Source organism: Streptomyces sp. NPDC002851 (genome assembly GCF_053591935.1).
This window is the reverse complement of the sequence record NZ_JBSFUT010000009.1, coordinates 57,063-236,525: the sequence shown is the minus strand read 5'-3', so window position 1 is coordinate 236,525 and position 179,463 is coordinate 57,063. Positions and strand designations below refer to the sequence as shown.

General features: G+C 71.4%; 146 protein-coding genes, 3 pseudogenes and 2 riboswitches. Of the genes and pseudogenes, 65 read left to right on the top strand and 84 right to left on the bottom strand.

Translation table 11 applies throughout. The features are described 5' to 3' along the window. Positions 1–234 precede the first annotated feature (234 nt). Complete coding sequence (locus ACWD10_RS13000) at positions 235–936, bottom strand: hypothetical protein (RefSeq protein ID WP_451090038.1); 702 nt, start codon at positions 934–936, stop codon at positions 235–237. Positions 937–1,419: 483 nt separating this feature from the next. Here ACWD10_RS13000 and ACWD10_RS12995 point away from each other — a divergent pair, with 483 nt between their 5' ends. From ACWD10_RS12995 to ACWD10_RS12985, 3 genes are read left to right on the top strand one after another with little or no spacing between them, the layout of a single operon-like run. After that, positions 1,420–2,754, top strand: a complete 1,335-nt coding sequence (locus ACWD10_RS12995) for a uracil-xanthine permease family protein (protein ID WP_451090036.1) — start codon at positions 1,420–1,422, stop codon at positions 2,752–2,754. After that, positions 2,751–4,247 (top strand): amidohydrolase family protein, encoded by a 1,497-nt coding sequence (locus ACWD10_RS12990; RefSeq protein WP_451090034.1) that lies wholly within the window; start codon positions 2,751–2,753, stop codon positions 4,245–4,247. Before ACWD10_RS12995 ends, ACWD10_RS12990 begins: the two co-directional genes overlap by 4 nt. After that, positions 4,244–4,954 carry a TSUP family transporter gene (locus ACWD10_RS12985; RefSeq protein ID WP_451090032.1) on the top strand — a complete coding sequence of 237 codons (711 nt, stop codon included), beginning with the start codon at positions 4,244–4,246 and terminating at the stop codon, positions 4,952–4,954. Before ACWD10_RS12990 ends, ACWD10_RS12985 begins: the two co-directional genes overlap by 4 nt. 48 nt (positions 4,955–5,002) lie before the next feature. Here ACWD10_RS12985 and ACWD10_RS12980 read toward each other — a convergent pair whose 3' ends face one another. The 4 genes from ACWD10_RS12980 to ACWD10_RS12965 all read right to left on the bottom strand — a co-directional run bounded on the left by ACWD10_RS12980 (position 5,003) and on the right by ACWD10_RS12965 (position 9,449). After that, a complete protein-coding gene (locus tag ACWD10_RS12980) occupies positions 5,003–6,034 on the bottom strand; it encodes a LacI family DNA-binding transcriptional regulator (protein ID WP_451090030.1) in 1,032 nt (343 codons plus the stop codon). Between the two features lie 84 nt (positions 6,035–6,118). Further along, entirely contained in the window at positions 6,119–6,844 is a 726-nt protein-coding gene (locus ACWD10_RS12975) for an ABC transporter permease (RefSeq protein ID WP_451090074.1), read from the bottom strand. Between the two features lie 158 nt (positions 6,845–7,002). Beyond that, positions 7,003–7,974 (bottom strand): ABC transporter ATP-binding protein, encoded by a 972-nt coding sequence (locus tag ACWD10_RS12970; RefSeq protein ID WP_451090072.1) that lies wholly within the window; start codon positions 7,972–7,974, stop codon positions 7,003–7,005. 170 nt (positions 7,975–8,144) lie between these two features. Continuing rightward, complete coding sequence (locus ACWD10_RS12965) at positions 8,145–9,449, bottom strand: NYN domain-containing protein (RefSeq protein WP_451090028.1); 1,305 nt, start codon at positions 9,447–9,449, stop codon at positions 8,145–8,147. A gap of 247 nt (positions 9,450–9,696) precedes the next feature. On the opposite strand from ACWD10_RS12965, the gene ACWD10_RS12960 reads away from it, so the two are divergent. Then, positions 9,697–9,867, top strand: a complete 171-nt coding sequence (locus ACWD10_RS12960; protein ID WP_451090026.1) for a hypothetical protein — start codon at positions 9,697–9,699, stop codon at positions 9,865–9,867. Positions 9,868–10,013: 146 nt separating this feature from the next. On the opposite strand, the gene dnaE is transcribed toward ACWD10_RS12960, so the two are convergent. Further along, complete coding sequence (dnaE, locus tag ACWD10_RS12955; protein ID WP_451090024.1) at positions 10,014–13,568, bottom strand: DNA polymerase III subunit alpha; 3,555 nt, start codon at positions 13,566–13,568, stop codon at positions 10,014–10,016. A gap of 173 nt (positions 13,569–13,741) precedes the next feature. Here dnaE and ACWD10_RS12950 point away from each other — a divergent pair, with 173 nt between their 5' ends. The 4 genes from ACWD10_RS12950 (at position 13,742) to ACWD10_RS12935 (ending at position 18,595) form a co-directional block, all read left to right on the top strand. Continuing rightward, positions 13,742–15,085: a DUF2252 domain-containing protein gene (locus tag ACWD10_RS12950; protein WP_451090022.1), complete on the top strand. Its 1,344-nt coding sequence runs from the start codon at positions 13,742–13,744 to the stop codon at positions 15,083–15,085. Positions 15,086–15,190: 105 nt separating this feature from the next. Continuing rightward, positions 15,191–15,880 carry a hypothetical protein gene (locus tag ACWD10_RS12945; RefSeq protein ID WP_451090020.1) on the top strand — a complete coding sequence of 230 codons (690 nt, stop codon included), beginning with the start codon at positions 15,191–15,193 and terminating at the stop codon, positions 15,878–15,880. A 54-nt stretch (positions 15,881–15,934) separates the two neighbouring features. After that, positions 15,935–16,786, top strand: coding sequence for a thioredoxin domain-containing protein (locus ACWD10_RS12940; protein WP_451090018.1), 852 nt, complete (start codon positions 15,935–15,937; stop codon positions 16,784–16,786). 150 nt (positions 16,787–16,936) lie between these two features. Beyond that, positions 16,937–18,595: an alkaline phosphatase D family protein gene (locus ACWD10_RS12935; RefSeq protein WP_451090016.1), complete on the top strand. Its 1,659-nt coding sequence runs from the start codon at positions 16,937–16,939 to the stop codon at positions 18,593–18,595. 19 nt (positions 18,596–18,614) lie between these two features. Here the strand turns inward: ACWD10_RS12935 and ACWD10_RS12930 are convergent, their stop codons facing one another. Then, positions 18,615–19,184, bottom strand: coding sequence for a dienelactone hydrolase family protein (locus ACWD10_RS12930; RefSeq protein WP_451090014.1), 570 nt, complete (start codon positions 19,182–19,184; stop codon positions 18,615–18,617). A 67-nt stretch (positions 19,185–19,251) separates the two neighbouring features. Between ACWD10_RS12930 and ACWD10_RS12925 the strand changes: the two genes are divergently transcribed. Then, positions 19,252–20,364 carry a mechanosensitive ion channel family protein gene (locus ACWD10_RS12925; RefSeq protein WP_451090012.1) on the top strand — a complete coding sequence of 371 codons (1,113 nt, stop codon included), beginning with the start codon at positions 19,252–19,254 and terminating at the stop codon, positions 20,362–20,364. A gap of 39 nt (positions 20,365–20,403) precedes the next feature. Here the strand turns inward: ACWD10_RS12925 and ACWD10_RS12920 are convergent, their stop codons facing one another. From ACWD10_RS12920 to ACWD10_RS12900, 5 genes are all read right to left on the bottom strand, one after another. Further along, positions 20,404–21,993, bottom strand: coding sequence for a Na+/H+ antiporter (locus ACWD10_RS12920; RefSeq protein WP_451090010.1), 1,590 nt, complete (start codon positions 21,991–21,993; stop codon positions 20,404–20,406). Between the two features lie 179 nt (positions 21,994–22,172). Continuing rightward, on the bottom strand, positions 22,173–22,319 hold the full coding sequence (locus tag ACWD10_RS12915) for a hypothetical protein (protein ID WP_451090008.1): 147 nt from the start codon (positions 22,317–22,319) through the stop codon (positions 22,173–22,175). A gap of 185 nt (positions 22,320–22,504) precedes the next feature. Further along, positions 22,505–23,446 (bottom strand): RluA family pseudouridine synthase, encoded by a 942-nt coding sequence (locus ACWD10_RS12910; protein ID WP_451090006.1) that lies wholly within the window; start codon positions 23,444–23,446, stop codon positions 22,505–22,507. Between the two features lie 97 nt (positions 23,447–23,543). Beyond that, positions 23,544–24,278: a signal peptidase II gene (lspA, locus tag ACWD10_RS12905; protein ID WP_451090004.1), complete on the bottom strand. Its 735-nt coding sequence runs from the start codon at positions 24,276–24,278 to the stop codon at positions 23,544–23,546. Positions 24,279–24,447: 169 nt separating this feature from the next. Beyond that, a complete protein-coding gene (locus tag ACWD10_RS12900) occupies positions 24,448–25,725 on the bottom strand; it encodes a TraR/DksA family transcriptional regulator (protein WP_451090002.1) in 1,278 nt (425 codons plus the stop codon). A gap of 651 nt (positions 25,726–26,376) precedes the next feature. Here ACWD10_RS12900 and ileS point away from each other — a divergent pair. Beyond that, the gene (ileS, locus tag ACWD10_RS12895) at positions 26,377–29,538 is read left to right on the top strand and encodes an isoleucine--tRNA ligase (RefSeq protein ID WP_451090000.1); all 3,162 of its coding nucleotides are present in this window, start codon (positions 26,377–26,379) and stop codon (positions 29,536–29,538) included. Positions 29,539–29,750: 212 nt separating this feature from the next. Here the strand turns inward: ileS and ACWD10_RS12890 are convergent, their stop codons facing one another. The 16 genes from ACWD10_RS12890 to rsmH all read right to left on the bottom strand — a co-directional run bounded on the left by ACWD10_RS12890 (position 29,751) and on the right by rsmH (position 47,589). After that, positions 29,751–30,833, bottom strand: coding sequence for a DivIVA domain-containing protein (locus tag ACWD10_RS12890; protein ID WP_451089998.1), 1,083 nt, complete (start codon positions 30,831–30,833; stop codon positions 29,751–29,753). A 52-nt stretch (positions 30,834–30,885) separates the two neighbouring features. Beyond that, positions 30,886–31,176, bottom strand: a complete 291-nt coding sequence (locus ACWD10_RS12885; protein WP_451089996.1) for a YggT family protein — start codon at positions 31,174–31,176, stop codon at positions 30,886–30,888. Between the two features lie 49 nt (positions 31,177–31,225). Beyond that, entirely contained in the window at positions 31,226–31,855 is a 630-nt protein-coding gene (gene sepF / locus ACWD10_RS12880) for a cell division protein SepF (protein ID WP_451089994.1), read from the bottom strand. A 124-nt stretch (positions 31,856–31,979) separates the two neighbouring features. After that, positions 31,980–32,699, bottom strand: a complete 720-nt coding sequence (locus tag ACWD10_RS12875) for a YggS family pyridoxal phosphate-dependent enzyme (protein ID WP_451089992.1) — start codon at positions 32,697–32,699, stop codon at positions 31,980–31,982. 6 nt (positions 32,700–32,705) lie between these two features. Continuing rightward, the gene (gene pgeF, locus ACWD10_RS12870) at positions 32,706–33,437 is read right to left on the bottom strand and encodes a peptidoglycan editing factor PgeF (protein ID WP_451089990.1); all 732 of its coding nucleotides are present in this window, start codon (positions 33,435–33,437) and stop codon (positions 32,706–32,708) included. Positions 33,438–33,447: 10 nt separating this feature from the next. After that, positions 33,448–34,689, bottom strand: coding sequence for a cell division protein FtsZ (ftsZ, locus tag ACWD10_RS12865; protein WP_451089988.1), 1,242 nt, complete (start codon positions 34,687–34,689; stop codon positions 33,448–33,450). A 285-nt stretch (positions 34,690–34,974) separates the two neighbouring features. Continuing rightward, the gene (locus tag ACWD10_RS12860) at positions 34,975–35,775 is read right to left on the bottom strand and encodes a cell division protein FtsQ/DivIB (protein WP_451089986.1); all 801 of its coding nucleotides are present in this window, start codon (positions 35,773–35,775) and stop codon (positions 34,975–34,977) included. Between the two features lie 14 nt (positions 35,776–35,789). Beyond that, positions 35,790–36,884 carry an undecaprenyldiphospho-muramoylpentapeptide beta-N-acetylglucosaminyltransferase gene (gene murG, locus ACWD10_RS12855; protein WP_451089984.1) on the bottom strand — a complete coding sequence of 365 codons (1,095 nt, stop codon included), beginning with the start codon at positions 36,882–36,884 and terminating at the stop codon, positions 35,790–35,792. Positions 36,885–36,890: 6 nt separating this feature from the next. Beyond that, positions 36,891–38,240 (bottom strand): putative lipid II flippase FtsW, encoded by a 1,350-nt coding sequence (ftsW, locus tag ACWD10_RS12850; protein WP_451089982.1) that lies wholly within the window; start codon positions 38,238–38,240, stop codon positions 36,891–36,893. A 62-nt stretch (positions 38,241–38,302) separates the two neighbouring features. Then, the gene (murD, locus tag ACWD10_RS12845; RefSeq protein ID WP_451089980.1) at positions 38,303–39,736 is read right to left on the bottom strand and encodes a UDP-N-acetylmuramoyl-L-alanine--D-glutamate ligase; all 1,434 of its coding nucleotides are present in this window, start codon (positions 39,734–39,736) and stop codon (positions 38,303–38,305) included. Next, positions 39,733–40,803 (bottom strand): phospho-N-acetylmuramoyl-pentapeptide-transferase, encoded by a 1,071-nt coding sequence (gene mraY / locus ACWD10_RS12840; RefSeq protein ID WP_451089978.1) that lies wholly within the window; start codon positions 40,801–40,803, stop codon positions 39,733–39,735. The genes murD and mraY overlap by 4 nt, the downstream gene beginning before the upstream one ends. Beyond that, the gene (locus ACWD10_RS12835) at positions 40,800–42,230 is read right to left on the bottom strand and encodes a UDP-N-acetylmuramoyl-tripeptide--D-alanyl-D-alanine ligase (RefSeq protein WP_451089976.1); all 1,431 of its coding nucleotides are present in this window, start codon (positions 42,228–42,230) and stop codon (positions 40,800–40,802) included. Before ACWD10_RS12835 ends, mraY begins: the two co-directional genes overlap by 4 nt. Before the next feature lie 4 nt (positions 42,231–42,234). Further along, positions 42,235–43,935 (bottom strand): UDP-N-acetylmuramoyl-L-alanyl-D-glutamate--2,6-diaminopimelate ligase, encoded by a 1,701-nt coding sequence (locus ACWD10_RS12830; RefSeq protein ID WP_451089974.1) that lies wholly within the window; start codon positions 43,933–43,935, stop codon positions 42,235–42,237. Positions 43,936–43,984: 49 nt separating this feature from the next. Next, positions 43,985–45,952: a peptidoglycan D,D-transpeptidase FtsI family protein gene (locus tag ACWD10_RS12825; protein WP_451089972.1), complete on the bottom strand. Its 1,968-nt coding sequence runs from the start codon at positions 45,950–45,952 to the stop codon at positions 43,985–43,987. A 4-nt stretch (positions 45,953–45,956) separates the two neighbouring features. Further along, positions 45,957–46,535 (bottom strand): septum formation initiator, encoded by a 579-nt coding sequence (locus ACWD10_RS12820; RefSeq protein WP_451089970.1) that lies wholly within the window; start codon positions 46,533–46,535, stop codon positions 45,957–45,959. 97 nt (positions 46,536–46,632) lie between these two features. Further along, complete coding sequence (rsmH, locus tag ACWD10_RS12815) at positions 46,633–47,589, bottom strand: 16S rRNA (cytosine(1402)-N(4))-methyltransferase RsmH (protein WP_451089968.1); 957 nt, start codon at positions 47,587–47,589, stop codon at positions 46,633–46,635. Positions 47,590–47,970: 381 nt separating this feature from the next. On the opposite strand from rsmH, the gene ACWD10_RS12810 reads away from it, so the two are divergent. The 4 genes from ACWD10_RS12810 (at position 47,971) to ACWD10_RS12795 (ending at position 53,825) form a co-directional block, all read left to right on the top strand. After that, the gene (locus ACWD10_RS12810) at positions 47,971–48,576 is read left to right on the top strand and encodes a beta-class carbonic anhydrase (protein WP_451089966.1); all 606 of its coding nucleotides are present in this window, start codon (positions 47,971–47,973) and stop codon (positions 48,574–48,576) included. Positions 48,577–48,790: 214 nt separating this feature from the next. After that, on the top strand, positions 48,791–49,843 hold the full coding sequence (locus ACWD10_RS12805; protein WP_451089964.1) for an AAA family ATPase: 1,053 nt from the start codon (positions 48,791–48,793) through the stop codon (positions 49,841–49,843). Continuing rightward, positions 49,843–51,396: a DUF58 domain-containing protein gene (locus tag ACWD10_RS12800; protein WP_451089962.1), complete on the top strand. Its 1,554-nt coding sequence runs from the start codon at positions 49,843–49,845 to the stop codon at positions 51,394–51,396. Before ACWD10_RS12805 ends, ACWD10_RS12800 begins: the two co-directional genes overlap by 1 nt. Then, complete coding sequence (locus tag ACWD10_RS12795; RefSeq protein WP_451089960.1) at positions 51,393–53,825, top strand: transglutaminase TgpA family protein; 2,433 nt, start codon at positions 51,393–51,395, stop codon at positions 53,823–53,825. Before ACWD10_RS12800 ends, ACWD10_RS12795 begins: the two co-directional genes overlap by 4 nt. A gap of 171 nt (positions 53,826–53,996) precedes the next feature. On the opposite strand, the gene ACWD10_RS12790 is transcribed toward ACWD10_RS12795, so the two are convergent. The 3 genes from ACWD10_RS12790 to ACWD10_RS12780 all read right to left on the bottom strand — a co-directional run bounded on the left by ACWD10_RS12790 (position 53,997) and on the right by ACWD10_RS12780 (position 56,213). After that, complete coding sequence (locus tag ACWD10_RS12790; RefSeq protein ID WP_451089958.1) at positions 53,997–54,398, bottom strand: DUF3040 domain-containing protein; 402 nt, start codon at positions 54,396–54,398, stop codon at positions 53,997–53,999. Between the two features lie 321 nt (positions 54,399–54,719). Continuing rightward, the gene (locus ACWD10_RS12785) at positions 54,720–55,481 is read right to left on the bottom strand and encodes a methyltransferase (protein WP_451089956.1); all 762 of its coding nucleotides are present in this window, start codon (positions 55,479–55,481) and stop codon (positions 54,720–54,722) included. Between the two features lie 180 nt (positions 55,482–55,661). Next, positions 55,662–56,213 carry an SAV_6107 family HEPN domain-containing protein gene (locus ACWD10_RS12780; RefSeq protein WP_451089954.1) on the bottom strand — a complete coding sequence of 184 codons (552 nt, stop codon included), beginning with the start codon at positions 56,211–56,213 and terminating at the stop codon, positions 55,662–55,664. A gap of 234 nt (positions 56,214–56,447) precedes the next feature. On the opposite strand from ACWD10_RS12780, the gene ACWD10_RS12775 reads away from it, so the two are divergent. The 5 genes from ACWD10_RS12775 (at position 56,448) to ACWD10_RS12755 (ending at position 62,819) form a co-directional block, all read left to right on the top strand. Then, positions 56,448–57,290 (top strand): ATP-binding cassette domain-containing protein, encoded by an 843-nt coding sequence (locus ACWD10_RS12775; RefSeq protein ID WP_451089952.1) that lies wholly within the window; start codon positions 56,448–56,450, stop codon positions 57,288–57,290. Further along, complete coding sequence (locus ACWD10_RS12770; protein ID WP_451089950.1) at positions 57,262–59,346, top strand: YhgE/Pip family protein; 2,085 nt, start codon at positions 57,262–57,264, stop codon at positions 59,344–59,346. The genes ACWD10_RS12775 and ACWD10_RS12770 overlap by 29 nt, the downstream gene beginning before the upstream one ends. A 65-nt stretch (positions 59,347–59,411) precedes the next feature. Next, positions 59,412–60,026, top strand: coding sequence for a TetR/AcrR family transcriptional regulator (locus ACWD10_RS12765; protein ID WP_451089948.1), 615 nt, complete (start codon positions 59,412–59,414; stop codon positions 60,024–60,026). Between the two features lie 391 nt (positions 60,027–60,417). Then, positions 60,418–61,035, top strand: coding sequence for a DUF4126 domain-containing protein (locus ACWD10_RS12760; protein ID WP_451089946.1), 618 nt, complete (start codon positions 60,418–60,420; stop codon positions 61,033–61,035). Between the two features lie 206 nt (positions 61,036–61,241). Next, positions 61,242–62,819 (top strand): phytoene desaturase family protein, encoded by a 1,578-nt coding sequence (locus ACWD10_RS12755; protein WP_451089944.1) that lies wholly within the window; start codon positions 61,242–61,244, stop codon positions 62,817–62,819. A 152-nt stretch (positions 62,820–62,971) separates the two neighbouring features. Here ACWD10_RS12755 and ACWD10_RS12750 read toward each other — a convergent pair whose 3' ends face one another. The 5 genes from ACWD10_RS12750 to ACWD10_RS12730 form a co-directional block, all read right to left on the bottom strand. After that, entirely contained in the window at positions 62,972–63,907 is a 936-nt protein-coding gene (locus ACWD10_RS12750; protein WP_451089942.1) for an SCO2102 family sporulation regulator, read from the bottom strand. A 57-nt stretch (positions 63,908–63,964) separates the two neighbouring features. Then, a complete protein-coding gene (metF, locus tag ACWD10_RS12745; protein WP_451089940.1) occupies positions 63,965–64,891 on the bottom strand; it encodes a methylenetetrahydrofolate reductase [NAD(P)H] in 927 nt (308 codons plus the stop codon). Positions 64,892–65,091: 200 nt separating this feature from the next. Further along, positions 65,092–65,748, bottom strand: a complete 657-nt coding sequence (gene thiE / locus ACWD10_RS12740; protein ID WP_451089938.1) for a thiamine phosphate synthase — start codon at positions 65,746–65,748, stop codon at positions 65,092–65,094. 72 nt (positions 65,749–65,820) lie between these two features. Further along, positions 65,821–66,192: an Rv2175c family DNA-binding protein gene (locus tag ACWD10_RS12735; protein WP_451089936.1), complete on the bottom strand. Its 372-nt coding sequence runs from the start codon at positions 66,190–66,192 to the stop codon at positions 65,821–65,823. 97 nt (positions 66,193–66,289) lie between these two features. Continuing rightward, positions 66,290–67,453, bottom strand: coding sequence for an NAD(P)/FAD-dependent oxidoreductase (locus ACWD10_RS12730; RefSeq protein ID WP_451090070.1), 1,164 nt, complete (start codon positions 67,451–67,453; stop codon positions 66,290–66,292). A gap of 178 nt (positions 67,454–67,631) precedes the next feature. After that, positions 67,632–67,744: riboswitch (TPP riboswitch) on the top strand. A 162-nt stretch (positions 67,745–67,906) separates the two neighbouring features. On the opposite strand from ACWD10_RS12730, the gene thiO reads away from it, so the two are divergent. The 6 genes from thiO (at position 67,907) to ACWD10_RS12700 (ending at position 73,985) form a co-directional block, all read left to right on the top strand. Further along, entirely contained in the window at positions 67,907–69,205 is a 1,299-nt protein-coding gene (gene thiO / locus ACWD10_RS12725; RefSeq protein ID WP_451090069.1) for a glycine oxidase ThiO, read from the top strand. Continuing rightward, on the top strand, positions 69,202–69,447 hold the full coding sequence (gene thiS / locus ACWD10_RS12720; protein WP_451089934.1) for a sulfur carrier protein ThiS: 246 nt from the start codon (positions 69,202–69,204) through the stop codon (positions 69,445–69,447). Before thiO ends, thiS begins: the two co-directional genes overlap by 4 nt. Positions 69,448–69,450: 3 nt before the next feature. Beyond that, positions 69,451–70,245, top strand: coding sequence for a thiazole synthase (locus ACWD10_RS12715; protein WP_451089932.1), 795 nt, complete (start codon positions 69,451–69,453; stop codon positions 70,243–70,245). Positions 70,246–70,364: 119 nt separating this feature from the next. After that, positions 70,365–72,350 carry a Stk1 family PASTA domain-containing Ser/Thr kinase gene (pknB, locus tag ACWD10_RS12710; RefSeq protein WP_451089930.1) on the top strand — a complete coding sequence of 662 codons (1,986 nt, stop codon included), beginning with the start codon at positions 70,365–70,367 and terminating at the stop codon, positions 72,348–72,350. A gap of 97 nt (positions 72,351–72,447) precedes the next feature. After that, positions 72,448–73,383, top strand: a complete 936-nt coding sequence (locus ACWD10_RS12705; RefSeq protein ID WP_451089928.1) for a deoxyribonuclease IV — start codon at positions 72,448–72,450, stop codon at positions 73,381–73,383. A 68-nt stretch (positions 73,384–73,451) separates the two neighbouring features. Continuing rightward, positions 73,452–73,985 carry a DUF4396 domain-containing protein gene (locus ACWD10_RS12700; RefSeq protein ID WP_451089926.1) on the top strand — a complete coding sequence of 178 codons (534 nt, stop codon included), beginning with the start codon at positions 73,452–73,454 and terminating at the stop codon, positions 73,983–73,985. A 33-nt stretch (positions 73,986–74,018) separates the two neighbouring features. Here ACWD10_RS12700 and ACWD10_RS12695 read toward each other — a convergent pair whose 3' ends face one another. Next, a complete protein-coding gene (locus tag ACWD10_RS12695; protein WP_451089924.1) occupies positions 74,019–74,642 on the bottom strand; it encodes a sulfite oxidase-like oxidoreductase in 624 nt (207 codons plus the stop codon). Positions 74,643–74,798: 156 nt separating this feature from the next. Here ACWD10_RS12695 and bfr point away from each other — a divergent pair, with 156 nt between their 5' ends. Beyond that, positions 74,799–75,272 (top strand): bacterioferritin, encoded by a 474-nt coding sequence (gene bfr / locus ACWD10_RS12690; protein WP_451089922.1) that lies wholly within the window; start codon positions 74,799–74,801, stop codon positions 75,270–75,272. A gap of 65 nt (positions 75,273–75,337) precedes the next feature. Here the strand turns inward: bfr and ACWD10_RS12685 are convergent, their stop codons facing one another. Further along, positions 75,338–75,589, bottom strand: a complete 252-nt coding sequence (locus tag ACWD10_RS12685; protein ID WP_451089920.1) for a (2Fe-2S)-binding protein — start codon at positions 75,587–75,589, stop codon at positions 75,338–75,340. 173 nt (positions 75,590–75,762) lie between these two features. Beyond that, on the bottom strand, positions 75,763–77,115 hold the full coding sequence (locus ACWD10_RS12680) for a class II 3-deoxy-7-phosphoheptulonate synthase (protein ID WP_451089918.1): 1,353 nt from the start codon (positions 77,113–77,115) through the stop codon (positions 75,763–75,765). A 118-nt stretch (positions 77,116–77,233) separates the two neighbouring features. On the opposite strand from ACWD10_RS12680, the gene ACWD10_RS12675 reads away from it, so the two are divergent. Beyond that, positions 77,234–77,290 (top strand): trp operon leader peptide, encoded by a 57-nt coding sequence (locus tag ACWD10_RS12675; RefSeq protein ID WP_350749699.1) that lies wholly within the window; start codon positions 77,234–77,236, stop codon positions 77,288–77,290. Positions 77,291–77,409: 119 nt separating this feature from the next. Next, positions 77,410–79,323, top strand: coding sequence for an anthranilate synthase family protein (locus tag ACWD10_RS12670; RefSeq protein ID WP_451089916.1), 1,914 nt, complete (start codon positions 77,410–77,412; stop codon positions 79,321–79,323). Here ACWD10_RS12670 and ACWD10_RS12665 read toward each other — a convergent pair. The 5 genes from ACWD10_RS12665 to ACWD10_RS12645 form a co-directional block, all read right to left on the bottom strand. Beyond that, positions 79,266–80,270, bottom strand: a complete 1,005-nt coding sequence (locus ACWD10_RS12665) for a 2-hydroxyacid dehydrogenase (RefSeq protein WP_451089914.1) — start codon at positions 80,268–80,270, stop codon at positions 79,266–79,268. The two genes, ACWD10_RS12670 and ACWD10_RS12665, sit on opposite strands and share 58 nt — an antisense overlap. Before the next feature lie 153 nt (positions 80,271–80,423). Beyond that, positions 80,424–81,452 carry a 6-phosphofructokinase gene (locus tag ACWD10_RS12660; protein WP_451089912.1) on the bottom strand — a complete coding sequence of 343 codons (1,029 nt, stop codon included), beginning with the start codon at positions 81,450–81,452 and terminating at the stop codon, positions 80,424–80,426. Positions 81,453–81,620: 168 nt separating this feature from the next. Next, positions 81,621–82,262 (bottom strand): response regulator, encoded by a 642-nt coding sequence (locus ACWD10_RS12655; RefSeq protein WP_451090067.1) that lies wholly within the window; start codon positions 82,260–82,262, stop codon positions 81,621–81,623. 77 nt (positions 82,263–82,339) lie between these two features. Next, positions 82,340–83,725, bottom strand: a complete 1,386-nt coding sequence (macS, locus tag ACWD10_RS12650; RefSeq protein WP_451089910.1) for a MacS family sensor histidine kinase — start codon at positions 83,723–83,725, stop codon at positions 82,340–82,342. Positions 83,726–83,822: 97 nt separating this feature from the next. Beyond that, positions 83,823–84,608: a lysophospholipid acyltransferase family protein gene (locus ACWD10_RS12645; protein ID WP_451090065.1), complete on the bottom strand. Its 786-nt coding sequence runs from the start codon at positions 84,606–84,608 to the stop codon at positions 83,823–83,825. A 171-nt stretch (positions 84,609–84,779) separates the two neighbouring features. Here ACWD10_RS12645 and ACWD10_RS12640 point away from each other — a divergent pair, with 171 nt between their 5' ends. Both ACWD10_RS12640 and ACWD10_RS12635 read left to right on the top strand, forming a co-directional pair. Further along, on the top strand, positions 84,780–85,598 hold the full coding sequence (locus ACWD10_RS12640) for an alpha/beta hydrolase (protein ID WP_451089908.1): 819 nt from the start codon (positions 84,780–84,782) through the stop codon (positions 85,596–85,598). A gap of 169 nt (positions 85,599–85,767) precedes the next feature. After that, complete coding sequence (locus ACWD10_RS12635) at positions 85,768–86,523, top strand: hypothetical protein (protein WP_451090063.1); 756 nt, start codon at positions 85,768–85,770, stop codon at positions 86,521–86,523. A 53-nt stretch (positions 86,524–86,576) separates the two neighbouring features. Here ACWD10_RS12635 and ACWD10_RS12630 read toward each other — a convergent pair. Then, positions 86,577–87,518, bottom strand: a pseudogene (locus tag ACWD10_RS12630) (RNA-guided endonuclease InsQ/TnpB family protein); the annotation flags it as partial. Positions 87,519–88,033: 515 nt separating this feature from the next. Here ACWD10_RS12630 and ACWD10_RS12625 point away from each other — a divergent pair. Together ACWD10_RS12625 and ACWD10_RS12620 are read left to right on the top strand one after the other, a co-directional pair. Continuing rightward, positions 88,034–88,234 (top strand): hypothetical protein, encoded by a 201-nt coding sequence (locus ACWD10_RS12625; protein ID WP_451089906.1) that lies wholly within the window; start codon positions 88,034–88,036, stop codon positions 88,232–88,234. Positions 88,235–88,357: 123 nt separating this feature from the next. Beyond that, positions 88,358–90,574: a terpene synthase family protein gene (locus ACWD10_RS12620; RefSeq protein ID WP_451089904.1), complete on the top strand. Its 2,217-nt coding sequence runs from the start codon at positions 88,358–88,360 to the stop codon at positions 90,572–90,574. On the opposite strand, the gene ACWD10_RS12615 is transcribed toward ACWD10_RS12620, so the two are convergent. From ACWD10_RS12615 to ACWD10_RS12590, 6 genes are all read right to left on the bottom strand, one after another. Then, positions 90,549–91,343, bottom strand: a complete 795-nt coding sequence (locus tag ACWD10_RS12615; RefSeq protein WP_451089902.1) for an endonuclease/exonuclease/phosphatase family protein — start codon at positions 91,341–91,343, stop codon at positions 90,549–90,551. The two genes, ACWD10_RS12620 and ACWD10_RS12615, sit on opposite strands and share 26 nt — an antisense overlap. A 190-nt stretch (positions 91,344–91,533) precedes the next feature. Next, a complete protein-coding gene (locus ACWD10_RS12610) occupies positions 91,534–92,487 on the bottom strand; it encodes an ROK family glucokinase (protein ID WP_451089900.1) in 954 nt (317 codons plus the stop codon). A 68-nt stretch (positions 92,488–92,555) separates the two neighbouring features. Further along, entirely contained in the window at positions 92,556–93,104 is a 549-nt protein-coding gene (locus ACWD10_RS12605; protein WP_451089898.1) for a DUF5304 domain-containing protein, read from the bottom strand. 195 nt (positions 93,105–93,299) lie between these two features. After that, complete coding sequence (locus ACWD10_RS12600) at positions 93,300–94,463, bottom strand: ArsA family ATPase (RefSeq protein ID WP_451089896.1); 1,164 nt, start codon at positions 94,461–94,463, stop codon at positions 93,300–93,302. A 54-nt stretch (positions 94,464–94,517) separates the two neighbouring features. After that, positions 94,518–94,958 carry an SRPBCC family protein gene (locus ACWD10_RS12595; protein WP_451089894.1) on the bottom strand — a complete coding sequence of 147 codons (441 nt, stop codon included), beginning with the start codon at positions 94,956–94,958 and terminating at the stop codon, positions 94,518–94,520. 84 nt (positions 94,959–95,042) lie between these two features. Continuing rightward, a complete protein-coding gene (locus tag ACWD10_RS12590; protein WP_451090061.1) occupies positions 95,043–95,798 on the bottom strand; it encodes a metallophosphoesterase family protein in 756 nt (251 codons plus the stop codon). 381 nt (positions 95,799–96,179) lie between these two features. On the opposite strand from ACWD10_RS12590, the gene ACWD10_RS12585 reads away from it, so the two are divergent. Continuing rightward, positions 96,180–97,973, top strand: a complete 1,794-nt coding sequence (locus ACWD10_RS12585) for an AMP-dependent synthetase/ligase (RefSeq protein ID WP_451089892.1) — start codon at positions 96,180–96,182, stop codon at positions 97,971–97,973. A 35-nt stretch (positions 97,974–98,008) separates the two neighbouring features. Here ACWD10_RS12585 and ACWD10_RS12580 read toward each other — a convergent pair whose 3' ends face one another. Beyond that, entirely contained in the window at positions 98,009–99,151 is a 1,143-nt protein-coding gene (locus ACWD10_RS12580; protein ID WP_451089890.1) for a glycosyltransferase family 4 protein, read from the bottom strand. A 119-nt stretch (positions 99,152–99,270) separates the two neighbouring features. On the opposite strand from ACWD10_RS12580, the pseudogene ACWD10_RS12575 reads away from it, so the two are divergent. Together ACWD10_RS12575 and ACWD10_RS12570 are read left to right on the top strand one after the other, a co-directional pair. Continuing rightward, a pseudogene (locus tag ACWD10_RS12575) lies at positions 99,271–99,585 on the top strand (hypothetical protein); the annotation flags it as partial. 228 nt (positions 99,586–99,813) lie between these two features. Then, positions 99,814–100,742: pseudogene (locus ACWD10_RS12570) on the top strand (glycosyltransferase 87 family protein); the annotation flags it as partial. Here the strand turns inward: ACWD10_RS12570 and ACWD10_RS12565 are convergent. Then, on the bottom strand, positions 100,706–102,091 hold the full coding sequence (locus ACWD10_RS12565) for an MATE family efflux transporter (RefSeq protein ID WP_451089888.1): 1,386 nt from the start codon (positions 102,089–102,091) through the stop codon (positions 100,706–100,708). The pseudogene ACWD10_RS12570 and the gene ACWD10_RS12565 overlap by 37 nt on opposite strands. Before the next feature lie 126 nt (positions 102,092–102,217). Here ACWD10_RS12565 and ACWD10_RS12560 point away from each other — a divergent pair, with 126 nt between their 5' ends. Beyond that, positions 102,218–102,742 carry a PadR family transcriptional regulator gene (locus tag ACWD10_RS12560; protein WP_451090059.1) on the top strand — a complete coding sequence of 175 codons (525 nt, stop codon included), beginning with the start codon at positions 102,218–102,220 and terminating at the stop codon, positions 102,740–102,742. A gap of 54 nt (positions 102,743–102,796) precedes the next feature. On the opposite strand, the gene ACWD10_RS12555 is transcribed toward ACWD10_RS12560, so the two are convergent. From ACWD10_RS12555 to ACWD10_RS12535, 5 genes are all read right to left on the bottom strand, one after another. Continuing rightward, the gene (locus ACWD10_RS12555) at positions 102,797–103,996 is read right to left on the bottom strand and encodes a hypothetical protein (RefSeq protein WP_451089886.1); all 1,200 of its coding nucleotides are present in this window, start codon (positions 103,994–103,996) and stop codon (positions 102,797–102,799) included. Positions 103,997–104,149: 153 nt separating this feature from the next. Next, entirely contained in the window at positions 104,150–105,193 is a 1,044-nt protein-coding gene (locus tag ACWD10_RS12550) for an NlpC/P60 family protein (RefSeq protein WP_451089884.1), read from the bottom strand. A 252-nt stretch (positions 105,194–105,445) separates the two neighbouring features. Further along, positions 105,446–106,474 (bottom strand): NlpC/P60 family protein, encoded by a 1,029-nt coding sequence (locus ACWD10_RS12545; RefSeq protein WP_451089882.1) that lies wholly within the window; start codon positions 106,472–106,474, stop codon positions 105,446–105,448. 461 nt (positions 106,475–106,935) lie between these two features. Next, positions 106,936–108,540 (bottom strand): NYN domain-containing protein, encoded by a 1,605-nt coding sequence (locus ACWD10_RS12540; RefSeq protein WP_451089880.1) that lies wholly within the window; start codon positions 108,538–108,540, stop codon positions 106,936–106,938. Between the two features lie 39 nt (positions 108,541–108,579). Beyond that, positions 108,580–108,819, bottom strand: coding sequence for a hypothetical protein (locus ACWD10_RS12535; RefSeq protein WP_451089878.1), 240 nt, complete (start codon positions 108,817–108,819; stop codon positions 108,580–108,582). Positions 108,820–109,002: 183 nt separating this feature from the next. On the opposite strand from ACWD10_RS12535, the gene ACWD10_RS12530 reads away from it, so the two are divergent. From ACWD10_RS12530 to ACWD10_RS12500, 7 genes are all read left to right on the top strand, one after another. Next, positions 109,003–109,794 carry a rhomboid family intramembrane serine protease gene (locus ACWD10_RS12530; RefSeq protein WP_451089876.1) on the top strand — a complete coding sequence of 264 codons (792 nt, stop codon included), beginning with the start codon at positions 109,003–109,005 and terminating at the stop codon, positions 109,792–109,794. Next, positions 109,791–110,072, top strand: a complete 282-nt coding sequence (locus tag ACWD10_RS12525) for an Lrp/AsnC family transcriptional regulator (RefSeq protein ID WP_451089874.1) — start codon at positions 109,791–109,793, stop codon at positions 110,070–110,072. The genes ACWD10_RS12530 and ACWD10_RS12525 overlap by 4 nt, the downstream gene beginning before the upstream one ends. Before the next feature lie 183 nt (positions 110,073–110,255). Continuing rightward, a complete protein-coding gene (locus ACWD10_RS12520; RefSeq protein WP_451089872.1) occupies positions 110,256–110,645 on the top strand; it encodes a small secreted hydrophilic protein in 390 nt (129 codons plus the stop codon). Between the two features lie 61 nt (positions 110,646–110,706). Beyond that, positions 110,707–112,077 (top strand): ATP-binding protein, encoded by a 1,371-nt coding sequence (locus ACWD10_RS12515; RefSeq protein ID WP_451090057.1) that lies wholly within the window; start codon positions 110,707–110,709, stop codon positions 112,075–112,077. Continuing rightward, entirely contained in the window at positions 112,074–112,739 is a 666-nt protein-coding gene (locus tag ACWD10_RS12510; protein ID WP_451089870.1) for a response regulator transcription factor, read from the top strand. Before ACWD10_RS12515 ends, ACWD10_RS12510 begins: the two co-directional genes overlap by 4 nt. Positions 112,740–112,888: 149 nt before the next feature. After that, the gene (locus tag ACWD10_RS12505) at positions 112,889–114,307 is read left to right on the top strand and encodes an SLC13 family permease (RefSeq protein ID WP_451089868.1); all 1,419 of its coding nucleotides are present in this window, start codon (positions 112,889–112,891) and stop codon (positions 114,305–114,307) included. 26 nt (positions 114,308–114,333) lie between these two features. After that, positions 114,334–115,494, top strand: a complete 1,161-nt coding sequence (locus tag ACWD10_RS12500) for a glycerate kinase family protein (RefSeq protein WP_451089866.1) — start codon at positions 114,334–114,336, stop codon at positions 115,492–115,494. A gap of 121 nt (positions 115,495–115,615) precedes the next feature. On the opposite strand, the gene ACWD10_RS12495 is transcribed toward ACWD10_RS12500, so the two are convergent. From ACWD10_RS12495 to ctaE, 6 genes are all read right to left on the bottom strand, one after another. After that, positions 115,616–117,070, bottom strand: a complete 1,455-nt coding sequence (locus ACWD10_RS12495; protein WP_451089864.1) for an aminotransferase class V-fold PLP-dependent enzyme — start codon at positions 117,068–117,070, stop codon at positions 115,616–115,618. 255 nt (positions 117,071–117,325) lie between these two features. Next, positions 117,326–117,443: riboswitch (SAM riboswitch) on the bottom strand. 91 nt (positions 117,444–117,534) lie between these two features. Next, entirely contained in the window at positions 117,535–118,599 is a 1,065-nt protein-coding gene (gene trpD / locus ACWD10_RS12490) for an anthranilate phosphoribosyltransferase (RefSeq protein ID WP_451089862.1), read from the bottom strand. A gap of 181 nt (positions 118,600–118,780) precedes the next feature. Beyond that, the gene (qcrB, locus tag ACWD10_RS12485) at positions 118,781–120,403 is read right to left on the bottom strand and encodes a cytochrome bc1 complex cytochrome b subunit (RefSeq protein ID WP_451089860.1); all 1,623 of its coding nucleotides are present in this window, start codon (positions 120,401–120,403) and stop codon (positions 118,781–118,783) included. After that, positions 120,400–121,455, bottom strand: a complete 1,056-nt coding sequence (gene qcrA / locus ACWD10_RS12480) for a cytochrome bc1 complex Rieske iron-sulfur subunit (RefSeq protein ID WP_451089858.1) — start codon at positions 121,453–121,455, stop codon at positions 120,400–120,402. Before qcrA ends, qcrB begins: the two co-directional genes overlap by 4 nt. Continuing rightward, positions 121,452–122,261 (bottom strand): cytochrome bc1 complex diheme cytochrome c subunit, encoded by an 810-nt coding sequence (gene qcrC, locus ACWD10_RS12475; protein ID WP_451089856.1) that lies wholly within the window; start codon positions 122,259–122,261, stop codon positions 121,452–121,454. The genes qcrA and qcrC overlap by 4 nt, the downstream gene beginning before the upstream one ends. 71 nt (positions 122,262–122,332) lie before the next feature. After that, the gene (gene ctaE / locus ACWD10_RS12470; RefSeq protein WP_451089854.1) at positions 122,333–122,953 is read right to left on the bottom strand and encodes an aa3-type cytochrome oxidase subunit III; all 621 of its coding nucleotides are present in this window, start codon (positions 122,951–122,953) and stop codon (positions 122,333–122,335) included. A gap of 180 nt (positions 122,954–123,133) precedes the next feature. Here ctaE and ACWD10_RS12465 point away from each other — a divergent pair, with 180 nt between their 5' ends. Further along, positions 123,134–123,535 carry a hypothetical protein gene (locus ACWD10_RS12465; RefSeq protein WP_451089852.1) on the top strand — a complete coding sequence of 134 codons (402 nt, stop codon included), beginning with the start codon at positions 123,134–123,136 and terminating at the stop codon, positions 123,533–123,535. A 33-nt stretch (positions 123,536–123,568) separates the two neighbouring features. Here the strand turns inward: ACWD10_RS12465 and ACWD10_RS12460 are convergent, their stop codons facing one another. The 4 genes from ACWD10_RS12460 to ctaC form a co-directional block, all read right to left on the bottom strand. Continuing rightward, positions 123,569–124,810, bottom strand: coding sequence for an Ig-like domain-containing protein (locus tag ACWD10_RS12460; protein WP_451090055.1), 1,242 nt, complete (start codon positions 124,808–124,810; stop codon positions 123,569–123,571). Positions 124,811–124,951: 141 nt separating this feature from the next. Continuing rightward, positions 124,952–125,350, bottom strand: a complete 399-nt coding sequence (locus ACWD10_RS12455; protein WP_451089850.1) for a cytochrome c oxidase subunit 4 — start codon at positions 125,348–125,350, stop codon at positions 124,952–124,954. After that, entirely contained in the window at positions 125,347–127,098 is a 1,752-nt protein-coding gene (gene ctaD / locus ACWD10_RS12450; protein WP_451089848.1) for an aa3-type cytochrome oxidase subunit I, read from the bottom strand. Before ctaD ends, ACWD10_RS12455 begins: the two co-directional genes overlap by 4 nt. Next, positions 127,095–128,057 (bottom strand): aa3-type cytochrome oxidase subunit II, encoded by a 963-nt coding sequence (gene ctaC / locus ACWD10_RS12445; protein ID WP_451089846.1) that lies wholly within the window; start codon positions 128,055–128,057, stop codon positions 127,095–127,097. The genes ctaD and ctaC overlap by 4 nt, the downstream gene beginning before the upstream one ends. A 339-nt stretch (positions 128,058–128,396) precedes the next feature. Here ctaC and ACWD10_RS12440 point away from each other — a divergent pair, with 339 nt between their 5' ends. Then, positions 128,397–129,776: an aminotransferase class V-fold PLP-dependent enzyme gene (locus ACWD10_RS12440; RefSeq protein ID WP_451089844.1), complete on the top strand. Its 1,380-nt coding sequence runs from the start codon at positions 128,397–128,399 to the stop codon at positions 129,774–129,776. 36 nt (positions 129,777–129,812) lie between these two features. Here ACWD10_RS12440 and ACWD10_RS12435 read toward each other — a convergent pair whose 3' ends face one another. Further along, positions 129,813–130,787 (bottom strand): carbohydrate kinase family protein, encoded by a 975-nt coding sequence (locus ACWD10_RS12435; RefSeq protein ID WP_451089842.1) that lies wholly within the window; start codon positions 130,785–130,787, stop codon positions 129,813–129,815. 136 nt (positions 130,788–130,923) lie between these two features. Between ACWD10_RS12435 and ACWD10_RS12430 the strand changes: the two genes are divergently transcribed. After that, a complete protein-coding gene (locus ACWD10_RS12430) occupies positions 130,924–131,133 on the top strand; it encodes a hypothetical protein (protein ID WP_451089840.1) in 210 nt (69 codons plus the stop codon). A gap of 134 nt (positions 131,134–131,267) precedes the next feature. Further along, on the top strand, positions 131,268–132,644 hold the full coding sequence (locus ACWD10_RS12425) for a hypothetical protein (RefSeq protein ID WP_451089838.1): 1,377 nt from the start codon (positions 131,268–131,270) through the stop codon (positions 132,642–132,644). A 102-nt stretch (positions 132,645–132,746) separates the two neighbouring features. On the opposite strand, the gene ACWD10_RS12420 is transcribed toward ACWD10_RS12425, so the two are convergent. Then, positions 132,747–133,103, bottom strand: coding sequence for a HesB/IscA family protein (locus ACWD10_RS12420; RefSeq protein ID WP_282538608.1), 357 nt, complete (start codon positions 133,101–133,103; stop codon positions 132,747–132,749). A 305-nt stretch (positions 133,104–133,408) separates the two neighbouring features. Between ACWD10_RS12420 and nadA the strand changes: the two genes are divergently transcribed. Continuing rightward, a complete protein-coding gene (gene nadA / locus ACWD10_RS12415; protein ID WP_451089836.1) occupies positions 133,409–134,587 on the top strand; it encodes a quinolinate synthase NadA in 1,179 nt (392 codons plus the stop codon). Between the two features lie 93 nt (positions 134,588–134,680). Here the strand turns inward: nadA and ACWD10_RS12410 are convergent, their stop codons facing one another. The 5 genes from ACWD10_RS12410 to ACWD10_RS12390 form a co-directional block, all read right to left on the bottom strand. Then, positions 134,681–137,893 carry an efflux RND transporter permease subunit gene (locus ACWD10_RS12410; protein WP_451089834.1) on the bottom strand — a complete coding sequence of 1,071 codons (3,213 nt, stop codon included), beginning with the start codon at positions 137,891–137,893 and terminating at the stop codon, positions 134,681–134,683. A gap of 251 nt (positions 137,894–138,144) precedes the next feature. Next, complete coding sequence (locus ACWD10_RS12405) at positions 138,145–138,849, bottom strand: response regulator (RefSeq protein WP_451089832.1); 705 nt, start codon at positions 138,847–138,849, stop codon at positions 138,145–138,147. Then, positions 138,846–140,207: a sensor histidine kinase gene (locus ACWD10_RS12400; protein WP_451089830.1), complete on the bottom strand. Its 1,362-nt coding sequence runs from the start codon at positions 140,205–140,207 to the stop codon at positions 138,846–138,848. The genes ACWD10_RS12405 and ACWD10_RS12400 overlap by 4 nt, the downstream gene beginning before the upstream one ends. Before the next feature lie 83 nt (positions 140,208–140,290). After that, the gene (pspAA, locus tag ACWD10_RS12395; protein WP_451089828.1) at positions 140,291–140,569 is read right to left on the bottom strand and encodes a PspA-associated protein PspAA; all 279 of its coding nucleotides are present in this window, start codon (positions 140,567–140,569) and stop codon (positions 140,291–140,293) included. An 80-nt stretch (positions 140,570–140,649) separates the two neighbouring features. Continuing rightward, entirely contained in the window at positions 140,650–141,459 is an 810-nt protein-coding gene (locus ACWD10_RS12390; RefSeq protein WP_451089826.1) for a PspA/IM30 family protein, read from the bottom strand. A gap of 283 nt (positions 141,460–141,742) precedes the next feature. Between ACWD10_RS12390 and ACWD10_RS12385 the strand changes: the two genes are divergently transcribed. The 3 genes from ACWD10_RS12385 to ACWD10_RS12375 all read left to right on the top strand — a co-directional run bounded on the left by ACWD10_RS12385 (position 141,743) and on the right by ACWD10_RS12375 (position 144,313). Continuing rightward, the gene (locus ACWD10_RS12385) at positions 141,743–142,348 is read left to right on the top strand and encodes a DUF3043 domain-containing protein (protein ID WP_451089824.1); all 606 of its coding nucleotides are present in this window, start codon (positions 141,743–141,745) and stop codon (positions 142,346–142,348) included. A 116-nt stretch (positions 142,349–142,464) separates the two neighbouring features. Then, on the top strand, positions 142,465–143,172 hold the full coding sequence (locus tag ACWD10_RS12380; protein ID WP_451089822.1) for a class I SAM-dependent methyltransferase: 708 nt from the start codon (positions 142,465–142,467) through the stop codon (positions 143,170–143,172). Positions 143,173–143,245: 73 nt separating this feature from the next. Continuing rightward, positions 143,246–144,313 carry a S1C family serine protease gene (locus ACWD10_RS12375; RefSeq protein WP_451089820.1) on the top strand — a complete coding sequence of 356 codons (1,068 nt, stop codon included), beginning with the start codon at positions 143,246–143,248 and terminating at the stop codon, positions 144,311–144,313. Positions 144,314–144,463: 150 nt separating this feature from the next. On the opposite strand, the gene ACWD10_RS12370 is transcribed toward ACWD10_RS12375, so the two are convergent. Continuing rightward, entirely contained in the window at positions 144,464–144,685 is a 222-nt protein-coding gene (locus ACWD10_RS12370) for a hypothetical protein (RefSeq protein WP_451089818.1), read from the bottom strand. 80 nt (positions 144,686–144,765) lie between these two features. On the opposite strand from ACWD10_RS12370, the gene ACWD10_RS12365 reads away from it, so the two are divergent. Continuing rightward, positions 144,766–145,965 (top strand): bifunctional adenosylcobinamide kinase/adenosylcobinamide-phosphate guanylyltransferase, encoded by a 1,200-nt coding sequence (locus tag ACWD10_RS12365; protein WP_451089816.1) that lies wholly within the window; start codon positions 144,766–144,768, stop codon positions 145,963–145,965. A gap of 139 nt (positions 145,966–146,104) precedes the next feature. Here ACWD10_RS12365 and ACWD10_RS12360 read toward each other — a convergent pair whose 3' ends face one another. Next, positions 146,105–153,388, bottom strand: a complete 7,284-nt coding sequence (locus tag ACWD10_RS12360; RefSeq protein WP_451089814.1) for an SDR family oxidoreductase — start codon at positions 153,386–153,388, stop codon at positions 146,105–146,107. A gap of 365 nt (positions 153,389–153,753) precedes the next feature. Between ACWD10_RS12360 and cobT the strand changes: the two genes are divergently transcribed. The 3 genes from cobT (at position 153,754) to ACWD10_RS12345 (ending at position 156,986) form a co-directional block, all read left to right on the top strand. Further along, positions 153,754–154,800 (top strand): nicotinate-nucleotide--dimethylbenzimidazole phosphoribosyltransferase, encoded by a 1,047-nt coding sequence (gene cobT, locus ACWD10_RS12355; RefSeq protein WP_451089812.1) that lies wholly within the window; start codon positions 153,754–153,756, stop codon positions 154,798–154,800. Positions 154,801–155,011: 211 nt separating this feature from the next. Further along, on the top strand, positions 155,012–156,193 hold the full coding sequence (locus ACWD10_RS12350; RefSeq protein ID WP_451089810.1) for a phosphatidylglycerol lysyltransferase domain-containing protein: 1,182 nt from the start codon (positions 155,012–155,014) through the stop codon (positions 156,191–156,193). 52 nt (positions 156,194–156,245) lie between these two features. After that, positions 156,246–156,986: a hypothetical protein gene (locus tag ACWD10_RS12345; RefSeq protein WP_451089808.1), complete on the top strand. Its 741-nt coding sequence runs from the start codon at positions 156,246–156,248 to the stop codon at positions 156,984–156,986. Here ACWD10_RS12345 and ACWD10_RS12340 read toward each other — a convergent pair. Further along, positions 156,893–157,654: a hypothetical protein gene (locus ACWD10_RS12340; RefSeq protein WP_451089806.1), complete on the bottom strand. Its 762-nt coding sequence runs from the start codon at positions 157,652–157,654 to the stop codon at positions 156,893–156,895. The two genes, ACWD10_RS12345 and ACWD10_RS12340, sit on opposite strands and share 94 nt — an antisense overlap. Positions 157,655–157,730: 76 nt before the next feature. On the opposite strand from ACWD10_RS12340, the gene ACWD10_RS12335 reads away from it, so the two are divergent. The 4 genes from ACWD10_RS12335 (at position 157,731) to sucB (ending at position 163,730) form a co-directional block, all read left to right on the top strand. Continuing rightward, the gene (locus ACWD10_RS12335; RefSeq protein WP_451090053.1) at positions 157,731–158,516 is read left to right on the top strand and encodes an adenosylcobinamide-GDP ribazoletransferase; all 786 of its coding nucleotides are present in this window, start codon (positions 157,731–157,733) and stop codon (positions 158,514–158,516) included. A gap of 76 nt (positions 158,517–158,592) precedes the next feature. Next, positions 158,593–160,155 carry a leucyl aminopeptidase gene (locus ACWD10_RS12330; RefSeq protein WP_451089804.1) on the top strand — a complete coding sequence of 521 codons (1,563 nt, stop codon included), beginning with the start codon at positions 158,593–158,595 and terminating at the stop codon, positions 160,153–160,155. A 288-nt stretch (positions 160,156–160,443) separates the two neighbouring features. Then, a complete protein-coding gene (gene lpdA / locus ACWD10_RS12325) occupies positions 160,444–161,832 on the top strand; it encodes a dihydrolipoyl dehydrogenase (protein ID WP_451089802.1) in 1,389 nt (462 codons plus the stop codon). 62 nt (positions 161,833–161,894) lie between these two features. Beyond that, positions 161,895–163,730, top strand: a complete 1,836-nt coding sequence (sucB, locus tag ACWD10_RS12320) for a 2-oxoglutarate dehydrogenase, E2 component, dihydrolipoamide succinyltransferase (protein ID WP_451089800.1) — start codon at positions 161,895–161,897, stop codon at positions 163,728–163,730. A gap of 67 nt (positions 163,731–163,797) precedes the next feature. On the opposite strand, the gene ACWD10_RS12315 is transcribed toward sucB, so the two are convergent. After that, positions 163,798–165,447 carry a hypothetical protein gene (locus ACWD10_RS12315; protein ID WP_451089798.1) on the bottom strand — a complete coding sequence of 550 codons (1,650 nt, stop codon included), beginning with the start codon at positions 165,445–165,447 and terminating at the stop codon, positions 163,798–163,800. Beyond that, on the bottom strand, positions 165,444–166,514 hold the full coding sequence (locus ACWD10_RS12310; protein ID WP_451089796.1) for a hypothetical protein: 1,071 nt from the start codon (positions 166,512–166,514) through the stop codon (positions 165,444–165,446). Before ACWD10_RS12310 ends, ACWD10_RS12315 begins: the two co-directional genes overlap by 4 nt. A gap of 295 nt (positions 166,515–166,809) precedes the next feature. Between ACWD10_RS12310 and ACWD10_RS12305 the strand changes: the two genes are divergently transcribed. Together ACWD10_RS12305 and aceE are read left to right on the top strand one after the other, a co-directional pair. After that, entirely contained in the window at positions 166,810–167,433 is a 624-nt protein-coding gene (locus ACWD10_RS12305; protein WP_451090051.1) for a GntR family transcriptional regulator, read from the top strand. A gap of 302 nt (positions 167,434–167,735) precedes the next feature. After that, a complete protein-coding gene (gene aceE, locus ACWD10_RS12300) occupies positions 167,736–170,444 on the top strand; it encodes a pyruvate dehydrogenase (acetyl-transferring), homodimeric type (RefSeq protein ID WP_451089794.1) in 2,709 nt (902 codons plus the stop codon). Positions 170,445–170,529: 85 nt separating this feature from the next. On the opposite strand, the gene ACWD10_RS12295 is transcribed toward aceE, so the two are convergent. The 3 genes from ACWD10_RS12295 to ACWD10_RS12285 all read right to left on the bottom strand — a co-directional run bounded on the left by ACWD10_RS12295 (position 170,530) and on the right by ACWD10_RS12285 (position 173,350). Next, positions 170,530–170,652, bottom strand: a complete 123-nt coding sequence (locus tag ACWD10_RS12295) for a methionine/alanine import family NSS transporter small subunit (protein ID WP_451089792.1) — start codon at positions 170,650–170,652, stop codon at positions 170,530–170,532. Next, the gene (locus ACWD10_RS12290; protein WP_451089790.1) at positions 170,652–172,187 is read right to left on the bottom strand and encodes a sodium-dependent transporter; all 1,536 of its coding nucleotides are present in this window, start codon (positions 172,185–172,187) and stop codon (positions 170,652–170,654) included. The genes ACWD10_RS12295 and ACWD10_RS12290 overlap by 1 nt, the downstream gene beginning before the upstream one ends. 146 nt (positions 172,188–172,333) lie before the next feature. Continuing rightward, complete coding sequence (locus tag ACWD10_RS12285; RefSeq protein WP_451089788.1) at positions 172,334–173,350, bottom strand: SDR family oxidoreductase; 1,017 nt, start codon at positions 173,348–173,350, stop codon at positions 172,334–172,336. A gap of 176 nt (positions 173,351–173,526) precedes the next feature. On the opposite strand from ACWD10_RS12285, the gene ACWD10_RS12280 reads away from it, so the two are divergent. From ACWD10_RS12280 to ACWD10_RS12265, 4 genes are all read left to right on the top strand, one after another. Further along, positions 173,527–174,048, top strand: a complete 522-nt coding sequence (locus ACWD10_RS12280) for a DUF4240 domain-containing protein (RefSeq protein ID WP_451090049.1) — start codon at positions 173,527–173,529, stop codon at positions 174,046–174,048. Positions 174,049–174,303: 255 nt separating this feature from the next. Next, positions 174,304–174,804 (top strand): N-acetyltransferase family protein, encoded by a 501-nt coding sequence (locus ACWD10_RS12275; RefSeq protein ID WP_451089786.1) that lies wholly within the window; start codon positions 174,304–174,306, stop codon positions 174,802–174,804. Between the two features lie 80 nt (positions 174,805–174,884). After that, a complete protein-coding gene (locus tag ACWD10_RS12270; protein WP_451089784.1) occupies positions 174,885–175,793 on the top strand; it encodes a TIGR01777 family oxidoreductase in 909 nt (302 codons plus the stop codon). Positions 175,794–176,100: 307 nt separating this feature from the next. Then, positions 176,101–177,756 carry an FAD-dependent oxidoreductase gene (locus tag ACWD10_RS12265; RefSeq protein WP_451089783.1) on the top strand — a complete coding sequence of 552 codons (1,656 nt, stop codon included), beginning with the start codon at positions 176,101–176,103 and terminating at the stop codon, positions 177,754–177,756. Between the two features lie 37 nt (positions 177,757–177,793). Here the strand turns inward: ACWD10_RS12265 and ACWD10_RS12260 are convergent, their stop codons facing one another. Further along, complete coding sequence (locus tag ACWD10_RS12260) at positions 177,794–179,242, bottom strand: regulator (RefSeq protein WP_451089781.1); 1,449 nt, start codon at positions 179,240–179,242, stop codon at positions 177,794–177,796. Positions 179,243–179,463 lie beyond the last annotated feature (221 nt).

Sequence of the window (179,463 nt, the reverse complement as noted above, 5' to 3'; positions counted from 1 at the left end):
GCCTCGCCTCTTTGATTCATCCTTCGGATGGCGAGCAGCAGCTGCAAGGCGGAGGAGGGAGTCGACGCGGCGCGTCGGCGACCGACGACAACGCCGCAGATGTGCGTGCCAGGCGTCGCGACCCAGGCAGGACCCATCGGACACGCCCTAGGCCCTGCCTTACGGACCTTCGTCTGACGGTGCCGGGCGGGCAGGGCATCAACTCAGCCCGTCCGGCGTTCGAGGACGAGGCCCTCAGGGCCGATGGGGGGCGCTGGGGGCGCGGCCCCCGGATCCGGCACCGGGCCGACGGTACGGGTCGTGGTCCGTAAGAGGCTCCGGGTCCCGCGGCGCGAACAGCGCGGTCAGCCCCAGGTGTACGGCGCTCGCCGCGATCGGCCAGGCGAGCAGCGCGCCCTTGACGCGCAGGTCGAGCGGCGCGTCGAACGGCACGCCCTCCCCCGCGGCCTTGGCCCGCGCCACGACGTCGCCGCCCGGCCCGAGGTACAGGCCGAGCCGCCACGCCAGTACGGAGGCGAGCAGTCCGCCGACGGCGAGTCCGACCACGAGCGGCACCCCGCCGCGCCGCCGCCACAGAAAGACCGCGAGCCCGCTGAGCGCGCCGAGGCCGAGCGCGAGCAGGATGAACGTGCCGTCACCGCCGATGGCCTGCTCCCCCTCGGTCTCCTTGAGGAAGACGGCCTCCCCGTCCGAGATCAGCGGCACCCGCGGCGCCAGCCACGCCCAGAGCAGCCCGAGCAGAACGCCGCTGACGGTGACCGCCACCGCGATCACCACCGCCTCGCGCATCTCGGTCTTCATGTCGGGCCCTGCCTCCTCTTGGCCGGATCCATCATGGCCGGATACCCCGTGGCGGGGGACGCCACCGGCGGGCGGGGCCTGCCAGGAGTCGTTGTCCGAGTGCGGCTGGTGGGGCGGTGTCAGCGGTGCGGTCACCCTGCCATCGTGCCAGGCGACCGCCGTACGGCCATGGCCGGGACCGCCGACCGGGGGCCGCCAGGGCCTGGGCGTCGCGGGGAGGGGGCACCTCCCGCTCGAGCGAAGCCGAGAGTGGGGGAGGGACTTCCGCACGGGCCCCAGGGCCTGTCCGGGGCGCCGAGCCACCGTAACCGCTGCACGGCGGGACCGCCCGAGAGCTCACGCCGCGGCCCTTGACGCTCGGGCACCCCCCTCACATACTGGCGGCCAAATCGATTTGGCCACCCCGCTTTGGCTCTCCGTCCCAGGGCCGGACAGCGGCTGAAATCCGAGCGTGCCGAGACGCCCGAATGGAGCCCGAACGTGTCCAGTCCCCGCGAGACCCTGTCCGGTACGGACCAAGAAGCCGGTACCGAACAAGAAGCCGGTACCGAACAGGAATCAGGTCCGAGAACGGAACAAGGACCACCCGCACCCGCCACCCCATCGACACCCCACCCCGTGGACGAGTCCCGCCCCTTCGGCCGGATCCTGCTCTTCGGGATCCAGCACGTCCTCGTCATGGCCGCCACCCCCATCTCGGCCATCTTCCTGATGAGCGCCACCCTGCGGCTCGACCCGAGCCTGACCGTAGGTCTGCTCTCCGCGGCCTTCGTACTGTCCGGCGTCGGATCCCTGATCCAGTCGCTCGGGCCGTGGAAGTTCGGGCCCCGGCTGCCGTTCGTGATGCTGCCGGGCGGGGCGCCGCTGATCCTGTTCCTCGCCATCGCCGAACAGCACGGCCTGCGCACGGCCACCGGCGCGGTGCTGCTCACGGCCGCCTTCTACTTCGTCGTCCTGCCGGTGTTCTCCCGGCTGCTCGCGTACTTCCCGGCCCTGGTCATCGGCACGATGATCGTGATCGTCGGCGTCAATCTGGTGAAGGTCGGCGCGACCCTCGTGACCGGGCGCCCGGGCGAGCCGGGCTTCGCCGACCCCACCAACCTCGCCCTCGGCATGGCGACGATCGGCTGCACCGTCGTCTTCTACCTGCTGTTCAGCGGCACCCTGCGCCAGCTCGCCGTGATGCTCGGGCTCCTCGCCGGTACCGGGCTCGCCGCGCTCCTCGGCGGCCTCGACCTCGGCCGTGCCACCGAGGGCGGACTGGTCAGCGCCCCGCAGCTGCTGCCGTTCGGGTCGCCCGAGTTCAACCTCGTCGCCGCGCTGCCGCTGATGCTCTACAGCCTCGCCTCCATGGCGGAGGCCACCGGCCAGACGGTGATCAACGCCGAGGCCGTCGGCAAGGACATCGACAAGCGCAAAGACGTACCCAAGACCGTCCGCGGCGACGCGCTCACCTCGCTCTTCGGCGGGTTCTTCGGGCTGCCGCTCATGGTGACCAGCGGCGAGAACATCGGCATCGTCCGGGTCACCGGCGTGCGCAGCCGCTTCGTGACCGCCGCGGCCGGTGTGGTGCTCATCGCCATCGGCTTCCTCGCCCCCGTGACGCGCGCGATCAGCGCGATCCCGTCCGCGGTCGTCGGCGGCACCGCCATGGTCGTCTTCGCCGTGATCACCGTGCTCGGCGTGCAGATGCTCGGCCGCTCCGACCTCGACCGGCACACCAGCACGTTCATCTGCGCCGTCGCCCTCGCGCTCGGCCTGCTGCCGATCCTCGTCCCCGGCGTGTACGGGGGCTTCCCACCGAACGTCCGCATCCTGCTCGAAAGCGGTGTCGCGGTCGGCGCGTTCGTCGCCGCCGTCCTCAACATCCTCTTCCACCACGTCAGGCCCGCCATCGCCGCCCGCCTGACCAACTCCCGCCGCACCACGGCCCGCACGGAAAGCGACCGATGAACCAGCTCACCCACGACCGACTGAACGGCTCCGGGCCGCTCCTCCTCGTCCCGGACGCCGTCCTGCTGCCCGAAGGATCCGCCGACGGCCACGGCGTCGTCGTAGCCGAAGGATCCTTCCGCGCCGTGGGCCCCGCCGAGGAACTGGAAGCCACACATCCGCACCTCGACCCGATCCGCCTGCCCGGCCACCTCCTGATGCCCGGCTTCGTCGACGCCCACCACCACCTCACGCAGAGCTTCGGTTCCGCGCTCGCCTTCGGAGAGCCGTCGGAGATCTTCCGCCGGGTGTGGGTGCCTCTGGAGGGCGCGCTCGACGAGGAATCGGCCTATGTGGCGGCCAAGTTGGCGGCCCTCGAAGCCCTGCGCGGCGGCTTCACCACGGTCGCCGACGCGGGCACCCGCGCCGATGTGGACGTGGACGTGGTCGCGACCGCCGCGCGCGACGCCGGGATCCGGTGCGTGCTCGGACTCGTCTGCAACGACGCCGATCAGGTCGCGGAGGCCCCCGCCGCCACGGAAAGCCCCGAGAAGGCAGAGAAGGCCGAGAAGCACCTCGCCCGCTACGACGGCGACCCGCTCGTGCACCCCTCCCTCGCCGTCTCCATCCCCGAGGCGGCCACCGAGGAGACCCTGCGGCACACCGCCCGCCTCGCCGCCGAGGCCGGGGCCGTGGTGCAGATCCATGTCAATGAGCACCTGGCGGGGGTCGAGCGCTCTCTCGTACGCCATGGACTGCGCCCGCTCGAGTACTTGGACCGGATCGGCGCGCTCGGTCCTCAACTCCTCGCCGCGCACGCCACCTTGCTGACGCCCCGCGAGCTGACCCTGCTCGCCGACACCGGGACCGCCGTCAGCTACAACCCCGTCGCCAGCGCCTGGAAGGGCAACGCCGTCGCCCCCGCCACCGCCATGGCCGAGCGCGGCATCCGCTTCGGGCTCGGCACCGACGGCACCCGCGGCGACGGCTTCCGGCTCGCGGACGCGGCCGAGTTCGCGCAGCGGCTCGGGTACGGGCTCGCCACCGGCGACTCGTCGTGCGGCGCGGGCTGGACCTGGCTGGAGCAGGGCACGCGCGGCGGCGCCGACGCCGTCGGCCTCGGCGCCCGCACCGGCACCATCGCCGAGGGCCGGGCCGCCGACTTCCTCCTCGTCGACGTCAACACGCCGGAGCTCGCGCTCTCCTGGGACCTGCCCTGGGAGCTGGTACGCCGCGGCAACCGCGACCAGATCACCGCCGTGTTCGTCGCCGGGCGGCTGCGCCTGTGGTCGGGGCGGCCGGTCGGCTGGGACGGCACCGCGCTCGTGCACCGGGCCACCGAACTGGCCCGCGCCGCCGTGGGAAGCGCGGCCATCACCCGCGTACACCCCACATCCATGACGGCACGAGAACACTCCACGGCGCCCCAGAAAAGGTCCACGGCAGTACCGGAAAGCTCCACAGCAGTACGCGAACAGGGCGCGGCCATACCGGAACGGAGCACCGCACAGTGACCACCGCGACCCTCGCGGTGCTCGCCCTCACGGTGACGGCCGCCGCGTTCGTGCAGGGCAGCAGCGGGCTCGGCTTCGCCCTGATCGTCGCGCCGGTGGCCGGGATCCTCGATCCGGGACTGCTCCCGGTGTTCGTCCTGGCGTCGATGATCCCGCTCAACCTGTATGTCGCCTGGCGCGAGCGGGCCGCGCTCGATCTGCGCGGCGCGGGCTGGATCACCGGGGCGCGGCTCGCCGCCACCCCCGGCGGTCTGGCACTGCTCTGGCTGATCCCGGACCGCAGCCTCGGTCTGTTCGTGGGCCTGGCCACGGTCCTCGCGGCGGTGGTGAGCCTGCTCGCGCCCGCGTTCACGCCCGGCCGGTCCGCGTATGTGGGCGCGGGCGCGGTGACCGGTCTGACGGAGACCGCGACGGGGGTCGGCGGCCCGCCGCTGGCGCTCGTCTACCAGCACCGGCCGCCCGCCGAGCTGCGCTCGACCGTCGCCGCGTGCTTCCTCGTCGGCGAAGTCGCCTCCCTGGTCCTGCTGTTCGCGACGGGCAAGGGGAACCCCGCGGACCTGGGTTGGGCGCTCGCACTGCTGCCCGCGATCGCCGTGGGGGCGTGGCTGAGCCGCCTGGTGCACCACCGGCTCGACGCACGGCGGATGCGCCTGTTCGTGCTGGCCTTCGCGCTGGTGTCGGGGGTTGTCCTGATGCTGGGGTTGTGACAGCGCCTGCGGCGGCCCCCGCCACCGAACGCTAGGGGGTGTCTCCCCCTAGCCCCGCAGGGACGACGTACGAGCGATCACCCGAGGCTCGGGCGCCGTGGCCACCGTCGGTGCGGCCGTGTCGCCGCGCAGCCGGGCGAGCAGCAGCTCCACCGCGTCGGCCGCCGCCCGGTCCAGGTGCAGATCTACGGCGGTCAAAGGCGGCTCGCAGGTGCGGGCGCGCAGCCCGTCGTACCGGGTGACGACCATGACGTCCTCCGGGATGGTGCGCCCGCTGTCCCGGATGGCCCGGACCGCGCCCACCGCGAAGACGTCCACGAGGGCACAGACCGCGTCGATCCCGGGGTGCTCGGCGAGCAGCGCCGCGCACGCCTCGTAACCGGCCTGCTCGCCGCCCGTCTCGGGAGCCGTCCCGACGAGGGGCGGCGAGCCGTGCTCCCGGGCGACCCGTTCGAAGGCGGCGCGCGCGTCGACCGACGAGTGCCGCGCCCCGGAGCCGATGATCAGCGCGGGTTGCCTCGCCCCCTGTTCGTACAGGTGGTCAAGGAGCAGCTCGGCGACGAGCCCGCCGCGCAGATCGACGTACGGCGCGTCCTCGTCCGGCGACACGGGCCGCCCGAGCGCGACGTACGGCAGTCCGCGCTCCTTCAGGCGGGCGGCGGCCGCGTCGTCCACATCGGGCTCGACGACGATGGCCCCGTCGATGTCGACCGAGTACAGCGCGGACCCGGACTGCACGGGCGGCACGAGCACCAGCGCGTAGTCGTGTATGAGGGCGCTCTCGGCGGCAGCGGCCGCGACCTCCATGTAGAACCCGAGCCGGGACGGGCCTCCGGCCACCGCGAACGGCATGGAGGAGGCGAGCGCGATGGCCTTGGCCTGCCCGCGCCGCAGCCGCTGCGCCCGCAGGTTGGGCCGGTAACCGAGCTCGGCGGCGACCTGCTTGATGCGCTCCCGGGTCCGCGGGTCCACCTTGCCGAGCCCGTTGAGGGCGTGCGAGACCGTCGTGCGCGACACCCCGGCGACCCGTGCGACATCGGCGATCGTCGGCGGCCTCGAAGCAGAGGCGGAAGTGGGCATCGGCGCGGACGCTCCTCGCGTGTGGCAGGTAAGGGTGCTGCCTCCATCCTCGCCGACCGGATCAAGGGATGTGCCGGAACCCGGTTACCGGACGGCCGCCCTCCGGTACGCCCAGGTCGCGACGGCGAGCGAGGCGACGCCGACGCCCGCGCACACCCCCAGGTCGAGCAGCACGGCCGCCCAGTCCGGCGCCGCGTCGAAGGTGCGCGCCAGGGCCTCCACGCCGTACGTCGAGGGCAGCAGGTCACGCGCGTACTGGATCAGGGACGGCAGCCGGTCGGCCGGAAGCACCCCGAGCAGCAGCGCCGCCGACATGCCCAGCTGGCCGAGGAGCGTGGCCAGTTCGGGCCGGGGCGCGAGCAGTCCGAGCGCGGCGCCGAGCCCGGAGAGCGCGGCCCCGGCGAGCGGGATGACGGCCGCGAGCACCCACAGATGCGTCAGCGGAAGCCCGAAGAGCACGCTCCCGACGGCGGCCGTGACGACCGTGCCGGGCACGGTGAAGGAGGCATACGCGCCCGCGGCACCGAGCACGACGGCCGCGGGCGGCACCGGCAGCGTCGCGTAGTGGTCGAGCCCGCCCTGCGCCCGCAGCTGCCCGAAGTACTGGGCCAGCAGGTTCAACGCGACGAAGGCGACGACGAGCACGGAGGACCCGGCGACCACGGCCCGCGCCTCGTCCCCGCCGTCCACCACGCCGCGCATCAGAATCATGATCCCGACGGACTGGAAGGTGGCGACGAAGAGCAGCGGAATCCGCGCGACCCGGGCCCGTGAGAGCTGCGCCCGGTACACGGCGGCGAGCGACGGCAGGAAGCGGGCGCGCGGCGCGAGCCAGGCGCCGTCGGCCGCCGTGGGACCGGCCGGCCCGTCGGGGTTCTCGGCATCGGCGAGGACATTCCTACGCGAGGATCGTTCAACAATCCTCACGTAGGGACGTCCTCCCTGCTCCTCGGTCCCCGACGACACCGTCACGCCTTGACCAGTCCCTTCGTACGCCCGCCGAGTGCGAGATACACATCCTCCAGGCTCGGCGTGGAAACACCGAAGTCGTCGAGCGCCGCGAAGGCATCGCCCCCGGTGACCGCGGCCACCGCCGCCCGCGCCTCGGCGGGCGGGAGCCGCAGCACCCAGCGCCGCCCGGACTCCTCCGCGGCGTCCCGCAGCGCCGCGACCTCCGGCAGCTCGACCGGCGCCCGGTCCCGCCACACGAGCTCGACGCGGACGTCCCCGGCCACCTCGGCCTTGAGCCCGGCGGGGCTGTCGCAGGCGATGACCCGGCCCTGGTCGAGCACGGCGACCCGGTCGAGCACGGTCTCGGCCTCGATGACGTTGTGCGTGACGAGCAGCACGGTCGTGCCGCGCTCGGCCCGCCGCCGGTCGACCGCGGCCCACACGGCGCGCCGCGCCACGGGGTCCATCCCGGTCGTCGGCTCGTCGAGCACGAGCAGCGGCCGGTCGCCGACGAGCGCGGCGGCGACACAGGCGAGCCTGCGCTGCCCGCCGGAGAGCTTCTTCAGGGGGCGTCCGGCGAGCGGCCCGAGCCCGAGTTCATCGAGGACGGCGTCCCGCTCGGCGCGGGCGGCCCGCAGGTCGAGCCCGCGCAGGCGTCCGGTGGTCTCGGCGGCAAGTGCGACGGTCAGCTCGTCGAGCGCGGTCGACTCCTGCCCGAGATAGGCGAGCAGGCGCGCGGCCCGCTCCGGGTGGCGCACGATGTCGTGCCCGAGGATCTCGACGCCGCCCGCGTCCGGCCGCATCAGACCGGTCAGCTGGCGTACGAGGGTGGACTTCCCGGCGCCGTTGGGCCCGAGCAGCCCGAAGATCTCGCCCCGGCGCACGGCCACGGTGACCCCGTCGGTGGCCCGCACTTCGGGCGTACCGGGCGCACCACGTCGCCCGCGCACCGCCGGATAGACCTTGACCAGGTCACGAACGGCACACACGACGTCATCGCCGTGTCCGTCCAGTCCCGCGCGCGCACTCACGAGGAGGCAGCCTATCGCTCGCAGGGGCGCGGTCGCGGTTGGGTCCCGTCCCTCCGATCGGTCCCGTCGGCCCGGTTGCCCCATGTCGCGCTGAACGCGCTCGCCCTCGAACGCCGGACGGGCTGATATCACTCCGCCGCGGGCGCAGCCACCTGCCCCGCCGTCCGCACGTCGATCTCCCGCCAGAACCCGGCCCGGATCGCATACCGGTCATGCTCGTCGATCTGGTCGTCCTTGTGGGCGAGGAGCCCGAACCGTGCGGCGTATCGGAGCAGTTCGCCGTCGATCCGGTGCGGGATGCGCGGATACATGGCCGACAGGGCGGACAAGGCGGACAGCGAGGAGACCGCCGAAGGCTTCTGCTGCCCGTCCGGCTCCGGCAGCCGTTCCATCCAGCGACGGGCGAATACCTGACCCACCTCGTAGGGGTCCCCGCCGACCGTGGTGATGTCCTCCTCACGGTCCGCCCAGCGCTGCTCGGCATTGGTGAGCTGGGCGAGCGTGGGCAGCCCGGCGACCTCGGGCGGTTCCCCGGGGGTGCCGGGCCGGTCGACCCAGCCCTTGTCTGAGGACCAGCGCAGGGTCGCGTTCGCCGGGTCCTTGCCGACACCGGAGCCGACCCCGGAACCGACCCCGGCCCGGTCGGCTCCGGGCGCGTGCAGGGCGGCCAGGTCCTTCGGCGTGGGCACCCCGGGCTTCCCGGCGGGGGTGCGCTCGGACCCACCGGGACCGGTCCCGTCGGCGGCGGCACCGTTACGCGCGGCGGCCTCGTCGGCGGGGCGCTCCGCGGTGGCCGCGGCGAGCGCGGACTCGGGCAGCGGCGCGGAGAGGATCGCGGCGATCTCGGGGCGGGGCGCGGGCGGCGGGGCGCAGACGCCGCCGAGCTCCTTGGCGCGTACCGCCTGGGTGATCCAGGCCCGGTCGAGTACCCGCCGCTCGTCGGCCTCGGCGACCAGGTCCTCGGACTGGTTGTAGTCGCCGTCGGCGGCCTGTACCGCCCACAGGTGTACGGCGACACCGTGCTCCTTGGCGGACATCAGGCCCGGAAGGAGATCGCCGTCGCCGGTCACCAGGACCACGTCGGAACATGCCCGGTTCCGGGCCAGTTCGGTGAGTTCGGCGTGCATCGCGGCGTCCACGCCCTTCTGCGCCCACCGCCCGTCGCTGCGGGTCAGAGCGCCGAGCCGGACGGTGACCCGGGACATCACGCGAAGCCGTCGGTGCTCGGGCTGGGGCACCCGGTCGGGGGCGCCGTCGAACCAGTAGATCCGCAGCAAGGGTTGTCCGGTGTCCGACTCGGCGCGCTCCCGCAGCCCCTGAATGAGGGCCGCGTGGTCAATGGTGATCCGCGACCTGGAGGGTTCTCCGGCGAGCAGACTCGCGGCGGCGCCGAGCAGATAACCGGCGTCCACCAGGACGACGCAGCGGTCCACGCGCTCCACCCTCTTTCACGGGAATCGGGGACGAGTTCGCTCGGGGTTACCTTCGAGTCTGCCCGACGGCGCGGAGGTTAACGGCCCGAACTCGATCTTCGGCGTGGCGAATCTGCATATGGCTCTCCAAGGACCCTGATGGCGCACGGCATTACGCACGGTAATTCTCTGGAATGCGCGCTTTGTCGGGGTGTGTGAGAGTGGTCCCGGCCCTGGCCCCGAGATCCCCTTCAGGAGGCAGATCACCATGGCCAAGAACAAGAACCGCAAGCAGACCGGGCAGCAACGCTCCGCGCCGAAGCAGAGCCAGGAGCAGGCCAAGTCGTCCGCGGCACAGATGAAGGCCAAGCCCGCGACCGAGGCCACCCCGGGCGACATGCCCCGTAAGACCCGCGAGAAGCGCTTCGGTCACAACTGATCGGCCCCGTCCAAGGGTTGACCGCACATCGGCCCAGGCTCGTATGACTACTTGCGACCAAGGGCGCGCCCCGGCGGGGGTGCGCCCTTGGTCGTGTGCGGTGTGCGTCGTCTGCCGGTGTGCGTCGTGTGCCGGTGTGCGTCGTCTCAGCCCGCGAGGCAGGCCGGCCCGAGCAGCACCTTCAAGTCACCGAAAAGCGCCGGGTCCGACTGCACCCGGTGCCGGTCGAGCCGGAGCACGGTGGTCTTGTGGGCGCCGAGGAGCTTGATCCGTACCTCGGAGTTGCCCTTGTGCTGGTCGAGGACCTCGCCGAGGCGGCTGACCAGGGGCGGGGTGACCTTGACCGCGGGGATGGTGATCATCACCGGGGCGTTGGCGCCCGCGTTGGAGAGGTCCGGGACCTGGAGTTCCATGGCGACCAGGCGGGGCACGTCCTCGCGCTTGTCGAGGCGTCCCTTGACGAACACCACGGCGTCCTCGATGAGTTGGGTGGACACCAGCTGGTACGTCGCCGGGAAGAACATGCACTCGATGGAGCCGGCCAGGTCCTCGACGGTGGCGATCGCCCAGGCGTTGCCCTGCTTGGTCATCTTGCGCTGGAGGCCGGAGATGATGCCGCCGATGGTGACGACCGAGCCGTCCGCGTAGTCCCCGCCGGTGAGTTGCGAGATGCCCGCGTCGGCCTTGTCGGACAGCACGTGTTCGAGGCCGAAGAGCGGGTGGTCGGAGACGTACAGGCCGAGCATCTCCCGCTCCTGGGCGAGCAGATAGGTCTTCTCCCACTCCTCGTCGGAGAACTCGACGTCGAGCCCGAAGCCGGGTTCGTCGCCGCCACCGGACTCGCCGCCCAGGCCGCCGAAGAGGTCGAACTGGCCCTCGGCCTCCTTGCGCTTGACCGCCACCACGTTGTCGATCATGGGCTCGTACTGGGCGGTGAGGCCCCTACGGGTGTGGCCCATGGAGTCGAACGCGCCCGCCTTGATGAGGGATTCGGTGGTGCGCTTGTTGCAGACGACCGCCTCGACCTTGTCGAGGTAGTCGGGGAACGAGCCGAACTTCCCCTTGGCCTTACGGGCCCGGATGATCGCCTCGACGACGTTCGTACCGACGTTCCGGACCGCCGAGAGGCCGAAGAGGATCACGTCGTCGCCCTGGGCGGCGAAGTTCTGCTCGGACTCGTTGACGTTGGGCGGCAGGACCTTGATGCCCATGCGGCGGCACTCGTTGAGGTAGACCGCCGACTTGTCCTTGTCGTCCTTCACGGAAGTGAGGAGCGCCGCCATGTACTCGGCCGGGTAGTTCGCCTTCAGGTACGCGGTCCAGTAGGTGACCAGGCCGTACGCCGAGGAGTGCGCCTTGTTGAACGCGTACCCGGCGAACGGGACCAGGACGTCCCACAGGGCCTGGATCGCCTCGTCGGAGAAGCCCTTCTTGCGGGCGCCCGCCTGGAAGAGGACGAAGTTCTTCTCCAGTTCCTCGGGCTTCTTCTTGCCCATCACGCGGCGCAGCACGTCGGCCTCGCCGAGCGAGTAACCGGCGATGATCTGAGCGGCCTTCTGCACCTGCTCCTGGTAGACGATCAGGCCGTAGGTGAGGCCGAGGGTCTCCTTCAGGGGCTCTTCGAGCTCCGGGTGGATCGGGGTGATCTCCTGGCGGCCGTTCTTCCGCTCCGCGTAGTTGATGTGCGAGTTCATGCCCATCGGGCCCGGCCGGTACAGGGCCGAAACGGCGGAAATGTCCTCGAAGTTGTCGGGCTGCATCTGGCGGAGCAGCGAACGCATCGGGCCGCCGTCGAACTGGAAGACGCCGAGGGTGTCGCCGCGGCAGAGCAGTTCGTACGTCTTGGGGTCGTCGAGCGGGACTTCGAGGAGCTCCAGCTTGGTGCCCTTGTTGGCCTCCACCATCTTCAGGGCGTCGTCCATGATGGTGAGGTTCCTGAGGCCCAGGAAGTCCATCTTCAACAGGCCGAGGGACTCGCACTGCGGGTAGTCCCACTGCGTGATGGTGACGCCGTCGGTGTGCCGCACCCAGATCGGGGCGTGGTCGATGATCGGCTCGCTGGACATGATCACGCCGGCGGCGTGCACGCCCATCTGCCGGACCAGGCCCTCGACGCCCTTGGCGGTGTCGATGACCTTCTTGACGTCCGGCTCGTTCTCGTACATCCCCCGGATCTCGCCCGCCTCGCTGTAGCGGGGGTGCTCGGGGTTGGTGATGCCGTCGAGGTCGATGCCCTTGCCGAGGACGTCGGCGGGCATGGCCTTGGTGAGGCGGTCGCCCATCGCGTACGGGTAGCCGAGGACGCGCGCGGAGTCCTTGATCGCGTTCTTGGCCTTGATCTTGCCGTACGTGCCGATCATGGCGACCTTGTCGGCGCCGTACTTCTCCGTCACGTACCGGATCACTTCGACGCGCCTACGCTCGTCGAAGTCGATGTCGACATCGGGCATGGAGACGCGCTCGGGGTTGAGGAACCGCTCGAAGATCAGGCCGTGTTCGATGGGGTCGAGGTCGGTGATGCCCATCGCGTACGCCACGATCGAACCGGCCGCGGAGCCTCGGCCCGGGCCGACCGCGATGCCGTTGTTCTTGGCCCACATGATGAAGTCGGCGACCACGAGGAAGTAGCCCGGGAACCCCATCTGGATGATGACGTCCATCTCGTACTCGGCCTGCTTCTGGCGGTCCTCGGGGACGCCGCCGGGGAAGCGGCGGGCCATGCCGCGGCGAACCTCCTCCTGGAACCAGGTGACCTCGGTGAAGCCCTCCGGGATCTCGAACTTCGGCATGAGGTCGCGCTTCTCGAACATGCCGGTGGTGTCGATCTGCTCGGCCACCAGGAGGGTGTTCCGGCAGCCCTCCTGCCAGGCGTCCGAGGAATCGATGGCGTACATCTCGTCCGTGGACTTCAGGTAGTAGCCGGTGCCGTCGAAGCGGAAGCGGTCCGGGTCGGAGAGGTTCTTGCCGGTCTGGATGCACAGCAGGGCGTCGTGCGCCGTCGCCTCGTGCGAGTACGTGTAGTGCGAGTCGTTGGTGACCAGCGGCGGGATGCCGAGCTTCTTGCCGACCTCGAGGAGGCCGTCACGGACCCGGCGCTCGATCTCGATGCCGTGGTCCATCAGCTCCAGGAAGTACCGGTCCTTGCCGAAGATGTCCTGGTACTCGGAGGCGGCCTTGAGGGCCTCGTCGAACTGGCCGAGCCGGAGCCGGGTCTGCAGCTCGCCGGAGGGGCAGCCGGTGGAGGCGATCAGGCCCTCCGACCACTGCGCGATGGTCTCCTTGTCCATACGCGGCCACTTCTGCAGCCAGCCCTCGGCGTACGCGTCGGAGGAGAGCCGGAAGAGGTTGTGCAGCCCCGTCTTGCTCGCCGCCCAGATCGTTTTGTGGGTGTAACCACCCGAACCGGATACGTCGTCGCGCTTCTGGTGCGGCTGGCCCCACTGGATCTTTCTCTTGTTGCGCCGGGACTCCGGGGCGACGTACGCCTCGATGCCGATGATCGGGGTGACGCCCGCGCCCTTGGCGGAGTGGAAGAAGTCGTACGCCCCGTGCAGGTTGCCGTGGTCCGTCATGGCGACATGGGTCATCCCCATCTCGTTGCAGGCTTTGAACATGTCCTTCAGGCGCGCGGCACCGTCAAGCAGCGAGTACTGCGTGTGCACGTGCAGGTGCGTGAAGGGGGGCCTGGACGAGTCGGACACGGTGCGAGACCTCCGGAGAACGATGTGGCTGCGGCGCGAAGCGAGTCTACGTCCGGGCACTGACAGCCGGGGGCGTCCCGGGGCTACCGTCGGCCGGGCACTCACGCATACGTTCGTGCGTTGGAAGGGCGGAACATCTGTCCGCTATGTCATGCACCAGGAGGCACCCAGCGATGTCGGTTTCCCAGCTCGGCGCCGAGCAACGCGGCGAGGAGATCCTCGCCGTCTTCGACACCGCGTTCGGCGAGCTGCTCGCCGCCGACCCGGCGGCGTTCCGGGTGAAGTTCCGGAAGATGGCTGCCTCGGCCTTCGCCTTCTACCGCGGCACGGCGTGCCTCTTCTACCACGACGTGGAGCGCGCGACGGGCGACGCCGCGTTCGAGGACGACCGTACGAGCCGGGTGTGGATCCACGGCGATCTGCACGCCGAGAACTTCGGTACGTACATGGACGCCCAGGGCCGCCTGACGTTCAACGTCAACGACTTCGACGAGGCGTACGTCGGCCCCTTCACCTGGGACCTCAAGCGCTTCGCCGCCTCCATCGCCCTGATCGGGTACGCGAAGGCACTCAGTGACGAGCAGATCACCGATCTCGTACAGACGTACGCGGCGGCCTACCGCGAGCGCATCCACGACCTGGCCACCGGCGCCAAGGGCAGCAACTTGTCTGAACTGCCACCGTTCACCCTGGACACCGCGCAGGGCCCGCTCCTGGGCGCACTCCGCTCGGCCCGCTCCCTGACCCGCTTCTCGCTGCTCGAGACGGTGACCGAGATCCGCGAGCACGAGCGCCGCTTCTCGGCCGGGGACGGCGCCATTGAGCTGGACGCGGCCACCCGGTACAAGGTCCTGGCCGCCTTCGACGGCTATCTGGAGACCCTGCCGGAGTCCTCCCTGAGCCGCCCCGACTCGTACCGCGTGAAGGACGTCGTGGGGCGGCGCGGCATCGGCATCGGCTCCGCGGGCCTGCCGTCGTACAACATCCTGCTCGAGGGCAACTCGGACGCCCTCGAGAACGACGTCGTGATCTATATGAAGCAGGCCCAGACCCCGGCCGTCTCCCGGCACATCACGGACCCCGCGGTCCGCGCGTACTTCCGGCACGAGGGCCACCGCACGGTGATCTCGCAGCGCGCCCTTCAGGCGTACGCCGATCCGTGGCTGGGCTGGACGGAGCTGGACGGCTCGGGTCAGCTGGTCGCCGAGGTCTCGCCGTACGCGGTGGACCTGGACTGGTCCGATATCGACGACCCCGAGCAGATCGCCGCCGTCGTCGCCGACCTGGGCCGCGCCACCGCCACGATGCACTCCGCCGCGGACGACGAGAGCGGCCACTCGGAGCTGGTGCCGTTCTCCACGGAGCGCGCCATCGACGCGGCGCTCGCCACGGACCCGGACGGCACCGGCCTCGCCGAGCTGCTCGTCGACTTCGCGCACGCGTACGGCGCCACGGCCCGCCGGGACCACCAGATCTTCGTGGACCTGTTCCGTAACGGCCGGATACCGGGCCTGTAGCCGGATCCCGGCCTCTACGTAGTCAATCCCGGCCTCTACAGAGAAGGGCGTACACAGGAAACCTTGAAGGCGGACTTACTTACGGGCATGGCACACTCTCGGGCCATGGACATTTCCGGGACGCGGCTCAGGACGCTGCGGGCGGCACTCTTCACGGCCCTGGTCGTGACGCTGTCCGCGGCCTCCCATGTGCTGCTCACCCGGGCACCGCTGCCGCTGGCCACCGTCGCCGCGGTGGCCGCGGGCGTCTTCGGCCTCGCCTGGCTGCTCGCCGGGCGGGAGCGCGGCTTCTGGCGGATCGCGGCCCTGGTCGTTCCGGTCGAGCTGGCCGCGGACACCGTCTTCACCTCGGGCCAGCACGTCTGTTACGGCGCGGCGGGCGGCCCGGTCGCGGGCACACTCCGCGCCTTCGGGTTCGACATCCTCTGCGGCGGCGCGGACGTCGGCGCCTCGCTCGCCCACGCCGTCGCGGGTCGGCAGCGCCCGGCCGCCGAGCTGCTCGCCTCCGCCGACCCGGCGACGGCCTGGCTGCTCCTGGCCGCGCACGTCGGCGTGGGCCTGACCGCCGCGGCCTGGCTCCGGCGCGGCGAGTCCGCGCTCGCCCAGCTGGTGCGCGCGGCCGCCGTCGTGGCCTTCCGGCCGCTGCTCGTCGCGGCAGCCGCGGTGACCACAGCCGCGGCCGCCCCGGTACGGCGCCGGGCGCCGCTGCCCGAGGGCCCGATGTCGACCGCCCGTATCCGGCTCTTCCGTCATTCCGTCCGTCGGCGGGGACCGCCGTGCCCGGCGTACGCCTGAGCACCAGTCCCCCAACCCCCACGCCTTCACACGGATTCGTACGGAGAGACAGACATGAGCAAGCGGAACAGCCAGGCGGCGAAGACGGCGGCGCGCGAGCGGCTGCGGGCCGAGCGCGAGCGGCAGGCCAAGCGGGACAAGATCCGCCGCCAGGTGATCGTCGCGGCGAGCGTCGTCGGCGTCCTGGCCCTCGCGGGCGGCGTCGGCTTCGCGGTGATGCAGGCCAACGCGCCGACGCAGTGGGAGACCGCCAAGGACGCCAAGAAGGTGGTCGCACCGGCCAACACCGAGGGCAAGGACGGCACCACGGTCGTCCTCGGCAAGGACAGCGCGAAGAAGACCCTGGAGATCTACGAGGACGCGCGCTGCCCGATCTGCGCGAGCTTCGAGCAAGGCATCGGCCCCCAGATCGAGAAGGACCTCAAGGCCGGTAAGTACAAGCTCCAGTTCGTCGGCGCCACCTTCCTCGACGGTGACCAGCTGGGCGGGAAGGACCCCAAGGTCGGCGCGGACGAGGGCTCCAAGAACGCGCTGAGCGCGCTCGGCGCCGCCCTGAACGTCAGCGAGGACGCCTTCCTGGACTTCAAGTCCGCGATGTACTCGGCGAAGAACCACCCCGACGAGCGCGAGGACAAGTTCAAGGACGACTCGTACCTGCTCGACATCGCGAAGGAGGTCCCCGCGCTGAAGAACAACGACAAGTTCAAGAAGGACGTCGAGAACGGCACCTTCGACGAGTGGGCGCTCGCGATGTCCAAGAAGTTCCAACAGAGCGGCGTCAAGGGCACCCCCACCCTGAAGATGGACGGCAAGAAGCTCGAAGCCACCTTCAAGGACGGCCAGAAGGGCACGCCGATGACCGCGGCGCAGTTCACCGAGACGATCGACAAGGCCCTCAAGGCATAGGCACAGGCGTAGGCGTACGCCGGTCGTACGCCTGGTCGTACGCCGAGCCGTACAGCTGCCGTACGGCTGCGGGAAGGGTGCGTGAACTCCCGGGGGTTCACGCACCCTTTCGCCTGTACCGGCCTGTACCGGTTAGTAATATCCCCGCTCGTGACTACGAGACATCAGGGAACTCCCAGCCGCCGCACGGTGGTCAAGGCCGCCGCCGTCACCGCCACGGCCACCGCGCCCCTCGCCGCCGCGACCCCGCTCGCGCACGCCGCCGCCACCACCACCGGCACCGAACCGGCCTTCCTGCACGGCGTGGCCTCCGGCGACCCACTGCCCGACGGCGTCCTGCTGTGGACCCGGGTCACGCCCACCCCCGAGGCCACCCCCGGCTCGGGCCAGGGTCCCGACACCCGGGTGGGCTGGGAGATCGCGGAGGACCGCGCGTTCACCCGTACCGTCGCCCGCGGCACCACCACCGCGCGCGCCACCACCGACCACACCGTCAAGGCGGACGTCCGCGGCCTGCGCCCGGCGACCGACTACTGGTTCCGCTTCACCGCCGGAAGCACCACCTCCGCCGTGGGCCGCACCCGCACCACCCCCGCGCACGACGCCACCGCCCCGGGCGTCCGCTTCGGCGTGGTCTCCTGCGCCAACTGGGAGGCGGGCTGGTTCTCCGCGTACCGCCATCTCGCCGACCGGCCCGACCTGGACGCGGTGCTCCACCTCGGCGACTACATATACGAGTACGAGACCGGCGGCTACCCGGCCGAGGGTGACGGGGTACGGCGGCACAAGCCGGAGCACGAGATCGTCACGCTCGCCGACTACCGCCTCCGGCACGCCACATACAAGACGGACCCCGACCTCCAGGCCCTGCACGGCCGCCACCCCGTGATCGCCATCTGGGACGACCACGAGATGGCCAACGACGCCTGGTCAGGCGGTGCCGAGAACCACACGCCCGGAACCGAGGGCGACTGGGCCGACCGCCAGGCCGCCGCCAAGCAGGCGTACTTCGAGTGGATGCCGGTCCGCCCGGCCACCGAGGGCACCGTCTACCGGCGCATCCGCTACGGCAGCCTCGCCGATCTGCACCTGCTCGACCTGCGCTCGTTCCGCTCACAGCAGTCGACCATCGGCAACGGCGACGTGGACGACCCGGACCGCACCATCACCGGCCGCGCCCAGCTCGACTGGCTCAAGCAGGGCCTCGCGGCCTCGCGGGCGCGGTGGAAGCTGGTCGGCACCTCGGTGATGATCTCGCCGGTGGCGTTCGGCTCCGTACCGGCCCATCTGCTTGCGCCCCTGGTCGAGTTGCTCGGTCTGCCGCGGGAGGGCCTGGCGGTCAATGTCGACCAGTGGGACGGCTACACCGACGACCGCAAGGAACTGCTCGCCCATCTGACGGACCACGGCATCACGGACACCGTGTTCCTGACCGGCGACATCCATATGGCCTGGGCGAACGACGTACCGGTGAAGGCGGCGACGTATCCCCGGTCCCCGTCCGCGGCAACGGAGTTCGTGGTCACCTCGGTCACGTCCGACAACATCGACGACCTCCTGCACGTCGAGCCGCACACCGTCTCTCCGGTCGCGGCCGAAGCCATCAAGGCCGCCAACCGCCATGTGCGGTGGATCGACATGGACTCGCACGGGTACGGCGTCCTCGACGTCACCGCGGACCGTACGCAGATGGACTACTACGTCCTGTCCGACCGCAAGGACCCGGCCGCGACCGCGAGTTGGGCCCGCTCGTACCGCACCCTTTCCGGCACGCAGCGGGTCGAGCGGGCGGATCAGCCCGTGCGCTGACCTGCGGGCTGACCTGCGGTCAGAGCGACGCGAGGAACCCGAGCGCCACCCGCCAGGTCTCCTCGGCCGCCTCCGCGTCGTGATCCGGCAGGTCCGGGTCGGTGTAGAGGTGCCCTGCGCCCGCGTACCGGAACACCTCGACGTCGGCGCCGGCCCGCCGCATCCGCAGGTACCAGGCGTTCAGCCAGTCGTGCGGCTCGAACGGGTCGGGGTCGGCGACGTGCAGCTGCACCGGCAGCTCGTCCACGGCGGCGTCGTCCGCGATGTCCGAGGTGCCGTGCAGCAGGAGCAGCCCCTTGGCCTTCTCGTCCGCGAGGGCGAGATTCTGGGCGAGGGAGCCGCCGAGCGAGAACCCCGCGTACACGAGCCCGCGCTCGGAGTGCGGCGCGGCGGCGGCGACGGCCCGGCGGAGCAGCTCGTCCGAGCCGATCTCCTCCTTGATCTTCATGCCCTCCTCGACGGTCTCGGTGGTCCGCCCGTCGTAGAGGTCGGGAACGTGCACCTCGTGCCCGGCGGCCCGGAGCCGGTCCGCGGCGGCGTGCACGGCGGGTCGCAGTCCGTGGGCCGAGTGGAAAAGCATGATGTCCATGGGGCCATCGTGCCAGGTCCGGGGCTCGGGGAGACGGGCGCCAGGAGCACCGGATACGGTCGGGCGCATGGAGAGCGTCCTGCGCCCGCTGATCGTCGCTGGTGGCTCGGTCGTCCTCACGCTGGTCGTCGGCTGGCTGGTGGACCGACTGCTCCGGCGCGCCGACGCGCGGCACCGTGAGACCCCGCTGTGGGGGCTGCTCCGCCGTGCCCTGCTCCCGCTCCAAGTGGCCCTGTTCGCGGCCCTGTTGCTCGCCTCGTACGACCGAGCCGCGACCGACGACGGGGTCCTGGAGGAGCACGCCGACGGGGTCACCCACACGCTGACCCTGATCCTGATCGCCTCGGCCGCCTGGCTGGTGGTACGGATCGCGACGGCCGTCGTCGAGTCGTCGTACGCGCGGTACGCGGCCGCCCACGACCGCGATCCGGCCCGGGTCCGCCGGGTGCGGACGCAGGTGACGCTGATCCAGCGCGTGGTGACCGCGATCGTGGGCGTGGTGGCGGTGGCCGCGATGCTGCTCACGTTCCCGGCGATGCGCACGGCGGGGGCCTCGCTGCTCGCCTCGGCCGGGCTGCTCAGCATCGTGGCCGGGATCGCGGCGCAGTCCACGCTCGGCAACCTCTTCGCCGGGCTCCAGATCGCCTTCGGCGACATGGTGCGGCTCGGGGACACCGTGGTGGTGGACGGCGAGTGGGGCACGATCGACGAGATCACGCTCACGTTCCTGACGGTCCGCACCTGGGACGAGCGCCGGATCACGATGCCGGTCTCGTACTTCACGTCGAAGCCCTTCGAGAACTGGTCCCGCGGCGGCGCCCAGATGACCGGCACGGTCTTCCTGCATCTCGATCACCGGGCGCCGTTGCCCGAGATGCGCGAGAAGCTGCACGAGATCCTCCGGTCCTGCCCGGCCTGGGACGGCCGCGACTGGGGCCTCGCGGTCACGGACTCGACCCCGTCGACGATGCAGGTCCGCGCCATGGCCACGGCCAAGGACGCGGACGACATCTGGACGGTCCGCGTCACGGTCCGCGAACAACTCCTCGGCTGGCTCACGGAACACCACCCGTACGCCCTGCCCCGCATCACCACGGCCCCGGCGGCCGGTACCCCGGAGGACCTGCATACGGACCACTCGTCCGAGGAGCCGACGACGCCACGTACGGGCCGCGGCTGAACATCCCTACACGCCTACACGAGGATTGTTGAACCATCCTCACCGCAGACTGCGCACGTCCAGCTGCCGCAGCACCCGATCCACGATCTCCGGATCCGCCCCCGGCTCACTGCGCGCCGCGAGCACCTCGTGGCGGGCCGCCGACATCATCTCGCCCTGGATCCGCCGGGTCCGCTTCAGCCAGGCCATACGCTTCGCGAGCGCCGCCCGCCCCCGCTCGTCCTCCGCCACATCCGGACTGATCCGTACCGCGATGTCATGCGCCCGGCGGGCCAGCTGCTCCGCGAACTCGTCCGGCAGTTCCTCCACCGTCTGGATCTCCTGCAGACGTGCCTTCGCCGCCTTGGCGGCCCGTACCGCCAACTGCCGTTCGAACGCCCCCTCGGCCTCCGCGTCCGCCTCCACGCCGAGCCGCCGCACCAGCCAGGGCAGCGTCAGGCCCTGCACCACAAGCGTCGCCATGATCACGCCGAAGGCGATGAAGATGATCTCGTCCCGGTCGGGGAAGGCCGACCCGTCGGCCGTACGCAGCGGAATGGCGAGCGCGAGCGCCACCGAGGCCACCCCGCGCATCCCGGACCACCACATGACGACGGTCTCGCGGCGGCTGACCGGAATCTCCTCGTCGTAATCCCGTTTGCTGTGCAGCCGCTGGGCGAGCCAGGCCGCGGGCAGCAGCCACACCAGGCGTACGAGCACCACCACCCCGGCGATCGCCGCCGCCCAGCCGAGCAGCTCGCCCCACCGGCCCGACGCGGTCCTGACCGCGTTGTGCAGTTCGAGCCCGATGAGCCCGAACGCGATACCGGTCACCAGCGTGTCCACGACCTCCCAGAACGTACGCCCGGCGAGCCGCCCCATCACGTCATCGGCGTCGACCGCGTACTCCGCGAGGAAAAGCGCCGTGGTCAGTACGGCGAGTACCCCGGAGCCCAGCAACTCCTCGGCGAGGACATACGACACGAACGGCACCAGGAGCGTGAGGCCGACCTGGAGCGTCGGGTCGCCGAGGAAGCCCATCAGCTTGTTGGCCGCCCAGCCGATGCCGAGCCCGACCGCGACCGCGACCACGGCCGAGAGTACGAGTTCGAGCGCGGCCTGCGGCAGCGAGAAGGTGCCGCTGACGACCGCCCCGATCGCCACGTGGTACAGCACGATCGCGGTCACGTCGTTGAAGAGCCCCTCGCCCTCCAGGATCGACACGAGCCGCCGCGGTAGGCCGAGTTGACCGGCGACGGCGGTCGCGGCCACCGGGTCGGGCGGCGCGATGAGCGCCCCGAGCACCACGGCCGCGGCGAGCGGAAGCCCCGGCACGATCGCGTTGGCCACGGCCGCCACGACCGCGGTCGTCACACAGACCAGGGCCACGGCGAGCAGCAGGATCGGCCGCAGGTTGGCGGTGAACTGCCGCCAGGAGGTGCGCTGCACGGAGGCGTAGAGCAGTGGCGGAAGGACGAGCGGCAGGATGTACTCGGGCGGGATGTCGACATTCGGTACGAACGGCAGCAGCGCGAGCACGATCCCGCCGAGCGTCATGAGCACCGGCGCCGGAAGGCCGAGCCGCTCCCCCACGGGAACGCTGAGCACGGCCCCGAGCAGCAGGGCGAAGAGCAGGGCCAACTGTTCCACGGGCGGCCTCCGGCGACGGGGCGTCAGAGCGGCCGACGCGCGGACGACCGGGCGCCGGTCGCAGCGGTGAGATCGACGCCCCAAGCCTGCCACGCGCCCCGGAAAATCCGCCTAAATCCCCTTACAGGCCACTGATCGGACCGCTCATCGGGCCGCCATCGGGCCGCCCACAGGGCCACTCAGAGCGCGACCTCCTCGTAACTCCGCCCCACCTTGGCCGCGTTGAGATAGGCCGTGGCCTCACCCTTCACACCGTCGGAGCGGTGGACGCCCCACTTGTCGATGACCCGGTCGGCGCGCAGGGTGGCCCCCAGCGGGTCCCACATCGACCGCCAGCCGATGTAGATGGTGTCGCCCTCTGGCAGACCAGGAACCGGCGAGCACGAGCACGCCGACAGCGGAGGCGGAGGCGGCAGCAAATCCAGCCCGTCCGGCGTTTGAGGACGAGCGCGTTCAGCGCGATCTACTGAGCCCCGTACGACGGTACGTATCCTCGCCACCCCGGCAGGGCTTACGCGCTCTCCGCCCGCACCCGGTCGAGCGCCCGCTGCAGGTCCTCCGGGTAGTCGCACGCGAACTCGACCCAGCGCCCGTCGCCCGGGTGCTCGAAGCCGAGCCGGACCGCTTGCAGCCACTGCCGGGTGACCCCGAGCCGCTTCGCGAGCGTCGGGTCGGCGCCGTAGGTGAGGTCGCCCACGCACGGGTGCCGGTGGGCCGCCATGTGCACCCGGATCTGGTGGGTGCGCCCGGTCTCCAGCTTGATGTCGAGCAGGGACGCCGCCCGGAACGCCTCGACCAGGTCGTAGTGCGTGACCGACGGCTTGCCGTCCGCGGTGACCGCCCACTTGTAGTCGTGCTGCGGGTGCCGCCCGATCGGCGCGTCAATGGTGCCGCTCAGCGGGTCCGGGTGGCCCTGCACCAGGGCGTGGTACCGCTTGTCGACCGTACGCTCCTTGAACTGCCGCTTCAGCGACGTGTACGCGTACTCGGACTTGGCCACCACCATCAGGCCGGACGTGCCGACGTCGAGCCGGTGCACGATGCCCTGCCGCTCGGCCGCGCCGGACGTGGAGATGCGGTAGCCGGCCGCCGCGAGCCCACCGATCACGGTCGTCCCGGTCCAGCCGGGGCTCGGGTGGGCGGCCACACCCACGGGCTTGACGATCACGACGATGTCATCGTCGTCGTGCACGATCTCCATGCCCTCGACCGGCTCGGCCACCACCTGCACCGGCGGCGCCGCCTGCGGCATCTCCACTTCCAGCCAGGCACCGCCGCGCACCCGCTCGGACTTGCCGACCGCGGTGCCGTCGACGAGCACCTTCCCGGCCGCGGCCAGCTCGGCGGCCTTCGTGCGGGAAAAGCCGAACATGCGCGAGATGGCGGCGTCGACGCGCTCGCCCTCAAGGCCGTCGGGGACGGGCAGGGTACGGATCTCCGGAATCGTGCTCACTCAACGAGTATGCCGGACCGGCCGACCCGTCTCGTACGCCAGTCCCTTCCGGGAGGCCGTGACGGGCCCTGGCAGGACTGGCAGGAGCGGCATCAGGTCAGTCCTTGTGCACGGTCCCGTCCGGGTCGAGGCCCCGGAAGGACAGGAGCACGATCAGGATGCCGCCGCACACGATCGCCGAGTCCGCGAGGTTGAAGACCGCGAAGCCCTTCGGCGCGATGAAGTCGACCACCGCGCCCTCGAAGACGCCGGGCGCCCGGAAGATCCGGTCGGTCAGATTGCCGAGCGCGCCGCCGAGCAGCAGCCCGAGCGCGATCGCCCACGGCAGGCTGTACAGCTTGCGGGCGAGCCGGACGATCACCACGATCACGGCCGCCGCGATCACAGTGAAGATCACCGTGAACGCCTCGCCGATGCCGAAGGCCGCGCCCGCGTTCCGGATCGCCTCGAACCGGAGCAGGTCCCCGATGACATTGATCGGCTCGTGGTGCTCCAGCTTGGCGACCACGATCATCTTGCTGATCAGGTCAAGGGCGTACGCGAAGGCCGCGACCGCGAAGAGGATCCCAATCTTCCGCCGCCCACGGGGCGGCGCCTCGGCGGCCTGCTCCCCGGCCTGGTCCTGGTCCTGGTCCTGGTCCTGGTCCCCGTCCTGCCCGGGGCCCGGGTCCTGGTCGTCCGGACGCTCCTGCTCGGACCGCTGCTCCTGGGCAGGCTCCCCGGCCTGCTCCCGCGACTCGGCGGCCCGGGCGTCGTCGTCACTCCGCCCCGGCTCCGCGCCCGCCGATTCAGGGGTGTCCGGCGTACCGATGATGCGCTCCGCCTCTGCCACGTAAGTCCCTCAACCTAGATGCCTGACTGGGGACGAGGGTACGGCACACACGTACGGTGGCCGCTCCTCAGTGGCTCCGGTCAGCCCTCGTTCCTGTTCTGACTCAACGCCGTTCCTGCTCCTGCTCAGCGTTGCTCCTGCTGCCGCTCGGCGTCGTTCCCGCTGCCGCTCAGCGTCGTTCCTGCTTCTGCTTGCACTCGACGCAGAGCGTGGCCCGCGGGAAGGCCTGCATACGGGCCTTGCCGATGGGCTTGCCGCAGTTCTCGCAGAGCCCGTACGTCCCGGAGTCGATCCGCTCGATCGCCCGCTCGGTCTGCTCCAGCATCTCGCGGGCGTTGGCCGCCAGGGCCATCTCGTGCTCCCGCGTGATGTTCTTGGTGCCCGTATCGGCCTGGTCGTCGCCCGCGCCGTCCCCGGAGTCCCGCATCAGGAGCTGAAGGGCCTCGGCGGCCGCGTCGATCTCGGCGCGCAGCCGCTCCGCCTCGGCGAGCAGCTCGGCCCGGGCCTCGGCCACCTCCTCCGGGGTCCAGGGCTCCTCACCGGGACGGACCGCGAGCTCACCGGGCTCCGCCGCGGCCGCACGGGCCTTCGGCACCTCGGCGGCTTCCTCCTCCGCTGCCGCTGCCGCTGCCGCCGCAGTCTTCTTCGCAACCACCGACCTGGCTCCCGTCTTCTCCGCGGCCTCGGCCGCCTTCTCCGCCCCGGCCTCGCCGACGGCCTTCTTCTTCGCCTTCGCGCCCTTCTTCGCGGCCGCATGCGGCGCCTCGGGCTCGACGGCTTCGGCCGCCGCCTCGGGCTCCACGGCCTCGCCCTCGGGAGCGGCCGCTTTCTTGGCTGCGGCCTTCTTCGCTGCCTTCTCCTCCGCCGGAGCCTTCTTGGCCGCGGCCTTCTTCGCCGGAGCCTTCTTGGCCGCCGCCTTCTTGGCGGGGGCTTTCTTCGCGGCCGCCTTCTCGGCTGCCGCCTTCTTCGCTTCCTTCTCCTTCGCCGGAGCCTTCTTCGCGGCCTTCTCCTCGGCCGCGCCCTCGGCCTCCGCCTTCTTCTCCGGCGTCGCCTCGGCCTCTGCCGCCTTCGCTGCCGCCGCCTTCTTCGCCGGGCTCTTCGCCGCCGTCTTCTTGGCTGCCGTCTTCTTGGCCGGAGCCGCCTTCTTCTCGGCCGTCTTCTTGGCCGGGGCCTTCTTCGCCGGACCCGTCTCGGCCGTCCCCTCGCCCGGCGCCGATGTCTCCGCGTCCCCCTTCCCGTGGGCCGTCTTCTTGGCCGAGGCCGCCTTCTCGGATGTGTCCTGGGCCTTCTTCGACATGGACTTCTTCGGTGCCGCGTGCTCTCCGGGGTTCCCCGCCGACCGCTTCGCGGAGGCCGCGGTGCTCTTCTTGCCGTGTACGTCCTTGGCCGCCGAACCGGTGGAGCTGACGGATGCCGACTTTGGTACGGCGGTCTTCTTCGCCACCATGGCCGCGGCCCCTTCACATTTTGTGATCTTGCTCGCGAATCGTGCTGGGACGATAAATCGACTCCAGGCCCGCGGCAACGGGGCACGCCGCCCGATTCGCCCGCCCCACGGCTGCCGCGCGGCGGGCATGCATCCGTTGTGCCCAGCTCTCCGCCGGGTAATCCGCAGAGCCCCGCGAGCCCGGGGTCGGACACCGGCCGTATGCCCATTCGGGTCACTCCGCGCGGTCCGCCCGCCACACCCCCGCCGCACCCCCGCCGCACCCCTGCCACACCGTCCGGCACCGTGCGGCCCCCCGAAATCCGGTCGGCCCCGCCCGCCCGGGCCCCGTACACTGGGCGCAGCGAAAAGGCGTGGATGGGGACGAGTAGCGTCCGTAAGCGGCCAGGAGCGACCCGGGGACGGTGTGAGCCCGGGGGCAGGCGCGAGCGTGAAGATCACCCCGGAGCCGCCGGAAGAACGCCACGGCACCCGGCACCGACCGGGCCCCCGGCCAGTAGACCCGGCATCGCGGCCTCAATGAGGGGGCTCACCGGTCCGCACCCCGGCACCGGAGGGCCAAGGAGGGTGGTACCGCGGGACCGCGCCGCACCGGGCGCAACGGCTCTCGTCCCTCCGACGGGAACAGCAGTGTCCGCCGGAGGAAGCTCCTTGAATACGCAGCCGCAGTACCGCCAGGTACCCGCCCAGGTCGACCTACCCGCGCTCGAGCACGCCGTGCTGGACTTCTGGCGCGAGCAGAAGATCTTCGCCAAGACCCTGGAGCAGTCCGAGGGACGCCCGGAGTGGGTGTTCTACGAGGGCCCGCCGACCGCCAACGGCATGCCGGGCGCCCACCACATCGAGGCCCGCGTCTTCAAGGACGTCTTCCCGCGGTTCCGCACCATGCGCGGCTACCACGTGGCCCGCAAGGCCGGCTGGGACTGCCACGGCCTGCCCGTCGAGCTCGCCGTCGAGAAGGAGCTCGGGTTCAACGGCAAGAAGGACATCGAGGCGTACGGCATCGCCGAGTTCAACGCCAAGTGCCGCGAGTCCGTGACCCGGCACACCGACGCCTTCACCGACCTGACGAACCGCATGGGCTACTGGGTCGACCTGGACGACGCGTACCGCACCATGAACCCGGAGTACGTCGACTCGGTCTGGTGGTCCCTGAAGGAGATCTTCAACAAGGGCCTCCTGGTCCAGGACCACCGCGTCGCCCCCTGGTGCCCGCGCTGCGGCACCGGCCTGTCCGACCACGAGCTGGCGCAGGGCTACGAGACGGTCGTCGACCCCTCGGTCTACGTCCGCCTCCCGCTCACCGGCGGCCCCCTCGCGGGCCGTGCCTCGCTGCTCATCTGGACCACCACCCCCTGGACCCTGGTCTCCAACACCGCCGTCGCCGCGCACCCCGAGGTGACGTACGTCGTCGCCACGAACGGCGCCGAGAACCTGGTCGTAGCCGAGCCCCTGCTCGAGAAGGCCCTCGGCGAGGGCTGGGAGGCCACGGGCGAGACCTTCACCGGCGCCGAAATGGAGCGCTGGACCTATGAACGACCCTTCGCCCTCGTGCAGTTCCCCGCTCCGGCCCACTTTGTGGTGAACGCCGACTACGTCACCACGGACGACGGCACCGGCCTCGTCCACCAGGCCCCGGCCTTCGGTGAGGACGACCTCAAGGTCTGCCGCGCGTACGGCATGCCGGTGGTGAACCCGGTCCGTCCGGACGGCACCTTCGAGCAGGAACTCGACCTGATCGGCGGGCAGTTCTTCAAGAAGGCCGACGAGGCCCTCACGAAGGACCTGGACCAGCGCGGCCGCCTGTTCCGGCACGTGGCGTACGAGCACAGCTACCCGCACTGCTGGCGCTGCCACACGGCGCTGCTGTACTACGCGCAGCCGTCCTGGTACATCCGTACGACCGCCATCAAGGACCGGCTCCTCGCCGAGAACGAGAAGACCAACTGGTTCCCGGACTCGGTCAAGCACGGCCGCTTCGGCGACTGGCTGAACAACAACATCGACTGGGCGCTGTCCCGCAACCGCTACTGGGGCACCCCGCTGCCCATCTGGCGCTGCGAGGAGGGCCACCTCAGCTGCGTCGGCTCCCGCGCCGAGCTCACCGAGCTGACCGGCACCGACCAGTCGGGCCTCGACCCGCACCGCCCGTTCATCGACGAGATCACCTTCACCTGCACGCACGCCGACTGCCAGCTGGAGGCGTACCGCGTCCCGGAGGTCATCGACGCCTGGTACGACTCGGGCTCGATGCCGTTCGCGCAGTGGGGCTACCCGTACAAGAACAAGGAACTCTTCGAGTCCCGCTACCCGGCGCAGTTCATCAGCGAGGCCATCGACCAGACCCGCGGCTGGTTCTACACGCTGATGGCGGTCGGCACGCTGGTCTTCGACAAGTCCTCGTACGAGAACGTGGTCTGTCTCGGCCACATCCTCGCCGAGGACGGCCGCAAGATGTCCAAGCACCTGGGGAACACCCTGGAGCCGATCCCGCTCATGGATCAGCACGGCGCCGACGCCGTCCGCTGGTTCATGGCCGCCGGTGGCTCGCCCTGGGCGGCCCGCCGCGTGGGCCACGGCACCATCCAGGAGGTCGTCCGCAAGACCCTCCTCACGTACTGGAACACGGTCGCCTTCCAGGCCCTGTACGCCCGTACGTCCCAGTGGGCCCCCTCGGCCGCGGACCCGGCCCCGGCCGACCGCCCGCTCCTGGACCGTTGGCTCCTTGGCGAGCTGAACGCCCTGGTCGACGGCTGCACCGACGCCCTGGAGTCGTACGACACCCAGCGCGCCGGCAAGCTCCTGTCCGTCTTCGTCGACAACCTCTCCAATTGGTACGTACGTCGCTCGCGCCGCCGCTTCTGGCAGGGCGACAAGGCCGCGCTGCGCACCCTGCACGAGGTGGTCGAGACGGTCACCCGCCTGATGGCCCCGCTGACCCCGTTCATCACCGAGCGGGTCTGGCAGGACCTGGTGGTGCCGGTCACGCCGGGCGCCCCGGAGTCGGTGCACCTGTCGTCCTGGCCGCAGGCCGACAAGTCCCTTGTGGACGAGGAGCTTTCGCGGCAGATGGCACTGGTGCGCCGCCTGGTCGAGCTGGGCCGGGCGAGCCGTGCCGAGTCCGGTGTGAAGACCCGCCAGCCGCTCTCCCGCGCGCTGGTCGCGGCGACGGGCTTCGAGACGCTGGGGGAGGAACTGCGCGCCCAGATCGCCGAGGAGCTCAACGTCACATCCCTCGCCTCGCTTTCGGACGTGGGCGGCTCCCTGGTCGACACCACGGCCAAGGCCAACTTCCGCGCCCTGGGCAAGCGGTTCGGCAAGGGCGTCCAGGCGGTCGCCAAGGCCATCGCGGGCGCCGACGCCGCCGCGCTGTCCCTGGCGCTGCGCGAGGGCACGGCGACGGTGGAGGTCGAGGGCGAGACGGTCACGCTCGCCCCGGACGAGGTGTTCATCACCGAGACCCCGCGCGAGGGCTGGTCGGTGGCCTCGGACGCCGGTGCCACGGTCGCCCTCGACCTGGAGCTCACCGACGAGCTGCGCCGCGCGGGCCTCGCCCGCGACGCCATCCGCCTGATCCAGGAGGCCCGCAAGAACAGCGGCCTGGACGTCGCGGACCGGATCGCGGTGCGCTGGTCGGCCACCGCCCCGGAGACCACGGAGGCGCTGACCGAGCACGCGGCCCTCATCGCCGAGGAGGTCCTCGCGGTGGACTTCGAGCAGGGGGACATCGACGAAGCAGCCGCGTCGTACGGCGAGCCCTTCACCGACGAGGGCCTGTCCCTCACCTTCCGCCTCCGCAAGACCGAGGCGTAACCGCACGACCCCGCCCCGGCGGCAACCCGAAGGCCGGGGGTCACCCGATCCAGCGGATCGCGTGGCCCCCGGCCTTTCGGCGTTGTGTACCGGGGCACACCTGACCGTGACGCTCGCACACATGCACAAAGGGCTGGGCCCCAGGGAACGTTTCCCCTGGGGCCCAGCCCTTGAAAGCCGCCGACGGCTACGCGCTCACGCGCGCTGCGGCGTCAGTTGTCGTCCTCGTCGATGAGGAACCCGCGCATCGGAGACGGCGCCTGCTGCACCGGCTGCTGGCCCTGCGGCCGCACCGGAGCCATCGGCTGCGTCATCGCAGGCGACATCTGCTGCTGGCCGCCGTACGAGCCGCCCCCGTTGCCGTTCCCCGCACCGGCCATGGACTGGTTGCCGCCCATGGTGTGGTTGCCGCCCATCGACGGCGCACCGGCCCCGGCCGGAGCCATCGAAGGCGCCGGAAGGGAGGCGGTCGCCGGGGTGCGCGGCGGCGCGAGCGAGTCGTCGGACTGGGTCTCCAGCTGACGCAGCTGCGACTCCAGGTAGGACTTCAGGCGCGTGCGGTACTCGCGCTCGAAGCCCCGCAGGTCCTCGACCTTGCGCTCGAGCGTGGCGCGGGCGGACTCCAGGGAGCCCATCGCGACGCGGTGCTTCTCCTGCGCGTCCCGCTCCAGGGCGTCGGCCTTGGCGCGGGCGTCCCGCTCCAAGCCCTCGGCACGCGAACGGGCCTCGCCGACGATCTTGTTGGCCTCGGAACGGGCCTCCGCGATCGCCTGGTCAGCGGTCTGCTGCGCCAGCGAGAGCACTCGCGCGGCGCTGTCGCCACCGGGGCCCTGACCGGGCTGCGGCAGCTGAGGGCCGTGACCACCCATGGGGCCGCCCATCGGGCCGCCCTGCATCGGGCCACCCTGCTGCTGCGGACCACCGGGGCCACCACCGGGACCTGCGGGCAGCTGCGGTGCACCGCCGGGCAGCTGGGGCGGACCGCCCATCTGCTGCTGCTGCGGCGGGACCGGCTGCGGACCTGATATTGCGGCGGGCACGGGTGCACCGGGACCGCGCTGCTGCTGGTCCTGCTGCTCGGGGCCCTTGCGCATGCCGCCCTGCTGCTGGTTCTGCGCGGCGGCACGGGTCGCGGCGGCGAGCTTCGCGCGCAGGTCCTCGTTCTCGCGGAGCAGGCGCGTCAGTTCGGCTTCGACCTCGTCGAGGAAGGCATCGACCTCGTCCTCGTCATAGCCTTCTCGGAGGCGGACGGTCGTGAACTGCTTGTTCCGCACGTCCTCGGGGGTCAACGGCATCTCTTCACCTCAACGTAGTCGTCGGCATTCGGCAAGACCGTATCGTCCACGTTCACCTCGCGAGCCTGCCCACGACGGAAATCAGGATGTAGACGATGATCATCAGTACGAAGAAGGACAGATCGAGCGCCACGCCCCCGAGACGCAACGGCGGGATGAACCGCCGCAGAAGCTTCAGCGGTGGATCGGTGACAGTGTAGGTGGCCTCCAGAACGACCACCATCGCCTTGCCGGGTTGCCATGAGCGGGCGAACTGGAAGACGTAGTCCATGACCAACCGGAAGATCAACACGATCAGGAAACACATCAGCGCGATGTAGAGCACCTGCCAGACAACGCTCATGGTCCGCGCTTCCCTCTCCCCTGTTTCGTCTCTCTTACCGGTGTGCGTCTCAGCTCTGGTTGAAGAACCCGCCCTCTGCGATGCGGGCCTTGTCCTCCGCCGTGACATCGACGTTAGCAGGAGACAGAAGGAACACCTTCTGCGTCACCCGCTCAATACTGCCGTGCAGTCCGAAGACGAGGCCGGCCGCGAAGTCGACAAGTCGCTTCGCGTCCGTGTCGTCCATCTCCGTCAGATTCATGATCACCGGAGTGCCTTCACGGAAGTGTTCCCCGATAGTACGGGCCTCGTTGTAGGTCCGGGGGTGCAATGTCGTAATGCGGTAGGGCTCACGCTCGGACACAACTTTGGGCATGATCACCGGTGCGTTCTTCTCTAGGTTCGGGCGTTCAGGTGTGATAGATGCCACGGGGGCGATACGTGCTGGACGTCCGATTTCGGCGGATACGGAGGCGGCAGGGGACAGTGGCTCGCGGGGTGCGGGCGGCTGTACCTTTCGTACCGGTTCCTCCTGTTGCAGCTGGTGTTGATGTGACGGTTCGTGCCGTCGGCGGTCCCGCTCGGGTTCCGGATCCAGCTCGGGCTCGAACTCGTCGTCGGGGTCGAACCCCCGGCCGTCGTAACCGTCGTCCTCCACGAGGCCGAGGTAGACCGCCATCTTGCGCATCGCGCCGGCCATGCTCTGAGTCCTCCGCTCTGTGGTGGATCCGCCGTGCCGCCAAGTGCCCGTGATCCACTCGGCACCCCCGCTGATCTGCGGGAATGACCATATTTTCTGCTGTGGTCCGACTTGCTTCGCGACGTTACCCGAGCCGGGGTCGGACTCCGAGTACCGCACTGCCGACGCGCACATGTGTCGCCCCCGCAGCCACGGCCTGTTCCAGGTCCGCACTCATCCCCGCCGAGACCATGTTCGCAGCCGGATGAGCCGCGCGCATGAGGGTTGAGAATTCCATCAGCCGCTCGAACGCCGCCTGTTGCCGTCCCGCATACGGCCCGGTGAGCGGCGCCACGGTCATCAGACCGTCGAGCCGCAACCCCTGAGCCTCGGCCACGAGACCGGCCAACTCCTCGATTCCGTCGGGCGCCACGCCACCCCGGTCCCCCCGGCCACCCTCCTCGGCATCGAGGGCGACCTGCACGAGACAACCGACCTCGCGCCCCGCACGTACCGCCGCGGCGGAGAGACCGGAGACGAGCTTCGGCCGGTCCACGGACTGCACCACATCGGCATAACCGACCACAGAACGCACCTTGTTGGTCTGCAATTGACCGACAAAGTGCCATACGAGCGGAAGGTCCGAGCACGCCGCGGCCTTGGGCGCCGCGTCCTGGTCCCGGTTCTCGGCGACGTGACGTACACCGAGTTCCGAGAGAATGCGCACATCGCTCGCGGGATAGGTCTTGGTGACCACAATCAGGGTCACTTCCTCCCGCTTACGCCCCGCCGCGGCGCACGCGGCAGCGATGCGCTCTTCCACTTTCGCCAGGTTTGCGGCGATTTCCGCCTTACGGTCCGTCATGTTCTCTCAGTCCAGCCAGACATAGCCCGCGAGCCGGCCGGTGGCCTTGTCGCGGCGGTACGAGAAGTGGTCCCGGGATTCCCGTGTGCAGACCGGCGAGTTGCGCCGGTCCCGCACTCCGAGCCGGTCGAGCTGGGCGTGCACCCCCGCGGTCACATCGACCGCCGGTGTGCCCCAACTCGTCTCGGCGTACGCCGCGGGCTCGATGGCCGCGACCTCGTCCCGCATGGTGTCCGGTACTTCGTAGCAGCGGCCGCAGACCGCGGGGCCGGTGCGGGCGACGATGCGGGCCGGGTCGGCGCCGAGTGCCGTCATCGCCTCGACCGCGGCGGGCACGACACCGGCCACCATGCCGGGGCGGCCCGCGTGCGCGGCGCCGACGACTCCGGCGACCGGGTCGGCGAGCAGCACCGGGGTGCAGTCGGCGGTGAGTACGGCGAGCGGTTGGCCGCGGCGGGCCGTCACCACGGCGTCCATGGGCGGGATTTCGGCGTCCGGGCCCCAGGGGCCGTCGACGACGGCGACGTCCCGACCGTGCACCTGGTTCATCCAGACCACCTGGGCGGGGTCGATGCCCAGGGCCTTGGCGGCGAGTTCACGGTTCGCCCGTACGTTGTCGGGCTCGTCGCCGACCGCGCCGCCGAGGTTGAGCTCCTCGTACGGAACGGCACTCACTCCGCCCCACCGGTCGGTAAAGGCGAAGTGCGCGCCGTTCGCGATGTCGTGCTCGGTTATCACTTGGGGTACGTCACTTCAGAAAATCCGGGACGTCCAGCTCCTCGGCCTGGCTGTCCTGGTACGGACGGGCCGGGGGAACCTGCGGCGGGGCCACGGGCGTTGCGGGGACCTCGCTCACCGGGGCCGGTTCGGGGGCGGGCTCGGCGGCCGGGGTGTCCTCGCGCGGGGTGACGCTGCCGAGGGAGCCGAAGGTGGGCCGGGCCTCGGTGCCCGGGCGGGCCGGAGCGGCCGGTTCCTCACGCTTGGCGGAGCCGGACGAGGAGTTCGAGCCGATCACGTTCTCGCGCTCGCGCTTGTTCGGCGGCTGGCCGCCGTCGAAACCGGCCGCGATCACGGTGACCCGGACCTCGTCGCCGAGGGCGTCGTCGATGACCGCGCCGAAGATGATGTTGGCCTCGGGGTGGGCGGCCTCGCTCACCAGTTGCGCGGCCTCGTTGATCTCGAAGAGACCGAGATCACTGCCGCCGGAGATGGAGAGCAGCACGCCGCGGGCGCCGTCGATGGACGCTTCGAGCAGCGGCGAGGAGATGGCCATCTCGGCCGCGGCCACCGCGCGGTCGTCGCCGCGTGCCGAGCCGATGCCCATGAGCGCCGAACCGGCCTCGGACATAACGGACTTGACGTCGGCGAAGTCGAGGTTGATCAGGCCGGGCGTGGTGATGAGGTCGGTGATGCCCTGGACGCCCGAGAGCAGCACCTGGTCCGCGGACTTGAACGCGTCCAGGACGCTGACCTGACGGTCCGAGATGGACAGCAGGCGGTCGTTGGGGATGACGATGAGGGTGTCGACCTCTTCGCGGAGTTCCGCGATGCCGTCCTCCGCCTGGTTGGCGCGGCGGCGGCCCTCGAAGGTGAACGGGCGCGTGACCACGCCGATGGTGAGGGCGCCGAGGGAGCGTGCGATGTTAGCCACGACGGGCGCGCCGCCGGTGCCGGTGCCGCCACCTTCACCGGCTGTGACGAAGACCATGTCGGCCCCCTTGAGGACCTCCTCGATCTCCTCGCGGTGGTCTTCGGCTGCCTTGCGGCCGACGGCCGGATTGGCTCCGGCGCCGAGTCCGCGGGTGAGTTCACGGCCGACGTCGAGCTTGACGTCGGCGTCGCTCATCAACAGCGCCTGCGCGTCCGTGTTGATGGCGATGAACTCGACGCCCTTCAGACCGACCTCGATCATCCGGTTGATGGCATTGACACCACCGCCGCCGACACCGATGACTTTGATGACTGCGAGGTAGTTCTGCGGTGCTGCCACGTCGAAGGCCTCTCGCCTCGAGTTACGTGTCGCCGCCTCGCCGTGCGTGCGCTGCGACGACTGATGCCGAATGGGACGGTCCGAACGCCGACCCGAACCCTAACGGTCAAGTTTAGGGTTACCAGTGTGTCTGCTGCTGGTCATCGCCTGACCCTTCCGAACAGGACACTAAGTCGACAAGTGGCGCACGTTCAACGAACACGCCGAACCTCCCGTTTTTCTTTTCACCCTATGTGATCAGCCGTTGCGCTGACCAACCAGGGTCCCGGCCAGCGAGTATGTGCGTCAACTCCCGGACGCGGCAGGGGCGGTGGGCGCACTCACGTTGAAGTACCCCGCCTTGGGCGCCGCTTTCATGAGTGCGATGAGCGCGGCGGCCTTCTCGTCACCCTTCCCGGCGCTTCCCCACATGACGGTTCGATTTCCGCTCAACTCCAGGGAGATGGAGTCATATGAACGTACTTCGACCCTGCGGGTGTCACGGGCGATCGCGTCGGGCAGGCCGCCCGCGACCTGTACCGCGGCACGCACCAGGCGGTCGGTGCCGAAGCGGTTCAGGCTCGGCGAGTCGGAAGCGTTCAGTTCGAGAAGCGGAACGCCCTTCGGGGCTCGGTCGACGGTGGCGAACGGTACGCCCTGGGCGTCGACTTCGGTGAATCGGCCGCTCTTCTCGATGAGCAGAACCGGTTTGCGCTCGGTCACCTTGAGACCGATTCCGTCCGGCCAGGATCGAGCCACGTCGACCGTGTCTATACGCCGCAGCTTCTTGCGCAGCCGTGCCTCAATTCCGTCCGTATCCACGGAAATCAGCGGTTCGCCGAGCGGTACGTCGGCCACCTCGCGGACCTCTTCGGGGGTGAGTACGCGCGTGCCGGACGTGGTCACGCGCTCCGCCCGGAGCCACTGCGAGCCGTACAGGACCCAGAGGGTGCCCGCGGCGAGCAGGACCGTGGCGACGATGACCACGACGAGGGTGCGGGGCGGCGGCAAGCGGAGCCGCCGCCCCGGCTCGGGTGGGCGGGGCGAGCGGGCCGGCGCCTGTGACTGCTGACGTTCGCCGCCCTGGACGGCGGTGGGTCCGGCCACGCTCCCCTGCCTTCTCACGCCCTGTGGCGTGCCGCGATCGCCTCGTGGACCATGCCGACGAGAATCTCGTCGGCGTCCCGGCGGCCGAACTCGGCGGCGGCGCGGGACATCTCGAACAGGCGGTGCGGATCGGCGAGCACCGGCAGCACGTTCTGCTGCACCCACTCCGGGGTGAGTTCGGCGTCGTCGACCAGCACACCGCCGCCGGCCTTCACCACCGGCTGGGCGTTCAGCCGCTGTTCGCCGTTGCCGATGGGCAGCGGGACGTACGCGGCCGGGAGTCCGACGGCGGAGAGTTCGGCGACGGTCATCGCGCCCGCGCGGCAGAGCATCATGTCGGCCGCGGCGTACGCGAGGTCCATCCGGTCCACGTACGGTACCGGGATATAGGGCGGCATTCCCGGCATGTTGTCCACATGCGGCAATTCGTTCTTCGGGCCGACCGCGTGCAGCACCTGGATGCCGGAGCGCTGAAGCACCGGAACGACCTGCTGGACGACCTCATTGAGGCGGCGGGCACCCTGCGAGCCGCCGGAGACGAGCAGCGTCGGCAGGTTCGGGTCGAGGCCGAAGGCCGCGCGTGCCTCCGGGCGCATCCGGGCCCGGTCGAGCGTGGCGATGGTGCGGCGCAGCGGGATACCGATGTAGCGGGAGTTACGCAGCTTGCTGTCCGGCGTGGAGACCGCGACCTGGGCGGCGTACCGCGAACCGATCTTGTTGGCGAGACCGGGCCGGGCGTTGGCCTCGTGCACCACGATCGGCACCCCGAGCCGCTTGGCGGCGAGGTAGCCGGGCAGCGCGACATAGCCGCCGAAGCCGACGACCGCGTCCGCCTTGGTGCGCTCGAGGATCTGCTCGGCCGCCTTGATGGTGCCGCGCAGCCGCCCCGGGACCGTGATCAGTTCGGGGGTGGGCTTGCGCGGCAGCGGTACGGCGGGGATCAGCGCGAGTTCGTAGCCACGCTCGGGGACGAGCCGGGTCTCCAGGCCCCGTTCCGTGCCGAGTGCCGTGATCCCCACGGTCGGGTCCTGCCTGCGCAGGGCGTCCGCGAGGGCGAGCGCTGGCTCGATGTGGCCGGCGGTCCCCCCACCGGCGAGTACGACATGCACCGAAATTCACCGCTCTCCGGACGGTCGCGCCTTGACGCGCCGTCTCATCGTGTTCCATCTCACCGCAGCCCGCTTCGTGCCGAAGACGGACGACCGCATGGCAAGCGCCGCTCTCGCCGCGGGCTCGTCTCGCGCGAAGGCGAGCAGAAGACCGATGGCGAACATGGTCGGCAGCAGGGCGGAACCTCCGTAGGAGAACAGCGGGAGCGGGACACCGGCGATCGGCAGCAGGCCGAGCACCGCACCCACATTGATCACGGCCTGGGCCGTGATCCAGGTGGTCACGCCTCCCGCGGCGTACCTCACGAAGGGGTCCTCCGTGCGTCCGGCCACGCGGATACCCGCATAGCCTAGAGCCGCGAACAGACCGAGCACCGACAGCGTCCCCGCCAGACCCAGTTCCTCCCCGGTGATGGCGAAGATGAAGTCGGTGTGCGGTTCAGGGAGTTGGCCCCATTTTTCCACACTTGCGCCCAGACCGGAACCGAAGAGTCCGCCGGAGGCCAGGGCGTAGATGCCGTGCACGGCCTGCCAGCACCGGTCGTCGGGTCCGGGGTCGGTGGCGAAGACACAGCCGAGGCGGGACATACGGTTCGGACTGGTACGAATCAGGATGATGCCGAGCAGACCGGCCACCGAGAGCACCCCGGCGAACAGCCGGGTCGGTGCCCCCGCGAGCCAGAGCAGGCCGAAGAGGATGGCCGCGAGAATGATCGCGGTGCCCATGTCGCCGCCGAGCATGATCAGGCCGAGCAGCATGAACGTCACCGGCACCAGCGGCACCAGCATGTGCTTCCACTGCGTGAGGAGCCGCTTGTCCTGTTTGCGGGCGAGCAGATCGGCACCCCACAGGACCAGGGCGAGCTTGCCGAACTCGCTGGGCTGGAGCTGGAACGGGCCGCCCAGATAGATCCAGTTCTGGTTGCCGTTCACCGCATGCCCTATCCCCGGCACCTGCACGAGCACCATCAGGAACAGCGATCCGGCGAGGATCGGATACGCGAGCGCGCGGTGCAGCTTGACCGGCATCCGCATGGCGACCAGGAGCAGGATCGCGCCGAGCACCGCCGCGACGAACTGCTTGCGGAAGAAGTACGAGGCCACCAGGTCGAGCTGGAGCGCCTGGATCATCGAGGCCGAGTAGACCATCACCAGGCCGAGCACCGTGAGCAGCAGGGAGCTGCCGAAGATCACGTAGTACGCGGTGAGCGGCCGGTCCCAGGCCCGGCGGGCCCGGGTGAGCAGGCGCCGCCACCGCGGTTCGCCAGAGGTGCGGCGTGCTGCGGGCCTGCGGGGTGCCCCGCGCGAGGTGGCCGCGCGGCGTGCGTCGCGCGCGGCCCGTGCTTCGGCCGGCATGGTCGCTGTCCCCTCCAGTGGTGCCCGCGCCGCCGAGGCGCGGCGGGCGGGCCACTCTCCGGCTAGGCGCTCTGCGTATCAGTGGTGCCCTGCTCGGCGGCGAGTTCCCGTACCGCCGCCGCGAACGCATCGCCGCGCTCGTTGTAGTTGACGAACATGTCCATCGAGGCGCAGGCCGGGGCAAGGAGGACGGTGTCCCCCGGGTTGGCAAGGCGGGTTGCTTCCCGGACCGCCGCGGACATCGCCTTAGTGTCGGTCCGGTCGAGGTCGACCACCGGTACCTCGGGGGCGTGTCGTGCCAGGGCTTCGCGGATGAGGTGGCGCTCCTTGCCGATGAGGACGGCACCGCGCAGCCGCTCGGCCGACTTCGTGACCAGCTCGTCGAAGGAGGCGCCCTTGGCGAGCCCGCCCGCGATCCAGACGATCGACTCGTACGCCGCGAGGGAGGCCTCGGTGGCGTGCGGGTTGGTCGCCTTGGAGTCGTCGATGTACGTCACGCCGTCGACGTCGGCCACGCGCTCGATGCGGTGGGCGTCGGGGCGGAAGTTCCTCAGGCCTTCGCGGACGGCGGCCGGTTCGACGCCGTACGCGCGGGCGAGGGCGGCCGCGGCGAGGGCGTTGGCGATGTTGTGCGGGGCGGGCGGGTCGACGTCGGAGATCTCGGCGAGTTCCTGCGCGTTCTTCTGCCGGTTCTCGACGAAGGCCCGGTCGACCAGGATGCCGTCCACGACACCGAGTTCGGAGGGTCCCGGGGTGCCGAGCGTGAAGCCGATGGCGCGGCAGCCCTCCTCGACGTCGGCCTCGCGGACCAGGTCCTCGGTGCGCTTGTCGGCGACGTTGTAGACGCAGGCGACCTTGTTGCCCTCGTAGATACGGCCCTTGTCGGCGGCGTACGCCTCCATCGAGCCGTGCCAGTCGAGGTGGTCCGGGGCCAGGTTGAGGACCGCGGCGGAGTGGGCGCGCAGCGAGGGCGCCCAGTGCAGCTGGTAGCTGGAGAGCTCCACGGCGAGCACGTCGTACGGCTCGTCGGCGAGGACCGCGTCGAGCAGCGAGACCCCGATGTTGCCGACGGCGGCGGTGCGCAGCCCGGCCGCCTCCAGGATCGAGGCGAGCATGCGGACGGTGGTGGTCTTGCCGTTGGTGCCGGTGATCGCGAGCCAGGGCGCCGCGTTCGGGCCGCGCAGGTGCCAGGCCAGTTCGACGTCGCCCCAGATCTCGACGCCCGCTTCGGCGGCGGCCGCGAAGAGCGGCTTGTCGGGCTGCCAGCCGGGGGTCGTGACGATCAGTTCGGTGCCTTCGGGCAGGGTCGCGCCGTCGCCGAGGCGTACCCGGATGCCCAGGGCCTCCAATTCGGCCGCCTGCGCGCGGGCGCGCTCGTCGTCGCCGTCGTTGACGACGGTCACGATCGCGCCGAGGCCGTGCAGGACCTTGGCCGCCGGGATCCCGGAGACGCCGAGCCCGGCGACGGTGACGTGCTTTCCCTGCCAGTCGGTCACTTGTCGGCCGCCCACCCTGCGTAGAAGAGTCCGAGTCCCACGATGACGCACATGCCCTGAATGATCCAGAAACGGACCACGACAAGGACCTCGGACCACCCCTTGAGCTCGAAGTGGTGCTGGAGCGGAGCCATCCGGAAGACCCGCTTCCCGGTGAGCCGGAAAGAGCCGACCTGGATGACCACGGACATGGTGATCAGGACGAAGAGGCCGCCGAGGAGCGCGAGAAGCAGCTCGGTGCGGGAGCAGATCGCCAGGCCCGCGAGAGCGCCGCCGAGGGCGAGCGAGCCGGTGTCACCCATGAAGATCTTGGCGGGCGAGGTGTTCCACCACAGGAAGCCGAAGCAGGCGCCCATCAGGGCCGAGGCCACGATCGCGAGGTCCAGCGGGTCCCGTACCTCGAAACAGGCCGCGGGATTGGTCAGCGTCATCGCGTTGGCGCAGGACTCCTGGAACTGCCAGACGCCGATGAACGTATAGGCGCCGAAGACCATCACCGAGGCACCGGTGGCGAGGCCGTCCAGACCGTCGGTGAGGTTCACGCCGTTCGACATGGCCAGGATCATGAAGAGCGCCCAGACCACGAACAGGACCGGGCCGATCGACCAGCCGAAGTCGGTGACGAACGACAGCCTGGTGGAGGCCGGGGTGTTGCCGCGGGCGTCCGCGAACTGCAGTGCGAGGACCGCGAAGGTGATGCCGACGATCAGCTGACCGGCCATCTTCGCCTTGGCCCGCAGACCGAGCGAGCGCCGCTTGATGATCTTGATGTAGTCGTCGAGGAAGCCGACCAGGCCCATGCCCGCCATCAGGAAGAGCACCAGGAGCCCGGAGAAGGTGAACTCCGCGCCGGTGAGCAGCTTCGTCAGGAAGTACGCGATGATCGTCGCCAGGATGAAGGCGATACCACCCATCGTCGGGGTGCCGCGCTTGCTCGCGTGCTCGCGCGGGCCGTCGTCCCGGATGTACTGGCCGTAGCCCTTCCTGGCCAGGAGCTTGATCAGGAGCGGGGTGCCGATGAGGGTCAGGAAGAGCCCGATCACACCCGAGAAGAGGATCTGCCTCATCGCCCGGCGACCTGCCCCTCGGAAGACCCGGTGGCATCGTCGAGCAGCGCCTGCGCCACCCGCTCCAGGCCGACGGACCTGGATGCCTTCACGAGTACGACGTCTCCCGGGCGCAGCTCGCTGCGCAACAGGTCGACAGCGGCCCCTGCGTCGGACACGTGCACCGACTCCTCACCCCACGAACCCTCGTTGTATGCGCCCAGCTGCAGCCAGGACGCTTCCCTGCCCCCGACCGCGACGAGCTTGCTCACATTGAGCCGGACGGCAAGGCGTCCGACCGCGTCGTGCTCGGCCAGCGCCTCGTCCCCGAGCTCGGCCATCTGACCGAGCACCGCCCACGTGCGACCCCCGCGGGCCTCGGCGGCCCGGCCCATGGCGGCAAGGGCGCGGAGCGCGGCCCGCATGGACTCGGGGTTCGCGTTGTAGGCGTCGTTGACGACCGTCACGCCGTCCGGGCGCTCGGTGACCTCCATCCGCCAGCGGGACAGGTTCCCCGCCTCGGAGAGCGCCACGGCGATCTCGTCCACGGACATCCCGACCTTGTGGGCGACGGCGGCCGCGGCAAGCGCGTTCGACACGTGGTGCTCACCGTACAGGCGCAAGGTCACGTCGCTGCACCCGGAGGGTGTGCGCAGCGTGAAGGCAGGTTGTCCCTGCTCGGTGAGCCGGACATTCTCGGCGCGTACGTCGGCGTCCTCGGCCTCACCGAAGAGCAGCACCTTCGCCTTCGTACGGGAGGACATGGCGCGTACGAGGGGATCGTCGGCGTTGAGAACAGCCGTACCGTCCTCCGGCAGGGCCTCGACCAACTCGCCCTTGGCCTCGGCGATCTGCTCGCGGCCGCCGAACTCGCCGATGTGGGCGGTGCCGACGTTGAGCACCACGCCGATCTTCGGCGGGGTCAGGCCGGTGAGGTACCGGATGTGGCCGATGCCGCGGGCGCCCATCTCGAGGACCAGGTGCTGGGTCTCCTCGGTGGCGGTCAGCGCGGTGAGCGGGAGGCCGATCTCGTTGTTGAGCGAGCCGGGCGTGAAGACCGTGGGCGCCTTGCGCTGCAGGAGCTGGGCGATCAGGTCCTTGGTGGAGGTCTTGCCGGCGGAGCCGGTGAGCGCCACGAGGGTGGTGCCGAGGCGGGCCACGACGGCGCGGGCGAGGGCGCCGAGCGCCTTTTCGACGTCGTCGACGACGATCGCGGGCACCCCGAGGGGCCGGGTGGCGAGGACGGCCACCGCCCCGTCGGCGACCGCGCGCTCGGCGTAGTCGTGGCCGTCCACGCGCTCACCGGCGAAGGCGGCGAAGAGCCCGCCGGGCTCGACCTTCCGGGAGTCGATCACGACGGACCCGGTGACCTGGCGGCCGGGGTCCGGTATGTCGTACGTCTGCCCGCCGACGAGTGAGGCGATCTCGGCGAGGGAGAGGGCGATCACTGCTTTATCCCTGGGTGTTCGAGGTGACGGAGCGGCGGCTGTGCTCAATGGCCGCGCGGAGCACGTCACGGTCGTCGAAGGGGCGTACCACGCCGTTGATGTCCTGGCCCTGTTCGTGGCCCTTGCCCGCGACGAGCACCGTGTCGCCGGGCTGCGCCCGGTAGACCGCGGAGGCGATGGCGGCGGCGCGGTCCTCGAAGACCCGGACGTCGCCGCGCTCGTGCACCGGCACCTCGGCGGCGCCGGCCAGCATCACGGCGAGGATGGCCAGGGGGTCCTCGGAGCGGGGGTTGTCCGAGGTGAGCACGGCGGTGTCGGCGAGCCGGGCGGCCGCGGCGCCCATCGGCATCCGCTTGGTCTGGTCGCGGTCGCCGCCGCAGCCGATCACGATGTGCAGCTTGCCCTCGGTGACCTTGCGCAGGGCGCGCAGGACCGATTCGACGGCGTCCGTCTTGTGCGCGTAGTCGACGACGGCGAGGTACGGCTGTCCGGCGTCGACCCGCTCGAGCCGCCCGGGCACGCCGGGCACGGCCGCGATGCCGTCGGCCGCGGTCTGCGGGTCGAGGCCCGCGGCGGCGAGGGCGACGATCGCGGCGAGCGTGTTGGCGACGTTGAACGGTCCGGCGATCGGCGACTTGGCGGTGATCCGCTCGTCCTTGGGACCGACGGCCGTGAACGTCGAGTCCATCGGGCCGACCTTGACGTCCTCGGCGCGCCAGTCGGCGTCCGGGTGGCCCTCGGCGGAGAAGGTGACGACTGGGACGCTCGCCTCCGTCACCAGGCGGCGGCCGTACTCGTCATCGAGGTTGACGACCCCGAGCCGGGACCGCTTCGGCGTGAAGAGCTGCGACTTCGCCCGGAAGTAGTCCTCCATGTCGGAGTGGAACTCCATGTGTTCCGGGCTGAGGTTGTTGAAGACGGCTACATCAAAGACACAGCCATCAACCCGGCCAAGCACCAGGGCGTGGCTGGACACCTCCATGGCGACCGAGTCGACGCCGCGCTCGCGCATCACCGCGAACAGCGCCTGCAGATCGGTGGCTTCGGGGGTGGTGCGCTCCGACTTGATGCGCTCTTCGCCGATCCGCATCTCGACGGTGCCGATGAGTCCGGTGGCGCGGCCCGCGGCCTTGAGACCGCCCTCGACGAGGTACGCGGTCGTGGTCTTGCCCGACGTGCCGGTGATGCCGATCTGGAGCAGGTCCTGACCGGGGCGGCCGTAGATCGTCGCGGCCAGCTCGCCCATCCGGCCGCGCGGGTCGCCCACGACGAGCACGGGAAGACCGGTGGCCGCCGCCCGCTCCCAGCCGGCCGGGTCGGTGAGGATCGCGGCGCCGCCCAGATCGGCGGCCTGAGCGGCGAAGTCGGCGCCGTGCAGACGGGCGCCGGGCAGCGCGGCGTACAGGTCACCGGGGCGCACCGCACGGGAGTCGTGCGTGATGCCGGTGATGGCGGTGTTCTCCGCGCCCCCGGGGGCGTCGATACCCAGCTGCTCGGCGAGCGACGCGAGGGTGCTCGCGGCGGCCCGCTCCGGGCGGGGCGGTCCCGGGTAGGTCACGGGTGCGCCCTTCTGGGTGGTTTGGGACTGATCAGCGTGTGGCACGGCGGTGAGCGTACCCGGCGCGGCCGCCGAACCGCGAAGTGAGGGGGCTTTGGGCACTGAGGGCTCGGGCGGGTTCCCCGCACCGGAAGTGATCGTTGTCACGACGGTACCTGTGTTTCTTGTCGTACGGCGCGGAGGCGGCCGGTCAGTCCTAGGGCTTGAAGGTCACCGGGAGGCCCGGGGCCTTGCTCCCGGTGGGCGCCACCCGGAGCGTCTTCAGGGCGAACTCCAGCACCTCCTGATAGATGGGCGCGCAGATCTGGCCGCCGAAGTAGTCGCCCCTGGTCGGGTTCTGAATGGAGCAGTACACCGCGATACGCGGCTTGTCCGCGGGCGCGAAGCCCGCGAAGGACGAGGTGTAGCCCTTGTAGCGGCCGCTGGCCGGGTCCACCCGGTTGGCCGTGCCGGTCTTGCCCGCGACCCGATAGCCGTCGATCCGGGCCTTGTTGCCGGTGCCCCCTTCGTCGTCCACGACGGACTGGAGCATCTTCGCGAGCGTCGAGGCGGTCTTCTCGCTGATCACCCGCTTCTTCTTCGGCTTCGGCGCGGGCGTGAACCGTCCGTCGGGCCCCTTGGTGCCGCGTACCAGGCTCGGCTCCACGCGGACGCCGCCGTTGGCGACGGTCTGGTAGATCGAGACGGCCTGCGCGGCATTGACCGCGAAGCCCTGCCCGAACGCGACCGTGAACTGCTGCGAGGTCGACCAGTCCTCGGGCTTGGCCAGGATCCCGGGGGTCTCGCCGGGGAAGCCGAGCCCGGTGGGGCTGCCGAAGCCGAACTTGCGGAAGTACGAGTACAGGACCTTGTTGGCCTCGGACTGGGTGTCACCGAGCTGCTGGGTGGCGAGGATGGTGCCGATGTTGCTGGACTTCGCCAGGACCCCGTTCAGGGTGAGGTACCAGGTGGGGTGGTCGACGTCGTCCTTGAAGGCCCGGTCGCCGCGGTGCAGCCGGTTGGGCACCGTCACATGGGTGTCGGGCGTGGCCGCGTTCTCTTCGAGGACCGCCGCCAGGGAGACCAGCTTGGTGGTGGAGCCGGGCTCGTAGGCGTCCTGGAGCGCCGGGTTGCCGAGGTTGTCCGGGTTCGCCTTGGACAGGTCGTTCGGGTCGAAGCCGGGCGAGTTGGCCAGCGCCAGGATCTCGCCGGTCCTCGTGTCCTGTACGACGACGTACCCGCGGTCGGCCGCGGACTTGCTGACCTGCTCGGAGATCGCCTTCTGGGCGGCCCACTGGATGTCCCGGTCAATGGTCAGCTCGATGTCGGAGCCGGGCGTCGCCGGGGTCTCGCGGCCGCCCGCGGTGGGCACCCGGCGGCCACCGGACTGGGCGTAGGTGATCTTTCCGTCCTCGCCCGCCAGGGCCTTGTCGAGCTGCGCCTCGACGCCGCCACCACCCTTGCCGTTGGCGTTGACCCAGCCCAGTATCCCGGCGGCGAGGTCGCCGTTCGGATAGATCCGCTTGCTGCTCGGCTCCTGGAAGACACCGGCGAGCACATTGCCGCGGCCGGACTCGTCGGCCTTCTCCTGGAGGGCGTTCTTCAGATCCTTGATCTGCTTCCACACCTTCGGCGGCTGCCGCCGGGCGAGGACGGCGTAGCGCCTGTCCTCCTTGTTGAGCGCGCGGGCGACGTCGGCCGCGTCCCGGTTCACGATCGGGGCGAGCAGCGCGGCCGCCTGCTCGGGCGCGTCCTCGACCTTGGTCCGCTCCGGCGTGAACATCGACGGGTCGGCCGTGATGTCGTACGCGTCGACGCTGACGGCCAGCTCGGAACCGTTCCGGTCGGTGATCTCGCCGCGCTCGGCGGCCAGGGTGTGCGTGAAATAGCGGTTCTGCTCCGCCTTCGCGGTGTACGCGCTCGCGTCCACGCCCTGCACCTGAAGCAGCCGTACGACGAAGACCAGCATCACCAGGGCGAGCCCGAGGCTGACCAGGCGGAGCCGGGGCCGCGGGCTGCCGAGCCGGATGGTGCGGGGCGCCGGCCGCGGCGGTCCCGCGGGGCGCGGCCTGCGGGCGGCCGGGCGGGCGCCGGGTCCGGGGCGGCTCCGGGGACGCTCGTTGCCCCGGGGGGCGGGGCGGGACGGGCCGGGGACCCGGCGGCGGGGCGGCTGTCGGTCGGTCACGGCATCACCTGCCGGAGGTCGGGGGCGCGGCCGCGGGGCCGGACGGGGCGGTGCGCCCGTGCGCCGAGGTGGTGGGGCGGGTGAGCGTCACGGAACGGCCGGGGTCGGCGGCGCCGTGGGCGAGGGCGGCGGTCGGCTCGGCGGTCTGCTCGGCCGAGTCCGTGGCGGACGCCGTGGTCATCGACGTGGCAGACCCCGCGGGCGGCGGTGCCCCGAGCAGGGAGGACTCGGCGGGCTTGCCGCGCACCCTGCCGTCGGGGTTCAGAAAGACGGGGTTGCCGCCGGGCACCAGGCCGAGCTCGCGGGCGCGGCGCTCCAGCTCACCCGGGGCCGAGTAGGCGTCCACCTCGCGCCGCAGCTCCTGCTGCCGGTCGGTGAGCTCGGTGGTCTCCTTCTTGAGCTTGCTGAGCCGGAACGACCCTTCATTGAGGGAGGAGTTCAGCATCAGGAGCACGATCAGGCCACCCCCGAGCAGCACCACCACGAGCAGTACGAAGGGGGTACGCGCCGCGCCGGAGGACCCGGTGGGCAGCAGCCGGGCGAGCCGCGCGGCCCTCCCCCGGATCGGTGGTTTGCCGCTCATCCGACCCCCTCCTCCAGAACCTCTCCGGTGATCAGAACCTCTCCGGCGACGCGGCTGCGGGCGGCCCGAGGGCCGCGGCTCACACCGGTCACACCGCTCACTCGATGTTCTCCCGGATGCGCTGCGCCCCGCGCAGCCGCGCCGGGGCGGCCCGCCGGTTCTCGGCGACCTCTTCTTCTGTAGGCAGCTCGGCGCCGCGGGTGAGCAGCTTGAGCCGCGGCTGGTAGCGCTCGGGCACGACCGGCAGACCGGGCGGGGCCGTGCTGGCGGCGCCCGCCGCGAAGACCTGCTTGACCAGGCGGTCCTCGAGCGAGTGGTACGACAGGACGGCGATCCGGCCACCGACCGCGAGCGCCTTCACGGCCGCGGGGATCGCCCGCTCCAGGACGGTCAGTTCGCCGTTGACCTCGATCCGCAGCGCCTGGAAGGTGCGCTTGGCCGGGTTGCCGCCGGTGCGCTTGGCGGCCTGCGGCAGCGCGTCCCGGATCAGCTCGACGAGCCGGGCGCTGTTGGTGAACGGCTCCTTGTCGCGCTCGCGCACGATGGCCGAAACAATGCGCTTGGCCTGCTTCTCTTCGCCGTACGTCCGCAGGATCCGCACGAGTTCGCCGGGCGGGTAGGTGTTGAGGACCTCGGCGGCGCTCGGGCCGGTCGTCTGGTCCATGCGCATGTCGAGCGGCGCGTCCTGCGCGTAGGCGAACCCGCGGTCGGCCTCGTCCAGTTGCATGGAGGAGACGCCGAGGTCGAAGAGGATCCCCTGCACGCTCGGGATGCCCAGGCGGTCCAGTACGTCGGGGAGTTCGTCGTAGACCGCGTGCACCAGGGTGGCCCGGTCGCCGAAGCGGGCGAGCCGCTCGCCGGAGAGGCGCAGCGCCTCCTTGTCCCGGTCGAGGGCGACGAGCCGTGCCTCGGGGAAGGTGGAGAGCAGGGCCTCGCTGTGGCCGCCGAGGCCGAGGGTGCAGTCGACGACGACGGCTCCCGGCTGCTCGAGGGCCGGGGCCAACAGGTCCAGGCACCGCTGGAGCATCACCGGGACGTGTCGGCTGTTGCTCAATGCACCCTCTCAGGTCCGGCGCCGCGGGTACGCACCGCCGGGTCCCCGCCCGCTCGAAGGGGAAGCGGCCGTCTGGCGCCGATCGAGATGGCGTCAGCCGACCGGGAGCGGGAGGAGGCCGAGCCGTACGTACACGCCGCGCGTGCGCGTGGAATGTGGGGATCACGAGACGATGCCGTCGCCGCCATCGTCTGCACGGGATCTCCGGGGAGAACTGTTCCGCAGGGAGCGCTTCCGGCCTCCCGCTTCGCGTCACTTTAGTCCACGCTGTCCCCCGGTCAATCTCCGGCCGCACCACCGTCGTGCGCGTCGCGTGCGACCGGGGTTCACCCGTACGGGGCCCGCCCGCGCCACCTGTGCACTGGCTCACAACAAGATCCGTTGACGTTCTTTGTCCCCTCTCGCACCAGGCTCGCTTCAGGTGTGCGCATTACTGTCATAGCTATGTCGACTTCTTTCCCTCTGCCCACCGACCCCACAGGCTCGATGTCCGGCACCGTCACCGACCGCCTGGTAGAGGCGAACCAGCGGTACGCCGCGGGCTTCGTGGACCCCGGCATGGACGCCCGCCCCGTCCTCAAGGTCGCCGTCGTCGCCTGCATGGACGCCCGCCTCGACCTGCACGACGCGCTCGGCCTGTCCCTCGGCGACTGCCACACCATCCGGAACGCGGGTGGCGTGGTCACGGACGACGTGATCCGCTCCCTCACCATCAGCCAGCGTGCGCTCGGCACCCGCAGCGTCGTCCTGATCCACCACACCGGCTGCGGCCTGCTCACCCTCACCGAGGACTTCCGGCACGAGCTGGAGGACGAGGTCGGCCAGCGGCCCGCCTGGGCGGTGGAGGCGTTCCGCGATGTCGACCAGGACGTACGGCAGTCGATGCAGCGGGTGCGGACCTCCCCGTTCCTGCCGCACCGCGACGACGTACGAGGTTTCGTGTTCGACGTGAAGACGGGTCTGCTGCGCGAGATCGACCCGGCCTGACGGTCCGCCGACCGCCCGGTCCGGCTCCGAAAAGCCGTGAAGGACCCACATATCGCCGTGAGTTATCCACAGGCGAGTGACACGGCACGGTAACGGCAACAAGAATGCGGGGAAGACATCGCGTCGGAACGAATCCCGCGTGGCGTCCGTATTTCGGGGAGGGCCGGGTCGCACGGATGGCATCGGCCCGCAGGAAGAGGGCCGAGGAGGGCCGGTGACGACCTATGAAGATCGAGCGAGCCTCACAGATCTGACCACCACCGCTGAGCAGGTACGCCGGTCGGTGGAGGGTGTGATCGAGGGCAAGCCCGAGGTCGTACGGGTCGCGCTGACCGTGCTCCTGGCCGAGGGTCATCTGCTGATCGAGGACGTCCCGGGCGTCGGCAAAACCATGCTCGCCAAGGCCCTGGCCCGGTCCATCGACTGCTCGGTGCGGCGCATCCAATTCACGCCGGACCTGCTGCCCTCGGACATCACCGGGGTGTCCATCTACGACCAGCAGCAGCACGACTTCGAGTTCAAGCCGGGCGCCATCTTCGCCCAGATCGTGATCGGCGACGAGATCAACCGCGCCTCGCCCAAGACCCAGTCGGCACTCCTGGAGTCGATGGAGGAGCGCCAGGTCACCATCGACGGCCAGTCGTACGAACTGCCCGACCCGTTCATGGTGGTGGCCACCCAGAACCCGGTCGAGATGGAGGGCACCTACCCGCTGCCCGAGGCGCAGCGGGACCGCTTCATGGCCCGGGTGTCCATCGGCTATCCGAGCCCGGAGGCCGAGCTGCAGATGCTCGATGTGCACGGCGGCGTCTCGCCGCTGGACGACCTGCAGCCGGTGGCCCACGCGCACGACATCGTCAAGCTCGTCGAAGCGGTGCGCACGGTGCACGTCGCCGAGCCGGTGCGCCGGTACGCCGTGGACCTGGTCGCCGCCACCCGCACCCACCCGGACCTGCGGCTCGGCGCCTCGCCGCGGGCGACCCTGCACCTGCTGCGCGCCGCCAAGGCGGCGGCCGCCCTGAACGGCCGGGAGTTCGCCCTGCCGGACGATGTGCAGTCGCTCGCCGTCCCGGTCCTGGCGCACCGTCTGCTGCCCACGGCACAGGCGCAGTTGAACCGGCGCACCGCGGAGCAGATGGTCCTGGAGATCCTCCAGCGCACCCCGGTTCCGGCGGCCCACGCGCCCGGCGGCCTCGACCGGGGCCGTCCGGATGTGCCGGGTGCCGCGGCGTACGGCCATCGGCCGCCCGGCGCGCGGAGGCTCTGATGACGGCCGGGGGGACGTCGCCGCGGGCCGGTTCCGGTGCCGGGGACGAGGGCACGGGCGGCCTGCGCACCGCGTTCTCGGGGCTGACCACCCGGGGCCGCTCCTTCCTGGCCGCCGGGGTCGCGGCCGCCGTGTGCGCGTACGTCCTGGGGCAGAGCGATCTGCTGCGGGTCGGACTCCTGCTCGCCGTACTGCCGTTGGTGTGCACGGTCGTCCTGTACCGCACCCGGTACCGGGTGGCGGGGTCGCGGCGGCTCGCGCCCGCGCGGGTGCCCACGGGCTCCGAGTCCCGGGTGCAGCTGCGCATCGACAACGTCTCGCGGCTGCCCACCGGGCTGCTGATGCTTCAGGACCGGGTGCCCTATGTGCTCGGCCCGCGGCCACGGTTCGTGCTCGACCGGGTGGAGGCCGGCGGGCGACGCGAGGTGTCCTACCGGGTCCGCTCCGACCTGCGCGGCCGCTATCCCCTGGGCCCGCTCCAGCTGCGCCTCACCGACCCCTTCGGGATGTGCGAACTGACCCGCTCCTTCAGCGCGTACGACACCCTGACGGTGATCCCGCGCGTGACGGCGCTGCCTCCGGTGCGGCTCTCCGGGGAGGCTCAGGGGTACGGCGACGGGCGGCAGCGGTCGCTCGCCCTGGCGGGTGAGGACGACGTGATCCCGCGCGGGTACCGGCACGGCGACGACCTGCGCCGGGTGCACTGGCGCTCCACCGCGCGGTACGGCGAGCTGATGGTGCGCCGCGAGGAGCAGCCGCAGCGCGCCCGCTGCACGGTCCTGCTCGACACCCGCCGCTGCGCGCACCGGGGCGCGGGGCCCGACTCGGCCTTCGAGTGGGCGGTCTCGGGCGCCGCCTCCACGCTGGTGCACATGCTCGAACGCGGCTTCTCCGTCCGCCTGTTGACGGACAGCGGCACGGCGGTGCCGGGCGAGGGCTCGGACGGGTTCGCGGGCCCGGGCCAGGAGTCGGCGGACGCCGCCGGGCTCCTCATGGACACCCTGGCGGTGGTGGACCAGTCGGACGACACGGGCCTGTCGCGCGCGTACGACGTGCTGCGCGGCGGTAACGAGGGCCTGCTCGTCGCCTTCTTCGGCGACCTGGACGAGGAGCAGGCCGCGGTGGCCGCCCGGATGCGGCAGCGCAGCGGCGCGGCCGTGGCGTTCGTCCTGGACAGCGACGCCTGGGCGCAGGGCCTCGAGACGACACCCGAACTCGACGAGCGGCTGCGGCAGTTGCGCGAGGCGGGCTGGACGGCCCTCGGCGTACCGCCGGGCGCGGGCCTCACGGAACTGTGGCGCCTGGCCGACCGGGAGCGCACGGGAGCGGGCGGTGCGGCTGATCCGGGTGCGCGTCCGGGAGGCGCTGCGGCGGCGGGCATGGGTTCGGGTTTGGGCTCGGGTGTGGGCTCGGGTCCGGGGTTGGGTGCGGGCTCGGGTACGGGTGCGGGTGGCTCGGTCGCGGGCGCAGGTTCGGGTACGGGGCCGGGGCCGGACGCAGGCGCGGGGATGGGTCCGGGCACGGGGATGGGTTCGACGGGGGGACGGTCATGAGTGGGAGCGCACGCCTTGCCCTGTGCGCCATGGCGGCCACGCTGCTCGCCTCGTGCGCTTTGCTGCCGCTGGTCGATCCGGCCACGTGGATCGTGCAGGCGGCGATCCTCCTGGGGTTGCAGACCGGGGCGGGGGCCCTGGCGCGGCGGGTGCCGCTCCCCCGGCCGCTGACGGTGATCGTGCAGGCCGTGGTGACGCTGCTGCTGCTCACGCTGGTGTTCGTGAGCGACCACGCGGTCGGCGGGGTACTGCCGGGCCCCGAGGCCTTCGAGAGCTTCGGCGTGCTCTTCGAGTCCGGCGCGATGGACGTCGGCAAGTACGCCATTCCGGCCCCGCTCAGCCAGGGCATCCGGCTGATGCTGGTCGGCGGGGTCCTGGTGATCGGCCTCGCCGTGGACGCGCTCGCCGTGACGTTCCGCAGCGCCGCCCCGGCGGGTCTTCCGCTGCTCGCGCTGTACTCGGTGGCCGCCGGGCTCTCGCAGGGCGGGGCGGGCTGGGTGTGGTTCCTGGCCGCGGCGGGCGGCTATCTGCTGCTGCTCCTGGCGGAGGGGCGGGACCGGCTCTCGCAGTGGGGACGGATCTTCGGCGGCGGTTCCGGCAGGACGGCCGGGCCGGGCGGGCTCTCCGCGGTACCGGCCGGGAGCGCGGGCGCCATCGCCCCGGTCCGCACCGGCCGTCGTATCGGCGTACTCGCCCTGGGCATCGCCCTGGTGGTGCCCGCCGCGCTGCCGTCGCTCGACGGCGGTCTGCTCGACAACGCGGCACGGCGCGGCGGCACGGACCCCGGCGGCACCATCTCCGCCGTGAACCCCCTGGTCTCACTGCAGAACAGCCTGAACCAGCCCGAGGACCGCGAGGTGCTCTCGTACCGCACCAGCGCCGAGCAGACCGAGGACCTGTATCTGCGGATCGTGTCCCTGGACCAGTTCGACGGGACGGCGTGGAAACCGGCCGAGCGGCGCATCTTCGACGTACCGAGCCGTCTGCCCTCTCCTCCGGGGCTCACCCCGGACGTACGCACCACTGAAGTACAGACGAACATCTCGGCGGCGGGCTGGTACGCGCAGGACTGGCTGCCCATGCCCTATCCGGCGACCGAGGTGGAGATCGACGGCCGCTGGCGGTACGAGCCGGAGGGCCGAACCCTCGTCGGGGACGGCGGTCAGACGACGCGCGGCAAGCAGTACCAGGTCAAGAGCCTGATCGTGCAGCCGACCCGGGAGCAGCTCGCCTCGGCACCGGCGCCGCGCCGCTCGATGCTCCGGGATTACGGCGGGGTCCCCGACTCGCTGCCACAGGACGTGTCCGCCACGGCCCGGAGGGTCACCAAGGGCGCGGCGAACGACTACGAGCGCGCGGTGAAGCTCCAGGACTGGTTCTCCTCGGAGGGCGGCTTCACTTATGACACCGAGGTGCGGGCGGGCAGCGGCGCGGCGGCCATCAGCCGGTTCCTGAAGGAAAAGCAGGGCTTCTGCGTGCACTTCGCCTTCTCCATGGCGGCGATGGCCCGGACCCTGGACATACCGTCGCGGGTCGCGGTCGGCTTCACGCCGGGCGCCCCGGGGTCCGGCGGCACGATGTCGGTGGGCCTGCGGGACGCCCACGCCTGGCCCGAGCTGTACTTCGAGGGGGTCGGCTGGACCCGCTTCGAGCCCACGCCGAGCCGCGGCACGACACCCGAGTACACCCGCCCGGAGATCCCGACGGACAGCTCGGGCGAGAGCGTCGCCCCGGTGCCGTCCGCCTCGGCGGAGCCGTCCACGGCCCCGTCGGCCTCGCCGTCGGAGAGCTGCCCGGACCAGATGCGCAGGTCCGGCGAGTGCGGCGGGACCAGCCCTCAGGGAGGCACGGGAGGCGGTGACGACGGTCCGCCCATCGGCACGATCGTGAGCGTGGGTCTGGCTGCCCTGGGGGTGCTGCTTGTGCCGCTGCTGCCCCTGTTGTGGCGGACCCGGACGCGCAGCGTGCGGCTCGGCGCCGCCGGGCGTACCGCCGGGGATGTCACGGCGCGCACGCTTGCGGCCTGGCGGGAGCTGACCGATACGGCGTGGGACCTCGGCATACGGCCGGACGACTCCCGGACGCCACGCAGGACGGCCGAGCGCATCGTCAGGCTCGGTCGGCTCGACCCGGCGGCCGCGGATTCCGTGCACCGGGTGGCGACGGCGGTGGAGCAGGTGCTCTACGCGCCGAGCCCGCGGCCCACGCCGGGCCTGGCCGAGGACGTACGCCGGGTGCGTGCCGGGCTACGGGCCCAGGCGGGACGGAGTACGCGGCTGCGCGCACTCCTCGCCCCCCGCTCGGCTGTCAGGGTGGCCTGGGCCTGCGAGGCCCGCTGGACGGCCTTCAAGGGGCGCTGGAGCGCCCGCTTCCGCGGCCTGGAGCGCCGGACTTCGCTACTGCGTCGCCCGGGGAAGCAGCAGGGCTGAGCAGTACGTCGGCACGACGGCATCGGTGAGCGGAACGCGCTCAGGTGTCAGGGCACAGACATGGGTGGCACACACATGGATGGCACAGACATGGGTGAGGGGCACACGCGCGATGCGTGTGCCCCTCACCCAGGACGAGAAATCTCGTGAACAGGTGTCTCGTGGAGCCCCTCAGTGCCCCTCTTCGTCCCGCCGCCTCTGCCAGCGCTGCTCGATCCGGTTCATCATGGATCGTCGCTGCCGACCTTGGCGACGGCCGGACCCTGGCGGCGCCGCTCCTTGAGCGGGCTGCTCCCCGGGCTTGGGCGCCTTGCGCCAACCGCTGACCGCGAGCACTGCACATCCGAGCATGACGAGGAAGCCCACCACGCTGATCCACCAGAGCTGGGCGACCATTCCGGTCATGAGGAGCGCGATACCTACCAGGAAGCCCGCGACCGCCTGGTAGACCCGTCGCCGGGTGTGTGTACGCAGCCCGCTTCCCTCAAGCGCTGTCGCGAACTTGGGATCTTCGGCGTACAGCGCTCGCTCCATCTGCTCGAGCATTCGCTGCTCGTGCTCCGAGAGCGGCACGGAGTCCTCCTCATCGTGCAGTCGCCGGGGGCGACCGGGGGTCCCCTTCAGGATAGGCAGGGAATCGCCCCCGTGAAACCCGCCCCTCTACGCCAATTCGCCGTTGGGCCCGTCATGAACGAAACGGCCGTGCTGGGATCTGGATTCCCCGGTGGCCGGTCCGTCATGCCGGACGGTGTCCTTCGATCATACGGTGCGGGCCGCCTGTTCGGGGGGCCTGTGGCGTACTCCATGTGCGGCTCCACCGCTGATCAGGCGGACCGGCGGGGACGAAAGTCCGACGCGCGGGCGGTGGAGGCGGAGAAACCGGCCCGCATTGTGCTAATCGCCGAACTTCTCGGCGAGTACGTGAAGCTGGGTGGCGACCGACTGGAACGCGGGCTGCTCGGCGGCGACGGCCTCCAGCTTGAGCAGCTCCTCCAGGGCCCCGGGCTCGGTGTCCACGAGGACGCCGGGGACCAGGTCGGCGAAGACGCGTACGCCGTGCACCGCGCCGATCCGCAGGCCGCAGTCGGCCACGAGCTCGGTGAGCTGCTCGGCCGTGAAGCGCCGCGGCACCGGGTCGCCCTCGCCCCAGCGGCCGTCCGGGTCGGTGAGCGCCTGCCGTGCCTCGGTGAAGTGCCCGGCGAGGGCCCGGGTCAGGACCGCACCGCCCAGACCGGCCGCGAGCAGGCTCAGGAAGCCGGTCTCGCGGAGTGCGGCGACCACGTTCCGTACACCCTCGGCGGCGTCGTCCACGTACTCCAGGACGCCGTGGCACAGCACCGCGTCGTAGCCGCCGCGCTCGACGACGTCGAACAGGCCGTGGGCGTCGCCCTGCACGCCGCGTACCCGGTCGGCGACGCCGGCCTCGGCGGCACGGCGCTCCAGGGCGAACAGGGCGTTCGGGCTGGGGTCGACGACCGTGACCCGGTGGCCGAGGACGGCGACGGGCACCGCGAAGTTGCCGCTGCCGCCCCCGGTGTCGAGCACGTCCAGGGACTCCCGACCCGTCGCCTTGACCTGACGGTCGAGGGCGTCCTTCAGGACCTCCCAGACCACGGCGGTACGGAGAGAAGCGCGGGGGCGCATCGGGTCCGACACGGCAGTTGACTCCTCGGCACGGCACCGCCCGGTGGCGGAGCTGATCGGGGGCTTCCCCGGCCCGGTTGGCATGGGGAAGGCGCAGGTGGTTCCACCCTATTGCCTCCGGCCCACTGCCCGGTCCCCCGTGCCGCCCCGCGTCGCGGTGCCCCATACCGCCGGGTCACCGCGCGCCCGGTGTCAGGCCGGTCCCTCGGCGGCCGGCCGCTCCGGTGGCTCCGACTGCGGCCGTGGGGTGGGCAGTATCGGCTGGAGGGCCAGCATCCGCTCCACCAGGCGCAGGAACATCGCCACGTCGCGCAGCAGGTCGTCGGCGTCGCGGGCGCTGGCGGCGCCCTGGATACCGGCCTCGGCGCGGGCGCGGCGGCGGGCGCCGGAGGCGAACAGGGCGCTCCACTCCGTGAGTTCGGGCGCTATCTCCGGCAGGACCTCCCAGGCGCTGCGGATCCGCCGACGGCGGCGCTCGCTGCTCTCCGGGCGGCCGCGGACGGCGAGTACGGCGGCGGCGGTGCGCAGCGCGGCGAGGTGCGCGGCCGCATAGCGCTCGTTGGGCGTCTCCAGGCCCGCGGCATCGTCGAGCCCGGTGTGGGCCTGGGAGAGCAGGTCGAGCGCTTCGGGCGGCGCGGTGGACCGGCGCAGGACCGGGTGGACGTCGCTCGCCGGACCGTTCAGTGAGGGGGCAGGGCCGGTGGCGCGGTGCCGGCGTGCGGCTGCTGCGTACGAACTGGCCATGACGAACCTCCTGTCGTCGTGTGACGGCTCTGTGGCCGTATGACCCCATCGTGAAGTACGCCACTGACAATCGGCTCTGACCTGCACTTTTGCCTCGATCGTGGGTTCGGTTGCGGTGAGTTGACCCCGCGTCGGGAGTCGCCGGAGGGGGTGGGGTGCACGGGCTCGGGGCGACCCGATACAGTTTTGTACTGACCAGTCAGTTCAAAGAGTTGGGAAGAGGGGGGAAGGTCTGTGGAACGGCCGCATGCGGCACCCACCGGCATATCCGTCTCAGCCGCGGACTTCGGCCTCAAGGGCCCCCGCGGCTGGGCGTTTCGAGGGGTCGACATCGACGCCGCACCCGGCGCGCTCATCGCCGTGGAAGGGCCGTCCGGCTCCGGCCGGAGCTGTCTGCTGCTGGCACTGACCGGGCGGATGAAGCCGACCGAGGGCCACGCGAGCATCGGCCGACTGCGACTGCCCAAGCAAATGGCCGCCGTACGCCGGGTCAGCGCGCTCGGCCACACGCCGGGCGTCACCGATCTCGACCCCTCGCTGACCGTCGGCGAGCACATCCACGAACGCGCCCTGCTTCAGCGGCGGTTCGGCGGTTCGCTGCGCGCGCTGCTGCGTCCCCGCGCCGAGCGGAAGGCGGCGACACAGCTGCGTATCGACACAGCACTGGAGGCCACCGGTCTTGACCTCGGCACGCTGCCCAAGGGGCGCCGCACCGCCGTGCGGGACCTGGAGCGGATCGAGGCGCTGCGGCTCTCCGTGGCGCTCGCCCTGATCGCCGAGCCGCGGCTGCTCGGCGTCGACGACGTGGACCTGAAGCTCTCGGACGCCGAGCGGGCCGAGGCGTGGGCGCTCCTGAAGTCGGTGGCCACGGCCGGAACGACCGTCGTCGCGGTGTGCAGTGAGGCACCGGAGGGCGCGGTCGTGGTGTCGACCGCCGCGCCCGCAGCCGACGAGGCCACCGGCGCCACAGAAGAAGAGACCGCGGCAGCGACCACCCGCACCCCAGCGGAAGAGAACGAGATCGAGAACGACGAGAAGGGGGAGGCCGATGCGCTCGCCGAAACTGGCCGCGCTTGAGCTCAGGCGGTTCGGCAGGGGGAAGCTGCCGCGGGCCGCTCTGGTGGCGCTGTTGTTGCTGCCGCTGCTCTACGGGGCCCTGTACCTGTGGTCGTTCTGGGACCCGTACGGCCGTCTCGACCGGATTCCCGTGGCACTGGTCAACGACGACAAGGGCGCCACGGCGGGCGGCGAGAAGGTCGTCGCGGGCGACTCCATCACCGAGGGCCTCCTGGACAGCAAGACCTTCCAGTGGCACGAGGTGAGCGCCGAGGAGGCCCGTAAGGGCGTGGAGGACGGGACGTACTACCTGTCCCTGACCATGCCTCCGGACTTCAGCAAGCGCATCGCGTCCAGCTCGGGCGACTCCCCGGAAACGGGAGCACTACAGGTACGGACGAACGACGCCAACAACTACATCGTCGGCCAGATCTCCCGGACGGTGTTCTCCGAGGTACGCACCGCGGCGTCCACGAAGACGTCCCGCGGCTTCCTCGACAAGATCTTCATCTCGTTCTCCGACATCCACGGCAAGACCAAGGAGGCCGCCGAGGGCGCCGACCGGCTCAAGGACGGCGTTGGCAAGGCGGAGAAGGGCTCCAAGAAGCTCGCCGACGGCCTCACGGAAGCCAAGGACGGCAGCGGCGAACTGGCGAGCGGCATCAAGGAGTTGCACAAGGGCTCGGGTGAACTGCGCACCGGCACGCGCCAGGTCGCGGACGGCACCCAGGAGTTGGCCGACAAGGTGAACGCGACGGCGGACAAGGTGCGCCCGTACCTGAAGGACAACGGCGACACCATCGGCGATACGGCTCGTCTCGTCTCGGATTCGACCTCGGCCGTGCGGGACCACCTGGAGACGCTCGTGAAGGTGACCCCCGGGGCCGCCGAGGACGCGCGCAAGGCCTCCGACACCATGAACGGCTTCTACACGGCGCGCTGCGAGAAGTCCCCGGTCCCCGACCCCAACTGCCCCGCCTTCAAGGAGGCCAGGGACGCGGCGGCCAAGACGGCGAAGATCGCCGAGGACCTCAACGCCGTGGTGCAGGACTACAACGGCGACGTCTCCGCGCTCGACCGCGACCTGAAGAAGCTCCAGGACAAGGCCGACGAACTGGCGCGGCGGGCGCCGCACCTCGACGAGCAGCTCGAGGACGCCGTGGCCAGGATCAACGAGCTGAACCGCGGCGCCAAGGCGGTCGCCAAGGGCGCCGGAAAGCTGCACACCGGGCTCGGCTCGGCCAAGACGGGCGCCACCGACCTCGACTCCGGCGTCGGCGATCTGAAGACCGGTGCGAACGACCTCAACGGAGGCATGTTCAAGCTGGTCGACGGCTCCGGTGAGCTGGCCGGAGGGCTGCACGACGGTGTGGCGAAGATCCCCGACTACGACAAGAAGGACCGCGAGCAGCGCACCGAGGTGATGGCCGACCCGGTCCAGCTCGCCGCCAAGTCCATGCACAAGGCGCCCAATTACGGCACCGGGTTCGCCCCGTACTTCATCCCGCTGTCCCTGTGGGTCGGTGCGATGGTCGCGTACATGCTGATCCAGCCGCTCAACCGGCGGGCCCTCGCGGCCGGTGCCTCGGCCTGGCGCATCGCGGTCGCGGGCTGGCTGCCGGTGGTGGCCCTCGGGGCGCTACAGGTGGCGGCGCTGATGTCGGTGCTGCACTGGGGGCTGGGTCTGGAGATGGCCCGGGCGGCCGGAACGATCGGGTTCCTCGTCCTGGTCACGGCGTGCTTCGCGGCCATCGTGCAGTGGCTGAACGCCCGGTTCGGGGCGGCCGGACGGATCCTGGTGCTCGCGGTCCTGATGCTCCAGCTGACCTCGGCGGGCGGCACCTATCCGGTGCAGACCAGCCCCGGGTTCTTCAATGCCATCCACCCCTACCTGCCGATGAGTTACGTCGTCGAGTCGCTGCGCCGGCTGATCTCGGGCGGTGGGCTCGGCCCCGTATGGCAGGCGTGCGTGGTCCTGGCGGCGTTCACGGCGGGTGCTCTGGCGCTGACCGCGCTCTCGGCCCGTAAGCGGCAGGTGTGGACCCTGGACCGGCTGCACCCCGAGCTGAGCCTGTGAGCGCCGTGAGCAGCCCGACCGCACCCGTGCCGGCGAGCCCGTCCGCACCTGTGACAATCAGGGCCATGGACAGCAGCAACCCACGGCGCCGGGCCACCCGGGCGAAGCTCTACGAGGCGGCCGTCACCCTCATCGCCGAGAAGGGGTTCTCCGCGACCACGGTCGACGAGATCGCGGAGCGCGCGGGCGTCGCGAAGGGCACGGTCTACTACAACTTCGCCAGCAAGGCCGAGCTCTTCGAGGAGTTGCTCCGCTACGGCGTCGGGCTGCTCACCGCCTCCCTGCAGGAGGCGGCGGACGAGACGGCCGCGCGGGGCGGCAGCAAGGTCGACGCGCTCGACGCGATGATCCGCGCCGGGCTCGACTTCATCGCCGCCTATCCGGCCTTCACCCAGCTCTACGTCGCCGAGTTGTGGCGCACCAACCGGGCCTGGCAGTCCACCTTGATGGTGGTCAGGCAGCAGGCCGTCGCCGTGGTCGAGGACGTGCTGCGCGAGGGCGTGGCAGCGGGCGAGCTGAGCGCGGAGATCGACGTTCCGCTCACCGCCGCCGCCCTGGTGGGCATGGTCCTGGTGGCCGCGCTCGACTGGCAGGCGTTCCAGCCCGAGCGGTCCATCGACGACGTACACGCCGCCCTGTCCCGGCTCCTTCAGGGCCGGGTGAGCGGCACACGCGCGTAGCGGTGCCCTGGGCGGCACGCGCGCGTGGAGCCCTCGTACGCGGCACGCGCGCGTGGAGCCCTCCTACACGGCACGCGCGCGTGGTGATGCCGTACGCGGAAGGCTCCCGGAAGCACTGAAGGCGCCGGTCCGGAGAGGCTCGATCCCCCCGAGCCTCTCCGGAACCAGCGCCTCCCCCGTGCGTGCCCCCGTTCCTTCGGGGGTGCGGCACCGTTCCGCCGCCCCGTGTCGGCGGTGCCGGTGCCGCTCCCCTTCCGTGCCCCCTACTCTTCCGTCTGCGCAGGTCAACGCCCATCCGTGCAGCTACTCATCTCACGTACTAGGTACGGATACTCAGGCCTGCGCACTCCTCCCCATCCGCGCGAGCACCCGACTGGCTACGATCACGCCCGTGTCCGTACTCCCTCTCGTTTTCACCAGCGGCTGGGCGAGCGGGATCAACGCCTACGCCGTGGTCCTGCTGCTCGGCATCTTCGGGGCCACCGGCCTGACCGATGACGTCCCCGAGTCCATGCAGCGCACCGACGTCCTCGTGGTCGCCGGAGCGCTCTTCCTCTGCGAGGCCGTGGCCGACAAGATCCCGTACGTGGACTCGGTCTGGGACGCGGTGCACACCGTGATCCGGCCGGTCTCCGGTGGCGTGGTCGGCGCGCTGCTCGCGGGCCAGAGCGGCTCCCTCAACGATCTGGCGGCCGGGGCGATCGGCGGCTCGACCGCGCTCGCCAGCCACTTCGTGAAGGCCGGGGGCCGGATGGCGATCAACACCTCGCCCGAGCCGTTCAGCAATATCGTCGTCAGCATCGCCGAGGACCTGGGCGTGGGCGGACTCGTCTCGTTCGCGATGTTCCACCCGGAGGCCGCCGCGATCATCGCGGGCGTCCTGCTCCTGCTCGGCCTGGTGATACTGTTCTTCATCGCCCGCCACATCCGGCACTTCCTGCGCCGCCGGGACCGGCGCCGCGAGGAGAAACGCCTGGCTGCGGCGCGGGCCGGGCTGCCGCCCGGTTAGGGCGTTTCTGACGGACCACGACTCCGTGCCGTCGGCTCGGTTGCCGCACCTGGGGGCTGCGCCGCCAGACCCCGCTTCCCGCACGCTGAACGCGCCCGTCCTCGAACGCCGGACGGGCTGAAACAGCGTGCTCGTCCTCAAACGTCAGGCGGGCTGGAACATGGCCGCGCGCCGCGTTGTCAGTGGGTCCGGATAAGGTCCCTGACATGGCACGGATTGCGGTGATCGGCGCCGGGATGGGCGCGATGGCGACGGCCGCCCGGCTGGCCGTGGCAGGCCACCGGGTGGTGATCTTCGAGCGCGCGGAGACGTACGGCGGTGCGCTCGGCCGGTACGAACGCGACGGCTTCGCCTTCGACACCGGACCGGGACTGCTCCCGCTGCCCGCCGTCTACCGCGACCTGTTCATCAAGACCGGCAAGCGGCCGCTCGAGGACTGCGTCGACCTGGTCCAGGTCGACCCGGCGGTGCGTCATCTCTTCGCGGACGGCACGGAAGTGGACCTGCCCAACGCCTCCCGCGCGGGCGCGGTGGCGGCGCTCGACGCGGCGCTCGGCACCGGCGCCGGGGAGCGCTGGGGCGTGGTCATGAACCGCGCACGGGACGCCTGGGAGCGCATGCGCCGCCCCCTCCTCGAAGAGCCCCTCTGGCCCAACTGGCAGGTCCTCGGCGAGCGCGAGCCCTACCCCGCGGCCGTCCGGCGCAGACTGCTGCGCGCCGATCGCCGGGCCCGCACCCTCGCCGAGGTCGGCGCCTGGGAGCTGGCCGACCCGCGGCTCGCCGCCATCCTGGAGAGCCACGCCCTCGCGTACGGCCTCGATCCGCGCACGGCCCCGGCCAACGCCGCCGTACTGCCGTACATGGAGCAGTCCTTCGGCGTCTGGTACGTGCGCGGCGGGCTGCGTGAGTTGGCGCGCGCGGTGTACGACCGGTGCCGGGAGCGGAAGGTCGAGTTCACCTTCGGTGCCGAGATCGTACGGATCGTGGAGAAGGACGGCCGGGCGGCCGGGGTCGAGCTCGCGGACGGCACGGTCGAGCAGGCCGACCACGTAGTGGCGGGCTGCGCGCCCGGCACCGTCACGTCGCTGCTGCCGGGGCACCGGGTGTGGCGAGACGTCGGCCCGGCAGCCCCGCAGTCGGGGCTGCCCGGCAGGCTCACCGCGCTGCTCGCACTGCGCGGCGCCCGCCCCGAGGCGACCCCGCACCGCACCGTGCTGCACCCCGCCGACCGCGAGGACGAACTGGACCACCTCTTCCCACCGGAGGCGCCGGGCGCCCCGGACCCGCGGGACCCGCGAGGCCCGCGAGACCCGCGGCGGGGTGCGGCCGTCTGCGCCGCACCGACCCTCACGGTGCTGCGCCCCGACGACCCCGCCCTGGTGCCGGACGCGGACCACGAGGCGGTCACCCTGACGGCCACGGTCCCGCCGCACGGCCCGGTCGACTGGTCCGACCGCGAGGCCGCGGCCGAGGCCGCGGAGCGGCTGCTCACCGTCGCCGAGCGCGCGATACCGGGGCTCCGCGACCGGCTCCTGTGGCACGAGGTGCGCACGCCCGTGGACATCGCGCGGACCACCTGCGCCGAGGGCGGCTCGGTGCCCGCGCCCGCCCTGGCCGCGGCGGAGGGACGGCTCCTTCACCCGGCCAACAGCACCCGGCTCCCCGGGCTTTATCTGGCCGGTGGCTGGGCACACCCGGGCGGCGGCCTCGCACACGCCGGGATGTCGGGGGCGCTGGTCGCGGGGCTGATCGTCGAGGGCGCGGAGTTCCGCGGGTCGCAGTGACCCGCGGTGTCGGGCGGCCCGGTCCCGCCTGGATCTGCGGCAGCACCGACGGCTGAATCTGTAGCGCCGAGCCGACAGCTGGATCCGCAGCACCGAGCCGACAGCTAGATCCGCAGCGCCGACGGGGCCGGAGGGATCGAGGCCTGTCGGACTCAGTAGCGGTACTGCTGCTGGTCGTTATAGCCCGCCTGATAGCCCGCCTGCTGCTGTCCGTCGTAGCCCGTCCCGTAGCCGTCCTGGTACGGGTACGGCTGCTCGGGCGGGAGCTCGGCGCCGCCCTGCTGCTGGTCGTCGCCGGTGCGTTGCTGGGGGACCCAGACACCGCCGGGCGGGGTCTCGCCGGGGTAGCCGCCGGGGTACGCGGCCTCCTGTGCGGCATATCCGGGGTCGTAGCCCTGCTGCCCGCCGTAGCTGTCGTAATCGGCGTTGTAGGCGGCCTGCGTGCCGATGTAGGGGTCGGAGTAGGCGGCGTACTGGCCGTTGTCGTAGCCGTACTGGTCCTGCTCGTAGCCCGTCGTGGCGTAGCCGTCGTAGCCGTAGTCCCCGGCGGGGGCCGCGGCGGGCGCGGGCGGCGGCGGGAAGGACGACGCGTCGGTGTAGACGCCGTACTGCATGGTGTCGTCCGGCATCGGCTCCGGGGCGTAGACCGGGGACGCCTGGGTGGCCGCGAAGTCGGCGGGCTGCTCGGCGTGCGCGTCAGGGTGCGCGCCGGAGTGCGCCTCGGGCGCGTGCTCCGGCGGGTACGGAGCGCCGTACTCCACGTCGGACACCTGGAGCGTCGGGTCCTGCTCGGCGTCGGCGCCCTCGGTCCTGCGACGGCGGCTGCCGCCCGGACCGCCGCCGATGGCCCAGCCGGTGGAGAAGCCGCGGCGGAAGGAGAGCGTCACATAGGTCTGCCCGACGGCGAAGGTGGCGGCGCCGATCCCGATCACGACGACCGAGGGGATGAGCACGCCGACGACGACCCCGAGGAAGCCGACGAACGCGAGCAGCCGCCAGCGCAGCCGTGCCTTGTACTGCAGCAGCACCTCGCCGAGCAGCCACAGCGCGACGACGCCGAACGCGATGTAGAGGACCGTCCAGCCCATGTACGCCCCTCTCCTCCAGCCACCGCGTCCTGTCCGGACGCGGTCGTGGCCGTGTGGTCAGACCTGCCGCGGGTCGTCGTGCAGGCCCAGATTCTCGTAGATCTCCAGAGTCGCCGTGGAGTTGTTGAGCGTAATGAAGTGCAGACCTGGCACTCCTTCGGCAAGGAGCCGAGCGCAGAACTCCGTCGCGTACTCGATGCCAATGGAGCGTACCGTCGCCGGATCGTCTTGTGCCGAGAGGATCCGCTCTTTCAGTCCGGCCGGGAAGGAGGCGTTGCTGAGCTGCGCAAACCGCTGGAGCTGCTTCACATTCGTGAGCGGCATGACCTCCGGGATGATCGGGGTCTCGCAGCCGGCGGCGGCGACTCGGTCGCGCAGCCGCAAATAGTCCTCCGGATTGAAGAACATCTGCGTGATCGCGTAGTCGGCGCCCGCGCGGCACTTGTCCACGAAGTGCCGGATGTCGGTGTCCCAGTCCGCGGAGCGCGGGTGCATCTCGGGGAAGGCCGCGACGCCCACGCAGAAGTTGCCGGACTCCTTGATGAGCCGCACCAGTTCGGCGGCGTAGGTGACGCCCTTCGGGTGCGGGACCCACGCGCCCATGGGGTCGCCGGGCGGGTCGCCGCGCAGGGCGAGCATGTTCCGGATCCCGGCGTCGGCGTACTGCCCGATGATGTTGCGGAGTTCGGCGATGGAGTGGTTGACGGCGGTCAGGTGGGCGACCGGGGTCAGCGTGAAGTCCTCGACGATCTGCTCGGTCGCCTTCACGGTGCCGGAGCGCGTGGATCCGCCCGCGCCATAGGTGACGGAGACGAAGCTCGGCTGGACCGCCTCGACCCGGCGCAGCGCGTTCCACAGATTCCGCTCGCCCTTCGGGGTCTTCGGCGCGTAGAACTCGAACGAATACGAGGTCTTGCCGGTCGCGAGCATGTCACGGACCGTGCGCGGACGGTCCGTTCTGGTGGAAGCTGTGCCAAGGGCCATACCCGCAGGTTAGTCAGGGTGTGACGGCGCCCCAACCGCGGACGGTCGAAATGCCGGTTTTGCCGGTTTGTTGTCCACGCATCGGACAACCTGCGGGCCTCTGTACACCGTGTCCCCGACCACGGCCGTCCTGGTCTGCTCATACGCGACCACTTTCAGGCCGTACGCGATCGCGTCCCCTCAGGCCGTACGCAGCCGCTTCAGGCCGTACGCAGCCGCTTCGCGAGGTCGGCGGCCGCGGCTTGGGGATCCTCGGCCTCCGTGAGCGCGCGGACGACCACGATCCGGCGGGCGCCCGCCTCAAGGACCTGGTCGAGGTTGTCGGCGTCGATGCCGCCGATGGCGAACCACGGGCGGTCGGTGCCGAGCGCCGCCGTGGACCGCACCAGGTCGAGGCCGGGTGCGTGCCGACCGGGCTTGGTGGGGGTGGGCCAGCAGGGGCCGGTGCAGAAGTAGTCCACGCCCTCCTGCGTCGCGGCGGCGGCCGCCTCGGGCTCGGCGTGTGTGGAGCGGCCGATCAGGACCTCATCGCCGAGGATGGCGCGGGCCGCGGGGACGGGCAGGTCGCCCTGGCCCAGGTGCAGCACGTCGGCGCCGATCGCGTGGGCGACGTCCGCCCGGTCGTTCACCGCGAGCAGCTTGCCGTGGCGGGCGCAGGCGTCGGCGAACACGGCGAGGTGCTCCAGCTCCTCCCCCGCCTCCATGCCCTTGTCCCGGAGCTGCACGATGTCCACGCCCCCGGCCAGGACCGCGTCCAGGAACTCCGGCAGGTCGCCCTGGCGCTTGCGGGCGTCGGTGCACAGATAGAGGCGGGCGTCGGCGAGCTGTGCCGCGCGGGACTGTGGAGCGCCTGTCATGGGACGGATCCCCCGGTGTCGGTGGCGTACGGACCCCGGTGCGCGGGGCCCGTACGCCGTCGGTGTGTCAGGTCAGACGGCGAGCGCCTGGGCGCGGCGCTTCACCTCCGTGCCGCGATTCTCCCTCAGGGCCTGGGCGGGGGTCCCGGGCAGGGTCGGGTCGGGGGTGAAGAGCCACTCCAGCATCTCTTCGTCGTTGAAACCGTCGTCCCGCAGGACCGTCAGGAGCCCGGTGAGGCCCTTGACGATCTTTGCGCCGTCCTCGTCGATGAAGGCGGCGGGAACATACAGTGCCTTGTTCTCCCCCCGGCGTACGGCGATCAGCTGGCCTTCCTTCACCAGCTGCCGCACGCGGGTCACCTCCACGCCGAGCATCTCGGCGATCTCGGGAAGGTTGAGCCAGGCGGGGATGAGAGCCTCGGTCTTTGCGTCAATCTCGGTCACAGGGACAAGCGTGCCACCCCGGACTGACAGTCGGTACCTGGCGTGGCCAGGAGGCGGGGGTGACGTGCGGCGATGCCGGGCAGGACCCCCGGCGCGGCTACGCCTTCGCCGCTTTCAACGGGACCGCAGGGTCCGCCACGCGCTCCGCGTCGAGGGGTACGCCCGACTCGATCAGGCGGCGCCCCTGCGCCAGGTCGCGCGGACGCCCCACGGCGAGCAGGGCGACCAGGGCGCGGTCGCGCAGCCAGCACACCGACCAGGCCGGACCCGACGGGTCGCCGCGCCACACCAGGGTGTCCGCGGCGGCGTGGTGGCCCGCGTACTGCACGAAGCGGCCGAACTGCTCGGACCAGAAGTACGGGACCGGGTCGTAGACCGCCGGGGTCTCACCGATGATGTTCGCCGCGACGGTGCGCGGGCCCTGCAGGGCGTTGTCCCAGTGGTGCACCAGGAGCCGCTGGCCGTACCGGCCTGACGGGAACGAGGCGCAGTCCCCCACCGCGTACACATCGGGCGCCGAGGTGCGCAGCGCGGCGTCCGCGACGATCGCGCCGTCCGGGCCGGTGTCGATGCCGGAGCCGGACAGCCAGGCGGTGGTCGGGCGGGCGCCGATGCCGACGACGACGGCTCCGGCGGGCAGCCGGGTGCCGTCGTCCAGGATCACGGCGCCGGGCTCGATCCGCGCCACGCGCGCGTGCGTGCGCAGGGCCGCCCCGGCGTCCGCGTACCAGGCGGCCATCGGGGCGGCGACCTCGGCGGGCAGCGCCCCGGCGAGCGGCCGGTCGGTGGCCTCGACGACGGTGACCGCGCAGCCCGCCTCGCGCGCGGCGGTGGCGAACTCGGCGCCGATCCAGCCGGCTCCCACGACCACGATCTCGCTCTGCTCGGCGAGCACCGGACGGAGCCGGTCCGCGTCGTCCAGGGTGCGCAGCAGATGGACGCCGGGCACGCCCTCGGTGCCGGGCAGGCGCAGCGGTTCGGCGCCGGTGGCGAGGACCAGGACGTCGTACGGGACCGGGCCGCGGTCGGTGTCGACCTCGTGCGCGTCCGGGCGGACCCCGGTGACCTCGTGACCGAGGCTCAGCTCGACGTCGAGCTGCTCGAAGTCGATGTCGAAGGCGGAGCCCTCGGCCTTGCCGAGCAGTACGGCCTTGGACAGCGGCGGCCGGTCGTAGGGCTGGTGGGGCTCGGCGCCGATTACCAGGACCTCACCGGTGAAGCCCTGCTCGCGCAGCGCCACGGCGGTCTGTACGCCGGCCATTCCCGCGCCGACGATGACGACGCGCTGCTTCTGCTGCCTCTGCTCGCTCACACGATCACCCTAATCAACTGACGCGTCGTCAGGGAGAGTGGTGATCGAGGCCGGTACGTGACGTAGTGCACAGCACCGGACCCGGCGCCCTTCAGGTGACCGGGGCCAAGAGCTAGGGTGGCCGGCAGAGACCACACGCGGGAGCCCGGACGCACCGGGCTGAGAGGGAGGCTCACGCGCCTCCGACCGTACGAACCTGATCCGGGTCATGCCGGCGAAGGGAGGGGCTGGACGCCCATGCCTCCACGCACAGCGCACACGCCCGCGAAAGCGGCCCCTACTGAAGTGCGTACGCCCACTGAAGCGCGCACGCCCGCTGAAGTGCGCACGCCCACGAAAACGGCCACTACTGAAGTACGGACGCCACTCACACCGCCCTCCGGCGGCAGCAGTCACGACGTACTGGTGCTCGGCGGCGGGATCATCGGCCTCGTCACCGCGTGGCGCGCGGCGCAGCGCGGGCTGCGCGTCGAGGTCGTGGACCCGGAGCCGGGCGGCGGCGCGGCCCGGGTGGCGGCAGGCATGCTCGGCGCCGTCTCCGAACTGCACTACGGCGAGGAGACGCTGCTCGCCCTCAACCTCGCCTCGGCGGAGCGCTATCCGGCCTTCGCCGCCGAGTTGGCGGAGGCGAGCGGCCAGGACCTCGGCTACCGCCGGTGCGGCACGCTCGCCGTCGCGCTCGACGCCGACGACCGTGCCCATCTGCGCGAACTGCACGCCCTCCAGCACCGCTCGGGGCTCGACTCGCAGTGGCTCTCGGGCCGCGCGTGCCGCCGCCTCGAACCGCTGCTCGCGCCGGGCGTACGCGGCGGCCTGCGGGTCGACGGGGACCACCAGATCGACCCGCGGCGGCTCGCCCGTGCCTTGGTCACGGCGTGCGAGCGGGCCGGGGTGACCTTTCACCGGCAGGCGGCGGACCGGCTCACGGTGGTCGGCGACCGGGCGCGCGGCGCGGTGCTCGCGGACGGCACCGAGCTGACCGCGGACCAGGTGGTGCTCGCGACCGGCAGCCGCAGCGGTGACCTCGCCGGGGTGCCCGCCGAGGTCGTACCGCCGGTGCGGCCGGTCAAGGGGCAGGTGCTCCGTCTGACCGTGCCGCCCGCGTACGCGCCGTTCCTCAGCCGCACGGTGCGCGCCGTGGTCCGCGGCAGCCACGTCTACCTGGTGCCGCGCGAGAACGGCGAGCTGGTGATCGGCGCCACCAGCGAGGAGCAGGGCTGGGACACCACGGTCACCGCGGGCGGGGTGTACGAGCTGCTCCGGGACGCCCACGAGCTGGTGCCCGGGCTCACCGAGCTGCCGCTCACCGAGACCCGTGCCGGGCTGCGCCCCGGTTCCCCGGACAACGCCCCGCTGCTCGGCCCCACGGCGCTGCCCGGCCTGCACCTGGCGACCGGCCACTACCGCAACGGCGTGCTCCTGACGCCGATCACCGGCGACGCCATGGCGCACGTCCTGGCGGCCGGTGAACTGCCGGAGTACGCCCGCCCGTTCACGCCCCGCCGGTTCGACGCGCACGGGAAGCGGGACGCACGACAGGACGTACACCAGGAGCCGCTGCCGCAAGACGTACGAAAGGCGTCTCCCCTACGGGAAAGACCCGCCGCACCGGAACACCTCGCAGCAGCAACTCCCGCCGTCCTCGAAGAGGAGCGGACCGTGCGCGAGGAGCAGGCCGTACGCGAGGAGCAGGCCGTATGAGCGCCGCAGCAGCGCCGGACCCCGGAACCGTGCCGTCCGGCATCACCGTGTCCGTGAACGGCGAACCGCAGGACATCCCCGCGGGCACCACGCTCGACGCCCTGGTCGCCCGCCTGAGCGCCGCGCCCTCCGGGGTCGCGGCCGCCGTCAACGAAACCGTCGTCCCGCGCGGCGAGTGGCACCGCACCACCCTGCGCGCCGGGGACCGCGTCGAGGTCCTCACCGCCGTCCAAGGAGGCTGACCCATGGCAGACGACCCCCTGGTCATCGGCGGTACGACGTTCTCGTCCCGCCTCATCATGGGGACCGGAGGCGCGCCCAGCCTCGACGTCCTCGAGCGGTCCCTGGCCGCGTCCGGCACCGAGCTCACGACCGTGGCGATGCGCCGCGTCGACCCGGCCGTCAAGGGCTCGGTCCTCTCCGTCCTCCAGAAGCTCGACATCCAGGTACTGCCCAACACCGCGGGCTGCTTCACGGCCGGGGAGGCGGTGCTCACGGCGCGGCTGGCCCGTGAGGCGCTCGGCACCGATCTGATCAAGGTCGAGGTGATCGCGGACGAGCGCACCCTGCTTCCCGATCCGGTGGAGACCCTGGAGGCCGCCGAGACCCTGGTCGACGACGGCTTCACGGTCCTTCCGTACACCAATGACGACCCCGTCCTGGCGCGGAAGCTGGAGGACGTCGGGTGTGCCGCGGTGATGCCGCTCGGCTCCCCCATCGGCTCCGGCCTGGGCATCCGCAATCCGCACAACTTCCAGTTGATCGTGGAGCACGCGCGCGTGCCGGTGATTCTGGACGCGGGCGCCGGTACGGCCTCCGACGCCGCGCTCGCCATGGAGCTGGGCTGCGCCGGGGTGATGCTGGCCTCGGCGGTGACCCGGGCGCAGGAGCCGGTGCTCATGGCGGAGGCGATGCGGCACGCGGTCGAGGCGGGGCGGCTGGCGTACCGGGCCGGGCGGATCCCGCGTCGCCACTTCGCGCAGGCGTCGTCGCCGGCGGAGGGCCTGGCCCGGCTCGATCCGGAGCGGCCTGCGTTCTGACCGTCACCGGTTATAAGGGTTACCAAAGGGGCCTACCCCGGGTCACAGCTCTGCTGCAGTACGCCCCCGGTACCCCCCGGACGGTCCGGGCTGTCCGTGTCCGCTCGTAGACTCTCCGCGTGGACACGACCCTTCAGGACCCCCTGGTCGGGCAGGTGCTCGACGGCCGCTATCGCATCGATGCGCGCGTTGCCGCCGGCGGGATGGCCACGGTCTACCGGGCCGTGGACACCCGCCTCGACCGCGTGCTCGCGCTCAAGGTGATGCACCCGAGCCTGGCCGCCGACGCATCCTTCGTGGAGCGCTTCATCCGTGAGGCCAAGTCGATCGCGCGGCTCTCGCACCCGAATGTGGTGGGGGTCTACGACCAGGGCACGGACGGCTCGTACGTCTATCTCGCGATGGAGTACATCGCGGGCTGCACCCTGCGCGACGTCCTGCGGGAGCGCGGCGCGCTGCAACCCAGGGCCGCCCTGGACATCCTGGAGCCGGTCCTCGCCGCACTCGGCGCCGCCCACCGCGCCGGGTTCGTGCACCGCGACATGAAGCCGGAGAACGTCCTGATAGGGGACGACGGCCGGGTCAAGGTCGCCGACTTCGGCCTGGTCCGCTCGGTGGACACGGTCACGAACACCACGGGTGCCGTCCTCGGCACCGTCGCCTACCTCGCCCCCGAGCAGGTCGAGCACGGCACCGCCGACCCCCGGGTCGACGTGTACGCGTGCGGCGTCGTCCTCTACGAGATGCTGACCGGCGCCAAGCCGCACTCCGGGGACACCCCCGCCCAGATCCTCTACCGGCACCTGCACGAGGACGTGCCGCCGCCGTCCGCCGCCGTGCCGGGCCTGCCCGTCGGCCTGGACGAACTGACCGCGTCCGCGACCGCCCGTACGCCCGAGGTCCGCCCGTACGACGCCGTGGCGCTGCTCAGCCAGGCACGCGAGGCCCGGGCCGCCCTGACCGACGAGCAGTTGGACGCGGTGCCGCCGGGGGCGCGCGCCGCGGAGCACAGCAACGCCGAGGACCGCACGAGCGTGATCCCGCGCGCGACCGGCGCCGTGCCCTACCCGCTCCCGCCCCAGGCGGACGGCGACCGTGGCCAGCACGGCGTCCGCGGCGTCCGCGACGAAGGAGTGCACCACACCAGCCGTCTGGAGATGCCGCTGCCCGCGCCGTCCGATCCACCGGGGACGCCGGGCGGGCGATCGGGCCACGGGGCGCGCCGGGGCCCGCGCCGGTCGGTGCTCGCCGTCGTCGCCGCGCTGCTGCTCGTGCTCGGTGTCGGGGCGGGCGTCTGGTACATCAACTCCGGCCAGTTCACCCGCGTACCGCCGCTGCTCAGCAAGACCGAGTCGGAGGCCCGCAAGACGCTCTCCGACGCCGGGCTCGACGTACGCGAGGTGAAGCGCGCCTACAGCGACAACGACAAGCGCGGCACCGTGATGTCCAGCGACCCGGAGATGGGCGAGCGCATCCGGGACAACGGCAAGGTGACCCTGACGATCTCGCTCGGCCCGCGCATCGTCACGGTCCCCGAGGTGCGGAACGAGCAGCTGGCCACGGCGCGGAAGAAGCTGAAGGACCGTGGCCTCGAACCGGGCATGGTCACCCGGCAGTTCAGCGACGAGGTCCCGAAGAACTCGGTGATCAGCACGGATCCGGCGGTCGGCAGCAAGCGCAAGCCCGGTACGGCCGTCGCTCTGACGGTCAGCAAGGGCAGCCCGGTCGACGTGCCGAGCGTGGTCGGCGACTCGGTCGACGACGCCCGCACCGAGCTTCAGGAGGCGGGTCTGAAGGTGGAGATCGCGCCCGAGCGGATCTTCTCCGAGGAGGACAAGGGCAGCGTCGCCCGCCAGTCCCCCGGCGAGGGCGCCCAGCTCGCGACGGGCGACAAGGTCACGCTCACCGTCTCCAAGGGCCCGGACATGGTCGAGGTCCCCGATGTCGTGGGCCTGCGCGAGGCCCAGGCGCGGCAGAAGCTCGTGGCCAAGGGCTTCACGGTGAAGGTGCAGAGCTGGTTCTTCGGCGACAAGGTCTGGGACCAGTCCGTGAACGGCGGGGAAGAGGCACCCAGGGGCAGCGAGATCACGATTCGCGTGCGCTGAGCCCCGGGCGCTTCTTCCGCACCACGGATCCGTCGCCGGACGGGCTGATATATGCCCCCTGCCGACCGGTCCCCCGCCCCATGACAACCTTGGCGGCGTGAGCAGCGAGAACGTCAGCAGCAGAAGCCGCAACCCCATCGGCGGTCATGTCCCGGTGGCCGGGGGCCTCGCCACCAAGGGTCTCCGGTACGCCCGTGAGATGGGCGCCGAGACGGTTCAGGTCTTCGTCGCCAACCCGCGTGGCTGGGCGACGCCGGTCGGCAATCCCGAGCAGGACGAGGCGTTCCGGGCGGCCTGCGCGGCCGAGGGACTCCCCGCGTACATCCACGCCCCGTATCTGATCAACTTCGGCTCGCACACCGAGGCGACCGTCGAGCAGTCCGCGGCGTCCCTGCGCCACTCGTTGCGCCGCGGCCGCGAGATCGGCGCGCTCGGCGTGGTGGTGCACACCGGCTCGGCGACCGGCGGCCGGGAGCGTTCGGTCGCCCTGCGCCAGGTGCGCGAGCGCATGCTGCCGCTGCTCGACGAGCTGACGCACGACGACGACCCGGATCTGCTGCTGGAAGGGACCGCGGGCCAGGGTTCCTCGCTGTGCTCCCGCACCTGGGACTTCGGCCCGTACTTCGAGGCCCTGGACGCGCACCCGAAGCTCGGTATCTGCCTCGACACCTGCCATGTCTTCGCGGCCGGGCACGACCTGGCGGGTCCTGGCGGCATGACGCAGACCCTCGATCTGCTCACGGACACCGTCGGTACGGGGCGTCTGAAGCTGATCCACGCCAATGACTCGAAGGACGTGGTGGGCGCCCACAAGGACCGGCACGCCAACATCGGCGCCGGTCACATCGGCGCGGAGCCGTTCCGCGAGCTCTTCGAACATGCCGAGACCCAGGGGGTACCGCTGATCATCGAGACGCCGGGCGGCCCGGAGGGGCACGCCGCGGACGTCTCCCGGCTCAAGGCGCTGAGGGACGGCCAGGGCGACCAGGACGGCCACGTCGACCAGGTCGGTCAGAAACTCACCGCCGCTTGAGGAATACCCCTGGGGGGTATACGGTTCTTGTCAGTGACAGGGACCGCTACTCGACTTTGGGGTTACTCATGGACCACGGCACCCACACCGCGCATGAGCACCACGAGCAGCACGAGCAGCACAAGCAGCCCGAGCAGCACGACCACCACAACCACAGCACGGGCAAGGTCAGCTGGTCCATGGCGGCGAAGGCCACCCTGCACTGCCTCATCGGGTGCGCCATCGGCGAGGTGCTCGGCATGGTCATCGGCACCGCCTTCGGGTGGGCCACCGCGCCCACGATGGTGCTCGCCATCGTCCTGGCGTTCTTCTTCGGCTACTCGCTCACCCTGTGGGCGGTCGTCCGGGCCGGTGTCGGCCTGAAGGCGGCGATCGGCGTGGCGCTCGCCGCGGACACCCTCTCCATCGCGGTCATGGAGATCGTCGACAACGGCGTGCTGCTGCTCGTACCGGGAGCCATGGAGGCACATCTGGCCGACGCGCTGTTCTGGGGCGCGCTCACCTTCGCCTTCGCCGTCGCCTTCGTGGTGACCACCCCGGTCAACAAGTGGATGATCGGCCGCGGCAAGGGCCACGCGGTGGTGCACCAGTACCACCACTGACCCGCACAGCAGGTCCCCACGGCCCGGAGGCTGCTACAGCTCCGGGCCGTCGCCCGGTTCCTCCTGGTAGGAGTAGCGCTGCTCGCGCCAGGGGTCGCCGATGTTGTGGTAGCCGCGCTCCTCCCAGAAGCCGCGGCGGTCGGCGGTCATGTACTCGACGCCGCGGACCCACTTCGGGCCCTTCCAGGCGTACAGATGCGGCACCACGAGCCGCAGCGGAAAGCCGTGTTCCGCGGTGAGCAGCTCGCCGTCGCGGTGCGTGGCGAAGATGGTCTTCTCGGCACCGAAGTCGGAGAGCCGGAGATTCGAGCTGAAGCCGTACTCGGCCCACACCATCACATGGGTGACATCGGGCGCGGGCGGTGCGAGCTCGAGGATCGTCCGTGCCGGGACCCCGCCCCACTCGGCGCCGAGCATCGAGAACTTCGTGACGCAGTGGAGATCGGCCACCACGGTCTCGTACGGCAGGGCCGAGAACTCCTCGTGGTTCCAGCAGTGCTTCTCGCCGTCGGCGGTCGCGCCGAAGACCCTGAACTCCCAGCGCTCCGGGCGGAATTTGGGCACCGGGCCGTAGTGAGTGATCGGCCAGCCCCGCTGTAGCCGCTGTCCCGGAGGAAGCTCCGACTGCTCCATTTCGCGGCTTTCCGGCTGACCCATGCCTCCATGATGACAGCCCGCGACAGGTGGATGTGACCAGGGCCGCACCGATTAGGGGCAACTCCGACTAAGCGTGAACTTACTGGACGCCCTTCAGAACGCGGTGCCAAGATGCGCGGACCTGCCCCAGTCCCGCACTTGGAAGGAGCCGCCGCAATGCAAGGCGACCCCGAGGTCATCGAGTTTCTGAATGAGCAGCTGACCGCCGAGCTGACGGCCATCAACCAGTACTTCCTGCACGCGAAGATGCAGGAGAATTTCGGCTGGCCGAAGCTGGCGAAGTACACCCGGTCCGAGTCGTTCGACGAGATGAAGCACGCCGAGGTGCTGACCGACCGGATCCTTTTCCTCGAGGGCTTCCCCAACTACCAACGCCTGTTCCATGTACGGGTGGGCCAGACCGTCACCGAGATGTTCCAGGCCGACCGGCAGATCGAGGTGGAGGCCATCGACCGGCTCAAGCGCGGGATCGAGGTCATGCGCACCAAGGGCGACATCACCTCGGCGAATATCTTCGAGTCGATCCTGGCGGACGAGGAGCACCACATCGACTATCTGGACACCCAGCTGGAGCTGGTCGAGAAGCTCGGCGAGCCGCTGTACATCGCCCAGCTGGTCGAGCAGCCATAGGCCCGAGGGCCGCAGCCTGAGAGCCAAGGCCTGAGAGCTGAAGCCTGAGGGCCACGGCCCAAGGGCTAGGCCGCCTCGTCGAGACCGGCGAGTTCGGCCGTCGGTGTGAGGGCGGGCTTGCCCTGGTCGAGCAGTTCTCGGCGGGGGCACGCGTCTCGGCCGAGGAGTGCCTGGATCCGGCGTACGCAGGAACCGCAGTCGGTGCCCGCTTTGCAGGCGGAAGCTATCTGGCGGGGAGTGCAGGCGCCGTCCGCCGCGTGCTTCTTGACCTGGTCCTCGGTGACACCGAAGCAGTTGCAGACGTACACGCGGTTCACCTCCCCGGTGATTCACGATCGGGATCGGATCGTCGAGATCGATTGATGGCGCCGCCCCGATTGATCGGTGAGGCTAACCTAACCTTACCCGCCAGGGTTCGGCTACAAAAGCGGCGTGGGGTGCGGATCGAGTGTGATCCGCACCCCACGCCGTTGCGTGAAAAGGGACAGACTTACTGGTCCCGGTACATCTCGGCGACCAGGAAGGCCAGGTCAAGAGACTGGCTGCGGTTCAGGCGCGGGTCGCAGGCCGTCTCGTAGCGCTGGTGCAGATCATCGACGAAGATCTCGTCGCCGCCGCCCACGCACTCGGTGACGTCGTCACCGGTGAGCTCGACGTGGATGCCGCCCGGGTGGGTGCCGAGCGCCTTGTGCACCTCGAAGAAGCCCTTGACCTCGTCGAGCACGTCGTCGAAGCGGCGGGTCTTGTGGCCGGAGGCCGCCTCGTACGTGTTGCCGTGCATCGGGTCGGTGATCCAGGCGACCTGGGCGCCGGAGGCGGTGACCTTCTCGACCAGCTCGGGCAGCTTGTCGCGGATCTTGTCCGCGCCCATCCGCACGATGAAGGTGAGCCGGCCCGGCTCGCGGTCCGGGTCGAGGCGCTCGATGTACTGAAGCGCCTCCTCCGGGGTGGTCGTCGGGCCCAGCTTGATGCCGATCGGGTTGCGGATCTGCGCGGCGAACTCGACGTGCGCGTGGTCCAGCTGGCGGGTGCGCTCACCGATCCAGACCATGTGGCCGGAGGTGTCGTACAGACGGCCGGTGCGCGAATCGGTCCGGGTCAGGGCCGACTCGTAGTCGAGCAGCAGCGCCTCGTGCGAGGCGTAGAACTCGACGGTCTTGAACTCCTCCGGGTCCGCGCCGCAGGCGTGCATGAAGTTCAGGGCGTTGTCGATCTCGCGGGCCAGCTGCTCGTAGCGCTGGCCGGACGGGGACGACTTCACGAAGTCCTGGTTCCAGGCGTGCACCTGACGCAGATCCGCGTACCCACCGGTGGTGAAGGCGCGCACCAGGTTCAGCGTCGAGGCGGAGGCGTGGTACATCCGCTTCAGGCGCTCGGGGTCCGGGACACGGGCCGCTTCGGTGAAGTCGAAGCCGTTCACGGAGTCGCCGCGGTACGTCGGCAGGGTGACGCCGTCGCGGGTCTCGGTGGGCTTGGAGCGCGGCTTGGAGTACTGGCCCGCGATCCGGCCGACCTTCACGACGGGCACGGAGGCGGCGTACGTGAGCACGGCGCCCATCTGGAGCAGGGTCTTCAGCTTGTTACGGATGTGGTCGGCCGACACGGCGTCGAAGGCCTCGGCGCAGTCGCCGCCCTGAAGCAGGAACGCCTCTCCCTTGGCGACGGACGCAAGGCGGGCGCGCAGCTGGTCGCACTCGCCGGCGAAGACGAGTGGCGGATACGACTCGAGGTCCGCGATCACATCGCGCAGAGCCTCGGCATCGGGGTACTCGGGCTGCTGCGCCGCGGGCAGATCTCGCCAGGTGTTGCCACCATTGGTGGTGGTCTTAGCGTTCACGGTCACCTCGTCAACTTTACGGGGTCCTCACGTGTGCCACGGTCGTGGCCCACTACGTGAGACGCCCCGCGGACAGGGCCTTCTGCCGCTTGATGCGGCCCGAGGATGCGTTAGGGTGCCTGGCATGTTCGCGCAGCAGATCCAGAACTGGTGGTGGACCGCTCTCCCGGCGGCCCACTGATTGCGCGTACCCACCGAACGCGAAGGCCGCCCGAGGGGCGGCCTTCAGTGTTTTCCGCGCCGGCCGTTCCCTCCTCCCGCAAGGCCCGTCCCCGGGCCCCCGCCAGGAAGGAACCACCGATGCCGATCCGCCGGCTGCTCGACTCCGACACTCCCTTCGCCCTGCTCCGCCGTCGCACCCCGGGCCATGATCACGACACGGTCGAGGTGCTGACCGGGCCCGTGCGGGAGCTCGAGCGGCTCGCCGAGATTCCGGACGGGGAGCTTCCGGTCCTTGCCCTGGTGCCGTTCCGGCAGATCAGGGAGCGCGGCTTCGACGTACGCGACGACGGCGCGCCACTCGCCGTCCTGACCGCCGAAGAGGCGCACCGGCTGCCGCTCGACGAAGCGCTCGCGCAGCTGCCCGCGCATGACGTACGCGTCGAGGGCGGGGCCTTCGACGTGGCGGACGAGGAGTACGCGGGCATCGTCGAGCGGGTCGTGCGCGACGAGATCGGGCGCGGCGAGGGCGCCAACTTCGTGATCCGGCGGAACTTCCAGGGCGCGATCGAGGGGTTCTCGCGGGCCGACGCGCTGGCCCTGTTCCGGCGGCTGCTCGCCGGGGAGCGGGGCGCGTACTGGACGTTCGTGGTGCACACCGGGGACCGGACGCTGGTCGGTGCCAGCCCGGAGGTGCACGTACGCATGACCGGCGGCACCGTCGTCATGAACCCGATCAGCGGGACCTACCGCTACCCCGCCGACCAGGCGCCCACCGCCGAGGGGCTGCTTGACTTCCTCGGTGACGCCAAGGAGACCGCGGAGCTCTCCATGGTGGTCGACGAGGAGCTGAAGATGATGTGCACGGTCGGCGACATGGGCGGGGTCGTGGTCGGGCCGCGGCTCAAGGAGATGGCCCATCTCGCGCACACCGAGTACGAGTTGCGCGGCCGGTCGTCCCTGGATGTGCGGGAGGTGCTGCGCGAGACGATGTTCGCGGCGACCGTGACCGGGTCTCCGGTGCAGAACGCCTGCCGGGTCATCGAGCGGTACGAGCCCGGGGGCCGCGGCTACTACGCGGGGGCGCTCGCCCTGGTCGGCCGGGATGCGAACGGCGCCCAGACGCTCGACTCCCCCATCCTGATCCGTACCGCGGACATCGACCGGACCGGGCGCCTGACGGTGGCGGTCGGCGCGACCCTCGTACGCGACTCGGATCCGCACAGCGAGGTGGCCGAGACGCACGCGAAGGCGGCCGGGGTGCTCGCCGCGCTCGGGGTGCGGCCGGGGCGGCCGCGGCGCGAGGCGGCGGGGGCGCGGCTCGCGGACGATCCGCGGGTGCGGGAGGCGTTGGACGGGCGGCGGGCCTCGCTCGCGCCGTTCTGGCTGCGGATGCAGGAGCAGCCGCCGGTACCGGTCGGGCACGCCCTGGTCGTGGACGGCGAGGACACGTTCACGGCGATGCTGGCGCATGTGCTGCGTTCGTCGGGGCTTGAGGTGACGGTGCGGCGATACGACGAAGGGGGCGCGGTGGGTCTGGAGGCGGCCGCGCTCGCGCACGACGGTCCGGTGGTGCTCGGGCCCGGGCCCGGCGACCCGTCGGACATGGCCGACCCGAAGATGCGGTTGCTGCGGGGGCTCGCGGCGCGGCTCGTACGGGAGCATCGGGGCGGCCTGCTCGGGGTCTGTCTGGGGCATGAACTGCTCGCCGCCGAGCTGGGGTTGGAGATCGTCCGCAAGCGGGTGCCGTACCAGGGGGCGCAGACCCGGATCGAGCTGTTCGGGCGGCCGGAGGTGGTCGGCTTCTACAACAGCTTCGTGGCGCACTGCGACGGGGAGGCCGCGGCCGAGCTGGCCGCGCACTCGGTGGAGGTCGCGCGGGACGCGGAGAGCGGCGAGGTGCACGGGCTGCGCGGGCCTGGCTTCGCGGGGGTGCAGTTCCATCCGGAGTCGGTGCTGACGCTGCACGGCACCCGGATCGTCGGGGAGTTGCTCGCTCAGGTCTCGCTGGGGACCGGGACGAGGACGTTCTCGCTGCGGCGGCCCTCGGTGTAGTCGAGGACGTTCCGCAGGGTGGTGTCGATGATCGTGCCGACGGCGTCCACGGTGTAGTACGCCTGGTGCGAGGTGACCACCACGTTCGGGAAGGTGACGAGGCGGGCCAGGGTGTCGTCCTGGACGCCCTGGATCGACTTGTCGAGGAAGAAGAGCCCGGCCTCGGCCTCGTAGACATCGAGGCCGACGCCGCTGAACCGGCCCGCGCGCAACTCGTCGACCAGGGCGTCCGCGTCGACGAGGCCGCCGCGGCTGGAGTTCACCAGGATCGCGTCGTCCTTCATCATCTTCAGGGCCGCGGCGTCGATGATGTGCTGGGTCTCCGGGAGCAGCGGGACGTGCAGGCTGATCACGTCCGCGGTGCGCAGCAGCTCTTCTTTGTCGACGTACTTCATGCCGAGTTCCACGCACGCGGGGTTCTGCCGCACGTCCCAGCCGAGCAGGTTCATGCCGAAGCCGTGCGCGATCCGGGTGAAGGCCTCGCCGATCTTGCCGGTGCCGAGCACGCCGACGGTGCGGCCGCGCAGGTCGCGGCCCATCAGGCCGTCGAGCCGGAAGTCGAAGTCGCGGGTGCGGTTGGAGGCGCGGACGATGCGGCGGTTGACCGCCATGGCCAGGGTCCAGGCGAACTCGGCGACCGAGTACGGCGAGTAGTACGAGACCCGGGCGACGGTCAGGCCGAGGCGCTCGGCCACCTGAAGGTCGATGTTGTTGAAGCCGGTGGAGCGCTGGGCGATCATCTGCGTGCCGCCGGCGGCGAGGGTCTGCAGCACCCGGTTGTTGAGGTTGGCGTTGACGCTGGTGGAGATGACCTCGTAGCCGGAGGCGATGAGCGCGGTGTCCTCGGTGAGGAAGACATCCAGGCAGCGGACGTCGTGATGTCCCGCGAAGGCCCTCTCGAGCAGCGGCTTCTCGTCGGCCTGCACGCCGAATGCCAGGATTTCCACGAGCTCTCCCGTGCGGGGCTTTGGGGGGTTTGTCCGGCTAGGGCGAATATACGGCCGGGGGCGGGGCCGCGCCGGTCGGGGGCGCCCCCGTCGGGGACGCCCCGGGTACCGAGTTCGCAGACGTACGGACTCAGCCGAGGAAGACGTCCGGCCTCAGCCGAAGAACACGCCGACCTCCTCGTACAGCCTCGGGTCGACCGTCTTGAGCTTGGCCGTGGCCTCGGACATGGGTACCCGCACGATGTCGGTGCCCCGCAGCGCGACCATCTTGCCGAAGTCGGCGTCGCGTACCGCGTCGATGGCGTGCAGCCCGAAGCGGGTGGCGAGCCAGCGGTCGAAGGCGCTGGGGGTGCCGCCGCGCTGGATGTGGCCGAGCACCGTGGTGCGGGCCTCCTTGCCGGTGCGCTGCTCGATCTCCTTGGCCAGCCACTCGCCTACGCCGGAGAGCCGCACGTGCCCGAAGGAGTCCAGGGAACCGTCCTTGAGCACCATGTCCCCGTCCTTGGGCATGGCGCCTTCGGCGACGACCACGATCGGGGCGTACGAGGCCCGGAAACGTGAGGTGACCCAGGCGCACACCTGCTCCAGGTCGAAGCGCTGCTCGGGGATGAGGATGACGTTCGCGCCGCCCGCGAGGCCGGAGTGCAGGGCGATCCAGCCCGCGTGCCGCCCCATCACCTCGACGACCAGGACGCGCATATGGGACTCGGCGGTGGTGTGGAGGCGGTCGATGGCCTCGGTGGCGACGCCCACGGCGGTGTCGAAGCCGAAGGTGTAGTCGGTGGCGGACAGGTCGTTGTCGATGGTCTTGGGCACGCCCACGCAGGGGATGCCGTGCTCTTCGTGCAGCCGCGTGGCGACGCCCAGGGTGTCCTCGCCGCCGATCGCGATCAGCGCGTCCACCTCGTACTTGCCGAGGTGCTCCCGGATCCGCCGGACGCCGTGCTCCGTCTTGAACGGGTTGGTGCGCGACGAGCCGAGGATGGTGCCGCCGCGCGGCAGGATCCCGCGTACCGCCGGGATGTCCAGGGGCACCGTCTCGCCCTCGACCGCACCGCGCCAGCCGTCCCGGAAGCCGGTGAAGTGGTAGCCGTACTCCTGCACGCCCTTGCGGACGATGCCCCGGATGACGGCGTTGAGCCCGGGGCAGTCGCCGCCTCCGGTCAGTACTCCGACCCGCATGGAAATGTCCCTTCGCCTCAGTGACCTGACGCGAGTCACGCTAATGGTGATCCAGGTCACTCAGGGATGGCGGGAGAGCCCAATTCCGGTGAAAAGTCCGGGTGTTGATCACGCGTGTTCACTCGTACGAGGGCCAGGCCGACGAAGACGCGAGGAACAGCGGCCCTGTCAGCTGTCGATGCCGCGCTCTATCGCGTACCGGACCAGCTCCACGCGGTTGTGCAACTGCAGCTTGCCCAGGGTGTTCTGCACGTGGTTCTGGACCGTGCGGTGCGAGATCACCAGGCGCTCGGCTATCTGCTTGTAGCTCAGGCCCTTGGCGACCAGGCGGAGCACCTCGGTCTCGCGGTCGGTGAGCTGTGGGGCCTTCGGCTCGTCCGGCTCGGCGGGGACCGGTTCGGAGGCCAGGCGGCGGTACTCGCCGAGTACGAGTCCGGCGAGGCCCGGCGTGAACACGGGATCGCCCACCGCGGTGCGGCGGACCGCGTCGAGCAGTTCTTCTGTGGAGGCCGATTTCAGCAGGTATCCGGTGGCGCCGGACTTGACCGCCTCCAGTACGTCGGCGTGCTCGCCGCTGGCCGAGAGGACCAGGACGCGCAGCTTCGGGTCGGCGCCGACCAGCTCCTTGCAGACTTGAACGCCCGGCTTGGCCGGCAGGTTGAGGTCGAGGACCAGGACGTCCGGGGCGGCCGCGCGGGCCCGGCGGACCGCCTGCTCGCCGTCGCCCGCGGTGGCCACCACCTCCAGGCCCGCCTCGGCCAGGTCGCGGGCGACCGCGTCCCGCCACATCGGGTGGTCGTCGACCACCATCACCTTCAGGGGCCGCTGCCCGGCGCCGGACGCCGCCTCCGGTGTGCTCCGCTGCTCGCTTCCGCTCTGCCGCTCGCTCATCGCCTCGCCTTCCCCGCCTTCCCGGGCTTCCCCGTCGTCCCCCGTGGGACTTTCAGCTCTACTTCCGTGCCCTGGCCGGGGACCGAGACGAGCTCCGCGGTGCCGCCGAGGTCGCGCAGCCGGCCGCGGATCGACTGGGCCACGCCGAGGCGGCCCTCCCCCTCGGCCTGGGCGAGCCTCCCCTCGGGGATGCCCGGGCCGTCGTCCCGCACCGTCACGATCACCTCGTCCGGCCAGTCCTCCACCAGGATCCAGGCCCGTGCGTCCGGACCCGCATGTCGACTGACATTGTCCAGGGCGGCACTGACAGCGGCGGCCAACTCCCTCGCCTCGGCGGCCGGGAGCAGCACCGGAGCCCCCGGCTCCGCGAGGCTCACGCGGGCGCTCGCCCGGGAGGCGAGGAGGGTGCGGAGGTCGCAGGGGGTGGTGGGGACGGTGGTGGCGGTGTGGCGCTTGCCCGGATGGCGCCGGCCCGGGGCGGTCAACTCGCCTGTTGCGCCTGGTTGATGGGCCTTGCCCGGCTTGTCTGGCTTGTTCGGCTGATCCGGGTCACCCGACTTGTACGGCTCATGCGGCTCGTTCTGTGGATCCGGATCGTCCGGTTCGTCTACTTCTCGTACGACGGCGCCCTCTGCCGCGTCCTCGGAGGCATGGGACGCCGGGGTCAGGCCGCCCGCCACGAGGGTGCGCAGGGCGACCTCCTGTTCGCCCGCCAGGCGGCCCAGCTCCGCGGCCTCGCCGCCGAGTGCGGTGCCGCGTCGCTGCACCATCGCGAGGACCTGAAGCACGCTGTCGTGGATGTCCCGGGCGAGCCGCTCCCGCTCCCGAGTGGCCGCGTCGATCTCCAGGGCCCGGGCGAGGGTGCGTTCCGAGGCGCGGGCCACCTCCACGACGTATCCGATGGCTATGGACGCGACCCAGACGAGCAGCACGTTGTGCAAGGTGTCCCGGCTGGGAGTGCCGCGCTGGACGATGTTGGCGGCGGCGACCAGCGAGGAGGCCATGGCGGCCCAGCGCCAGCCGCCCTTGAGGGCGTACGCGAGCACGGACCCGGCGGTCCAGATGGACGGCAGCGTGGGCCCGTCCACGCGGAGCGGCCCGGCGACCGGGGTGAGCAGGATGCCGACGAGCGCGATGGTCAGGTCAGCGGTGAGGAACCGCTTGGTGCAGGCGGTGGCATTGGCGATCCGGGGCAGCGTGGCCAGGGTCCACACGGCGAGGAGCGCCAGAAAGGCGACGGCGATCCAGGGGCGCTGGTAGCCGTCGCGCTCGTAGACGAACAGGCCGACCGCGTACAGCATCGTCAGGACGCGGTACGCGGCGACGGCGCGCCAGAGCGGCTGCTCCACCGACATCCGTATGACGCGTTCACGCTTGGCCATGTCCCCACCCCTTGCGGACCTTACGGATCACGATCCGTGCCATCGGCAGCTTCAGCCCTGCGGCCCGGCGGCTACCGATCGCCCTACGGGCTCGTCCTCAATCTCTCCCACTCTCGGCTTCGCTCGAGCGGGAGGCACCCCCTGACGGGCTCGTTTTCCCCTTCGCCGCTTTCTTCTCCAGTTCCGCCTGCTTCTTGGCCGCCTCCGCGATCTGCCGCTTCGCGGCCGTCGCGTACATGTCGACGTACTCCTGGTCCGAGAGCTTCATGATCTCGTACATGACCTCGTCGGTCACCGAGCGCAGGATGAAGCGGTCGCCCTCCATGCCCTGGTAGCGGCTGAAGTCCAGCGGCTTGCCGATCCGGATGCCCGGGCGCATCAGCTTGGGCACGACCTTGCCGGGCGGCTGGATCTTCTCCGTGTCGATCATCGCGACCGGGATCACCGGGGCGCCGGTGGCCAGGGCCACGCGCGCGAGGCCGCCGGGCTTGCCCCTATAGAGGCGACCGTCCGGGGACCGTGTCCCCTCCGGGTAGATACCGAAAAGCTCGCCGCGCTCCAGAACGTCCATGCCGCTCTTAATAGCGGCCTCACCGGCGCCGCGCCCGCCGGAGCGGTCCACCGGGAGCTGGCCGACTCCCTTGAAGAAGGCGGCCGTCAGCTTGCCCTTCACACCGGGGGTCGTGAAGTACTCGGCCTTCGCGATAAAGGTGACCTTGCGGTCCAGGACGGCGGGCAGGAAGAACGAGTCGGAGAACGACAGATGGTTGCTCGCGAGAATCGCCGGCCCCTCGGCGGGAATGTTCTCCAGACCCTCGACCCAGGGCCTGAACACGGTCTTCAGACCCCCGCCGATGGTGAGCTTCATGACGCCGTAGATCAACGCGTGTGCCTTTCTGTTCTGTCGCACCGACCCTATCCCGTCCATGGCCCGGGCTCCCCGCGGCGGACGCCCCAGGCTCCCCGCGGCGGACGAACGGCCCTGGTCGGTGTCAGTCCGGTCGCGTACGGTAAACGCATCTCTCTCGTCCGAGCCTCATGAAGGAGACCGAAGGTGCCGGTCCTCCCCGGAGCCGAGCCGTACCGCCACGAGGGCGGCGAGGTCGGCGTCCTGCTTTGTCACGGCTTCACCGGATCGCCGCAGTCGCTGCGCCCCTGGGCGGAGTACCTGGCCGAGCGCGGCCTCACGGTGTCGCTGCCGCTGCTGCCCGGCCACGGCACCCGCTGGCAGGACATGGCGATCACCGGCTGGCAGGACTGGTACGCGGAGGTGGAGCGGGAGCTGTACGCCCTCCGGGAGCGCTGTGACCGGGTGTTCGTCTTCGGCCTCTCCATGGGCGGCGCCCTGTCGCTGCGGCTCGCCGCCAAGCACGGCGAGGCGGTCTCCGGCCTCGTCCTGGTGAACCCGGCCAACAAGGTGCACGGCCTCTCCCAGTACGCCCTGCCGGTGGCCCGGCACTTCATCCGTACGACCAAGGGGCTCACCAACGACATCGCCAAGGAGGGCGCCGAGGAGCTCGGATACGACCGGGTGCCGCTGCACTCGGCGCACTCGCTGCGGCAGTTCTTCCGCCTCGTCGACGCCGAACTCCCGCAGGTGACCCAGCCGATGGTGCTCCTGCACAGCCCGCAGGACCACGTGGTGCCGCCCGCCGACTCGGCGCGCATCCTGGGCCGGGTCTCGTCCAGGGACGTCACCGAGATCCTGCTTGAACAGAGCTACCACGTGGCGACGTTGGACCATGACGCGGACCGGATCTTCGAGGAGAGCCACGCCTTCGTGAGCCGCCTCGCCCCCGGTGCCGATGACGGCATGAGCGCATCCCGAGAAGACCACGAGGACCGGAAAGAGGGGACGTCCACCGGTGGCTGAGCGCGACGCGGGCCGCGACCCGGACGGAAGCCCAGAGGAGCGCGGCCAGAGACAGGGCGAGGAGCCCGCGGAACCCGCGGAGCAGGCTGAGAACGCGGAGAGCTCCGAGGTCGCGGGGCGCTCGGAGCACGGCGGGGGCGGTACCGCGGCGGCGGACGCCGGTGGGGGCGTGGCGGACTCCGGTGGAGCTGCGGCGGACGCCGGTGGCGGCGAGCCGTTCGACGAGGACGCGGCGTGGGCGGCCATTGTCGCCGGGTACGGCGAGGAGCCGCCGGATCCGCCGGGGGCCCGGCCGTTCCGGTCGGTCGAGGACCTCGCCGATCTGGCCGACCTGCCCGACGTCAAGGACCTGCCGGACCCGGACCCGGACACCGGTTCCGGCGAGGGGCACGACAAGGGCGCCGGTAAACGGCTCCGCAAGGGGCCCGATGACGGCCCCTCCGGGAACGACACGGGCACCGGCGCCGAGTCCGGAGCTTCGGGCTCGGATACGGCTTCGGGTACGGGCTCCTCGGGCTCGGGCTCGGGTTCGGGCTCGGGAACGGATGCAGGTACGGCTTCCGGCTCGGCCACAGGTACGGGTTCCGAGTCCGGAAAGCGCCCCGTCGGCGGCTCGTTCGTGTTCGCGCCCGGTGTCGGGCCCGGGCCGCGGGACTACACGCCCGAGGAGGAGGACGAGGGCCACTTCGTGCCGCCGGAGCCGCCGCCGCTGCCGGAGGCCGATGTCACGGCCAAGTTCGCCTGGCTCGCGGTCATCGGCGGCCCGGTGCTGCTGCTCCTCGCCGTGCTGCTCGGCTGGGACATGACCTGGTGGCTGACCACGCTCGGCGTCGGCGGCTTCCTCGGTGGCTTCGCCACGCTGGTCGCACGCATGCGGACCGACGACGAGGACGACGACGATCCGGGGCGCGGCGCGGTCGTCTGAACCGGCCCCGCGGATCCATCGCGGGTTCACGCGGCGGGAACGTCACAGCAACATTCGGCGGCCTTGCGGGCCATGGTGGTCCTGGCGAGGAACTTCGAACGGAAGTCCTCCACCGCGAGGGCATCATGGTCGCGCACGACCTTCTTGGCCCACTTGCGGCCGGTGTCCTGCCGCTGCCGGGCCACCTTCTTGTGCAGCTTCGCCGTCTGCCGCTTCGCTTTGCGGTAGCCCTTTGTTCCGGCCTGTCCCTTTTTGGGCTTCCGGCGGCCCATCATCCGCTGGTAGCGGGCGAGCTTCTGCGCGGCGGTCTTCCCGTGCTGGGCGTGCGGAAGGTCGTGTTCATCGGATGTGGTGGTCGCGGTCTCCTTGATGCCCCAGTCAATGCCGATCACACGGCCGGTATCCGGCAGCGGTTCGACTGCGGCAGGCACCACGAAACTCGCGTACCAATGGCCAATGCTGTCCTGATAGACACGGACGCTGGACGGTTCGGCCGGGAGGTCCCGCGACCACACCACCGTCAGCACGATGCCCCCGGCAAGATGCAGGCGGCCGTCTTTGAGGCGGAACCCACGCCGGGTGTAGTTGAGGGTCGGCAGCGCCTCGCGCTTCTTCTTCCACTTCGGCATCCCGGCGCGCTGCCGCATCGGCAGGCGTTCGCGGATGTCCTTCTGGGCCTTGGCGTTGGACTTGGCGAAGTCGCGTATCAACTGCTGCTGCGGAACACTGGAGCCCTCACGCAACCATGCCGTGTGCTTGCGGGCCTCAGTCAGCATCTTGTCGAGCTGAGCCGGGCCACACGTCCGCTTCTGGGCACCCTCGGGACGGGTCTTGTTCCACTGGTGGGTCTGCTTCGACTTCGCGACGCATTCGTTCCACACCCACCGGCACCGGTCCCACTCGCCCATCAGAGCAGTGCGGGCGGTAGACGACACACGCAGACGGAAGGTCCACCGGGCGTGCCCAGCATCCTCCAGCGTCGCTGCCGTCGTCATGCACATCAACCTACCGGGCAGGACTGACAGTTGGCCCAGACACCCGGGGCGCCCCCGGCACGCAGGGCTCCCCTCCCCCTCCCCCGGCTCCAGCAACTCCCCCTCCTCTCCGTCCCCTTCGAAGTCCAAGGACCCCGAGAAGGACAAGCCCAAGGAGAGCGACAAGCCCAAGGATGAGGACAAGGGCACGGGCGGCGACAAGAGCGACGCCACAGCGGGCGGTGCCCATGACGGCTCAGACGGCGGCGAGGCGGACGACCGGCCCGCCGACGGCTCCGAGGCCGGTCAGACCTCGGGAGGCGACTCCGGCGGCGGTAGCGGCGGCGGTAGCGGCGGCGGTAGCGGCGGTGGCCAGGCCCCGGCCAACAGCGTTCCCTCGTACTTCCTCGGCAGCTGGGAGAACGATTCGCCCTACGGTGGCCCGACGAAGATCACCGTCCAGCGGGCCACCACCGGCCAGCAGGCCGTCACGTTCTACGGCGCCACCGGCGTGGCGAGCGAGACGTGCATGAACGTTGGCCAGACTGATCTCCGTGCAGGACGGCGGCAGCCGACTCAACCTCGACACCGCCAAGGTGGACAAGTCCCGCTCCAACTCCTCGTGCGGGGACATGGACCCCTCCTACGTCGACTCCGACGAGCCGTCCGGCCTGAAGTTCTTCAAGAACAAGGACTTCACCCAGGACAACCAGGCCTGGACCTTCCACCGCGCCTGACCGGACCCAACTGAGCAGAAACACACGCCATTTGTACGACTAATCGCCACGCCGGATGCCCCATCCGGCCCATGGGTAGGCCTGCCCCGACCGCTCTCCCGTACTGCGAAAGGTCTGCAACGCATGGCACTCCGAGGACAGCGCCAGCCCTTCACGCTTCCGGATTTCTACGTTCCGTATCCCGCCCGCCTCAACCCCCAAGTCGAGGCGGCCCGTTCGCACACCAAGGAGTGGGCGCGGCGGATGGGGATGCTGGAGGGGTCCGGGGTGTGGGAGGAGCGCGACCTCGACGCCCACGACTACGCGCTGCTCTGCTCGTACACCCACCCCGACTGCGACGCCGACGCGCTGTCGCTGGTCACCGACTGGTACGTGTGGGTCTTCTTCTTCGACGACCACTTCGTGGAGTTGTTCAAGCGCACCGGGGACCGCGAGGCGGCCAAGGCGTATCTGGACCGGCTTCCGGCCTTTATGCCGATGGACCTGGCCGACGGCTTCCCCGAGCCGACCAACCCGGTGGAGGCGGGCCTCGCCGACCTCTGGGCCCGCACCGTGCCGAGCATGTCCGAAGGGTGGCGGGCCCGGTTCTCGGAGGCCACCGAGAACCTTCTGAACGAGTCCATGTGGGAGCTCTCCAACATCAACGAGGGGCGGATCGCCAACCCCGTCGAGTACATCGAGATGCGCCGCAAGGTCGGCGGCGCTCCTTGGTCCGCGGGGATCGTCGAGTACGCGGCGAACGCCGAACTCCCGGAGTCGGTGGCCGAGTCCAGGCCGCTGCTTGTGCTGCGCGACGCGTTCGCGGACGCCGTACATCTGCGGAACGACCTGTTCTCGTACCAGCGCGAGGTGGAGGACGAGGGCGAGAACAGCAATGGCGTCCTGGTGATGGAGAAGTTCCTCGGCTGTACGACGCAGGAGGCCGCGGACGCCGTCAACGACCTGCTGACCTCACGCCTTCAGCAGTTCGAGAACACCGCCGTGACCGAGGTGCCCGCGCTCTGCGCCGAGCACGGCCTCGACCCCGCGGAGACGGCCGCGGTGGCGGCGTACGCGAAGGGACTTCAGGACTGGCAGTCCGGCGGCCAGGAGTGGCACATGCGCTCCAGCCGCTATATGAACGAGCGGGCGGCGGGCCAGGAGCCCGGCGGCCTGACCATCCCCGGCACCGGCATGCGGTTCACGCGGCGGGCCGAGACCGCCCGCCTGCGCAGCCACAGCCACCGGCCGTTCCAGCACGTCGGGCCGTCCCTGGTACCGGAGTTGGACTTTCCGTACCGGCTGAGCCTGAGCCCGCATCTGGAGGGGGCCCGGACTCGGAGCGTCGAGTGGGGCCGCCGCATGGGCATGCTGGAGCCCCAGCCGGGGCAGCCGCTCTCCGACATCTGGGACGCGGAGCGGCTGCGCGGCTACGACTTCCCGCTCTGCTCGGCGGGGCTCGACCCGGACGCGACCCCGGACGAGCTGGACCTCTCCTCGCAGTGGCTGACCTGGGGGACGTACGGCGACGATCTGTACCCGGCGCTGTACGGCCGCAGCCGCGACCTGGCCGGGGCGAAGCTCGCCACCGAGCGGCTCTCCCTCTTCATGCCGCTCGACGGGGGGACCGTGCCCGAGCCGACCAGCGCGCTTGAGCGGGGCCTGGCGGACCTGTGGCAGCGCACGGCCGGGCCGATGTCGGAGTACAACCGCGCGGTCTTCCGGAAGACGGTCGAGGACATGACGGCCAGCTGGCTGTGGGAGCTCGCCAACCAGGCGCAGCACCGCATCCCGGACCCGGTGGACTACCTGGAGATGCGCCGGTTCACCTTCGGCGCGGACATGACGCTGCGGCTGTGCCGGATCCGGCAGGGCGACAAGGTGCCCGAGGAGGTCTACCGCAGCGGCCCGGTCCGGTCCCTGGAGAACTCGGCCGTGGACTACGCGATGCTGCTCAACGACCTGTTCTCGTACCAGAAGGAGATCGAGTACGAGGGCGAGGTGCACAACGGCGTCCTGGTGGTGCAGAACTTCTTCGACGTCGACTATCCGACGGCCGTGGGCATCGTGCACGACCTGATGAACTCCCGGCTCCGCCAGTTCGAGCACGTCGTACACCATGAACTGCCGGTGCTCTACGAGGACATGGGCCTCGGCGCGGAGACCCGGGCGGTGCTCGACGAGTACGTCGTGGAGCTCCAGGACTGGATGGCCGGGATTCTGAACTGGCACCGCGGGTGCCGCCGGTACCGCGATGAGGACCTCAAGCACGGCACCGGCGGCGCTCCGTGGCGGCTCGGCGCCCCGACGGGGTTGGGTACGTCGGCGGCGCGGATCAGCGAGCTGGTCGCGACGCGGTAGCCGGCGGGACCCGCAGGGCGGCCAGGACCGGCAGGTGGTCCGTGGCCGCCCGCAGGTCCGCGTCGCTCACCCCCGGCAGTCCGGCCGGTACGCCGCAGCCGAGGACCTCGATGCCGGGGGTGGTGAGGATGGCGTCGATCCGCTGGTGCGGGTGGCCGGGGACGGAGGTGTACTCGCCGCCCCAGGGCTTGGCCGCCCAGCAGTCCGTGAGCGCGGCGGCGAGGCGGCGGAAGGTGCGGCCGTCGGGCCGGTCGTTGAGGTCGCCGCCCGCGATGGCGTGCTCGGTACCGAGCTCGGCGAGCCGTTCGAGGAGCATGCCGCCCTGCTCGTACCGCTCGTCCGTCTGGAGGCTCAAGTGGCAGCTGAGGACGCCGAGTCGGGCGCCCCCGAACCGTACGACCGCGGTGGCGAAGCCGCGCCGGTGCAGGCCCGGGGTGAGCGGAAGCAGTACGTCCGCGGTCCGCTCCACAGTGGCGCGCAGCGAGCAGAGCAGCGCCGGGCCCGCGGCGGTGGCGCCGCCGGAGAGGATCACGAGCCCGGAGGCGGCGGCGAGCCGGGCGAGCTTCTTGCGCCAGCGGAAGAACCGCGGTGCCTCCTGGATGAGGACCAGGTCGGGGGCGCAGGCGGTGATCACCCTGGCGAGCGCGGCGGTGTCGTCGCGCATCGAGCGGATGTTGTAACTGAGCACCCGGACGACGGCCGAACCGTCGGGTTCCGTACGGGAGTTGGGCAGGTCGGGCAGAGCGGCGGGCTCGACAGGCTGGCTCATGGACGATCACGGTACGGGAAACGGACGGGCCGATCACGGTACGGAAACGCCCGCCGTCTCCCGGGAAGGGAGGCGACGGGCGTCGGCCGTGACAAGGGACCGGAGGATCCGGAAACCAGAGGATCCGGAAACCAGAGGATCCGGGGATCGGAGGATCCGGGGATCGGAGGATCGTTGAGCGATCCCTCCGTCACATGATCGGGTCCGGCTGCCGAGCCAGGTCGGCAGCACCCACCAGCCCCGCCTTGTTGCCCAACTGCGCGGCGACGACCTCGGCCACCGGGCGCCAGTTGCTGCCGACGAGCCAGCGCTTGTACGACTTGCGGATCGGGTCGAGGACCAGCTCGCCCTCGTCCGAGAGGCCGCCGCCGATGATGAACGCGGACGGGTCGAACAGCGAGGCCAGGTCGGCGAGGCCCGCACCGGCCCAGCGGGCCAGCTCGCGGTAGGAGTCGACGGCGACCGGGTCGCCCTGGCGGGCGGCGAGCGAGATGTGCTTGCCCTCGATACCGGCCGGGGTGCCGTCGCCGTAGCTGAGCAGGATCTCGGCGATCTCCGGCGTCGCGTTGGCGCGCTGCCGGGCGTACCGGACGAGGGCGCTGCCCGAGGCGTACTGCTCCCAGCAGCCCTGGCTGCCGCAGCCGCAGAGCAGGCCGTCCGGGACCATCCGGATGTGCCCGAACTCGGCGGCGACGCCGAAGTGGCCGCGGCGCAGCTTGTTGCCGATGATGATGCCGCCGCCGAGGCCGGTGCCGAGCGTGATGCAGATGACGTTGCGGTGGCCCTTGCCGCCGCCGAACTTGTACTCGCCCCAGGCGGCCGCGTTGGCGTCGTTCTCGACCACCACGGGCAGGTTGACGCGCTTTTCGACCTCGTCCTTGAGCGGTTCCTGGCGCCAGTCGATATTGGGCGCGAAGTAGACGGTGGAGCGCTGCCGGTTGACGTATCCGGCGGCGCCGATGCCCACGCCGACGATCTCGCGCCCGGTGCGGGCGCCCTCGACGGCCGCGGCGATCGCGTCCACGATCTCTGCCGATGTGCTGGGAGTCGGCACCTTGTGGGTCGAGAGGATGTGCCCGTCCTCGTCGACCACTCCGGCCGCGATCTTCGTGCCGCCGATGTCGACGCCGATGGTGAGTCCCATGTGTCCCTCAGTTTTCGGTTCGAACCCCGCCAGGGGCAACCGTACCCGAGGCGGGCATCACGCCCTCTCTAGTCGAGATCGATGTGCTCGGTGCCGCCGTGGCCCTCGGGCTTGCGCGGAGGGTCCGGTGGCGAGTCCGGGTCACCGTCCCGGCCCGTGTCCCAGGGCCTGTGCCGGGCCTTGTCGTCTTCCCTGGTCCAGCGGCGCTCGGCGCCGGAGACGGCGGAGCGGTAGGCGGCGAGCAGCTCGGAGCCCGCGGCGGCCAGGTGGTCGAAGACCTCCGGGTTGCGCTCGATCACCGGCTCGACGGCGGCCTTCGCCTGGTTGACGGCCTGGTTGACCAGGTCTCCGACGACGGCACTCTGGGCTGCACCGCCGGGCATCGGCACCTGGATACCGGCGAGCTTGTCGGCGACCGCGTCGACGAGCTTGCGCAGCTCCTCGGCGGCGGAGCCGGTCGGGGTGCCGTACTGGGCCCGGCGGCGGGCCTGTTCGGCGGCCAGGTCCTCGGCGCAGGCCTCCGCCCAGGCGTCGGCGTCGCTCTGCGCCGCGCCGCCCGCTCCGGTGGGGCCGGTCGTCTCGGCGGGGTCGGGCACGGGGCGCTCGGTGTCGCTCATGACGGGCTCCTGCGGACGGTCCGGCGGTATGGCGGTATGGGCGTATACGGCTCGTACGTTTTCGCTGTTCGTAGGCTTTTGGCTGCGAACGTCGTTCGTACGTTTTGGCTGTGTACGTCCTGGCAGTACGTGTGCGTACGTCCTGGCAGTACGTGGCTGCCTACCGTCGACGTTACCCGAACGGTGTTACGCGGTTCACCGGGTCCGGGGCCACAGCTCCGGGTCGGGCACGAACCGTACCCGCAGCGCTCCCTCGCGCAGCCCCGCGCCCGCCACGGTGCAGCGGCGCAGCGCGGACGGCAGGGGCACGATGCGGCGGAACGGGCCCGCGGTGACCACGAGTTCGTCGCCGCGGCGGAGCAGGTCGAGCTCCTCGCGTACGGCGCCGGGCAGCGGAATGTGCCATACGAAGACCCGGCTGCCCCCGTCGTCGGCGAGCCGGTCCTCGACCGGCCAGTCCGGGCGCGCGGCCGGTGCCGCCGGGTCCGGGGCGGGCGCGCCGAGGGCGGCCAGGTCCTCGGGGCCGCGCGGGTCCCGGCCGAGGTGGGCGACCTCGTGCAGTGGGGCGTAGGCCCGGTCGCGCCACTCGGCGAGGGTCTTCTGCTGCTGGGCGGCGAGCCCCGCGAGCCAGGGGTCCGGTGAGTCCTGGGGAAGGACCCGGTTCGCCGCCAGGGCCTCGATGGGCAGGCGGTGCAGGGCGAGCCCCAGGGCGGTGGTGCGGAGGGCGTCGGCTCCGGCGGGGCCGGGCTCGGCGACCAGGCGTACGGCGGTGTGCTCGGCCCGGAGCACGGCGTCGACGGCGGCGAGGTGCTCGTCCCAGCGGCCCGCGGACTCGAACAGCCACCGGGCGGGCATGGGCACCCCGGCGAGCTGGGCCAGGACCGGGCGCAGGGCCCGGGCGGCGCGGCGCTCGGGCGGAAGGAGGCGGCGCAGATAGCGGCGGAGCTGTTCGGGCAGGGCGAGCAGGGCGAGGGCGGAGGTGCTTGCCGGTAGGTCGACGACGAGCAGTTCGGTGGCATCGGGGCCCTGCGCGGCGGCCTCGCGTACGGCCCTGAGCAGGGCGAGCTGCTCGGCGCCCGGCAGCTCGGTGAGCTCTTCGGCCTCCAGGCGGTGGGCGCCGAAGAGGTCGAGGGCGGTGGCGGCACGTTCCTGCAGGGCGAGCAGCTCGTCCCGGAAGTGGGCGGCGCCGTCGACGCGGCGGACGGTCAGGCCGGGCACACCCTCGCTGACGGCGCCGCCGACGTCTGCGGCGGTCAGGAGCAGGGTCCGCTGCCCGGCGCGGGCGGCGGTGACGGCGGTGGCGGCCGCGAGGGTGGTGCGGCCGGCACCGCCGGGGCCGGTGATCAGGAGGGTGCGCATGGGGTGCAACGGTACTCACCACTCCATGGGCGTCCGGGGGCACAGCCCCCAGGCTCAGGCCGTCCCCGACTCCACGCGCTTCTTCAGGCCCGCGAGCGCGCGATCGATGATGACCTTCTCGGCCTTGCGCTTGATCATGCCGAGCATCGGGATCTTGACGTCGACGGTCAGTCGGTACGTGACCTGCGTGCCCTTGTCCGTGGGCGCGAGGGCGTAGGAGCCTTCGAGGTCGCGGAGCATCTGGGACTTGACCAGCTTCCAGCTGACCTCGTTGGCGCTGTTCCAGGTGTACGCGAGGGTCTGGTCGTCCTTGATCGCGCCCGCGTCCATGACGAGGCGGACCTGCTCGGCGCGGCCCTTCTCGTCGGTGGCGAGGACCTCGGCCTCCTTGACCTCGCCGGTCCAGTCCGGGTAGCGCGCGAAGTCGGCGATCACGTCCATGACGTCGGCCGGCGCCGCCTCGATCTCAATGGTCGAGCTCGTGTGTTCCGCCATCGCCGTGGCTCCTCCTACGACTTGCTGCGACTTGCTGCGAATTTCGCGGCTCCTGCCGCGTGCAGGCTATCGCGCCGCCGCAGGTCACCACTCAAGCACCCAGGGCCTACCGGTTCCGGCGAAGTGTCCGACGTTCACGCACTCGGTGGCGCCGATCCGCATCCGGGGCGCCAGCGGCTGGTGGACGTGGCCGAAGAGGGCGTACCGGGGGCGGGTGCGGTGGATGGCGTCAAGCAGGGCGCTGCTGCCGCGCTCGAAGCGGCGGGCCACGGTGTCGTAGACGAGGTCCGGGACATCCGGGGGGATGTGGGTGCACAGGACGTCGACCTCGCCGACGGCCTCGACCTTGGCGGCGTACTCCTCGTCGCTGATCTCGTACGGCGTGCGCATCGGGGATGTGAGGCCGCCGCCGACGAAGCCGAAGACCCGGCCGCCGATCTCGACCCGCTCACCGTCGAGGACGGTGGTGCCGGGTCCCGCGTATTCGCGCCACAGGCGGGGGATGTCGACATTGCCGTAGGTGGCGTACGTCGGGGTGGGGAAGGCCGCGAAGAGCTCGGCGTACTGGCGGCGTACCGCCGATTCGATGGCCGTATCGCGGTCCGTGTCGAGGCCGTCCCAGAGCTTGCGGCCCAGCTCGCGGGCCTCGTCGAAGCGGCGTGCGGTGCGCAGTTCGACGAGCCGGGTGGCGTTCTCGGCGCCGAAGAGGTCCGGGAAGATGCCGCGCGCGTGGTCGGCGTAGTCGAGGAACAGCACGAGGTCGCCGAGGCAGACGACAGCGTCGGCGCCTTCTCCGGCGCGCGCCAGGTCCCGTGCGTTGCCGTGCACATCGCTCACCACATGGACCCGCATAGCCGCTACCGCTCCTGTTTCCCCGCCCGCCACCGGGCGTACTGATCAACGCTGATCAACCCAGCCACCCTAGGACCCGCGGCGCGAGGCCGGTAGAGCCGCTGGACCTGCGGTTACTTTCGAGTCGCCCAAACCGTGGATTACTGTGCGCGAAGGAACGCCGTGACGTGTGACGCAGCAAACATCTGGCCAGGACCCCCTATCGAAAGAGCAGTACCGATGGGTAACGTCCGGGCAGTCCAGTCGTGCTCAGAGCTTTGGCCCCCACCGAAGTGATCTCCCCCCGATCGCTGAGCACCTGCCCGATCTTGGACGCACCGCCGCATCGCACAGCGTCGTGGCGTCGGTGCCCTATGAGGAGCAGCAGTCTTGCGCGAGTTCAGCCTTCCGGCCCTGTACGAGGTCCCAGCGGACGGCAATCTGACCGATATCGTCCGCCGCAATGCCGCGCAGCACCCGGACGTCGCCGTCATCGGCCGCAAGGTGAACGGCAGTTGGCAGGATATGTCGGCCACCGCGTTCCTCGCCGAGGTGCACGCCGCCGCCAAAGGCCTGATCGCCGCCGGGGTCAAGCCGGGCGACCGGGTCGGCCTGATGTCCCGTACCCGCTACGAGTGGACGCTTCTCGACTTCGCGATCTGGAGCGCCGGTGCGGTCACCGTGCCGGTGTACGAGACCAGCTCGCCGGAGCAGGTGCAGTGGATCCTCGGTGACTCGGGCGCGGTGGCCTGCGTGGTCGAGCTCGAGGCGCATGCCGAGGCCGTCGAGGCGGTACGGGACCGGCTTCCGGCGCTCGAGAACGTATGGCGGATCGAGGCGGGCGGCGTCGAGGAGCTGAACCGTCTGGGCGCGGACATCGAGGACGAGACGGTCGAGGAGCGCTCCTCGCTCGCGAAGGCCGACGACCCGGCCACCATCGTCTACACCTCGGGCACCACGGGCCGCCCCAAGGGCTGTGTCCTGACGCACCGTTCGTTCTTCGCGGAGTGCGGCAACATCGTGGAGCGGCTGCGCCCGCTGTTCCGTACCGGCGAGTGCTCGGTCCTGCTCTTCCTGCCGCTCGCGCATGTCTTCGGGCGTCTGGTGCAGATCGCCCCGATGATGGCGCCGATCAAGCTGGGTCACGTACCGGACATCAAGAACCTCACCGATGAACTGGCCTCGTTCCGGCCGACGCTGATCCTCGGTGTGCCGCGGGTCTTCGAGAAGGTCTACAACTCGGCGCGGGCCAAGGCGCAGGCGGACGGCAAGGGCAAGATCTTCGACAAGGCGGCGAACACGGCGATCGCCTACAGCCGCGCCCTGGACAGCGCGGCGGGCCCGTCGTTCGGCCTGAAGCTCCAGCACAAGATGTTCGACCGGCTCGTGTTCAGCAAGCTGCGGGCGGTGCTCGGCGGCCGCGGCGAGTACGCGATCTCCGGTGGCGCCCCGCTGGGCGAGCGCCTGGGCCACTTCTTCCGCGGCATCGGCTTCACGGTCCTCGAGGGCTACGGTCTGACCGAGTCCTGTGCGGCCACCGCGTTCAACCCGTGGGACCGGCAGAAGATCGGCACGGTCGGCCAGCCGCTGCCCGGCTCGGTGATCCGGATCGCCGACGACGGCGAGGTGCTCCTGCACGGCGATCACCTGTTCAAGGAGTACTGGAACAACCCGGGCGCCACCGAGGAGACCCTGTCCGAGGGCTGGTTCCACACCGGCGACCTGGGCACCCTCGATGAGGACGGCTACCTCGCGATCACCGGCCGCAAGAAGGAGATCATCGTCACGGCGGGCGGCAAGAACGTCGCCCCGGCGGTGATCGAGGACCGCATCCGGGCGCACGCGCTCGTCGCCGAGTGCATGGTGGTCGGCGACGGCCGCCCGTTCGTCGGCGCCCTGATCACCCTGGACGACGAGTTCATCGGCCGCTGGGCCGAGGAACACGGCAAGCCCGCCGACTCGACGGCGGCCTCCCTGCGCGACGACCCGGACCTCCTCGCGGCGGTCCAGCGCGCGGTGGACGACGGCAACGCGGCGGTCTCCAAGGCCGAGTCGGTCCGCAAATTCCGCGTCCTGTCGGAGCAGTTCACGGAGGAGTCGGGCCACTTGACGCCTTCGCTGAAGCTGAAGCGGAGTGTGGTGGCGAAGGACTACGCGGACGAGATCGAGGCGTTGTACCAGTAACTCCGCGGAGGGCCGGGGGCTGAGCCCCCGGCCCGTCACAGCAGCGTCTTCAGCCGCTCCGCGAGCAAGTCCCACCGCCACTGCTGCTCGACGAACTCCCGCCCCCGCTCCCCCATCCGCTTCCGCAACTCGGGGTCCTCAAGCAGCGTGACGATCCGCGAGGCGGCCTCCTCCGGGGCACCCCCGCGCACGACCCACCCCGTCTCTCCGTCGAGCACCGCATCCGGCGCTCCGCCCGAATCTCCCGCGACCACGGGCAGCCCCGTGGCGGAGGCCTCCAGGTACACGATGCCGAGCCCCTCCACATCGAGCCCGCCCCGCCGCGTACGGCACGGCATGGCGAACACATCGCCCGCGCCGTAGTGGGCGGGCAGTTCCTCCCACGGCACGGCGCCCGTGAAGCGCACGGAGTCCGCGACGCCGGTCTGCGCCGCCAGCTTGCGCAGGTCGCTCTCGTACGGGCCGCCGCCGACGATCAGCAGGACCGCGTCCGGCACCCGCTCCAGGATCCGTGGCAGCGCCCGGATGAGCGTGTCCTGCCCCTTGCGCGGCACGAGCCGTGAGACGCACACGACCACGGGCCGGTCACTGAGCCCGAGCCGCGCCCGGATCTCGTCACCCCCGGACCCCGGGTGGAAGGTCTTCTCGTCGACGCCGGGCGGCAGTTGGACCATCCGCCCCGCCGCCTCGGCGGTGAGCGCGGCGGCGACCCGGGACCGGGTGTACTCGCCGAGATACGTGATCGTGTCCGTGGACTCCCCGATCCGGCGCAGGAGTTGGCGGGCCGCGGGCAGCTGGGCCCAGCCCGCCTCGTGCCCGTGCGTGGTCGCCACGATCCGCTCCGCCCCGGCCCGGCGCAGCGCGGGCGCCATCAGGCCGAGCGGCGCGGCCGCCCCGAACCAGACCGACGTACAGCCGTGCTCGCGGAGCAGGTCGACGGCGCGGCGGGTGACGCGGGGGGTCGGCAGGAGCATGGTCGTCCGGTCGCGTACGACGGTGAACGGCTGCTCGGCGTCGAAGGCCGCGGTGGCCTCGGCGCCCTCGCGGCCGCGCTTCCAGGTGGAGGCGTAGACGACGAACTGCTCGGAGTCCAGGCGGAGCGCCATGTTGTGCAGGAACGCCTGGATGCCGCCGGGGCGGGGCGGGAAGTCGTTGGTGACGATCAGGGTCTTGTGCATCGCCGTCCGACAGTACCGAACGGCCGTGCCTCACGCCGCGTGGCCGGGGTGCCCGGCATCATGAGCCCGGCACATCACGGCCGTACCCGCAAAAACGCACTGAACGTGACGAGGAGCTCATGACGGGCGCGATCCGGATCCTGGCGGTCTGGACGGTCACCCGGGCCCTGCTTCTGTTGTGCGTGTTCAAGGTGTTCACGGTGCCCGGCCCGGATGTGACCGGCGACGTGGTGGTGATCTACCGGAGCTGGTTCGAGATTCTGCGGCTCGGCACGTTCCCGCTGGACGACGTCACCTGGCAGTACCCGCCGGCCGCGGCGCTCGCCATCCTCTCCCCCGCCCTGCTGCCGTTCCTCGACTACGCGGCCGCTTTCTTCGTTCTGGTTCTCGTCTGCGATGCGGCCGTGCTCGCTCTGCTGTGGCGCGCGGGCAGGGCCTGTCGCCAGACTCCCGTCGTCGCCCGTAGGGCGGCCGCGCCGGGGGCACCTCCCGCTCGAGCGAAGCCGAGAGTGGGGGAGGCTGGTGCGGCGATCGCAAGGCGCCGGAAGGTCCTCGTAGCGGCGCTACGTGGGCCGTCTGGCAACGCGGCGCGGGGGCACCTCCCGCTCGAGCGAAGCCGAGAGCGGGGGAGTGCGTGCCAGCGTCGCGCGGCAGGCGGGAGTCTGGCGACAGGCCCTGACCCCGGCAGGGGGTACGCGGGTGCGTGGGCGTGGGTCGTGGGCGTACCGCTGCTCGGGCCGACGGCGTATGCGCGGTACGACCTGATGGTGACGGCCGTGGCGGTGGCGGCGCTGCTCGCGGGGGCGCGGCACGCGCGGGTCCTCGGGGTGCTCGCCGGGTTCGGGGCGCTGCTCAAGGTGTGGCCGGTGCTGCTGCTCCTCGGCACGCCGGGCGCGCGGGTGACCCGGCAGGCGTGGACGGCGGCGGCCGGGACGGTGTGCGGGGTGCTGCTCGGGTGCGCGGCGGTGATGCCGGGGGCGCTGGCCTTTCTGGACTTCCAGCGTGACCGGGGCACGGAGGTCGAGTCGCTGGGGGCGCTGGTCTTCCATGCGGCGCGGCATCTGGGCTGGCAGGGGCGGATGCAGTTGAACTACGGATCGGTGGAATTCCTCGGCCCGTACGTGCCGTTGGTGAGCACCGTGGCGCGGCGCTGACGGTGGCCGCCTTCGGGTGGCTGGTGGTGTGGCGGCTGCGGGCGCGGAGGTGGGCGCCGAGCACGCTGGCGGACACGGCGTTCGCGGCGGTTCTTCTGTTCACCGTGACGAGCCGGGTGGTGAGCCCGCAGTACCTGCTGTGGCTGGTCGGCCTGGCGGCGATGTGCCTGACGTACGGGGTGCGCGGGATGGGTCTGCCCGCGGGGCTTGTGCTCGCGGCGACGGGGGTGACGTTCCTGGAGTTCCCCCTCTGGTTCTCGCATGTGACGGCGAGCGATCCGCTGGGCGTCGCTCTTCTTCTCGTACGCAACGGCCTGCTGGTCGCCGCCGCGCTGACGGCCTGCGCCCGGCTGTGGCGCCGGTCGGTGACGGAGCCGTGCCGTCCCGCGGCGGTGCCGGCTCAACCGGCCCGCGGCAGGGCGTCGTTGGGCTCCTGACTCCGGTCCGGCGAGCGGAGCGCGCGCCGCAGCAGCAGCCCGGCCGCGGCACTCTGCACCCCCATCGCGAGGCCGAGGGCGCACGCGATCCCGGCGAGCCCGAGGCCGGACAGGGCGTGGGCGAGCGGCAGTTGGACCACGGTGCCGAGCAGGGTGACCCGAAGCAGCGCCCCCGCGCCGCCGCTGCCCTCGAAGACCCCGCCGAGCGCGATGACGCAGGCCGTGAGCAGCAGATACGGTCCGGCGCAGCGCAGGAACAGCGTCCCGTCGGCCGCCACATCGCCGCGTGCCCCGAGGACGCGGAGCAGCCACGGGGCGGCCACCGCGAAGACCGCCGCGGCCGCGGCGCCGAGCACTCCGGCGACGAGGGCGACCTGCCGGGCGATCGGGCCGCGGGCGTCCTGTCCGGTGCCGAGGGTGTGCGCGGTTCCGGCACCGAGGGTGTGCGCGGTGTGGATCGCGGCGGCCTGGCGTACCGCGTAGAAGGCCATCGTGGCCAGGTACATGGCCTTGTACGCGAGCGCGTACGCCGCGACCGCGCTCACCCCGAGCCGCGCCACCACCGCCATCAGGGCGAGCGCCCCCGCCTGCCGCACGGTGAAGTCGACGGACATCGGCAGGCCGGTGCGCAGGGCGCGGCGCAGTGCGGCGGGAGTCGGTCGGGCGGGCGGGGCGGCCAGGGCCGCGCGCATGAGCGGGTTGCGGCGGACGGCCCGTACCCCGCACGCGAGGGTCACGGAGCGGGCCAGGACGGTGGCCGCCGCGGCGCCCGGCACCCCGTACGCGTGGATCAGCAGGGGATCGAGTACGAGGATCAGGCCGTTGGAGAGCAGCGCGAGCCGCATCGGGGTGCGGGTGTCGCCCGCGCCCTTGAGGATCCCGTCGACCAGCTGCTGCGCGAAGAAGACCACCATCCCCGGCATGGAGATCGCGAAGTAGTGGGCCGCCAGGGTGGACGCGGGCCCGCCTCCGCCGAGCACGAGCCGCGCCACCGGCTCCCGCAGCAGGAACCCGCCCGCCGCCACCAGCGGGGCGAGCAGCACGCACAGGGCGAGGCCGCCGCGCACCGCGGAGCGCACCGCCCCGGGGTCCTCGGCGCCGCGCGCGTGCGCGACCAGGACGGTGGTGCCCGAGCCGAACACCAGGGCCACGCCGAGGAGCAGGTTCTCGGTGTTCGTGGCGACCGCGACGGCCGCGATCGCCGGGCCGCCGAGCCGCGCCACCCACACCGTGTTGACGATCCCCGCGGCCACGGAGGCGAGCAGCGAGAAGTACACGGGCCGGGCGAGCGCGACGATCCGCCCGCGATGCGCACGAGGTGTCATGCCGGGTGTCATGCCGGGTGTCATGCCGGAGTCCCCCTTCCAGGAGTACCTCTATTCGAGGTACCACGATGAGAGGTACACTCGCGCACGCGTTCGTACGAGCGCAAGCGGAAATCCCCCCGCGGAGAACCGGAGCCGGTGACGACGATCATGCTCGAGCTACCCATACTGGGCTTCCTCTACGAACAGCCGCTGCACGGCTACGAGTTGAAGGTCCGGATCCAGGCCCTCAGCGGCCATGTCCGGCCGGTGAGCGACGGCGCCCTCTACCCCGCGCTCACCCGCCTCACCAAGGCCGGACGCCTCGAGCAGCACGCCGAGCCCGGCAGCGGCGCCGCGCCGCGCCGGGTCCTGTCGCTCACGGAATCCGGCCGGGACGCGCTCCTGGAGCGGCTGCGGCACCCGAAGGACGTGGAGATCACCGACCAGCAGCGGTTCAACACCCTGCTCGCGTTCCTGCGCCACCTGCCGGACCCCGCCGAGCAGGCGGCCGTGCTGCGCCGCCGTAAGGAGTTCCTGGACCAGGCCGCCAGCTTCTTCCACCGGGACGGCGCCCCGGTGCGGGCCGAGGACGAGCCCGACCCGTTCCGGCGCGGGATGCTGCGGGTGGCCCGGGCCACCAGGAAGGCGGAGCGGGCGTGGCTGACGGAGATGCTGGCCGAGCTCGAGGGGTGAGGCCGAGGGGTGAGGCGAGGGGTGAGGCGAGGGGGCAGAAGCCGGGGAAAGCCGTCAGGCCAGCTCGGCCCGGAGGTACGCCCGCCACTGGGCCGTGAACTCCCCGGGCGTCGTGCCCAGTACGTCCCGCAGCGCCGCGTCGACCGCGCCCGCGCGCCGCTCCCGGGCGCCGACCGCCTCGTAGAACGCGCGCAGCTTCGGCTCGCCCCACCGCTCCGCGATCATCCGGCAGGCCAGCAAGCTGCCCTCGTACGCCCGGGCCAGGCGCCCGGAGTCGCCGCCGAAGCCGAACGCCTTGTCGTCCGGGAGCGCGCCGGGCACCTGGCCGCGGCGCACCGCCTGGTGCAGCTCGGGCGCGGTCTGCGCGGCGGTGCGGCCCGAGCCGCGGTAGCCGACCCAGTCGGCGAAGCCCTCCGAGAGCCAGAGCGGGGTGGCCGCCGAGGTGTACGCGCGGGTGGCCACGTGGGTGGCCTCGTGCGTGAGGACGACCTGCTTGCCGAAGTCGCTGAGTACGTCATACGCCTCGGGGTTGACGATGATCCGGTCCGCGGGCGCCTGCCCGCCGCCGCCCACCTCACCCGTGGTGACCGCCGCGATGCCCTGGTACCCGGCGGCCGGGGCGCCGAGCAGCCCCGCCATCCCGTCGAGCGAGCCCGGCACCAGGACCACCACGCGGCCCGCCCAGGCCCGGCCCCACGCGTCCCGCACCGCCGGAACCGCACGGTCCGCGAGCCCGGCGTAACCGCGCAGCTGGTCCCGGCTCCGGCCGACCCCGAGGACCAGGCTCCGCTCGCCGCGTACCGCCGTCACCTCGCCCTGCTCCCACAGCTGCCGCACCCCCTTGTCGGCGGACCGCTCGTCGGCCACGGACCAGCGCTCGCCGCGGCGTTCGAGCCGGACGGTGCGCTCCACGGTGACCGGGGCACGGTCGTAGCCGTCGAGGCGGTAGCGCAGCTCGACGGAGGCGGTGGCGCCGGACTCGGCCAGGACGAGCCGGGTCAGGCGGTACTCCCAAGAACGCAGCGGCACTTGGGCGAGGTGGCCGAACTCCGTAGCACGCGCGGCCGGACCGCCGGGCGCCGCCGTCGCCTCGTACGCCGCCTCGTCCCGCTCGAGCACGGCCTCGGCCCGCCGCGCGAGCAGCCGCTCCACGGCCACGGTCGCGGAGTCCCCCCGCGCGGGCCCACCGCAGCCGGTGCCGACGAGGAGCACGGCGAGACAGAGCAGCACGGCCGTACGGAGGCGGCGCCGCACGGGAACGCCCGCCCCGGCGCGCCGGGGAGCCCACCGACCTGCCGCACCCACCCGCGTACACCCGTGACCAGCCATCTCTTGAGGGTACGAGGACGCGCGGGGAGGCACGAGAGGCAGACGAGCCCTCGGGAGCGTGGACCGGTGCCGATCCGGTCAGACGCGGGTCACCGCGGAGACCGGCATCATGCCCACCGGGTCGTACCGCACGGGCGCCCCCGGGTAGGGGGCGTGCACCACCTGGCCGTTGCCCATGTACATCCCGATATGGCTGGCGTCGGAGCGGTAGGTGACCAGGTCTCCGGGCTGCGCCTCGTCGAGCGAGACCTGCCGCCCCGCGTACTGCTGCTCCTGCGAGGTGCGCGGCAGGCCGACGCCCGCCTGCCCGTACGCCCACTGCGTCAGGCCCGAACAGTCGAAGCCGTACGGCCCGTTGGCGCCCCACACATACGGCCGCCCGACCGCCTGCCGCACCGCCGCGACCGCCGCCGCGGCCCGCGCCGACGGCGGCATCCCGGAGATCCCGGGCAGCTCGCCGCGGTCCGAACGCGAAGCGCGGTCGAACGCGGCGCGGTCCCGCGCGGACAGCGAGTTGAGCAGCCGCTGGGCCTCGGCGAGCTTCCGCGCCACGGTGCGCTTCTGCCGCGCGACCACGGCCCGGGACCGCTCGAGCTCCCTGAGCATCTCGGTGGCCTTGGCGCGCTGCTGCGCCAGGGTCCGCTGGGCGCGCTGGAGTTCGGAGAGCTCGCCGGCGTGCCGGTGGCTGATCCGGTCGAGCGTGGCGGCCTTCTCGAGATAGCTGTCCGGGTCCGAGGAGAGGATCAGGGCGACCGTGGGGTCGATGCCGCCGGAACGGTACTGGGCCCCGGCCAGCGCACCGAGCGCGCCCCGCATGGTGTTGATGCGTTCCTGGCCGCGGGCGACCGCGTCCTGCACCACGGCGACCTCGCGGCGCAGCGTGTCGGTCCGCTCGTCCGCCTTGTTGTACGCCTCCGTGGCCCGCTCCGCCTCGGCGTAGAGGCGGTCCACCTTGGCCGAGGAGCCTTCGGTGTCGTCCTGCGGGTCGGCGCCCGCGGGGGCGGCGCCGAGCGAGGTCGCGGCGGCGGCCGCGGTGGCCATGGCGGCCGACAGGACGGTGATGCGGGCGCTCCGGTCGAGGCCCGCGAGGGCGGAGTGCGAGGGACGGCGGTGGGACGCCACGGGGGCGGCTCCTTCTTCCGGGGCCAGAACAGCGCGGAAGGTATCACCACGAACCGGCCCCGGCGGCCACGCACAGCACAGCGTCCCGCCATCGACGCAGGTCGACAGCGGGACGCGGGGTCAGCACGCGGGGGCCGAATTCGCCCGTTCGGAGGGCGCGTTGAGCGCCGTACGACAGGGACGTACGAGTGAGACGTACGAGAGAGATGAGCGAGTGAGACGTACCGTGCGAGACGGCGGAACCGCGAGACGTCAGATGCGCACGCCGAACATGTACGGCATGTTGTTGATCGACTCGTAGCGCACCGCGGCGCCCGGCTTGGGGGCGTGCAGGATCTGTCCGCCGCCCGCGTAGAAGCCGACGTGGTGCAGGTCGTCGTAGAAGATGACCAGGTCGCCGGGGCGCAGGTCGCTCTGCGAGGAGATCCTGGTACCGGCGTTCGCCTGGTCCTGGGAGATCCGGGGTATGGAGACCCCGGCCTGCGAGAAGGACCACTGCGTCAGGCCCGAGCAGTCGAAGGAGCTCGGCCCGGTCGCGCCGTACACATACGGCGAACCGATCTTGCTCTTGGCGGCATTGAGTGCCGCGGCGCCGCGGCCCGTGGCGGGCGCGGTGTTGCCGAGGTCGATGCGGTCGGCGGCGTCGCGGCTCGCCCGCTCCTCGGCGGCGGCCATGGCCGCGCGCTCCTTGGCCGTCAGGGTGTTGAGGAGCTTCTGCGCCTCGTTGAGCTTGCCCTGGACCTTCTTCTTCTGCTCGCCCAGCTCCTTGCGGGTGTCGGCGAGGTCCGACAGCTTGTCCTTGGCCTCGGCACGCTGCTGCGCGAGCGCCCGCTGCTTGCCCTGGATCTCCTTCAGGGCGTCGGCCTGCTTGCTCGTCAACTGGTCGAGCGAGGAGGCCTTGTCCAGGTAGCTGTCCGGGTCGGAGGAGAGGAACAGCTGCACGGAGGGGTCGATGCCGCCGGAGCGGTACTGGGCGCTGGCCAGCGAACCGATGCCGTCGCGCAGCTCGTTGAGGTCGGCCTGGCCGCGGGCGACCTTGTCCTGGAGCTCGCTGATCTCTTCCTCGAGCTTGTCCTGTTGCTCCTTGGCGCCGTTGTACTTCTCGGTGGCGTGCTCCGCCTCCTCGTACAGCTTGTCGACCTTCGCCTTGACTTCCTTCTTGCTCGGCTTCGGCTCCGCGTGTGCGGCCTGCGAAGTGAGCGCCACGGCTGCCGCTGCGGTCGCGGTGAGAACGGTCACGCGGGAGCGGCTCGGCTGCTTCGGTCGACGATGGGACGCCACGGGGGCGGCTCCTTCTTCCTCCGACCGCCTACTGGGGACGATAGGCGGGACCCCCGCCGTCATCTCTATTAGATGATCAACAGAGCGAAGGTTCGAGCCCAGACACTAAGTGACACGATTGAGATCCTTCAAATCATCCCGGCAAAATTCTCGGTCGCGACCGCATCCTTTACCTTCAATACACCTGCAGTAATGAGCACTTGACGCAATGTTGCGTGAAGGTCCCGCGAAATCGGGCATTACGCCCAGGAGTTGCCAGGCGTTACAGAAGCCGCCAGGTCCTCTCTTCCGGGTCAGCCCGGCTCCGGACGACGGCGCCCTTCCGGGTGGCCCGAGCGGGCTCTGGTGCGTGCAGCTGCAAGGCGGAGGAGGGAGTCGACGCGGAGCGTCGGCGACCGACGACAACGCCGCAGATGTGCGTGCCAGAGCCCGCGACGCCGGGATGATCCGGAAGAGAGGGCCTAGCCGCGCGAAAGTCGTTTCAGGAGGACCGCGGACGCGACCGGGCGGGCGCCCGCCCGTGCGACCCCGTCGGCCACCTCACGGTCGGTCGAGACCACCGTCACCGGGCGGCCCGGCGGCTCGGCGCGGACCAGCTGCCGGATGAGCTCATCGGCGGTCACGCCCGGCTTGGAGAAGAGGACGCGGACGCCGCGCGGTGGTGCAAGGAGCACCGGCGCCGCCAGCTCCGCCCCGTCGAAGACACAGGTCACCTCGGCGCCGGTCTGCGCCGCGAGCGCGGAGAGCGAGCCGAGCAGCCGGAGCCGCTGCTTCTCCAGGGGCATCGTGGGATAGCCGGTCTTGGTGACGTTGTAGCCGTCCACCACCAGGTGCGCCTGGGGCAGCGCGAGCAATTGATCCAGGATCGCCGGATCGTCCTCGGACAGGGCGCGGGCCGCGATGTCCTTGGGGCTCATCCGGCCCGGTTCGGCCGCGTCGACGGTCTCGGCGGGGCGTACGGACACCGGTGGCAGGGCGAGTTCGCGGCGCAGCCCCTGCGTGGACTCCAGGAGTGTGTCCAGGAGCAGCCGTACCCGCATGTCCTCTATCGAGCGGCCCTCGCGCACCGCTTTGCGGCTCGCCTCCAGGGCCGCTTCGGCCTCGCCGAGCCGGGTCTTGAGGCGGCGTGCCTCGCTGTCGGCGGCGGAGAGCTGCGTCTGGCTCTCGGCGCGTACGGCCTCGGTCTCGGCGGCTGCCTTGCGCAGGGCGGCCTCGCCGCGGCGTACGTCGCTGAGCGCGCTGCGGAGCTTGCGGTGAAGCGATTCGGCTTCCTTCTTCGCCGCGTCCAGGTCGGCGCGGAGCCGCTCGGTCTCGGCCCGGGCGCGCTCGCGGGTCTCGGCCACCTCGCGGCGCAGGCGTTCCAGCTCGGCCCGGGTCTCCTCGTCGGCCCGCTCGGCGTCGGCGCGCTGCGCCTCCTCTCCGGCGGCGGTCACGAGCTTCACCCATCCCGTGTGCCGCAGTACGTAGGCCGCGGCCGCCACATCGAGCGGGTCCGCGGCCGGGGGCGGCGTGCCGGAGTCGAGCGCGGCGGCCAGCTCGGGCTGCGCCTCTCTGAGCCGCTCCCCGATCCGCTGCCGGAAGAGCGGGGCGGACTCCAGGGCGGCCGCCATCGCGTTGCCCGCGAACTTCAGCCGACGGCTCGGTGTGAAGCGGGCGTACTGGCGCAGCTGCGGGGGAAGTTCGGAGACGGTCAGGCCGCCGAAACCGTCCGAGACGAGCGCGATGACCCGACGGCGTACGCCTTCGGGAAGCGGCCGCTCCAGAGTCTCGGCGGTCTCGTCCGCGGAGGTCCCGGCGGTCTCGTCCACGGAGGTCCCGGTGGCGCCGTCCGCCGGGGAAGCCTCGTCGGAGGCCCCACGGGAGGCCCCATCGGAAGCCCCGTTAGAGGCCCCTTTAGAGGCCCCGCCAGAGGCGCCTTTGGCACCTTCCGCGTGGTTCGCGGTGGCGTCGGTGGCGCCCTCTACGGGCGTCGACCCGGTGGCGTCGGCCGCCGCGTGGGCCGGACCGACACCGTCGGCCGCACCGGCCGCCCCGGCGCCGTCGCCCCGCTGGCCTGCCTGCACCATCCGTCACCCCACTCGACACGTGCCGCTCGGGCGGGCCCCTCAGGAGCTCGCGCCCGGCTTTGCCACCAGTTCCACCTGATCCACCGCGTTGCACCAGCGGCAGCGGACCGACTCGATGTTCTCACTGAGCACGTCGCGTTCCTCGACCTTGGGCTCACCGGCCAGGTCGAGGTGGACGTACTCCACCACCTTCGACGAACGGGTCACGTCGAAGCGCGTGAGGTTGCCACAGAGCGTGCAGCGCCACCGGGTGTCGGAGGTCGGGAGCGGAACCGTCATCGCGGCGTACGCCTTTCGTCGATCAGTTTGAGTCGGTCACCTTGAGTCAGTCACTTTTCGTAGGTCAGTGATACTCCCCTACTTCTGGCAACCCTAAGGCTTGCCGTGGGGCCGTGCGGACGGCCGGGAGCCGGGCGGCGAGGCGGTCTATACGCATGCATCCGGTTACGTCATGATCTGTCCATGATCGTTGAGCGGGGTGCGGCGGGAGAGCCGCACAAGGACACGTCCCCGACCGTCTTCCGGGGCGTCGCGTCCCTGCGCGCGCCGCTGCGGCTGGTCACGGGGCGCGGTGCGGTGGTGACGTACGGCGTGATCGTGGTCTGCTGCGCGATCTTCGTGATCTCCCCCGGGTCCGGGCTCAACCCCACCTTCGGCACCGGCGACCAACTGCTCGCCGCCCAGCGCGGTTACTTCGCCCGCTGGGGCGTCATCCCGCAGGCGCTGCTCGACGGGGTGCCGCGGGCCGCGCTCACTCCGGTCACCGCGCTCTTCGTGCACGGCAGCTGGCTGCATCTGCTCGGCAACATGCTGTTCCTCTACGTGTTCGGGGCGATGGTGGAGAAGCGTCTGGGGCATCTCCAGTACGCGTTCTTCTATCTGGGCTGCGGGGCGCTCGCGCTCTTCGTGTTCGCGGCCGCCAATGCCGGCTCCGAGCAGACCCTGGTGGGGGCGTCCGGGGCGATCTCCGCGGTGCTCGGCGCCTTTCTCTATTTCTTCCCCACGGCCCGGGTCACCAGCCTCTTTCCCTTTCTGTTCTTTCTTCCGCTGCGCTTTCCCGCATGGATCGTGCTGCCGTTCTGGGTGGCGCTCCAGTGGCTTGCGGCGGCGCGGGAGACCAGCGGTCCCGGGGTCGCCTACCTGGCTCACCTGGTGGGCTTCTCGCTCGGCTTCCTCTACGCCTGGGGGCTGTGTCTGCGTACGGCTAGAGTGAAGGGCCAAGCGCCGGCGACCGAGGGAGAAAGTCAGCCGTGATCACCGCGATCGTGCTCATCAAGACCAGCGTGGACCGGATCCCGGAGATCGCCGAGGCGATCGCCGCGCTCGACAGCGTCAGCGAGGTCTTCTCGGTGACCGGTACCTACGACCTCATCGCGATGGTGCGGGTGGCCGCCCACGACGATCTGGCGGACGTCATTCCGGGCCGGATCAGCAAGATCGAGGGCGTCGAGGCCACGGACACGCACGTCGCGTTCCGCACGTACTCCCAGCACGACCTCGAGGCGGCGTTCGCGATCGGCCTGGACTCCTAGGGCCCGTCTCCCCGACCTTCGCGGGCCCGCGGCGAGCAGCGACGCCCGGCGCACACGCCCGGCCGGACGGGCCCTCGGTCCGTCCGCTCCCGCGACCTCGCGGCCTCAGGCCCCGCGGCCGGATGAGGACTTCTTCATCTTCGCCTCATCCGGACGCGCGCCCGAGCCGCGCACGCTCGACGTATGGCCTTCTCCCACCGCATGGCGGCACTCGCCGCAGTCGTCGCGATCCCCCTCGGCATCGCGGCGACCAGCTACACACTCACCGACAGCCCCGCGCCCCCGAAGGTGCCGCCCAAGATCGAGCTGGACCCCAGCTCACCCGCCCCCTCGGGCAAGCCCTCGTCCCCCTCACCCACCCCGACGCCCAGCGACGAGGTGGTCTCCCGGCCACCGGTGAGCGACGGGCCCGGCGACGACGACGATGACGACGACGGGGGCAGCCGGAACAGCGGCACGGGCGACGACGGGGGCAGCCGGAACGGCAGCACGGGCGACGACACGAACGACGACGGGAACGACGACCGGAACGACGGGAGCGGGCGCGGTGCGGGAGACCGGGACGACGGCTGAATCCGCGCCCGTGCGCCGGATCTCCGCCCGCGTCCGGATCCTGCTCTGGCTGCTCGGCGTGATGGCCGTGGCGCTCGCCGCGGTCGCCATGACCACCCGTTCCATCCTGGAGCGGGACGTGGACCACCGGATCGCGCGCCTGCTCGCCCAGGAGACCAGCGAGTTCGCCAACCTCGAGGCGCGTGGCGTCGACCCGGAGACCGGCCGCGAGTTCGCCGCCCCGGACCGCCTGCTCCGGGTCTTCCTCGAGCGGCAGTACGCCGACGCCGACGAGGAGCTGATCGGTCTCGTACGACGGGCGGACCGCGACCCCGCCAAGCTGGTGCAGCAGCGCGAGATCCGGACCGCGCTGCCACTGCACCAGGACCCGGCCGCGCGCCGCGCCATCTTCGCCTCGCCCGACGCCACCGGCACCCTGCACCGCCCCGAGGGCGAGATCCGCTGGGCCAAGGTGACGGTGGCGCGGCAGGGCGGCGAGCCGGAGGCGGCGTTCGTCGTCGCCTTCCACCCGGAGACCGAACTGGCCCGGGTGGACGAGGTGTTCCGCATACTGCTCGCCATCTCCGGGGTCGCCCTGGTGATGACCACCGGCATCGGCTGGGTGGTGGCCGGTAGCATCCTGCGGCCCGTACGCCTGGTCCGCACCACCGCCGCCCAGCTCACCGAGCAGGACCTGACCCGGCGCATCCCGGTGCAGGGCCGCGACGACGTGGCCGCGCTCGCCGAGACGTTCAACGCGATGCTGGACCGGCTTGAGCGGGCCTTCGCCGCACAGCGCTACTTCGTCGACGACGCCGGGCACGAGCTCCGTACCCCCATCACCATCGTCCGCGGCCACCTGGAGCTCATGGGCGACGATCCGGCGGAGCGCGAGGAGACCGTCCGCCTCGTCACCGACGAGCTCGACCGGATGAGCCGGATCGTCGAGGACCTGCTCCTGCTCGCCAAGGCCGAGCGCCCCGACTTCGTCACACCAGGACCGGTGCAGCTCGCCGAACTCACCGCGGATGTCTACGTCAAGGCGCGCACCCTGGGCGAGCGTGACTGGAAGCTGACCGAAGTGGCCGAGGGCGAGGCCGAGTTGGACGAGCAGCGGGTCACCCAGGCGATGGTGCAGCTCGCGCAGAACGCCGTGCAGCACACCACGCCCGGCCAGGCCGTCAGCATCGGCTCCCGCATCGAGGGTGCGGCCGTCGAGTTGTACGTCGCCGACTCGGGGCCCGGTGTGCCACCGCAGGACGCCGAGGTGATCTTCGACCGGTTCCGGCGCGGCACCGCCCGGCGCGGCGCGCGCGGCAGCGGCGCCGGGCTCGGCCTGTCCATCGTGCGGGCGATCGCCGAGGGCCACCGGGGCGGCGGCGTGCGGCTGCGCGAAACGCCTGGCGGCGGCGCCACCTTCGTACTCGATCTGCCTCTGGAGGAGGCCAAGTGAACCGGATTCTGATCGTCGAGGACGAGGAACGCATCGCCTCCTTCATCGAGAAGGGGCTGCGCGCCAACGGCTTCACGACCACCGTCGTAGCCGACGGCGACGCCGCACACGACTACGCGCTGACCGGCGGCTTCGACCTGGTCATCCTGGACATCGGCCTGCCGGGCCGGGACGGCTTCACAGTCCTGCGGCAGCTGCGCGAGGCCCGGGTGACCGTCCCGGTGATCGTGCTCACGGCGCGGGACTCGGTGCGGGACACCGTGGCCGGGCTCGAAGGCGGCGCCGACGACTGGATGACGAAGCCGTTCCGCTTCGAGGAGCTGCTCGCCCGGGTCCGGCTCCGACTGCGCACCGCGGCCCGCGCGCCCGAGGTGACGGTGCTGCGCAGCGGCGAGCTCAGCCTGGACCTGCGCACCCGCAGGGCCCGCTCGGGCGACCGGACGGTGGATCTGACGGCCCGCGAATTCGTGCTCCTGGAACTCTTCCTGCGCCACCCCGGGCAGGTGCTCGCGCGCGAGCAGATCCTCTCCCATGTCTGGGGATACGACTTCGACCCCGGCTCCAACATCGTCGACGTCTACGTCCGCGCGCTGCGCAAGAAGCTGGGCGCGGAGCGGGTGGAGACGGTGCGCGGGATGGGGTACCGGCTGCCCGGTCCGTAAGCCGCCGCAGCGCCGTCCGGTCGCGCCCCGCGCCCTGCGCCCCGCGCCCCCGGGTGAAGTACCCGTCCCGGTGAGGTTCCTTGTCCCGGTGAAGTTCCCTTCATTTACGGCTCATCAGGGACTCACAGCAGGTTCGAAAACTGTCTTACGTGACAGTGAACTTCCGGCAAGCGGCAACGTGGTGCGCGGCCCTGACCCTCTGCGGACTGCTGCTCGTCCCCACCAACTTCCCCGGCCTGACCGGCGAGGCCCGCCTCACCCTCGCCGTGTTCGCGCTCGCGACCTGCGCGTGGATCGCCACCCCGATCGATGACACGTACATCGCGCTCGGCGCCGGACTCGCCCTCACCGCGACCGGAGTGATCAGCAGCGAGACCCTCTTCGGCACCCTGGGCGACGCGACGGTGTGGCTGCTGATCTGCGCCTTCGTGCTCGCGGCCGCCGTGGCGCGCACGGGGCTCGCGGGCCGGGCGGCGGCGTTCCTGGTCAGCGGGGCGCGCAGCGTACGGCAGTTGACGCATCTGACCACCGCGGCGCTGGTGGTGACGGCCTTCGCGGTGCCCGCCACCTCCGGGCGCGCCGCCCTCGCGCTGCCCGTCTTCCTGGCGCTCGCCAAGGTCCTCGCCGACCGCAAGCGACTGGTCGTGATGCTGGCGCTGCTGTTTCCCACCGTGATCCTGCTGTCCGCGGTCGCGACCCTGATCGGCGCTGGCGCCCATCTGATCACCGTGTCGGTGCTCTGGGAGGCGACGGGACAGCGGATCGGCTTCACGCAGTGGCTGCTCCTCGGCCTGCCGCTCGCCGTCGCGTCCTCCCATCTGGCCGCCGAGGTCGTCCTGTTGACGACGACGCGGCGCGCGGACCGGCGCGGTCCGGTACGCATCAGCGCCGGGGACCTCCAGGAGCACAGCGACACGGCGGTCACCGGCCCGCTGAACGCGGCGGAGTCCCGCTGCGCACTCCTCCTCACCACCGTCGTCGCGCTGTGGTGCAGTGAGCCGCTGCACCAAGTCCCGCCCGCCGTCGTCGCGTTGATCGGCGCGGTCATCGCGGCGTCCCCCGCGCTCGGCACCGTACGCCTCAAGGACGCCCTCAAGACGGTGCCCTGGTCGCTGCTGCTCTTCATGGCCGCGACGATGGCGATGGGCGTGGCGCTCGCCGACTCGGGCGCGGCGCGGTGGCTGGTCTCGGGCCTGCCCGTGGACCTGCCGCCCGGACTGTTCCTCGGCGCCGTGATCGTGCTCAGCACGGCCGCGCACCTCGTCCTGCAGTCCCGCTCGGCCCGCTCGTCGGTCCTGGTCCCGCTGGTCGTGGTGGCGGCGGTCGGCGCGGGCGTCAACCCGGTCGCGGCCGCGCTCGCGTCGACGGCCGCCGCGGGCTTCTGCCACACCCTGCCCGCGTCCGCGAAGCCCGTGACGCTCTTCGCCGAGATCCCCGGCACCCCCACCTACACCCCGCGCGACCTGCTGCGCCTCTCCACCGTCCTGGCCCCACTGACCGCCGCGCTCGTACTGCTCTTCGCGCTCGCGGTGTGGCCGCTGCTCGGCGTGCCCGTCCTTCGCCCCTGACGCCCCTGACCCCGGGAGTTACCGCCATGCTGACCCGTTTCGCCGTCGCCCCCGCCGGCTTCAAGGAGTCCCTGTCCGCCCGCGCCGCCGCCGAGGCCATCGCGGCCGGGGTGCGCCGCGTCGTCCCGCACGCCGAGGTCGACCTCATCCCCCTGGTGGACGGCGGCGAGGGCACCGCCGCCGCGCTCGCCTCGGCCACCGGCGGCCGCCTGGTCGCGCTGCCCGCCACGGGCCCCGTGGGCGAACCGGTCGGCACCCACTTCGCGCTGCTCGACGCCGAGACCGCCGTGGTGGAGATGGCCGCCGTCGCGGGCCTGTCCCTGGTCCCGCGCACCCTGCGCGACCCGGGCGCCACCACCACGTACGGCGTCGGCGAGCTGATCCGCGCCGCGCTCGACACGGGCGTACGCCGCATCCTCGTCGGCTGCGGAGACTCCGGTACGTCGGACGGGGGCGCCGGCGCGCTACAGGCCCTCGGCGCCCGCCTGCTCACCGCGAAGGGATACGAACTCCCGTGCGGCGGACGGGCGTTGACCCGCCTCGACCGGATCGACCCGAGCGGCCTCGACCCGCGCCTGAAGGACGTGGAGCTGCAGGTCGTCTGCAACCCGTTCAACGTCCTGTGCGGCGCGCGCGGCGTGGCTCGGGTCTTCGGCCCGCAGAAGGGCGCGACCCCGGCGCAGGTGGAGGAGCTCTCGGCGGCCCTGGACCACTGGGCATACGTACTCGAACGCGACCTCGGCTGCTCGGCCGACCTACGCCATGGCCCCGGCACGGGCGCCTCCGGCGGCCTAGGCGCGGGCCTGGCCGCCCTGGGCGCCCAACTGCTCCCCCGCTACAGCCTCTTCGACGGACTACTCGCCCCCCTCGACCTGGACGCCCGTCTGGCCCGCGCCGACCTGGTCGTCACCGCCGAGGGCGCCCTCGACCACCAGACGCCGCGCGGCAAGGTCCCGGCCGAGGTGGCCCGCCGCGCCAAGCTCCACGGCCGCCCGGTCCTCGCCCTCGCGGGCACGATCGGCGAGGGCGCGCATCAGGTCCACGCCACCGGGGTGGACGCATACAGTGCGATCCTGCCCGCCCCGGTCACGCTGCCCGAAGCGCTGGGCCGGGGCGGCGAGTTCCTGACGGACGCGACGGAACGGGCCTTGCGGATGGTGCTGTTGGGCGCCAATCTCGCCGCTTAGCCATCAGCCCGTCCGGCGTTTGAGGAGCGGGGGTCCGGGGGCGGAGCCCCCGTAGCTCCGCAGGATTTCGGGAAGGGGCGGGTAGGGGAAACCCCCACCCACGAGCCGCACCCCGCCCCCCTCACACCCCCGCCGTGTCCGGCACGCACCGCCCGTCCTCGGTCCGGTAGGACCACCGCGCACCATCCCGCACCAGCTCCCGCACCGCCCGCACAAACCGCTCCACGTGCTCATCCGGCGTACCCGCCCCAAAGCTCACCCGGATCGCGTTCAGCGACTTCTCCCCGGGCGCGGCCTCCGGCGACCCGCACTCGCCCTGCTCCTGCGGGTCGCTGCCGAGCAGCGTGCGCACCAGCGGGTGGGCGCAGAACAGGCCGTCCCGCACCCCGATCCCGTACTCGGCGGAGAGCGCGGCCGCGAAGTGCGAGCTGTTCCATCCGTCCACGACGAACGAGATGACCCCGACCCGGGGAGCGTCGTCGCCGAACAGCGAGAGCACCCTCACCTCCGGCACCTCGGCGAGCCCGGCCCGCACCCGCGCGATCAGCTCCTGCTCGCGTGCCACCAGCGAGTCGAACCCGGCCTCGGTGAGCGCCTTGCAGGCGGAAGCGATGGCGTACGCGCCGATGACGTTCGGCGAACCGGCCTCGTGGCGCGCGGGGGTGGTCTGCCACTCCACGTCCACGCCGCCGTCCGCACGCCGCGCGACCGCACGAGAGGCGCCGCCGCCCGCGAGGTACGGCTCGGCCTCCTGAAGCCAGTCGGCCCGCCCGGCGAGCACACCGGAGCCGAACGGGGCGTACAGCTTGTGCCCGGAGAAGGCGACCCAGTCGACGTCCAACTCGCTGAGGGACACCGGGTGGTGCGGCGCGAGCTGCGCGGCGTCGAGCACGATCCGCGCGCCGTGGGCGTGCGCGGCGGCGGCGAGCTCCCGCACCGGCCACAGCTCCCCGGTCACGTTCGAGGCACCGGTGACGCACACCAGCGCGGGGCCGTACGGGGTGCGGTCGGCGAGCGCCCGTTCCAGGGTGGCGACGGCCTCGTCGGGCGTACGCGGGGCGTTGAGGTACGTCACCCGGGCGTCGCGCCACGGAAGCAGCGAAGCGTGGTGCTCGGTCTCGAAGACGAACACCTGGCAGTCGGCGGGAAGGGCGGCGGCCAGCAGATTCAGCGAATCAGTCGTGGACCGCGTGAACACGACCTGGTCGCCGGTGCGGCAGCCGAGGAACTCCTCGACGGTCCGGCGTGCGTTCTCGAACAGGTCGGTCGACAGCTGCGAGAGGTAGCCCGCCCCGCGGTGCACGCTGCCGTAGTACGGCGCGTACGCGGCCACGTCGTCCCACACGCGTTGAAGCGCCGGCGCGCTGGCCGCGTAGTCGAGCGCGGCGTAGGTGACTTCGCCGCCGGTCACGAGCGGCACGGTGACGTCCCGGCCGAGCACGGCGAGCTGAGCGGGACAGGCGGGGTCGACGGAAGCGACGTCGGCGGAAGCGGCGACGGCCTCCGTGACGGTGGCGTCAGTGGCGGTGGCAGCGGCAGTAGCGGTGGCGGTGGCGGCATTCAGGTACGCGGACATAACGGCATCTCCCGGCAAAACGCGGCGAATCAAGCAAAGGGGAACCCGCACTCCACGTACGGGCGAAAAACCTCGACGCACCACCACGTGCTACACGAACGAGCGGACGAACGGACGAACGGACAATCCGGACTCAACCCGCGCGTAGCGAAAGGAACTTGATGCGGAGGTATGCGGAAAAGGGGCCGTAGCCCTATCGCATTCGCTTGCTCACGAGACTGCTCCCTTGAGGACCAGGACCCCAGGGTGTGCAGGGGTCCGCGCTTGCCACAGACCTCGCTGCCTGCGGCCTGGTCTTCACCCGGGGCACCCCGCCACGGACGGAGGGTTGCCGGACAGCGGGCCGGGGCCTCAGTCGCTGTCACTCATGACCTGGGAAGCATCTTGCCAGAAGATCTTTGCGGCGCAAGGCGCGGTCCGCATTCCGGACTGCGTCTTGCGTCACATTCGGCGTGCGGTGCCGTTCACCGCCGACTGGCCGCCACCCAGCGCTCAAGGACCCCCTTGGCCGCGCCCGAGTCGATCGACTCGGCGGCCCGGTCCATCGCGCCCCGGATCTGCTCGGTCAGCGGCTTCCCGGTCGGCTCCAGGGCGACGAGTGCGGCCGCCGCGTTCAGCACGACGGCGTCCCGCACCGGACCGGTCTCGCCGTCGAGCAGCCGCAGCGCCACATCGGCGTTGTACGTGGCGTCCGCGCCGCGCAGCGCCTCCACCGGCACCAGGTCGAGGCCGACGTCCCGCGGGTCGAAGCTCTCCTCGGTCACCTTGCCGTCCCGGACCACCCACACCCGTGAGGTGGCCGTCGTCGTCAGCTCGTCGAGCCCGTCGTCGCCGCGGAACACCAGGGACGAGTTGCCGCGCTCGGCGAGGACACCGGCGACGATGGGCGCCATCCGGGGGTCCGCGACGCCGACCGCCTGTGCCTTCACCTTCGCCGGGTTGGTCAGCGGGCCGAGTACATTGAAGGTCGTACGGATGCCCAACTGGCCGCGCGCCGCGGCCACATGACGCAGCGCCGGGTGGAACTTCACCGCGAAGCAGAAGGTGATCCCGGCCTCCTCGGCCACCTCGGCCACCCGCGGCAGCGCCAGCTCCAGATTGACGCCGAGCTTCTCCAGGACGTCCGAGGCACCCGACGCCGAGGACGCCGCCCGGTTGCCGTGCTTGACGACCTTCGCACCCGTACCGGCGATGACGATCGCCGCCATGGTGGAGATGTTGACGGTCTTCGCGCCGTCGCCGCCCGTACCGACGATGTCGACCGAGGGGCCCGGCACGTCGATCACATGCGCGTGCTCGTACATCGCCCGGACGAGACCGGTGATCTCGTCGACGGTCTCCCCCTTGGCCCGCAACGCCACCGCGAACCCGGCGATCTGCGCGTCGGTCGCCTGGCCGCGCATGATCAGGTCCATCGCCCAGGCGGTGTCGTCGGCGCTCAGGTCGCGGCCCTCGAGCAGGCCGTTCAGGAGGGCGGGCCAGGAACGGCCCGCCGCGGTGTCGCCTCCAGCGGGGTGCACAGCGCTCATGGTCGCTCCTGGTGGTCGTGTCGCCGTACGGCTGGGAAGTCGGATACCTCAGAGACCCAGCGGTACGGCATACGGAAAGAATCTGTGGCTCAGCCTAGCCAAGCCGCAGGACGGCAAAGAGCCCCGTCCGACGAATGGGACGGGGCTCAGAGCCGTGGCGATCAGCCGCTGAGGGCCGGGATCAGTGGTGGCCGTGGCCGCTGGTGATCTCCTTGTACTCCTCCACGGTGGGCTTGGGGATCTGGTTGTCCTCCCCGAAGTAGCCCTTGGAGAGCTTGGCCCGCAGCTTCTGCGTGGCCTTCACCTTGCGCTCGACGCCGTTCTCGTCGACCGTCGGGCCGATCTCGACCGGCTGATACTGCTCGTGCTGGGTGAGCGCGTGCAGGTTCTCCTGGTTGAGCGGCTCGTGCACCTCGATGAACTCACCGTGCGGCAGCCGCTTGATGATGCCGGACTCGCGGCCGTGCAGCACCTTCTCCCGGTCGCGCCGCTGCAGACCCAGGCAGATCCGCTTGGTCGCGATGAAGGCGATGATCGGGCCGACGATGAAGAAGATCCGCACGAACCAGGTGATCGAGTTGATCGACAGGTTGAAGCTGGTCGCCCAGAGGTCGTTACCGCCACCGACGAGCATGACCATGTACGCGGTGATCCAGGCGACGCCGAACGCGGTCCGGGTCGGGGCGTTGCGCGGGCGGTCCAGGATGTGGTGCTCACGCTTGTCCCCGGTGATCCAGGACTCGATGAACGGGTAGACCGCGAGCGCGACGAGCACCACGGGGAAGATCACCAGCGGGATGAACACACCCAGGACGAGCGTGTGGCCCCAGAGGTTGATCTCCCAGCCCGGCATGAAGCGGATCAGACCCTCGGCGAAGCCCATGTACCAGTCGGGCTGGGCGCCGGTGGACACCTGGTCGGGCCGGTACGGGCCGAGGGCCCAGACCGGGTTGATCGCAGTGATCGCCGAGATGACGGCGATGACACCGAAGACCAGGAAGAAGAACCCGCCCGCCTTGGCCATGTAGACCGGGAGCAGCGGCATGCCGACGACGTTCTTGTTGGTCTTTCCGGCACCCGGGAACTGCGTGTGCTTGTGGTAGAAGACCAGGATCAGGTGCGCCACCACGAGGCCGAGCATGATGCCCGGCAGCAGCAGGATGTGGATCGAGTAGAAGCGGGCGATGAAGTCGTCGCCCGGGAACTCGCCGCCGAACAGGAACATCGAGATGTACGTGCCGATGACCGGCACGGACAGGATCGCGCCCTGCACGAAGCGGACACCGGTGCCGGAGAGCAGGTCGTCCGGGAGCGAGTAACCGGTGAAGCCGGTGAACATGCCGAGGACGAACAGCAGGAAGCCGAACAGCCAGTTGATCTCGCGCGGCTTGCGGAAGGCGCCGGTGAAGAAGACGCGCATCATGTGCACGAACATCGCCGCGAGGAAGATCAGCGCCGCCCAGTGGTGGATCTGCCGGATCAGCAGACCACCGCGGACGTCGAAGGAGATGTCGAGCGTCGACTTGAACGCCTCCGACATCAGCTGACCCTGCATCGGGACGTACGTGCCCGAGTACTCCACCTCGTTCATCGACGGGTGGAAGAACAGCGTCAGGTACACACCCGTGAGGATGATGATGATGAAGCTGTAGAGCGCGACCTCACCCAGCATGAACGACCAGTGGTCGGGGAAGATCTTGCGCATGTTGGCCTTGGCCATCGAGTAGATGCCCAGTCGGCCATCGGCCCAATCGGCGACGCGCTCGCCCGCCGGAGCCTTCCTGTTCTTGTCGTTGGTGCTCATCCGCGCTCCCAGAAGGCAGGGCCGACGGGCTCTTCGAAGTCGCCGAGCGCTTCGAGGTAGCCCTCCTCGTTCACGCCGATGCGCAGCTGCGGCAGGGCGTGACCGGCCGGGCCGAAGATCACTCGGGCACCGTCGGTGAGGTCGAAGGTGGACTGGTGGCACGGGCACAGGACGTGGTGGGTCTGCTGCTCGTACAGCGAGATCGGGCAGCCCACGTGGGTGCAGATCTTCGAGTACGCCACGACGCCCTCGTGCGACCACTCGAGCTCGCGCTTGTCCTTGATGTCCTCCGGCTGGAGCCGGACGATCATCAGGGCCGCCTTGGCGATCTCCGTCTGGAAGTCGTGGTCGTGCTCCGTCATGCCCTCGGGCATGGCGAAGGTCAGCGAACCGACGGCGACGTCCTCGGGGCGCAGCGGCTCGTTCGTGTTCATGTTCACGAGCATCTTGCCCTTGGACCAGGCGGTGTGCCGCAGCTTGTCCTCGGGCAGCGGGCCCAGGTCACGCAGGAGTACGACGCCGGAGAGCGGCACCATGGCGAGCGCGCCGAACATCGTGTTGCGGATCAGCTTGCGCCGACCGAGCGCGGAGTCCTTGGCACCGGCCGCGAAGTCCTCCATGACCTTGGCCTTGACCTCGGGGGTGGCCTCGATCGGGTGGCGCTCCTGGGCGGTCTCCACGTCCGACATCAGGGTGCGGGCCCAGTGGACCGCGCCCGCGCCGATGCAGAACAGCGCGATGCCGAGGGTCAGACCCAAGGCGAAGTTCAGCGCGCTGATGTGCCCGATCGGCCAGGCGTAAATGATCTTGTCGACCGGGAGCGTCACGAAGGCGGCGATGAACGCGACCGTCGACAGCATCGAGAGCGTGAACAGCAGGGCGACCGTGCGCTCGGACCGCTTGGCGGCCCGCTCGTCGATGTCCTGGATGCGGTGCTCGTGCGGCGGCAGCCCCGGGTCCGCGAACGGGTCGTCCGCGGGCTTCTCGAGGGTCGCCGTGTGGTCCTGCCCGGTGGTCGGCAGGTTCTCTTCGGGAATGTCTTGGCTACTCATGACTTCTTGGCCTTTGCGGTCCGAGCGGCTACCCAGACGGCGACGGCGATCAGCCCGCCGAGACCGAAGACCCAAGCGAACAGGCCCTCCGTGACCGGGCCGAGGCCACCGAGCTCCATACCGCCGGGCGACGGGGTCTTGTCGCTGTTGACCGCGTCGAGGTACGCGATGATGTCCTTCTTCTCCTTCTCCGGCATCGTCGAGTCGGGGAAGGACGGCATGTTCTGCGGGCCCGTCTGCATGGCCTCGTAGATGTGCTTCGGATCGACGTCCTCGAGGCTCGGCGCGTACTTGCCGTGGGTCAGCGCGCCGCCCTTACCGGTGAAGTTGTGGCACTGGGCGCAGTTGTTGCGGAACAGGTTGCCGCCGTTGCCGATGTCGGCGCCTGCGGGGCTGTACTGCTCCTTGGTCGGGACCGCGGGACCGGCGCCGAGCGACGAGATGTACGCCGCGAGCTGGTCGATCTCGTCCTGCTTGTAGATGTTCTTCTTCTTCGGCACCTGGGCGCCGGGCTGCTGGGCCGGCATCCGGCCGGTGCCGACCTGGAAGTCCACGGCCGCCGCGCCCACGCCCACCAGGCTCGGGCCATCGGTGGTTCCCTGACCGCCGGTGCCGTGGCAGCTGGCGCAGCCCACTGCGTAGAGCTTCTTGCCCTCTTCAATGGCGAGGGACTGGGAGGTTTCTTCGGCCTGCGCCTTGTCCGCGGGCGCGAACGCGGCGTACAGCCCCCCGGTGGCCGCCAGCGCGAGGAGTAGGACGACGACCGCCGCCAGCGGATGGCGTCGTCGTGCGGAGAGCTTTTTCACGGATTACCCCGGTGTCAGGATCTTCTGCGTCGATGCTTCTGGAAAATATGGGCCGTCGTCGCGGCACCGAGTTACTTGATCATGTAGATCGTGGCGAAGAGGCCGATCCAGACGACATCGACGAAGTGCCAGTAGTAGGACACGACGATGGCGGAGGTTGCCTGCTCGTGGGTGAACCTCTTGGCCGCGTACGTCCTGCCGAGAACCAGCAGGAAGGCGATGAGACCGCCCGTCACATGCAGACCGTGGAACCCGGTCGTCAGGTAGAACACCGAGCCGTACGGGTCGGACGAGAGGGAGAGCCCCTCGTGCTTGACCAGCTCGGTGTACTCGAAGACCTGACCGCCGATGAAGATCGCGCCCATGATGAAGGTCACGATGAACCACGACCGGAGCTTCTTCACGTCACCGCGCTCAGCGGCGAAAACGCCGAGCTGGCAGGTGAGCGAGGAGAGCACCAGGATCGTGGTGTTCGTGGCCGAGAACGGGAAGTTCAGGGCCGAGGCCATTTCCTTCCAGTGTTCGGCACCCGTCACCGAACGCAGGGTGAAGTACATCGCGAAGAGGGCCGCGAAGAACATCAGCTCGGAACTCAGCCAGATGATGGTTCCGACGCTGGTGAGGTTCGGCCGATTGACCGACGGGTGCGCGTGCCCGGTATCTACTGTCGTTGCTGTCGCCACGACCGACATTATGTCGGTCGCTTATCCCGCCCTCACTCCGGGGGGTGCTGTTCGGTGTGTTCGTGCACTGTGTCCAGCCCGGATGGCCCATCCGGAGCCTGTCCATACCGCTGTTGACGAGGTGTTGGACGGAGTAGCATCCCGCGCATCGGTTACTGATCGAGCGCCGCCGAAGATGCCGGAGGAGACATGCAGTCGACCGCCAGGGTCCTGGTCTACAGCGACAACGCCAACACCCGCCAACAGGTGCTGCTCGCGTCCGGACGCCGGCCGGCCGCGGATGTGCCACCGGTGGAGTTCATCGAGTGCGCGACCCCCGACGCCGTGTTCCGGCAGCTGGACCGGGGCGGCATCGACGTCTGTGTCCTGGACGGCGAGGCCGTGCCCGCGGGCGGCATGGGCGTCTGCCGCCAGCTCAAGGACGAGATCTTCCAGTCCCCGCCGGTGCTGCTGCTCATGGGCCGCCCGCAGGACGCCTGGCTGGCCACCTGGAGCCGCGCGGACGCCGCGGTGACGCTGCCGGTGGAGCCGGTCGAGTTCGCCGACTCGCTGGCCGCGCTGCTGCGCAAGCGCCTCGCCGTACGGGCGTAGCCCCGGGTTTTCACGCGGAGCACCGGGACGACGTCACACCCGGGGGCGGAGCCGGGCCGAGTCGACCGGGGTCTGGTTCTCCCGGGTGCCGGCGTGCAGGACGCTGCCCTCGCGCCATTCCTTCCAGTCCATGTTCCAGTCGCCGAGGCCGTTGCCGAACGTCGGCATCTTCTCGCCGTAGCTGTTGACGGTCTTGACGATGTCGCCCTGGCGCACGGTCTTGTAGAACCAGGCGGCGTTGCCGGGGCTCATACCCACGCAGCCGTGGCTGGTGTTGGCGTACCCCTGGGAGCCGACGGACCAGGGCGCGGCGTGCACGTACTCGCCGGTGTCGGTGAGCCGGGTCGCGTGGTACACCATTTTGTCGTAGAAGTCCGCGGAGCCGATGCTGGCGCTGGTCATCCGGACCGCGTACGACTTGTCCAGGACCACCTTGATGCCGTTCCGGGTCTCGTAGCCGGGTTTGCCGGTGGTGACCGGGATCGAGTTGATCGCCTTGCCGTTGCGGTAGACCGTCATCTGGTGCGCGCCGGCGTCCACCAGGGCCTCCAGGCGGTCGCCGGTCTTGAAGCGCAGCGACTTGGTCGCGGTGCCGCGCAGGCTGTCGCTGACCCTGATGCCGTCGAGGTGTGAGGTGACCTCGACGGTGGCGTGCGTGGGCCAGTACTCCGCGGGCCGGTAGTGCAGCGTCTTGCTGTCCATCCAGTGCCAGGAGCCCTCGGTCGCGGGCTGCGAGCGGACCTTCAGGGCGCGTTCGACGACGGTGCGCGCCTTTTTGTCCTTGACCGCCTTGCTGAGCTTGGCGATGACGGGCTGTCCGACCCCGTACGTGCCCGCCTCCGGGCCGAACTCGACCTTCAGGGCCTTCTGTTTGGGCACTTCGGTGTCGAAGCCGATGAGCTTGCTTCCGGGAGCCCCGTCCTCGTCCTCCGTCTTGACCTTCACCTCGTAGTGCACCCCGGCCGCGAGCGGTGTGGTGCTGTGCCAGCGGGTGCCGTCGGCGGACAACTCTCCCGCGACGTAACGGCCCCGGCTGTCGGTGGCGGTGACGTCGGTGATGCGCCCCTTGCCACCCTGTGCGGTCACTTCGAGAGGTTTCTCCGGATCCGCCTTCTGCGAACCGGTGGGGCCGTTGAAGGAGATCTGGTCGGCCGCGTCGTACGGCTGCGCCGAGAGCGGGTGGCCGCCGGAGCTGCAGGCCGTGGCGCCCGCGGTGAGGGCGACCACCAGCGTGGTGCAGCTCAGCACCATGCGGATTCGCGGTGAGTGACTCATGTGACTCATACATCACACAGTAGGAAGCATCGTCAGCGGCAGCGCGTGTAGTTGGGCCGTACGAGTGGTACCCGCTACGACAAAAGAGGGGCCTCGACACTCCGTGACGGAGTGTCGAGGCCCCTCTTGGTACTGCGTGTGTTACTGGTTCTGGTTTTCGCCGCGGTAGTACTCGTACACCCAGCCCCACAGGCCGAGCAGGATCAGCGGGGTGGCGAAGTACAGCAGCCACCAGCCGAAGATGACGCCCAGGAAGGCGAGCGCGCCACCGATGCCCAGACCGAGCGGCATCCAGCTGTGCGGGCTGAAGAAGCCCACCTCGCCGGCCTCGTCCGCGACATCGGCCTCCTTGTTGTCCTGCGCCATGGCGTCGACCCGCCGGGCCGTGAAGGCCAGGTAGTAGCCGATCATCAGGCAGAGAGCGAAGGTCAGGAAGAGCGCCGTCGTACCGGCCGGCTCCTTCGACCACACGCCATAGACGATCGCCATGACGAGGACGAAGACGCTCAGCCAGATGAACATCTTGCCTTGGATCTTCACTTGCCGGCCTCCTTGCTGCCGCCCACGCTGACGCTCGCACCGTGCCCGGCGTGCTCAAGCTCGTCGAGCGCCGAGATCTCCGGGTGGTGCAGGTCGAAGGCCGGGGATTCCGAGCGGATCCGCGGCAGCGTGACGAAGTTGTGCCGCGGCGGCGGGCACGAGGTGGCCCACTCCAGGGAGCGGCCGTAGCCCCACGGGTCGTCGACCTCGATCTTCTTGCCGTACTTCGACGTCTTCCAGACGTTGTAGAAGAACGGCAGGATCGACAGGCCGAGGACGAACGAGGCGATCGTCGAGATCGTGTTCAGGGCAGTGAAGCCGTCGGCCGCGAGGTAGTCCGCGTAACGACGCGGCATGCCCTCGGCTCCGAGCCAGTGCTGCACCAGGAACGTGCCGTGGAAGCCGATGAACAGCGTCCAGAACGTGATCTTGCCGAGCCGCTCGTCGAGCATCTTGCCGGTGAACTTCGGCCACCAGAAGTGGAATCCGGCGAACATCGCGAAGACCACGGTGCCGAAGACGACGTAGTGGAAGTGCGCGACCACGAAGTACGAGTCCGAGACGTGGAAGTCCATCGGCGGCGACGCCAGGATGACGCCGGTCAGACCACCGAAGGTGAAGGTGACCAGGAAGCCGATCGTCCAGAGCATCGGTGTCTCGAAGGACAACGAGCCCTTCCACATCGTTCCGATCCAGTTGAAGAACTTCACGCCTGTTGGCACGGCGATCAGGAACGTCATGAAGGAGAAGAACGGAAGCAGTACGCCACCGGTGACGTACATGTGGTGCGCCCACACGGTCACGGACAGACCGGCGATCGCGATGGTCGCGCCGATCAGGCCGATGTAGCCGAACATCGGCTTACGCGAGAAGACCGGGATGACCTCGGAGACGATGCCGAAGAACGGCAGCGCGATGATGTACACCTCTGGGTGGCCGAAGAACCAGAAGAGGTGCTGCCAGAGCAGCGCTCCACCGTTGGCCGCGTCGAAGATGTGGGCACCGAACTTGCGGTCCGCCTCCAGGGCGAACAGCGCGGCCGCGAGCACCGGGAAGGCGAGCAGGACCAGGACACCGGTCAGCAGCACGTTCCAGGTGAAGATCGGCATCCGGAACATCGTCATGCCGGGCGCGCGCATGCAGATGATGGTCGTGATGAAGTTGACCGAACCGAGGATCGTGCCGAAGCCGGAGAAGGCCAGACCCATGATCCACATGTCGGCGCCGATGCCCGGCGAGCGGACCGCGTCCGACAGCGGCGAGTAGGCGAACCAGCCGAAGTCGGCCGCGCCCTGCGGCGTCAGGAAGCCGGCCACCGCGATCAGCGAGCCGAACAGGTAGAGCCAGTAGGCGAACATGTTCAGCCGCGGGAACGCCACATCAGGGGCGCCGATCTGCAGCGGCATGATCCAGTTCGCGAAACCGGCGAACAGCGGCGTCGCGAACATCAGCAGCATGATCGTGCCGTGCATCGTGAACGCCTGGTTGAACTGCTCGTTCGACATGATCTGCGTGCCGGGGCGAGCGAGTTCGGCGCGCATGAAGAGCGCCATCAGGCCGCCGACGCAGAAGAACGCGAACGACGTGACCAGGTAGAGCGTGCCGATCGTCTTGTGGTCGGTGGTCGTCAGCCACTTCACCACGACATTGCCGGGCTGCCTGCGTCGTACCGGAAGCTCGTCCTCGTACGGTTCAGCATGTGCGGCACCTGCCGCCCCGGCACCCTGGGGTTCGTTGAGGATGCTCACAGTTGGTTCTTCTCCGCATTCCTGGCCGGGTCCGTCTGCTCAATGCCGGACGGGATGTAGCCGGTCTGCCCCTTCTCGGCCAGCTCCTTGAGGTGCTGTTGGTAGCGCTCCGGGGAGACCACCTTCACGTTGAACAGCATCCGGGAGTGGTCGACGCCGCAGAGCTCGGCGCACTTGCCCATGAAGGTGCCCTCCTTGTTGGGAGTCACCTCAAAGACGTTGGTGTGGCCCGGGATGACGTCCTGCTTCATCAGGAACGGCACCACCCAGAACGAGTGGATGACGTCGCGCGAAGTCAGGACGAAGCGGACCTTCTCGCCCTTCGGCAGCCACAGGGTCGGACCCGGGTTGTTGTTCTGCGGGTTCCGGGTGCCGGGCGTACCGACCTCGAAGACACCGCCGGCGTTCTCCGGGAAGTCCTTCTTGAACTTGTCCGGGATCGCCGCCAGGTCCTCGCTGGTCTTGGCGTCGTCCTTGTCGGAACCGGGGACGTTCTCGATGTAGTTGAAGCCCCAGCTCCACTGGAAGCCCACCACGTTGACGGTGTGCTTCGGCTTGTCGGAGAGCGCGAGAAGCTTCGACTCGTCACGGGCCGTGAAGTAGAAGAGCACCGAGACGATGATGAGCGGGACCACGGTGTACAGCGCCTCGATGGGCATGTTGTACCGGGTCTGCGGGGGAACCTCGACCTTGGTGCGGCTGCGCCGGTGGAAGAAAGCACTCCACAGGATCAGGCCCCACACAAGGACGCCCACCGCGAGCGCGGCCGCCCAGGAGCCCTGCCAGAGGGAGAGGATCCGCGGAGCCTCTTCCGTGGTCGGCGTTGGCATGCCAAGGCGGGGGAAGTCTTTGTATGTGCAACCGGTTGCGGTTGCCAGGACCAGGCCCGCAGTCAGCACCTGCGGCAGCTTCCGCCGCATCGGGCGCCGCGACGAGCGGTCGGAGCCGTTGGGACTCACGTAGCGCCTTCCCGAGAGTCTCGCCCGCTCGGCCGGGCTCGGCCGGTGATGCTGGTCGGGCTCCGGACCCTGTACGGGCAGGGGTTTGGATGTTTATGCGGACCAAACCCTACTGGACGCTATTTGGGGCTGCGCGGGGAGGGTGCCCAACGCGCCGCGCGGCACCCCGAAGGGGTGGCCCGCCCATGGAATGCCCCTGCTGAGCGGGCATCTGACGGCCCTTCCAGGGAGTGCCGCGCAGCAGCCCGCCCGGCGTCTTCGAGGACCCCGCGACGCAGCGCGTTGCCGAGCCCCGTACGAGGGTACGCATCCGTGATCCGTACGACGTACCGTGACCGCGTGCCGTACTTCGATGCCGCGTCCTCCGCTCCGCTGCACCCGGTCGCCCGGCAGGCCCTGCTCGCCGCGCTCGACGAGGGGTGGGCCGACCCCGCGCGCCTCTACCGCGAGGGGCGGCGGGCCCGGCTGCTGCTCGACGCCGCCCGCGAGACCGCCGCCGAGGCCGTGGGCTGCCGCCCGGACGAGCTGGTGTTCACCTCCTCCGGTACCCGCGCGGTGCACTCCGGGATGGCCGGGGCGCTCGCCGGGCGCCGTCGTGTCGGGCGGCATCTGCTCGTCTCGGCCGTCGAGCACTCCTCGGTGCTGCACGCGGCGGCCGTCCATGAGGAACAGGGCGGCTCGGTCACCGAAGTGCCGGTGTCCCGCACGGGCGAGGTGTCGGCGGCGGCGTACGCGGAGGCGCTGCGCGAGGACACCGCGCTCGCCTGTCTCCAGTCCGCCAACCATGAGGTCGGCACCGAGCAGCCGGTCGCCGAGGTGGCCGCGGCGTGCCGGGCGGCCGGCGTGCCGCTCCTCGTGGACGCGGCGCAGTCGCTGCCGTGGGGGCAGGTGGCGGGCGACTGGTCGCTACTCACCGCGAGTGCCCACAAATGGGGCGGACCCTCGGGTGTCGGACTTCTGGTCGTACGTAAAGGAGTGCGGTTCTCCGCTCAAGGGCCCCGGGACGAGCGGGAGTCGGGGCGGGCCGCCGGGTACGAGAACATTCCGGCCATCGTGGCGGCCGCGGCGTCACTGCGGGCGGTGCACGCCGAGGCGGCCCAGGAGGCGGCGCGGCTGCGCGAGTTGACGGACCGGATCCGGGCCCGGGTGCCGGAGCTCGTGCCGGACACCGAGGTGGTGGGCGACCCGGAGCGGTGCCTTCCGCACCTGGTCACCTTCTCCTGTCTCTATGTCGACGGGGAGGCGCTCCTGCACGAGCTGGACCGGGAGGGCTTCTCGGTCTCCTCCGGCTCCTCCTGTACGAGCTCGACGCTGACGCCCAGCCATGTACTGAAGGCCATGCGCGTACTGACCGAAGGCAACGTTCGGATCTCGCTGCCGACGGGCACGGATGCCGCGGACGTGGACCGCTTCCTGGCGGTGCTGCCGGGCGCGGTCGCGGGCGTCCGCGAGAAGCTCGGCGCCCCGACGGAGGCCGCGCCGGTCGCCGGGGACGGCTCGCTCGTCCTGGACGTGCTCGGCAGGCGGTGCCCGATCCCGGTGATCGAGCTGGCCAAGCGGATCGGCGATGTGCCGGTGGGCGGCACCGTGACGGTCCTGTCGGACGACGGGGCGGCCGGGCTCGACATCCGGGCCTGGTGCCATATGCGCGGACAGGAGTACGTACGCGAGGACCCGGCGGACCGGGGCAGCGCCCATGTGGTCCGCCGGGTCTCGTAAACCAAGCCCGTCCGGTCTTCTACGACTCTTCTACGACTAGGCCAGGTGCTCCCGCACCTCGGTGGCCGCCTCGTGGCCGTACGCCTTGGTGAAGCGGTCCATGAAGTGGGCGCGGCGGAGTGTGTACTCCTGGGTGCCCAGGGTCTCGATGACCAGGGTGGCGAGCATGCAGCCGACCTGGGCGGCGCGCTCCAGGCTGACGCCCCAGGACAGGCCGGTCAGGAAGCCCGCGCGGAAGGCGTCGCCGACGCCGGTCGGGTCGACCTTGGCCTCCTCCTCGGGTACGCCGACCTCGATCGGGTCCATGTCGGTGGCCTCGATGCGGACGCCGCGGGAGCCGAGGGTGGTGACCCGGTGGCCGACGCGGGAGAGGATCTCCTCGTCGCTCCAGCCGGTCTTGGACTCGATCAGGCCCTTCTCGTACTCGTTGGAGAACAGGTACGTGGCCCCGTCGAGCAGGGTGCGGATCTCTTCGCCGTCCATGCGGGCGATCTGCTGCGAGAAGTCCGCGGCGAACGGGATCTTCCGGGAGCGGCACTCCTCGGTGTGCCGGAGCATCGCCTCCGGGTCGTCGGCGCCGATCAGGACCAGGTCGAGGCCGCCGACCCGCTCGGCGACGGACTGCAGCTCGATCAGTCGGGCCTCGCTCATGGCGCCGGTGTAGAAGGAGCCGATCTGGTTGTGGTCGGCGTCCGTGGTGCAGACGAAGCGGGCGGTGTGCTGCACCTCGGAGATCCGTACCGAGTTGGTGTCGACGCCGTGGCGGTCCAGCCAGGCGCGGTACTCCTCGAAGTCGGAGCCGGCGGCGCCGACCAGGATCGGGTGGCCGCCGAGCTGGCCCATGCCGAAGCAGATGTTCGGGCCGACGCCTCCCCTGCGTACGTCGAGGTTGTCCACCAAGAAGGACAGCGAGACCGTGTGCAGCTGTTCCGCGACCAGCTGGTCGGCGAAACGGCCGGGGAAGGTCATGAGGTGGTCGGTGGCGATGGAGCCGGTGACTGCGATACGCACGGCGTATGTCTCCTGCGGGAAGGCAGCGGGGAGATTGACACCTCACGCTATCGGGTGCGCGCAACAGCGCCGAACCATTGAAACTACCCAATAGTAGCCCTTTTTCTCCGGTACGAGACGTGCCTACGGTGCGCATATGTCGAAGCACACCGCCGTGCCGGAGCCCGAGTTCACCCTGAAGCAACTCCAGGGGGACAGCGCCCGGATGGTGCCCCACTGGACCGCCGCAAGGACCACCTCCCCGCTGCCTGCTCCACCGCCCGTCCCGGCCGCGCTGATCCACGGGGTGGAGGTGCCCACCTCCTCGGCACGCCTGCTCGACGCGATGTCCGACTACGGCGACTAGGGTTTCGCTTGAGCCGAGCCCCGTCTTGAGCTGAGCTCCGTCTCGGTCGAGCGCCGCCGGTCGAAGGGGCGCGGGAACCATGCGTTCCCCCGCTCCGTCCCATCGTTGACCTCGTACGACGAAGGAGCGATGCGGTGAGTGGCGAGGAGACACACGAGGGCGGCGCGCAGCGGCGACGGCCGGGCCTGGTCGCCGGGGCGGTCGCGGCCGCGGTGCTGCTCGCCGGGGGCGGCGGCACCTATCTCGCGGTGAACGCCGCGGGCGACGGCGATACCACGCGGGCCGGGGAACCGGTCGAGAACGGCGGTGACGGGACGCCTCCCCCGCTGACGCTCGACGACGGCTCGAGCGGTTCGGGTGCGGGCGACGGGAGCAATGGCGACGGTTCGCCGGGCATCGCGCCCGGGGAGCCGGATCCGAGCGGGGCCCGGTACCGGGCGGAGGGTGAGCTTCCGGACGGTCCCGACTCGGCGCCGGTGTACCGGCCGCGCGGTGAGATCTCGGCCGCGCGGGTGGCCGAGCTCGCCGAGGCGTTCGGGCTGTCCGGGAAGGCGCGGACCGAGGGCACGTCGTGGGCCGTGGGCCGGTTGGGCGACGGTCCCGTGCTGCGAGTCGGCAAGGAGGCGCCCGGCACCTGGAGCTTCCAGGCGTACACCCCGGGCACGGACAACTGCCCCAGGAACAAGCCCTGCCAGAGCGGTTCCATCGGGCTCGACGGAACGGGCCCGGTGAGCGAGCAGGCCGCGAAGGCCGCCGCCGCGCCGGTGCTCAAGGCGCTCGGGCAGGACGACGCGAAGGTCGACGCCTCGCGGACGCAGGGCGCCGTGCGCGTGGTGAACGCCGACCCGAAGGTGGGCGGACTGCCGACGCACGACTGGGCGACCAGGCTCCAGGTCGGCTCCGACGGCCAACTGGTCGGCGGCAACGGGCACTTGGCGGAGCCGGTCAAGGGCGCGACCTATCCGGTGCTCGGCGCGAAGGAGACGCTCGACCTTCTGAACAAGTCCCGCGGGCAGGACTCCGGGGCGGCCGTGGTGCCGGTGCGCGGCGCGGTGTTCGGGCTCGCGGTCGAGTACGAGAAGGGGCGGCCGGTCCTGGTGCCGTCCTGGCTGTTCGAGACCCGGCCGACGGGCCCGCAGGGGCCCACCACGGTCGCACATCCGGCGGTGGACCCGGCCCTTGTGACCGAGCCGAGCGAGCGGCCGACCCCCTCGCCGACGAGCCCGCCCGATGACGGGGCGACCGACGGGCGGGACGTGAAAATCGAGTCGTACAGCGTGGCCGGGCGGACGCTGACGCTGCGCTTCTGGGGCGGGGTGTGCCACACGTACGAGGCGTCCGCGAAGGAGACCGCGGACCGGGTCGAGGTCCGGGTGACCGAGCGGCCGCTCAAGAAGGAGCAGGTGTGCGTGGCCATCGCCAAGGAGCTGACGGCGACGGTGACCCTGGAGAAGCCGCTCGGGGACCGGGCGGTGTACGGGACGAACGGTGCGGTGCTGACCCGCGAGTGAGCTTCGGCATACCGGGCGAGAGCCCGCGTACGACGACGGCGCCCCCTCTGTGTGAGGGGGCGCCGTTGTCGTACGACTGGAACAGCCTGATAGAGCTGCCGGTCAGCTGAAGGAGTCGCCGCAGGCGCAGGAACCGGTGGCGTTGGGGTTGTCGATGGTGAAGCCCTGCTTCTCGATGGTGTCGACGAAGTCGATCGAGGCGCCGCCGAGGTACGGGGCGCTCATCCGGTCCGTGACGACCTTGACGCCGTCGAAGTCCTTGACGACGTCGCCGTCGAGCGAGCGCTCGTCGAAGAAGAGCTGGTAACGCAGGCCGGAGCAACCCCCGGGCTGGACGGCGACGCGCAGGGCCAGGTCGTCGCGGCCTTCCTGGTCGAGCAGAGCCTTGACCTTGGCCGCGGCGGCGTCGCTCAAGATGATGCCGTCGCTGACGGTGGTGGTCTCGTCCGATACGGACATCTACATCTCTCCCGGGTTGTTCGGACTGCTTGCCGACGATTGCAACCGTCGGGGCCGCGGATTCATTCCGGGCCTGGCGCGCTGTTTCTGCCTGTCTCCTCATGCTCGCACACCGCGGCGGCGACCGGTGCGGGCCGGTATCGCCGACCTGGGCAAGTCGCCGGACCGGCTAGGGGGAATGCGTCACAACGACACTATGGCCATCGTCAAACTGACGTGAAGCAGTTATGATAGATCGCGTCAATTCGACGAAAAGCATGCCCGGACAGCGGGTGTGCCCGCCGGAAGTAGAAAGGGTGCGTGCCGTGACCACCGCCCAGGATCTGGATGTTCAGCCGACGCCGCTTGCGCTCCTGCTGCTCGGCCGCGAGGCCGACCCGAAGAGCGAGCGCGGAGTGGAGTGCCCCGGCGACCTGCCCTCGCCGTCCGACCCGGACCTCGTGGAGCGGGCCCGCGCGGCCAAGGAGAAGCTCGGGGACAAGGTCTTCGTGCTCGGCCACCACTACCAGCGCGACGAGGTCATCCAGTTCGCGGACGTCACCGGGGACTCCTTCAAGCTGGCCCGTGACGCGGCCGCGCGCCCCGAGGCGGAGTACATCGTGTTCTGCGGTGTGCACTTCATGGCCGAGTCGGCCGACATCCTGACCTCGGACGACCAGAAGGTGATCCTGCCGGACCTGGCCGCCGGGTGCTCCATGGCCGACATGGCCACGGCCGAGCAGGTCGCGGAGTGCTGGGACGTGCTGACCGAGGCGGGCATCGCGGAAGAGGTCGTTCCGGTCTCGTACATGAACTCCTCGGCCGACATCAAGGCGTTCACGGGCAAGCACGGCGGCACGATCTGTACGTCCTCGAACGCGAAGCGGGCCCTGGACTGGGCCTTCGAGCAGGGCAGCAAGGTGTTGTTCCTGCCGGACCAGCACCTCGGCCGGAACACCGCCGTACGCGACATGGGCATGACCCTCGACGACTGCGTCGTCTACAACCCGCACAAGCCGAACGGCGGCCTCACCACCGAGGAGCTGCGCGCCGCGAAGATGATCCTGTGGCGCGGGCACTGCTCGGTGCACGGCCGCTTCTCGCTCGACTCGGTGAACGAGGTGCGCGAGCGCATACCCGGCGTGAACGTCCTCGTCCACCCCGAGTGCAAGCACGAGGTCGTCGCGGCCGCGGACTATGTCGGCTCGACGGAGCACATCATCAAGACCCTGGAGGCGGCCCCGGCCGGGTCCAAGTGGGCCATCGGTACGGAGCTCAATCTCGTACGACGGCTCGCGAACCGTTTCGCGGACGAGGACAAGGAGATCGTCTTCCTCGACCGGACGGTGTGCTTCTGCTCGACCATGAACCGGATCGACCTGCCGCACCTGGTGTGGGCCCTGGAGTCACTCGCCGAGGGCAATACGGTCAACCGGATCGAGGTCGACCGCGAGACGGAGAGCTTCGCGAAGCTGGCGCTCGAGCGGATGCTGGCGCTGCCGTAACGGTGCTTGCGCTGCCGTAAAGCCGTAATTCCAGTTGCCGGACGAGCTGGAAATGTTGGGGGCGCTCCCACGAGGGAGCGCCCCCAATTGGCGTCAGACCTTGGCCGGTTCCGGCTCCCCGGACTGGTCCGGAGTCACCGGAGTGTCCGGCTCGGGCTGCTGCTGCGGGACGCCCGCCTTCCTCGCCCGCTTCGCCGCGCGCTTCTTCGCTCGGCGCTCCTTGCGGAGCTCGATCATCGCGTAGAGCGTCGGGACCAGGAGCAGGGTGAGGAGGGTCGAGGAGACCAGGCCGCCGATCACCACCACGGCGAGCGGCTGGGCGATGAAGCCGCCCTCGCCCGTGACGCCGAGCGCCATCGGGGTCAGTGCGCAGATCGTCGCCAGGGCCGTCATCAGGATCGGGCGGAGCCGGTGGCGGCCGCCCTCGATGACCGCTTCGACCGTGCCGTAGCCCTTGGCCCGGTACTGGTTGATCAGGTCGATCAGGACGATCGCGTTGGTGACCACGATGCCGATCAGCATCAGCATGCCGATCATCGCCGGGACGCCCATCGGGGTGTCCGTCGCCACCAGGAGGCCCAGGGCGCCCGTTGCCGCGAACGGGATCGACACCAGCAGGATCAGGGGCTGCACGAGCGAACGGAACGTCGCCACCAGGAGCATGAAGACGATCGCGATCGCCGCGAGCATCGCCAGGCCGAGGGACGCGAACGCCTCGTCCTGGTCCTCGGAGACGCCGCCGATGGAGACGCCGGCGCCGTCGGGCAGGTCCTTCTCGATCTCGTTGAGCTTGGTCTGGAGCGCCGCGCTGACCGCGCCCGTGTTGTCGCCGGTCGGGCGGGCCGTGATCGTGGCCGCGCGGGAGCCGTCGATGCGGGTCATGGAGACCGGGCCGTCGACCAGTTCCACGTCCGCGATCCGGCCGAGCTCGACCGGGCCCAGCTTCAGGTTCTTCAGGTCGTCGAGGGTCTGCGCGGGCTGCTTGGACCGTACGACGATGTCGCGCTCGGCGTCGTCGAGGACCGCCTTGCCGCTCGGGGTGCCGCGGACCGCCTGGGTGACGGCCTGGCCGAGGGTGGCGTCGGTGAAACCGGCCGCGGCCGCCTTCTCGTTGGCCTTGACCGAGATCCGCGGGACGGACTCGGAGAGGTCGCTCTGTACGTCCGTGACGTCGTCGAGTTCCGCGACACCGGCGCGCACCTGCTCCGCGGCCTTCTTCAGTACGTCGGCGTCGGCGGCCTTGACCACCACGCTGAGGTCCTGGTTGGCGAAGCCGTCACCGGCCGCGATGCGGGTGTCGCCGATGCCGTCGAGGTCCTTCAACCCCGCCTCGATGCGGTCGCGGGTGTTCTCGTACGACGCGTCGTCGGCCAGGGTCACCTGGTACGAAGCCTGGTTGGTGTCCGTACCGCCGCCGAAGGCCGCCATGAACCCGGACGAACCGATCGTGACCTGGTAGTCCTTGACGCCGTCGGCGTCCGCGAGGACTCCCTCGACCTTCTTCGCCGCCTTGTCGGTGGCCGCGAGGCTGGTGCCGGGCGCCAACTCCTGCTTGATGGAGAGGACTTCCTGCTCGCCCTGGTCGAAGAAGTTGGTCTTCAGCATCGGGGCGAGGCCGAACGTGCCGACCAGGATCACGAGCGCCAGGACCACGCTGGTGAAACGGCGCCGGGTCGCGAAGCGCAACACCGGGACGTACAGGCGCTGGAGCCAGCTGCGCGCCTCCTTCTCCTCCGCCTGGCGGCGGGCCTCCTCCGGGTCGAGGCCACGGGTCTTCTTGGGGGCGCGCAGGAACCAGTACGACAGCACCGGCACGACCGTCAGGGACACGAGCAGGGAGGCGAGCAGGGCCGCCGACACCGTCAGCGAGAACGAGCCGAACAGCTCGCCCACCATGCCCCCGACCAGGCCGATCGGCAGGAAGACGGCGACCGTGGTGAAGGTCGAGGACGTGACCGCTCCGGCCACCTCCTTGACCGCGCCGATGATGGCCTCCTTGCGCTCCTCGCCGTACCCGAGATGGCGCTTGATGTTCTCCAGGACCACGATCGAGTCGTCCACGACCCGGCCGATCGCGATGGTGAGCGCGCCGAGCGTGAGCATGTTGAGCGACAGGTCGCGGCTCCACAGCACGAGCAGCGCCAGTACGACGGAGAGCGGGATGGAGACCGCGGTCACCAGGGTCGAGCGCAGCGATGCCAGGAAGACCAGGATCACGACGACCGCGAAGAGCAGGCCGAGGGCGCCCTCGGTGGTGAGGCCGTCGATGGACTTGGAGACGGCCGGGCCCTGGTCGGAGACCACGGTCAGCTCGGCGTTCGCACCCAGGTCCTTGCGGAGCTGCGGCAGTTCGTCCTTGACCGCGTCCGAGATCGCGACGGCCGAGCCGTCCTTGTCCATGGTGACCGTGACGGCCAGGCTGGGCTCGCCATTGGTGCGGGTCAGGGACTCGGCCCTGGCCTCCTTCTGCGCCACGTCGGCGACGGAGCCGAGCCGTACCGGCTTGGCCGCCACGTTGCCGCCCTCGGCACCTGAGGCCCCCGCACCGCCGGGCGCGGCCTGCGGCGTGACCATCAGGTCCTCGATCTGCTTCAGCGAGGTGAATCCGCCACCGACCTGGACCGTGCGGTTCCGGCCGTCCTCGTCGAAGGACCCGGCGGGCACCGAGGCGCCGCCCGACTGCAGCGCCTGGCCGAGATCGGCCGCGGTCAGCCCGGCCTTGGCGAGCTTCGCCTCGTCCGGGGTGATCCGCACCTGTAGGTCACGGACGCCGTCGACGGTGACCCGGCCGACGCCGTCGATGTCCTGGAGGACCGGTACGACGGTGCGGTCCAGGCGGTCGGCGAGCGCCTGCTGGTCCATGCCGTCGGCGGAGGCGGCGAGCACCACGGTCGGTATGTCGTCCGTGGAACCGGCCACCACCTGCGGGTCGACGTCCTGCGGGAGCTGGGCGCGGGCCCGGTTCACCGCCTGCTGTACGTCGGCGACCAGCTGCTTGGAGTCGGCGTCGCCGTAGTCGAACTGCGCCATGACGAGGGCGTTGCCCTCGCTCGCCGTGGCGGTGATGCCGGTGATGCCCTCGACGGACTCGATGCTCGATTCGAGCGGCTCGACGACCTGCTTCTCGACCACATCCGGCGACGCGCCCTGGTACGGGGCGACGACGGACACCATCGGCAGCTCGATGGAGGGCAGCAACTGCTGCTTGAGCTGCGGGATCGCGAGTGCGCCGAAGGCCAGCGCGACGATCGATATCAGCCCGATCAGGGCCCGTTGGGCAAGGCTGAATCTGGACAGCCAGGACATGGGTGAGGGTCTCTCTTCTGTGGCGTACGCGGACCGACTTCAACCCTCTGGCATGGTCACGGCCGAATTCCTCGCTCGCAGGTGCCTTTCCGGGCACGGCTCCTACTGCGGGCGCAGTACGGCATTTCCGGGCACGGTCCACCCATGGATGTAAGGGGCGAGTACGTCCGGGTGTGCGTCCCCGGGCCGGTGAGGCGTACGTCCCCGAGGCTGGTGAGGCGTACGTCCCCGGGGCCGGTGAAGAGGGACGGTCAGTCGCCGCGCGGGCGGACGAGCCCCGACTCGTAGGCGGTGACGACGAGTTGGGCACGATCGCGGGCGCCCAGCTTCGCCATGGCCCGGTTCACATGGGTCTTGACGGTGAGCGGGCTGACGGAGAGCTTCTCGGCGATCTCGTCGTTGGAGAGGCCACCGGCGACCTGGACGAGCACCTCGCGCTCGCGGCCGGTGAGCGCGGCGAGCCGCTCGGCCCGCTCGGCGCTCTCCCCGTTGCCGTCGTCTCCGTCTGCGTCCCCCGAACCACCGCCCTGCGCAAGGAAGGTGGCGATCAGGCCCTTCGTGGCGGCGGGCGAGAGCAGCGCCTCGCCCGCGGCGGCGACCCGGATGGCGTTGAGCAGTTCCTCCGGCTCGGAGCCCTTGCCGAGAAACCCGCAGGCTCCGGCGCGCAGCGACTGCACCACGTACTCGTCCACCTCGAAGGTGGTCAGCATCACCACGTGCACCTGGTCGAGTTCGGGGTCGGCGCTGATCAGGCGGGTGGCGGCGAGGCCGTCGGTCCCCGGCATCCGGATGTCCATGAGGACGACGTCGGCGCGCTCCGCCTTGGCGAGCCGGACGGCCTCGGCACCGTCGGACGCCTCGCCGACGACCTCCATGTCCGGCTCGGAGTCCACCAGAACCTTGAAGGCGCTGCGCAGCAGGGCCTGGTCGTCGGCGAGCAGCACCCGGATCGTCATGCGGTCTCCCCCGTGCCTGTGCCTGTGCTTGCGCCGCCCGGGCCCCGGCCCGAACTGTCGACCGGCAGGATCGCATGCACCCGGAAGCCGCCGCCGTACCGGGGACCCGCGGTGCAGCTGCCGCCGAGCGCGCCCACCCGCTCACGCATGCCGAGCAGGCCGTGGCCACCGCTGGGGGTGGGCTCCGCTTGAGCCGGGGCCGGGGCGTCTGTCGAGGCTGAGGCGTCTGTCGGGGCCGGGGCGCTTGTCGGGGCCGGGGCCGGGGCCTGGGCTGAGGTTGGGGCGCTCCCCGGCGCTCCCTGCGTACGGTCCGTGGCGCCGTCGTCGAGGACGGTGATCTCGACGTTCGGGCCGACCCTGATGACGCTCACCTCGGCCCGCGCCCCGGCGCCCGCGTGCTTGCGCACATTGGTCAGGGCCTCCTGGATGATGCGGTACGCCGCCAGGTCCACGGCCGCGGGCAACGCACTGCCCTCGTCGGCGCGGGCCACCTGCACGGGCAGCCCCGCGTGCCGGAAGGTGCCGAGCAGGTCATCGAGCCGGGCCAGGCCCGGGGCGGGCTCGGTCGGCGCCTCCGGGTCGCCGGTCTGGCGCAGCAGGCCGACCGTGGCGCGCAGTTCGTTCAGGGCCGACCGGCTGGCCTCGCGGACGTGCGCCAGGGCCTCCTTGGCCTGGTCGGGCCGCTTGTCCATGACGTGCGACGCGACCCCGGCCTGGACGTTGACCAGGGCGATGTGGTGGGCGACCACGTCGTGCAGATCGCGGGCGATGCGCAGCCGCTCCTCGGCCACCCGGCGCCGGGCCTCCTCCTCGCGGGTGCGTTCGGCGCGCTCGGCCCGCTCCCGGATGGCGGCGACGAAGGCACGGCGACTGCGGACCGCGTCCCCGGCGGCGCTGGCCATGCCGGTCCAGGCGAAGACGCCGAGGTTTTCCTGGGCGTACCAGGGCAGCGGGCCGGAGAGCATCGCGGCGGCCGTGAGCACGGTCATGGTGAGCAGGCCGACCCGCCAGGTGGTGGGCCGGTCGGTGTGCGAGGCGACGGTGAACAGCGCGATGACGGCGCACATCGTGACCGGGGCGCGGGGCTCGCCGGAGGTCAGCTCGACCAGGGCGACGGCACCGGTGGCGGCGAGCACGCGCATGGGGGCGCGGCGCCGGAACACGAGCGCCGCGGCGCCGAGCAGCATCATGGCGACGCCGGTGCGGTCGGGGGTCCGCCCGAAGTAGGGGCCGTGCGGGCTGTACGGCTCGATGAAAGAGCCGGCGATCATGCACGCGAGGACGACCAGGGCGAGGGTGGCGTCGAAGGCCAGGGGGTGGGCCTTCAGCCAGGCCCTCGCGCGGACGAGAGAGTTCACGGCTGGAACGGTACCCGGCCGGTTTTACGGCGTGCCGCCGTACCGCTCCACGTGACGGTGCCCGGCACCGGGGCAGCCCCGCCTCAGCCCGGAATCAACCCGTCATCGCTCAGCAGCTCCCGGACCTCCTCCAAGGTCGCGTCCGGGGCCGGAAGGATCAGTTCTGACGGCTCCAGGGAGTCGTCCGGGAGCGGGGTGCCCAGCTCCCGGACCTTGTCCAGGAGCGCGCTCAAGGTGGTGCGGAAGCCCGGCCCGTCGCCGTTCTCCATCTCCTCGAGCAATTCGTCGTCCAGTTTGTTCAGTTCGGCGAAGTGGCTGTCGGCCAGCTTCACCTGCCCCTCCCCCATGATCCGTACGATCATGACGCTCTCCCATCGGGCCTGTCGGGCTCCTGCTCGCGGCGGCTCACTGCTGCTGACAGCAGTCTCCTGCGCGCAGCGGGCTACTGCTTGTCGAACCGCGGGGTGTCCTGCTGCTCCTTGGCCTGATTGCCGTTCTCGGCCTCGCCCGGGGCTCCGCCCTCGAGGGCCTGCTGCGAACCGTTGGTGCCGCCCGCCAGCTCGGCCTTCATGCGCTGGAGCTCCAGCTCCACGTCCGTACCGCCGGAGATCCGGTCGAGCTCGGCCTGGAGGTCGTCCTTGGACGTGCCGGACTGGTCGTCGAGGGCACCGGACGCGAGCAGCTCGTCGATGGCACCGGCCCGCGCCTGAAGCTGGGCCGTCTTGTCCTCGGCCCGCTGGACGGCCATGCCGACGTCGCCCATCTCCTCGGAGATGCCGGAGAACGCCTCGCCGATCCGGGTCTGGGCCTGGGCGGCGGTGTACGTCGCCTTGATCGTCTCCTTCTTCGTACGGAAGGCGTCGACCTTGGCCTGGAGCCGCTGGGAGGCCAGAGTCAGCTTCTCCTCCTCACCCTGCAGCGTCTCGTGCTGGGTCTGCAGGTCCGTGACCTGCTGTTGCAGCGCGGCGCGGCGGGAGAGAGCCTCGCGGGCCAAGTCCTCGCGGCCGAGCGCGAGCGCCTTGCGGCCCTGTTCCTCCAGCTTCGTGGACTGCTGCTGCAACTGGTTGAGCTGAAGCTCGAGGCGCTTGCGGCTGGTGGCCACGTCGGCGACACCGCGGCGCACCTTCTGCAGCAGCTCCAGCTGCTTCTGGTACGAGTAGTCGAGGGTCTCGCGCGGGTCCTCGGCCCGGTCAAGGGCCTTGTTCGCCTTCGCGCGGAAGAGCATCCCCATACGCTTCATGACACCGCTCATGGGCTTCGCGCGCCCCCTTCTGACGGACTACAGCTCCAGCTACTGCGACAGAACCCAGCGTACGGGCCCTGACTCCATTACCGCACTGTCCGAGCGCGGATGCGCTCCTCCCCAAGGACGACTGGCCGCCCGCGGGCTCCGGCGCAAGGAGGAGAAAGAAGGAGAAGCGAGCGGCTCAGGTCGGCGAAAGCCGGCGAAAAGGGCTGGTGGAGGCGGTTGCTCCGGCCGCCGTTGCGAGATCGTTCCCCGCCGCTCTGTGAGCCGGGCCCTCGACCCCGTACCCTTGGGCTTTGTGTTCCGTAGCCGTGCCAAGGAAGAGAAGGCCCAGGCCGACAAGGCCCCGGTGACCGACTCCAAGCAGACCCGTGACCCGCAGGCGCCGAAGGGCCGCCCCACGCCGAAGCGTGCCGTGGCCCAGACGCAGCGCCGCAGCGTCGCCCATACGCCGACCAACCGCAAGGAGGCGGCCAAGCGACAGCGTGAGGCCCGCCGCGCCGCCCTCGCCAAGCAGCGCGAGGCCCTGGCCAGCGGCGACGAGCGGTACCTCCCGGTGCGCGACAAGGGCAAGGTGCGCCGCTTCGCCCGTGACTTCGTCGACTCGCGGTTCTGCATCGCCGAGTACTTCCTGCCGATGGCCGTGGTCATCCTCGTCCTCAGCATGCTCAGGAACCCGCAGCTGCAGAACATCGCGCTGCTGCTGTGGCTGTTCGTGATCGTCGCGATCGTGGTCGACTCCATCGGCATCGCCATCCGCCTGAAGAAGCAGCTCCGCGAGCGCTTCCCGGACGAGCCCAAGCGCGGCGCCGTCGCCTACGCCCTGATGCGCACCCTCCAGATGCGCCGCCTCCGCCTCCCCAAGCCGCAGGTCAAGCGCGGGGAACGGCCCTGAGCGCTGCGGGCAACGGGGGTACTGAAGGCACCAGGCGCTCCGGCGGTTTCTCCGGTGGCGCGGGCGCCTGGCTCCACGGCCTCGGCGGGCTGCGCAATGTCGTACGCCAGGAGCTGGTGGCCCGCCAGCTGGACGAGCAGATCGCGGTCCGTTTCCCGGTGGGGCAGCGCCTCCGCGTGCTCGACGTGGGCACCGGCCAGGGCACCCAGGCGCTCCGCCTGGCCCGCGCCGGGCACAAGGTGACCGGCCTGGAGAAGGACCCGGAGATGCTGGCCGCGGCGCGCACCGCGCTCGCCGCGGAGCCCGAGGGCATCCGCGCCCGGGTACGCCTGATGGAGGGCGACGGCAGCGCGACCGGCGCGCACTTCCTGCCCGGGTCCTTCGACGTGGTGCTCTGCCACGGCGTCCTGATGTACATCGAGGACCGGGACGCGATGCTTGCCGGTCTGGCCCGGATGCTGGCACCCGGCGGGCTGCTCTCGCTGCTCGTACGGAACGGGGACGCGCTCGCCCTACGCCCCGGTCTCGCGGGCGACTGGTCCGGGGCGCTCACCGCCTTCGACACGGACACGTACACCAATCGCCTGGGCCTCACGGTCCGCGCCGACCGTCTGGCCGACCTGACGGCGACCCTGGCCGGGATCGGCGCCCCGCTGCACGCCTGGTACGGCGTCCGGGTCCTCACGGACACCGCGGCGGACGACACCCCGCCCCCGCCGGACCCGGAACTCACGGCCCTGCTCGCCGCCGAGGAACGCGCCGGGCGCACGGATCCCTACCGGAGGGTGGCGGCTTTGCTGCACCTCTGCGGGGTGCGGGGCTGATCTCTGGGGGCTGCGCCCCCGATCGGATGCCTACCGCGGGCCCCGGCCCCTCCGCCGCGGTGATACTCCGGACATGAAGCGAACTCCCGCCACCCGGCTGCTGCTCCCGCTGGCCGCGGCCCTCTGCTCGGCGGCACTGGTCGGCGGCTGTTCCGCCGGGCCGCCGACGAAGCAGCCGCCGTCCGCGGTCGCTCAGCAGGCGGCGCCCGTGCGGGACGCCGAGGAGCTTGAGGACGACTACCAGCAGGTGATCAGGGACGTGCTGCCCTCGGTCGTGCAGATCGACGCGGCCCGCGGCCTGGGCTCCGGGATCGTCTACGACGACCAGGGCCATATCGTCACCAACGCCCATGTCGTCGGCGAGGAGAGGGCCTTCAAGGTCACCTCCGCCACCGGCGAAGAGGTGCTCTCCGCGCGGCTGGTGTCGAGCTACCCGCAGCAGGACCTCGCGGTGATCAAGCTGGACGACCCGCCGGACGGCCTGCGCGCGGTGAAGTTCGGGGACTCGACGAAGGTCGAGGTGGGCCAACTGGTGCTCGCCATGGGCTCGCCGCTCGGCCTGTCCTCCAGCGTGACGCAGGGCATCGTCTCGGCGACCGGGCGGACCGTCAGCGAGCGCCGCGCCGGCGGCGGCACCGGCGCGACCCTCGCCAACATGGTGCAGACCTCGGCCGCCATCAACCCGGGCAACAGCGGCGGCGCGCTCGTGAACCTGGACGGCGAGGTCATCGGCATCCCCACGCTCGCGGCCACCGACCCGAACCTGGGCGGCAGCGCGGCACCCGGCATCGGCTTCGCGATCCCCGCCTCGATGGTCAGAACGATCGCGGACCAGATCGTCGAGCGGGGCCGGGTCACCGACTCGGGACGCGCGGCGCTCGAGATCACCGTCCGTACGGTGCTCGGCGACGACTTCCGCCCGGCCGGGGTCACCGTCGTCGAGGTCAAGCGGGACGGCGCGGCCGCCAAGGCGGGCCTGCGCCCCGGCGACGTCATCACGCGCGTGGGCGACGCCCGGATCACCACGACCACGTCCCTGGCGGAGGCGCTGGCCGCGCTGAAGCCGGGACAGCGGGTCGAGGTGACGTACACGAGGGACGGACGGGAGCGGACCGCGGACGTCACGCTGGGCGAGATTTAGCGGGGCGCCTCTTGCGGGGTGCGGGCGCCTCTTCCGGGACACGCGTCCGTACCGTCGGCCCGGTGACCGTCACCCGGGGGCTGCGCCCCCGGACCCCGCTCCATCGCGCTGCACGCGCTCGTCCTCAAACGCCGGACGGGCTGATAGGTCTCAGTCCTCCGCGGGCTCCTCCGGATGCAGGCTCATCGGGCCGTAGACCTTCGTACCGTCCTCGAAGAGGGTGACCTGGTCGACGCCGCCCTCGGCCAGGTCCTTCCACACCTCCCCGATCCAGGACTCGGCGTCCCCCTGCGTGGTGAACTCCTCGGGCTGCACCGCGGGTTCGGTCTCCGAGCCGTCGGACTTCTCGAACCGCCATGTCCACGCCGCCATGTCCGCCTCCCAAGATCCGGATGGTGGGTGCAGCCTATCCGGACGCGCAAGACCCGTACCGACGCGGCAGGATCATCCCCGTGGAACTGACACTGCTCGGCACCGGCGCCCCGGCCGGACTGCCCCGACCCGACTGCCCGTGCGCGTCCTGTGCGAGTGCGCTCGGGGACGCCGCCCGCGCCCCGACCGCCCTCCTGGTGGACGGCGCGCTGCTGCTCGACCTCACCCCCGGCGCCGCGTTCGCCGCCGCCCGCGCGGGACAGACCCTGAGCGGCGTACGCCAGGTGCTGCTCTCGCACCCGCACGACGGGCCCGCCGTCGAACACCCGGCGGGACTGCCCCGGGCCGGGCGGGTGCCGGACGGGCGTGAGCTGGCGCTGCTCGACGGGCACCGGGTGCGGGCGGTGGCCCTGGACTCGCCCGGTACGGGGTACGAGGTCGTCGGGCCGGACGGCGAGCGGCTGCTGTACCTGCCGCCCGACGGCGCCCCCGCGGGTCTGGAACCGGCCGCGCATCCGTACGACATGGTGGTCGCCGACATCTTCGGGCGGCCGGACGCGCTCGCGCGGCTGCGGGCGGCCGGTGCGGTCACCGCCACCACCGACGTACTCGCCGTCCATCTCGACCACGATGTGCCGCCCGGCCCCGAACTGCACCGCAGGCTCGCGGCCGCGGGCGCCCGCGCGGTCCCGGACGGCACGACGCTGCTCGTCGGCGAGTACCACGCGGTGCCCGACCTGCCGCGGCGCACCCTGGTGCTCGGCGGCGCGCGTTCCGGCAAATCCGTCGAGGCCGAGCGGCGCCTGGAGACCTTTCCCGAGGTCGTGTACGTCGCCACCGGCGGGATGCGCGAGGGCGACCCCGAGTGGGCCGACCGGGTGGGCGCGCACCGCGAGCGGCGGCCCTCGGCCTGGTACACCGAGGAGACCTGCGACCTCATCCCGCTGCTCGCCGGGACCGGCCCGCCGCTCCTCATCGACTGCCTGTCGCTCTGGCTCACCGACGCCATGGACCGGGTCGACGCCTGGGACGACGCCACCTGGGCGGCGGGCGGCGAACGGGAGCTGCGCGACCGGGTGACCCGACTGACCGAGGCGCTGCGGAAGACCCGGCGCACCGTCGTGGCGGTCTCCAACGAGGTGGGCTCCGGGGTCGTGCCCGCGACCGCCGCGGGCCGCCGCTTCCGCGACGAACTGGGCCGCCTGAACGCCTCGTTCGCCGAGGAGTGCGAACACGTGGTGTTGGTGGTGGCGGGTCAGGCGCTGCGGCTGCGCGGCTGACGGCCACGGCCGGGACAGCACGCCAGAGGGGCCCGGGGACGATTCCCCAGGCCCCTCTGCTCCCGGCTCCTCTGCTCCCGGCTCCTCGGTCCTTAGTCCTTAGTCCTTAGTCATCAGACCTCAGTCCTCAGTCCTCGGCTCAGGTGGCGGATGCCGACGCCGTGAGGATGACCTCGTCGATGTCCTGTTCGCCCCAGGCCAGTTCCCGCAGGAGCGCGAGCGCGCCTTCCTCGGGGTCGATCAGGCCGATGCCGCGGCGCACGTACTCGCGGGCGAGCTCCGGGCCGATCATGCCGCCGTGCGCCCCGACCGGAGCCCACGGGCCCCAGTGCACCGTGAGGGTGCGGCTGCCGGTGGCCGTGCGCCAGCGGCGGCCGAGGCGGGCCAGGGCGTCGTTGGCGGCGGCGTGGTCGGCCTGGCCGCGGCTGCCGTCGACGGCCGCGATGGAGCCGTACAGGACGGTCAGTCGCGGGAGTTGGGGCAGCCGGTGGAGCGTGGCGAGCAGCGTGCGGGCGCCGTCCACCTTGGTGCCGTAGACCCGGTCGAAGGACGCCTGGTCCTTCTCGGCGAGCAGCCGGTCGTCGAGCACCCCGGCGGCGTGTACGACCCCGTCGATCCGGCCGTACGTCGCGTACGTCTCCTTGACCGCCTGCTGCACGCCCTCCGGGTCCCGCAGGTCGACCGCCCGGTATCCGGCCTGGCCGCCCACGTCGTGCACCTCGGCGAGCGTGGCGGCGACCTCGCGGCGGGCCAGGATGCGGCGCGCCTCGTACTCGATCCCGAAGGGGCTCGGGCCGCCGCGGGCGGCGAGCGCGGCGCGCAGCGCGGCCTCGTCGGTGATGTCGGCGAACTCGTCGTATCCGCCGGGGACATCGTCGAGCGGTGTACGGCCGAGCAGTTCGACCCGGCAGCGCGCGGCGCGGGCGAGCGCGACGGCGAAGTGTGGGGTGATGCCGCGCGCGCCGCCCGCGAGCAGCACCACCGACTCGGGCCCGAGCCCGAGCACCGCGGCCTCGGCGACGCCGTTGGTGTTGCCGTTGCCGCTACCGGCGGGCCCGTCCCCGGACGTCACGAGCAGTCCGAGCGGCTGCTCGTGCGGCACGAGGGTGAACCGGCCGCCGCCACTGCGCAGCACCACGGGCTCACGGTCGGGTGCGATCAGCTCCGCGACGAGGTCCTCGGCCTGCTCGGCGGCGGTACGGTCCGGGTCGAGCTCGACCGAACGGGCGAGGACGTCGGGGTACTCGCGGGCCACGGTGCGGAAGAACCCGTCGAGGCCACCGGAGTCCCCGGCGTAGCGGGGGCAAAGCAGCCGACTCGTCCCCTGCCGCAGCAGCGCCTGGAACGCGCCGAACCCGGCGGGCAGCAACGGCTGTTCGGCCCCGGCCACGGCACCGAGGTGCAGCACCCCGTCGACGGGCCCGGAGCCGCCCTGCCCCACCTGGTCGACCTCGCCCCGGCTCGCGATCGCGCCGAGGGTGGTGAGCCGGGTGACCAGGGCCTGCGCGAGCGGCGTCCCTTCCCCGATGATCAGGAACCGCTTCCCGCGCAGCTCGTGCGCTCCGGCCGCGCGGGGTGCGGGGGCGGGGTCGAGGGCGATGCGGCGCAGGAGGTAGCGCTGGGGGGCGCGGCCGGTGATGGGGGGCTCGGGGGTGGGAGTGCCGGGCGCGGGGGCGGGGGTGGGAGTGACGGTGGCGGCGGAGGCGGGCGCGTGGTCCGGCTGCGGCTGCGGCTCGGGCTCGGGCTCGGGTGCGGACTCGAACCTCGGCTCGGGGGCGGGGGCGGGGGCGGGGTCGGGCAAGGCTTCGGGCTCCGGGGCTGGGGCCGGAGCCGGAGCCGCAGCCGGGGCCGGGGTCGGAGTCGGGGCCGGTTTCAGGTCCAGGTCGAGGTGCGGCTGCGGCTGCGGCTGCGGCTGCGCGAGGGACTCGGCGCCCGGGTCGACGGTGCGCTCCGGCTCGGGCTCGGGTTCCCGTACGAGTTCGGGTTCAGGCAGGAGGTCGGGTTCAGGGATGAGGTCCGGCTCGGTGACGAGTTCCGGATCCGGTTCCAGGTCGGGTTCGGGTCCGGGCTCGGTGACGAGTTCGGGGTCGGGCGCGAGTTCAGGCTCGGTCTCGGTCTCGGGCTCGGGCTCGGGTTCGCGCTCGCGCCCGCGCTCGGGCCCGTGGGTGAACTCCCGGTCCTCAGGGGTGTGTTCGGCCGTCAGCGGTACGTGTTCGGAGACGAGCTCGGCCTCCGGGAACAGCTCGTCCGGGAGCGACGACGCGGCCTCCCGCACGGCGTCGGGCGTCAGGGCATCCCGCTCCACCCCGGCCGGGGCCGGTGCGGCCCCCGAGGCGAAGTACCCGAGCAGTACGTCCCGCTGGGCGGCCAGCGTCTCCCGGCTGTTGCGCAGGAACTCCCGTAGCAGGGCTTCCTGACGGTCCCGTTCGTCCCAGTGGCCCCGGTCATCCCAGTGGACCAGGTCGTCACTGTGATCTCTGTCGTCCCTGGCGTCCCTGGCGTCGCTGTCGTCCATTGTCGTCTCCCATGTCCGCGAGAGGCCGGTCGAGAAGCCCGGCGAGTGGCCGGTCAAGAGGCCCGTGCTGCGCCGGTCGGGCCGGTGTGCCCCTGGCAGGGGCTCGCCGTCCGCCGTTCGTACGAGACGGCCGTCGACCGTCAGGGCGGGCCGTGCGGGCGGAGCGGCCGCGTCCGCGAGGATCGCGTCGCGCCCGGCGAAGAGCCGCCCGGCCGACACCGGGAGGCCGGCCGCGGCGAGCCGGGCCAGGGACTCCAGGTGGCCGCGGAGCCCGGCGTCGGGGCGCGGCTCGAACGGCACCGCCAGGTGCGGCCGGTCGCCGAGGATCTCCCCGACGAGCTCGGTGAGCACGGTGCCGGGCCCGGCCTCGACGAAGACCCGGGCCCCGGCGGCGTACATCGACTCGATCTGGTCGACGAAGCGGACCGGGGCGCCGAGCTGCTCGGCGAGGTGCACCCGCACCTCGACGGGGTCCTCGGGGTAGCGGGCCCCGGTGAGGTTGGCCCACACCGGGAACTCGGGGCCGCGCACCGTGTACGCCGACAGGACCCCGGCGAACCGCGGCACCGCCCTGGCGGCCAGGGGGCTGTGCAGCGCGCAGGGGGCGGACAGCGCGCGGGTGTCGTACCCGGCGCTTTGGAGCGCCGAGACGGCCTCGGGGACGGCGTCCGTGGGGCACGCAACGACGGTCTCCGTGGGCGCGTTGTGATGCGCGACCACGACCCGGTCGGCGAGGCCCTTCTCCACCAGGACCCGGGTGACCTCGTCGGTGTAGGCGGCGACGGCGACCATGGTGCCGGGGTCCTGGCCGTGCGCGCCGGTCGCGGTGAGGATCGCCTCGGCCCGCTCGCGGCTGAGCTCGCCGAGCGCGTCCGGTTCGAGGGCGCCTGCCGCGCAGAGGGCGACGAGTTCGCCGTACGAATGGCCCGCGGCCATGTGGGGACGTACGCCGACCGCGGTGAGGGTGTCGTACGCGGCCAGGCCGACCGCCCCGAGCGCGGCCTGGGCACGACGGGTGTCCGCGAGCCGGGTGTGCTGTGCGGCGCGCTCGGCGTCGTCGAACGCGGCGGGCGGATACAGGGCGGCGGCCGGGGCGTGCCGCAGATGACGGCCGAGCTCCGGGAAGGCCGTGAACAGTCCGGCGAACATGCCGACCCGCTGGCTCCCTTGCCCCGGGAAGAGGAACGCGACCTTGCCGTGCGCGACGGTTCCGGGGGCTCCGGTGCCCCCGGGGGCAGTGTCGGCGGGGTCGGCCGCGGGAGTCTCCGGGCTCGCAGGAGCCGCCGGGTACACGCCGTCCCTCGCTTTACCGTCCAGCAAGTCCCGTAGCAGCAGAGGCAGTTCGGTGACGGATTCCGCGACCACCGCCCCGACCAGTGGCTCCGCCTCGGCCGCTGTCACGCAGTCCGCCCGCCGTGCCGCGGTCCGTGCCAGGTCCCTCAGGCGGCAGGCGCCGCCCACCGCGAGGTCGGCGATCTCCTCGACGGCGGCCCGGCTGCGGAAGATGAACAGTTCGGCGGGCCACACGTCGAGCCCCTGGCGCGGCGGCACCCCGTCCGCGTACGCCCGGAGCACCGCATGGACGCAGGGGCCGTTGGGCCCGAACGCGCTCACCCCGGCGACGCGCCGCGCTGCGGGCTCGGCCCACGGCAGCGCCTCGCGGTGGCAGGCGAAGGGGCTTTCGGGGCCGGGCCGTGCGGGGTCGGGGGCGTCGATGTGGCGCGTGGGCGGGCGTACCCCGGTGTGCAGGGCGAGCACGGTCCTGACCAGGCCCGCGAGTCCGGCGGCGGACTCGGCGTGCCCGCTCCCGGGCGGCCGGACCGAGCCGATGACGCAGCCGCCGGGTGCGGCGCCCGCTTCCTCGAACAGCGCGGTGAGCGTGGTGAGTTCGGCGTCGCCGTCGTCGTCGACCGCGGTGCCCGCGCCGTGGGCCTCGATCAGACCGACCTCGGCGGGCGACACTCCGGCCTGCGCGTAGGCGCGTTCGAGGGCGGCCCGGTGTCCCTCAAGGCGGGCCTTCGTGCGGGCCTCGGAGCGGGGCTGGGAACGGGGCTCGGGGCGGGGCTCCTCCCGGCCGTCTCCGCCGTCGCCATCGCCCGCGCTGCCGACGCCCTTGATCACGGCGTAGATCCGGTCGTCGTCCCGCTTCGCGTCCGCAAGGCGCTTGAGCACCAGGCACGCGACGGTCTCACCGGGCACGGTGCCCTCGGCGGCGGTACGGGAGTCCGTGCCGTCGGGGCGCAGCTCGGCCGCGCCGCACAGGGCCACGTCGGCGGTGCGGCTCGTGAGCTCCTTGCAGGCGAGGTCGACGGCGGTGAGTGCGGAGGCGCGGTCCGCGTCGACCGTGTAGTGCGCGCCACCGAGGCCGAACCCCTCGGCGATCCGCCCGCAGACGGCGTTGCCGCTGCCGGGCCCGCCGACGCCCTCGCCGCCCCCGGACCCGGCGCCGAAGACGACGCAGGTGCGCTCGCGCGGGAAGTCCCGGCGCTCGAACCCTGCGTCGGCGAGCGCCCGCCGCGCCGCTTCCAGAGCGAGGAGTTGTACGGGTTCGAGGGCGGCCACGGACGCGGACGGAAGGCCGTGGGCGTCCGGGTGGAAGGGGATCGGCGGCAGAAGGCCACGGCGGCCGACGGCGGGACCATCAGACACACCGGCCTCGGCCTCGGCACCAACACCGGCACCAGCACCGGCACCGGCACCGGCACCAGTGACGACATCGGCCCCGGCAAGCACCCGAGCCCAGTAAGAAGGCAGGTCAGCGGTCTCCGGGAACATCCCCGCCATGCCGACCACGGCGACGTCGAGCGGCTCGGGGACAGCAGCGTCCGCCGCGGTCGCCGTCGCGCCCTCCGGCTCGGAGTCCCCCGCGCAGACGGCGAGTTGGACGGCGCGTTGTTCGTAGAGGGCGGCGGCCCGTTCGCTGACGGCGTGGTGCAGTTCCGCGACGGTGGTGACGGCGTCGCGGAGCACCGCGGCCTCCCCGGCCACGAACATCCCGGCGACGGTCTGCCGTTCCTCGTCGACGTCGATGAGCTCGCCACCGACCCGCTCGATGCCCTTGCCCGCGATGCGCAGGTGCTCCGCGGTGAGCTGTTCCAGCTCCTGCCGGGCCTGCCGCTCCGGTACCCCCTGGGCCCACAGCTCGTCCTTGAGCTGCTCGTACGTCTCGCTGAAGGCGCTGGGGACGCAGCGGGTGGCGTGGCCGGGGGCGGTGCGCAGGAGCGTGGTGGACTCGGCGTCGAGGACCGCGCGTTGGAACGCCGGGCGGATGGCGCCGCTGCCGACGGCCTCCTCGGTGAAGAGGTACGCGGTGCCCATCAGCACGCCGACGGCGGCGCCGTGGGCGCTGAGCCGGGCGGCGAGCGCGGCGACCATGGTGGCGGACCGCTCGTCGTGGATGCCCCCGGCGAACAGCACCTGGACGTCCTGCGGGTCGATCGGGGCGCTGTCCTCGGCCACGGACCCGCCCTCACCCGCCCCGTCCAGAAAGCCCTCGAGAACGTCGAGTTGGGCCTCCCACAGGGGGAAGCTGTTGCGCGGCCCGACCGGCCCTCCGCCCTCGGCGCCCTGGAACACGAAGCGCCGTACCCCGGCAGCGAGGAACCGCTCCAGCTGGGCGGGGGTGGACACGTGCACGAAGGTGCGGATGCCGTCCGCCTCCAGGGCGGCGGCCTCCTGGGCGGCGGCCTGCGCGGGGCGGCCGCCGGGGACGATGGCGTGGCTGGGGCGCAGGGCGCGGACGGCGTCCAGTTGGACGTCGCGGACCTCGTCCGGCGCGGAACCGAGGAGGCCGACGCCCCAAGGGCGGTCGCCGAGCGCGGACTTGGTCTGCTCCAGGAGGACGCGGGTGTGCTCGGGCCCGGCGGGGTCGAGCGCCACGAAGGGCAGCCCGCCGCCGTTCGCGACGTCGACGGCGAACTGGGTCCGGTCGCTGACCTGCGACATCGGCCCCTGCGCGACCGGCAGCGCGGTGCCGAGCGCCCGGCACATCGCGGAGCCGCCGCGCAGCGTGGCGCCGTCGGCGGCCACGGCCCGGTCGATGCCCTCGTGCACGGCGCCCACGGCCCGCGCCACGCTGCCGTACCGGTCGGCGAACCGAGCGGCGAGGAAGGCGTCCTGGCCGAGGGGCAGCAGGGTGTCGCGCAGCGCGGCGGGGACGTCCGGGCCGCGCCGGTCGAGCACGCGCATCGGCGCTCCGCCGTGGCGGCTGTCGACGACCACGGTCCGCACACCGTCGGGGGCGCGCAGCAGGCCCTCGGTCTCGGGCGCCACGCCGGCCTCGTCGAGCAGTGCGAGCTGGACGTCGAGGACCACGCCCCGCGCGCCCGCGAGCACGGCGGCCGCGGCGGTGCGCGGCCCGATGGCGCCCCAGGCCCATACGGGCAGGTCGTCGCCGACGGTCTCGAGGACCCGCTGAAGCAGGACGAAGAGGGAGAGCCTGCCGCAGGGCCCGCCGCACTCGCTGCCGCGCACCACGATTCCGGACGCGCCGTCCCGTACCGCCGCCTCCGCGTCATCGGCGTCGCGCACCTCGGCGAGTACCAGCGGGTCGACGCCCGCATAGGCCGCGGCGCCCCGGATCTCGTCGATGGGCCAGAGCGTGTCCGGGGCGAGCATGACGGTGTGCGGACCGGGACGGGCCCCCGGGTCCTCGGGCGCCTGCGCCCACAGGTCGGCGGGGCGGAGCGCGCAGTCGGCGGGTACGCGGACGCCGAAGGCGGCAGCGTCATCGCCGCCGCCGCAGGCGGTGCCGGGGACCCACTGGCGGACGAGCGTCAGGGCCTCGCGGGCGGCGCGGGCGCCGGGGCCGAGGTCGAGGACGCCGAGTCCGCCGGCCCGGCAGACAGCGGCGGTGAGACGGGGATCCGGAGCGCCGAACGGGCTGACGCCGATGACGGTGTGCGTCACGGGAGAGGTCTCCTCTGTGCGGGCGAGGCGGGCGAGGCGGAGGGGCGAGCTGTCGGGGTGCCGGGGTGTTCGGGGTGTGCAGAGGGACCGAGGGCGACCCCGAGCGGGGTGAGCGCTACGGATGCCCCGCATTCCGCGCAGTACGACAATCCGACACATTCAATACAAAACGGAAGTTAAGCCATCGTCAGCTCCCGTGCAATGACGCTCCGGATCCCGTGCATCGCATGGCGTAACCCACCACCGCCACCCACTGACGCACCGTCAAGGACCGGCCGCCAGGTCCTGTCGTCGGACTCCCGTCGTCGCCCGGAGGCAGGCGGGAGCCCGACGACACGCCTGGGCCTCCCGGTACTGTTCGACGAATGAGCTCGCTGAATCTCGACGACTTCTCCGACCTGATCGAGCGCCCCGACGGCGGGGTGCGCCGCGATGCCGAAGAGCGCAGGGAGCGGCTCGCCGTGCCGTCCGGTGCGCTCGGGCGGCTCGACGAACTCGGTGAGTGGCTCGCGGCCGCGCAGTCCTCGGTGCCGGTGCGGCCGGTGGAGCGGCCGCGCGTGGTGCTGTTCGCGGGCGACCACGGGGTGGCGGAGCTCGGCGTCTCGGCGCGGCCCGCGGGCGGCGCGCACGCGCTGGTGCGGGCGACGCTCGCCGGGGAGAGCCCGGTCGCCGTGCTCGCCCGGCACGGCGGGGTGCCGGTGCGCGTGGTCGATCTGGCCCTGGACTGCGATCCGGACGAGCTCCCCGCCGAGGTCGTACGCCACCGGGTGCGGCGCGGCTCAGGACGGATCGACATCGAGGACGCGCTCACCGCCGAGGAGGCCGAGCAGGCGTTCCGCGCGGGCATGGCGGTCGCCGACGAGGAGGCCGACGCGGGCACGGACCTGGTGGTCCTCGGCGACCTCAGCGTCGGCGGCACGACCGCCGCGGCCACGCTGATCGCGGCGCTCTGCGGCACCGACGCGTCGGTGGTGACCGGGCGCGGCGGGCGGCCCATCGACGACCTGGCCTGGATGCGCAAGTGCGCGGCGGTACGGGACGCGCTGCGCCGGGCCCGGCCGGTCCTCGGCGACCAGCTCGAGCTCCTTCGCACCGTGGGCGGCGCGGATCTCGCCGCGGCCACGGGCTTTCTGCTGCAGAGCGCGGTGCGCCGTACGCCCGTGATCCTCGACGGCGTGGTCTCGGCGGCCTGCGCCCTGGTCGCCCAGCGGGTCGCCTTCCGGGCGCCGGACTGGTGGCTGGCCGGGCAGGCCAGCGGCGAGCCCGCCCAGACCAAGGCCCTCGACCGGCTCGCCCTCGACCCGCTGCTCGACCATGGCGTGACGGCGGGCGAAGGTACGGGGGCGATGCTCGCGCTGCCGCTGGTACGGGCGGCTGCCGCGCTCGCCGCGGAGCTGCCGGAGGCGAAGTAGACCCCGTCCCCCGATCAGCACCGTCGCCCCGGTCACCGGATCTGGGGGCTGCGCCGCGCTGCGCCCCCAGACCTCCGCTGTCGCGCAGGGGGTACCTCCCTGCGCGAGCGAAGCCGAGAACTCGGAAGCCGAGAACTTGGCCGAGAACTTGGGGGGAGCGCTCGTCCTCAAACGCCGGACGGGCTGATTTGTCCCCATATGATCCCCTGTCATGGGAGAGCCCGGAGCCGGCAGGAACGGCAGTGAGCCCGGCCACCGCGGAGCCGCCGCGCGCGCGGCGGCTTTCAGCGTCGGGTCTCTCCTGGGCGGTCGTACGGAGTTCCGCGCCAAGGGCGACCGCGCCAATCCGAGGCTCGCCGCAGCCGTCGGCGCGGGCGGGCTGCTCGTCGGCTCGCTGCTCGCCGCGCTGCTCGTCACCGTCACCAACCACGCGCCGGACGGCCACCGTTCGACCTTCGCGGCGCGCTGGAGCTACGGGATCATGCGGCTTGTCTCGCCCGCCCCGGACGCGGAGGGCTCCCGGGTGGACGGCATCGCGACCGCGGGGTGGGTGGACGTCGCCATCAACGTCCTGAGTTCGCTGCTACTGCTCGCCGCGCTGTACGCGGCGTTCCGCTCCCGTAAGGCCGTCGATCCGCTCACCGCGGACGACGCGGCGCGGCTGCGCGTACTCCTCGAACGGCAAGGCGAGCGCGACTCGCTCGGCTACTTCGCGCCGCGCCGCGAGAAGAGCGTCGTCTGGCCGCCGACCGGCAACGCCGCCGTCGCCTACCGCGTGATGGGCGCGAGTGCGGCGGGCGGCACGGTCTACGCGCGGCACGGTCTCGACGCCCTGGAGCTGGGGGACGAAGCGATCGTGGACGCGGGCGAGTTCACGCTCGAAGGGCGGGCGATGCGGACCGTGCGGCAGGCCCGCCACCGGGTCGCGCGGGCCGGGTACGCGGTGGGCATCCGGCGCCACGCGGACATCCCGACCGACGAGCTCGCGGAGCTGCTGCGGCGCGCCGACGAGATCGGGATCACTCGGGTTTCGCTCAACTTCGCGATGTTCAGGTCGGTCTTCGAACGTGGCTCGCGGCTCGGCGCGGGCCCCGTGCTCCGGCTCTGGCGCGCGCTGCTCGGCTTTGCCTCCCGCTGGTGGCAGTTCGAGTCGCTGTACCGCGCCAACGCCAAGTACCGGCCCATCCGGGAACCACGGTTCCTGCTCTTCGAGAAGAGCGGTGACCTGCCGCGCATCGGGATCGCGTCCGCACGGGCCGAGGGGTTCCTCGAACTCCCCGGCCTGCCTTGGCGGCCCAGCCGCCGCTCGCACCTGGAGCCCGGCGGACCGCACCCGACGTCCGGCGGACCGCACCTCGAGCCCCGCCGACCACACCTGGAGTCACAGCGATGAGCGAGTCAGCGAGCAGCGAGCCGGAGATGAGCGGATCGAGCGAGTCACGGCGATGAGCACCCGGACACGCCTGACGCGACTGGCCGTGAAGGAGTGGGGGCGGCTTGTCGCCGCGGTGCTCGCCGGTCTGGCCGAGCGCCGGTGGCGGGCGATCCCGCTGACCATCGGCGCCGTCTGCCTGACCGCGCTCTTCCAGTACGTGCAGAACCAGGAGGGCAGCTACCGGTTCGTCCAGAACATCGGCGCCGTACGGGCCGAGGACCCGCTCTGGCTCGCGCTGCTCCGCACCCCGCTCTCGCTCTTCGTACCGGCGCTCGATCTGCCGGTGTGGGGGGCGCTCGCGCAGATTCTGATCGTCTTCGGGATCGCCGAGATCTGCCTGGGCCGGTGGCGCACCCTCGCGCTCGCGTACGCCGCCACGCTCGCCGGGACGCTGTACGCGCGCGTCGGGATCGCGCTCGGCTCCGACCATCCGTTGGGGCTGCCCGCGTCGGACGCGCAGGTCGTGGACACCGGTCCGTCGGCGGCGGTGGTCGGGCTCGCGGTGTACGTGGCCTTGCGGTACCGGGCCTGGTTCACGGCGTTCCTGGTGGTCGCGGCGATGGTGGCCGAGGTGGTGGTCAAGGACAATCTCGCGGGGCGCGAGCACCTGGCGGCGATCGGCGCGATCCTCGTGCTGTGCGCCGTGGAGGCGCTGCGTCAGCGGCGCGGCCCGGGGCGCGGATCCGGATCGGGACGACCGGCGATGAAGTCCTGGAAGCGGCGGCTCGGGCCCGCCCAGCGCCGGTCGTGATGGAAGGCGCGCAGGCCCGCCTTGGCCCGCGCGTGCGGCCGGTTCTTGTAGAAGAGCTTCGCCCAGGGCGAGCCGGGCCGGGCGAGCCGCACCGCACCGAACAGCGCCACGAACGGCACCAGGACCCCGATCAGGGCCACCCGCGGTTTGCCCTTGCCGAGCGCGACCAGGGCGAGGAAGAAGTTCAGGGCGGTGTTCATCACCACCACGGCGCGGTTGTGCCGCTCCTCCGTGGTCAGTTCGTTCACGCCGAACGGTAGGAAGCCGCCGAGCACCAGGGCCACCACGGCCGCCGTGAGCACCACGAGCTCCACGCTCTTGCGGCCCGCCTCGGTCCAGTAGACGTCGTCGAGGTGCAGGATCAGCGCGAACTCGTCGAGCACCAGGCCCGCGCCGAGCCCGAAGATCACCGCGGAGACCGACGAGCCGACGTTGTGCCGCCCGGAGGCCACCGATCCGAACCCACCGATGATCGTCAGGACGATCCCGGGCACCACGTGGTGGATGTGCAACTCCCCCGTCCTGACGTTGCGGAACGGGCCGCGGCCCGCCCGGATCATCCGCGTGATCACCCGCGTCACCAGGAACGACAGCACGAACGCGAGCAGCGCGAGCAGCAGCGGCAACTTCCCCGGCTCGACGATGCTCCGTTCCCACCAGGAACCCATACCAACTGCTCCCCTTTTGCGCGTTATGCGCCATTTAACGCGCAACGGGGCCGGATAGCCTGCCGCGATGACAGCGATGCCAGCGAAGAACTCACTCGACGGCCTCCGCTTCGCCTTCGGCACGCTCACGGTGCTACCGGTCCGGGTCACCCGCTGGGACCGCGAGGCCGCCCGCTCCGGGATGCTCTGCGCCCCGCTCGCCGGGCTCGTCGTCGGCCTGTGCGCGGCGCTGCCCGGCGCCGTCCTGCTGCTGCTCGGCGCGGGCCCGCTGCTCGCCGCCGTGGCGAGCGCCGCCGTTCCTGCCGTGCTCACCCGTGGCCTGCACCTGGACGGGCTCGCCGACACGGCCGACGGGCTCGGCAGCGGCAAGCCAGCGGCGGACGCGCTCCAGATCATGAAGCGCTCCGACATCGGCCCGTTCGGCGTCATCACACTGCTCTTCGTGCTGCTCGCCCAAGTGGCGGTGCTCGTCCAGGCGTACGCGCACGGCTGGGCGCACGGCGCGTACGCGGCCGCCGTCGCGGCGGTCGCCGCACGCTGCGCCCTCACCCTCGCCGCCCGCGCCCCGGTTCCGGCCGCCCGGCCGGAGGGCCTGGGCGCCGCGGTCGCGGGGACGGTGCCGGTGCGGGCGGCGCTGCTCGTGCTCGGCGGCGTGGCGGTGCTCGCGGCCGCGGTGGGCGGCGGCTTCTCGGCGTACGAGGCGATACGGGGCGGGCTCGCGGTGCTCGCGGGCGCCGGGGCGGCCGAACTGATGCTGCGTCACTGCATACGCCGCTTCGGCGGGGTGACAGGGGATGTCTTCGGCGCGCTGGCGGAGACGGCGGCTACGGCCGCGCTGGTCGTGCTCACCCTCGGTGGGTAGCCCGTGGCGCGTAGGCTCACAGAGGATGGCCTTCCCACCCATCGGCCAATGACAACGGAAGAGAGAAATCACCACCGTGACTGCTCTGACTCTTAAGCCCGCCGCCGCAGCCGGGCAGCGCGCCGACGCGATCGTCGTGGGTGTCGCGAAGGGCACCAAGGGGCCGGTCCTCGCGCCGGGCGCCGAGCTCGTGAACGAGGCCTTCGACGGCCGGCTCGCCGCGATCCTGGAGACCCTCGGGGCCTCCGGCGGCGAGGGCGAGGCGACCAAGCTGCCCGCCGCTCCCGGCCTCAAGGCCCCGGTCGTGCTCGCGGTCGGACTGGGCGCGGTTCCGGAGAAGAACCAGGCGTACGGCGCGGAGGAGCTGCGCCGCGCGGCGGGCGTCGCCGCCCGCACCCTGGCCGGTACGAAGAAGGCCGCCTTCGCGCTGCCGGTCGAGGACGCCGAGGCCGCCCAGGCGATCGCGGAGGGCGCCGCCCTGGGCGCGTACTCCTTCGACGTGTACAAGAACAACGGCGGGACCGGCAGCGACGAAGCCAAGTCCGGCAAGGACGCCAAGTCCGGCAAGAACGGCGGCAAGGCGCCGCTCGGTGAGGCCGCGGTCCTCGCCGCCAAGCCGCGCGACAAGGCCCTGAAGGCCGCCGTCGAGCGGGCCGCCGCGGTCGCCGAAGAGGTCAACCGCGCCCGCGACCTGATCAACACCCCGCCGAACGACCTCAACCCGGAGGCGTTCGCCGCCGTCGCCACGGCCGCGGCCAAGGAGCACGGCATCAAGGTGCAGGTGCTCGACGAGAAGGCGCTCGCCAAGGGCGGGTACGGCGGCATCGTCGGCGTCGGTGTGGGCTCCGCCGCCGCGCCCCGCCTGGTGAAGCTCACGTACACGTCGCCGAAGGCCAAGAAGCACCTGGCGTTCGTCGGCAAGGGCATCACGTACGACTCGGGCGGCATCTCGCTCAAGCCGGCCGGCCACAACGAGACCATGAAGTGCGACATGAGCGGCGCCGCCGCCGTGTTCGCGGCCGTGGTCGCCGCCGCCCGCCTGGGCCTGGAGGTCAACCTCACCGGCTGGCTCGCGCTCGCCGAGAACATGCCGTCCGGCTCCGCGACCCGCCCCGGCGACGTCCTGCGGATGTACGGCGGCAAGACCGTCGAGGTGCTCAACACCGACGCCGAGGGCCGCCTCGTCCTGGCCGACGCGATCACCAAGGCCTCCGAGGAGACCCCGGACGCGATCGTCGACGTGGCCACGCTGACCGGCGCCATGATGCTGGCGCTCGGCGGCCGCACCTTCGGGATCATGGCCAACGACGACGCATTCCGCACCTCGCTGCACGAGATCGCCGAGGAGGCCGGCGAGCCCGCGTGGCCGATGCCGCTGCCCGCGTACCTGCTCAAGGGCATGGACTCGCAGGTCGCGGACATCGCCAACATGGGCGAGCGGATGGGCGGCGGCCTGGTCGCCGGTCTGTTCCTGAAGGAGTTCGTGGGCGAGGGCATCACCTGGGCGCACCTGGACATCGCGGGCCCGGCGTTCAACGAGTCCGCGCCCTTCGGCTACACCCCCAAGGGCGGCACCGGATCCGCGGTCCGCACCCTGGTGCGGCTCGCCGAGCGCACGGCCGCGGGCGACCTCGGCTGAGCGTCGCACCCCCCAGGGAGAGGGCGGGCAAACCGCCCTCTCCCTGGGGGTATGCGGGTTTCCAAGTTGACGAAATCCGTAGGCCACACGCAGCACCGGCCGAACAACACAACGAGGCGTCCGTCTCAGACACCGGCCCGGCGTCCCGTCCGCCATCGACAAGTGCGAAGATGGGTTCTCGGCAGGACAGGGCCCCCACCACAGGGCCGAAGGTACAAGCGGCCGAACACCAGCCGCCGCGCCGTCGAGGATGACCGGCGCCCGGCGCACATGCATGGAGGACGTGACGTGGCGAACGACGCCAGCACCGTTTTCGACCTAGTGATCCTCGGCGGCGGCAGTGGCGGCTATGCCGCGGCCCTGCGCGGAGCTCAGCTGGGCCTGGACGTCGCCCTGATCGAGAAGAACAAGCTCGGCGGCACCTGCCTGCACAACGGATGCATCCCCACGAAGGCACTGCTGCACGCCGGCGAGATCGCCGACCAGGCGCGCGAGAGCGAGCAGTTCGGCGTCAAGGCCACCTTCGAGGGCATCGACATGGGCGCCGTCCACAAGTACAAGGACGACGTGATCTCCGGCCTCTACAAGGGCCTGCAGGGCCTGGTGGCCTCTCGCAAGGTGACGATGATCGAGGGCGAGGGCCGTCTGTCGTCCCCGACCTCCGTGGACGTGAACGGCCAGCGCGTCCAGGGCCGCCACATCCTGCTCGCGACCGGCTCCGTGCCGAAGTCGCTGCCCGGCCTGGAGATCGACGGCAACCGCATCATCTCCTCGGACCACGCGCTGACCCTGGACCGCGTGCCGCAGTCCGCGATCGTCCTGGGCGGCGGCGTCATCGGCGTCGAGTTCGCCTCGGCGTGGAAGTCCTTCGGCGCCGACGTCACGGTGATCGAGGGCCTCAAGCACCTCGTCCCGGTCGAGGACGAGAACAGCTCCAAGATCCTGGAGCGCGCGTTCCGCAAGCGCGGGATCAAGTTCAACCTCGGCACCTTCTTCGAGAAGGCCGAGTACACCGAGAACGGCGTACGGGTGACCCTCGCCGACGGCAAGACCTTCGAGGCCGAGGTCCTCCTGGTCGCCATCGGCCGCGGCCCGGTCTCACAGGGCCTGGGCTACGAGGAGCAGGGCGTCGCCATGGAGCGCGGCCACGTGCTCGTCGACGAGTACATGCAGACCAACGTGCCGACCATCTCGGCCGTCGGTGACCTCGTTCCGACCCTTCAGCTCGCGCACGTCGGCTTCGCCGAGGGCATCCTGGTGGCGGAGCGTCTGGCCGGTCTGAAGACCGTTCCGATCGACTACGACGGCGTGCCGCGGGTGACGTACTGCCACCCCGAGGTCGCCTCCGTCGGCATCACCGAGGCCAAGGCCAAGGAGATCTACGGCGCGGACAAGGTCGTCGCTCTGAAGTACAACCTGGCGGGCAACGGCAAGAGCAAGATCCTGAAGACCGCGGGCGAGATCAAGCTCGTCCAGGTCAAGGACGGCGCTGTCGTCGGTGTCCACATGGTCGGTGACCGCATGGGCGAGCAGATCGGCGAGGCGCAGCTCATCTACAACTGGGAGGCGCTGCCCGCCGAGGTCGCGCAGCTCGTCCACGCGCACCCGACGCAGAACGAGGCGCTCGGCGAGGCCCACCTTGCCCTGGCGGGCAAGCCGCTGCACTCCCACGACTGACGCTCCCTCGCAGGGCCGACGCACCCCCATCCGTACGTAGTTCGTTAGGAGCAACCGAAACCATGTCGGTTTCCGTAACCCTGCCGGCGCTCGGCGAGAGCGTGACCGAAGGCACCGTCACCCGCTGGCTCAAGGCCGAGGGTGAGCGCGTCGAGGCCGACGAGCCGCTGCTCGAGGTCTCGACCGACAAGGTCGACACCGAGATCCCGGCCCCCGCCGCCGGTGTCCTCGCGTCCATCAAGGTCGCCGAGGACGAGACCGTGGAGGTCGGCGCCGAGCTGGCCATCATCGACGATGGCTCCGGCGCCGCGGCGGCCGCCCCCGCCCCGGCCGCCGCGGCCGCCGAAGCCCCCGCTGCCGAGCCTGCCCCGGCGCCCGCCGCCGAGGCTCCCGCTGCCGCAGCCCCCGCTGCCGCAGCCCCCGCTGCCGCCCCCGCCGCCGCTCCGGCCGCCGCCCCCGCCGGTGGTGCCGAAGGCACCGACGTGACGCTGCCCGCCCTGGGCGAGTCCGTCACCGAAGGCACCGTCACGCGCTGGCTGAAGGAGGTCGGCGAGGAGGTCGCCGAGGACGAGCCGCTGCTCGAGGTCTCGACCGACAAGGTCGACACCGAGATCCCGGCCCCCGTCGCCGGTGTCCTCCTGGAGATCGTGGTCGGCGAGGACGAGTCCGCCGAGGTCGGCGCCAAGCTCGCCGTCATCGGCGCCAAGGGTGCGGCTCCGGCCGCTGCCCCGGCCGAGGCTCCGGCCGCCCCGGCGCCCGCCGCCGAGGCCCCGGCCGCGCCTGCCGCTCCGGCCGCGCCCGCTGCCCCGGCCGCCCCGGCCCCGGCCGCTCCGGCTCCGGCCCCCGCCACTCCGGCCCCGGCTGCCGCTGCGCCCGCCGCTCCGGCTGCCCCGGCCGCCCCGGCCCCGGCCCCGGCTGCCGCTCCGGCCGCCCCGGCTCCGACGCCCACCGCCCCGGTGGACGAGGGCGCCTACGTCACCCCGCTGGTCCGCAAGCTGGCCAGCGAGAGCGGCGTGGACCTCTCGACCGTCAAGGGCACCGGCGTAGGCGGTCGCATCCGCAAGCAGGACGTCATCGCCGCCGCCGAGGCCGCCAAGGCCGCGGCTCCGGCCGCCGCCCCCGCCGCCGCTGCGCCCGCCACCGCGCCCTCGACGGGTCCGACCCTCGAGGTGTCCCCGCTGCGCGGCCAGACCGTCAAGATGACCCGCATGCGCAAGGTCATCGGCGACAACATGATGAAGGCCCTGCACGGCCAGGCTCAGCTGTCCAGCGTCATCGAGGTGGACATCACCAAGCTGATGAAGCTGCGCAACCGCGCCAAGGACGGCTTCGCCGCCCGCGAGGGCGTCAAGCTCTCCCCGATGCCGTTCTTCGTCAAGGCCGCGGCCCAGGCGCTGAAGGCCCACCCGGTCGTCAACGCCCGGATCAACGAGGACGAGGGCACCATCACGTACTTCGACTCGGAGAACATCGGCATCGCCGTGGACTCCGAGAAGGGTCTGATGACGCCGGTCATCAAGGGCGCGGGCGACCTGAACATCGCCGGTATCGCCAAGGCCACCGCCGACCTGGCGGGCAAGGTCCGCACCAGCAAGATCAGCCCGGACGAGATGTCCGGCGCGACCTTCACCATCTCCAACACCGGCTCGCGCGGCGCGCTGTTCGACACGATCATCGTGCCGCCGAACCAGGTGGGCATCCTCGGTATCGGTGCCACCGTGAAGCGCCCGGCCGTGATCGAGACGGAGGAGGGCACGGTCATCGGTGTCCGCGACATGGTCTACCTGACCCTGTCCTACGACCACCGTCTGGTGGACGGCGCCGACGCCGCCCGCTACCTGACCACGGTCAAGGCCATCCTGGAGGCCGGTGAGTTCGAGACCGAGCTCGGTCTGTAACACACCGGAACAGCACCGAGGCCCCGTCGGGACACCCGTCCCGGCGGGGCCTTCGCGTGTGCGGACGTCACTCCGCCGTGGGCTGGCAGTTCCCCGACTTGTCGGTGTTCGGCTCGCTGCCGGTGGGCCAGGCGATGCCGAGGAACTTGGTACGGCGCCGCTCCCTGGCCTCCTTGGTGTCGCTCGGATCCAGCTGTACGACGGCCACCGCCTTGTCGTACGGATTGCCGGAGGCGTCCAGGCAGATCCAGCCGCTCGCGCCGCGCACCATGCTCTGCCCCTGCAACCGGTCCCAGTCGTCCCTGATCTGGTCGGTGGTCGGCAGCTCCTCGTCGTCGAGGAGGTCGTCCACGTCCATCCGCTCCCGGATGCCCTGGATCGCCGTCCAGGCCGCGTCGTACGCCACGTACATCCGCGAGTCGATGAGGTCGACCGGGCCGATGGACCCCACCGACTTCGGGCGCGACGGACCGGCGAGCTCCACCAGATTGTCGACGTCCGCGCGGGAACCGCCCACCTTCGGCGCGTCCTTGGTGCGCCACGCGTCCTGGTGGGCGTTGGAGGTGTACCGCACCGTGATGCCCTTGCGGCCGCGGCTGCGATCCCCCTTGATCGCGTCCCAGTCCAGCTTCTCGGTGTCGTAGAGCGTGGACGCGCCCGAGCCGCTGACCAGCGTGAAGTGCCGGGTCGGGCAGGTGCGCTTGCCGAGCGCCGTGATGAACTGCTGGAGCTGCACCACCCGTCCGGCGAAGTAGATCGTGTCGATCTCCGGGTCCGCGGCGCAGATCTGGTTCGCGAAGTCCTCGAACTCGCCGCCGAGCACGCCGTCCTCGTCCGAGCCCCTGGACTTGTAGGTCTTCTCCGGGTGCGGTGACTGTTTGAGCAGCGAGCGGAAGGCCCCGCGCAGGCTGTCCACGTAGTCGTCGCCCTCCACCGTGTCCGTGATGAGCACGGCATTCCGCAGGCTCAGCTTCTCGTCGTCGCGCAGCCCCTTGTCGAACTCGACCAGGGCCTTGGCCTGTTCGGAGTTGGTCGGCGCCACCCTGGCCAGGCCCGGGAAGGTCGGCTCGCCGGTGCGCGGGTTGGCCATCGAGTCGGCGGTCGACGGGCCGAGCACCACGGGAAGCCGGTGCTCGACGGTGAGGTCCTTCAGGGCCTCGTAGGTCTCCTTGACGCTGAGGTCGAGCCCGAAGGCCACCCGGAAGTTGTCCTTCGACTTCGCGAGCTCGGCGAGGCGCCGGTGGACCGTGGCCCAACTCCGCCGGTCCGAGCCGATGTTGGCGAAGACGAGCCGGATCCTCGGCGGCTTCTGGGCCTCCTCCTGGTTGGCCCGGTACTGCGCCAGATAGGCGCCCTGCACCTCGTGCAGGATCTCCTTCTGCCGCCGCACGTTCGGGTCCGTCATCGGGATCTCCAGGGCGATGGTCGCGTGCGGCCCCTGCTCCGCGTACGCGTTCTGCTCCTGGATCCGCCGCGAGACCTCGGCCAGACCGTCGGGGAAATGCTTCGGGTCGCGCCGGAACTCCTCGGCGCTCGAAGTGACACCCACGCACTCACCCCGTACGTCCTCCAGACCGGCGGCGCACTCGGGCGGGTTCAGAATGCCGCCGAGCCACCGGATCAGGACATACAGCCCCACCCCGGCCACCACCACGACCAGGCCGAGCGTCACCGGCCCGACCTTGTTCCTGACCTGGCCATCCACAGCGCTGCTCACTGCTCCCCCTCCCTGGACTCCCCGGCCCGCGCCACCGCGACCCGCAGCATCCACCGGTCCTGCGAGCCCTGTCCGCGCGTGGGCCGCCACTCCCGCAGCCGCTGCTCCAGGGTGTCGAGCCGCCCCGGCGTGCCCCCTGCCCCTTCCGGCGCCGCGCGGCTGCCGACGGCGATGACGACCGGGCGCGTCATGGTCTTGTACCGCCGCCCGTCCAACGGGTCGAACACCCGCTGGTACGCGCCCCGGAAGGCCCTCAGAAGCGCCCTTCCCGACGGGGTGTCCGCGCCCGGGAGCAGCACGAGCGGCAGCAGATCGCGGTTGAGGCGGCGGAAGGTGTTGTAGTACGCGTCCAGGTCGGCGAGGAGCGCGGCCGCGAGCAGCGACTCGACGCTCCGGTCCCGGTGGTCCCGGCCCGCCGTGACCAGGTTGAACATGTCGTCGAGCACGGCGCCGCGGGGCCGGTGCAGCCAGCGCGGCGGCGAGTCGACGACCCGGCCCCACCAGCGGATGGCCGCGCGGTGCCGGTTGCCCGGCAGCACGTGGTAGCCGAGCGCGAGACCGAGGGCGGCGATGCCGCCCGGCACGCCGAGGTTCGCCAGCGGGTCCAGGATGTTGCCCGGCACCTCGGTCCGGCTCTCCTGCACCTGGCGTACGGTCCTGAGGCCGCGCGCGATGGTCGCCAGCTCCTTGACGTTCTCGCGCTGCGCCCACTGGTAGACGAGGATGCCCAGGGTGAACCGGGGAAACCGGATCCGCGGCCGGTTGCCCAGATAGCCGCCGAGCCCGCGGGAGCGGGTGGACAGATACCAGAGGCAGTCGACGACGCTCGCCCGCAGCCGCTCCTTCTCGCGCTCCGTGGCCGAACCGAGCGGCAGCCGTGGGTGGTTGACCGGGACCGTGCGGTCGTACCGCAGATGGATCCGGTTGAGCAGCCGCTCCGCGGCGGCCGGTTCCACGCCGAGCAGTTCGATCATCGGTGGCCCGCCGCGGCGCCGCAGCTGCGCGCCGAGGAGGGCCCGTCGCGCCCGCCGGTCCTGCAGCAGCAGCTCGGGCACGAGGTAGTTCACCAGCGGCTCATACCCGTTCACTCCGTCCCCCGATCGGTCCCGGTACCGGTGGACGCCGAATATACGAACGCCAAGTGACCTGCGCCACAGGATAGTTGGGGTTCCTGCGCCGGAGGAGCAACTGGCATATTCCCCGCCGCCCGGTTCCCGCGGCGCCCGGGCACCGCGGCATGGGAGCCCTACGTGACCGATGACTCACCATGGGGCAGGGCCCGGGCCGGGGGCAGCGCGTATCGTCATGGCATCGCACCTGCATAAGGAGCCATTACCGATGAGTCCGAGCCCCGGGCCGGCCGTGAGCGCGCCCGTCGTCCAATCGCTTCGCGACCAGATCCGCGAGCACATCGTGGAGGGGATCGTCAGCGGCCGCTGGAAGCCGGGCGAGCGCATCGTGGAACGCCGGATCGCGGTGGAGCTGGAGGTCAGCCAGACCCCGGTGCGGGAGGCGCTGCGGGAGCTGGAGTCGCTGCGACTCATCGAGTCGGCGCCCAACAAGGGCGTACGCGTACGCAATCTGACCGCCGCCGACCTGGAGGAGAGCTACCCGGTACGGGCCGGCCTGGAGCAGATCGCCGCGGAGCTGGCCGCGGACAAGCTCGCGGAGGACTGCTCGGCGCTCGAACCGCATGTGGCGGCGCTGTACGAGGCCGACCGGACCTCGGACGGGACGGCGCAGGTGCGGCACACCGTGGACTTCCACCGGGAGCTGGTGCGGGCGGCCGGGAACTCGGTGCTCCTGCACACCTGGGAGGGCCTGGGCATCGAGGTGTTCACGGCGCTCTCGATCCGGTGGCTGGGGACGCGGCAGCAGTCGTACGCGGAGGAGCACGAGGAGCTCGTCCAAGCGTTCCGGCGCCGGGATCCGCGGATCGGCGAGCTGGTGAAGGAGCATGTGCTCGGGTGCGCGCCTCGGGCGTGAGGTTCGCCGGTCCGGCGGCGAGCGGCCACGGCCCCGTGGTTCGCTCACTTGTGCCCTGACCAGCCCAAACGGGCGTCCGCTTTCGCCTCATATGGGCGGCACCCTGTGCCCGGAAGCCCGGCACCGGGTGCCGATTTCTTCAGGTGGCGCAATTTCTCCCCCTCCCCCTTTGATCGATCATCGATCAGCGGCTTACAGTCGACGGCGGGCTGCACCCAGCCCGCCGCCCTGTCCTGCCAGATAGGGCCATCTCCACCCCTCTCCCGCTCACGGCGGGGGACCCTGTCCGGAAGGCGTCGATCATGACCGACCCCGTAGGCAAGCTTCCGAGCCAGCTCGACCAGCTGCCGGACCGCGACCCGGAGGAGACCGCCGAGTGGGCGGCCTCCCTGGACGCCGTGAGCGAGCACGCCGGAACGCACCGCGCCGAGTACCTGATGCGCCGTACGCTCCACCACGCCGAGCAGGCGGGCCTCGCCCTGCCGAAGCTGCTCGAGACCGACTACGTCAACACCATCCCGACCGCGGCCGAGCCTTCCATCAGCGAGGCAGGCGGCGACGAGGAGATGGAGCGGAAGATCACCGCGTGGAACCGCTGGAACGCGGCCGCGATGGTGACCCGGGGCTCCAAGTACGGCGTCGGCGGCCACATCGCCACCTTCGCCTCCGCCGCCTGGCTCTACGAGACCGGCTTCAACCACTTCTTCCGCGGCAAGGAGGACGACGGCTCCGGCGACCAGCTCTACATCCAGGGCCACGCCTCGCCCGGTATCTACGCCCGCGCCTTCCTGGACGGCCGCCTCACCGAGGAACACCTCGACAACTTCCGCCGCGAGTCCGGTGGCAACGGGCTGCCGTCCTACCCGCACCCGCGCCGCCTGCCGTGGCTGTGGGAGTTCCCGACCGTCTCCATGGGCCTCGGCCCGCTGTCGGCGATCTACCAGGCCCGGTTCAACCGGTACCTGACCCACCGCGGCATCAAGGACGTCTCCAACTCCCACGTGTGGGCGTTCCTCGGCGACGGCGAGATGGACGAGCCCGAGTCGACGGCGGCCCTCGCGCTCGCCTCGCGTGAGGAGCTCGACAACCTCACCTTCGTCATCAACTGCAACCTCCAGCGGCTCGACGGCCCGGTGCGCGCCAACTTCAAGATCGTGCAGGAGCTGGAGGCCCAGTTCCGCGGCGCCGGCTGGAACGTCATCAAGACCCTGTGGGGCAACGCCTGGGACGAGCTCTTCCAGCTCGACACCTCCGGCGCCCTGGTCCGCCGCATCCGCGAGGTGCCGGACGCGCAGATCCAGACGTACCAGACGCGTGACGCCGCCTACATCCGCGAGCACTTCTTCGCGGGCGAGCCCGCCCTGGTCGAGCTGGGCAAGCTGGTCAGCGATGACAAGATCATCGAGTGCTTCCAGCTGTCCCGCGGCGGCCACGAGCCGCGCAAGGTGTACGCCGCGTACAAGGCCGCCGTGGAGCACAAGGGCGCCCCGACGGTGATCCTGGCGCAGACGGTCAAGGGCTTCACGCTGGGTGAGGGCTTCGCGTCCAAGAACGCGAACCACCAGATGAAGAAGCTCACCGAGGACGAGTTCAAGAACATGCGGGACCTTCTTGAACTGCCCATCCCGGACAGCCAGTTCGTCGACGGCGTGGTGCCCTACGGCCACCCGGGCGCCGACTCCGCCGAGGTCCGCTACCTCCAGGAGCGCCGCGCCGCCCTCGGTGGCCCGGCCCCGGCCCGCCGGATGCACGCGGTCGAGGCGCTGCCCGCCCCGGCCGACAAGGCGTTCGCCTCCTTCGACAAGGGCTCCGGCTCCCAGTCGGTCGCGACGACGATGGCGTTCGTCCGCCTGGTCAAGGACCTGATGCGGGACAAGACCTCCGGCAAGCGCTGGGTGCCGATCGTCCCGGACGAGGCCCGCACCTTCGGCATGGAGTCGCTGTTCCCGTCGCTCGGCATCTACTCGCCCAAGGGCCAGACGTACGAGCCGGTCGACCGCGACCAGCTGATGTACTACCGCGAGGCCAAGGAAGGCCAGATCCTCAACGAGGGCATCACCGAGGCCGGTTCGATGGCGGACTTCATCGCCGCCGCGTCGTCGTACGCCACGCACGGCGAGACGATGATCCCCTTCTACATCTTCTACTCGATGTTCGGCTGGCAGCGGACCGCCGACCAGATGTGGCAGCTCGGCGACCAGCTCGGCCGCGGCTTCCTCATCGGCGCCACCGCCGGTCGTACCACCCTGACCGGTGAGGGTCTGCAGCACGCCGACGGCCACTCGCCGGTGATCGCCGCGACCAACCCGGCGGCCCTGACGTACGACCCGGCCTTCGCGTACGAGGTCGCCGCGATCGTCAAGGACGGTCTGCGCCGGATGTACGGCGAGACCGCGGCGGACGAGGACCCGAACGTCTTCTACTACCTGACGGTCTACAACGAGCCGATGCCGCAGCCGGCCAAGCCCGAGGGCGTGGACGAGGGCATCGTGCGCGGCCTGTACCGCTTCAACACCGCCGAGTCCGCGGGCCTTTCGGTCCCCGGCGACGCCGCCCGCACCCAGCTGATGTCCTCCGGCACCGCGATCCACTGGGCGCTCAAGGCGCAGCGGCTGCTCGCCGAGGAGTGGGGCGTGGCCGCCGACGTGTGGTCCGCGACCTCGTGGTCCGAGCTGCGCCGGGACGGCCTGGAGGCGGACGCCGCGCTGCTTCGGGGCAAGGAGCGTACGCCGTACGTCCGTAAGGCGCTCGAGGGCGTCACGGGCCCGGTGCTCGCGGTCAGCGACTACATGCGCCAGGTGCCGGACCAGATCGCGCAGTGGGTGGAGCAGGACTACACCTCGCTGGGCGCGGACGGCTTCGGCCTCTCCGACACGCGGGACGCGGCGCGCCGCCACTTCGGGGTGGACGCCGAATCGATCGTCGTCGCGGCGCTCGCCCAGCTCGCGCGGCGCGGTGAGGTCAAGCGCGAGACGGTCAAGGAGGCCGCCGAGCGCTACGGCCTGGCCTGACCGGCCCTTGCTCATCGGTCGTCGAAAGCACGGTGCCCCGCCCGGATCTGCTCCGGGCGGGGCACCGCCGTAGGTACGGGCAGGTTCAGGACTCCTGCGCGGGTGGCACCTCGTCGGGGTGGCCGCGCAGCTTGAGGATGGCGGCGATCAGACCGCCCCACACGATCAGCAGGGACACCACCATCATCAGGATGGCTCCGGTCGACATCAGCTCTTCCTCTCGTCGGGCGCGTTCAGGGAGTCCTCGTCGAGGCCGGGTTCCGTCTGCCAGCCGCGCCAGGGGATCAGCGAGATGAGCACGCCGATGACGAGGGCGCCGATGGCGACGCTCCAGCCGCTGGCGAGCAGGAAGTCGGTGGAGTAGCCCGCGTAGTTCTCGTCGAACTCCTGGCGCATCGCGTCGACGAGCATCCAGCCGAGGCCGAGCGGCGTGATGATGCCGAGGCAGATCTTCCACCAGTGCCCGAGCCTGACCGCGGAGGTCGCGTCGGCGTCCCGCTGCAGCACGCCGAGCTTGCGCAGCAGCCAGGCCACCGTCACGACGCTGACGAGGGCGGCGAGGGCGATGCCGTACTGGTTGATGAAGTGGTCGGCGGAGTCCAGGAGATAGAGCCCGCCGTCCGTCGGGTAGAGCGCGAGCGAGAGCACCGCGACCGCGCCGCCGACACCGAACACGGAGACCGTACGGGAGAGTCCGGTGCGGTCCTGCACCGCCGAGACGATCACCTGCACGATGCTGATCAGCGACGAGAGCCCGGCGATCACGAGGGAGCCGAAGAACAGGACGCCGAAGAACCCGCCGGCCGGCATCTGCGAGATGATCGTCGGGAAGGCGATGAAGGCGAGGCCCAGACCGCCCTCGACGTCCCCGATCTGGCCGCCGGTCTGCACGGCCATGAAGCCGAGCGTGGCGAACACGCCGATGCCCGCGAGGAGTTCGAAGGAGCTGTTGGCGAAGCCCGCCACCAGCGCGGACCCGGACAGGTCGGAGCGGCGCCGCAGATACGAGGCGTAGGTGACCATGATGCCGAAGCCGACGGAGAGCGAGAAGAAGATCTGCCCGTAGGCCGCGACCCAGACACGGCCGTCCTCCAGGGCGCCCCAGTCGGGCGCGAAGAAGGCGTCGAGGCCGACGCTCGCGCCTTCGAGGGTGAGCGCCCGGACCACCAGGACACCGAAGAAGACGATGAGCAGCGGAATGAAGATCTTGTTCGCCGCCTCGATGCCGCGCCGCACCCCGAAGGCCAGGATGATCAGGGTCACGACCCAGATGGCGAGCAGCGGCCAGAACACCCCGCTCACATAGGACTGGATGCCGCCGGGCGCGTCGGCGACCTGCAGAAAGTCGTTGAGCAGGAACTCGTCGGGCTTGTCGCCCCACTGCTGTCCGACGGAGAAGCCGACGTAGCGCACCGCCCAGGACAGAATGACGGCGTAATAGGTGGCGATCACCAGGGAGATGATGACCTGCCACCAGCCGATCGCCTCGGCGGGGCGGGCCAGGCGCCGGAAGGCGGCCGGGGGCGAACTGCGGAAACGGCGGCCGATCGAATACTCCATGATCAGGAGCGGCAGACCGGCGGTGAGCAGAGCGATCAGATACGGCAGGAGGAAGGCGCCGCCGCCGTTCTCGTACGCGACAGCGGGAAAGCGCCAGATGTTGCCGAGGCCGATGGCCGAGCCGATCGCCGCCATCAGGAATCCGGCGCGTGTTCCCCACTGCTCGCGGGGTTGATTGGCCATGCTGTGGGTCCCCTTGCGTGTCATGTGAGCGATTTGCCCGAACGGTAGCCAGCCCGGGGCCGTTCTCCGCTCGGGCCCGCTGGGGAGCGCGGCACAATGCACCCATGCGCGCTGCCCCGCGCAGCAGGATGCTCCTTACAGCCGGTTCACCGGTAGCCCGTGACGTCGGCCGGTCTGCCCGCCGTCTGCACCTCGGTCCAGTAGCGCCAGGAGTCCGGCTGGGAGCCGTCCACGTCCGTTATGCCGTACTCCTTGGCGAGGCCGCCGCTGGACAGCGACTGCCCGTTGAACCGGTGCACGTCCGGGTCGGCGGCGAGCGCGGCGAGCCCCCGGCCCACGTAGGTCGGCGTCTCGGAGATCGCGAAGTGCGGCTCGATGGCGCAGCCGTCGCGCCAGTTCTCCTCGGTCACCCCGAAGTGGTCGAGCATCGCCTCGGACCGCAGCCAGCCGGGCGTGAGGCAGACCGCCGTGCAGCCGTACTCCGCGAGTTCCCCGGCCAGGCCCCGGGCCATGCGCAGCGGGGCGGCCTTGGCCAGGTCGTAGTAGAAGGGCTCGCGGTAGCGGCTGTTGGACTCCTCGGTCCCGTCGGTGACCTCGGCGAGCAGGCCACCGCGGTGCCGTACGAGCAGCGGGAGCGCGATCGAGCTGGTGACGATGTGCGACTCGACGCCGAGCCGGAGCGCCCTGAGGCCCTTGTCCAGGTCGTGCTCCCACATCTTCTTGCCCCACTCGACGACGCCGTCCCCGCCCCAGATGTCGTTGACGAGGATGTCCAGACGGCCCTGCTCGCGGTCGATCCGGTCGACCAGGGACCGCACCTGGTCCGGTTCGAGGTGATCGGTCGGCACGGCGATCCCGGTGCCTCCCGCGGCGTCGATGAGTTCGGCGGTCTCCTCGATGGTCTCCCCCACCCGTCTCTTGTCCGCCCGCCCGACCTCGCTGAGGTGCGTACGCGTGGTCCGTCCCGTCGCGTACACGGTGGCCCCGGCCCGGCCGAGCTCCACGGCCATGGCCCGCCCGGCGCCTCGGGTAGCACCGGCGACGAGGGCGACGCGGCCGCTCAACGGCTTGCCGGAGCCGTCGCGAGGGCCGGTGGTGGGGCCGGTGGCGGTGGTGGCGGCGGTGTTGTCGGCGGCGGCGCGCCTTGTGTCTCGCTCATTCATGGGACGAGCGTGCCACCCGGTACTGACATGTGCCGTCCGGAGTCCGGAAACTGCCGTACGGACATCCCGGAATCTGCCGTCCGGTCATCACCCAGGGGAGCCGGTTAACAAGACCGGGTAACAAGAGCGGCACTCCGGGTGCGTCGCCCTCTCCCAGGGCCGATGCTGGACCCGTGATGGACGAGATGGAGTTCTGGGAGATCGTGGACAGCACCCGCGAGGCCGCCGAGGGCGACCCCGAGGACCAGGCCGACCTGCTCGTGGAGCGGCTCCTCCAGCTCGACCCGGACTCCGTTCTGGACTTCGCCCGGCACTTCGAGTCCCGCTACAACCGCGCGTACCGCTGGGACCTGTGGGGCGCCGCGAGTGTGCTGCTCGACGGCGTCAGCGACGACGCGTTCGACTACTTCCGGTGCTGGCTCATCGGCCAGGGCCGGGAGGTCTTCGAGGGCGCGGTGCACGATCCGGACGCGCTCGCCGAGTTGCTCGACGACTTCGACGAGGAGGTCGACGGGGACGGCGAGGAGCTGGGCTACGCGGCGGACGAGGCGTACGAGCAGCTCACCGGCACGGTCGCCCCGGACCTGGGCATCGAACCCGCCCCGCCCGAACCCGAGGGCACCCCCCTCGACTTCGAGAACGAGACCGCCCTGGCCCGGGCCTACCCGAAGCTGTGGGACCGGTTCGGGCCGGAGTAACGTGCCTGCACGGGCCACTGGCGCGTGTCTTACGGATCACGATCTGTGCCGTCGGCCCGGCTGCCGACTGTGTCGATATGCGGCTGACGCCGCGTGAGGGGGCTGCGCCCCAGCGCCCCCGATCGGCCCTGAACGGGCCTGAACGGGCCTGAACGGGCCTCGTCCTCAACCGCCGGACGGGCTGAGTTGATGCCCCGCCGCCCGCACGGCATCTGTCGGACGAAGACCCGTAAGACACCCCCTACGCTTCCCTCCATGTCCTCCGCCCCCGCCCTCCCCCACATACGCCCCGCCCGCCTCACCGACGACGCCGCACTCGCCCGGCTCGACCGGGACGTCTGGTCCACGCTGCATGCCGTACAGCCGCGGCCCGGCCCGGACGAGCCGTTCTTCGACGAGCGGCACGGGCCCGAGGACTATCTGGTCGCCGAGTCCGACGGACGGCTCGCCGGGTACATCCGGCTCGTGCCGCCCACACCGCTCGCCGCCAACGCGCACGTACGGCAGATCCAGGGGCTCGCCGTCGCCGCCGAGGCGCGCGGCCGGGGCGTCGGCCGGGCCCTGCTCCGCGCGGCCTGCGCCGCGGCCCGGCGGCAGGGGGCGATCCGGCTGACCCTGCGGGTGCTCGGGCACAACACCCCGGCCCGCAAGCTGTACGAGGCGGAGGGCTTCGAGATCGAGGGCGTACTGCCGGGAGAGTTCCTGCTCGACGGCGCGTACGTGGACGACGTGCTGATGGGACGGGCTCTGCGGTGACGTACGGGTGACGTGCTGAGGGGGTGCGAGCACCGTGAGGATCCGGCGTACGCCGGGCTCCGTGGGACAGGATGGGGCTCATGGATGCCACGCAGCGTTCCCGCGTAGCCATCGCCGGTGCCTCCGGCCTCATCGGCTCGGCCCTGGCCCGCTCCCTGATCGCCGACGGGCACCAGGTCGTCCGCCTGGTGCGGCGCCCGGCCCGGGCCGCGGACGAGGTCGAGTGGTCCCCGAAGCGGCGGTACGTCGACACGGCCGGGCTCGCCGGGTGCACCGCCGTGGTCAACCTGGCCGGGGCGGGCATCGGCGACCACCGCTGGACGGCCGCGTACAAGCGCGAACTCCGGGACAGCCGGGTGCTCGGCACCGCCACGCTCGCGAAGGCGGTCGCGGACCTGGACGAGCCGCCGGAGGTCATGCTCTGCGGCAGCGCGATCGGCTATTACGGCGACACCGGCGACCGCGAGGTGGACGAGCGTTCTCCGGCGGGCGAAGGGTTTCTGCCGTCGCTGTGCGTGGCGTGGGAGGAGGCCGCGGGCCCGGCGGTTCAGGCCGGGGTGCGCACCGCGTTCGCCCGGTCCGGCCTGGTCGTGGCGCGCGGCGGCGGGGCCTGGGGGCGGCTGTTCCCGCTGTTCCGGGCGGGGCTCGGCGGACGGCTCGGCAGCGGCGAGCAGTACTGGAGCTTTATCGCGCTGCACGACGAAGTGGCCGCGCTGCGGACGCTGTTGGAGCCGGGCGGCCTGTCGGGCCCGGTCAATCTGACGGCCCCGCACCCGGTCACGAACCGTGAGGTGACCGCCGCGATGGGCCGCGTCCTGCGCCGCCCGACACCGTTTCCGGCCCCGGCGCCCGCGCTGCGGCTCGTACTCGGCGAGATGTCGGGCGACGTGCTCCGCAGCCAGCGGGTGCGCCCCGCGCAACTCCTGGACTCCGGCTTCCGGTTCGCGTTCCCGACCATTGATGAAGCGCTGCGGGCGGCGCTGCGTTGACGGGTGGCCGTGTGGATGACGCGCCACCGTACGTACGGAGTTGAGGTGCGGTCGTACGTACGGCGATGACATACGGCAATGACGTCGATCACGTACGGCGATGACGTACGGCGATGACGCTCCGTCACGCGAACAGCACGAGCGAACGACCGGTCCCGACCAACATGCGACCGTGTGCGACCGTGCCCTGCCCACGCGCGACTGCACCTGACCGGATACCGCCCTAACCTCGAGCCGAACTCGGGTATTCCTGTGGCTTGTTGGGGCATCACGTCCCAAGGAGCCGCGCAACCTCGGGGAGGGGCACGTGCTTGAGCCCGCGGATCATGCGGACGTCATCGTCGTGGGAGCCGGAGCCGCCGGACTCTCCGCCGCCCTCCAGCTGACCCGAGCTGGGGTGCACACGATCGTCCTGGAGGCCGCCCCCTATGTGGGGGGCCGGATGGCAACAGAACAGAAGGACGGCTTCCGGCTTGACCGGATCGGCCGACTCCTCTGCAGTTCGTACCCGGAGCTGCGGCGCACCCCAGGCCTCGACGGCCTCGCCCTGCGCACGTTCACGGCCGGACTCCTGGTGCACGGCGAGGGCCGCCTGCACCAGGTGCGGGAGCCGGGCAGCGCCCTCGCGCCCGCGTTCGAGGGCCGGGGCGGGGGCAGGCCGGGCGGACGGACGGGGCGGCCCCGGCGCACCGGACGGGCCGGACAGGCCGGACGGAGCGCGAGGGGCGCACTCAACGCAGCGCGCGCCCTCGCGAGCGCCCCTCGGGGTCCGTTGCGCGCCGGGACCGGGTTCGGGCCACGCATCCCGGGCACGCCCGCGGGGCCACTGGACTCCCGTGGCCCACGCACCTCCAGAGGCCCACTGCGGCCACGGGGGCCACTGGGGCCACTCGGTTCTCTGGGTTCACTCAGCTCACTGGGTTCGCTCGGCTCTCTGGGTTCACTGGGATCGCTGGGGACGTTGGGCTCACTGGGGCCTCTGGGGCCGCGGGCGCCACGTGCCGCCCGGGCCGCCGCCCGGCCGCTCCTTGGCGGCGCGCTCGACCAGGCGCGGCTCGCCGCCGCCCTGGCCCGGCTCGCCGGGACCGAGGTCCCCCGGATCCTGCACCGGCCCGAACTGCCCGCCACCGACGCCCTGTTGGCGCACGGGCTGCCCGCGCGCACCGTCGACGGACTGCTTCGCCCGCTGCTCGCGGCGCTGCTCTGCGACCCGGACCTGGACACGTCCAGCCGGTGTGTCGACCTCGCGCTGCGCGGCCTGGCCCGCGGTCGGCTCTGCGTACCCGAGGGCGGCGCAGCCGAGCTGCCGGAGCGAATGGCGGCCGCGCTGCCGCCAGGCACGGTGCACACCGGTGTGAAGGCCGTGGAGATCGCCACGAACGCGGTACGCACCGCCGACCACGGCGAGCTCCGCTGCGGCGCCGTGGTGTTGGCGACCGGCGCCCGCCAGGCCGCCGAACTCCTGCCCGGCCTGCGCCTGCCGTCGTTCCACCCGGTCACCGTGGTCCACCACACCGCCCCGTCGGCCCCACCGGCCGGACCCGCGCTACTGCTCGCCGCGGACCGCGAAGGACCGGTCGCCCACACCTCCGTCATGAGCGAGGTCGACCCCGCACGAGCCCCGGACGGACGGCCACTGATCACCTCGGTGGTCCTGGGGGCACCGCCACCGGAGGGCGAGATCCGCGCCCACCTGGCCCGCCTGTACGGCACATCCACGACGGACTGGGAACTCCTCGCCGAACACCACGACCCGGAGGCGGTCCCGGCGATGCCCGCACCACACGACCCCCGCCGCGCCGTCCGCCTCCTTCACGGCCTCTACGTCTGCGGCGACCACCGGGACACGGGCACGGTGCAGGGAGCCCTGCACTCGGGCAGGAGGGCGGCACGGGCGGTCCTGCGGGACTTGGGGGTGAGTCCGGCGGCACTGGGGGACCGTCCGGTTCCGGCGGCGGCGTAACCGGGGGGCCGGGGCCGGGGGCGAAGCCCCCACCCCCTCACCCCAGCGCGGCGACCCGCTCCCGGTACCCGCGAACCGCCCCCGCATCCCGATAGGGCTCGAGCCGCCGCTCGAAGTCCCGTACGTAATCAAGCGCCCGCGCCGACCGCATCTCAGAAGCCTGCTGCGCCGCCTCCGCCCCCAACGCACAAGCCTGGTCCAACTCCCCCAACCCGAGCCGAGCGGTCGCGAGCACCACGCGACAGAACAGCCGCGACCGCGCGTACCCGGGCGCGCGCAACTGCAACGACCGCTCCGCGTTCTGTGCCGCGGCGCGGTACTGCTGTAGATCCCGATAACAGTGCGCGAACTCATCGGCCAGCTGCGCCTCGTCGAAGAACCGCGCCCAGTACGGCACTTCGTCCCCGGGCCGGGCCGCCTCCAGGGCGCGCTCGGCCCGGACCAGCGAGGCGGTGCAGGCGCGGACCTCGCCGAGGACCCCGTGCCCGCGCGCTTCCACGGAGTGCAGCAGCGCCTGGACGACGGGCGGCGCGGCGGCCCCGACGCCCTGCTGCGCGACCCGGGCGAGTTGCACGGCCTCGCGGCCATGGCCGAGGTAGACGGCCTGGCGGCTCATCGTGACCAGGACGTACGAGCCGTACGCCCGGTCGCCCGCGGCCTGTGCGAGCCGCAGCGCCTGGACGAAGTACCGCTGGGCGAGGCCGTGCGCGGCGATGTCGTACGAGGTCCAGCCCGCGAGCCGGGTCAGGTCCGAGGCGGCCGCGAAGAGCCGCCGCCCGACGGTCTCGCCGTACGTACCGCGGAGCATCGGCTCGACCTCGTGCTCCAGGTACCGCACGAGCGCCTGCCGGGCGTGCCCGCCGCCGTACGCGTGGTCGAGGGCGCGGAACAGCTCGGCGACGGAACGCAGCGCGGCGATGTCCCCGCCGGTCACCCGCTGGCCGGGCCCGCGCTCGGTCTGGGTGCGCTGCCGGGGCACCGAGTGACGGCTCTGACGGCCCTGTGCGGGCACGCGCTCGGACGCCGGATCGCCGCGCGCGACCCGCTCGTCGGCGCGGCCGATCAGCCAGTCCCGGCTCGGCACCACGAGCCCGGCCGGGGTGAAGGCGATCTTCCGCAGCTCGGCGTGGCTGCCGGAGTCCTTGCGCCACAGGCCGCCGACGATGTCCACGGCCTCCTCGGGGCCGGACGCGAACTCCAGGCCCGCGTACACCGGGGCGCAGGCGTCGAGCCCGAGGTCCTGCGCCGAGAGCCGCCGCCCGAGCCGCCGCGTGAAGACCTCGGCGATCAGTGCGGGGGTGGTGCCGCGCGGCTGCTGACCGCGCAGCCAGCGGGTCACCGAGGTCTTGTCGTAACGCAGGTCGAGGCCGTGTTCGAGGCCGAGTTGGTCGACCCTGCGGGCGAGCCCTGCGTGGGAGAAGCCGGCCTCGGCGATGAGCGCGGCGAGCTGGCGGTTGGGGGTGCGCTGCGGGGGTCGTTCCGTCATCAGCTCTGCGATCTCCTGCCTTCCGGGACTAGCCCGTCAGGGCCTCATGGCCGTCGTGGCCGCGTGGCCGGGTCCGGCCCCGTGGCCGTGAATCGGCCGCACGAACGGCGCGAATTTAGCCGTCCAGATCGTCTGTAACGCGACCTCTGCCCCACATTCATCCGATCGTGTGAGAAACCGAGCCGGTGTTGGACACACACCCCTGACCCGTGGCCGCACCC

Bases quoted from the DNA above. Each gene is read 5' to 3' on its own strand.
- ACWD10_RS12990 (WP_451090034.1), top strand. From the start codon at position 2,751: ATGAACCAGCTCACCCACGACCGACTGAACGGCTCCGGGCCGCTCCTC.
- ACWD10_RS12980 (WP_451090030.1), bottom strand. From the start codon at position 6,034: ATGCCCACTTCCGCCTCTGCTTCGAGGCCGCCGACGATCGCCGATGTC.
- ACWD10_RS12960 (WP_451090026.1), top strand. From the start codon at position 9,697: ATGGCCAAGAACAAGAACCGCAAGCAGACCGGGCAGCAACGCTCCGCG.
- ACWD10_RS12950 (WP_451090022.1), top strand. From the start codon at position 13,742: ATGTCGGTTTCCCAGCTCGGCGCCGAGCAACGCGGCGAGGAGATCCTC.
- ACWD10_RS12945 (WP_451090020.1), top strand. From the start codon at position 15,191: ATGGACATTTCCGGGACGCGGCTCAGGACGCTGCGGGCGGCACTCTTC.
- ACWD10_RS12940 (WP_451090018.1), top strand. From the start codon at position 15,935: ATGAGCAAGCGGAACAGCCAGGCGGCGAAGACGGCGGCGCGCGAGCGG.
- ACWD10_RS12930 (WP_451090014.1), bottom strand. From the start codon at position 19,184: ATGGACATCATGCTTTTCCACTCGGCCCACGGACTGCGACCCGCCGTG.
- ACWD10_RS12925 (WP_451090012.1), top strand. From the start codon at position 19,252: ATGGAGAGCGTCCTGCGCCCGCTGATCGTCGCTGGTGGCTCGGTCGTC.
- ACWD10_RS12915 (WP_451090008.1), bottom strand. From the start codon at position 22,319: ATGTGGGACCCGCTGGGGGCCACCCTGCGCGCCGACCGGGTCATCGAC.
- ACWD10_RS12900 (WP_451090002.1), bottom strand. From the start codon at position 25,725: ATGGTGGCGAAGAAGACCGCCGTACCAAAGTCGGCATCCGTCAGCTCC.
- ACWD10_RS12890 (WP_451089998.1), bottom strand. From the start codon at position 30,833: ATGCCGTTGACCCCCGAGGACGTGCGGAACAAGCAGTTCACGACCGTC.
- ACWD10_RS12885 (WP_451089996.1), bottom strand. From the start codon at position 31,176: ATGAGCGTTGTCTGGCAGGTGCTCTACATCGCGCTGATGTGTTTCCTG.
- sepF (WP_451089994.1), bottom strand. From the start codon at position 31,855: ATGGCCGGCGCGATGCGCAAGATGGCGGTCTACCTCGGCCTCGTGGAG.
- ACWD10_RS12875 (WP_451089992.1), bottom strand. From the start codon at position 32,699: ATGACGGACCGTAAGGCGGAAATCGCCGCAAACCTGGCGAAAGTGGAA.
- ftsW (WP_451089982.1), bottom strand. From the start codon at position 38,240: ATGCCGGCCGAAGCACGGGCCGCGCGCGACGCACGCCGCGCGGCCACC.
- mraY (WP_451089978.1), bottom strand. From the start codon at position 40,803: ATGAGGCAGATCCTCTTCTCGGGTGTGATCGGGCTCTTCCTGACCCTC.
- ACWD10_RS12820 (WP_451089970.1), bottom strand. From the start codon at position 46,535: ATGAGCGGCAAACCACCGATCCGGGGGAGGGCCGCGCGGCTCGCCCGG.
- ACWD10_RS12800 (WP_451089962.1), top strand. From the start codon at position 49,843: ATGACGGCCGGGGGGACGTCGCCGCGGGCCGGTTCCGGTGCCGGGGAC.
- ACWD10_RS12795 (WP_451089960.1), top strand. From the start codon at position 51,393: ATGAGTGGGAGCGCACGCCTTGCCCTGTGCGCCATGGCGGCCACGCTG.
- ACWD10_RS12780 (WP_451089954.1), bottom strand. From the start codon at position 56,213: ATGGCCAGTTCGTACGCAGCAGCCGCACGCCGGCACCGCGCCACCGGC.
- ACWD10_RS12770 (WP_451089950.1), top strand. From the start codon at position 57,262: ATGCGCTCGCCGAAACTGGCCGCGCTTGAGCTCAGGCGGTTCGGCAGG.
- ACWD10_RS12765 (WP_451089948.1), top strand. From the start codon at position 59,412: ATGGACAGCAGCAACCCACGGCGCCGGGCCACCCGGGCGAAGCTCTAC.
- ACWD10_RS12755 (WP_451089944.1), top strand. From the start codon at position 61,242: ATGGCACGGATTGCGGTGATCGGCGCCGGGATGGGCGCGATGGCGACG.
- ACWD10_RS12750 (WP_451089942.1), bottom strand. From the start codon at position 63,907: ATGGGCTGGACGGTCCTCTACATCGCGTTCGGCGTCGTCGCGCTGTGG.
- metF (WP_451089940.1), bottom strand. From the start codon at position 64,891: ATGGCCCTTGGCACAGCTTCCACCAGAACGGACCGTCCGCGCACGGTC.
- thiE (WP_451089938.1), bottom strand. From the start codon at position 65,748: ATGACAGGCGCTCCACAGTCCCGCGCGGCACAGCTCGCCGACGCCCGC.
- ACWD10_RS12730 (WP_451090070.1), bottom strand. From the start codon at position 67,453: ATGGCCGGCGTACAGACCGCCGTGGCGCTGCGCGAGCAGGGCTTCACC.
- thiS (WP_451089934.1), top strand. From the start codon at position 69,202: ATGAGCGCCGCAGCAGCGCCGGACCCCGGAACCGTGCCGTCCGGCATC.
- ACWD10_RS12715 (WP_451089932.1), top strand. From the start codon at position 69,451: ATGGCAGACGACCCCCTGGTCATCGGCGGTACGACGTTCTCGTCCCGC.
- ACWD10_RS12700 (WP_451089926.1), top strand. From the start codon at position 73,452: ATGGACCACGGCACCCACACCGCGCATGAGCACCACGAGCAGCACGAG.
- ACWD10_RS12695 (WP_451089924.1), bottom strand. From the start codon at position 74,642: ATGGGTCAGCCGGAAAGCCGCGAAATGGAGCAGTCGGAGCTTCCTCCG.
- bfr (WP_451089922.1), top strand. From the start codon at position 74,799: ATGCAAGGCGACCCCGAGGTCATCGAGTTTCTGAATGAGCAGCTGACC.
- ACWD10_RS12670 (WP_451089916.1), top strand. From the start codon at position 77,410: ATGCCGATCCGCCGGCTGCTCGACTCCGACACTCCCTTCGCCCTGCTC.
- ACWD10_RS12660 (WP_451089912.1), bottom strand. From the start codon at position 81,452: ATGCGGGTCGGAGTACTGACCGGAGGCGGCGACTGCCCCGGGCTCAAC.
- ACWD10_RS12655 (WP_451090067.1), bottom strand. From the start codon at position 82,262: ATGGTGGTCGACGACCACCCGATGTGGCGGGACGCGGTCGCCCGCGAC.
- macS (WP_451089910.1), bottom strand. From the start codon at position 83,725: ATGGCCAAGCGTGAACGCGTCATACGGATGTCGGTGGAGCAGCCGCTC.
- ACWD10_RS12620 (WP_451089904.1), top strand. From the start codon at position 88,358: ATGGCACTCCGAGGACAGCGCCAGCCCTTCACGCTTCCGGATTTCTAC.
- ACWD10_RS12615 (WP_451089902.1), bottom strand. From the start codon at position 91,343: ATGAGCCAGCCTGTCGAGCCCGCCGCTCTGCCCGACCTGCCCAACTCC.
- ACWD10_RS12610 (WP_451089900.1), bottom strand. From the start codon at position 92,487: ATGGGACTCACCATCGGCGTCGACATCGGCGGCACGAAGATCGCGGCC.
- ACWD10_RS12605 (WP_451089898.1), bottom strand. From the start codon at position 93,104: ATGAGCGACACCGAGCGCCCCGTGCCCGACCCCGCCGAGACGACCGGC.
- ACWD10_RS12600 (WP_451089896.1), bottom strand. From the start codon at position 94,463: ATGCGCACCCTCCTGATCACCGGCCCCGGCGGTGCCGGCCGCACCACC.
- ACWD10_RS12595 (WP_451089894.1), bottom strand. From the start codon at position 94,958: ATGGCGGAACACACGAGCTCGACCATTGAGATCGAGGCGGCGCCGGCC.
- ACWD10_RS12580 (WP_451089890.1), bottom strand. From the start codon at position 99,151: ATGCACAAGACCCTGATCGTCACCAACGACTTCCCGCCCCGCCCCGGC.
- ACWD10_RS12565 (WP_451089888.1), bottom strand. From the start codon at position 102,091: ATGACACCCGGCATGACACCCGGCATGACACCTCGTGCGCATCGCGGG.
- ACWD10_RS12560 (WP_451090059.1), top strand. From the start codon at position 102,218: ATGCTCGAGCTACCCATACTGGGCTTCCTCTACGAACAGCCGCTGCAC.
- ACWD10_RS12540 (WP_451089880.1), bottom strand. From the start codon at position 108,540: ATGGTGCAGGCAGGCCAGCGGGGCGACGGCGCCGGGGCGGCCGGTGCG.
- ACWD10_RS12535 (WP_451089878.1), bottom strand. From the start codon at position 108,819: ATGACGGTTCCGCTCCCGACCTCCGACACCCGGTGGCGCTGCACGCTC.
- ACWD10_RS12530 (WP_451089876.1), top strand. From the start codon at position 109,003: ATGATCGTTGAGCGGGGTGCGGCGGGAGAGCCGCACAAGGACACGTCC.
- ACWD10_RS12520 (WP_451089872.1), top strand. From the start codon at position 110,256: ATGGCCTTCTCCCACCGCATGGCGGCACTCGCCGCAGTCGTCGCGATC.
- ACWD10_RS12515 (WP_451090057.1), top strand. From the start codon at position 110,707: ATGGCCGTGGCGCTCGCCGCGGTCGCCATGACCACCCGTTCCATCCTG.
- ACWD10_RS12500 (WP_451089866.1), top strand. From the start codon at position 114,334: ATGCTGACCCGTTTCGCCGTCGCCCCCGCCGGCTTCAAGGAGTCCCTG.
- ACWD10_RS12495 (WP_451089864.1), bottom strand. From the start codon at position 117,070: ATGTCCGCGTACCTGAATGCCGCCACCGCCACCGCTACTGCCGCTGCC.
- trpD (WP_451089862.1), bottom strand. From the start codon at position 118,599: ATGAGCGCTGTGCACCCCGCTGGAGGCGACACCGCGGCGGGCCGTTCC.
- qcrB (WP_451089860.1), bottom strand. From the start codon at position 120,403: ATGAGCACCAACGACAAGAACAGGAAGGCTCCGGCGGGCGAGCGCGTC.
- qcrA (WP_451089858.1), bottom strand. From the start codon at position 121,455: ATGAGTAGCCAAGACATTCCCGAAGAGAACCTGCCGACCACCGGGCAG.
- ctaE (WP_451089854.1), bottom strand. From the start codon at position 122,953: ATGTCGGTCGTGGCGACAGCAACGACAGTAGATACCGGGCACGCGCAC.
- ACWD10_RS12465 (WP_451089852.1), top strand. From the start codon at position 123,134: ATGCAGTCGACCGCCAGGGTCCTGGTCTACAGCGACAACGCCAACACC.
- ACWD10_RS12460 (WP_451090055.1), bottom strand. From the start codon at position 124,810: ATGAGTCACTCACCGCGAATCCGCATGGTGCTGAGCTGCACCACGCTG.
- ACWD10_RS12430 (WP_451089840.1), top strand. From the start codon at position 130,924: ATGTCGAAGCACACCGCCGTGCCGGAGCCCGAGTTCACCCTGAAGCAA.
- ACWD10_RS12420 (WP_282538608.1), bottom strand. From the start codon at position 133,103: ATGTCCGTATCGGACGAGACCACCACCGTCAGCGACGGCATCATCTTG.
- ACWD10_RS12410 (WP_451089834.1), bottom strand. From the start codon at position 137,893: ATGTCCTGGCTGTCCAGATTCAGCCTTGCCCAACGGGCCCTGATCGGG.
- ACWD10_RS12405 (WP_451089832.1), bottom strand. From the start codon at position 138,849: ATGACGATCCGGGTGCTGCTCGCCGACGACCAGGCCCTGCTGCGCAGC.
- pspAA (WP_451089828.1), bottom strand. From the start codon at position 140,569: ATGATCGTACGGATCATGGGGGAGGGGCAGGTGAAGCTGGCCGACAGC.
- ACWD10_RS12390 (WP_451089826.1), bottom strand. From the start codon at position 141,459: ATGAGCGGTGTCATGAAGCGTATGGGGATGCTCTTCCGCGCGAAGGCG.
- ACWD10_RS12375 (WP_451089820.1), top strand. From the start codon at position 143,246: ATGAAGCGAACTCCCGCCACCCGGCTGCTGCTCCCGCTGGCCGCGGCC.
- ACWD10_RS12370 (WP_451089818.1), bottom strand. From the start codon at position 144,685: ATGGCGGCGTGGACATGGCGGTTCGAGAAGTCCGACGGCTCGGAGACC.
- cobT (WP_451089812.1), top strand. From the start codon at position 153,754: ATGAGCTCGCTGAATCTCGACGACTTCTCCGACCTGATCGAGCGCCCC.
- ACWD10_RS12350 (WP_451089810.1), top strand. From the start codon at position 155,012: ATGGGAGAGCCCGGAGCCGGCAGGAACGGCAGTGAGCCCGGCCACCGC.
- ACWD10_RS12345 (WP_451089808.1), top strand. From the start codon at position 156,246: ATGAGCACCCGGACACGCCTGACGCGACTGGCCGTGAAGGAGTGGGGG.
- ACWD10_RS12340 (WP_451089806.1), bottom strand. From the start codon at position 157,654: ATGGGTTCCTGGTGGGAACGGAGCATCGTCGAGCCGGGGAAGTTGCCG.
- ACWD10_RS12335 (WP_451090053.1), top strand. From the start codon at position 157,731: ATGCCAGCGAAGAACTCACTCGACGGCCTCCGCTTCGCCTTCGGCACG.
- sucB (WP_451089800.1), top strand. From the start codon at position 161,895: ATGTCGGTTTCCGTAACCCTGCCGGCGCTCGGCGAGAGCGTGACCGAA.
- aceE (WP_451089794.1), top strand. From the start codon at position 167,736: ATGACCGACCCCGTAGGCAAGCTTCCGAGCCAGCTCGACCAGCTGCCG.
- ACWD10_RS12295 (WP_451089792.1), bottom strand. From the start codon at position 170,652: ATGTCGACCGGAGCCATCCTGATGATGGTGGTGTCCCTGCTGATCGTG.
- ACWD10_RS12290 (WP_451089790.1), bottom strand. From the start codon at position 172,187: ATGGCCAATCAACCCCGCGAGCAGTGGGGAACACGCGCCGGATTCCTG.
- ACWD10_RS12285 (WP_451089788.1), bottom strand. From the start codon at position 173,350: ATGAATGAGCGAGACACAAGGCGCGCCGCCGCCGACAACACCGCCGCC.
- ACWD10_RS12280 (WP_451090049.1), top strand. From the start codon at position 173,527: ATGGACGAGATGGAGTTCTGGGAGATCGTGGACAGCACCCGCGAGGCC.
- ACWD10_RS12275 (WP_451089786.1), top strand. From the start codon at position 174,304: ATGTCCTCCGCCCCCGCCCTCCCCCACATACGCCCCGCCCGCCTCACC.
- ACWD10_RS12270 (WP_451089784.1), top strand. From the start codon at position 174,885: ATGGATGCCACGCAGCGTTCCCGCGTAGCCATCGCCGGTGCCTCCGGC.
- ACWD10_RS12260 (WP_451089781.1), bottom strand. From the start codon at position 179,242: ATGACGGAACGACCCCCGCAGCGCACCCCCAACCGCCAGCTCGCCGCG.